The organism is Paraburkholderia sp. FW306-02-B, from assembly GCF_058782725.1.
In genome coordinates this window covers 4,064,968-4,290,158 of the sequence record NZ_JBYSXZ010000001.1, presented here as the reverse complement: position 1 = coordinate 4,290,158, position 225,191 = coordinate 4,064,968, and the positions used below count along the sequence as shown (strand labels likewise).

General features: G+C 61.8%; 221 protein-coding genes, 4 tRNA genes, 3 rRNA genes, 3 pseudogenes and 1 riboswitch (2 of these 232 only partly in view). Of the genes and pseudogenes, 154 read left to right on the top strand and 77 right to left on the bottom strand.

Translation table 11 applies throughout. The features are described 5' to 3' along the window. From fusA to AC3WOG_RS19125, 34 genes are all read left to right on the top strand, one after another. Nucleotides 1–1,591, top strand: partial view of an elongation factor G gene (fusA, locus tag AC3WOG_RS19290; RefSeq protein WP_492579419.1) — the 3' portion only. Its footprint begins 512 nt before the window's first position; only the last 1,591 of its 2,103 coding nucleotides appear in the window; the start codon falls outside the window, past its left edge; its stop codon occupies nucleotides 1,589–1,591. A 47-nt stretch (nucleotides 1,592–1,638) separates the two neighbouring features. After that, on the top strand, nucleotides 1,639–2,829 hold the full coding sequence (tuf, locus tag AC3WOG_RS19285; RefSeq protein ID WP_063497539.1) for an elongation factor Tu: 1,191 nt from the start codon (nucleotides 1,639–1,641) through the stop codon (nucleotides 2,827–2,829). A gap of 126 nt (nucleotides 2,830–2,955) precedes the next feature. Next, nucleotides 2,956–3,267: a 30S ribosomal protein S10 gene (gene rpsJ, locus AC3WOG_RS19280; protein ID WP_006998489.1), complete on the top strand. Its 312-nt coding sequence runs from the start codon at nucleotides 2,956–2,958 to the stop codon at nucleotides 3,265–3,267. A gap of 201 nt (nucleotides 3,268–3,468) precedes the next feature. Beyond that, complete coding sequence (gene rplC / locus AC3WOG_RS19275) at nucleotides 3,469–4,128, top strand: 50S ribosomal protein L3 (RefSeq protein ID WP_007180137.1); 660 nt, start codon at nucleotides 3,469–3,471, stop codon at nucleotides 4,126–4,128. After that, nucleotides 4,128–4,748 (top strand): 50S ribosomal protein L4, encoded by a 621-nt coding sequence (rplD, locus tag AC3WOG_RS19270; RefSeq protein WP_007180136.1) that lies wholly within the window; start codon nucleotides 4,128–4,130, stop codon nucleotides 4,746–4,748. Before rplC ends, rplD begins: the two co-directional genes overlap by 1 nt. Then, a complete protein-coding gene (gene rplW / locus AC3WOG_RS19265; protein WP_007180135.1) occupies nucleotides 4,745–5,059 on the top strand; it encodes a 50S ribosomal protein L23 in 315 nt (104 codons plus the stop codon). The genes rplD and rplW overlap by 4 nt, the downstream gene beginning before the upstream one ends. A 2-nt stretch (nucleotides 5,060–5,061) precedes the next feature. Next, nucleotides 5,062–5,889: a 50S ribosomal protein L2 gene (gene rplB, locus AC3WOG_RS19260; protein ID WP_341314098.1), complete on the top strand. Its 828-nt coding sequence runs from the start codon at nucleotides 5,062–5,064 to the stop codon at nucleotides 5,887–5,889. A 10-nt stretch (nucleotides 5,890–5,899) separates the two neighbouring features. Next, nucleotides 5,900–6,175: a 30S ribosomal protein S19 gene (rpsS, locus tag AC3WOG_RS19255; RefSeq protein ID WP_004199273.1), complete on the top strand. Its 276-nt coding sequence runs from the start codon at nucleotides 5,900–5,902 to the stop codon at nucleotides 6,173–6,175. Between the two features lie 7 nt (nucleotides 6,176–6,182). Next, nucleotides 6,183–6,515 carry a 50S ribosomal protein L22 gene (gene rplV, locus AC3WOG_RS19250; protein ID WP_007180133.1) on the top strand — a complete coding sequence of 111 codons (333 nt, stop codon included), beginning with the start codon at nucleotides 6,183–6,185 and terminating at the stop codon, nucleotides 6,513–6,515. 11 nt (nucleotides 6,516–6,526) lie between these two features. After that, complete coding sequence (gene rpsC / locus AC3WOG_RS19245) at nucleotides 6,527–7,333, top strand: 30S ribosomal protein S3 (protein ID WP_020070582.1); 807 nt, start codon at nucleotides 6,527–6,529, stop codon at nucleotides 7,331–7,333. A gap of 2 nt (nucleotides 7,334–7,335) precedes the next feature. Further along, nucleotides 7,336–7,752, top strand: coding sequence for a 50S ribosomal protein L16 (gene rplP / locus AC3WOG_RS19240; RefSeq protein WP_007180131.1), 417 nt, complete (start codon nucleotides 7,336–7,338; stop codon nucleotides 7,750–7,752). 10 nt (nucleotides 7,753–7,762) lie between these two features. After that, the gene (gene rpmC, locus AC3WOG_RS19235) at nucleotides 7,763–7,957 is read left to right on the top strand and encodes a 50S ribosomal protein L29 (protein WP_007180130.1); all 195 of its coding nucleotides are present in this window, start codon (nucleotides 7,763–7,765) and stop codon (nucleotides 7,955–7,957) included. Continuing rightward, the gene (gene rpsQ / locus AC3WOG_RS19230) at nucleotides 7,954–8,226 is read left to right on the top strand and encodes a 30S ribosomal protein S17 (RefSeq protein WP_007180129.1); all 273 of its coding nucleotides are present in this window, start codon (nucleotides 7,954–7,956) and stop codon (nucleotides 8,224–8,226) included. The genes rpmC and rpsQ overlap by 4 nt, the downstream gene beginning before the upstream one ends. Nucleotides 8,227–8,516: 290 nt before the next feature. After that, nucleotides 8,517–8,885, top strand: a complete 369-nt coding sequence (gene rplN, locus AC3WOG_RS19225; RefSeq protein WP_006052212.1) for a 50S ribosomal protein L14 — start codon at nucleotides 8,517–8,519, stop codon at nucleotides 8,883–8,885. 9 nt (nucleotides 8,886–8,894) lie between these two features. Next, a complete protein-coding gene (rplX, locus tag AC3WOG_RS19220; RefSeq protein ID WP_115109799.1) occupies nucleotides 8,895–9,203 on the top strand; it encodes a 50S ribosomal protein L24 in 309 nt (102 codons plus the stop codon). A 17-nt stretch (nucleotides 9,204–9,220) separates the two neighbouring features. After that, nucleotides 9,221–9,760: a 50S ribosomal protein L5 gene (rplE, locus tag AC3WOG_RS19215; RefSeq protein WP_006052214.1), complete on the top strand. Its 540-nt coding sequence runs from the start codon at nucleotides 9,221–9,223 to the stop codon at nucleotides 9,758–9,760. Between the two features lie 7 nt (nucleotides 9,761–9,767). Continuing rightward, the gene (gene rpsN, locus AC3WOG_RS19210) at nucleotides 9,768–10,073 is read left to right on the top strand and encodes a 30S ribosomal protein S14 (RefSeq protein WP_492579418.1); all 306 of its coding nucleotides are present in this window, start codon (nucleotides 9,768–9,770) and stop codon (nucleotides 10,071–10,073) included. Between the two features lie 14 nt (nucleotides 10,074–10,087). Further along, the gene (gene rpsH / locus AC3WOG_RS19205; protein WP_006052216.1) at nucleotides 10,088–10,483 is read left to right on the top strand and encodes a 30S ribosomal protein S8; all 396 of its coding nucleotides are present in this window, start codon (nucleotides 10,088–10,090) and stop codon (nucleotides 10,481–10,483) included. Nucleotides 10,484–10,501: 18 nt separating this feature from the next. Further along, complete coding sequence (rplF, locus tag AC3WOG_RS19200) at nucleotides 10,502–11,032, top strand: 50S ribosomal protein L6 (protein ID WP_028199570.1); 531 nt, start codon at nucleotides 10,502–10,504, stop codon at nucleotides 11,030–11,032. A 12-nt stretch (nucleotides 11,033–11,044) separates the two neighbouring features. Next, nucleotides 11,045–11,410: a 50S ribosomal protein L18 gene (gene rplR, locus AC3WOG_RS19195; protein WP_006052218.1), complete on the top strand. Its 366-nt coding sequence runs from the start codon at nucleotides 11,045–11,047 to the stop codon at nucleotides 11,408–11,410. 14 nt (nucleotides 11,411–11,424) lie between these two features. Then, nucleotides 11,425–11,943 (top strand): 30S ribosomal protein S5, encoded by a 519-nt coding sequence (rpsE, locus tag AC3WOG_RS19190; RefSeq protein WP_006052219.1) that lies wholly within the window; start codon nucleotides 11,425–11,427, stop codon nucleotides 11,941–11,943. A gap of 11 nt (nucleotides 11,944–11,954) precedes the next feature. Continuing rightward, the gene (gene rpmD, locus AC3WOG_RS19185) at nucleotides 11,955–12,137 is read left to right on the top strand and encodes a 50S ribosomal protein L30 (RefSeq protein WP_007180126.1); all 183 of its coding nucleotides are present in this window, start codon (nucleotides 11,955–11,957) and stop codon (nucleotides 12,135–12,137) included. 29 nt (nucleotides 12,138–12,166) lie between these two features. Then, the gene (gene rplO, locus AC3WOG_RS19180) at nucleotides 12,167–12,601 is read left to right on the top strand and encodes a 50S ribosomal protein L15 (RefSeq protein WP_074301421.1); all 435 of its coding nucleotides are present in this window, start codon (nucleotides 12,167–12,169) and stop codon (nucleotides 12,599–12,601) included. 46 nt (nucleotides 12,602–12,647) lie between these two features. After that, nucleotides 12,648–13,994, top strand: a complete 1,347-nt coding sequence (gene secY / locus AC3WOG_RS19175) for a preprotein translocase subunit SecY (protein ID WP_492579417.1) — start codon at nucleotides 12,648–12,650, stop codon at nucleotides 13,992–13,994. An 8-nt stretch (nucleotides 13,995–14,002) separates the two neighbouring features. Continuing rightward, nucleotides 14,003–14,221, top strand: a complete 219-nt coding sequence (infA, locus tag AC3WOG_RS19170; RefSeq protein ID WP_004521905.1) for a translation initiation factor IF-1 — start codon at nucleotides 14,003–14,005, stop codon at nucleotides 14,219–14,221. 20 nt (nucleotides 14,222–14,241) lie between these two features. Further along, a complete protein-coding gene (rpmJ, locus tag AC3WOG_RS19165) occupies nucleotides 14,242–14,358 on the top strand; it encodes a 50S ribosomal protein L36 (protein ID WP_004199844.1) in 117 nt (38 codons plus the stop codon). Between the two features lie 41 nt (nucleotides 14,359–14,399). Further along, a complete protein-coding gene (rpsM, locus tag AC3WOG_RS19160) occupies nucleotides 14,400–14,765 on the top strand; it encodes a 30S ribosomal protein S13 (RefSeq protein WP_006052223.1) in 366 nt (121 codons plus the stop codon). A 28-nt stretch (nucleotides 14,766–14,793) separates the two neighbouring features. Further along, the gene (rpsK, locus tag AC3WOG_RS19155; RefSeq protein ID WP_006052224.1) at nucleotides 14,794–15,198 is read left to right on the top strand and encodes a 30S ribosomal protein S11; all 405 of its coding nucleotides are present in this window, start codon (nucleotides 14,794–14,796) and stop codon (nucleotides 15,196–15,198) included. 158 nt (nucleotides 15,199–15,356) lie between these two features. Beyond that, nucleotides 15,357–15,980, top strand: a complete 624-nt coding sequence (rpsD, locus tag AC3WOG_RS19150) for a 30S ribosomal protein S4 (RefSeq protein ID WP_341314099.1) — start codon at nucleotides 15,357–15,359, stop codon at nucleotides 15,978–15,980. 124 nt (nucleotides 15,981–16,104) lie between these two features. After that, nucleotides 16,105–17,082, top strand: coding sequence for a DNA-directed RNA polymerase subunit alpha (locus AC3WOG_RS19145; RefSeq protein ID WP_027199071.1), 978 nt, complete (start codon nucleotides 16,105–16,107; stop codon nucleotides 17,080–17,082). Between the two features lie 158 nt (nucleotides 17,083–17,240). Then, complete coding sequence (rplQ, locus tag AC3WOG_RS19140; protein WP_008923330.1) at nucleotides 17,241–17,633, top strand: 50S ribosomal protein L17; 393 nt, start codon at nucleotides 17,241–17,243, stop codon at nucleotides 17,631–17,633. A gap of 185 nt (nucleotides 17,634–17,818) precedes the next feature. Then, a complete protein-coding gene (gene cutA / locus AC3WOG_RS19135; RefSeq protein ID WP_492579404.1) occupies nucleotides 17,819–18,151 on the top strand; it encodes a divalent-cation tolerance protein CutA in 333 nt (110 codons plus the stop codon). Further along, on the top strand, nucleotides 18,144–20,015 hold the full coding sequence (gene dsbD, locus AC3WOG_RS19130) for a protein-disulfide reductase DsbD (protein WP_492579403.1): 1,872 nt from the start codon (nucleotides 18,144–18,146) through the stop codon (nucleotides 20,013–20,015). Before cutA ends, dsbD begins: the two co-directional genes overlap by 8 nt. Next, on the top strand, nucleotides 19,924–20,262 hold the full coding sequence (locus AC3WOG_RS19125) for a PDZ domain-containing protein (protein ID WP_492579402.1): 339 nt from the start codon (nucleotides 19,924–19,926) through the stop codon (nucleotides 20,260–20,262). Before dsbD ends, AC3WOG_RS19125 begins: the two co-directional genes overlap by 92 nt. A gap of 130 nt (nucleotides 20,263–20,392) precedes the next feature. Here the strand turns inward: AC3WOG_RS19125 and hemB are convergent, their stop codons facing one another. Both hemB and yihA read right to left on the bottom strand, forming a co-directional pair. Continuing rightward, complete coding sequence (gene hemB, locus AC3WOG_RS19120) at nucleotides 20,393–21,391, bottom strand: porphobilinogen synthase (protein WP_492579401.1); 999 nt, start codon at nucleotides 21,389–21,391, stop codon at nucleotides 20,393–20,395. A gap of 260 nt (nucleotides 21,392–21,651) precedes the next feature. Beyond that, the gene (yihA, locus tag AC3WOG_RS19115; protein WP_492579400.1) at nucleotides 21,652–22,305 is read right to left on the bottom strand and encodes a ribosome biogenesis GTP-binding protein YihA/YsxC; all 654 of its coding nucleotides are present in this window, start codon (nucleotides 22,303–22,305) and stop codon (nucleotides 21,652–21,654) included. Nucleotides 22,306–22,521: 216 nt separating this feature from the next. Between yihA and AC3WOG_RS19110 the strand changes: the two genes are divergently transcribed. From AC3WOG_RS19110 to msrQ, 5 genes and pseudogenes are all read left to right on the top strand, one after another. Further along, entirely contained in the window at nucleotides 22,522–23,178 is a 657-nt protein-coding gene (locus tag AC3WOG_RS19110; RefSeq protein ID WP_492579399.1) for a c-type cytochrome, read from the top strand. A gap of 116 nt (nucleotides 23,179–23,294) precedes the next feature. Beyond that, nucleotides 23,295–25,517: a cytochrome c biogenesis protein ResB gene (locus AC3WOG_RS19105; protein WP_492579398.1), complete on the top strand. Its 2,223-nt coding sequence runs from the start codon at nucleotides 23,295–23,297 to the stop codon at nucleotides 25,515–25,517. Nucleotides 25,518–25,521: 4 nt separating this feature from the next. After that, nucleotides 25,522–26,736 (top strand): c-type cytochrome biogenesis protein CcsB, encoded by a 1,215-nt coding sequence (gene ccsB / locus AC3WOG_RS19100; RefSeq protein ID WP_492579397.1) that lies wholly within the window; start codon nucleotides 25,522–25,524, stop codon nucleotides 26,734–26,736. Between the two features lie 186 nt (nucleotides 26,737–26,922). After that, nucleotides 26,923–27,918 (top strand): annotated as a pseudogene (gene msrP, locus AC3WOG_RS19095) (protein-methionine-sulfoxide reductase catalytic subunit MsrP). Nucleotides 27,919–27,929: 11 nt separating this feature from the next. Beyond that, complete coding sequence (gene msrQ, locus AC3WOG_RS19090; protein ID WP_492579396.1) at nucleotides 27,930–28,625, top strand: protein-methionine-sulfoxide reductase heme-binding subunit MsrQ; 696 nt, start codon at nucleotides 27,930–27,932, stop codon at nucleotides 28,623–28,625. A 90-nt stretch (nucleotides 28,626–28,715) separates the two neighbouring features. Here msrQ and lysA read toward each other — a convergent pair whose 3' ends face one another. After that, the gene (gene lysA / locus AC3WOG_RS19085) at nucleotides 28,716–29,978 is read right to left on the bottom strand and encodes a diaminopimelate decarboxylase (protein ID WP_492579395.1); all 1,263 of its coding nucleotides are present in this window, start codon (nucleotides 29,976–29,978) and stop codon (nucleotides 28,716–28,718) included. Nucleotides 29,979–29,987: 9 nt separating this feature from the next. Then, the gene (gene lptM, locus AC3WOG_RS19080) at nucleotides 29,988–30,335 is read right to left on the bottom strand and encodes an LPS translocon maturation chaperone LptM (RefSeq protein WP_492579394.1); all 348 of its coding nucleotides are present in this window, start codon (nucleotides 30,333–30,335) and stop codon (nucleotides 29,988–29,990) included. 35 nt (nucleotides 30,336–30,370) lie between these two features. On the opposite strand from lptM, the gene cyaY reads away from it, so the two are divergent. Beyond that, nucleotides 30,371–30,688 (top strand): iron donor protein CyaY, encoded by a 318-nt coding sequence (gene cyaY, locus AC3WOG_RS19075; RefSeq protein WP_341314110.1) that lies wholly within the window; start codon nucleotides 30,371–30,373, stop codon nucleotides 30,686–30,688. A 97-nt stretch (nucleotides 30,689–30,785) separates the two neighbouring features. Here cyaY and AC3WOG_RS19070 read toward each other — a convergent pair whose 3' ends face one another. After that, the gene (locus AC3WOG_RS19070) at nucleotides 30,786–33,188 is read right to left on the bottom strand and encodes a penicillin-binding protein 1A (protein ID WP_492579393.1); all 2,403 of its coding nucleotides are present in this window, start codon (nucleotides 33,186–33,188) and stop codon (nucleotides 30,786–30,788) included. 254 nt (nucleotides 33,189–33,442) lie between these two features. Between AC3WOG_RS19070 and pilM the strand changes: the two genes are divergently transcribed. The 7 genes from pilM to AC3WOG_RS19035 all read left to right on the top strand — a co-directional run bounded on the left by pilM (nucleotide 33,443) and on the right by AC3WOG_RS19035 (nucleotide 40,780). Continuing rightward, nucleotides 33,443–34,435 carry a type IV pilus biogenesis protein PilM gene (pilM, locus tag AC3WOG_RS19065; RefSeq protein WP_492579843.1) on the top strand — a complete coding sequence of 331 codons (993 nt, stop codon included), beginning with the start codon at nucleotides 33,443–33,445 and terminating at the stop codon, nucleotides 34,433–34,435. Then, nucleotides 34,432–35,151, top strand: a complete 720-nt coding sequence (locus AC3WOG_RS19060; protein ID WP_492579392.1) for a fimbrial assembly protein — start codon at nucleotides 34,432–34,434, stop codon at nucleotides 35,149–35,151. Before pilM ends, AC3WOG_RS19060 begins: the two co-directional genes overlap by 4 nt. Next, nucleotides 35,148–36,068: a hypothetical protein gene (locus tag AC3WOG_RS19055; protein ID WP_492579391.1), complete on the top strand. Its 921-nt coding sequence runs from the start codon at nucleotides 35,148–35,150 to the stop codon at nucleotides 36,066–36,068. The genes AC3WOG_RS19060 and AC3WOG_RS19055 overlap by 4 nt, the downstream gene beginning before the upstream one ends. Further along, on the top strand, nucleotides 36,068–37,762 hold the full coding sequence (locus tag AC3WOG_RS19050; RefSeq protein WP_492579390.1) for a type IV pilus secretin PilQ: 1,695 nt from the start codon (nucleotides 36,068–36,070) through the stop codon (nucleotides 37,760–37,762). Before AC3WOG_RS19055 ends, AC3WOG_RS19050 begins: the two co-directional genes overlap by 1 nt. Nucleotides 37,763–37,868: 106 nt before the next feature. Beyond that, nucleotides 37,869–38,420, top strand: a complete 552-nt coding sequence (locus AC3WOG_RS19045; protein WP_410837674.1) for a shikimate kinase — start codon at nucleotides 37,869–37,871, stop codon at nucleotides 38,418–38,420. An 8-nt stretch (nucleotides 38,421–38,428) separates the two neighbouring features. Then, nucleotides 38,429–39,505 carry a 3-dehydroquinate synthase gene (aroB, locus tag AC3WOG_RS19040; RefSeq protein ID WP_492579842.1) on the top strand — a complete coding sequence of 359 codons (1,077 nt, stop codon included), beginning with the start codon at nucleotides 38,429–38,431 and terminating at the stop codon, nucleotides 39,503–39,505. A 72-nt stretch (nucleotides 39,506–39,577) separates the two neighbouring features. Continuing rightward, nucleotides 39,578–40,780, top strand: coding sequence for a deoxyguanosinetriphosphate triphosphohydrolase (locus AC3WOG_RS19035; protein WP_492579389.1), 1,203 nt, complete (start codon nucleotides 39,578–39,580; stop codon nucleotides 40,778–40,780). Between the two features lie 98 nt (nucleotides 40,781–40,878). On the opposite strand, the gene AC3WOG_RS19030 is transcribed toward AC3WOG_RS19035, so the two are convergent. Further along, complete coding sequence (locus AC3WOG_RS19030; protein WP_492579388.1) at nucleotides 40,879–41,259, bottom strand: ElaB/YgaM/YqjD family protein; 381 nt, start codon at nucleotides 41,257–41,259, stop codon at nucleotides 40,879–40,881. Nucleotides 41,260–41,563: 304 nt separating this feature from the next. Then, entirely contained in the window at nucleotides 41,564–42,286 is a 723-nt protein-coding gene (locus tag AC3WOG_RS19025; RefSeq protein WP_492579387.1) for an OmpW/AlkL family protein, read from the bottom strand. A 187-nt stretch (nucleotides 42,287–42,473) separates the two neighbouring features. Here AC3WOG_RS19025 and AC3WOG_RS19020 point away from each other — a divergent pair, with 187 nt between their 5' ends. The 4 genes from AC3WOG_RS19020 to AC3WOG_RS19005 all read left to right on the top strand — a co-directional run bounded on the left by AC3WOG_RS19020 (nucleotide 42,474) and on the right by AC3WOG_RS19005 (nucleotide 51,135). Next, the gene (locus tag AC3WOG_RS19020; protein ID WP_492579386.1) at nucleotides 42,474–43,181 is read left to right on the top strand and encodes a transposase; all 708 of its coding nucleotides are present in this window, start codon (nucleotides 42,474–42,476) and stop codon (nucleotides 43,179–43,181) included. 295 nt (nucleotides 43,182–43,476) lie between these two features. Beyond that, entirely contained in the window at nucleotides 43,477–48,180 is a 4,704-nt protein-coding gene (locus AC3WOG_RS19015; RefSeq protein ID WP_492579385.1) for a glutamate synthase-related protein, read from the top strand. A 120-nt stretch (nucleotides 48,181–48,300) separates the two neighbouring features. Beyond that, nucleotides 48,301–49,770 carry a glutamate synthase subunit beta gene (locus AC3WOG_RS19010; RefSeq protein WP_492579384.1) on the top strand — a complete coding sequence of 490 codons (1,470 nt, stop codon included), beginning with the start codon at nucleotides 48,301–48,303 and terminating at the stop codon, nucleotides 49,768–49,770. Between the two features lie 432 nt (nucleotides 49,771–50,202). Then, complete coding sequence (locus AC3WOG_RS19005) at nucleotides 50,203–51,135, top strand: tyrosine-protein phosphatase (protein ID WP_492579383.1); 933 nt, start codon at nucleotides 50,203–50,205, stop codon at nucleotides 51,133–51,135. Nucleotides 51,136–51,326: 191 nt separating this feature from the next. Here the strand turns inward: AC3WOG_RS19005 and AC3WOG_RS19000 are convergent, their stop codons facing one another. Further along, entirely contained in the window at nucleotides 51,327–52,598 is a 1,272-nt protein-coding gene (locus AC3WOG_RS19000; RefSeq protein ID WP_492579382.1) for an ATP-binding protein, read from the bottom strand. Then, nucleotides 52,595–53,335, bottom strand: a complete 741-nt coding sequence (locus AC3WOG_RS18995) for a response regulator (protein ID WP_492579381.1) — start codon at nucleotides 53,333–53,335, stop codon at nucleotides 52,595–52,597. Before AC3WOG_RS18995 ends, AC3WOG_RS19000 begins: the two co-directional genes overlap by 4 nt. 419 nt (nucleotides 53,336–53,754) lie before the next feature. Between AC3WOG_RS18995 and AC3WOG_RS18990 the strand changes: the two genes are divergently transcribed. From AC3WOG_RS18990 to AC3WOG_RS18975, 4 genes are all read left to right on the top strand, one after another. Next, entirely contained in the window at nucleotides 53,755–53,937 is a 183-nt protein-coding gene (locus AC3WOG_RS18990; protein WP_492579380.1) for a hypothetical protein, read from the top strand. A 44-nt stretch (nucleotides 53,938–53,981) separates the two neighbouring features. Continuing rightward, nucleotides 53,982–54,149, top strand: coding sequence for a DUF6726 family protein (locus AC3WOG_RS18985; RefSeq protein WP_492579841.1), 168 nt, complete (start codon nucleotides 53,982–53,984; stop codon nucleotides 54,147–54,149). Between the two features lie 3 nt (nucleotides 54,150–54,152). Then, entirely contained in the window at nucleotides 54,153–54,863 is a 711-nt protein-coding gene (locus AC3WOG_RS18980) for a hypothetical protein (protein ID WP_492579379.1), read from the top strand. Nucleotides 54,864–54,954: 91 nt separating this feature from the next. After that, a complete protein-coding gene (locus AC3WOG_RS18975; RefSeq protein WP_492579378.1) occupies nucleotides 54,955–55,626 on the top strand; it encodes a flagellar basal body L-ring protein FlgH in 672 nt (223 codons plus the stop codon). A gap of 48 nt (nucleotides 55,627–55,674) precedes the next feature. Here the strand turns inward: AC3WOG_RS18975 and AC3WOG_RS18970 are convergent, their stop codons facing one another. The 5 genes and pseudogenes from AC3WOG_RS18970 to AC3WOG_RS18950 all read right to left on the bottom strand — a co-directional run bounded on the left by AC3WOG_RS18970 (nucleotide 55,675) and on the right by AC3WOG_RS18950 (nucleotide 60,025). Continuing rightward, nucleotides 55,675–56,415, bottom strand: a complete 741-nt coding sequence (locus tag AC3WOG_RS18970; protein ID WP_492579377.1) for a response regulator — start codon at nucleotides 56,413–56,415, stop codon at nucleotides 55,675–55,677. Between the two features lie 88 nt (nucleotides 56,416–56,503). After that, a complete protein-coding gene (locus AC3WOG_RS18965) occupies nucleotides 56,504–57,145 on the bottom strand; it encodes a hypothetical protein (protein WP_492579376.1) in 642 nt (213 codons plus the stop codon). Nucleotides 57,146–57,204: 59 nt separating this feature from the next. Beyond that, nucleotides 57,205–57,666 carry a hypothetical protein gene (locus tag AC3WOG_RS18960; protein ID WP_492579375.1) on the bottom strand — a complete coding sequence of 154 codons (462 nt, stop codon included), beginning with the start codon at nucleotides 57,664–57,666 and terminating at the stop codon, nucleotides 57,205–57,207. A gap of 166 nt (nucleotides 57,667–57,832) precedes the next feature. Beyond that, nucleotides 57,833–58,277 (bottom strand): annotated as a pseudogene (locus AC3WOG_RS18955) (SDR family oxidoreductase). Then, nucleotides 58,274–60,025: an ABC transporter ATP-binding protein/permease gene (locus AC3WOG_RS18950; protein WP_492579840.1), complete on the bottom strand. Its 1,752-nt coding sequence runs from the start codon at nucleotides 60,023–60,025 to the stop codon at nucleotides 58,274–58,276. Before AC3WOG_RS18950 ends, AC3WOG_RS18955 begins: the two are co-directional and overlap by 4 nt. A 365-nt stretch (nucleotides 60,026–60,390) precedes the next feature. Next, nucleotides 60,391–60,515: riboswitch (TPP riboswitch) on the top strand. Nucleotides 60,516–60,738: 223 nt separating this feature from the next. On the opposite strand from AC3WOG_RS18950, the gene AC3WOG_RS18945 reads away from it, so the two are divergent. The 29 genes from AC3WOG_RS18945 to tatC all read left to right on the top strand — a co-directional run bounded on the left by AC3WOG_RS18945 (nucleotide 60,739) and on the right by tatC (nucleotide 82,875). Continuing rightward, nucleotides 60,739–61,869, top strand: a complete 1,131-nt coding sequence (locus tag AC3WOG_RS18945) for an FAD-dependent oxidoreductase (protein WP_341314130.1) — start codon at nucleotides 60,739–60,741, stop codon at nucleotides 61,867–61,869. 72 nt (nucleotides 61,870–61,941) lie between these two features. After that, nucleotides 61,942–62,139, top strand: coding sequence for a sulfur carrier protein ThiS (thiS, locus tag AC3WOG_RS18940; RefSeq protein WP_028199627.1), 198 nt, complete (start codon nucleotides 61,942–61,944; stop codon nucleotides 62,137–62,139). A 56-nt stretch (nucleotides 62,140–62,195) separates the two neighbouring features. Beyond that, nucleotides 62,196–63,011: a thiazole synthase gene (locus AC3WOG_RS18935; RefSeq protein ID WP_492579374.1), complete on the top strand. Its 816-nt coding sequence runs from the start codon at nucleotides 62,196–62,198 to the stop codon at nucleotides 63,009–63,011. Next, entirely contained in the window at nucleotides 63,008–64,111 is a 1,104-nt protein-coding gene (gene thiE, locus AC3WOG_RS18930) for a thiamine phosphate synthase (protein WP_492579373.1), read from the top strand. Before AC3WOG_RS18935 ends, thiE begins: the two co-directional genes overlap by 4 nt. Nucleotides 64,112–64,205: 94 nt before the next feature. Beyond that, nucleotides 64,206–65,027 (top strand): ABC transporter ATP-binding protein, encoded by an 822-nt coding sequence (locus AC3WOG_RS18925; protein WP_492579372.1) that lies wholly within the window; start codon nucleotides 64,206–64,208, stop codon nucleotides 65,025–65,027. Then, entirely contained in the window at nucleotides 65,024–65,791 is a 768-nt protein-coding gene (gene mlaE / locus AC3WOG_RS18920; RefSeq protein WP_492579371.1) for a lipid asymmetry maintenance ABC transporter permease subunit MlaE, read from the top strand. The genes AC3WOG_RS18925 and mlaE overlap by 4 nt, the downstream gene beginning before the upstream one ends. A gap of 91 nt (nucleotides 65,792–65,882) precedes the next feature. Then, nucleotides 65,883–66,440, top strand: coding sequence for an outer membrane lipid asymmetry maintenance protein MlaD (gene mlaD, locus AC3WOG_RS18915; RefSeq protein ID WP_492579370.1), 558 nt, complete (start codon nucleotides 65,883–65,885; stop codon nucleotides 66,438–66,440). 11 nt (nucleotides 66,441–66,451) lie between these two features. Beyond that, entirely contained in the window at nucleotides 66,452–67,459 is a 1,008-nt protein-coding gene (locus AC3WOG_RS18910; protein WP_492579369.1) for an MlaA family lipoprotein, read from the top strand. 114 nt (nucleotides 67,460–67,573) lie between these two features. Then, nucleotides 67,574–68,206 carry an MlaC/ttg2D family ABC transporter substrate-binding protein gene (locus AC3WOG_RS18905; protein ID WP_341314138.1) on the top strand — a complete coding sequence of 211 codons (633 nt, stop codon included), beginning with the start codon at nucleotides 67,574–67,576 and terminating at the stop codon, nucleotides 68,204–68,206. Then, the gene (locus AC3WOG_RS18900; RefSeq protein WP_492579368.1) at nucleotides 68,203–68,496 is read left to right on the top strand and encodes an STAS domain-containing protein; all 294 of its coding nucleotides are present in this window, start codon (nucleotides 68,203–68,205) and stop codon (nucleotides 68,494–68,496) included. Before AC3WOG_RS18905 ends, AC3WOG_RS18900 begins: the two co-directional genes overlap by 4 nt. 193 nt (nucleotides 68,497–68,689) lie before the next feature. After that, a complete protein-coding gene (locus AC3WOG_RS18895; RefSeq protein ID WP_492579367.1) occupies nucleotides 68,690–69,622 on the top strand; it encodes an ABC transporter ATP-binding protein in 933 nt (310 codons plus the stop codon). Then, nucleotides 69,619–70,383, top strand: a complete 765-nt coding sequence (locus AC3WOG_RS18890) for an ABC transporter permease (protein ID WP_341314141.1) — start codon at nucleotides 69,619–69,621, stop codon at nucleotides 70,381–70,383. The genes AC3WOG_RS18895 and AC3WOG_RS18890 overlap by 4 nt, the downstream gene beginning before the upstream one ends. A 15-nt stretch (nucleotides 70,384–70,398) precedes the next feature. Further along, complete coding sequence (locus AC3WOG_RS18885) at nucleotides 70,399–70,638, top strand: BolA family protein (RefSeq protein WP_006052280.1); 240 nt, start codon at nucleotides 70,399–70,401, stop codon at nucleotides 70,636–70,638. 111 nt (nucleotides 70,639–70,749) lie between these two features. Beyond that, entirely contained in the window at nucleotides 70,750–72,012 is a 1,263-nt protein-coding gene (gene murA / locus AC3WOG_RS18880; RefSeq protein WP_492579366.1) for a UDP-N-acetylglucosamine 1-carboxyvinyltransferase, read from the top strand. Further along, nucleotides 72,009–72,707, top strand: a complete 699-nt coding sequence (gene hisG / locus AC3WOG_RS18875) for an ATP phosphoribosyltransferase (protein WP_341314143.1) — start codon at nucleotides 72,009–72,011, stop codon at nucleotides 72,705–72,707. Before murA ends, hisG begins: the two co-directional genes overlap by 4 nt. A 48-nt stretch (nucleotides 72,708–72,755) precedes the next feature. After that, nucleotides 72,756–74,078 carry a histidinol dehydrogenase gene (gene hisD / locus AC3WOG_RS18870; RefSeq protein ID WP_492579365.1) on the top strand — a complete coding sequence of 441 codons (1,323 nt, stop codon included), beginning with the start codon at nucleotides 72,756–72,758 and terminating at the stop codon, nucleotides 74,076–74,078. A 208-nt stretch (nucleotides 74,079–74,286) separates the two neighbouring features. Further along, entirely contained in the window at nucleotides 74,287–75,357 is a 1,071-nt protein-coding gene (gene hisC / locus AC3WOG_RS18865) for a histidinol-phosphate transaminase (RefSeq protein ID WP_492579364.1), read from the top strand. Nucleotides 75,358–75,460: 103 nt separating this feature from the next. Beyond that, nucleotides 75,461–76,048 (top strand): imidazoleglycerol-phosphate dehydratase HisB, encoded by a 588-nt coding sequence (hisB, locus tag AC3WOG_RS18860; protein WP_492579363.1) that lies wholly within the window; start codon nucleotides 75,461–75,463, stop codon nucleotides 76,046–76,048. Between the two features lie 48 nt (nucleotides 76,049–76,096). Beyond that, nucleotides 76,097–76,717, top strand: coding sequence for a MarC family protein (locus AC3WOG_RS18855; protein ID WP_492579362.1), 621 nt, complete (start codon nucleotides 76,097–76,099; stop codon nucleotides 76,715–76,717). Further along, on the top strand, nucleotides 76,714–77,355 hold the full coding sequence (gene hisH / locus AC3WOG_RS18850; protein WP_492579361.1) for an imidazole glycerol phosphate synthase subunit HisH: 642 nt from the start codon (nucleotides 76,714–76,716) through the stop codon (nucleotides 77,353–77,355). The genes AC3WOG_RS18855 and hisH overlap by 4 nt, the downstream gene beginning before the upstream one ends. Before the next feature lie 214 nt (nucleotides 77,356–77,569). Beyond that, complete coding sequence (gene hisA, locus AC3WOG_RS18845; RefSeq protein ID WP_042329166.1) at nucleotides 77,570–78,322, top strand: 1-(5-phosphoribosyl)-5-[(5-phosphoribosylamino)methylideneamino]imidazole-4-carboxamide isomerase; 753 nt, start codon at nucleotides 77,570–77,572, stop codon at nucleotides 78,320–78,322. 184 nt (nucleotides 78,323–78,506) lie between these two features. After that, nucleotides 78,507–79,280: an imidazole glycerol phosphate synthase subunit HisF gene (gene hisF / locus AC3WOG_RS18840; protein WP_492579360.1), complete on the top strand. Its 774-nt coding sequence runs from the start codon at nucleotides 78,507–78,509 to the stop codon at nucleotides 79,278–79,280. 1 nt (nucleotide 79,281) lies between these two features. Further along, the gene (gene hisI, locus AC3WOG_RS18835; protein WP_341314148.1) at nucleotides 79,282–79,692 is read left to right on the top strand and encodes a phosphoribosyl-AMP cyclohydrolase; all 411 of its coding nucleotides are present in this window, start codon (nucleotides 79,282–79,284) and stop codon (nucleotides 79,690–79,692) included. Continuing rightward, a complete protein-coding gene (locus tag AC3WOG_RS18830; protein WP_341314149.1) occupies nucleotides 79,689–80,063 on the top strand; it encodes a phosphoribosyl-ATP diphosphatase in 375 nt (124 codons plus the stop codon). The genes hisI and AC3WOG_RS18830 overlap by 4 nt, the downstream gene beginning before the upstream one ends. A gap of 85 nt (nucleotides 80,064–80,148) precedes the next feature. Then, entirely contained in the window at nucleotides 80,149–80,544 is a 396-nt protein-coding gene (locus tag AC3WOG_RS18825) for a DUF4870 family protein (protein WP_492579359.1), read from the top strand. 100 nt (nucleotides 80,545–80,644) lie between these two features. Continuing rightward, entirely contained in the window at nucleotides 80,645–81,010 is a 366-nt protein-coding gene (locus AC3WOG_RS18820) for a histidine triad nucleotide-binding protein (protein ID WP_492579358.1), read from the top strand. A 250-nt stretch (nucleotides 81,011–81,260) separates the two neighbouring features. Next, on the top strand, nucleotides 81,261–81,500 hold the full coding sequence (gene tatA / locus AC3WOG_RS18815; protein WP_341314152.1) for a Sec-independent protein translocase subunit TatA: 240 nt from the start codon (nucleotides 81,261–81,263) through the stop codon (nucleotides 81,498–81,500). A 39-nt stretch (nucleotides 81,501–81,539) separates the two neighbouring features. Then, on the top strand, nucleotides 81,540–82,061 hold the full coding sequence (tatB, locus tag AC3WOG_RS18810; RefSeq protein ID WP_341314153.1) for a Sec-independent protein translocase protein TatB: 522 nt from the start codon (nucleotides 81,540–81,542) through the stop codon (nucleotides 82,059–82,061). Between the two features lie 34 nt (nucleotides 82,062–82,095). After that, complete coding sequence (gene tatC, locus AC3WOG_RS18805) at nucleotides 82,096–82,875, top strand: twin-arginine translocase subunit TatC (RefSeq protein WP_341314154.1); 780 nt, start codon at nucleotides 82,096–82,098, stop codon at nucleotides 82,873–82,875. A 162-nt stretch (nucleotides 82,876–83,037) separates the two neighbouring features. Here the strand turns inward: tatC and AC3WOG_RS18800 are convergent, their stop codons facing one another. After that, nucleotides 83,038–84,258 carry a Do family serine endopeptidase gene (locus AC3WOG_RS18800; RefSeq protein ID WP_492579357.1) on the bottom strand — a complete coding sequence of 407 codons (1,221 nt, stop codon included), beginning with the start codon at nucleotides 84,256–84,258 and terminating at the stop codon, nucleotides 83,038–83,040. Between the two features lie 19 nt (nucleotides 84,259–84,277). On the opposite strand from AC3WOG_RS18800, the gene AC3WOG_RS18795 reads away from it, so the two are divergent. From AC3WOG_RS18795 to AC3WOG_RS18755, 9 genes are all read left to right on the top strand, one after another. Next, on the top strand, nucleotides 84,278–85,024 hold the full coding sequence (locus AC3WOG_RS18795) for a Nif3-like dinuclear metal center hexameric protein (protein WP_492579356.1): 747 nt from the start codon (nucleotides 84,278–84,280) through the stop codon (nucleotides 85,022–85,024). Between the two features lie 221 nt (nucleotides 85,025–85,245). After that, nucleotides 85,246–85,866 (top strand): ubiquinol-cytochrome c reductase iron-sulfur subunit, encoded by a 621-nt coding sequence (gene petA / locus AC3WOG_RS18790; RefSeq protein ID WP_492579355.1) that lies wholly within the window; start codon nucleotides 85,246–85,248, stop codon nucleotides 85,864–85,866. Next, complete coding sequence (locus tag AC3WOG_RS18785) at nucleotides 85,867–87,246, top strand: cytochrome b (protein WP_492579354.1); 1,380 nt, start codon at nucleotides 85,867–85,869, stop codon at nucleotides 87,244–87,246. Nucleotides 87,247–87,268: 22 nt separating this feature from the next. Next, on the top strand, nucleotides 87,269–88,024 hold the full coding sequence (locus AC3WOG_RS18780) for a cytochrome c1 (RefSeq protein ID WP_492579353.1): 756 nt from the start codon (nucleotides 87,269–87,271) through the stop codon (nucleotides 88,022–88,024). Between the two features lie 94 nt (nucleotides 88,025–88,118). Continuing rightward, nucleotides 88,119–88,730, top strand: coding sequence for a glutathione S-transferase N-terminal domain-containing protein (locus AC3WOG_RS18775; protein WP_006052302.1), 612 nt, complete (start codon nucleotides 88,119–88,121; stop codon nucleotides 88,728–88,730). Between the two features lie 70 nt (nucleotides 88,731–88,800). Beyond that, nucleotides 88,801–89,328 (top strand): ClpXP protease specificity-enhancing factor, encoded by a 528-nt coding sequence (locus AC3WOG_RS18770; protein ID WP_492579352.1) that lies wholly within the window; start codon nucleotides 88,801–88,803, stop codon nucleotides 89,326–89,328. 19 nt (nucleotides 89,329–89,347) lie between these two features. Next, nucleotides 89,348–89,423 (top strand) — tRNA-Thr (locus tag AC3WOG_RS18765). Nucleotides 89,424–90,177: 754 nt separating this feature from the next. Further along, on the top strand, nucleotides 90,178–90,747 hold the full coding sequence (locus AC3WOG_RS18760) for a TetR/AcrR family transcriptional regulator (RefSeq protein ID WP_492579351.1): 570 nt from the start codon (nucleotides 90,178–90,180) through the stop codon (nucleotides 90,745–90,747). Nucleotides 90,748–91,047: 300 nt separating this feature from the next. Then, a complete protein-coding gene (locus tag AC3WOG_RS18755) occupies nucleotides 91,048–92,172 on the top strand; it encodes a methyltransferase (protein WP_492579350.1) in 1,125 nt (374 codons plus the stop codon). A 47-nt stretch (nucleotides 92,173–92,219) separates the two neighbouring features. Here the strand turns inward: AC3WOG_RS18755 and AC3WOG_RS18750 are convergent, their stop codons facing one another. After that, nucleotides 92,220–93,503, bottom strand: a complete 1,284-nt coding sequence (locus tag AC3WOG_RS18750) for a TIGR03862 family flavoprotein (RefSeq protein WP_492579349.1) — start codon at nucleotides 93,501–93,503, stop codon at nucleotides 92,220–92,222. A gap of 347 nt (nucleotides 93,504–93,850) precedes the next feature. On the opposite strand from AC3WOG_RS18750, the gene AC3WOG_RS18745 reads away from it, so the two are divergent. Continuing rightward, a complete protein-coding gene (locus AC3WOG_RS18745; RefSeq protein WP_492579348.1) occupies nucleotides 93,851–94,060 on the top strand; it encodes a DUF1059 domain-containing protein in 210 nt (69 codons plus the stop codon). A gap of 94 nt (nucleotides 94,061–94,154) precedes the next feature. Here AC3WOG_RS18745 and AC3WOG_RS18740 read toward each other — a convergent pair whose 3' ends face one another. Continuing rightward, nucleotides 94,155–94,475: a DNA-binding protein gene (locus AC3WOG_RS18740; protein ID WP_492579347.1), complete on the bottom strand. Its 321-nt coding sequence runs from the start codon at nucleotides 94,473–94,475 to the stop codon at nucleotides 94,155–94,157. Nucleotides 94,476–94,856: 381 nt separating this feature from the next. Here AC3WOG_RS18740 and AC3WOG_RS18735 point away from each other — a divergent pair, with 381 nt between their 5' ends. Next, nucleotides 94,857–95,693, top strand: coding sequence for a class I SAM-dependent methyltransferase (locus AC3WOG_RS18735; RefSeq protein ID WP_492579346.1), 837 nt, complete (start codon nucleotides 94,857–94,859; stop codon nucleotides 95,691–95,693). 842 nt (nucleotides 95,694–96,535) lie between these two features. Here the strand turns inward: AC3WOG_RS18735 and AC3WOG_RS18730 are convergent. Both AC3WOG_RS18730 and AC3WOG_RS18725 read right to left on the bottom strand, forming a co-directional pair. Further along, nucleotides 96,536–97,099, bottom strand: a complete 564-nt coding sequence (locus AC3WOG_RS18730; RefSeq protein ID WP_492579345.1) for a DUF1415 domain-containing protein — start codon at nucleotides 97,097–97,099, stop codon at nucleotides 96,536–96,538. Nucleotides 97,100–97,168: 69 nt separating this feature from the next. Beyond that, a complete protein-coding gene (locus AC3WOG_RS18725; protein ID WP_492579344.1) occupies nucleotides 97,169–97,810 on the bottom strand; it encodes a TetR/AcrR family transcriptional regulator in 642 nt (213 codons plus the stop codon). Between the two features lie 156 nt (nucleotides 97,811–97,966). Between AC3WOG_RS18725 and AC3WOG_RS18720 the strand changes: the two genes are divergently transcribed. Continuing rightward, the gene (locus tag AC3WOG_RS18720; RefSeq protein WP_492579343.1) at nucleotides 97,967–99,250 is read left to right on the top strand and encodes an MFS transporter; all 1,284 of its coding nucleotides are present in this window, start codon (nucleotides 97,967–97,969) and stop codon (nucleotides 99,248–99,250) included. Between the two features lie 176 nt (nucleotides 99,251–99,426). After that, nucleotides 99,427–100,020, top strand: a complete 594-nt coding sequence (locus AC3WOG_RS18715; RefSeq protein ID WP_492579342.1) for a nitroreductase family protein — start codon at nucleotides 99,427–99,429, stop codon at nucleotides 100,018–100,020. 61 nt (nucleotides 100,021–100,081) lie between these two features. On the opposite strand, the gene AC3WOG_RS18710 is transcribed toward AC3WOG_RS18715, so the two are convergent. Next, a complete protein-coding gene (locus AC3WOG_RS18710) occupies nucleotides 100,082–101,557 on the bottom strand; it encodes an MFS transporter (RefSeq protein ID WP_492579341.1) in 1,476 nt (491 codons plus the stop codon). A gap of 189 nt (nucleotides 101,558–101,746) precedes the next feature. Between AC3WOG_RS18710 and AC3WOG_RS18705 the strand changes: the two genes are divergently transcribed. Then, the gene (locus AC3WOG_RS18705; protein ID WP_492579340.1) at nucleotides 101,747–102,997 is read left to right on the top strand and encodes an Hsp70 family protein; all 1,251 of its coding nucleotides are present in this window, start codon (nucleotides 101,747–101,749) and stop codon (nucleotides 102,995–102,997) included. Nucleotides 102,998–103,099: 102 nt separating this feature from the next. Here the strand turns inward: AC3WOG_RS18705 and AC3WOG_RS18700 are convergent, their stop codons facing one another. Continuing rightward, nucleotides 103,100–103,303, bottom strand: coding sequence for a cold-shock protein (locus tag AC3WOG_RS18700; RefSeq protein ID WP_007180251.1), 204 nt, complete (start codon nucleotides 103,301–103,303; stop codon nucleotides 103,100–103,102). A gap of 471 nt (nucleotides 103,304–103,774) precedes the next feature. On the opposite strand from AC3WOG_RS18700, the gene AC3WOG_RS18695 reads away from it, so the two are divergent. Next, complete coding sequence (locus tag AC3WOG_RS18695) at nucleotides 103,775–105,370, top strand: APC family permease (protein WP_492579339.1); 1,596 nt, start codon at nucleotides 103,775–103,777, stop codon at nucleotides 105,368–105,370. Nucleotides 105,371–105,490: 120 nt separating this feature from the next. On the opposite strand, the gene AC3WOG_RS18690 is transcribed toward AC3WOG_RS18695, so the two are convergent. The 7 genes from AC3WOG_RS18690 to AC3WOG_RS18660 form a co-directional block, all read right to left on the bottom strand. Continuing rightward, on the bottom strand, nucleotides 105,491–106,276 hold the full coding sequence (locus tag AC3WOG_RS18690; protein ID WP_492579338.1) for a DODA-type extradiol aromatic ring-opening family dioxygenase: 786 nt from the start codon (nucleotides 106,274–106,276) through the stop codon (nucleotides 105,491–105,493). A gap of 182 nt (nucleotides 106,277–106,458) precedes the next feature. Beyond that, nucleotides 106,459–107,058: a UbiX family flavin prenyltransferase gene (locus AC3WOG_RS18685; RefSeq protein WP_492579337.1), complete on the bottom strand. Its 600-nt coding sequence runs from the start codon at nucleotides 107,056–107,058 to the stop codon at nucleotides 106,459–106,461. Nucleotides 107,059–107,102: 44 nt separating this feature from the next. Next, nucleotides 107,103–107,414, bottom strand: coding sequence for a Grx4 family monothiol glutaredoxin (grxD, locus tag AC3WOG_RS18680; protein ID WP_341314174.1), 312 nt, complete (start codon nucleotides 107,412–107,414; stop codon nucleotides 107,103–107,105). Between the two features lie 110 nt (nucleotides 107,415–107,524). Continuing rightward, on the bottom strand, nucleotides 107,525–108,367 hold the full coding sequence (prmC, locus tag AC3WOG_RS18675) for a peptide chain release factor N(5)-glutamine methyltransferase (protein ID WP_492579336.1): 843 nt from the start codon (nucleotides 108,365–108,367) through the stop codon (nucleotides 107,525–107,527). Nucleotides 108,368–108,373: 6 nt separating this feature from the next. Further along, nucleotides 108,374–109,456, bottom strand: coding sequence for a peptide chain release factor 1 (prfA, locus tag AC3WOG_RS18670; protein ID WP_410837596.1), 1,083 nt, complete (start codon nucleotides 109,454–109,456; stop codon nucleotides 108,374–108,376). A gap of 123 nt (nucleotides 109,457–109,579) precedes the next feature. Further along, the gene (hemA, locus tag AC3WOG_RS18665; RefSeq protein ID WP_492579335.1) at nucleotides 109,580–110,866 is read right to left on the bottom strand and encodes a glutamyl-tRNA reductase; all 1,287 of its coding nucleotides are present in this window, start codon (nucleotides 110,864–110,866) and stop codon (nucleotides 109,580–109,582) included. A 62-nt stretch (nucleotides 110,867–110,928) separates the two neighbouring features. Next, on the bottom strand, nucleotides 110,929–111,639 hold the full coding sequence (locus AC3WOG_RS18660) for a response regulator transcription factor (RefSeq protein WP_492579334.1): 711 nt from the start codon (nucleotides 111,637–111,639) through the stop codon (nucleotides 110,929–110,931). 202 nt (nucleotides 111,640–111,841) lie between these two features. On the opposite strand from AC3WOG_RS18660, the gene AC3WOG_RS18655 reads away from it, so the two are divergent. The 3 genes from AC3WOG_RS18655 to AC3WOG_RS18645 are packed head-to-tail and all read left to right on the top strand — an operon-like array spanning nucleotide 111,842 to nucleotide 114,585. After that, nucleotides 111,842–112,096 carry a hypothetical protein gene (locus AC3WOG_RS18655; RefSeq protein ID WP_492579333.1) on the top strand — a complete coding sequence of 85 codons (255 nt, stop codon included), beginning with the start codon at nucleotides 111,842–111,844 and terminating at the stop codon, nucleotides 112,094–112,096. Nucleotides 112,097–112,115: 19 nt separating this feature from the next. Then, nucleotides 112,116–113,930, top strand: coding sequence for an aminopeptidase P family protein (locus tag AC3WOG_RS18650; RefSeq protein ID WP_492579332.1), 1,815 nt, complete (start codon nucleotides 112,116–112,118; stop codon nucleotides 113,928–113,930). A 31-nt stretch (nucleotides 113,931–113,961) separates the two neighbouring features. Continuing rightward, the gene (locus tag AC3WOG_RS18645) at nucleotides 113,962–114,585 is read left to right on the top strand and encodes an HAD family hydrolase (protein WP_492579331.1); all 624 of its coding nucleotides are present in this window, start codon (nucleotides 113,962–113,964) and stop codon (nucleotides 114,583–114,585) included. Nucleotides 114,586–114,695: 110 nt separating this feature from the next. On the opposite strand, the gene ettA is transcribed toward AC3WOG_RS18645, so the two are convergent. The 5 genes from ettA to ugpB form a co-directional block, all read right to left on the bottom strand. Then, nucleotides 114,696–116,363 (bottom strand): energy-dependent translational throttle protein EttA, encoded by a 1,668-nt coding sequence (gene ettA / locus AC3WOG_RS18640; RefSeq protein ID WP_492579330.1) that lies wholly within the window; start codon nucleotides 116,361–116,363, stop codon nucleotides 114,696–114,698. Between the two features lie 184 nt (nucleotides 116,364–116,547). Further along, nucleotides 116,548–117,636, bottom strand: a complete 1,089-nt coding sequence (locus AC3WOG_RS18635; protein WP_492579329.1) for a sn-glycerol-3-phosphate import ATP-binding protein UgpC — start codon at nucleotides 117,634–117,636, stop codon at nucleotides 116,548–116,550. Nucleotides 117,637–117,723: 87 nt separating this feature from the next. Then, complete coding sequence (gene ugpE / locus AC3WOG_RS18630) at nucleotides 117,724–118,569, bottom strand: sn-glycerol-3-phosphate ABC transporter permease UgpE (protein ID WP_492579328.1); 846 nt, start codon at nucleotides 118,567–118,569, stop codon at nucleotides 117,724–117,726. Next, complete coding sequence (ugpA, locus tag AC3WOG_RS18625; RefSeq protein ID WP_341314185.1) at nucleotides 118,566–119,450, bottom strand: sn-glycerol-3-phosphate ABC transporter permease UgpA; 885 nt, start codon at nucleotides 119,448–119,450, stop codon at nucleotides 118,566–118,568. Before ugpA ends, ugpE begins: the two co-directional genes overlap by 4 nt. A 68-nt stretch (nucleotides 119,451–119,518) precedes the next feature. Next, entirely contained in the window at nucleotides 119,519–120,844 is a 1,326-nt protein-coding gene (ugpB, locus tag AC3WOG_RS18620; protein WP_492579327.1) for a sn-glycerol-3-phosphate ABC transporter substrate-binding protein UgpB, read from the bottom strand. A gap of 310 nt (nucleotides 120,845–121,154) precedes the next feature. On the opposite strand from ugpB, the pseudogene AC3WOG_RS18615 reads away from it, so the two are divergent. Then, nucleotides 121,155–122,099, top strand: a pseudogene (locus AC3WOG_RS18615) (glycerophosphodiester phosphodiesterase family protein); the annotation flags it as partial. Between the two features lie 13 nt (nucleotides 122,100–122,112). On the opposite strand, the gene AC3WOG_RS18610 reads toward AC3WOG_RS18615, so the two are convergent. Then, nucleotides 122,113–122,367 (bottom strand): contact-dependent growth inhibition system immunity protein, encoded by a 255-nt coding sequence (locus AC3WOG_RS18610; protein ID WP_492579839.1) that lies wholly within the window; start codon nucleotides 122,365–122,367, stop codon nucleotides 122,113–122,115. Between the two features lie 44 nt (nucleotides 122,368–122,411). Next, nucleotides 122,412–123,239 carry an RNase A-like domain-containing protein gene (locus tag AC3WOG_RS18605; RefSeq protein ID WP_492579326.1) on the bottom strand — a complete coding sequence of 276 codons (828 nt, stop codon included), beginning with the start codon at nucleotides 123,237–123,239 and terminating at the stop codon, nucleotides 122,412–122,414. 787 nt (nucleotides 123,240–124,026) lie between these two features. Between AC3WOG_RS18605 and AC3WOG_RS18600 the strand changes: the two genes are divergently transcribed. Next, complete coding sequence (locus AC3WOG_RS18600; RefSeq protein ID WP_492579838.1) at nucleotides 124,027–125,157, top strand: IS4 family transposase; 1,131 nt, start codon at nucleotides 124,027–124,029, stop codon at nucleotides 125,155–125,157. Between the two features lie 130 nt (nucleotides 125,158–125,287). Here AC3WOG_RS18600 and AC3WOG_RS18595 read toward each other — a convergent pair whose 3' ends face one another. Continuing rightward, a complete protein-coding gene (locus AC3WOG_RS18595; RefSeq protein ID WP_492579325.1) occupies nucleotides 125,288–127,060 on the bottom strand; it encodes a hypothetical protein in 1,773 nt (590 codons plus the stop codon). Between the two features lie 313 nt (nucleotides 127,061–127,373). Continuing rightward, a complete protein-coding gene (ychF, locus tag AC3WOG_RS18590) occupies nucleotides 127,374–128,468 on the bottom strand; it encodes a redox-regulated ATPase YchF (protein ID WP_492579324.1) in 1,095 nt (364 codons plus the stop codon). A 305-nt stretch (nucleotides 128,469–128,773) separates the two neighbouring features. Here ychF and AC3WOG_RS18585 point away from each other — a divergent pair, with 305 nt between their 5' ends. From AC3WOG_RS18585 to AC3WOG_RS18570, 4 genes are all read left to right on the top strand, one after another. Then, a complete protein-coding gene (locus AC3WOG_RS18585; protein WP_492579323.1) occupies nucleotides 128,774–129,946 on the top strand; it encodes a UbiH/UbiF family hydroxylase in 1,173 nt (390 codons plus the stop codon). Nucleotides 129,947–130,071: 125 nt separating this feature from the next. Next, entirely contained in the window at nucleotides 130,072–130,797 is a 726-nt protein-coding gene (locus AC3WOG_RS18580) for a DsbC family protein (RefSeq protein WP_492579322.1), read from the top strand. A gap of 101 nt (nucleotides 130,798–130,898) precedes the next feature. Further along, nucleotides 130,899–132,689 (top strand): M61 family metallopeptidase, encoded by a 1,791-nt coding sequence (locus AC3WOG_RS18575; protein WP_492579321.1) that lies wholly within the window; start codon nucleotides 130,899–130,901, stop codon nucleotides 132,687–132,689. Between the two features lie 154 nt (nucleotides 132,690–132,843). After that, nucleotides 132,844–133,440, top strand: coding sequence for an FMN-dependent NADH-azoreductase (locus tag AC3WOG_RS18570; RefSeq protein WP_492579320.1), 597 nt, complete (start codon nucleotides 132,844–132,846; stop codon nucleotides 133,438–133,440). Between the two features lie 105 nt (nucleotides 133,441–133,545). Here AC3WOG_RS18570 and AC3WOG_RS18565 read toward each other — a convergent pair whose 3' ends face one another. The 8 genes from AC3WOG_RS18565 to rpe form a co-directional block, all read right to left on the bottom strand. Then, nucleotides 133,546–134,382: a uracil-DNA glycosylase gene (locus AC3WOG_RS18565; protein WP_492579319.1), complete on the bottom strand. Its 837-nt coding sequence runs from the start codon at nucleotides 134,380–134,382 to the stop codon at nucleotides 133,546–133,548. Nucleotides 134,383–134,579: 197 nt separating this feature from the next. Beyond that, on the bottom strand, nucleotides 134,580–135,206 hold the full coding sequence (locus AC3WOG_RS18560; protein ID WP_492579318.1) for a CYTH domain-containing protein: 627 nt from the start codon (nucleotides 135,204–135,206) through the stop codon (nucleotides 134,580–134,582). Between the two features lie 37 nt (nucleotides 135,207–135,243). After that, entirely contained in the window at nucleotides 135,244–136,029 is a 786-nt protein-coding gene (trpC, locus tag AC3WOG_RS18555; RefSeq protein ID WP_492579317.1) for an indole-3-glycerol phosphate synthase TrpC, read from the bottom strand. 18 nt (nucleotides 136,030–136,047) lie between these two features. Continuing rightward, a complete protein-coding gene (gene trpD, locus AC3WOG_RS18550) occupies nucleotides 136,048–137,079 on the bottom strand; it encodes an anthranilate phosphoribosyltransferase (RefSeq protein WP_492579837.1) in 1,032 nt (343 codons plus the stop codon). A 17-nt stretch (nucleotides 137,080–137,096) separates the two neighbouring features. Further along, entirely contained in the window at nucleotides 137,097–137,690 is a 594-nt protein-coding gene (locus AC3WOG_RS18545; protein WP_492579316.1) for an aminodeoxychorismate/anthranilate synthase component II, read from the bottom strand. A gap of 13 nt (nucleotides 137,691–137,703) precedes the next feature. Further along, nucleotides 137,704–139,197, bottom strand: coding sequence for an anthranilate synthase component I (trpE, locus tag AC3WOG_RS18540; RefSeq protein WP_492579315.1), 1,494 nt, complete (start codon nucleotides 139,195–139,197; stop codon nucleotides 137,704–137,706). Nucleotides 139,198–139,566: 369 nt separating this feature from the next. Beyond that, nucleotides 139,567–140,283, bottom strand: a complete 717-nt coding sequence (locus AC3WOG_RS18535) for a phosphoglycolate phosphatase (protein ID WP_492579314.1) — start codon at nucleotides 140,281–140,283, stop codon at nucleotides 139,567–139,569. 15 nt (nucleotides 140,284–140,298) lie between these two features. Further along, a complete protein-coding gene (rpe, locus tag AC3WOG_RS18530) occupies nucleotides 140,299–140,982 on the bottom strand; it encodes a ribulose-phosphate 3-epimerase (protein ID WP_492579313.1) in 684 nt (227 codons plus the stop codon). 276 nt (nucleotides 140,983–141,258) lie between these two features. Here rpe and apaG point away from each other — a divergent pair, with 276 nt between their 5' ends. After that, complete coding sequence (apaG, locus tag AC3WOG_RS18525; protein WP_341314200.1) at nucleotides 141,259–141,633, top strand: Co2+/Mg2+ efflux protein ApaG; 375 nt, start codon at nucleotides 141,259–141,261, stop codon at nucleotides 141,631–141,633. A 46-nt stretch (nucleotides 141,634–141,679) separates the two neighbouring features. On the opposite strand, the gene AC3WOG_RS18520 is transcribed toward apaG, so the two are convergent. Continuing rightward, nucleotides 141,680–141,925, bottom strand: coding sequence for a hypothetical protein (locus AC3WOG_RS18520; RefSeq protein ID WP_341315872.1), 246 nt, complete (start codon nucleotides 141,923–141,925; stop codon nucleotides 141,680–141,682). Here AC3WOG_RS18520 and mltA point away from each other — a divergent pair. Beyond that, a complete protein-coding gene (mltA, locus tag AC3WOG_RS18515) occupies nucleotides 141,870–142,994 on the top strand; it encodes a murein transglycosylase A (RefSeq protein WP_492579312.1) in 1,125 nt (374 codons plus the stop codon). The two genes, AC3WOG_RS18520 and mltA, sit on opposite strands and share 56 nt — an antisense overlap. A 133-nt stretch (nucleotides 142,995–143,127) precedes the next feature. Here mltA and paaK read toward each other — a convergent pair whose 3' ends face one another. From paaK to paaN, 5 genes are all read right to left on the bottom strand, one after another. Next, nucleotides 143,128–144,432, bottom strand: coding sequence for a phenylacetate--CoA ligase PaaK (gene paaK, locus AC3WOG_RS18510; RefSeq protein ID WP_492579311.1), 1,305 nt, complete (start codon nucleotides 144,430–144,432; stop codon nucleotides 143,128–143,130). Between the two features lie 124 nt (nucleotides 144,433–144,556). Further along, the gene (paaI, locus tag AC3WOG_RS18505) at nucleotides 144,557–145,018 is read right to left on the bottom strand and encodes a hydroxyphenylacetyl-CoA thioesterase PaaI (protein ID WP_492579310.1); all 462 of its coding nucleotides are present in this window, start codon (nucleotides 145,016–145,018) and stop codon (nucleotides 144,557–144,559) included. Nucleotide 145,019: 1 nt separating this feature from the next. Beyond that, the gene (gene paaG, locus AC3WOG_RS18500; protein WP_492579309.1) at nucleotides 145,020–145,811 is read right to left on the bottom strand and encodes a 2-(1,2-epoxy-1,2-dihydrophenyl)acetyl-CoA isomerase PaaG; all 792 of its coding nucleotides are present in this window, start codon (nucleotides 145,809–145,811) and stop codon (nucleotides 145,020–145,022) included. A gap of 49 nt (nucleotides 145,812–145,860) precedes the next feature. Continuing rightward, complete coding sequence (gene pcaF / locus AC3WOG_RS18495; protein ID WP_492579308.1) at nucleotides 145,861–147,063, bottom strand: 3-oxoadipyl-CoA thiolase; 1,203 nt, start codon at nucleotides 147,061–147,063, stop codon at nucleotides 145,861–145,863. 127 nt (nucleotides 147,064–147,190) lie between these two features. Continuing rightward, the gene (gene paaN / locus AC3WOG_RS18490) at nucleotides 147,191–148,891 is read right to left on the bottom strand and encodes a phenylacetic acid degradation protein PaaN (protein WP_492579307.1); all 1,701 of its coding nucleotides are present in this window, start codon (nucleotides 148,889–148,891) and stop codon (nucleotides 147,191–147,193) included. A gap of 131 nt (nucleotides 148,892–149,022) precedes the next feature. On the opposite strand from paaN, the gene AC3WOG_RS18485 reads away from it, so the two are divergent. The 6 genes from AC3WOG_RS18485 (at nucleotide 149,023) to rrf (ending at nucleotide 155,733) form a co-directional block, all read left to right on the top strand. Beyond that, nucleotides 149,023–149,799: an enoyl-CoA hydratase gene (locus AC3WOG_RS18485; protein WP_492579306.1), complete on the top strand. Its 777-nt coding sequence runs from the start codon at nucleotides 149,023–149,025 to the stop codon at nucleotides 149,797–149,799. A 503-nt stretch (nucleotides 149,800–150,302) separates the two neighbouring features. Then, a 16S ribosomal RNA gene (locus AC3WOG_RS18480) occupies nucleotides 150,303–151,833 on the top strand. 76 nt (nucleotides 151,834–151,909) lie between these two features. After that, a tRNA-Ile gene (locus AC3WOG_RS18475) sits at nucleotides 151,910–151,986 on the top strand. Nucleotides 151,987–152,053: 67 nt separating this feature from the next. Then, nucleotides 152,054–152,129, top strand: a tRNA-Ala gene (locus AC3WOG_RS18470). Nucleotides 152,130–152,469: 340 nt separating this feature from the next. Continuing rightward, nucleotides 152,470–155,351, top strand: a 23S ribosomal RNA gene (locus tag AC3WOG_RS18465). 269 nt (nucleotides 155,352–155,620) lie between these two features. Then, nucleotides 155,621–155,733 (top strand): 5S ribosomal RNA (gene rrf / locus AC3WOG_RS18460). Together the 16S, 23S and 5S rRNA genes with 2 tRNA genes alongside form the textbook arrangement of a ribosomal RNA operon. Before the next feature lie 177 nt (nucleotides 155,734–155,910). On the opposite strand, the gene AC3WOG_RS18455 is transcribed toward rrf, so the two are convergent. Then, entirely contained in the window at nucleotides 155,911–157,104 is a 1,194-nt protein-coding gene (locus AC3WOG_RS18455) for a M20 aminoacylase family protein (protein ID WP_492579305.1), read from the bottom strand. 171 nt (nucleotides 157,105–157,275) lie between these two features. On the opposite strand from AC3WOG_RS18455, the gene AC3WOG_RS18450 reads away from it, so the two are divergent. Next, nucleotides 157,276–159,354 (top strand): molybdopterin-containing oxidoreductase family protein, encoded by a 2,079-nt coding sequence (locus tag AC3WOG_RS18450; RefSeq protein ID WP_492579304.1) that lies wholly within the window; start codon nucleotides 157,276–157,278, stop codon nucleotides 159,352–159,354. A 146-nt stretch (nucleotides 159,355–159,500) separates the two neighbouring features. Then, nucleotides 159,501–161,174: a long-chain fatty acid--CoA ligase gene (locus AC3WOG_RS18445; RefSeq protein ID WP_492579303.1), complete on the top strand. Its 1,674-nt coding sequence runs from the start codon at nucleotides 159,501–159,503 to the stop codon at nucleotides 161,172–161,174. Nucleotides 161,175–161,342: 168 nt separating this feature from the next. Here AC3WOG_RS18445 and AC3WOG_RS18440 read toward each other — a convergent pair whose 3' ends face one another. Continuing rightward, complete coding sequence (locus AC3WOG_RS18440) at nucleotides 161,343–162,527, bottom strand: porin (RefSeq protein ID WP_492579302.1); 1,185 nt, start codon at nucleotides 162,525–162,527, stop codon at nucleotides 161,343–161,345. 301 nt (nucleotides 162,528–162,828) lie between these two features. Between AC3WOG_RS18440 and coq7 the strand changes: the two genes are divergently transcribed. The 18 genes from coq7 to lpxC all read left to right on the top strand — a co-directional run bounded on the left by coq7 (nucleotide 162,829) and on the right by lpxC (nucleotide 183,434). Next, a complete protein-coding gene (coq7, locus tag AC3WOG_RS18435; protein WP_492579301.1) occupies nucleotides 162,829–163,461 on the top strand; it encodes a 2-polyprenyl-3-methyl-6-methoxy-1,4-benzoquinone monooxygenase in 633 nt (210 codons plus the stop codon). Nucleotides 163,462–163,872: 411 nt separating this feature from the next. Beyond that, nucleotides 163,873–164,301, top strand: a complete 429-nt coding sequence (gene mraZ, locus AC3WOG_RS18430; RefSeq protein ID WP_492579300.1) for a division/cell wall cluster transcriptional repressor MraZ — start codon at nucleotides 163,873–163,875, stop codon at nucleotides 164,299–164,301. Between the two features lie 15 nt (nucleotides 164,302–164,316). Beyond that, nucleotides 164,317–165,270 carry a 16S rRNA (cytosine(1402)-N(4))-methyltransferase RsmH gene (gene rsmH / locus AC3WOG_RS18425; protein WP_492579299.1) on the top strand — a complete coding sequence of 318 codons (954 nt, stop codon included), beginning with the start codon at nucleotides 164,317–164,319 and terminating at the stop codon, nucleotides 165,268–165,270. Then, entirely contained in the window at nucleotides 165,267–165,617 is a 351-nt protein-coding gene (gene ftsL / locus AC3WOG_RS18420) for a cell division protein FtsL (protein WP_492579298.1), read from the top strand. The genes rsmH and ftsL overlap by 4 nt, the downstream gene beginning before the upstream one ends. Further along, nucleotides 165,614–167,479 carry a peptidoglycan D,D-transpeptidase FtsI family protein gene (locus tag AC3WOG_RS18415; RefSeq protein ID WP_492579297.1) on the top strand — a complete coding sequence of 622 codons (1,866 nt, stop codon included), beginning with the start codon at nucleotides 165,614–165,616 and terminating at the stop codon, nucleotides 167,477–167,479. Before ftsL ends, AC3WOG_RS18415 begins: the two co-directional genes overlap by 4 nt. Beyond that, nucleotides 167,476–169,023, top strand: a complete 1,548-nt coding sequence (locus AC3WOG_RS18410) for a UDP-N-acetylmuramoyl-L-alanyl-D-glutamate--2,6-diaminopimelate ligase (protein WP_492579296.1) — start codon at nucleotides 167,476–167,478, stop codon at nucleotides 169,021–169,023. Before AC3WOG_RS18415 ends, AC3WOG_RS18410 begins: the two co-directional genes overlap by 4 nt. After that, nucleotides 169,020–170,432, top strand: a complete 1,413-nt coding sequence (locus tag AC3WOG_RS18405; protein WP_492579295.1) for a UDP-N-acetylmuramoyl-tripeptide--D-alanyl-D-alanine ligase — start codon at nucleotides 169,020–169,022, stop codon at nucleotides 170,430–170,432. Before AC3WOG_RS18410 ends, AC3WOG_RS18405 begins: the two co-directional genes overlap by 4 nt. Before the next feature lie 17 nt (nucleotides 170,433–170,449). Continuing rightward, a complete protein-coding gene (mraY, locus tag AC3WOG_RS18400) occupies nucleotides 170,450–171,619 on the top strand; it encodes a phospho-N-acetylmuramoyl-pentapeptide-transferase (protein WP_341314218.1) in 1,170 nt (389 codons plus the stop codon). 29 nt (nucleotides 171,620–171,648) lie between these two features. Beyond that, a complete protein-coding gene (gene murD, locus AC3WOG_RS18395; RefSeq protein WP_492579294.1) occupies nucleotides 171,649–173,217 on the top strand; it encodes a UDP-N-acetylmuramoyl-L-alanine--D-glutamate ligase in 1,569 nt (522 codons plus the stop codon). Further along, entirely contained in the window at nucleotides 173,214–174,503 is a 1,290-nt protein-coding gene (gene ftsW, locus AC3WOG_RS18390) for a putative lipid II flippase FtsW (RefSeq protein WP_492579293.1), read from the top strand. The genes murD and ftsW overlap by 4 nt, the downstream gene beginning before the upstream one ends. 121 nt (nucleotides 174,504–174,624) lie before the next feature. Continuing rightward, complete coding sequence (murG, locus tag AC3WOG_RS18385) at nucleotides 174,625–175,755, top strand: undecaprenyldiphospho-muramoylpentapeptide beta-N-acetylglucosaminyltransferase (RefSeq protein WP_492579292.1); 1,131 nt, start codon at nucleotides 174,625–174,627, stop codon at nucleotides 175,753–175,755. Then, nucleotides 175,752–177,155: a UDP-N-acetylmuramate--L-alanine ligase gene (gene murC, locus AC3WOG_RS18380; RefSeq protein WP_492579291.1), complete on the top strand. Its 1,404-nt coding sequence runs from the start codon at nucleotides 175,752–175,754 to the stop codon at nucleotides 177,153–177,155. Before murG ends, murC begins: the two co-directional genes overlap by 4 nt. A 1-nt stretch (nucleotide 177,156) precedes the next feature. Beyond that, nucleotides 177,157–178,110, top strand: coding sequence for a D-alanine--D-alanine ligase (locus tag AC3WOG_RS18375; RefSeq protein ID WP_492579290.1), 954 nt, complete (start codon nucleotides 177,157–177,159; stop codon nucleotides 178,108–178,110). 24 nt (nucleotides 178,111–178,134) lie between these two features. After that, the gene (locus tag AC3WOG_RS18370) at nucleotides 178,135–178,887 is read left to right on the top strand and encodes a cell division protein FtsQ/DivIB (RefSeq protein ID WP_341314224.1); all 753 of its coding nucleotides are present in this window, start codon (nucleotides 178,135–178,137) and stop codon (nucleotides 178,885–178,887) included. A 27-nt stretch (nucleotides 178,888–178,914) separates the two neighbouring features. Then, complete coding sequence (gene ftsA / locus AC3WOG_RS18365) at nucleotides 178,915–180,147, top strand: cell division protein FtsA (RefSeq protein WP_341314225.1); 1,233 nt, start codon at nucleotides 178,915–178,917, stop codon at nucleotides 180,145–180,147. A 130-nt stretch (nucleotides 180,148–180,277) separates the two neighbouring features. After that, entirely contained in the window at nucleotides 180,278–181,474 is a 1,197-nt protein-coding gene (gene ftsZ / locus AC3WOG_RS18360; RefSeq protein ID WP_064269249.1) for a cell division protein FtsZ, read from the top strand. A gap of 249 nt (nucleotides 181,475–181,723) precedes the next feature. Beyond that, the gene (locus tag AC3WOG_RS18355; protein ID WP_492579289.1) at nucleotides 181,724–182,227 is read left to right on the top strand and encodes a peroxiredoxin; all 504 of its coding nucleotides are present in this window, start codon (nucleotides 181,724–181,726) and stop codon (nucleotides 182,225–182,227) included. Between the two features lie 289 nt (nucleotides 182,228–182,516). Continuing rightward, entirely contained in the window at nucleotides 182,517–183,434 is a 918-nt protein-coding gene (gene lpxC, locus AC3WOG_RS18350) for a UDP-3-O-acyl-N-acetylglucosamine deacetylase (RefSeq protein WP_085487919.1), read from the top strand. 79 nt (nucleotides 183,435–183,513) lie between these two features. On the opposite strand, the gene AC3WOG_RS18345 is transcribed toward lpxC, so the two are convergent. After that, a complete protein-coding gene (locus tag AC3WOG_RS18345; protein WP_492579836.1) occupies nucleotides 183,514–183,999 on the bottom strand; it encodes a DciA family protein in 486 nt (161 codons plus the stop codon). A 291-nt stretch (nucleotides 184,000–184,290) separates the two neighbouring features. Between AC3WOG_RS18345 and secA the strand changes: the two genes are divergently transcribed. The 4 genes from secA (at nucleotide 184,291) to AC3WOG_RS18325 (ending at nucleotide 189,824) form a co-directional block, all read left to right on the top strand. Beyond that, entirely contained in the window at nucleotides 184,291–187,101 is a 2,811-nt protein-coding gene (gene secA / locus AC3WOG_RS18340; RefSeq protein WP_492579288.1) for a preprotein translocase subunit SecA, read from the top strand. A 152-nt stretch (nucleotides 187,102–187,253) separates the two neighbouring features. Beyond that, on the top strand, nucleotides 187,254–188,495 hold the full coding sequence (gene argJ / locus AC3WOG_RS18335; protein ID WP_492579287.1) for a bifunctional glutamate N-acetyltransferase/amino-acid acetyltransferase ArgJ: 1,242 nt from the start codon (nucleotides 187,254–187,256) through the stop codon (nucleotides 188,493–188,495). A 40-nt stretch (nucleotides 188,496–188,535) separates the two neighbouring features. Continuing rightward, complete coding sequence (locus tag AC3WOG_RS18330; protein ID WP_492579286.1) at nucleotides 188,536–189,405, top strand: ATP-binding protein; 870 nt, start codon at nucleotides 188,536–188,538, stop codon at nucleotides 189,403–189,405. Beyond that, nucleotides 189,402–189,824: an NUDIX domain-containing protein gene (locus AC3WOG_RS18325; protein WP_492579285.1), complete on the top strand. Its 423-nt coding sequence runs from the start codon at nucleotides 189,402–189,404 to the stop codon at nucleotides 189,822–189,824. The genes AC3WOG_RS18330 and AC3WOG_RS18325 overlap by 4 nt, the downstream gene beginning before the upstream one ends. Before the next feature lie 75 nt (nucleotides 189,825–189,899). Here the strand turns inward: AC3WOG_RS18325 and yacG are convergent, their stop codons facing one another. From yacG to AC3WOG_RS18280, 9 genes are all read right to left on the bottom strand, one after another. After that, a complete protein-coding gene (gene yacG / locus AC3WOG_RS18320) occupies nucleotides 189,900–190,097 on the bottom strand; it encodes a DNA gyrase inhibitor YacG (RefSeq protein ID WP_492579284.1) in 198 nt (65 codons plus the stop codon). Between the two features lie 112 nt (nucleotides 190,098–190,209). Further along, nucleotides 190,210–190,965 carry a cell division protein ZapD gene (zapD, locus tag AC3WOG_RS18315; RefSeq protein WP_091798841.1) on the bottom strand — a complete coding sequence of 252 codons (756 nt, stop codon included), beginning with the start codon at nucleotides 190,963–190,965 and terminating at the stop codon, nucleotides 190,210–190,212. Nucleotides 190,966–191,194: 229 nt separating this feature from the next. After that, a complete protein-coding gene (coaE, locus tag AC3WOG_RS18310) occupies nucleotides 191,195–191,797 on the bottom strand; it encodes a dephospho-CoA kinase (RefSeq protein WP_492579283.1) in 603 nt (200 codons plus the stop codon). A 3-nt stretch (nucleotides 191,798–191,800) separates the two neighbouring features. Continuing rightward, nucleotides 191,801–192,742 carry a prepilin peptidase gene (locus AC3WOG_RS18305; protein WP_492579282.1) on the bottom strand — a complete coding sequence of 314 codons (942 nt, stop codon included), beginning with the start codon at nucleotides 192,740–192,742 and terminating at the stop codon, nucleotides 191,801–191,803. 28 nt (nucleotides 192,743–192,770) lie between these two features. Beyond that, nucleotides 192,771–194,000 (bottom strand): type II secretion system F family protein, encoded by a 1,230-nt coding sequence (locus AC3WOG_RS18300; RefSeq protein ID WP_492579280.1) that lies wholly within the window; start codon nucleotides 193,998–194,000, stop codon nucleotides 192,771–192,773. Then, complete coding sequence (locus tag AC3WOG_RS18295) at nucleotides 193,997–195,295, bottom strand: GspE/PulE family protein (protein ID WP_492579278.1); 1,299 nt, start codon at nucleotides 195,293–195,295, stop codon at nucleotides 193,997–193,999. Before AC3WOG_RS18295 ends, AC3WOG_RS18300 begins: the two co-directional genes overlap by 4 nt. A gap of 130 nt (nucleotides 195,296–195,425) precedes the next feature. Then, nucleotides 195,426–196,730, bottom strand: coding sequence for an HlyC/CorC family transporter (locus tag AC3WOG_RS18290; protein WP_492579277.1), 1,305 nt, complete (start codon nucleotides 196,728–196,730; stop codon nucleotides 195,426–195,428). 195 nt (nucleotides 196,731–196,925) lie between these two features. Next, nucleotides 196,926–197,002, bottom strand: a tRNA-Pro gene (locus tag AC3WOG_RS18285). A 38-nt stretch (nucleotides 197,003–197,040) separates the two neighbouring features. Further along, nucleotides 197,041–198,033, bottom strand: a complete 993-nt coding sequence (locus AC3WOG_RS18280; protein WP_011489900.1) for a polyprenyl synthetase family protein — start codon at nucleotides 198,031–198,033, stop codon at nucleotides 197,041–197,043. A 238-nt stretch (nucleotides 198,034–198,271) separates the two neighbouring features. Here AC3WOG_RS18280 and rplU point away from each other — a divergent pair, with 238 nt between their 5' ends. From rplU to proB, 4 genes are all read left to right on the top strand, one after another. Beyond that, nucleotides 198,272–198,583: a 50S ribosomal protein L21 gene (gene rplU, locus AC3WOG_RS18275; RefSeq protein ID WP_007180329.1), complete on the top strand. Its 312-nt coding sequence runs from the start codon at nucleotides 198,272–198,274 to the stop codon at nucleotides 198,581–198,583. A 25-nt stretch (nucleotides 198,584–198,608) separates the two neighbouring features. Beyond that, on the top strand, nucleotides 198,609–198,872 hold the full coding sequence (rpmA, locus tag AC3WOG_RS18270; RefSeq protein WP_007180330.1) for a 50S ribosomal protein L27: 264 nt from the start codon (nucleotides 198,609–198,611) through the stop codon (nucleotides 198,870–198,872). Nucleotides 198,873–199,093: 221 nt separating this feature from the next. Next, nucleotides 199,094–200,215, top strand: coding sequence for an Obg family GTPase CgtA (gene cgtA / locus AC3WOG_RS18265; RefSeq protein ID WP_492579276.1), 1,122 nt, complete (start codon nucleotides 199,094–199,096; stop codon nucleotides 200,213–200,215). 70 nt (nucleotides 200,216–200,285) lie between these two features. After that, nucleotides 200,286–201,404 carry a glutamate 5-kinase gene (gene proB, locus AC3WOG_RS18260; protein WP_492579275.1) on the top strand — a complete coding sequence of 373 codons (1,119 nt, stop codon included), beginning with the start codon at nucleotides 200,286–200,288 and terminating at the stop codon, nucleotides 201,402–201,404. Nucleotides 201,405–201,515: 111 nt separating this feature from the next. Here the strand turns inward: proB and AC3WOG_RS18255 are convergent, their stop codons facing one another. Both AC3WOG_RS18255 and AC3WOG_RS18250 read right to left on the bottom strand, forming a co-directional pair. Next, entirely contained in the window at nucleotides 201,516–202,073 is a 558-nt protein-coding gene (locus AC3WOG_RS18255; RefSeq protein WP_492579274.1) for a CNP1-like family protein, read from the bottom strand. 76 nt (nucleotides 202,074–202,149) lie between these two features. Then, entirely contained in the window at nucleotides 202,150–202,884 is a 735-nt protein-coding gene (locus AC3WOG_RS18250; RefSeq protein WP_492579273.1) for an RNA pyrophosphohydrolase, read from the bottom strand. A 294-nt stretch (nucleotides 202,885–203,178) separates the two neighbouring features. Between AC3WOG_RS18250 and AC3WOG_RS18245 the strand changes: the two genes are divergently transcribed. Next, complete coding sequence (locus tag AC3WOG_RS18245) at nucleotides 203,179–204,915, top strand: proline--tRNA ligase (RefSeq protein WP_492579272.1); 1,737 nt, start codon at nucleotides 203,179–203,181, stop codon at nucleotides 204,913–204,915. Between the two features lie 12 nt (nucleotides 204,916–204,927). After that, nucleotides 204,928–205,527, top strand: coding sequence for a MarC family protein (locus AC3WOG_RS18240; protein ID WP_492579271.1), 600 nt, complete (start codon nucleotides 204,928–204,930; stop codon nucleotides 205,525–205,527). A gap of 87 nt (nucleotides 205,528–205,614) precedes the next feature. On the opposite strand, the gene AC3WOG_RS18235 is transcribed toward AC3WOG_RS18240, so the two are convergent. Together AC3WOG_RS18235 and ffh are read right to left on the bottom strand one after the other, a co-directional pair. Continuing rightward, on the bottom strand, nucleotides 205,615–206,166 hold the full coding sequence (locus AC3WOG_RS18235) for a hypoxanthine-guanine phosphoribosyltransferase (protein WP_492579270.1): 552 nt from the start codon (nucleotides 206,164–206,166) through the stop codon (nucleotides 205,615–205,617). A 140-nt stretch (nucleotides 206,167–206,306) separates the two neighbouring features. Then, entirely contained in the window at nucleotides 206,307–207,674 is a 1,368-nt protein-coding gene (ffh, locus tag AC3WOG_RS18230) for a signal recognition particle protein (protein WP_492579269.1), read from the bottom strand. 81 nt (nucleotides 207,675–207,755) lie between these two features. On the opposite strand from ffh, the gene AC3WOG_RS18225 reads away from it, so the two are divergent. From AC3WOG_RS18225 to AC3WOG_RS18195, 7 genes are all read left to right on the top strand, one after another. After that, nucleotides 207,756–208,691 carry a cytochrome C assembly family protein gene (locus AC3WOG_RS18225; RefSeq protein ID WP_492579268.1) on the top strand — a complete coding sequence of 312 codons (936 nt, stop codon included), beginning with the start codon at nucleotides 207,756–207,758 and terminating at the stop codon, nucleotides 208,689–208,691. A 9-nt stretch (nucleotides 208,692–208,700) separates the two neighbouring features. Next, nucleotides 208,701–209,024: a PP0621 family protein gene (locus AC3WOG_RS18220; RefSeq protein ID WP_341314246.1), complete on the top strand. Its 324-nt coding sequence runs from the start codon at nucleotides 208,701–208,703 to the stop codon at nucleotides 209,022–209,024. Continuing rightward, entirely contained in the window at nucleotides 209,021–209,617 is a 597-nt protein-coding gene (gene ampD / locus AC3WOG_RS18215; protein WP_492579267.1) for a 1,6-anhydro-N-acetylmuramyl-L-alanine amidase AmpD, read from the top strand. The genes AC3WOG_RS18220 and ampD overlap by 4 nt, the downstream gene beginning before the upstream one ends. Before the next feature lie 495 nt (nucleotides 209,618–210,112). After that, nucleotides 210,113–213,097, top strand: coding sequence for a ribonucleoside-diphosphate reductase subunit alpha (locus tag AC3WOG_RS18210; protein WP_492579266.1), 2,985 nt, complete (start codon nucleotides 210,113–210,115; stop codon nucleotides 213,095–213,097). Nucleotides 213,098–213,723: 626 nt separating this feature from the next. Next, a complete protein-coding gene (locus AC3WOG_RS18205; RefSeq protein ID WP_492579265.1) occupies nucleotides 213,724–214,947 on the top strand; it encodes a ribonucleotide-diphosphate reductase subunit beta in 1,224 nt (407 codons plus the stop codon). A gap of 86 nt (nucleotides 214,948–215,033) precedes the next feature. Further along, the gene (locus tag AC3WOG_RS18200; protein ID WP_492579263.1) at nucleotides 215,034–215,360 is read left to right on the top strand and encodes a hypothetical protein; all 327 of its coding nucleotides are present in this window, start codon (nucleotides 215,034–215,036) and stop codon (nucleotides 215,358–215,360) included. A 30-nt stretch (nucleotides 215,361–215,390) separates the two neighbouring features. Continuing rightward, a complete protein-coding gene (locus AC3WOG_RS18195; RefSeq protein ID WP_492579835.1) occupies nucleotides 215,391–216,029 on the top strand; it encodes a histone H1-like repetitive region-containing protein in 639 nt (212 codons plus the stop codon). A gap of 264 nt (nucleotides 216,030–216,293) precedes the next feature. On the opposite strand, the gene AC3WOG_RS18190 is transcribed toward AC3WOG_RS18195, so the two are convergent. The 10 genes from AC3WOG_RS18190 to AC3WOG_RS18145 form a co-directional block, all read right to left on the bottom strand. Continuing rightward, nucleotides 216,294–216,770, bottom strand: a complete 477-nt coding sequence (locus AC3WOG_RS18190; protein ID WP_492579262.1) for an outer membrane lipoprotein — start codon at nucleotides 216,768–216,770, stop codon at nucleotides 216,294–216,296. A gap of 25 nt (nucleotides 216,771–216,795) precedes the next feature. Continuing rightward, nucleotides 216,796–217,734, bottom strand: coding sequence for a carbohydrate kinase family protein (locus AC3WOG_RS18185; RefSeq protein WP_492579261.1), 939 nt, complete (start codon nucleotides 217,732–217,734; stop codon nucleotides 216,796–216,798). A 97-nt stretch (nucleotides 217,735–217,831) separates the two neighbouring features. Beyond that, nucleotides 217,832–218,332: a thiol peroxidase gene (tpx, locus tag AC3WOG_RS18180; RefSeq protein ID WP_341314254.1), complete on the bottom strand. Its 501-nt coding sequence runs from the start codon at nucleotides 218,330–218,332 to the stop codon at nucleotides 217,832–217,834. Nucleotides 218,333–218,405: 73 nt separating this feature from the next. Beyond that, nucleotides 218,406–219,635: a zinc-ribbon and DUF3426 domain-containing protein gene (locus AC3WOG_RS18175; protein ID WP_492579260.1), complete on the bottom strand. Its 1,230-nt coding sequence runs from the start codon at nucleotides 219,633–219,635 to the stop codon at nucleotides 218,406–218,408. 48 nt (nucleotides 219,636–219,683) lie between these two features. After that, entirely contained in the window at nucleotides 219,684–220,586 is a 903-nt protein-coding gene (gene prmA / locus AC3WOG_RS18170; RefSeq protein ID WP_492579259.1) for a 50S ribosomal protein L11 methyltransferase, read from the bottom strand. A 3-nt stretch (nucleotides 220,587–220,589) separates the two neighbouring features. Beyond that, complete coding sequence (gene accC, locus AC3WOG_RS18165) at nucleotides 220,590–221,957, bottom strand: acetyl-CoA carboxylase biotin carboxylase subunit (RefSeq protein WP_492579258.1); 1,368 nt, start codon at nucleotides 221,955–221,957, stop codon at nucleotides 220,590–220,592. A 118-nt stretch (nucleotides 221,958–222,075) separates the two neighbouring features. Continuing rightward, nucleotides 222,076–222,549, bottom strand: coding sequence for an acetyl-CoA carboxylase biotin carboxyl carrier protein (accB, locus tag AC3WOG_RS18160; RefSeq protein ID WP_492579257.1), 474 nt, complete (start codon nucleotides 222,547–222,549; stop codon nucleotides 222,076–222,078). 71 nt (nucleotides 222,550–222,620) lie between these two features. Then, nucleotides 222,621–223,076 carry a type II 3-dehydroquinate dehydratase gene (gene aroQ, locus AC3WOG_RS18155; RefSeq protein ID WP_063497372.1) on the bottom strand — a complete coding sequence of 152 codons (456 nt, stop codon included), beginning with the start codon at nucleotides 223,074–223,076 and terminating at the stop codon, nucleotides 222,621–222,623. A 194-nt stretch (nucleotides 223,077–223,270) separates the two neighbouring features. After that, a complete protein-coding gene (locus AC3WOG_RS18150) occupies nucleotides 223,271–223,822 on the bottom strand; it encodes a TlpA family protein disulfide reductase (RefSeq protein WP_492579256.1) in 552 nt (183 codons plus the stop codon). An 11-nt stretch (nucleotides 223,823–223,833) separates the two neighbouring features. Next, nucleotides 223,834–224,490, bottom strand: coding sequence for a UDP-N-acetylmuramate--alanine ligase (locus AC3WOG_RS18145; protein WP_492579255.1), 657 nt, complete (start codon nucleotides 224,488–224,490; stop codon nucleotides 223,834–223,836). Nucleotides 224,491–224,664: 174 nt separating this feature from the next. Here AC3WOG_RS18145 and mpl point away from each other — a divergent pair, with 174 nt between their 5' ends. Next, nucleotides 224,665–225,191, top strand: the 5' portion of a protein-coding gene (gene mpl / locus AC3WOG_RS18140) for a UDP-N-acetylmuramate:L-alanyl-gamma-D-glutamyl-meso-diaminopimelate ligase (RefSeq protein WP_492579254.1). 868 nt of this gene lie beyond the right edge of the window; only the first 527 of its 1,395 coding nucleotides appear in the window; its start codon is at nucleotides 224,665–224,667; its stop codon lies beyond the right edge, outside the window.

Genomic DNA, 225,191 nt, shown 5'->3' with positions numbered 1-225,191 from the left:
GCCTATCGGCGCGGAAGAAAACTTCACGGGCGTCGTCGATCTGCTGAAGATGAAGGCGATCATTTGGGACGACGCGTCGCAAGGCACGAAGTTCTCGTACGAAGAGATCCCGGCGGAACTGCTCGACTCGTGCAACGAGTGGCGCGAGAAGATGGTCGAAGCGGCTGCTGAGTCGAACGAAGACCTGATGAACAAGTACCTCGAAGAGGGCGAGCTGACGGAAGCGGAGATCGTCAAGGGTCTGCGCGACCGTACGATCGCTTGCGAAATCCAGCCGATGCTGTGCGGTACCGCGTTCAAGAACAAAGGCGTGCAACGTATGCTGGACGCCGTGCTCGACTTCCTGCCGTCGCCGATCGACATCCCGCCGGTTACCGGCGAGCTGGAAAACGGTGAGCAAGGTGAGCGCCGCGCTGCTGACGACGAAAAGTTCTCGGCACTGGCATTCAAGATCATGACGGATCCGTTCGTCGGCCAGTTGATCTTCTTCCGTGTGTACTCGGGCGTTGTGAATTCGGGCGACACGGTGCTGAACGCGACCAAGGACAAGAAGGAACGTTTGGGTCGTATTCTGCAGATGCACGCGAACCAGCGCGAAGAAATCAAGGAAGTGCGCGCAGGCGACATCGCTGCAGCAGTCGGCCTGAAGGACGCGACGACCGGTGACACGCTGTGTGATCCGCAAAGCCCGATCGTGCTCGAGCGCATGATTTTCCCGGAGCCGGTGATTTCGCAGGCTGTTGAGCCGAAGACGAAGCCGGACCAGGAAAAGATGGGGCTGGCCCTGAACCGTCTGGCTCAGGAAGATCCGTCGTTCCGCGTTCAAACGGACGAAGAATCGGGTCAAACCATTATTTCGGGCATGGGCGAGCTCCACCTGGAAATTCTGGTTGACCGGATGAAGCGTGAATTCGGCGTCGAAGCAACCGTCGGCAAGCCGCAAGTGGCGTATCGTGAAACGATCCGCGGCAAGGCGGTAGACGTCGACGGCAAGTTCGTCAAGCAGTCGGGTGGTCGCGGCCAGTATGGTCACGCGGTCATCACGCTCGAGCCGAATGAGCAGGGCAAGGGCTACGAGTTCCTGGACGAGATCAAGGGCGGTGTGATTCCGCGTGAATACATCCCGGCAGTCGACAAGGGTATCCAGGAAACGCTGAAGGCTGGCGTGCTGGCAGGCTTCCCGGTCGTTGACGTGAAGGTTCACCTGACGTTCGGTTCGTACCACGACGTTGACTCGAACGAAAATGCGTTCCGCATGGCCGGTTCGATGGCGTTCAAGGAAGCAATGCGCAAGGCGCAGCCGGTCATCCTCGAACCGATGATGGCTGTGGAAGTCGAAACGCCGGAAGACTACATGGGCAACGTGATGGGCGACCTGTCGGGCCGTCGCGGTATTGTTCAGGGCATGGAAGACATGATTGGCGGCGGCAAGATCGTTCGCGCCGAAGTGCCGCTGTCGGAAATGTTCGGCTACTCGACGTCGCTGCGTTCACTGAGCCAGGGTCGTGCGACGTACACGATGGAGTTCAAGCACTACTCCGAAGCACCGCGCAACGTGTCTGAAGCGATCATCAACGCGAAGTCGAAGTAAGCGCGCGGCAAGTCATTCAACGATTAACTTTTTGAAAGAAGAGAAACATGGCTAAAGGTAAATTCGAACGGACCAAGCCGCACGTGAACGTCGGCACGATCGGTCACGTTGACCACGGCAAGACCACGCTGACGGCAGCGATCACGACGGTGCTGACCAAGAAGTTTGGCGGCGAAGCGAAGGCATACGACCAGATCGACGCGGCGCCGGAAGAAAAGGCACGTGGTATCACGATCAACACGGCACACGTCGAGTACGAAACGGCTAACCGCCACTACGCACACGTCGACTGCCCGGGCCACGCTGACTATGTGAAGAACATGATCACGGGCGCAGCGCAGATGGACGGCGCGATCCTGGTGTGCTCGGCAGCAGACGGCCCGATGCCGCAAACGCGTGAGCACATCCTGCTGGCGCGTCAGGTTGGCGTTCCGTACATCATCGTGTTCCTGAACAAGTGCGACATGGTGGACGACGCTGAGCTGCTGGAACTGGTCGAAATGGAAGTTCGCGAACTTCTGTCGAAGTACGACTTCCCGGGCGACGATACGCCGATCATCAAGGGTTCGGCCAAGCTGGCGCTGGAAGGCGACACGGGCGAGCTGGGCGAAGTGGCGATCATGAACCTGGCCGACGCGCTGGACACGTACATCCCGACGCCGGAGCGCGCAGTTGACGGTGCGTTCCTGATGCCGGTGGAAGATGTGTTCTCGATCTCGGGTCGTGGCACGGTGGTGACGGGTCGCGTTGAGCGCGGCGTCGTGAAGGTCGGCGAGGAAATCGAAATTGTCGGTATCAAGCCGACGGTGAAGACGACCTGCACGGGCGTGGAAATGTTCCGCAAGCTGCTCGACCAGGGTCAGGCGGGCGACAACGTTGGTATCCTGCTGCGCGGCACGAAGCGTGAAGACGTGGAGCGTGGCCAGGTTCTGGCCAAGCCGGGTTCGATCAACCCGCACACGCACTTCACGGCCGAAGTGTATGTGCTGAGCAAGGACGAAGGCGGCCGCCACACGCCGTTCTTCAACAACTATCGTCCGCAGTTCTACTTCCGTACGACGGACGTGACGGGCTCGATCGAGTTGCCGAAGGACAAGGAAATGGTCATGCCGGGCGACAACGTGTCGATTACGGTGAAGCTGATCAACCCGATCGCGATGGAAGAAGGTCTGCGTTTCGCAATCCGCGAAGGCGGCCGTACCGTCGGCGCAGGTGTCGTTGCCAAGATTCTCGAGTAAAATCGCGGATTGAATTTGCAGTAAGTGGTGCCCGGAGCCGGGCGCCGGCCCACAGCGGGCGCCCGGCTCTACGTTCTTTTACTATCTGGCGGCGCAATACCGCCTCGCTCTTTCCAAGGAATTGTCATGCAGAACCAGAAAATCCGTATTCGCCTGAAGGCTTTCGACTATCGCCTGATCGATCAATCGGCAGCTGAAATCGTCGACACGGCAAAGCGGACTGGCGCAATCGTTCGTGGTCCGGTGCCCCTGCCGACCCGCATTCAACGTTTCGACATCCTGCGTTCGCCGCACGTCAACAAGACGTCGCGCGATCAGCTCGAAATCCGTACGCACCAACGCCTGATGGACATCGTCGATCCGACGGACAAGACCGTCGACGCACTGATGAAGCTTGACCTGCCGGCTGGCGTGGACGTGGAAATCAAGCTGCAATAAGGCTTCCAGAGGTTGTCCGGCTTGCCGGGCAATGCTAAGTCATTGATTGCTTGCGGAAAACGAAAAGCCTCGCTATAATGCAAGGCTTTTCGCGCATTTGCGCAAAAAAGTCGGTGCGCTGCAGCATGAATTCATGCCCGAAACGGCACCGGCATTTTGTAAATTAGCCCCGACCAATCGCAGTCGGGAATGGAGAAAACGATGAGCCTTGGACTCGTAGGTCGCAAGGTTGGCATGACCCGTATCTTCACGGCAGAAGGGGATTCGATTCCCGTTACCGTGCTGGACGTGTCCGACAACCGCGTGACGCAGATCAAGACTGTTGAAACCGACGGCTACACGGCCGTGCAGGTTGCATTCGGTACGCGCCGTGCATCGCGTGTGACGAAGCCGTTGGCCGGTCATCTCGCCAAAGCCGGTGTTCAAGCCGGTGAAATCCTCAAAGAATTCCAGATCGATGCTGCCAAGGCTGCCGAGTTGTCGAACGGCACCGTGGTCGGTCCCGACCTGTTCGAAGTAGGCCAGAAGGTCGACGTGCAAGGCGTGTCGATCGGTAAGGGCTACGCCGGTACCATCAAGCGTTACAACTTCGCATCCGGCCGTGCATCGCACGGTAACTCGCGCTCGCACAACGTGCCGGGTTCAATCGGTATGGCGCAGGATCCGGGTCGTGTTTTCCCGGGTAAGCGCATGACCGGTCACATGGGTGACGATACGGTAACCGTGCAAAACCTCGAAATCGCTCGTATCGACGCTGACCGCAAGCTGTTGCTGGTCAAGGGCGCCGTTCCGGGTGCAAAGGGTGGCAAGGTATTCGTTACGCCGGCCGTGAAGACGCGTGCCGTGAAAGGAGCGAAATAATGGAACTTAAGCTCCTGAATGCCAATGGTCAGGAAGGCGCAGGCGTTAGCGCGTCGGACGTCGTGTTCGGCCGCGATTACAACGAAGCCCTGATTCACCAGGTTGTGGTGGCGTACCAGGCGAATGCCCGTAGCGGTAACCGCGCGCAGAAGGATCGTGAGCAAGTCAAGCACACGACCAAGAAACCGTGGCGCCAGAAGGGTACGGGCCGCGCCCGCGCCGGTATGTCGTCGAGCCCGCTGTGGCGCGGCGGTGGCCGGATCTTCCCGAATTCGCCGGAAGAAAACTTTTCGCACAAGGTCAACAAGAAGATGCATCGCGCAGGTCTCTGCTCGATCTTCTCGCAGCTGGCCCGCGAAGGCCGCATCTCGGTGGTCGACGAGCTGACGCTCGAAGCGCCGAAGACGAAGCTGCTGGCCGAAAAATTCAAGGCGATGGGTCTCGACTCCGTGCTGGTGATTACCGACACGGTTGACGAAAACCTGTACCTCGCGTCGCGCAACCTCGCCCATGTGGCGGTTGTCGAGCCGCGTTACGCCGACCCGCTGTCGCTGATCTACTTCAAGAAGATCCTGATCACGAAGGCTGCGGTCGCCCAGATCGAGGAGTTGCTGTCATGAGCGAGATTCGCAAGAACGATCATCGTTTGATGCAGGTCCTGCTCGCGCCGGTGATCTCCGAAAAGGCGACGCTGGTGGCCGACAAGAACGAGCAAGTTGTGTTCGAAGTCGCGCCCGATGCCACGAAGCAGGAAGTGAAAGCTGCAGTCGAGCTGCTGTTCAAGGTGGAGGTCAATTCCGTCAACGTGCTGGTCTCGAAGGGCAAAGCCAAGCGCTTTGGCCGCTTCATGGGCAAGCGCAAAGACGTGAAGAAGGCATACGTCTGCCTGAAGCCCGGCCAGGAAATCAACTTTGAAGCGGAGGCCAAGTAATCATGGCAATCGTTAAAGTTAAGCCGACTTCGCCGGGTCGCCGCGCGATGGTCAAGGTGGTCAACAAGGATCTGCATAAGGGCAAGCCGTTCGCACCGCTGCTCGACTCGCAATCCTCGACCGCCGGCCGTAACAACAACGGCCACATCACCACGCGTCATAAGGGTGGTGGTCACAAGCATCACTATCGTGTCGTCGATTTCCGTCGCACGAAGGATGGCATTCCGGCAAAGGTCGAACGTCTTGAGTACGATCCGAACCGTAGCGCGAACATCGCGCTGGTTCTGTACGCAGACGGCGAGCGCAAGTACATCATCGCTCCTAAGGGTGTGACGGTTGGTCAGCAACTGATGTCGGGTTCGGAAGCGCCGATCCGCGCAGGTAACACGCTGCCGATCCGCAACATTCCGGTCGGTACGACGATCCACTGCATCGAAATGCTGCCGGGCAAGGGCGCGCAAATGGCGCGTTCGGCTGGTACGTCGGCGATGTTGCTGGCTCGTGAAGGCATCTACGCACAGGTCCGCCTGCGCTCGGGTGAAATCCGCCGCGTTCACGTTGAATGCCGCGCGACGATTGGTGAAGTTGGCAACGAAGAGCACAGCCTCCGTCAAATCGGTAAGGCTGGCGCGAACCGCTGGCGCGGTATCCGCCCGACGGTGCGTGGCGTTGCAATGAACCCGGTCGATCACCCGCACGGTGGTGGTGAAGGCAAGACGGCTGCAGGTCGCGATCCGGTGAGCCCGTGGGGCACGCCTGCTAAGGGTTATCGCACCCGCAGCAACAAGCGCACGACGAGCATGATCGTCCAGCGCCGTCACAAGCGTTAAGGAGTAGGCAATGGCACGTTCTGTAAAAAAAGGTCCGTTCTGCGACGCCCATTTGCTGAAGAAAGTTGAGGCGGCTGCAGCTTCGCGGGATAAGAAGCCGATCAAAACCTGGTCGCGCCGTTCGACGATTCTGCCGGATTTCATCGGTCTGACGATTGCTGTGCACAACGGCCGTCAACACGTCCCGGTGTACATCTCGGAAAACATGGTCGGCCACAAGCTTGGCGAGTTCGCATTGACCCGGACGTTCAAGGGTCATGCAGCCGACAAGAAGGCTAAGAAATAAGGGGCTCATGATGGAAGTGAAAGCAATTCATCGCGGTGCCCGCATCTCGGCGCAGAAAACGCGCCTTGTGGCTGACCAGATCCGCGGTTTGCCGGTCGACAAGGCGCTGAACGTTCTGACGTTCTCGCCGAAGAAGGCTGCGGGAATCGTGAAAAAGGTCGTGCTGTCGGCGATCGCGAATGCGGAGCATAACGAAGGCGCCGATATCGATGAGCTCAAGATCACGAGCATCTACATCGACAAGGCTGCATCGCTCAAGCGTTTTACTGCGCGCGCTAAAGGCCGTGGTAACCGCATCGAGAAGCAATCCTGTCACATCACTGTGACGGTCGGGAATTAAGGGGTCATACGATGGGACAGAAAATTCATCCGACTGGCTTCCGTTTGGCCGTCAGCCGCAATTGGGCGTCGCGTTGGTACGCGAACAACAACAATTTCGCGGCGATGTTGCAGGAAGACATCGGTGTTCGTGAATACCTGAAGAAGAAGCTGAAAAACGCTTCGGTTGGTCGCGTCGTTATCGAGCGCCCGGCGAAAAACGCGCGCATCACGATTTATAGCTCGCGTCCGGGTGTGGTCATCGGTAAGAAGGGCGAGGATATCGAGCTGCTGAAGTCGGAACTGCAACGCCGCATGGGCGTTCCGGTCCACGTCAACATCGAAGAAATCCGCAAGCCGGAAACCGATGCGCAACTGATCGCGGATTCGATCACGCAACAGCTCGAGCGCCGGATTATGTTCCGCCGCGCGATGAAGCGTGCGATGCAAAACGCAATGCGTCTGGGTGCTCAAGGCATCAAGATCATGAGCGCAGGCCGCCTGAACGGTATCGAAATCGCTCGTACGGAATGGTATCGCGAAGGTCGCGTGCCCCTTCATACGCTGCGTGCTGATATCGACTACGCAACTTCGGAAGCGAAGACGACGTACGGCATCATCGGCGTGAAGGTGTGGGTCTACAAGGGCGACACGCTCGGCCGTAACGACGCACCGGTGGTTGAAGAAGTCGCCGAAGAAAAGCGTCCGCGCCGCAACGCACGTCCGGGTGGCGATCGCCGTCCGCGTCGCGATGGTGAAGGTGGTGGCCCGGCAGGTGCACGCCGTGGCGCTCCTCGTCGTGCTGGCGGTGCCGGCGGCGACGGGAAGACTGGAGAATAACGATGCTGCAACCGAAACGCAGAAAGTATCGCAAAGAGCAGAAGGGTCGTAACACCGGTATCGCTACCCGCGGCAACGCGGTGTCGTTCGGTGAGTTCGGCCTGAAGGCTATCGGTCGTGGTCGCTTGACCGCGCGCCAGATTGAAGCGGCACGTCGTGCAATGACGCGTCACATCAAGCGTGGTGGCCGCATCTGGATCCGCATCTTCCCGGACAAGCCGATCTCGCACAAGCCGGCCGAAGTACGTATGGGTAACGGTAAAGGTAACCCTGAGTACTACGTCGCAGAGATTCAACCGGGCAAGATGCTGTACGAAATGGATGGCGTAACCGAAGAGCTGGCACGCGAAGCGTTCCGTCTGGCCGCAGCTAAGCTGCCGCTCAAGACGACGTTTATCGTGCGTCAGCTCGGCGCCTAAGGAGCAAATGATGAAGGCTTCCGAACTTCACCAGAAAGATCAGGCCGCGCTCAACAAGGAGCTGTCGGACCTGTTGAAGGCGCAATTCGGCCTGCGCATGCAACTCGCGACCCAGCAGCTCACGAACACGAGCCAGCTGAAGAAGGTTCGTCGCGACATCGCACGTGTGCGGACCGTCCTGACTGAGAAGGCGAACCAGAAATGAACGATAGCGTAAAAACCTCGCTCAAGCGGACGCTGGTCGGCAAGGTCGTCAGCAACAAGATGGACAAGACGGTCACCGTGCTGGTTGAGCATCGCGTGAAGCACCCGATCTACGGCAAGTACGTTGTGCGTTCGAAGAAGTACCACGCGCACGACGATGCGAACACGTACAACGAGGGTGACCTCGTTGAAATCCAGGAAACGCGTCCGATTTCGAAGACGAAAGCTTGGGTTGTGGCTCGCCTGGTCGAGGCTGCTCGCGTCATCTGACGCCGCAAAGTTGTAGAAGTAATTGAAATCGCAGTAAGTTTCGCTTGCAAGACCGAGATTATCAGTTATAATCTCGGTCTTCCCTCTTTTATGGGAGCCCCGTCGCGGGCGAAGTTGGTGGGGGAAGCGGTGCAGGCGCCAGTCTGTTCCGAAGGATTCACCGGATTGCGATGGCGGGTTTCGTTTGCCGTCGCTGCTGTTCTAACCCAAGCAGCCGATTGGCTGACGGGACCAAGACTGACCGGGTACGCCATGGTGGTGTGGCCGGATTAAGTTGGGAAAGATAAACCATGATCCAGACCGAAACTCGGCTTGAAGTGGCCGACAACACGGGTGCGCGTGAAGTCATGTGCATCAAGGTGCTCGGCGGCTCGAAGCGTCGTTATGCCAGCATTGGCGACATCATCAAGGTGACCGTCAAAGAAGCAACGCCGCGCGGGCGCGTGAAGAAAGGCGAAATTTATAACGCCGTGGTGGTTCGTACCGCCAAGGGCGTGCGCCGTCAGGACGGCTCGCTGATCAAGTTCGATGGCAATGCCGCAGTGTTGTTGAATGCCAAGCTCGAACCTATTGGCACCCGTATTTTCGGGCCTGTCACGCGCGAGTTGCGCAGCGAACGATTCATGAAGATCGTTTCGTTGGCACCTGAAGTGCTGTAAGGAGTCGCGATGAACAAGATTCGCAAAGGTGACGAAGTTATCGTCATCACCGGCAAAGATAAGGGCAAGCGCGGCATCGTGCTGTCCGTTGGCGAAGGCAAAGTGATTGTCGAGGGCATTAACCTCGTCAAGAAACACGTCAAGCCGAACCCGATGAAGGGTACGACGGGCGGTGTGGAAGCCAAGACGATGCCGCTGCAAATTTCGAACGTCGCATTGGTCGACGCGAATGGCAAGGCGTCGCGTGTAGGCATCAAGGTCGAAGGAGACAAGAAAGTCCGTTTCCTTAAGACGACCGGTGCCGAGCTGAGCGCCTGACGCAGCGGAGTAAAAAAATGGCTCGTTTGCAAGAGTTTTACAAAGAAAAGGTTGTACCCGGCCTCATCGAGAAGTTCGGTTACAAGTCCGTGATGGAAGTGCCGCGCATCACCAAGATCACCCTGAACATGGGCCTTGGCGAAGCGGTTGCTGACAAGAAGATCATCGAAAACGCCGTTGGCGACCTGACGAAGATCGCAGGCCAGAAGCCGGTGATCACGAAGGCACGCAAGGCAATCGCTGGCTTCAAGATCCGTCAGGGCTATCCGATCGGTGCAATGGTCACGTTGCGTGGTCAGGCAATGTACGAATTTCTGGACCGTTTCGTGACGGTTGCGCTCCCCCGTGTGCGTGACTTCCGTGGCGTGTCGGGTCGTGCGTTCGATGGTCGCGGCAACTACAACATCGGTGTGAAAGAGCAGATCATTTTCCCCGAAATCGACTACGACAAGATCGACGCACTGCGTGGGCTGAACATCAGCATCACGACGACTGCGAAGACCGACGACGAAGCAAAGGCTCTGCTCGCCAGCTTCAAGTTCCCGTTCAGAAACTGAGGTTACCGTGGCTAAACTGGCACTGATCGAACGTGAAAAGAAGCGTGCTCGCCTCGCTGCTAAGTACGCTCCCAAGCGTACCGAGTTGAAGGCGATCATTGGCGATATGAGCAAGACGGACGAAGAGCATTACGCAGCACGTCTGGAACTGCAACAACTGCCGCGCAACTCTAACCCGACCCGTAAGCGCAATCGTTGCGCAATTACCGGTCGTCCGCGCGGTACGTTCCGTAAATTCGGGCTGGCGCGTAACAAGATTCGCGAAATCGCGTTCCGCGGCGAGATCCCTGGCCTGACCAAGGCGAGCTGGTAATAGGAGAAACGTAAATGAGCATGAGTGATCCTATCGCCGATATGCTGACTCGCATCCGCAACGCGCAGATGGTCGAGAAAGTTTCGGTGACAATGCCCTCGTCGAAAGTCAAGGTTGCGATTGCGCAGGTCCTGAAGGACGAAGGCTATATCGATGATTTCGCAGTGAAGTCCGAAGGTGCGAAGTCTGAATTGAACATCGTGTTGAAGTACTACGCTGGCCGTCCGGTTATCGAGCGCATTGAACGCGTCTCGAAGCCTGGTCTGCGTGTGTACCGCGGCCGTAACGACATCCCCGTGGTCATGAATGGTCTCGGCGTGGCAATCGTGTCGACGCCGAAGGGCGTGATGACGGACCGCAAGGCGCGTGCAACGGGCGTTGGCGGCGAAGTCATCTGCTACGTCGCTTAAGGCCGAAAGGAGAGAAACATGTCTCGAGTAGGTAAAAGCCCGATCGCGCTGCAAGGCGCAGAAGTGGCCCTGAGCGACGAACGCATTACCGTCAAGGGCCCGCTGGGTACGATTTCGCAGGCTGCGAACAGCCTCGTGAAGGTGGTGAACGACAACGGCACGCTGAAGTTCGAGCCGGTTGACGAAAGCCGCGAAGCGAATGCGATGTCGGGCACGATGCGCGCACTGGTTGCGAACATGGTGAACGGCGTGACGAAGGGTTTCGAGCGCAAGCTGACGCTGGTTGGCGTCGGTTACCGCGCGCAGGCGCAAGGCGACAAGCTGAACCTGTCGCTGGGTTTCTCGCACCCTGTGGTGCACCAGATGCCGGAAGGCGTCAAGGCTGAAACCCCGACGCAAACCGAAATCGTGATCAAGGGGATCAATAAGCAACAAGTTGGCCAAGTCGCTGCAGAAGTGCGCGGCTATCGCCCGCCGGAGCCCTACAAGGGCAAGGGTGTGCGCTACGCCAACGAGGTTGTGATCCTCAAAGAAACGAAGAAGAAGTAAGGGTGCGCAATCATGGATAAGACTCAATCTCGCCTGCGCCGCGCTCGTCAGACGCGTATCAAGATCGCTGAGCTGCAGGTCGCGCGTCTCGCCGTGCATCGCACGAACACGCACATCTATGCGCAAGTGTTCTCGCCGTGCGGCACCAAGGTGCTCGCCAGCGCGTCGACGCTCGAAGCCGAAGTGCGTGCGCAACTGGCTGATCAGACAGGCAAGGGCGGCAACGTCGCTGCTGCGACCCTGATCGGTAAGCGCATTGCAGAAAAGGCTAAGGCTGCCGGCATCGAATCCGTCGCCTTCGACCGTTCTGGTTTCCGTTACCACGGCCGCGTGAAAGCGCTGGCTGATGCGGCACGCGAAGCCGGACTCAAGTTCTAAGGGAAGAATTCGTCATGGCAAAGATGCAAGCGAAAGTTCAGGCTGACGAACGCGACGACGGCCTTCGTGAAAAAATGATTTCGGTCAACCGCGTGACCAAGGTTGTGAAGGGTGGCCGGATTCTCGGTTTCGCCGCACTGACCGTGGTTGGCGACGGTGATGGCCGCGTCGGTATGGGCAAGGGCAAGGCGAAGGAAGTGCCGGTCGCTGTTCAGAAGGCGATGGAACAGGCTCGCCGCAACATGTTCAAGGTGCCGCTTAAGAACGGTACCCTGCAGCACGAAGTGCACGGTAAGCACGGCGCATCGATGGTCCTCCTCGCTCCGGCGAAGGACGGTACCGGTGTGATCGCTGGCGGCCCGATGCGCGCAGTGTTCGACGTGATGGGCGTGCAGAACGTTGTGGCCAAGAGCCACGGTTCGACGAACCCGTACAACCTCGTTCGTGCAACGCTCGACGGGCTGCGCAAGCAGTCCACGCCGGGTGACATCGCGGCGAAGCGTGGCAAGTCCGTCGAAGATATTCTGGGCTAAAGGTGGACACCATGTCTGATAAAACTGTCAAGGTCCAGCTCGTCAAGAGCCTGATCGGCACCCGTGAAACGCACCGTGCAACGGTGCGTGGCTTGGGTCTGCGCCGACTCAACTCGGTTAGCGAGTTGCAGGACACGCCGGCTGTGCGCGGCATGATCAACAAGGTTTCGTACCTCGTTAAGGTCATCAGCTAAGCGGCTGACCAGGACTCAAGGAGTTGATAATGGAATTGAATAACCTGAAGCCGGCTGAAGGTTCGAAGCACGCTAAGCGTCGCGTCGGCCGCGGTATCGGCTCCGGTCTGGGCAAGACTGCTGGCCGTGGTCACAAGGGTCAGAAGTCGCGTTCGGGCGGCTTTCACAAGGTTGGCTTCGAAGGCGGTCAAATGCCGCTGCAACGTCGCCTGCCGAAGCGTGGCTTCACCTCGCTGACGAAGGAATTCGTCGGAGAAGTGCGTCTCTCTGATCTGGAAAAGCTGCCGGTCGATGAAATCGATCTGTTGGCTCTGAAGCAAGCCGGCCTGGTCGGTGAACTGATCAAGAGCGCCAAGATCATCGCGACGGGCGAGCTGAAGCGCAAGATCGTTGTGAAGGGTCTGGGTGCGACGAAGGGTGCGCGCGCTGCTATTGAAGCAGCCGGCGGCTCTTTTGCCGAGTAACGCGCAAGTTATTTGCCGTCACTAGCATTTGCATCGGAGAAGGTACTTGGCTAACAGCCCGAGTCTCGCAAAACCCGGTCGCAGCGCGGCGAAGTTTGGCGATCTGCGTCGGCGGGCAGTGTTCCTGCTGCTGGCGTTGATCGTCTACCGTATCGGCGCGCACATTCCGGTGCCGGGTATTGACCCGGACCAACTGGCAAAGCTGTTCCAAAGCCAGTCGGGCGGCATCCTTGGCATGTTCAACATGTTCTCGGGTGGCGCACTTTCGCGGTTCACGATTTTTGCGCTGGGGATCATGCCGTATATTTCGGCGTCGATCATCATGCAGTTGCTGGCGATTGTCTCGCCGCAGCTGGAAGCGCTGAAAAAGGAAGGGCAGGCGGGTCAACGGAAGATTACGCAGTACACGCGTATCTTTACGGTCCTGCTGGCGACGTTCCAGGCATTCGGTATCGCCGTCGCCCTGGAAAATCAGCCGGCTCTGGTGATCGATCCGGGGATGGTGTTTCGGTTGACGACGGTCGTGACGCTGGTGACCGGCACGATGTTCCTGATGTGGCTGGGTGAGCAGATTACGGAACGCGGGCTTGGCAACGGTATCTCGATCATTATTTTCGGCGGGATTGCAGCGGGTTTCCCGAATGCGATCGGTGGTCTTGTCTCGCTGGTGCAAACCGGTTCGATGAGCCCGATATCCGCGATTATCGTCGTCGCGCTGATTGCTGCAGTGACGTATCTGGTGGTGTTCATCGAACGCGGCCAGCGCAAGATTCTTGTGAACTACGCCAAGCGGCAAGTCGGTAACAAGATTTATGGCGGACAGTCTTCGCATCTGCCGCTGAAGCTGAACATGTCGGGCGTGATTCCGCCGATCTTTGCATCGTCGATCATTCTCTTCCCGGCAACCATCCTGAACTGGTTTAGTTCTGGGTCGCGTACCAGCTGGTTCGCAGACACGTTGCACAACGTGGCCGAAGCCCTTAAGCCCGGTCAACCCGTGTACGTGTTGCTGTACGCGTTGGCGATCGTTTTCTTCTGTTTCTTCTACACTGCGTTGGTGTTCAACAGCAGAGAAACGGCCGACAACCTGAAAAAGAGTGGCGCTTTCGTCCCAGGCATCCGCCCGGGCGATCAAACGGCGCGATATATCGACCGCATCCTCACGCGTCTGACGCTGGCCGGTGCGATCTACATCGTGTTTGTTTGTCTGCTGCCCGAGTTTCTGGTGCTGCGCTGGAACGTGCCGTTTTATTTTGGTGGAACGTCGCTGCTGATCATTGTCGTCGTCACAATGGATTTCATGGCGCAGGTGCAGTCGTACGTTATGTCGCAACAGTATGAATCGCTGCTGAAGAAAGCTAATTTCAAAGGCGGCGGCGTCCCGATGCGTTGAAAGGACTTATGGCCAAAGACGATGTTATCCAGATGCAGGGTGAAGTCATCGAAAACCTGCCTAACGCTACCTTTAGGGTGAAGCTGGAAAACGGCCATGTCGTATTGGGACACATATCCGGCAAGATGCGGATGCACTACATCCGAATCTTGCCGGGCGACAAGGTGACGGTTGAATTGACGCCTTACGATCTGTCGCGTGCGCGGATCGTGTTCCGGGCGAAGTGATTTGAAAAAAGGGTAATATCATGAAAGTGATGGCATCGGTTAAGCGCATTTGCCGCAATTGCAAGATCATCAAGCGCAAAGGCGTTGTGCGCGTGATTTGCAGCTCTGATCCGCGCCACAAACAGCGTCAAGGCTGAACGCCGCGCTTTTGCTTGCGCTTTTTGTTTGAGGAAAAACAATGGCTCGTATCGCAGGGGTTAACATCCCGAATCACCAGCATACCGAAATCGGCCTGACGGCAATTTACGGTATCGGCCGCACGCGCTCGCGCGACATTTGCGTCGCTGCTGGTGTGGCATTTTCGAAGAAGGTCAAGGACCTGAACGACGCAGACCTCGAAAAGCTGCGTGAAGAAGTCGGCAAGTTCATCGTTGAAGGCGATCTGCGCCGTGAAACGACGATGAACATCAAGCGCCTGATGGATCTCGGCTGCTACCGTGGCGTGCGTCACCGCAAGGGCTTGCCCCTGCGTGGCCAACGCACGCGTACGAATGCCCGTACGCGCAAGGGTCCGCGTCGTGCAGCGCAATCGCTGAAGAAGTAAGCGGAACTGACAGTTACAGGAAAACGTAATGGCTAAGGCTTCGAACAACTCCGCGGCGCAACGCGTTCGCAAGAAGGTCAAGAAGAACGTCGCCGAGGGCGTGGTTCACGTTCACGCGTCGTTCAACAACACCATCATCACGATCACCGATCGTCAAGGCAATGCGCTTGCTTGGGCAACGTCGGGTGGTCAGGGCTTCAAGGGCTCGCGTAAGTCGACGCCGTTTGCAGCTCAGGTGGCAGCCGAATCGGCTGGCCGCGTGGCGATGGAATACGGCGTGAAGAACCTCGAAGTGCGGATCAAGGGCCCCGGTCCTGGCCGTGAGTCCGCGGTGCGCGCGTTGCATGGTCTTGGTATCAAGATCACCGCGATCTCCGACGTGACCCCGGTCCCGCACAACGGCTGCCGTCCGCCGAAGCGTCGTCGTATCTAAGACGCTGTTTTGGCTAGCGCCTGTTGCCGCCGGGGTTTGGAAACCGGCGACGACGGGCTGCTTGCGCTTTGATGAATTGACTAAGCCCACCGTTCGACCCAAAGGGTTCGGACTAGCGCGGACGAGAGTTCGCGTGATCAATCAACGAAGGAATCAACGTGGCACGTTATATCGGCCCTAAGGCCAAGCTGTCCCGCCGTGAAGGCACTGACCTCTTCCTGAAGAGCGCCCGTCGTTCGCTCGCTGACAAGTGCAAGCTTGACAGCAAGCCCGGCCAGCACGGCCGCACCTCGGGCGCACGTACGTCCGATTACGGCACGCAGCTGCGCGAAAAGCAAAAAGTGAAGCGCATCTACGGCGTGCTCGAGCGTCAATTCCGCCGTTACTTCGCTGAAGCCGACCGCCTGAAGGGCAACACGGGTGAAAACCTGCTGCAATTGCTCGAATCGCGTCTGGACAACGTCGTGTATCGCATGGGTTTCGGCTCGACGCGCGCTGAAGCACGTCAACTCGTGAGCCACAAGGCGATCGTGGTGAACGGCGTCGTATCGAACATCCCGTCGATGCAAGTGAAGGCAGGTGACGTCGTCGCAGTGCGCGAACAAAAGAAGAAGCAAGCGCGCATTCTCGAAGCGCTGTCTCTGGCTGAGCAAGGCGGTCTGCCGAGCTGGGTCGCTGTCGATTCGAAGAAGTTCGAAGGCACGTTCAAGCAAAAGCCGGAACGCAGCGACATCGCTGGCGATATCAACGAAAGCCTGATCGTCGAATTGTATTCGCGGTAATCGGATTAACGGCCGGGGCACCCCGATTGCGTTGCGCAAGGGGGCGTCTCGGCTGTTTATTTTCAGGTTGTTACCGGTCAGCCTTATCGGTGTAACGAGCCGAGGGTATTGAAAAGGAAAACCTATGCAAACCAGTTTGTTGAAGCCCAAGATCATCGCAGTTGAATCGCTTGGTGAGAGCCACGCGAAAGTGGTCATGGAACCGTTTGAACGCGGTTACGGCCACACCTTGGGTAACGCGCTCCGGCGCGTGCTGCTGTCGTCGATGATCGGCTACGCGCCGACCGAAGTGACGATCGCAGGCGTCGTACATGAATACTCGACGCTCGACGGTGTGCAAGAGGATGTGGTCAACCTGTTGTTGAACCTGAAGGGCGTGGTGTTCAAGCTGCATAACCGTGACGAAGTGACGGTTACGCTGCGCAAGGAAGGCGAAGGCGTTGTCACCGCTGGCGACATCGAACTCGCGCACGATTGCGAAGTGATCAACCCGGATCACGTGATTGCGCACCTGTCGAAGGGCGGCAAGCTCGACGTGCAGATCAAGGTCGAAAAGGGCCGTGGTTATGTGCCGGGCAACGTGCGTCGTTACGGCGAAGAGTCGGCCAAGATCATCGGCCGTATCGTGCTGGACGCGTCGTTCTCGCCGGTTCGCCGCGTGAGTTATGCCGTGGAAAGCGCGCGTGTCGAACAGCGTACCGACCTCGACAAGCTCGTGATGAACATCGAAACCAACGGTGTGATCTCGCCTGAAGAAGCGATCCGTCAATCGGCGCGCATTCTGGTCGATCAGCTGTCGGTGTTCGCTGCTCTGGAAGGCACTGAAGCAGCGGCTGAAGCGCCGTCGCGTGCGCCGCAGATCGATCCGATCCTGCTGCGTCCGGTCGATGATCTCGAACTGACGGTTCGCTCCGCGAACTGCCTGAAGGCCGAGAATATCTACTACATCGGCGACCTGATCCAGCGCACGGAAAACGAACTGCTCAAGACCCCGAATCTGGGTCGCAAGTCGTTGAACGAAATCAAGGAAGTATTGGCGTCGCGTGGTTTGACGCTCGGCATGAAGCTCGAAAACTGGCCGCCGGCTGGTCTCGACAAGTAATCCCGGGACAGAACCCGCCGCTGCACTGGCAAAGACGCGGATTTTCCTTTAAAATCCGCGTCTTGTCTTTTTTCACTACCGGCCCGTGCGCTCACACCTTTCGGGTGATCGAGCGCGATAGAAGAGCTGGACCAAAACTTTGAATCAAAGGAATTAACATGCGTCACCGTCATGGTCTGCGGAAACTGAACCGCACGAGCAGCCACCGTCTGGCAATGCTCCGTAACATGTCCAACTCGCTGATCGAGCACGAAGTCATCAAGACCACGCTGCCGAAGGCGAAAGAACTCCGTAAAGTCGTCGAGCCGCTGATCACGCTCGGCAAGAAGCCGTCACTGGCAAATCGTCGTCTGGCGTTCAACCGCCTGCGCGATCGTGACTCGGTCACGAAGCTGTTCGAAGTGCTGGGCCCGCGTTACGCGACCCGTCCGGGCGGCTACCTGCGCGTTCTGAAGTTCGGCTTCCGCGTCGGCGACAACGCACCGATGGCACTGGTCGAATTGCTCGACCGTCCGGAAGTCGAAGAAACTGAAGTGCAAGAAGCTGAGTAAGCTTTTTAGCATCGACAAAAAAGCCAGGCTTTGAGCCTGGCTTTTTTGTTTGTGGCGTCGGGTGTCGCTGTGGCCGGCCAAGCATGGTGGCCAAATGCCGCAGGCGACCAGCGGGCGGGCCTGCGGTACCGCAAGGCTTGGTGATACGATAACGGCACCTGAACCGTGCCTGGCCGGAGCCTTCTGTGAGCGCGATTGTGACCTTGATTCTGACGACGCTGCCGGATGCCGCCGCTGCTCAGAAGCTCGCGGCAGGGGCGCTGGCTGCGCGGCTATGCGCCTGCGTCACACAGTTGGGCGCGGTGCAGTCCAGCTATCACTGGCAGGGCACGATCGAAACTGCGCAGGAGATCCAGTTGCTGTTCAAGACGAGCGCTGTACGCGCGCTGGAACTCGAGCAGTACATTCAGGCGCACCATCCCTACGACACGCCGGAAATCCTCTCATGGCAAGCGACGGCATCGACCGCGTACGGCCAGTGGATCACTGCTGAAACCCAACGCTCTCTCCATGTTTAACGGTCTCGACCGACGCGCGCGCAATGCACTGCGCACTGTCTTTTTCCTGTTTGGTTGCCTGATCCTCGCCCAGTTCGGCACACTTGCCCGTGCTGCGGACGATTTCCTTGACCCCGCCGTGGCCTTCAAATTCAGCGCGACCGAGAAACCGGGCGAAGTCGACGTCACTTACAAGATCGCGGACGGCTATTACATGTACCGCGAGCGGTTTGTGTTCGCGACCCGCAACGGCACGACGACGATTGTCGAGCCGCAATTGCCAGCCGGACATGTGAAGTTCGACCAGACCTTCAACAAGAACGTCGAGACGTACCGCAATGAGTTGACGATCCGCATCCCCGTCAAGCAGGCGCAAGGGCCGTTCGACCTCGCGGTTACGTCGCAGGGTTGCGCGGACGCGGGCATCTGCTATCCGCCGATGGAGCGCGTCTACCACGTGAGCGGCGCGGCATTGCAGCCGGCAGGCAGCGTCGGCGCGGCAGCCGCCACCCAGCAATCCGTAGCTGCCGACACACCGTGGTATGAACGCGCCACCAACGCTGACTACGCGCAGTCGTTGCTGCAAGGCGGCGGCTTCTTCGCGATCATCGGGCTCTATTTTGTGGCCGGCGCCGTGCTCAGTTTGCTGCCGTGCTCGTATCCGATGATTCCGATCCTGTCGGCGATCATTATCGGCGAAGGTGCCCGGGTGACGCGTGCTCGCGGGTTTGCGTTGTCGCTGGCGTATGTGATCGGCATGGCGCTGGTCTACACGGCGCTTGGCATAGCTGCCGCGGTGATCGGGCAGAGTCTCGGCGCGTGGCTGCAAAACCCGTGGGTGCTGGGTGCGTTTGGCGTATTGCTGACGATTTTCGCGCTGACCCTGATTGCGGGGTTCGATATCGCGTTGCCGCAGCGCTGGCAGGACGGCGTGTCGCGTGCGTCGGCCGGGCGCTCAGGCGGCAAGTTCGCCGCGGTGGCCGCGATGGGCGCGCTGTCCGCGCTGGTGGTCGGGGCCTGCATGACGGCGCCGCTCTTCGCCATTCTAGCGTTCATTGCGCACACGGGCGACGCGCTGCTTGGCGGCGCCGCGCTGTTCTCGATGGGACTCGGGCTCGGCGTGCCGCTTCTGATCATCGGCCTTGGCGCTGGCACCTTATTGCCCCGCGCGGGCGCGTGGATGGACGGCGTGAAGGTGTTCTTCGGCGTCGTGCTGCTCGCCGCGGCGTTGTGGATCGTGTGGCCCGTGCTCGGCGCCACTGCGACGATGCTGCTGAGCGCGCTATGGTTGCTGGTCGCCGCGGCGGCGCTCGGCGTGTTTTCCTCGCTTGCCGAGGGTGCTTCCGTGTGGCGCCGGCTCGGCCGGGGTATCGGTGCGGCGCTGGCAATCTGGGCCGCTGTGCTGCTGGTGGGCCTGGCCGCTGGATCGTCAGATCCGTTGCGTCCGCTTGCCGTGTTGGCAGCCCGCGGCGGGGATGCGAGCGTAGCGAACGCCTCCAAGACGCCGAGTGCGCCGCCACAAAGCGATCTCACGTTCGCCCCGGTTCGTTCCTCCACCGAACTCGACCAGGCCGTCAAAACGGCTGCGCAGCCCGCCATGCTCGATTTCTACGCGGACTGGTGCGTGAGCTGCAAAGAGATGGAGAAATTCACCTTCAGCGACCCGCGCGTCCAAGCCAGGTTGAAGCAGATGAACCTGCTGCGCGCGGACGTCACCGTTAACAATACGGACGACCAAACGCTGCTCAAGCGTTTCGGTCTGTTCGGGCCACCCGGTATCATCTTCTTCGATCATGGCGGCAAGGAAGTGCTGCGTGTCGTCGGATATGAGTCCGCGGACAAATTCTTGCGCAGCCTCGATCGCGCAATCGTGCCCGGGGCGTAGCCGAAAAAAGCGACTTGCGGTCGTGTGCGCGGTGATTCCTGGCGCGCGGGCACAACTCGCTGGCTTGAAACGCGGCGACCGGATCCTGACGATCGACGGCCAATCCACCGCCACGATGTCGCTGGAACAGATCACCGGTCTGATCCGAGGCCAGCCGCAGACGACAGTGAAGCTGGAAATCGAGCGCGAAACACAGCGGCTGCAGGTGAATGTCGTGCGGAAAGCGATCGCGGTTGAAGCCGACTAGCGAATCCTAAGCCGCGACCGGACACGACTCGCGGCACGGTCCTGCCCACATAAAAAAACGGAGGCGCGACTCAAAAGTCCACCTCCGTTTTTCGTCACGCTAACAACGCCCGGAAAGGCGGCGCATCAGCTTACTTCTGCGACCTCAAAATCCGCGCGGCGTCCAATGCGAAATAGGTCAGCACGCCGTCCGCGCCGGCCCGCTTGAACGCCAGCAGCGATTCCATCATCGCCTTGTCGTGGTCGAGCCAGCCATTCTGCGCCGCCGCTTTCAGCATCGCGTATTCACCGCTCACCTGGTACACGTAAGTCGGGAACTGGAATTCGTCCTTCACGCGACGCACGATGTCCAGATACGGCATGCCCGGCTTGACCATCACCATGTCGGCGCCTTCGTCGATATCCGCCTGCACTTCGCGCAGCGCTTCATTCGAGTTGGCCGGGTCCATCTGGTAGGTCATCTTGTTGCCCTTGCCGAGATTCGTCGCGGAACCGACGGCATCGCGGAACGGGCCGTAAAACGCCGACGCGAACTTGGCGGCATAAGCCATGATCCGGGTGTGGATATGCCCCTCGCTCTCGAGCATCTCGCGGATCGCGCCGATGCGGCCGTCCATCATGTCCGAGGGCGCGACGATATCGACGCCCGCTTCAGCCTGTGCCTGGGCCTGTTCGACCAGAATGTCGACGGTTTCGTCGTTGATTACGTAGCCGGTTTCGTCGAGCACGCCGTCCTGGCCGTGGCTCGTGTACGGATCGAGCGCGACGTCGGTCAGCACGCCCAGGTCGGGGAAATGCTTTTTCAGTTCACGAACGGCGCGCGGGATCAGACCCGCGGCGTTGGTCGCTTCGCGGCCGTCAGGCGTTTTTAGCGACGGCTCGATCGCGGGAAACAGCGACAGCACCGGCACGCCCAGTTCGACGCATTGCTCGGCGACGCCCATCAGCAGGTCGACCGACACACGCTCGACGCCCGGCATCGACGGCACGGCTTGTCGCAGGTTGGTGCCCTCGACGATGAACACGGGGTAGATCAGATCATTGGTGGTGAGGATGTTTTCTCGCATCAGACGGCGCGAGAAGTCGTCACGGCGCATGCGGCGCGGACGGTAGTGCGGGTAGAGGCTCATATCGAATCGAATATCGTGGATGTCGTGGAGTGGACAAGTACCGCCTGCCTCCGCTCCCGGAAACTTTTCGAGACAATGGTATATCATACCGATCGAGCAAGGCGCCTTGCGCTGACCTCCCCGCTTCTCCTCCCTGAGCGGGTGCCTGTCGTTTTTCGATTAGGCTGTTTGACCCGCCGTTAAAGCGGCGGGTTTTTTTATGGGCGGCCGAAACGGCGTTTTCGCCCTGTTTTCACCCCGTTTATCCGGAGCCGCCGCGCTTACTGCGCAGGGTCCGCTTCGTCCTTTGCGCCGGGGATCAGCCAGCCTTCGATCAGCTCGTGCGCTTCGTCGAGCCCGATGCGCTTGAGCGCCGAGAACAGCTGGGCGGTCAGTTCGCCCTGATAGCCGGCGGCACGATACTCAACCAAACCTTTCTGCGTCGCGCGCAATGCGTTCACGCTTTCCTGGCGCGTCAATTTGTCGCACTTTGTCAGCAGCGTGTGGATCGGCTTGCCGGTCGGCGCGAACCACTCGATCATCCGGCGATCCAGATCGGTGAGCGGGCGGCGCGAGTCCATCATCAGGATCATGCCGCGCAGTTGCGAGCGCGATTGCAGGTAGGTGGACAGCAGCGCCTCCCAGTGGGCCTTGGCCGCGCCCGGTACTTCCGCATAGCCGTAGCCCGGCAGGTCGACCAGATGCGCAGTCGGCTCGTCAGCCTTGCCAACCGAGAAGTAATTGATGTGCTGCGTGCGCCCTGGCGTCTTACTGGCGAATGCCAGCCGCTTCTGATTGCACAGAATATTGATGGCCGTCGACTTTCCCGCATTCGAGCGCCCGGCAAAGGCAATCTCAGGTTGCGCGGTGGCCGGCAAATCACGCAGGTGATTGACGGTCGTGAAAAAACGGGCTTGGTGGAGCAGGAAGGACATGATCAGGCCAGGATTCGAGACGCCTGGGAACCCGGAGCGGGGACGGGTCAAGCCCGACTGGCGTCTTAGCGATTAGCGAGTTATTGTACAATACGACGGTTTACTGAAAACCTGAGGGGGCCAGCCCGCGTGCCTTGGCGGCGCTCAGCGGTTACTCAGTCGCCGTCGTATTTTGCAAAACCTCTAAAATCCCACAAGACGAAACAGGGTGTGCGAATGAATCGACTGTGCAAGGCTCTGATGGTGCTTCAAGTAGCGGCAGGTCTTTCAGGTTTGGCAATTCAGGCACGAGCAGCAGCAGATCCGGCAAAACCGGACGTCAATCGGGGGCAGGCAATCGCGGTGCAGGTTTGTGCGTCATGCCACGGCGCGGACGGCAACAGTGCCGGCGGCGCGTATCCGAAGCTGGCGGGCCAGCATCCCGAGTATCTCGTCAAGCAGCTCATGGATTTCAAGACGCAGCCGGGCGCCAGGCAGCCCGCGCGCAACAATGCGATCATGGCGGGCATGACCGCGGCGCTGTCCGATCAGGACATGATCAACGTTGCTGCCTATTTCGCCACGCAGGCGCCGAAGCCAGGCTACGCGCATAACAAAGACACTGTAGCGCTCGGTCAGAAGATTTATCGCGGTGGGATTGCCGATAAGGGTGTGCCGGCGTGTGCGAGCTGCCACGGGCCGACCGGTCAGGGGATTCCGTCGCAGTATCCGCGTCTGTCGGGGCAGTGGGCGGATTACACGGTGGCGCAGCTGACCGCGTTCACGCAAGGTCCGGGCGCGCGTAACAACAACGACGCGATGCATGCAACTGCAGCGCGTCTGTCGGACAGCGAGATCAAGGCTGTAGCCGATTACATCGCGGGCTTGCATTAAGAAGTCCGCACGCAAGTGCAACCGGCCCGATAAGGCCGGTACAAAACAAGAAAAGGGTGGGGGCGTCGTGCCTACGACAGCCCTTCACCCTTTTTTGCTGTTCAGTCGGAGTATGAATGAGCGTCACCACGTCGGGTATGCAGTCGAAGTCGCGCAATCGCATCGTGCGCAGCATCATCGAAGTATTGAGTTCGATGCGCTTCGCGATCGCGCTGCTCGTGATCCTGTCGATCGCCAGCATTATCGGCACCGTCCTCACGCAGGACGATCCGTATCCCAACTACGTCAATCAGTTCGGCCCGTTCTGGGCGGACATCTTCCGCTCGCTGAGCCTGTACACGGTGTACAGCTCGTGGTGGTTCATGCTGATTCTCGGCTTCCTGATGGTGTCGGTATCGCTGTGCGTGATCCGCAATGCGCCGAAGATGGTCGCCGACGCGAAGAGCTGGAAGGACAAGGTTCGCGAAGGCAGCCTGCGCGCGTTTCATCACAAGGGCGAGTTCGCGGTGCACGGCACGCGCGCGCAGACCTCAACGGTGCTGGCCAAACTCTCCACCAAGCTCGGCTACAAGTTCGTCACGCGTGAGTCGGACGGGGCGACGCTGATCGCCGCCAAGCGCGGCGCGCTGACCAGGTTCGGCTACATCTCCGCACACCTCGCGATCGTCGTGATCTGTCTGGGCGGTTTGCTGGACAGCAACCTGCCGATCAAGCTGCAAATGTGGCTGTTCGACAAGTCGCCGATTCGCAGCAACACAGTGATCAACGACATTCCGCCAGAACATCGTCTGTCGCAATCGAATCCGACTTTCCGCGGTTATGCGTGGGTGCCGGAAGGGCAGCATGTGTCGACGGCGATCCTGAACCAGCCGGACGGCTCGTTGATTCAAGACCTGCCGTTCTCGATCGAGCTGAACAAGTTCATCGTCGACTATTACTCCACCGGCATGCCGAAGCTGTTCGCGAGCGACATCGTCGTGGTGGACCACAAGACCGGCGCGCGCGTGCCGGCGCGAGTCGAAGTGAACAAGCCGTTCGAATACGACGGCGTGTCGATTTATCAGTCGAGCTTCCAGGACGGCGGCTCGCAGATGCAGATGACTGCATACCCGATGACCGGCAACAGCGCGAAGACCGCGCCGTTCGGCGGCACGATCGGCGGCAACGCGCCGTTGAGCACGGCCTCTCCGCTGGCTGACGGCCAGACTGTCGAATTCACGGATTTCCGCGCGATCAACGTCGAAAATGTCTCGAACGGCAGCGGCCAGAACGATGCCCGCGGCGTCGCCGCGCATCGCTCGCTGAAGGAAGCGTTCGACGAGCGCCTCGGCTCCGGCGCGAAGAGCTCGAAGCCGCTGGATCTGCATAACGTCGGACCGTCGGTGCAGTACAAGGTGCGCGACAGGGACGGTCAGGCGCGCGAGTACAACAACTACATGCTGCCGGTGGACGTGGGCGGCGAGCGCATGTTCCTCGCCGGCATGCGCCTGAATCCGGACGACCCGTTCCGCTACCTGCGCATTCCCGCCGACACCGGTGGCACCGTCAAGGAATGGATGAATCTGCGCGCCACGCTGGAGAATCCGGCTATGCGCGCCGCGGCCGCGCACCGTTTCGCGCTGCGTTCGGTGCCGGGCTCGAATACCGAGCTGCAACAGCATCTGGAAGAAAGCGCGCTGCGTGTGCTGACCCTTTTTGCCGGCGCGGACAGCGGCATCAAGATGCCGAACGGCCAGACGGTGGGCGGTTTCCAGGCGATTGCCGGTTTTATCGACCATTCGGTGCCGAAGGGTGAACAGGAAAAGGCCGCGGGCCTGCTGCTGCGCATGCTGGAAGGCTCGACGTGGGACCTCTGGCAGCTGTCGCGCGAACAGCTCGGCGAGCCCGACGCACAGGCCAATGCGGATGCCAGCCGCTTCGTTCAAAGCTCGATCAACGCAATATCTGACAGCTTTTTGTATGGATCGCCGGTCTACTTGCAGCTTGACTCCTTCAAGCAGGTGCAAGCTTCGGTATTTCAGTTGACGCGCGCGCCGGGCAAAAAAGTCGTGTATCTTGGCAGCTTGCTCCTCGTGCTGGGCATCTTCTCGATGTTCTATGTTCGCGAACGGCGCCTCTGGTTCTGGCTCAAAGACACCGATCACGGCACGAATGTCGTGATGGCGATGTCGAGCGCGCGCAAGACGCTCGATTTCGAAAAAGAGTTCGTCCAAACGCGCGACGCTGTAGGCGCCGCGCTGGGCGTCAAACTCATTGATGCATCCCACGCCGATGGCGCCTCCGACAAATCCGGCCATGCCGGCGCGCCGTCCGCACGCTCACAAGATTCGACCCGGTAAGATCATGGACTTGACTCAGGTTTCTTCATCCTCTTCTTCGTCGCCGTCGCGGCACCAGAAAGCGCCCGCTGGCGAGGTGCACAACGCCGCACAGTTCGACGAGCGGCCGTTCCTGAAGCGTCTCGGCATGACCGACTGGCTGTTCGCCCTCGCGATGGTCGCGGGCGCGGGCTTCGCGCTGTCGCGCTATCACCCGTTCATGAACTACTACGACAAACTGGTGCTGGTGTGCGCCGTGCCGGTGTTCGTCGTGCTCGGCTGGCGCTGGAAGCCGGTGCGCCCGCTGATGGTGGGCATCGCCGCGCTGTCGCTGTTTGCGATCCAGCTCTATCAGGGCGATCTGACGCGCGCGGATAACGCGTTCTTCCTGAAGTATTTCCTGTCGAGCCAGTCCGCGATTCTGTGGATGAGCGCGCTCTTCGTATTCGCCACGGTGTTCTACTGGATTGGCCTGCTGTCGCGTTCGCCGACCGGCGCCGCAATCGGCTCGAAGATGACCTGGGCCGCGGTGCTGATGGGCTTCGTCGGCCTGATGGTGCGCTGGTACGAGTCGTACCTGATCGGCGCGGACGTCGGCCATATCCCGATCTCGAACCTGTATGAAGTGTTCGTGCTGTTCAGCCTGATCACCGCGCTGTTCTACCTGTACTACGAGCAGCACTACAACACCCGCGCGCTCGGCGCATTCGTGCTGCTGGTGATCGGCGCGGCCGTCGGCTTCCTGATGTGGTACTCGGTCGCGCGCGACGCGCAGCAGATCCAGCCGCTGGTGCCGGCGCTGCAAAGCTGGTGGATGAAGATCCACGTGCCGGCGAACTTCATCGGTTACGGCAGTTTCGCGCTGTCGGCGATGGTCGGCGTCGCGTATCTGATGAAAGAGCGCGGCGTGCTGGCCGATCGCCTGCCGGCGCTCGACGTGCTCGACGACGTGATGTACAAGTCGATCGCCGTCGGCTTCGCGTTCTTCACGATCGCGACGATTCTCGGCGCGCTGTGGGCCGCCGAAGCGTGGGGCGGCTACTGGAGCTGGGACCCGAAGGAGACGTGGGCGCTGATCGTCTGGCTGAACTACGCGGCGTGGCTGCATATGCGCCTGATGAAGGGCCTGCGCGGCGCGGTGGCGGCCTGGTGGGCGCTGACCGGCCTGCTGGTGACGACCTTCGCGTTCCTCGGCGTGAACATGTTCCTGTCGGGGCTGCATAGCTACGGCAAACTGTAAGATCTGCCGTTCTGAACCGACTAAAAACCGCCGCGTGCTTCGCACCGGCGGTTTTTTTATGGCTCGCGGAATATTTGCTGCATCCAACGTGTTTGTTGGAGCAGTACGTATGAATGGCTGGACGAGCCGATCATCAATCTGGCCCCGTAAAATGACCCTTCCGATGGGCCGGCAAGGAGCAGCACGATGTGGATCAAGCGAAGCGACAGAATTCAACTCACCGGCGATGACATCGCGCGCAGCGAAATTACGCCGCAGCGGGTTTTTGAAAGCCGGCGGCGTGTGTTGCAGGCTGCGGGCGCGGTGGCGTTCGGCGGCCTGATCGGTGTGAGTGGCGAGGCGCTGGCGGCGTATGCCTCGCCGGATCCGAGGGCGCAAAAGCTGGCGGCGAAGACCAACGCGAAATTTGTCGCGCTCGACAAGATCACGCCGTTCAAGGACATCACCACCTACAACAACTACTACGAGTTCGGCACCGACAAAGCCGATCCGGCACAGAACGCCGGCACGCTGCGGCCGCATCCGTGGAAGGTGAGCGTCGAAGGCGAGGTGAAGAATCCGAAGGTGTACGACATCGACGAATTGCTCAAGCTCGCGCCGCTCGAGGAGCGCGTGTACCGGCTGCGTTGCGTCGAGGGTTGGTCGATGGTGATTCCGTGGATCGGCGTGCCGCTTTCCGAGCTGATCAAGCGTGTGCAGCCGACCGGCAATGCCAGATACGTCCAGTTCATCACGCTGGCCGATCCTTCGCAGATGCCGGGCCTGTCGACGCCGGTGCTCGATTGACCGTACTCCGAAGGGTTGCGGATGGATGAGGCGATGAATCCGCTAACGTTGCTGACTATGGGCCTCTACGGCCAGGTGCTGCCGAATCAGAACGGTGCGCCGATCCGCGTCGTGGTGCCGTGGAAATACGGCTTCAAGAGCGCGAAGTCGCTGGTGAAGATCCGCTTCCTCGACAAGCAACCGCCGACCAGCTGGAACACGTACGCGTCGAACGAATACGGTTTCTATTCGAACGTGAACCCGAACGTCGATCATCCGCGCTGGAGCCAGGCGACCGAGCGGCGCATCGGCGACGACGGTTTCTTCACGCCCAAGCGCAAGACGTTGATGTTTAACGGCTATGGCGATCAGGTCGCGTCGCTGTATCAGGGTATGGACTTGAAGAAGAATTTTTGAGCGGCGTGAACATGGCTTCCAATACGCAACCTGTTGCTCCAACCGAACGCAAAGTGCTGCGAGCACAATCCGCATCGACGACGGCAAAGCGGCCCACAACCGGCGCACGCTGGATCGTGCCGGCGAAGATCGCGGTGTTCATCGCGGCGTTGTACCCGCTCGCGCGCATTGTGCTGTTCGGCGCGACCGATCGGCTCGGCGCGAACCCGATCGAGTTCATCACGCGCTCGACGGGCCTCTGGACCCTCGTCTTCCTGTGCATCACGTTGGCCGTGACGCCGTTGCGCCGGTTGAGCGGCGTGCCGGCGCTGCTGCGGTTTCGTCGCATGCTCGGCCTGTACGCGTTTTTCTACGCGACGCTGCACTTTACGACCTACCTGTGGTTCGACCAATGGTTCGACGTTGCGGCGATTCTGAAGGACATCGGCAAGCGGCCGTTCATCATGGTCGGCTTTGCCGCGTTCGTGTTGCTGATTGCGTTGGCGCTCACGTCGCCGCGCGCGATGGTGCGCAAACTCGGACGCCGCTGGCAGACGTTGCATCGCGCGATCTATGCGATCGGCGCGCTCGCGATTCTGCATTTCTGGTGGATGAAGGCGGGCAAGCATGACCTGCTGTTGCCGAGGATTTACGGTGCGATCATGGTTGCGCTGCTGGGATGGCGCTTGATCGTATGGCTGCGTGAGCGGAGCTTAAAAACACGCTGACCACGCTGCACAGTGCGTAATAGAAAAAGGCGATGCCGCGGCGGCATCGCCTTTTTTATGCAGCGTCAGCTTTGACGTTCGCTTTGACGTTTACGCCGGCAAGATCGTTTCGCCTGCAAATAGCTGTTTTACCTTTTCTCGAGCGCGAACCACATGCGCTTGTGTACCATCGACCATCACCTCGGCCGCGCGCGGACGCGTGTTGTAGTTCGAGCTCATCACGAAGCCGTACGCGCCTGCCGAACGAATCGCCAGCAGATCGCCCGGTTCGACCGCGAGCAGACGCTCGCGACCCAGCCAGTCGCCGCTTTCGCAAACCGGCCCGACTACGTCGTACACGTGTGCGGGCACTTCGTGCTTAACGACCGCGTCGATTGCGTGATACGCCTCGTACATCGCAGGGCGCGCAAGATCGGTCATTGCAGCGTCGACGATGGCGAAATTCTTTTCCGCGCCCGGCTTCAGAAACTCGACGCGGGTGAGCAGCACGCCGGCATTACCGACGAGCGAACGGCCCGGTTCGAAGTACACCTCGCGGTGGCCATGACCACGCGCTTCGATGCGATCGAGCACGGTGCGCACGAAGTCGCCGATTTCCGGCGGCGTTTCGTCGTCGTAGGTGATGCCGAGACCGCCGCCTACATCGATATGGCGAATTTTCACGCCGTCCTGCTCGATCTGCTCGACCAGTTCCAGAACTTTATCGACCGCGTCCAGATACGGTGCGACCTCGGTGATCTGCGAGCCGATATGGCAATCGATGCCGACCACGTCGAGATGCGTCATTGCCGCGGCGGCACGATAGGTGGCGCGCGCATCCTCGAACGCGACGCCGAACTTGTTCGACTTCAGGCCCGTGGAGATATACGGATGCGTCCTGGCATCGACGTCCGGATTCACGCGCAGCGACACCGGCGCCTTCTTGCCCATTTCCGCGGCAACCGCGTTCAGGCGATCCAGTTCCGGAATCGATTCGACATTGAAGCATTTGACGCCGGCCGCGAGCGCGTCGCGCATTTCATCGGCGTTCTTGCCGACGCCGGAAAACACAGTGTTTTCCGCCTTGCCGCCAGCGGCCAGCACGCGTGCCAGTTCGCCACCCGAGACGATGTCGAAGCCGGCGCCGAGACGCGCGAACACATTCAGCACCGCGAGATTGCTATTTGCCTTGACGGCGACGTGCACGCTCGCGCGACGGCCGGCGCAAGCACCCGCGTACGCGTTCCACGCTTCGGTGAGCGCGGCGCGCGAATAGACGTACAGCGGCGTGCCGAACTGCTCGGCGAGTGAGACGGCGGACACGCCTTCGGCGTGCAACACGCCGTCGACGTAGTCAAATGCGGATCGAGTCATGCGAAAGTCTTATTGAACGGGAGTGACGGCGGAGGCAGGCAGCGGGGCCGCCGTAGCAGCGGATGCGGCAGACCCCGGCGGCGCGGCGAGTTCGCTTTCCGGCGCCAACGAGAGCGGCGTGCCCGACGTGTCGGGCACGGTGCCGGCTGCGGAGGCGGTTTCCGCGCCGGGTTTCACTTCATCCGGCGACGGCGGTTGCGTGCGATCGATCGGCTTGGCCGGCAGCGGCGGCACGGTTGGCAGGTAGAGCGAACCGCGTTGCCCGCAGCCGCTGAGTGCGCAACCTGCGAGAATGGCTAAAACCGCTACAATCGCGCGGCCGGGCGCCGCCGCGCGCATCCGAGATACGACTCGCATGACTGTCCCTGAATAAATAATCGATGGAGTTTAGCATGTCCGATAGTGAATACCTGACCCGCGCGGAAGCCGCGCTAGCCGCCATCGAACGCGCACTCGACGACACCGATGCCGACATCGAATTCGAGCGCAGCGGCAATGTCCTGACCCTCGAATTCGAGAACCGTTCGAAGATCATCGTCAACTTGCAACCGCCGATGAGCGAGATCTGGATCGCCGCGAAAGCGGGCGGTTTCCACTTCCGTTTCATTGACGGCGAGTGGCGCGACACCCGTAGCGGCACGGAATTCTTCGCGGCCTTATCGGACTACGCGACGCAGCAGGCCGGTGAGCCGATCCGCTTTGAAGCGTAAAGTCCGCAACCGATACTGCAGTTGAAACGCAACCGCCGCGCATCGAGCGCGGCGGTTTCGTTTTTACATGTTCGGCGCAGTTCAGACGCTTCAGGCGCTAGTGTCCGCGGAACAGATTCATGATGTCCTGCTTTTCCTGCTCGCCGACTTGTCGGGGCGCTGCCTCAGCCGCCGAACCGCTCGCCGCCGCATCGAGCGTGGCCTGGCTCACGCCGACTGTCGCGATGAAGCCGTGTCCAGGCGTGAAGTCGTCGAAGTACAGTTCCGAACCGATCTCGGTCACGTCGTCCGGCATCGGCATCTGGTATTCCGGCACGCCTTTGAGCGCACGCCCCATGTAATCGATCCACACCGGCAACGCCAGGCCACCGCCGGTTTCCTTATCGCCCAGACTGCGCGGATTGTCGTAGCCGATCCATGCGATGGCCGTCAGCGTGCGCTGATAACCGGCGAACCACGCGTCGCGCGAATCGTTGGTCGTACCCGTCTTGCCGGCGAGATCGGTGCGTTTCAGCACGTTGGACTTCGCGCCCGTGCCGCGTTGCGCGACGCTTTGCAGCAGGCTGTTCATCACGTATGCATTGCGCGGTTCGATCGCATGCGGCGCGCTTTGGGCTGCGACCAGCGGTTGCGCGTGTGCGACCACGACACCGCGCTGATCGGTGACTTCGGCGATCAGGTACGGGTTGATCCGATAACCGCCGTTGGCGAACACCGAGAACGCGCCCGCCATCTGCAATGGCGTGACGAGACCCGCGCCGAGCGCCATCGGCAGGTAGGCCGGGTGACGATCCGCATCGAAGCCGAAACGCGTGATGTACTGTTGCGCGTACTTGGTGCCGATCTGGTTCAGGATGCGAATCGATACGAGGTTCCGCGACTTCTGCAATGCGGTGCGCATCGTCATCGGACCGTCGAATCCGCCGCCGTAGTTCTTCGGCTCCCACGCCTGACCGCCGGTTTCAGCGGCGCTGAAAAAGAGCGGCGCGTCGTTGATCACCGTGGCCGGTCCGAGCCCTTTTTCAAGCGACGCCGAATAGATGAACGGCTTGAAGCTCGAACCCGGCTGACGCCACGCCTGAGTGACGTGGTTGAACTTGTTCTTGTTGAAGTCGAAGCCGCCGACCAGCGCGCGAATCGCGCCGTCCTGTGGAATCACTGACACGAACGCGCCTTCCACTTGCGGCAATTGCGTGATCGACCAGCTGACGTCGTCGCCCTTGACAAGGCGAATGATCGCGCCGGGCCGCAGGCGTTGGTTCGGCTGCGCGCGCGTGCCGAGCGCGAACGCGGCGAAGCGCAGACCGTCGCCCTGAATGGTCGCGACGTTGCCGTCGATGAAGGTTGCCTGCACCTGCTTCGGGTTCGCCGCGGTCACCACTGCGGCGATGAGTTCACCGTTGTCGGGATGTTCGAGCAGCGCGTCGTCGATTGCCTGTTCACGGTCGTCCGCGTCGGACGGCAAGTCGATGAACGCTTCCGGGCCGCGATAGCCGTGGCGCCGTTCATAATCCATCAGACCTTTGCGCAGCGCACGGTAAGCGACGTCCTGGTCGGCCGAGTCGATCGTCGTCACCACGTTCAGGCCGCGCGTGTAGGCCTCTTCGCGATACTGCGCGTACATCATCTGCCGCACCATTTCCGCGATGTACTCCGCGTGCACGCTGAATTCCTTGCCCGCGCCCTTGACGACGAGCGGTTGTTTGCTCGCCTCGTCGTACTGTTCCTGGGTGATGTAATGCAGTTCGTACATGCGCTGCAGGATGTACTCCTGGCGCACCTTCGCGCGCTTTGGATTGACGACCGGGTTATACGCCGACGGCGCCTTCGGCAGGCCGGCCAGCATCGCCGATTCCGCCAGCGTCAGATTTTTCAGATCTTTGCCGAAGTACACCCGCGCCGCGCTCGCGAAGCCATACGCGCGCTGGCCGAGATAGATCTGATTCATGTACACCTCGAGAATCTGATCCTTGGTCAGCTTCGACTCGATCTTGTATGCGAGCAGCATCTCGTAGATCTTGCGCGTGTAGGTCTTCTCGCTCGACAGAAAGAAGTTGCGCGCCACCTGCATCGTGATCGTGCTGGCGCCCTGAGTGGCGTGGCCGTTGGTCAGCGCAACGAAGCCGGCCCGCGCGATGCCGGTCAGGTCGACGCCGCCGTGATCGTAGAAGCGCGCGTCTTCGATTGCGAGCACAGCCTTCTTCAGGCTGTCGGGTACGTCCTGGATATGGACGATGTCGCGCCGCTCTTCACCGAATTCGCCGATCAGCACATGGTCGGCCGTATAGATGCGCAGCGGCACCTTGGGCCGGTAGTCGGTGAGCGCATCGAGCGACGGCAGGTTCGGCGTTGCCACCACCAGCGCATAGCCGAGCACCAGCAGCGCGCACAGAATGCCAGCGACGATCAGACCCACAAAGCCAAGGATGAGCTTGAGCCACAACGGGCGTTTGCGCTTCTGCGGCACGGGCGGCGGGGACGTAGGAGACGTGGATTGCATATGGGCACCAAAAAACAGTCCCGCGATTATAGCCGCCTCGCTTTTCAGCTTTCGGCATGCTTACTGACAGTTTTTGACAAGTCTTCGCGCCGCGCAGGAATGACTTCACTGTAGTCGCTTTGAGCGCATGCAGGGCGCGCGGTACGCAATGTTAGCCATTCGGCTGAGTGTCGCGCAGCGGCGCGACTACGCACAATTCTTCCTCGCTACTCGCGTTCGAATGGTTCGTCGCGTGAGTCTGGAGGGAGGGCGTGATGACGTTCAAAAGTTCGTGGCTTCAGGGAATGCAAATGGGAGTGGAGCGCTTCGCGGCGGGGATCGATGTTAGTTCGCAGGCGGTACGTCTTATCGTGGTGAGTCAGCGTTCGAGCGCAAGCGCTGCGCTGCGCATCGAATACGTGACGAGCGTGCAGCTTGCGGCCGGCGCGATGGCCGGCACGGAGATCGCCGACCGGCACGCAGTGGCGCGTGCGTTGCGCGATGCCTTCGCGGGCTTGCCGCGCGCCTGTGCGACGCACGCGTTGCGCTGTGCGATGGCGCTGCCCGCCTCAGCCACGCTGACCACCACGATGCCGCTCACACGGCTTGCCGCGCTCAGCGGTTGCGCGGAAGACTGCGGGCACGAACTGGCCGAGCTCGAACCGGCGGTGATGAGCGAAGTGGAGCGCATCGCGGGTCTCGAGCGGCATGCGTTGGCAGTCGACTGGTTTCTCGACGAAGCGCCGTCGTCGATTCGCTCGGTGACGATCGCCGCGACCGCACGGCAGCATCTCGAAGCGCGCATCGAATGCGCGGCCACCGCGGGCATCTCGCTCACCGCAATCGACGGTGAGCCGCATGCGGCGTTGCGCGCAATGCGATACGCCGCCAGTCACGAACTCGATCCGCACGAGCCCTATGTCGCGATCTGGATCGGCGCGGATGGCGTGTCCGGGTGGCGTATCGCCGACGACAGCATCGTCGGCGACATTCGTTATCCGGCGCCCGAGTACTCGGATCTCGCAGACGCATTGCGCGACCTCGCCGATGGTCCCGCACTCGACTGCGCATTGTTGAGTGGCGAGGTCGACTTGCTCGACGGCGTAGGTTTTTCGCTTGCGGATATGGCCGACGTGTTGGGCTGCACGGTGTTGCCGTTCGAGTGCGCAGCGCTTGGCGGCCTCGCGCGGTCGCTGACGGATCCGTTGTTGCACGAGCCGTCTGGCGCGGTCGCATTCGGCCTCGCGCTGCGCGGGGTGCTCGAATGATGCGAGATCGTTTGCATGCCGATGGTTCAGGCGCGCCGGTTTCATCGCGTGGCACGCGCCTCGCACGCCCCTGGCTCGGCGGCTTCAATTTGCTGCCCTACCGGCAGCGTAACGCGCGGCTTGCGCGGCGGCGCTGCCTGCTCGAATGGACCGGCGCGGCGCTCGCCGGTTGCGCCGCCGTGTTGGCGTTGGCCGGATGGCAAGCGTTCGAGTGGGCGCGGCTTGATGCGCAGCGTGCGTCGCTCGAACGGTCGCTCACGCAACTGACCGCGCCGCTCGCCGAGCACGCGAAGTTGCTACGCGCGCAAGACGAGCAGCGCAAAGGCGCCGCGCGTGCAGCGAGCTTGTCCGAACCGCTCACGCATCTGCGCGATCTGCTGGATGCGCTGAGTTTCGAACCGGGCGATGGCGTCGTTCTGCAGCAGTTGCGTCAGCGCGAGCACGAGACGGAGTTGCTGGCGACGTCAAGCGGACATATCGCGTCGGCCGACTGGCTCAAACGTTTGAGTGCGATCCGCGGCGTGAAGGGTGCGGAGGTGAGCGACCTGCGTCGCTCGGTGTCACGCAGCAATGCGGCTGCAGCAGCCGGAGAAATCGGCCCGATCGAATTCGGCGCGCGCTTGCGTTGGACCGATCCGCCGCACAAGGTGGCCCATGCGCCGGTCGCCACTGCGCAACGTCCGATGCAGTCTGAGCAATCAAGAGGTTCGAAATGACTACAACGTTTGTCGATATGGGCGGCGCGGCAGGCGCGCGGTTATCCCTGTCCCAATGGATGAAGCGCGTGCGTTTGCCGCTCGATGCGTGGAGCCGGCGGCGTCGCTGGGTAGTCGCTTTGCTGATTGCTGCGCTGGTGTTCGGGCTGGGCGCGCATGGCTGGGTCGTGGCCGACCTCAGTGGCCTCGGGGCGAGCCAGACAGCATTCGATGCCGCCACGCGGCATCTCGCCGACGCGCGGCGCGCGCTGACGCAATTACCCGCGCTGCGTCGCGAAGCCGCGAGCGCGCACGCCGCACATTTGCCGACGCCATGGACCTCCGCCGACGATGTGCGTCTCGTGTCCGAATTGGCCGCGCAAAATAGCGTCGCGTTGCTCGCGGTGGAACCGGGCGCCGCGAGTGGCTCGGGCGCAGAACATATGCGGCCGATACGTCTCGCCGCGCAGACCGATTTCGTGCATTTGATGTCGTTTCTGCGCGAGCTGTCGGACTTGCCGGTGCTGATCGTCCCCGAGGACGTGACCGTCAAACGGAACGGCGCTTTGCTCGCCGTGAGCGCGACGCTGCGCGTGTTCAGCGCGCTGAGACCGGCGGTTTCAAGTGTCTCCGCGGACGCATTTGCCGACGACAGCCTCGATACCGAGGCCGACGAAGACATCGTGTTCTACGATCCGTTCTCGCCGCCGCAAATGCTGGCAGGCGGGGACCTGCCCGACGCTTCGCAGCTACGTCTGGCCGGCTTGCTGCACGATCGCACGCGCGGGCTCGCCTTACTCGAAACGCCGGACGGCGCGGCGACCGTCGCGCCGGGACAGCAGTTCGGCGCTGAGCGCGTTACGCGGGTCGACGCGCTCAGCATCACGCTGGCCAATGGCGGCGCGACGCGTACGCTGGCGCTCGCGGAGGCATCCTGATGAGGCGTGCGAAACTCATTCGCCGCACCGTGTGGTGTGTGGGCGCTCGTCTATGCTTCGGCCTCTTCGTTAGCACAGCGGCCGGTGCCGGAGTCGCGCATGCGTCGGCCCAGCTGCAACCGCCACTGCCGCCGTTGCCCGCGAGCATGTCGCTCGACGATGCCATCGCACCGCTCGATGTCCCGTACAACGCACCGCAACTGCCGCGCGGCATTGCCGCCGAAGTGCCCAATCCGTTTCGCAACAATGCCGCCGATGAGCCGGCGGCATCGCGCGCGGCGGCAACCGCCGGCAACGACCGCGCAGATGACCCGTTTAGCGGCACAGACGGCTCGGTGCCGTTGCGACCACAATCCGCTGCCGCTCGCGACGAGGCCACTGGAGCCGCCGGCGCATCCGCACTCGAAGGTCCGCCGGTGCCGCTGCCCCCGCTGGCGCGCTTGAGCAACGCGCCGAAAAGCCCCGCCGACGGCAAGCTCGCCGCCGACGATAAACCCATCACGCTGAACTTCCAGCGTGCCGAACTCGGTGCCGTGCTCAGCGCGTTCGCCCAATTCACCGGACTGAACATCGTTGCGAGCGAAAGGGTGCGCGGCGCCGTCTCGCTGCGGCTAGACAAAGTGCCTTGGCGCACCGCGTTCGACACCTTGCTCGACGTCAACGGTCTGGCGATGGAGCGCAATGGCAACGTGATCTGGGTCGCGCCGCGTGCCGATCTGGCCGCGCGCGAGCGGCAGCGCTTTGAAGCGCACGCACGAGCCGCCGATCTGGAGCCGCTCGCGAGCCGCACCTTCCAGCTGCACTACGCGCGCGCCGAAGACGTGCGGCGCCTGCTGACGGGCGCGGGCAACCAGCGCGTGCTGTCCAAACGCGGTGCCGCGACGGCCGATCCGCGCACCAATCTGCTGTTCGTCACCGACCTCGAGGGCCGCCTCGCGCAGATCACCGCGCTGCTCGCCTCCGTCGACCGGCCGACGCGTCAGGTGCTGATCGAAGCACGTATTGTCGAGGGCGAGCACGGTTTTTCGCGCAATCTGGGTGTGCGTCTGTCGATGGCGGCGGCCAACGCCGACGGCGCTGCCCGAGGCCTCACCGGCGGCAAGGACGGCACCGTCTACGATCTGTCCGCGCGGCCGATTTCCGGGTTCGACGCCGCTACTGCCGGCCTGACGCTGTTCGCGGCGCAAGCCACGCGGCTTCTGAATATCGAGCTGAGCGCGCTGGAAGCCGAGGGCCGCGGCGAAATCGTCTCGAGTCCGCGGGTCGTGACGGCGGACCGGATGAAAGCGGTCGTCGAGCAGGGCACCGAGCTGCCGTATCAGGCAAAAGTGGGGCAGGGCGTGTCCGGCGTGCAGTTTCGCCGCGCCACGCTCAAACTGGAGGTAGAGCCGCACATCATGCCGGACGGCCGGGTGGTGCTGGACCTCGACGTCGCCAAGGATAGCGTCGGCGAGCAGACCGATGCGGGCCCCGCGATCAACACCAAACACGTGCAAACGCGGGTCGAGGTCGAGGATGGTGGTACGGTGTTGATCGGCGGCATCTACGCGATCGACGACCGGGACGATGTGACGCGGGTGCCGCTCCTGGGCAAAATACCGCTTTTAGGTGCGCTTTTTCGTCATCGGGTGCATCGCGACAAGCGCAGCGAACTGGCGGTTTTCATCACGCCGCGCGTCGTTCAGACAAATTAGGGGCATGCTGCCGCCGCTCGCGAGCGGCGGCGCGCAGGCTCGACAAGGCAGCCGCTTTGCCAGTAAGCTGCGGCACGAACCATACCGGATTAGCCAGAGGACACCGTTGCAAGCGCGGGACGCACACGCCAATGTATTTTTTGTAGGGCTCATGGGGGCAGGCAAAACCACCGTGGGCCGGGCCGTTGCGCGCCGGCTGGATCGCCCGTTCTTCGATTCCGATCACGAAATCGAGGCGCGCACGGGCGCGCGCATACCCGTGATCTTCGAACTGGAAGGCGAAGCGGGCTTTCGCGACCGCGAAGCGCACGTGATTTCCGACCTGACCGGACGCGACAATATCGTGCTCGCAACGGGCGGCGGCGCGATTTTGCGGCCGGAAAACCGTGAAGCGCTGCAAAATCGCGGCGTGGTGATCTATCTACGTGCCAATCCGCACGATCTGTGGTTGCGCACCCGGCGCGACAAAAATCGCCCGCTTTTGCAGACTGAAGACCCGAAAGCGCGCCTTGAAGCGCTCTACGAAGTGCGCGACCCGCTGTACCGCGAATGCGCGCATTTTGTGATCGAAACCGGCCGGCCTTCGGTCAACGGACTCGTCAACATGGTTCTGATGCAGCTCGAGATGGCCGGCGTCGCCAAACATCCTGCGTCATAATGGACCGTATGATTACCGTCAATGTCGAACTGGGCGAGCGCGCCTACCCCATCCATATCGGTGCCGACCTGATCGGCCAGACCGCGTTGTTCGCGCCGCATATCGCCGGCAGCTCGGTCACCATCGTGACCAACACCACGGTCGAGCCGCTGTACGGCGACAATCTGCGCGCCGCGCTGGCACCGCTCGGCAAGCAGGTGTCGACGGTCGTTTTGCCGGACGGCGAAGCGTACAAGAACTGGGAAACGCTGAATCTGATTTTCGACGCGCTGCTCGGCGCGCGGGCTGACCGTAAAACCACGCTGATCGCGCTGGGCGGCGGCGTGATCGGCGACATGACGGGTTTTGCCGCGGCCTGCTACATGCGCGGCGTCCCGTTCATTCAGGTGCCGACTACCTTGCTGTCGCAGGTCGATTCGTCGGTAGGCGGCAAGACCGGCATCAATCATCCGCTTGGCAAGAACATGATCGGCGCGTTCTATCAGCCGCAAGCCGTGATCGCCGACATTGGCGCGCTGCGCACGCTGCCTGCGCGCGAACTGGCGGCGGGCATCGCCGAAGTGATCAAGACCGGCGCGATTGCCGACGCCGGCTTTTTCAGCTGGATCGAAGCGAACGTCGACGCGCTCAATCGCTGCGAGCCAGAGGCGCTGGCCGAGGCGGTCAAGCGCTCGTGCGAAATCAAGGCGTCGGTGGTGGCACAGGACGAGCGCGAAGGCGGCTTGCGCGCGATCCTCAATTTTGGCCACACCTTTGGCCACGCGATCGAGGCCGGGCTCGGCTACGGCGAATGGCTGCACGGCGAGGCGGTCGGCTGCGGGATGGTGATGGCGGCGGACCTGTCCGTGCGGCAGGGCTTTCTCGACGAAGCCGCGCGCAAGCGTCTGGTCGACGTGATCGTCGCTGCGCATCTGCCAACCCGCGCGCCCGCGCTCGGCGAGTCGCGCTACGTCGAACTGATGCGGGTCGACAAAAAGGCCGAGGCCGGCGCGATCAAATTCATTCTGCTGAAGCGTTTCGGTGAGACGCTGATCACCCAGGCGCCCGACGCCGCCGTGCACGCAACGCTGGCCGCCGCCGTCTAGAAACGGCGAGGCATTGCAGCAAAGCATCACGCACCAGCGTCACGAGGCGCCGCCCATGTTTCGGAGAAACCGGTGACTGACAGGCGCAGCGACGATGTAAAGAATCACCCGGAAGGCGCCGCGGCGATCGGCGTGCCTTCGCCCGAAGCACTCGAAGCGCATCTCGCGCCGTATGCGGCGCATTCCGCGCAGTCGCGCGGCCGCCGCTATCCCGAAGCCGCGCCTAGCGCGCGCACCGAATTCCAGCGCGATCGCGATCGCATCGTTCACTCGACGGCATTCCGCCGCCTCGAGTACAAAACCCAGGTGTTCGTGAATCACGAGGGCGATCTGTTTCGGACACGCCTCACGCACAGTCTCGAAGTCGCGCAGATCGCGCGTTCGGTTGCACGCAATCTGCGGGTCAATGAAGACCTCGTCGAGGCCATTTCGCTCGCGCACGATCTCGGCCATACGCCGTTCGGCCATGCCGGCCAGGATGCGCTCAACGAATGTATGCGCGAACACGGCGGCTTTGAACACAACCTGCAAAGCCTTGCGGTGGTCGACGATCTCGAGGAGCACTACGGCGCGTTCAATGGGCTGAACCTCTGTTTCGAAACACGCGAAGGCATTCTCAAGCATTGCTCGCGCGAGAACGCCCGGCGGCTCGGCGCGCTCGGCGAACGTTTTCTCGAAGGACGGCAGCCGTCGATCGAAGCACAGATCGCGAACGTCGCCGACGAGATCGCTTACAACAATCACGACGTCGACGACGGTTTGCGCTCAGGCTTGCTCACGGTGGAGCAGCTTGCCGAAGTGGAGTTATGGCAGACGCACTACGAGGCGGCGCGCGGCGATTTTCCGCAGATCGAAGGGCGCAGGCTGATCCACGAGACGGTGCGCCGCATCATCAATACGCTGATCGTCGACCTGATCGATACGACCACCCTTAATCTGATCCGGCATGCGCCGGCCTCGCTGGACGCAGTGCGGGCCGCACCGCCGCTCGTCGCACATAGCGAAGCGATCGCTTCGCAGGCCGCAACGCTCAAGCGCTTTCTGTTCAAGAACCTGTATCGCCACTACCGGGTGATGCGTATGGCGAACAAGGCGCGCCGCGTGGTGGTCGGCCTGTTTGGCGCGTTCACGGAAGATCCGCGGCTGTTGCCGCCCAGCTATCAGTCGCCGGACGCGTCGTTGCAGTCGCGCTTGATCGCCCACTACATTGCGGGCATGACGGATCGATATGCGGTGAAGGAATACCAGCGGCTGTTCGTGATCGACGACAACTGATCGGTCGGCACCACCGAGCATCGGTGCCGGGCTATGGCGCCGCTGCGCATGCCCTTAGTGAACGGCCGCCACCGAGGCGGCGGCCCGGCGCGCCGTTTTTAACGCAGCCGCGACGCGAGCAGGGCGCTCGCGATCAGCGCGACGCCGCCGACGATCGCAATCACCTGCCATGGATTTTCGTGCACATACTCGCCGGCGTCCGAGATCGCCACTTCGGCTCGCTGGCGCATGGCTTCGCGGGTGTCGTTCAGACGGGCGCGCGCAACCTCGAGTCGCTTGCGCAATTTGCTGCGTAGCGCCACGGCATCGGCATGCGTGCCGTCGGCCAGCGTGTCTTCGAGTTCCGAGATCAGCGTGCGCAATTCGCCGGCGATGTCTTCAACCGCGTGGCGGCTACGGCGAGCGATTCGCCGCGCACGGCGGCTGGTGGTGGTCCAGGATTCGCCGAGGGCGTCTCGTGTGTTCGGAAGTGCTGTCATGGTCGCTCCGTCGATGAAGGTGAGAAAAGTCTCCGCGTGCTCATGCGGGAAACATGACGTCACGCAACTTCGATGCCAAAGGCCGTGCGGTGTTCCAGCGAGATCATCGCACACGTGCCGACGGTTTCTGGCGGCAGAAATTGCACTGGAAAGGTCGGTCGGTGGTCAAAATTACAATGCATTCGGCATTTACCACAATAGGTGACAGGCATAAAATCAAAAACGCCGTCACATATGTGACGGCGTTTGGCTGAGGTGCGGACTGTTCGCGACGGTTCGATCCATGCAAACACAGCCTGCCTCGTTAGAAGACGTAACCTATCTTTGCGAAAGTAACGATTGGGTTGAGTCTGATTTTTGCCTCAGACGTCACGGTCAGGTTGCCGACCGGAGTCGCCGCGTTCGAGGTCAGTTTCGCGGTTACGCTGAGCGGTATGTATGAGACGGAGAACCCTGCGAACCAGTGTTTGGTGAACGCATAGTTGAAACCGAGATTAAACACCGGTGCCCAGGAACGATCCGTCGATACCGAGGTCGGACCATGCAGTACGCGTTGTTCAAACGCAGTGTTGGAGATCTTCGCGTCCGTGAACCAGACGTACGTGACGCCGAGGCCGGCATACGGTCGGAACGCCGCGGTAGCGTCGTTGAAGTAGTATTTGAACAGGAGAGCAGGACTCCATTGCTTCGCGGAGCCGAGCGTACCGAATTGCTCGAAGGTGCCTGTGCCTAGCAGGTTGAATTTCGGTGGAATGCCAATTTCAGCTTCCGCGGCGATGTGATCGGTGACAAAGTAGCCTAGGCTTAAGCCGATGGTGTCGGAGCTGTCGATGCCAGCGCCCGTGCCGGGTAGTGAGATGTTGACGGGTGTCCCGCCGACGCTTGTTTCCTTCAACGGATCGCTACTGTCTTGGGGGGCGAAATGGAACCACCCCGTCGTAGCGTAAAAACTGCCGGCCGATTGCGCGTGAGCTGCCGTCATACAGGCGAGCGCCGCGATCCCCGTTATGGCCTGTTTTAATTTCATATGTGCTCCTCCAAAAAAGGCCCGCTCATTATGACCACAACGTTTGAAACAAACCATACGCGGCAGTTAGAGCTTTCTCCCTAAGCGCCGGGCGGTTTCTGGCTAAGCCGCGCCGCGCCGAACCCAGCGCCCATGCGGCTTTTCGGACCTTCGGGTATATACCAACGCGACTATTGGATACTTCAGCATGGCACGGCTTGCACGTCTCTATGTCCCTGACCAGCCGCAGCACGTCATCCTCCGTGGACTCGACCAGCAGCCCGCATTTGTCGACGACCAGGACTACGAGCTCTTCATCGACTGTTTGAAAGCGGCTTCGCGCGACCACCATTTGTCGATCCACGCGTATGCGTTGATGCCGGGCGCTGTGCAATTGCTCGTCACGCCGACCGAGGAGTCGAGTCTGCCGAAAGCGATGCAGGCAGTGGGGCGCCGCTACGTCGCCCACTTCAACCGGCGCTATGCGCGCCGCGGCACGCTGTGGGAGGGCCGCTACCGCGCGACGGTGATCGAGGGCGAGCGTTACTTCCTGCTGGCGAGCCGGGTAGTCGAGATGTGTCCGGTGCGCACGCAACTCGTGAGCGCGCCGGAGGACTACCGCTGGTCGAGCTACCGCCATCACATTGGCCTCACGCTCGACAGCCTCATTACCGATCATCCGTTGTACTGGTCGCTCGGCAACACGCCGTTCGAGCGGCAACGCGCGTACCGCGAGTTGTGCGAGCAGCCGCTCGACGAGCGCGAGGCCAGCCAGCTTCAGCAGGCCACTTTGAAAGGCTGGGTTTTGGGCAGCGAGACGTATCGGGAGTGGGCGGCGCGAGCGGCGAACCGGCGGGTGTCGCCGCTGCCGCGCGGGCGGCCGCGCAAAGCGCGCGAGACGCCGCAGACGCAATAAAGCGTTTTGCATCAAAGGGCTGCGCGCGGAACGGCATCTTCGGATGCCGTTTTCTTTGCACCTTTTTGATATGGCACCAATAAAAATTAGCCGCAATGCACCAACTTGATAATAGGGGTCGTACCATCAGGTTTTGTTTGCTATTCCATTGATTCGTCGCGTATATTCCGAATTCCGGCGCTTTTTGGTACGCGTAGCATCGAGCGTACTGAGCCGCCGTCGTGGTTGCGATGCGAACTGCGGCAATAGAAAAACGGTTTAACGGCCTGTCCGGCCCCTCACAGACGGTGTCCCCATGAACGACCACCAGCAACCGACTCACCCGGTTCCCGCCGCGCAAGGTCTTTACGACCCGCAAAACGAGCACGACGCCTGCGGCGTCGGCTTCGTCGCTCACATCAAGGGCAAGAAAAGCCACGAGATCATTCAACAAGGCCTGAAGATTCTCGAGAACCTCGACCACCGGGGCGCCGTCGGCGCCGATCCGCTAATGGGCGACGGCGCGGGCATCCTGATCCAGATTCCGGACGGTTTCTATCGTGAGGAAATGGCCAGGCAAGGCGTCGTTCTGCCGCCGAACGGCGAGTACGGCGTCGGCATGGTCTTCCTGCCGAAGGAACACGCATCGCGTCTCGCATGCGAACAGGAACTGGAACGTACGGTGAAGGCCGAAGGCCAGGTCGTGCTGGGCTGGCGCGACGTGCCGGTCGACCACACCATGCCGATTTCGCCCACCGTGAAGGCGAGCGAGCCGCTGATCCGCCAGATCTTCATCGGCCGCGGCAAGGACATCATGGTGACCGACGCGCTCGAGCGGAAGCTGTACGTGATCCGCAAGACCGCGAGCCACCGCATCCAGGCGCTCAAGCTCAAGCACGGCAAGGAATACTTCGTGCCGTCGTGCTCGGCGCGCACGGTCGTCTACAAGGGTCTGCTGCTGGCGGGCCAGGTCGGCGTGTATTATCGCGACCTGCAGGACGAGCGCACCGTCTCGGCACTGGCGCTGGTGCACCAACGCTTTTCGACCAACACGTTCCCGGCGTGGGAACTGGCTCACCCATACCGGATGATCGCCCACAACGGGGAAATCAACACGGTGAAGGGCAACGTCAACTGGCTGAACGCCCGTACCGGCGCGATCGCGTCGCACGTGCTCGGCGACGACCTCCCGAAGCTGTGGCCGCTGATTTATCCGGGCCAATCGGACACCGCCTCGTTCGACAACTGTCTCGAACTGCTGGTGATGGCTGGCTACCCGCTCGTCCACGCAATGATGATGATGATCCCGGAAGCCTGGGAACAGCACACGCTGATGGACGACAACCGCCGCGCGTTCTACGAATACCACGCCGCGATGATGGAGCCGTGGGACGGACCCGCCGCGATCGCCTTTACCGACGGCCGTCAGATCGGCGCGACGCTCGACCGTAACGGTCTGCGTCCCGCGCGTTACATCGTCACCGACGACGACCTCGTGATCATGGCGTCGGAGGCGGGCACGCTGCTTATCCCCGAATCGAAGATCGTCAAGAAGTGGCGTCTGCAGCCGGGCAAGATGTTCCTGATCGACATGGAACACGGCCGCATCATCGACGACAAGGAACTGAAGGACAACCTCGCGAACGCCAAGCCGTACAAGAGCTGGATCGACGCGGTCCGGATCAAGCTCGACGAAATCGAGCCGAAGGCCGAAGACGTCGTGACGGAGCGCCGCGAAGCCGCCGCTTTGCTGGATCGCCAGCAGGCGTTCGGTTATACGCAGGAGGACCTCAAGTTCCTGATGGCGCCGATGGCGCAAGCGGGTGAAGAAGCCGTCGGTTCGATGGGCAACGACTCGCCTTTGGCGGTCATGTCCAACAAGAACAAGACGCTCTATCACTACTTCAAGCAGCTGTTCGCCCAGGTGACGAACCCACCGATCGACCCGATCCGTGAAAACATGGTGATGTCGCTGGTGTCGTTCGTCGGTCCGAAGCCGAACCTGCTGGACACGAACAACATCAACCCGCCGATGCGTCTCGAAGTGTCGCAGCCGGTGCTCGACTTCAAGGACATCGCGAAGATCCGCGCGATCGATCAGTACACGGGCGGCAAGTTCAGTTCGTATGAACTGAACATCTGCTATCCGGTGGCCTGGGGCAAGGAAGGTATCGAAGCGCGTCTCGCGTCGCTGTGCGCGGAAGCTGTCGACGCGGTGAAGTCCGGCTACAACATGCTGATCGTGTCGGACCGCAAGACCGACCGCGACAACGTGGCGATTCCGGCGCTGCTCGCCACTGCCGCGATCCACACGCACCTCGTGCAGCACGGTCTGCGCACGAGCGCGGGTCTGGTCGTCGAAACCGGCTCGGCGCGTGAAACGCACCACTTCGCGTTGCTCGCGGGCTACGGCGCGGAAGCCGTGCACCCGTACCTTGCAATGGAAACGCTCGGCCAGCTCGCAGCCGGCCTGAAGGGCGACCTGTCGGCGGAAAAGGCGGTCTACAACTTCACCAAGGCAGTCGGCAAGGGCCTGCAGAAGGTCATGTCGAAGATGGGCATATCGACCTACATGTCGTACACCGGCGCGCAGATTTTCGAAGCCGTCGGTCTCGCGGAAGATCTGGTCGCGAAGTACTTCAACGGCACCTCGTCGAAGGTTGGCGGTATCGGCCTCTTTGACGTGGCGGAAGAAGCGATCCGTCTGCACCGTGAGGCGTTCGGCGACAACCCGGTGCTCGCGAACATGCTCGACGCGGGCGGCGAATACGCCTACCGCGTGCGCGGCGAAGAACACATGTGGACGCCGGATGCGATCGCCAAGCTGCAACACTCGGCGCGCAGCAACTCGTATCAGACGTACAAGGAATACGCGCATCTGATCAACGATCAGACCAAGCGCCACATGACGTTCCGCGGCCTGTTCGAGTTCAAATTCGACCCGTCGAAGGCGATCGCCCTCGACGAAGTCGAATCGGCGAAGGAAATCGTCAAGCGTTTCGCCACCGGCGCGATGTCGCTCGGTTCGATCAGCACGGAAGCGCACGCCACGCTGGCGGTCGCGATGAACCGCATCGGCGGCAAGTCGAACACCGGCGAAGGCGGCGAGGACGTGAACCGTTATCGCAACGAACTGCGTGGCATTCCGATCAAGAACGGCGACACGATGAAGTCCGTGATCGGCGATGAAGTGATCGTCGACATTCCGCTGAAGGAAGGCGATTCGCTGCGCTCGAAGATCAAGCAGGTGGCGTCGGGCCGTTTCGGCGTGACGGCGGAATACCTTGCATCGGCCGATCAGATCCAGATCAAGATGGCGCAGGGCGCGAAGCCGGGCGAAGGCGGTCAGTTGCCGGGCCACAAGGTGTCCGAGTACATCGGCAAGCTGCGTTACTCGGTGCCGGGTGTCGGCCTGATTTCGCCGCCGCCGCACCACGACATCTACTCGATCGAAGATCTGGCGCAGCTGATTCACGACCTGAAGAACGCCAACTCGGCGGCCAGCGTGTCGGTGAAGCTGGTGTCGGAATCGGGCGTCGGTACGGTGGCTGCGGGTGTCGCGAAAGCGAAGGCCGATCACGTCGTGATCGCGGGCCATGACGGCGGCACGGGCGCTTCGCCGCTGTCGTCGGTCAAGCATGCCGGCACGCCGTGGGAACTGGGTCTGGCCGAAACGCAGCAAACACTCGTGCTGAACCAGCTGCGCGGCCGTATCCGCGTGCAGGCCGACGGTCAGATGAAGACCGGCCGCGACGTCGTGATCGGCGCGCTGCTCGGCGCGGACGAGTTCGGCTTCGCGACGGCGCCGCTCGTCGTCGAAGGCTGCATCATGATGCGCAAGTGCCATCTGAACACCTGCCCGGTCGGCGTCGCGACGCAAGATCCGGTGCTGCGTGCGAAGTTCCAGGGCCAGCCGGAACACGTCGTCAACTTCTTCTTCTTCGTTGCGGAAGAAGCGCGCGAAATCATGGCGCAACTGGGCATCCGCAAGTTCGACGACCTGATCGGCCACGCCGAACTGCTCGACATGAAGAAGGGCATCGAGCACTGGAAGGCAAAGGGTCTCGACTTCTCGCGCGTGTTCTATCTGCCGCAAGTGCCGGCTGAAGTCGCACGCAAGCACGTCGACGCGCAGGACCACGGTCTTGAGAAGGCGCTCGATCACACGCTGATCGAGAAGGCGAAGGCCGCGATCGAGAAGGGCGAGCACGTCTCGTTCATCCAGCCGGTGCGTAACGTGAACCGTACGGTCGGCGCGATGCTGTCCGGCACGATCGCGAAGAAGTACGGCCACGACGGCCTGCCCGACGACGCGATTCACATCCAGTTGAAGGGCACCGCGGGTCAGAGCTTCGGCGCGTTCCTCGCGAAGGGCATCACGCTGGATCTGGTCGGCGACGGTAACGACTACGTCGGCAAGGGCTTGTCGGGTGGCCGCATCATCATTCGTCCGACCAACGATTTCCGCGGCAAGTCGGAAGAAAACATCATCTGCGGCAACACGGTGATGTATGGCGCGATCGAAGGCGAAGCATTCTTCCGCGGCGTCGCAGGCGAGCGTTTCTGCGTGCGTAACTCGGGTGCGACGGCGATTGTCGAAGGCACGGGCGACCACGGCTGCGAATACATGACGGGCGGCACGGTCGTCGTGCTCGGCGAAACGGGCCGTAACTTCGCGGCCGGTATGTCGGGCGGTATCGCTTACGTATACGACCCGGACAGCACGTTTGCCGGCAAGTGCAACAAGTCGATGGTCGCGCTCGATCCGGTCTTGCAACAGGCCGAACAGGAACGCACGGTCGACAAGGGCTTGTGGCACAGCGGCGCAACGGATGAAGCACTGCTCAAGGGGCTCATCGAACGTCACTTCCAGTTCACGGGTTCGCCGCGTGCAAAGGCGCTGCTCGAAAACTGGGACGCGTCGCGCCGTCAATTCGTGAAGGTGTTCCCGACCGAATACAAGCGCGCGCTGGGCGAGATGGCTGCGAAGAAGGCGAACAAGGAAGTGCTCGCCGCCTGACTGGCCAACCCGCTGTTCCGTCCGAAGACGTCACATTTAGCCGTACCCGCCGCCTCTCGATTGTTCGACGCGCGGCGGGTGTAGATCACCCCACCTGATACAGATAGAGAAGAGAACCACATGGGCAAGGCAACCGGTTTTCTCGAGTTCGAGCGCCGCCACGAGGCGTACGAAGCTCCGCTCACGCGTGTGAAGCACTACAAGGAATTCGTCGCGGCACTGACCGACGACGAAGCGAAGATTCAAGGCGCGCGTTGCATGGACTGCGGCATTCCGTTCTGCAACAACGGCTGCCCGGTGAACAACATCATCCCGGACTTCAACGACTTGGTGTTCCATCAGGACTGGAAGAACGCGATCGAAGTGCTGCACTCCACCAACAATTTCCCGGAGTTCACGGGCCGCATCTGCCCGGCGCCGTGTGAAGCGGCGTGCACGCTCGGTATCAACGACGATCCGGTCGGCATCAAGTCGATCGAACACGCGATTATCGACAAGGCGTGGGCCGAAGGCTGGGTCGCACCGCAGCCGCCGAAGCACAAGACCGGCAAGAAGGTCGCGGTGGTCGGTTCCGGCCCCGCCGGTTTGGCCGTCGCGCAGCAACTCGCGCGCGTGGGGCACGATGTGACGGTGTTCGAAAAGAACGACCGCATCGGCGGCCTGCTGCGTTACGGCATTCCTGACTTCAAGCTGGAAAAGTGGCTGATCGATCGCCGCATGCGTCAGATGGAAGCCGAAGGCGTGACGTTCCGCGCCAGCGTGTTCATCGGCAAGCCGGATTCGCTGCCGGCGCATATCGGCAACATGGCGAAGGAAACCATCACGCCGGCCGAGCTGAAAGAACAGTTCGACGCCGTGGTGCTCACGGGTGGTTCGGAAACGCCACGCGATCTGCCGGTGCCGGGCCGTGAGTTCGAAGGCATCCACTACGCGATGGAATTCCTGCCGCAGCAGAACAAGGTCAATGCCGGCGACAAGGTTGCGAACCAGCTGCTCGCGAAGGGCAAGCATGTGGTCGTGATCGGTGGTGGCGATACGGGTTCGGACTGCGTCGGTACGTCGAACCGTCATGGCGCGAAGAGCGTCACGCAATTCGAACTGCTGCCGCAACCGCCGGAAGAAGAGAACAAGCCGCTCGTGTGGCCGTACTGGCCGATCAAGCTGCGCACGTCGTCGTCGCATGACGAAGGCTGCTCGCGCGATTGGTCGGTGGCGACCAAGCGTCTCGAAGGCAAGAACGGCAAGGTCGAGAAGCTGATCGCCGCGCGCGTCGAATGGAAGGACGGCAAGATGCAGGAAGTGCCGGGCTCCGAATTCGAAATGAAGGCCGATCTGGTGCTGCTCGCGATGGGCTTTACGCAGCCGGTCTCGCCCGTGCTCGAAGCATTCGGCGTCGACAAGGATGCACGCGGCAACGTGCGTGCGTCGACCGAAGGCGACAAGGCGTATTACACGTCGGTGGATAAGGTGTTTACAGCGGGCGATATGCGCCGCGGCCAGTCGCTGGTGGTGTGGGCGATTCGCGAAGGCCGCCAGTGCGCGCGTTCGGTCGATGCGTTCCTGATGGGAGATTCGGAACTGCCGCGCTAAAAGTCTCCGGCCGGTTCATGCCTGCGGGCATGAAAGCCGGCCACAGCTTGCAGGAAGTGGTGGAGACGACAAAGCGGTATATCAAAGCGGTAAAACGAAGCCGGGCACCTGAGAGGGTGACCCGGCTTTTTAACGTCCGCTGAGTATTTGGCGTGCTATTTGCGCTTCATTCCCGAGGTGAGTCCCGCGATACTTGCCGGGCTGACCGGGCAGAATCATTTATAAACCAATTACAAAAGAAAAAGCCACCGCCGTAGGCATACAGATCAAGGAAGAGCCAATGCCACAAGGGACACAACCAAACCCGCCCGGGAGGGCAAAAAACCAAACCCGGTTCCTTACCAACTACTACCATGTAACCCAAAAAATATATCCCCCCGTTAAACTGCGCTGGCAGCGCCCAAGCTGCAAAAACCACCTTTACGTCACTCAATGCCCGCAACTGGAAAAACCTGCTCGCCACATCTCCGCCCCGCGAGCACACCCTTGCGGGTAAGGGCATCCCCGTCGCGTCGCGCGTTCCTGAAAGGCTCAGCGGGCGTCCTGCTGCTATCCAGTCTAAGCAGTTCGCTGCTCTCCGCCTGCGGCGGCGGCAACCTCGGCGCCGACCAGCCGGAAACCCCGCGCCTGGCGTCGGTCAACAACTTCCGGGATGTGGCAGGCGCTGCGGCGGGCTACCCAACCGTCGACGGTAAACAGATGCGCCGTGGCGCCTTCTATCGCGCGAACGCGCTAACACTCAGCGCAACAGACCAGGTCACCGTAGACAAACTCGGCATCCTCGCGGTCTACGATCTGCGCACACCCGGCGAAATCGCGCGCACCGCCGACATCCTGCCGGTCGGCGCGGCATCGCAAGCCATCAATGTCCTCGGCACGAGCGACTTCGTCGTGCCCTCGCTCGATTCGGCCGCCGCCGCCGTCGCATTCATGGAGGCCGAGGCGCGTGCGTTCGTCACAGGCGCTGCCCAGCGCGCCAGCTTCGGCACGCTCCTCACGCAGCTCGCCAGCGGGGCCGGCGCGCAGCTGTTTCATTCGAACGCAGGGAAGGATCGCACCGGCTGGGTCGCGGCTTTGCTGCTCAGCATCGCCAACGTGCCGATCGACGTCATCATGCAAGACTATTTGCTGAGCAACGTCTATTCGGCCGCGTCGATCAAGGCGAGCACCGACACGCTACGGTCGCAAAACGGCGACGCAGTGGCGGCGATCGAGGCGCCCTTGTTCAGCGTTCAGGAAAATTACCTGCAGGCGGGGTTCGATCAGGTGCAGGCGAGCTACGGCACGATGGCGAGCTATCTGACGCGAGGCCTCGGGGTGTCTCAGGCGACGATCGATAGCTTGCACGACCGCCTCGTGGCCTGAATCGCGACGGCCGAGGCGTATTCGCCGTGTCGGCAAGTGCAGGCGAAAAAAAGTCCGCCCGAAGTAAACAGGGCGGACAGAGAAGGGCGGCATCGAGGTTGCCGGGGCTGACTATAAGGCCGCAGCCACCCGGAAAACCTATCCAGTAAGGGTGCGTAAGTGGGTACATAAGCGCCGGCGCACAATCCTTCTCACGCTTCTCCCAATCCAGCCGGTAGTTCGATCCGCACTTCCAGGCCGCCTTTTGCATGATTGCGCACATGACAGCGGCCGCCGCGATCGTGCGCGAGCCGCGCGACGATCGCCAGTCCAAGGCCGCAATGGCCTTCGCCGCCACGTGCGGCGTCGAGTCGTACGAATGGTTTCATTGCCGCGGCGATGCGGTCGTCGGGAATGCCCGGGCCGTGATCGCGCACGCTAATGACCCAATGCTGGTCATTACGCGCAGTCGCGATATCGACCGGCGGCGCGCCGTGCTCGAGCGCGTTGTCGACGAGATTCGTCACCAGCCGGTCGAGCAGCGTGCGCGGCAGCCTGAATGACGAACCGGCCTGCAGATCGAGCGTGAAGAGCGGCGTCTCGGTGCTGTCACTGGCGGAAAACTGTTCTTGCAGAAACGCGTCGACTTCGACCGGCGGCCCGGCGTCGGCGGATTGACCGGCGAATTCCAGAAACTGCTGGACGATGTTGGTCAGCGAATCGACGTCGCGGATCAGGCCCGCGCGCTCGCTTTCCGCGACCAGCACGCTCGCGCGCAATTTGAGCCGCGTCAGCGGCGCTTTCAGATCGTGCGCGACGCCCGCCAGCATCACCGCCTGGTCGTCGCCGGCTTCGTTCAGACGCCGCATCATGTCGTTGAACGAGCCGATCAGTTCGCGCAGTTCGCGCGGGCCCTGCACGGTGACGGGTTCAGGCCGTCCGCCGGAGCCGAACTCAAGCGCGGCTTCAGCCACGCGCGACAAGGGCCGTTGCATCTGCCAGACCGCCAGCAGCGACAGAATCAGCGCGGCCAGCAGCATCGATACCGATTCGACGAGAAAGTGCGGGCGCGGCGGAACGTCGACCGGCACGACTACCCAGTTCGATTTGCCGGGGAACAGTACCCACAACTGAGGCGGGCGCAAATCATCGACGGCAATCTGCGTGCCGGGCGGCAAGTTTTCGCGCAGATGCCGGCTCAGTTCGACCAGCGGATGACGGGTCGGCGTGTGCAGATGGACGCTCGCCGGCATGTTCCAAGTCGGCACGAGGTGCACGCGCATCGCGGGCGCGAGCGCGGCGCCCTTGATCGGCTCGCCGTTGAGCGCCTGTAGCACCAGCAGAATGCCGCGCGCGAAGCCGTCGATTTCATGGCGCGGCGGCTGCATCACCACCAGCACGAACCAGCCCGCCTGAATCGCGAACAACACCGCCGTCGACAGCAATGCCATTCTGCCGAACAGCGTGTTCAGCGGGTTTTTCATGCGGTTGAGGCGGCCTCGTCGGCGAAGGGCGTGCCGTCGGCGTCGGGCACGAACACGTAGCCTTTGCCTCGCACCGTTTGCACGTAGCACGGGTTGGACGGATCGTCTTCGATCACCCGGCGCAGGCGCCAGATCGGCACGTCGAGGCTGCGGTCGCGAAAGGCGAGATTGTCGCGATGCACGAGATCGTGAATCAGTACGCGCGACAGCACCTTGTACGGATTGTTGACGAAAATCTTCAGCAGCGCGAACTCACTGTCGCGCAGCGGGAGCTTCGAATCGTCGCGCGTGAGCGAACGCGTGGCGAAGTCGAGTTCGAATGGACCGAAGCGATACGGTTTGCGGGCCTCGGGCGCGCTGGTGGTGGAGGGGCCGCGGCGGCGCAGCACCGTATGGATCCGCGCGAGCAACTCGCGGGGATCGAACGGCTTGGTCAGATAATCGTCCGCACCCAGCGAGAGCCCGACGATACGGTCGGCCACCGTGCCGCGCGCCGTCACGAAGATCACCGGGATGTCGTCGCCGGCGGCGCGCAACGCAGTGAGCGCGCGCAGGCCGTCGGTGTTCGGCATCATGATGTCGAGCACGACGACCGACGGCCGTTCACGTTCGAGCCGGCGTTGAAGATGGGTGCCGTCGTGCAGCACCGACGCGTCGAAGCCGTTCGATTGCAGAAACTTGCATAGCAGATCGCGTACGACCGGGTCGTCGTCGACGATAAGGACCTGTGGATTCATGGCGAAATTCTAGACTGGCGCGCACGGCGCGCGGCCGACTGTTTTCTTACCAATGCTTACGGAGCTTCGCGCCGCGCGTGCGGCCTTCCGCGCGAGGGCCGTCGCCAAAGGCTCACCGCATATTTCAACATTGCCATATTCGGCAACCCGTGCAGCGGGGCTGAAGACGTTTCGCATCGCTGATATTCCTCCGATGAAAGAATTGGCGCGCGATCGCAACGACTGGCAACGACTGGCAACGAATCGCAATGGCTCGTAAGAACCGCCGAAAAGCGCGCTTTTCTTCGTGCATCGCCACCTCGCGTGCGGCGAGATGATTCGTCGTGCAGTACGTTGCGCCGCATGTCGAAAACAGCCTAACGCCTTGGGCCCGCGACAGGCGGCGTGAAATCGAAACCTAGCGCCACGCGAGGCTCATCATGACCGTTCATAGCAATCTCAGTTCAACCCGCTTTTCTTCACTAGCGCCCACGCCGGCGGCGGAGAAGCCAGCGGCTCCGGGCAGCCAGTCGGCGACGCCGCAAGCACGGGGCACCGCCACCCAGGCGTTGCCGCCGGTGCCTGCCGGGCTCGTCGGGCATAACGTCAACACGACCGCCTGACCCCCGAGGCCCGTGTGTCGACCCCGAAAATTTTAGACCGCTTCATACGTGTCGCTGCGTGGTTGACGCTCGGCGCGGCGCTGCTGCCGCTCGGCGGCTGCGGCGTTGCCGCGCTGCCGTGCCGGCTGGCGTCGGCGACGCTGAAAATCGTCCCGGTGATCGGCCATGCGGCGGCCACGCCGTTCGACGCGTGTTCATCCGCCATCGACTGAATCATGACACTCAAACGGATTGCCTGTGCATTGGCGCTGCTCGGCGCAATGTCCCAGTTGGCCGCACAGGCGCAGCCGGCGGGGCGCGAAGCGGCGGCCAGCGCGGCGTCGAAGGGTGCGTCCGCCGATGCGCGCAAGCGTTCGCAGGACGCCCCGTTTGCGTTTCGCGGCATCGCGCTCGGCATCACGCTCGACGAATTCCGTTCGGGTTCGACCGTGCGGGCGACGCCGCTCGGCAGCGTGCCTGTCTGCGAGACGGATGTGCAGGCGGGCGCGCTCGGCATGCGCCTGAAATCGCACGAGAGTCTGACGGTCGCGTGCCGCTGGGCGCATCGCGGCGACGAAGGCTGGGCCGTGTCGCAAGCCGTCGTCGACGGCGCACCGGCGCAGGAGCATGTGCTGCGCTTCGCTCGCGTCGACGGGCAGAGCGCGCTGCGTCTGTACGAGATTTCTTTCGTGATCGACGAGGTCACCGCCGAAGACCTGCGCGACGCGCTTGCCGACCGTTACGGCGCGCCGCGTCTGGTCACGCAAAAAGCGTCGTCGTCCGGGGCGATGCCGATGTATGTCTGGGAAAACACCGTGAGTTCGATCACGTTGTGTTTTCTGCCCGGCACCCGCAACGGCACGCTCACCTATCTGCTGAAGGGTTCGGACGCGTGGGCGAAATCGGTCGTGCGGCAATGGGAGGCGAGCGGCGCCGAGGCGGGTTGATGCGCCGCTTCGGCTACCGCGCGTGTGACCGTTTCCGCACGAGGGCCGCAAGGTCCGTTTTTAATCTGGCCGGTCCGGCCAAGGAGCACGCATGACTGCGCTACGTCTCACTGTCGCGCTAAGCGCGGCGGCCTGCCTCGCGGCTTGCGCGAGCAGCAACCAGAACTCGATCGTCGAGACGCCGATGTCGCCGCCGCTCGCGTCGACGCCGCTGAACGTCAACACGCAGGGCGCGATCTATCAGGCCGGCACCCCGCTGCTGCTTTACGAAACACCACGCGCGCAGCATATCGGCGATGTGCTGACGATCCGCCTCGCGGAGTCGTATAGCGACAGCAATAGCTCGACCGCGGCGGCGAACCGTTCCAGCAGCATTACCGCGGACGCCGCCGATCATTCGACCAACGCGGCCGCGCGGCTCGCGAGGCTCTTCAACATCGGCTCGGCCAGCACCGAGTACAAAGGGCAGGGCAGTCTCACCGATGTCAGCGGCATGACGGGCACGTTGGCGGTCACCGTGATCGGCACGATGTCTACCGGCAATCTGGTGGTGTCGGGCGAGAAGGTTATCGCGATGAGCGGCAACCGTGACCGCTTGCGCCTGTCCGGTATCGTCAATCCTAAGGATATCGAAGCAGGCAATTATGTTGCTTCGAGCAAAGTCGCGAACGCGCGCATCGAGCAGGCCGGCGTGGGGATGGTGTCCGACGCGACGACGATGGGCTGGCTGCAGCGAATGTTCCTGAGCGTGCTGACTTTCTAGAATCAGCGTGTCGGCGCCTCGAGTGCGAGGCGCACTTCGTTTTACGCGCTAAGCGAGCGGCGGCGCGCTACGCTCCGCCGCGCCGATTTCGCCGTCCGGCACGAACACATAGCCACGTCCCCACACGGTTTGCACGTAGCGCGGCTCGGACGGATCGACTTCGATCAGCCGCCGCAAACGCCAGATCGACACATCCAGGCTGCGATTGCGATGCGCCTCGCTATTGCCGTGCAGTTTCTCAAGCAACTGCGCGCGCGTCAGCACGGTCATCGCGTGGGTGACGAACACCTTGAGCATCGCGAATTCGCTGGAGCGCAGCGTGATGCGTTCGCCGTCGCGGCGCAATTCGCGTGCTGGGAAGTTCACCTCGAAGCGGCCGAAGCGATACGGCGCACGATGCTCCGGCGCGCTCGGCGCAATCGCGCCACGGCGGCGCAATACCGTACGAATTCGCGCGACCAGCTCGCTCGGTTCGAACGGCTTGCCGAGATAATCGTCGGCGCCGAGTTCGAGACCGATCACGCGGTCGATCACGTCGGCGCGCGCGGTCAGCAGAATCACGGGAATATCGTCGCCGGCGACGCGCAATGCACGCAGCGCACTGATGCCGTCGAGCTCCGGCATCATGATGTCGAGCACGACCAGCGCGGGACGGTCGTCCTGTAATTTACGCTGCAACGCCATACCGTGTTCGAGCACGGAGACCTTGAAACCGCGCCCTTGCAGATATTGGCTGACGAGCTCGCGTACGACGGGGTCGTCGTCGACGACCAGAATGGATGGGTTCATCCAGGTCATCTTAGTGATCCGCGCGAGCGGCGCAAAGCGCGTAACGCTTTCGAATCCTTTCCCGTGTAAGAGAAAGCAAGCGGCCTGCTCAGTTGGCCTGGGAAGTTTGAATGGTCTGCATCGGCTGCGGACCGAGGGCGGTCTGATCGACCACCATCCGGTCAATCAAACCGTTGAGCTTGGTCGACGCGCTGGAGAAGCGATCGGCGTTGAGGCCGCCGGTCTGGTAACGCGCGGTGACCAGAATACGGCCGTGCTGGAGCAGCGTCAGATCGATGATCGACAGGTACTGAACCGATTCGTCGCTGAACGAGCGGCGGCCGTAATCGATCGCGGCGTTATAGACGAGCCGCGCCTCGCAACCGGCCGGCGAGGTACCCGGATTGTAGACATCCGAACGAATACCGCGCCGCTCGAGCGCATGTTGCAGCGCCGGCACAAAATCGCCGACCGACACCGCCTGATTCACTTCGATGCAGACGTTATGCACGGTGGCCGGCCGGCCGTTGACGAAGGTCGGCGACGAATAGTTCGCCGCGATCGCGTAGCCCGCCTGAATCACCGAACCGGTGGCGTCGGCCGCCGAGATCAGCGTCCATGCGCAGCCGTTCAGGCCGAGCGCCAGGAGGGTGGATGCGGCAAGCCGGGCGCCGGGCCGCCGCAACATGACCCACCCAGCCAGTGAGGCCCGCTTCAAAGCGATAGCGCGCGAGCTCGGCGTGAAGGTCATGGTGCGGGGTGCCTCGCGACTGCAAACAGGGCGATGGATAACGGCGATCAAGCGCACGCTCAGCGCGTGACGCGCAGGCGCAGTTCGTTTTGCCCTTGCACGCTCGCAGTGACGTTGACGCGCCGCTCGGCGGTGGTCACGATGAAATGCTGCCGCGTCGGCGTGTTGACGTCGTGCACGACGTTCGGAAAACATGCGGCGATATCGGCGCCGAATTCTTCGAGTGGATCGTTGACGATGCCGTCGGCTTGCCAATGTGCGCGCCAGTGGCAATCGTACGAGTGGCTGTTCGCGCGGCAATCGTCCGCGTCCGGCAACCCCGGCAGTTGCGCGGCAGGTTGTGCGTGCAGTTGCTTGAAGTCGGCTGCTTCGACGATGTGTTTGAGCGCGGGGCAAACGTCCGCCGGCTCGTTGGGCTGGGTGGCTTGCGCAGCGTATGCGGTGCTCGAGAGCAGCAACGCTGCGCCGAGAGCAAGCGCGAGGCGCTGGGTCAAAGGATGGGCGCGGCGATCGAATGACATGTGCGAAGAGTCCAGTAGCAGTGAATGGCGTGGCGGGCCGGACGTGGTATGGCCCGCACGGCAATCGTCGCTGCTACAGAGCATTTTCAAAGCGGGGAACAGCTTGCCCGCTTCGCAAATGCTTTCTAACTCTTCTCGCGTGTTTCCGGATCTTGCGGCGTGTCGCTCAGCCGAGCGTGAGACCGCCGTCGACGTGGATCACCTGGCCAGTGATGTGACGCGCTTCGTCCGACAACAGAAACGCGATCAGTGCGGCGATGTCCGCGGGTTCGGCGACATGGCCGAGCGGTGTCGCTTCGGCGGCGCGGGTCCACGCCGACGTGTTATCGGCACTTGGGCCGCGATCTTTACGGGTGTAGCCGGGCGCCACGCAATTGACCGTCACGCCATGCGGCGCCACGTTCGGCCAGATCGGCGAACACCGCCGCGCAGCTTGCGCCGTTAGCGGTGCAATCGGCGGCGACTTGGGCGAGCCGTTGGCGCGCCTCGTCATCGGCGCCGCGTGCGTGCAACATCAACGCCGCGTGCGGCGCGGCAATGCGCCGGGCCAGCGCAGCGCCGATGCCGCAGCCGGCGCTCAGGACGACGCGCTCGAGTTCAGCGCCGCTCATGCGGCGACCGGTTCGTCCGAGCGTTCGACGTCGAGCGTTTCCGCGTGGAACGCCGACAGCGATTCGCGATGCGCGACGCTGACGATCGCCGCCTTCGGCAGCCGTTCGGTGAACAGGTGGTAAAGACGCGCTTCGTTTTCTGCATCGAGCGCGCTGGTCGCTTCGTCGAGGAACAGGTAGTCGGGCTTGTGCAGCAGTACACGGGCGCCGGCGAGGCGTTGTTGTTCGCCCGGCGAGAGAATCCGCGTCCAGTGTCCCGATTCCTGCAACCGGTCCGCGTACTCCGACAGATGACAGACGCGCAGCGCTTCGCGGCATTCGTCGTCGGTATAGGTATCGGCGGGGGACGGGTAGGCGAGCGCCGCTTTCAGCGTGCCGATCGGCATGTAGCTGACCTGCGGGATGAACATCATGCGCGCGTTGACCGGCGCGTCGATCGAGCCGTCGCCGAATGGCCAGAGCCCGGCGAGTGCGCGCATCAGCGTGCTCTTGCCCGAGCCGGACGGACCGCGCACCAGCCAGCGCGAGCCCGGCTGAATCGCGATATCGCGGATGCGCGACAGCGGGTTGCCATTCGGCAACGCGAGCTTGAGGCCTTCGGTGGAAAGCTTGTCGTCGTCGACGAAATGCAGGTTGATGCCGCCATGCGCGGTAGCCGGCGACACCGACTCCTTCAGATGCGGCGCATGCACGACGCGCTTGAATTCACGCAACCGGTTCACTGTAGCGCGCCATTCCACCAGGCTGGTGTAACTGTTGATGAACCACGAAAACGAATCGCTGACGGTGCCGAACGCGCTCGAAATCTGCATCAGCACGCCGAACGTAAAGGCGCCCGCGAAGTAGCGGGGCGCGGCGACCACCAGCGGAAAGATGATCGCGATCTGACCATAGAAAGCCGACACAAAGGTGAGCCGCTTGGTGTACTTCATCACCTGCCACCAGTTGTCGCGAATGCGGCCGAACAGCGTGTGCGTGTTCGTCTTCTCGGTTTCCATGCCGTTGTAGAAGGCGATCTGCTCGGCGTTTTCACGCAGACGGATCAGGCCGAAACGGAAATCCGCCTCGACTTTCTGTGCCTGGTAATTGATCGGCACGAGCGGATGGCCGACCTTCTGGATGATCAGCGAACCGGCCACCGCGTAGAGCGCCGCGGCCCACACCATGTAGCCGGGAATCTGCACCGGCATGCCGCCGAGCGAGACGGTTAGCGCACCGGCGAGCGACCACAGAATCGTGATGAACGACACCAGCGTGACGACCGTTGACAGCAGATCGAGCGTCAACGACAGCGTGGTGGTGGCGAACGATTGCAGATCGTCGCTGATCCGCTGGTCGGGGTTGTCGGCGAGCCGGTCGCGTTCGATCCGGTAGAAGGCGCTGTCGTGCAGCCATTCGTTCAGATAGCGCGTGGTCAGCCACTGGCGCCAGCGGAAGCCGAGCATCTGCCGCAGATAGCGGCCGTACACCGCGAGGATGATGAAGGCGAACGCGAGCCCCGAGAACACCATCAACAGGTGCGGGAAATCGTGCACGTTCTTGGTTTGCAGCGCGTTGTAGAAGTCGGCGCTCCAGCGGTTCAGGCGCACGTTGATCCACACGACGAGCAGATTCATCACGATGATCGCGACGAGCAAGCCCCACGCCGTTTTTCGTTCTTCGGAGACCCAGTAAGGTTTGATCAGGCTCCAGGCGGAGACTTTGTCGTCCGGCGGCAGCACGGGGCTGGCAGAGGTATTCGGTGTCATGAGCATCCTGATGTAGTGCTGGCCCATGTGGAGCAGACCTGTATCGGGTTGATCCACGGCGGGTTTGCGGCGCATGCCCGGGCGTCGTGCTCGACGAACGCACGCCCGAGTGAGCGTCCGATTCTGGCGTGGCCCCCTTAAGCGAAAATTAATTTCCGCATGAAGGACTCGCCTCGATGCCGCCGTCGCGCTGGCGGCGAAGCGTGCCGCCGACGCCAGGCTCCTGCGGCATCCGGTCTCGGCATTGTGCCAGAGCGGCGCGCACGGCCGTATTGATGAATCGATAGGATGGTGCTGGATCAACTGCGGGCGACCGCGTGTCCCGCTGGTTTGCGGGCGTCGCGCCTTTTATGGTCTAATGACCTTCGACGAAACAGGGGTGCTTCGCACACCGGCAGCGTGGATGTCCACGCAGCGGCAGCGAGGCTGAGAGAGACCCTTTGCACCCGATCCGGGTAATACCGGCGCGGGAAGTTTCCGGAAGCAGCCAGTCTTCCATTCCCCGCCGGGCGGCGTCCGTCATTTGGGCGCGCGTGTTGCCCGGCCGGCCTTACCCGCCGGTTTCGTCCTGGGTACGTGCGCTTGTTGCCGTACGGAAAGGACTCGATGACCGCCTATTCTTCAGACATGAGTTTTGCTCTTCGCCACGCTGCCGTCGGCGTGCCGCGCTGCTTTAGCTTGGCTTGCCGTTGCGGTGATCGGGAGTGCGCACGATGAACCGTCCTGCTCAACCCGATTTCGCGGTGCTCGGCGGCGGCCTGTGCGGACGCCTCGTCGCGTGGCGTCTTGCCGGGCAAGGGTATCGCGTGGCGCTCTATGAGCGCGGCGACGCGGCCGGTTCGCAAGCCGCCGCGTGGGTCGCCGCGGCGATGTTGGCGCCGCTTGCCGAGGCCGCCAGCGCCGAGTTGCTGATTACGCGGCTGGGCGCGAGCTCGCTCGAAAGCTGGCCGCGTGTGCTGGCCGAATTGCCCGAGCCGGTGTTTTTCCAGCGCAACGGCACGCTGGTCGTATGGCATCATGCCGACCGCACCGAAGCGCCGCTGTTCGAACGCCGGGTGCGCTCGAACGCGCCTGCCGAACTGCTCGACGGCGGCTTTGTGACGCTCGCCGGCGCGCAGGTCGGCGCCGCCGAACCCGCGTTGGCGGGCCGCTTCAATCAGGGCTGGCTGCTGCCGCGCGAAGGGCAACTGGATAACCGCCAGGTATTGTCCGCGCTGGCCGCGGGCCTTGCCGAGCGCGGCGTCGAAACGCATTGGAACACGGCTGTCGACGATCATGCGTTGCCGCCCGCGCGCGTCACGATCGATTGTCGCGGTCTCGGCGCGAAGGCGGTTCTGCCTACATTGCGCGGCATTCGCGGTGAAGTCGCGCGCGTGCATGCGCCCGGTATCAACCTGACGCGGCCGGTGCGCCTGTTGCATCCGCGCTATCCGCTCTATATCGCGCCGAAGCAGGACGATCTCTACGTGATCGGCGCAACCGAGGTGGAAGGCGAGGACATGTCGCCGGTCAGCGTGCGCTCGGCGCTCGAACTGCTGAGCGCGGCGTTTTCCGTGCATCCCGGTTTTGGCGAGGCACGCATCCTCGAACTGAATTCGCAGTGCCGCCCGACTTTGCCGGACCACCGTCCGGCGTTGCTGTGGGACGGCGCGCAGACCTTGCGCGTGAACGGCCTGTACCGGCACGGCTACATGATCGTGCCCGAAGTCGCCGACGAAGCCGTGCGCTTCGCCGCGGCGCTGCTCGACGGCCGCATCGGCGATGCCGATGCGTTTGCGGACTGGCAACGCGACGCGCGCTGGAGCGAGCTGTTTCAACTGGATTCCACGCGTGAGCCGGCATGAGCGCTGCGGTTTTTAATGCACGCATTGCACGCCACGCCGCTACCGCCATCGATTGAACCGTATTCGAACACCATGGACATTCATATCAACCAGAAGCCGTTGTCGCTGCCCGAAGGCGCGACAGTCGCCGATGCGCTCGCCGCGTTCGGCGCGCGTCCGCCGTTCGCGGTCGCGCTGAACGGCGATTTCGTCGCGCGCACCCAGCATGCGGCGCGCGCGCTGCAGCCGGGCGACAAGCTCGATGTCGTGCAACCCGTGGCCGGCGGCTGAGCCTCGTCGAGGCCCGACTGAACCGCCACGCATTGCCGGAGACAAGGATTATGCAAATGACTTCCCCCCGACCCGTCGACGCGCTCACGCTGTACGGCGAGACCTTCGCCAGCCGCGTGCTGCTCGGCACCTCACGCTATCCGTCGCTGCAATCGCTGTCCGATTCGATCGACGCCGCGCGGCCCGGCATGGTCACCGTCGCGCTGCGCCGGCAGATGAACGAAGGCGGCGCCGAAGCCGGCTTCTTCGATCTGCTCAAGCGCCATGGCGTGCCGCTGCTGCCGAATACGGCCGGTTGCCTGACAGTGGGCGAGGCGGTGACGACCGCGCACATGGCGCGTGAGATTTTCGAAACCGAGTGGATCAAGCTCGAACTGATCGGCGATGACTACACGTTGCAGCCCGATCCGGTCGGCCTGATCGAAGCGGCCGCGCAGCTGATCAAGGACGGTTTCAAGGTCCTGCCGTATTGCACCGAAGATCTGGTGATCGGCCGCCGTCTGCTGGACGCGGGCTGCGAAGCGCTGATGCCGTGGGGCGCGCCGATCGGCACCGGCAAGGGCGTGATCAATCCGTACGGCCTGCGTGTGTTGCGCGAACGGCTGCCCGATGTGCCGCTGATTGTCGATGCGGGTCTCGGCGTGCCGTCGCATGCGGCGCAGGTAATGGAGTGGGGCTTCGATGGCGTGCTGCTGAACACCGCGGTATCGCAGGCGACGCATCCCGACGCCATGGCGCGCGCCTTCGCGCTGGGCGTCGAGGCGGGCCGCCAGGCCTTTCTGGCGGGACCGATGGCCGAGCGCGAAAGCGCGCATGCGAGCACGCCGGTGGTCGGCATGCCGTTCTGGCATCAGGACGGGAGCGCCGCATGACGCAGACTTTGCTTTTGAAGGATCGCGACCTCTTCTGGCCGCCCGCCGACGAACTCACCGAAGCCGCCGAGCGCATCCGCGCCCGTCTGGGCGACTGGCCGCCGACGCACGCGCCGTGGCGCATCTGCCTGACCGCGCCGGACGAGCCGAACGGCGGCGACCTGATCATCGTCGCCGACGCGCAGCAGCATGGCGAGGAGGTGGCGCGCTGGCTGGTGCGGGGCGCGGGCGTGATCGAAGCCGCGGAGAACCGCGCGGCGCTGCATCTGGGCGGCGAGAAATACCGTCTGGAGGGCCATCTGGCGGAAGACTGGATCGCCGCGCTGGCGGCGTTTCTGGACTGCGGTTTCGATCCGCACGACGCGCTGGTGCTGGCGCTGGCCTGGCGCGACGGCGACGAAAGCCGTGCGGACGACGCATTTCCGGCCGGCCTCGGGCGTTTCCCGCGTATCGCCGGTTTGCCGGACGCGCCGGCGCAAGCGTTCGCGCGTTGCCCGGACCGGCTGGGCCTATATCCGGTGCTGCCGACCGCGGAATGGGTCGAGCGCGTGGTGGGCTTCGGCGTGAAAACCGTTCAGTTGCGTCGCAAATCGGCCGAACCCGCCGATGAACTGAAGCGCGAAATCGCCCGCTGTGTCGCCGCCGGCCGCGAGCACGACGCCCAGGTTTTCATCAACGATCACTGGCAAGCCGCGCTGGCGGCGGGCGCATACGGCGTCCACCTCGGCCAGGAAGATGTCCATACCGCCGACTTGTCGGCGCTTGCCGCGGCGGGTGTCCGGCTCGGTTTGTCGACTCACGGTTTCTACGAGATTCTGAGCGCGCTGCATTTCCGGCCAAGCTATATTGCCTTGGGCGCGGTGTTCCCCACCACCACCAAAGTCATGCCCACGGCGCCGCAGGGCCTGAGGCGCCTCGCGCGTTACGTGCGGCTGCTCGACGGCGTCGTGCCGCTCGTGGCGATCGGCGGAATCGACCTGCAGGTGTTGCCGGACGTGCTGGCGACCGGCGTGGGTTGCGCAGCGGTGGTGCGGGCGGTGACGGAAGCGGCCGATCCGGCTGCCGCCGTTTCTGCACTGCAACAAGCGTTTACGCAATAATCGTCAACTTGAGTAAAGGGACAGGGCACCTCACGGCAACTTTCGCATGATGGCCCTATAATTCGGCCTTCCGTGTAAAAGGACTGTCAGTTTCGTGTCTTCCTCCCCCGAGACCTTACTCGAGCTGCGCGACGTCGACTTCGGTTATGGCGACCGGCTCGTCCTGTCGAGCCTGAATCTGCGCTTCAAGCGCGGCCAGGTCGTCGCGGTCATGGGCGGCTCGGGTTGCGGCAAAACCACAGTGCTGCGTCTGATCGGCGGTCTGGTGCGCGCACAGCGCGGCCAGATCCTGTTTGAGGACCAGGACGTCGGCCAGCAGGCGCGCGAAGGCCTCTACGCGCTGCGCCGCAAGATGGGCATGCTGTTCCAGTTCGGCGCGCTGTTCACCGATATGTCGGTGTTCGAAAACGTCGCCTTCGCGCTGCGCGAGCACACCGACCTCCCCGAAGAACTGATCCGCGACCTCGTGTTGATGAAGCTCAATGCGGTCGGCCTGCGAGGCGCCCGCGATCTGCTGCCGTCCGAGATTTCCGGCGGCATGGCGCGGCGCGTGGCGCTGGCTCGCGCGATTGCCCTCGATCCCGATCTGATGATGTACGACGAGCCGTTCGCCGGCCTCGATCCGATCTCGCTCGGCATTACCGCGAACCTGATTCGCGCGCTGAATCAGGCACTTGGCGCAACCTCGATCCTCGTCACGCACGACGTGCCCGAATCGTTCGCGATCGCCGATTACGTGTATTTCCTCGCCAACGGCGGCGTTCACGCTGAAGGCACACCGGCCGAGTTGCGCGCGTCGACCGATCCTACGGTGCGCCAGTTCATCGACGGCGCGCCGGACGGCCCGTTCAAATTCCACTATCCCAGCAACACGCCACTCGCGGCGGATTTCGGCATCGGCGGGGGGCAGTCATGATCAGTACACTCGGTCGCTCGGTGCTCGACGGGCTGGGAATGGCCGGCTACGCCACGCGCTTCTTCTTCAGGCTGGTGCTCGAGTTTTTCCCCTTGCTGCGCCGTCCGCGCCTTGTCACAAAGCAGATCCACTTCGTCGGCAATTATTCGCTGGTGATCATCGCGGTGTCGGGCCTGTTCGTCGGCTTCGTGCTCGGCTTGCAGGGCTACTACACGCTGAACCGCTACGGCTCCGAACAGGCGCTCGGGCTCTTGGTCGCACTTTCGCTGGTGCGCGAACTCGGGCCGGTGGTGACCGCGCTGCTGTTCGCGGGGCGCGCCGGCACGTCGCTGACGGCCGAAATCGGCCTGATGAAGGCGGGCGAGCAACTGACCGCGATGGAAATGATGGCGGTGGACCCGGTCAAGGTCGTGGTCGCGCCGCGCCTGTGGGCAGGCATTATTTCCATGCCGATTCTGGCCGCGATTTTCAGCGCCGTCGGCGTATTAGGCGGTTATGTGGTGGGCGTGCTGCTGATCGGCGTCGATGCCGGCGCGTTCTGGTCGCAGATGCAAGGTGGCGTCGATGTCTGGCGCGACGTCGGCGCCGGGGTCATCAAGAGCGTGGTGTTCGGCTTCGCGGTGACGTTCGTGGCGCTGTTTCAGGGCTACGAAGCCAAGCCGACGCCGGAAGGCGTGTCGCGCGCCACGACCAAGACCGTCGTGTACGCGTCGCTTGCGGTGCTCGGCCTCGATTTTCTGCTGACTGCACTGATGTTCAGTTAAGACTGCGCCGCACGTTTTCCGTCGGCGGGCGCGTCACTGGTCGCGCGCGGCGGAAGTGCGGATGGCGCGGCGGATTCACTTTGGGATGACGATGAAAAAGACTGCTCTCGACTTCTGGGTCGGCCTGTTCGTGGTGTTGGGTTTCGTGGCGTTGCTGTTTCTCGCGCTGAAGGCCGGCAACATGAGCTCGTTGTCGTTTCAGGCAACGTACGCGGTCAAGCTCAAGTTCGACAATATCGGCGGACTGAAGGCGCGCGCGCCGGTGAAAAGCGCGGGCGTGACGGTTGGCCGGGTCGCGTCGATCGGCTTTGACAGCAACGCGTATCAGGCGGTCGTCACGATCGATCTCGACAAGCAATACCAGTTTCCGAAAGACAGCTCGGCGAAGATCCTGACATCGGGTCTGCTCGGCGAGCAATACATCGGGCTTGAACCCGGCGGCGACAGCGAGATGCTCAAAGCGGGCGACACCGTCTCCATGACGCAATCGGCGATCGTGCTGGAAAACCTGATCGGACAATTTCTGTACAGCAAGGCGGCAGACTCGGGCGCGTCCAAATCCGGCTCATCTGTTGCTGCACCTGCCGCGGCGCCAGCGCCCGCGGTTCCGGCACCGACCCCGCCCGCCTCCGGCGCGGCTGGTCAATAAGGAGAACAAGAATGCAGACCATAAGGATCAGAGGCGTGCGCGCATTCCAGGTCGCGACGCTGGCAGTGGCGGTAGCCACGCTCGCTGGCTGCACGACCGTGCAGACGCCGACCAAGGGCGACCCGCTGGAAGGCTTCAACCGCACGATCTTCACCGTCAACGACAAGCTCGACCAGTACGCGCTGAAGCCGGTCGCGAAGGGCTACGTCTGGGCGACGCCGCAACCGGTGCGCGACAGCGTCACCAACTTCTTCTCGAATATCGGCGACGTCTACATCGCGGCCAACAACCTGCTGCAATTGAAGATCACTGACGGCGTCGAAGACATCATGCGGATCGTGATCAACACGGTGTTCGGCGTCGGCGGCCTGTTCGACGTGGCGACGCTCGCGAAGCTGCCCAAGCATGACAACGACCTCGGTCTGACGCTTGGCCACTACGGCGTGCCGGCGGGGCCTTACCTCGTGCTGCCGCTGTTCGGGCCGAGCACGGTGCGCGACGCGGTCGGTTCGATCGGCAACTATTATGTGAACCCGCTAAGCTACATCGATCCGCCGGGTTTGAGCTGGGCGCTGTACGGCCTGAACGTGATCAACACGCGCGCGAATCTGCTTAGCGCGGGCGAAGTGCTGGAAGGCGCCGCGCTCGACAAGTACTCGTTCGTGCGTAATGCGTATCTGCAACGCCGTCAGTATCTGCTGTCGGACGGCAAGCAAGCGCAGGCGCTGCCGAATTACGGCGACGAAGCGCCGCTGCCGAAGTACGAAGACGTCGACGGCGGCGCGGCTGCAGCAGGCACGCAGGGTGCTGCAGCGAAGGCGGCCACAGCGCCCCAGGCGGCTTCGGCGACCGGCGCGACGACAGGTACGACCAGTCATGCGGCTGCGCCCGAAGCCGCGTCCGGCACGTCGGAAACGCCGCCGCTCGATATGAACGGCGGTCCCGAAACGACCCAGATTCCGGCCGGCCAACTGGTCCCGCCGACGCGTTTTAACTTTCCATCATTCAAATTGCATTGATTGTGCAGCCGTAACACCTCGATACGACTCTCGCAGTTTGCGCATGGATTGCTGCTGAACTCGCGTGTTAATGTCGGCTCAAACGGTTGCACCATTTTTAAGGCAAGGCTCGATATGAAAAAATTCTTTCTGATTCCGTTCTTCGTTGCGTTGTTCTCGTTCGGAAGTGCCGGTGCATCGGCACAAACCGTCGATTCGAGTTCGCCGGATACGCTGGTCAAGACCGTCACCCAGCAGGTGATCGACGCGATCCACGCCGACAAGTCGATCCAGCAAGGCGACATCTCGCACATCACGCGTCTTGTCAACGAAAAGATCCTGCCGTACACCGACTTCCGCCGTACCACGCAACTGGCGATGGGCCGCAACTGGCGTACCGCCACGCCGGACCAGCAAAACGCCGTGGTCGAGCAGTTCAAGGCGCTGCTGATCCGCACGTACTCGGGCGCGCTCGCCCAGGTCCGCGACCAGCAGATTCAGTACAAGCCATTCCGCATGAACCCGGACGACACCGACGCGGTGGTGCGCTCGGTGGTGATGAACAACGGCTCGCCGATCGAACTCGACTACCGTCTGTACAAGACGCCGCAAGGCTGGCGCGTGTATGACATCAACGTGCTCGGCGCATGGCTGATCCAGGCGTATCAGCAGCAGTTCAACGAGCAGATCCAGCAAAAGGGCGTGGACGGACTGATCCAGTTCCTCACGCAGCGCAATCAGCAACTGGCCTCGGGCAAGCAGTCGTGAGCGAGGTGCTGAGCCCCGTCGTAAGCCGCTTCGACAGCGGCGCGACGCTCACCCACGCGAGCGCGAAAGCCGCGCTCGCGGCGGGTTTGCAGCGGATCGCAGCGGGCGCGCAGGGTGTCGATTGCGCGCCGCTCGCGCAGTTCGATTCGTCCGCGCTTGCCGTGCTGCTCGCGTGGCAGCGTGCCGCCCAGGCACGCGGCGCGGCGTTCGAGATCGTCAATCTGCCGGCTGGTCTCGCCAGTCTCGCGCAAGCCTACGGCGTCGATACCCTCCTATCGGCGCGACATTGACGCTTCATTGACGTCTAATTGACGCGTTGGTCGCGTCACTCCCAATCCCCCTGGCCGAGCAGGGGCTGTCGATTTTTGCCCTATAATCAAACGTTTTTTGGGGCACATAACCGGCCCCAATTTCGTTCCTTCCAGCACTTTTGCGCCCCCGTTAGGGCTCCTTTAGGCGCCGCGATGCCCGCGGCGCACAGTCATGTCAGCCATAGAAATTCGTAACGTCAAGAAGCGCTACAAGGACTTGCAGGCGCTCAAGGGCGTCAGCTTCACGGTGGAAGAAGGCGAGTTTTTCGGACTGCTCGGTCCGAACGGCGCGGGCAAAACGACGCTCATCAGCATCCTCGCCGGTCTCGCGCGTGCCGATGAAGGCAGTATCGCCGTGCGCGGGCACGATGTCGTCGACGATTTCCGTCTGGCGCGCCGCGCGCTCGGCGTGGTGCCGCAGGAGCTCGTGTTCGATCCGTTCTTCACGGTGCGCGAAACCTTGCGTATTCAGTCCGGCTACTACGGCCTGCGCAATAACGACGCGTGGATCGACGAGATCATGGCCAATCTCGACCTCACGGACAAAGCCGACGCCAACATGCGCGCGCTGTCGGGCGGCATGAAGCGCCGCGTGCTGGTCGCGCAGGCGCTGGTGCACCGGCCGCCGGTGATCGTGCTCGACGAGCCGACCGCGGGTGTCGATGTGGAATTGCGTCAAACCTTGTGGAAATTTATCTCGCGCCTGAATCGCGAAGGTCACACGATCGTGCTGACCACGCACTATCTGGAAGAGGCCGAATCGCTGTGCGACCGTATCGCGATGTTGCGGCGCGGCGAAGTGGTCGCGCTCGAGCGCACCAGCACGCTGCTGCAACGCTTTGCGGGCATGCAATTGTTCCTGCGCTTCGCGCAAGGCGCGTTGCCCGTCGAGCTGCGTTCGCTCGAAGTGGAAAGCGGCGCGGGTAACGGCAATGGCCGTCAGCATCTGCTGCGTCTGGCGAGCTACGACGACGTCGAGCGGATCCTCGCGCAGTGCCGCGCAGCGGGCTGTACATTCGAAGAAATCGAGGTCCGCAAAGCCGACCTCGAAGATGTGTTCGTTCAGGTGATGAACGATCCGGAAGTGATCGAGGGGCTTGCATGAGCGGCTATAGTGGATTCGGCACGCTGTTTTACAAGGAAATCCTGCGCTTCTGGAAGGTGTCGTTCCAGACCGTGCTGGCGCCCGTCATCACCGCGCTGTTGTATCTGACGATTTTCGGCCACGCGTTGCGCGATCACGTGCATGTGTATCCGGGCGTTGAATACACGAGCTTCCTGATTCCGGGTCTCGTGATGATGAGCGTGTTGCAGAATGCGTTTGCGAATAGCTCGTCGTCGCTGATCCAGTCGAAGATTACCGGCAACCTGGTGTTCGTACTGTTGCCGCCACTGTCGCACTATGAGATGTTCGGCGCCTATGTGCTCGCCGCCGTCGCGCGTGGCTTGGCGGTCGGCTTCGGCGTGTTCATCGTGACGATCTGGTTCGTGCCGGTCAGCTTCAGCGCGCCGTTGTACATCATTCTGTTCGCGGTGTTCGGCGCGGCGATCCTCGGCACGCTCGGATTGATCGCCGGGATCTGGGCCGAAAAGTTCGATCAGCTTGCCGCATTTCAAAACTTTCTGATTATGCCGCTCACGTTCCTCTCGGGCGTGTTCTACTCGACGCATACGCTGCCACCGGTGTGGCGCGAAGTGTCGCGGCTCAATCCCTTTTTCTACATGATCGACGGCTTTCGCTACGGTTTCTTCGGGATGTCGGATATCGATCCGCTCGTGAGCCTCGCGATTGTTGCCGGTTTCTTTGTGGTGCTGGCCGTGGTGGCGATGCGTATGCTTGCCTCCGGCTACAAACTGCGCCACTGATCAGGAGCTTCTCTCATGTTGCCGACTCCCGAACAGGTCAAGCAATACATTGCAGCTGGGCTCGCTTGCCAGCATCTCGAAGTCGAAGGCGACGGCCAGCATTTCTTTGCGACCATCGTTTCGCCGAGCTTCGAAGGCAAGCGTCTGATCCAGCGCCATCAACTCGTGTACGCGGCGCTCGGCGACCGCATGCGCGAAGAAATCCACGCGCTCAGCATGAAAACGCTGACGCCCGCCGAATGGCAGAACGCGTAATCTGGAAATTTAGTGCGAATTACTCAAGAAGGGCGCGACGTCGGTAGCGGCGCGTCGAACACAGGCAAAGCAGGCCCGGCTGAAGCCCGGGTAGATCAGGAACTGACAGGCATGGATAAACTCGTCATTGAAGGTGGCTACCCGCTTTCGGGTGAAGTCGTCGTCTCGGGTGCGAAGAACGCGGCGTTGCCGATCCTGTGCGCGGGTCTGCTCAGCGCGGAGCCGGTGCATCTGGAAAACGTGCCCGATTTGCAGGACGTGCGCACGATGCTCAAGCTGCTCGGCCAGATGGGCGTGCGTATCGAGAGCGGCGCGGGGCGTGTGTCGCTGGATGCGTCGAAGGTCGATAACCTCGTCGCGCCGTATGAACTGGTGAAGACGATGCGTGCGTCGATCCTCGTGCTCGGCCCGCTGGTCGCGCGCTTCGGTCACGCCAGGGTGTCGCTGCCGGGCGGCTGCGCAATCGGCGCGCGTCCGGTCGATCAGCACATCAAGGGTCTGCAGGCGATGGGCGCCGAGATCACGATCGAGCACGGTTTCATCGAAGCACGCGCGAAGCGTCTGAAGGGCGCGCGCATCGTGACCGACATGATCACCGTGACCGGTACTGAGAACCTGCTGATGGCGGCCGTACTGGCCGAAGGCGAAACGGTGATCGAGAACGCCGCGCGCGAGCCGGAAGTCGGCGACCTCGCGCATCTGCTGGTCTCGATGGGCGCCAGGATTGAAGGCATTGGCACGGATCGTCTGGTGATTCAAGGCGTCGACAAGCTGCATGGCGCGAAGCACACGGTGATTCCGGATCGCATTGAAGCCGGCACGTTCCTGTGCGCGGTGGCTGCCGCCGGTGGCGATGTCACGTTGCGCAAAGTGCGTCCGCTGATTCTCGAAGCCGTGACGGACAAGCTGCGCGAAGCGGGCGTGACGATCGAGGAAGGCGAGGACTGGATGCGCGTGCGCATGGACAAGCGTCCGAGCGCGGTTACCTTCCGCACTTCCGAATACCCCGCGTTCCCGACCGACATGCAAGCGCAGTTCATGGCGCTGAACACGATCGCTGACGGCACTTCGCAAGTCGTTGAAACGATCTTCGAAAACCGCTTCATGCATGTGCAGGAATTGAACCGCCTCGGCGCCAACATCACGATCGACGGCAACACCGCGCTCGTGACCGGGGTCGATAAGCTCTCAGGCGCGAAGGTGATGGCCACCGACCTGCGCGCGTCGGCGAGTCTCGTGATCGCCGCGCTGCGTGCCGACGGCGAAACGCTGATCGACCGTATCTATCACCTGGACCGCGGCTACGACCGGATGGAAACCAAGCTCACCGCCATCGGCGCGAAAGTGCGCCGCATTGCCGGGAGCCAGGCATGAGTTCGATGCCGCAAACGTCGTCGTCGCCGGCGGTGAGCGCGCCGCTCACGCTGGCTTTGTCGAAAGGGCGTATCTTCGAAGAGACGCTGCCGTTGCTCGCCGCAGCAGGCATCGAAGTGGCTGAAGACCCGGAAACGTCCCGCAAGCTGATCCTGCCGACCACCGATGCGAACCTGCGCGTCATCATCGTGCGCGCGACCGATGTGCCGACGTACGTCGAGTACGGCGCCGCCGACTTCGGCGTGGCCGGCAAAGACGTACTGCTCGAACATGGCGGCAGCGGGCTGTATCAGCCGGTCGATCTGGATATTGCGCGTTGCCGGATGTCGGTCGCAGTGGCGGCGGGCTTCGATTACGCCAGCGCAGTGCGCCAGGGCGCACGCCTGCGTGTGGCCACCAAATACGTCGAAACCGCGCGCGAACATTTCGCCGCCAAGGGCGTTCACGTCGACCTGATCAAGCTGTACGGCTCGATGGAACTGGCGCCGCTGGTTGGCCTCGCTGACGCGATCGTCGACCTGGTCAGTTCGGGCAATACCTTGCGCGCCAACAATCTTGTCGAGGTGGAGGAGATCATGCAGATTTCTTCGCGCCTCGTTGTGAACCAGGCGGCGCTGAAGCTCAAGCGCGCCGCGCTGCGGCCGATCCTCGACGCGTTCGAACGCGCGTCGAAGCCCGGCGCCGCGGCGGCCTGAGTAGTTCGACCCCGCTGTAAAGCGCGCCTTACCGAAACGGATACCCGTATGTCTATCAAGATTCGCAAACTCGATTCCACGGCTCCCGACTTCCAGAAGTCGCTGCACGCGGTGCTCGCGTTCGAGGCGAGCGAGGACGAAGCAATCGAGCGCTCGGTCGTGCAGATTCTGAATGACGTGAAGGCGCGCGGCGATGCCGCGGTGCTCGAGTACACGAACCGCTTCGACCGCGTCGATGCGATGAGCGTCGAGGCGCTCGAGTTGCCGATGTCGGAACTCGAAGCGGCGCTCGAAGGCCTCGAACCGAAGCGTCGCGCGGCGCTCGAAGCGGCGGCTGCGCGCGTGCGCGGTTATCACGAGAAGCAGAAGATCGAGTGCGGCAGCCATAGCTGGCAGTACACGGAAGCCGACGGCACTGTGCTCGGCCAGAAGGTCACGCCGTTGGATCGCGCGGGTATTTACGTGCCGGGCGGCAAGGCGGCGTACCCGTCGTCGGTGCTGATGAATGCGATTCCGGCGCGGGTGGCCGGCGTGCGCGAAATCATCATGGTCGTGCCGACGCCGGACGGCGTGAAGAATCCGCTGGTGCTGGCGGCTGCCTTGCTGGGCGGCGTGGATCGCGTGTTCACGATCGGCGGCGCGCAGGCCGTGGGCGCGTTGGCGTACGGCACGCAAACCGTGCCTCCTGTCGACAAGATCTGCGGCCCGGGCAACGCGTACGTCGCGTCGGCCAAGCGCCGCGTGTTCGGCACGGTCGGCATCGACATGATCGCCGGGCCGTCGGAAATTCTGGTGCTGTGCGACGGTACCACCGATCCGCGCTGGGTCGCGATGGACCTGTTCTCGCAAGCCGAGCACGACGAACTCGCGCAATCCATTTTGCTGTGCCCGGACGACGCGTTCATCGGCCGTGTTCAGGACGCGATCGACGAACTGCTGCCGACCATGCCGCGTCGGGACGTGATCAGCGCATCGCTCGAAGGCCGCGGCGCGCTGATCAAGGTGCGCGACATGGCCGAAGCCTGCGCGATCGCCAACGACATCGCGCCGGAGCACCTCGAAATCTCCGCGCTGGAGCCGCATCAATGGGGCAAGCTGATCCGCCACGCCGGCGCGATCTTCCTCGGCCGCTACACCAGCGAGAGCCTCGGAGACTACTGCGCGGGGCCGAATCACGTGCTGCCTACGTCTCGCACCGCACGGTTTTCATCACCGTTGGGTGTCTATGATTTCTTCAAGCGCTCGAGCGTGATCGAAGTCAGTGCGGAAGGCGCGCAGACGCTCGGTGAGATCGCCGCCGAACTCGCCTATGGCGAAGGCCTGCAGGCGCATGCCCGCAGCGCCGAATACCGGATGCGGCAAAACGGCTAAAAGCGCGGCTCAATGCACGGCTGAACGAGGCCGAATGCGGAGAACCTGATGATGGCGCAGGCGGGCATCGAACCGATGCCCGCGAACTCCACCGACGGAATTCGCGCGGTTTCCCGTTAAATAACGACAAAATACAGACCCACCTGGAGCGGCCGGCCTGCCGCCGATGCCAGGCCGGATTCTCCCTTGCGGCCCGATCCGCTGACTTATGACGACACCTCAAGACATCATCCGCCGCGACGTGCTCGCGATGACGAGCTATCCGGTTCCGGACGCGACGGGCTACATCAAGCTCGACGCGATGGAAAATCCGTTTCCGCTGCCGCCGGTGCTGGCCGCGCATCTGGGCGAGCATCTGGCCGGCGTCGCGCTGAACCGTTATCCGGCGCCGCGTCCGGAAGCGCTGATCGAGAAGATCAAGCGCGTGATGGGCGTGCCGGCCGGCTGCGACGTGCTGCTCGGCAACGGCTCGGATGAAATCATCAGCATGGTGTCGATCGCGTGCGCCAAGCCGGGCGCCAAGGTGCTCGCGCCGATGCCGGGTTTCGTGATGTACCAGATGTCGGCGAAGCTGGCGAATCTGGAGTTCATCGGCGTGCCGCTGAAGGCCGACTTCACACTCGACACCGAGGCCATGCTGGCCGCGATCGCCGAGCATGCGCCGGCCATCGTCTACCTGGCCTACCCGAACAATCCGACCGGCACGCTCTACGACGACGCCGACATGGAGCGCATCATCGCCGCGGCGAACAGGAGCCTCGTGGTGATCGACGAGGCTTATCAGCCGTTCGCGCAGCAAAGCTGGCTGCCGCGCGCCGATGCGTTCGACAACGTCGTCGTGATGCGCACGGTGTCCAAGCTCGGTCTGGCCGGGATCCGCCTCGGTTATCTGGTCGGCAAGCCCGCGTGGTTGACCGAATTCGACAAAGTGCGGCCGCCGTACAACACTAACGTGCTGACGCAAGCCGCCGCCGATTTCCTGCTCGACCATGTCGATGTGCTCGACACCCAGGCCGCGCAACTGCGCGAAGAACGCACGAAACTGGCGCAAGCCGTGGCCCAATTGCCGGGCGCCGAAGTGTTCCCGAGCGCCGGCAACTTCCTGCTGGTGCGGGTGCCCGATGCATCCGTTATGTTCGAAACGCTGCTGGCGGCACGGGTTTTGATCAAAAACGTGAGTAAAATGCATCCATTGCTGGCCAATTGTGTGCGTTTGACCGTCGGTTCCCCTGACGAAAACGCCCAACTGGTCGCCGCACTGAAACTCGTGCTGCATTGAATGGCGTTAAATAGCCGTGTCGGCGCTTCTGCATAGCGCGCGCGGCCAGCCGTTTTCCCCTCCCACACTACTATCGCTTTCTAGCTTGATTCGAGGAATTACCATGCGCCTTGCGGAAGTCGTTCGCAATACCAGCGAAACGCAGATCCGTGTGAAGATCGATCTGGACGGCACCGGTCAGCAGAAACTGGCCACCGGCGTGCCGTTCCTCGACCACATGCTCGATCAGATCGCGCGGCATGGGTTGTTCGATCTCGACATCGAAGCGCATGGCGACTTGCATATCGACGATCACCACACGGTCGAAGACACCGGCATCACGCTCGGTCAGGCGGTCGCGAAGGCCATTGGCGATCGCAAGGGCATCCGCCGCTACGGTCATTCTTACGTGCCGCTCGACGAAGCGCTGTCGCGCGTCGTGATCGACTTTTCCGGCCGTCCCGGGCTCGAATTCCATGTGCCGTTCACCCGCGCGCGCATCGGCACGTTCGACGTCGATCTCTCCATCGAATTTTTCCGCGGTTTCGTGAATCACGCCGGCGTGACGCTGCATATCGACAACCTGCGCGGCCTGAACGCCCATCACCAGATGGAAACCGTATTCAAGGCGTTCGGACGTGCGCTGCGCATGGCCGTCGAACTGGACGAACGCGCGGCGGGGCAGATTCCGTCGACCAAGGGCAGCCTTTAAACGACTAACTGACCAGGACCGGCTGCGCTCGCGCGCGCCCGGTATGCGATGGACATTCTGAAGTCGTTTATTTCGCTGCTGGCGCTGATCAACCCGGTCGGCGCCATCCCGTTCTTCATGAGCCTGACGGCCCATCAGGGCGACGTCGAGCGGCGCAGAACCATCCGCATCGCGGCGATTTCGGTGTTTTGCGTGATTGCGGTGACCACGCTGCTCGGGCAGCAGATCATCAGCTTCTTCGGCATTTCGGTCGGCTCGCTCGAAGTGGGCGGCGGGATCATCATGCTGCTGATGGCGATCAACATGCTGAACGCGCAGATCGGCAACAGCCGTTCGACGCCGGAAGAGCGCGACGAAGCCGAGCAGAAGGACAACGTCGCGGTCGTGCCGCTGGCGATTCCGCTGTTGACCGGCCCGGGCGCGATCAGTACGACGATCATCTATGCGGCGGGCTCGGCGCACTGGTACGACCGGCTCAGCCTGATCGCGATCGGTGCGGCGCTGGCGGCGATCTGCTTTTTTTCGCTGCGCCTCGCCGAACCGATTGCCCGCTGGGTGGGTCGCACGGGTATCAACATCGGCACGCGGCTCATGGGTTTAATGTTATCGGCGCTGGCGGTGGAATTCATCGTCGATGGATTGAAGGCATTGCTGCCTAACTTGAAATGAAAACTTCGATAGCGATTGTGGATTACGGAATGGGCAACCTGCGTTCGGTTGCTCAGGCGCTGCGCAAGGCCGCGCCGGAGGCGGACGTGGCGATCGTCGATCAGCCGGAAGCAATTCGCTCGGCCGACCGTGTGGTATTGCCTGGCCAGGGTGCGATGCCGGACTGCATGCGCTGTCTCGGCGAATCCGGCTTGCAGGAGGCGGTGATCGAGGCGTCGCGCACGAAGCCGCTGATGGGCGTGTGCGTCGGCGAGCAGATGCTGTTCGACTGGAGCGCCGAGGGCGGCACGCCCGGCCTCGGTCTGCTGCCTGGCAAGGTGCTGCGTTTCGATCTCGAAGGCCAGGTGCAGGACGACGGCTCGCGCTTCAAGGTCCCGCAGATGGGCTGGAACCGCGTGCGTCAGGCGCAGCCGCATCCGCTGTGGGACGGCGTCGCGGATAACGCGTTCTTCTATTTCGTGCACAGCTATTACGTCGTGCCGGAGAATCCGGCCCATACCTCGGGCGAAACGGTGTACGGTGTGCCCTTTACCTCGGCGGTGGCCCGGGATAACATCTTCGCGACCCAATTCCACCCGGAAAAGAGCGCCGAAGCGGGCCTGCGCGTGTATCGCAACTTCGTGCACTGGAACCCGTGAGCGCCTTTCTTCTTCCTGTTGCCGTGCGCTGTTCCGCCACCCGCGTGGCGGCTGCCGCGCGCTACAACCGCGGCATGACGATTTCTCAGCTCCATCGCGCCCAGCAAGGATGCCGAAAGAGTTGTACTAAACTAGCGGAACGGCGTTGCGGTGAGCTGGCTCACCAGCCGCTGCCGCCGACCTTCAACCACCTCCCAGACAACACCCGATTGCTATGCTGCTGATTCCCGCCATCGACCTGAAAGATGGTCAGTGTGTACGCCTCAAACAGGGCGATATGGACCAGGCGACGATATTTTCCGAGGAACCGGCGGCGATGGCCCGGCATTGGGTCGACCGCGGCGCCCGGCGTCTGCACCTCGTCGACCTGAATGGCGCATTCGCCGGCAAACCGAAGAATGAAGACGCGATCCGCGCGATCATCGAGGAAGTGGGTGGCGAGATTCCCGTCCAGCTGGGCGGCGGCATCCGCGACCTGAACACGATCGAGCGTTATCTGGACGACGGCTTGTCGTATGTGATCATCGGTACGGCGGCGGTAAAGAATCCGGGCTTTTTGCAGGATGCGTGCACGGCGTTCGGCGGCCATATCATCGTCGGGCTGGATGCGAAAGACGGTAAAGTCGCGACCGACGGCTGGAGCAAGCTGACCGGCCATGAAGTGGCGGATCTGGCGCGCAAATTCGAGGATTACGGCTGCGAATCGATCATCTACACCGACATCGGCCGCGATGGCATGCTGCAAGGCATCAACATCGAAGCGACGGTGCGCCTTGCGCGCGCGGTGAAGATTCCGGTGATCGCGAGCGGTGGTCTGTCGAACCTCGCGGACATCGAATCGTTGTGTGAGGTCGAGGACGAAGGCATCGAAGGTGTGATCTGCGGCCGGGCAATTTACTCGGGCGATCTCGACTTCGCTGCTGCGCAGACCCTCGCGGACCGGCTGCGCGAATCGGACGACGCCTGAACGGAACGGCGCAATCCGCTTAAGCGGACTTAAGCGGACTTAAGCGGACGTCATGGCGCGTCCTGAAGGCGCCTCATGCCGTACGTGTTCGACACACCTGCGACGTGACGCGGCTAGCCGCGCCGGCACAGTGCCGCTCCGGAATGAGCGGCCTCATCAGCGGTATTGGCAGAATTGCAAGATCATGGCTCTAGCTAAACGCATCATCCCCTGTCTCGACGTCACGGCTGGTCGCGTGGTCAAGGGCGTCAACTTCGTCGAATTGCGCGATGCGGGCGACCCGGTCGAAATTGCTCGCCGCTACGACGATCAGGGCGCCGACGAACTCACCTTCCTCGACATCACTGCCACCTCCGACCAGCGCGATCTGATCCTGCCGATCATCGAAGCGGTTGCCTCGCAGGTGTTCATTCCGCTGACGGTCGGCGGCGGCGTGCGCGCCGTCGAAGACGTGCGGCGTCTCCTGAACGCGGGCGCGGACAAGATCAGCATGAACTCGTCGGCGGTCGCGAATCCGCAGCTGGTGCGCGACGCGACGGACAAATACGGCTCGCAATGCATCGTCGTCGCGATCGACGCGAAGCGTGTGTCCACCGACGGCGAACCGGCGCGCTGGGAAGTCTTTACCCATGGCGGGCGCAAGGCGACCGGGCTGGACGCCGTCGAATGGGCGCGCAAGATGGCCGAACTCGGCGCCGGCGAAATCCTGCTGACCAGCATGGACCGCGACGGCACCAAGAGCGGCTTCGACCTCGCGCTCACGCGCGCGGTGTCGGACGCGGTGCCGATTCCGGTGATCGCGTCGGGCGGCGTCGGCTCGCTGCAGCATCTGGCCGACGGCATCAAGAACGGCCATGCGGACGCGGTGCTGGCCGCCAGCATCTTCCACTACGGCGAACACACCGTGGGCGAGGCCAAGCGCTTCATGGCCGATCAAGGCATTTCGGTGAGGTTGTGACGTGGTGAATCCCTCGGACGTGGACTGGCTCGACAAGGTCAAGTGGGACGCGAACGGCCTTGTGCCGGTGATCGCGCAGGAAGCGTCGACGAACGACGTGCTGATGTTCGCGTGGATGAACCGCGAGGCATTGGCGAAAACCGTCGAAACCGGCCGCGCGGTGTATTTCTCGCGCTCGCGCCAGCGCCTGTGGTTCAAGGGCGAAGAGTCCGGCCACGTGCAGCATGTGCACGAAGTGCGGCTCGATTGCGACGAAGACGTCGTGCTGCTGAAGGTCGAGCAGGTGTCGGGCATCGCCTGCCACACCGGCCGCCATTCGTGCTTTTTCCAGAAATTCGAAGGCACGGCTGACGACGGCGACTGGGTCGCCGTCGAGCCCGTGCTGAAAGACCCCGAACACATCTACAAATGACGCAATCCACGCAATCTACTAATGACACGCTGCTGCGTCTCGCTGCCATCATCGACAGCCGCAAGGGCGGCGATCCGGACGTTTCGTACGTCTCGCGCCTGTTCCACAAGGGCGATGACGCGGTTCTGAAGAAGATCGGCGAGGAAGCCACCGAAGTCGTACTGGCCGCCAAAGACGCGCGTCATGGCGGCGCGCCGAAAGCGCTGGTCGGCGAAGTGGCCGACCTGTGGTTTCATTGCCTCGTGATGCTGTCGCATTTCGATCTGAACCCGGCGGACGTGCTCGCCGAACTCGAGCGCCGCGAAGGCCTGTCGGGTATCGAGGAAAAGGCGCTGCGCAAGAGCCGCGAACGCGAGCAGAACGGCGACTGATTGCCACATAATGTCTTGAAGTAGCGAACGCCGGCGCCCACGTTGCACTGAACACATCCGACCGCATCCTCAGGAGGACGCAAGCATGGAACAGTCGCACAACAGTTACCCGCCGCCGGCGTATCGCAACGCGATCGACTCCGACCGCGAGCGCAGTCTGCGCACGCTTACCCATGTGCTGTACGCGCTGTATGCGGTCCATTGGCTGACGGGCGGGATCTCAATTCTGATCGCGGTCATCATCAACTACGTGAAGCGGCAAGATGTGGCCGGTACGCCGTACGAAGCGCACTTCGAGTGGCAGATCCGCACGTTCTGGATGGGCCTGGTCGGCTATCTGATCGGCGGCGCGCTGGTTTTCGTCCTGATCGGCTTCCCGGTTCTGTGGGCCGTCAGCATCTGGATGTTGTATCGTATTATCAAGGGCTGGCTGTATCTGTACGATAACAAGCCGCTCGCGGATCCGCGCGGCTGGTTTTGAGTTTCGTCTGCTGGCTACTGGGCCGGAAAAGAAAACCGCGGAACCGCGCCGAACGCTTCGCGCTTTAGCCATACCGCGGCCATACCGCGTCAGGAATACGATGAGTCACGACCCGAACTGCCTTTTCTGCAAGATCGCCGCCGGCGAGATTCCGTCGACCAAAGTCCATGAAGACGAAGAGTTCGTTGCCTTCCGCGACATCCGTCCGGCGGCCGAAACGCACGTGCTGGTGATTCCGCGCAAGCACATCGCGACGCTGTCGAACTGCGCCGAAAGCGACGCATCGCTGCTTGGTAGAATGCTTGTTCTGGTGGCGCGTTTGGCCGACCAGCTGGGCGTCGCGTATACCGGTGGTGAAACCGGGTTTCGCACGGTGATCAATACCGGTCCCGGCGGCGGGCAAGAGGTGTATCACCTGCACGCGCATATTCTGGCGGGGCCGCGTCCGTGGCACCGGATGGGCTGACGAAAGGGCAATTGATTGGCCGTCGCCCGCATGGCGAGTTTTGGCCACGGACAATAGCGCGGCGTTGTTTGTGCCGCTTTGTAATGACGCCGACGCGATCGTCTGGTCACAATCATATTCACTGTGCCACCGGTTGAATCGGAAGAGCCTGCGGTAACGTATAGATGAAGCGCACGCGCTTCGATTCACGCCGCAAGGCATAAGAGTTTTGCCGCATCTGTAAGCGGCGTCGGGGTTAAGGAGAGTAGTCATGGGTTCGTTGAGTATTTGGCATTGGCTGATCGTGTTGTTGATCGTCGCTCTGGTGTTCGGCACGAAGAAGCTGCGCAATATCGGCACTGATCTGGGTGGCGCGGTGAAGGGCTTCAAGGAAGGCATGAAAGAAGCCGAAACGCCGGCTGACGCGCAACAGCAGCGCGAACTGCCGCGTAACGGCGCTGTGGATGTGGACGCGAAGGAAAAGACGCCGCGTTCCGGCGATTACCGCTAAGCCGCGGTCCAACCGCGTTACTGACGGACACTTCACTTCATGCTGGACCTCGGTCTAACCAAGATGGCGCTGATCGGCGTCGTCGCGCTGGTCGTACTCGGGCCTGAGCGCCTGCCACGCGTGGCCCGCACGGCCGGCGCGCTGTTCGGCCGCGCGCAGCGGTATATCAACGACGTCAAGGCCGAAGTCACGCGTGAAATCGAACTCGACGAGTTGCGTCGCATGAAGAGCGAGTTCGAAGCGGCGGCGAGCAACGTCGAAACCACTGTTCACGACAATCTGCGCAAGCACGAAACCGAGCTGAACGACGCATGGAATTCAGGCACGTCGGTGTCGCCGAGCATTGCCGGCGGCGCGCTCGAAGGTGACGTGGGCACTTCGTCGTGGCAGACCAGCACGCCGCCCGCGGGACCCAGGCGCAAGAACTGGCGCGTCAAACAGACGGCCATGCCCACCTGGTACAAGCGCGCCACGACGCGCCGCACGCGCGTGCAATCGGGCGCCGCGCGCGTGGCCCGTCACACGCCGGCCACCATGCGTCGTCCGACGCGGTTCTTTTGATGATCAGAACGACAATCTCTAACCGAGGGCCGGTGTGAGCGACCCCCAGCAGACCCAGGACGAAGGCACTGAAGAGACCTTCATTTCCCACCTCGTGGAATTGCGCGACCGCATCATCCGCGCCGGACTTGCCGTCATCGTGGTGTTTGTCGGACTCGTGTATTGGGCGCCGGACATCTTCCGGCTGCTCGCGCGGCCGTTGATGCAGAATCTGCCGAAGGACGGCAAGATGATCGTCACCGACGTCACCGGTTCGTTCTTCGTGCCGATGAAGGTCACCATGCTGGTCGCCTTCGTGATCGCGTTGCCGATCGTGCTGTACCAGATCTGGGCGTTCGTCGCGCCGGGTCTTTATCAGCATGAAAAGAAGCTGGTCGGGCCGCTGGTGGGTAGCAGCTACACGCTGTTTCTGTGCGGCATGGCGTTCGCATATTTCGTGGTGTTTCCGACCATCTTCCGCGTGATGGCGCATTACAATGCGCCGCTCGGTGCGGAGATGACCACCGATATCGACAATTACCTGAGTTTCGTGCTGACGATGTTTATTGCGTTCGGCGTGACCTTCGAGGTGCCGATCGTAGTCGTGCTGCTGGTTCGCATGAACGTGCTGACCATCAGGAAGCTCAAGGAAATTCGTCCGTATGTGATCGTCGGCGCGTTCGTGGTTTCGGCTGTGGTGACGCCGCCGGACGTGTTCTCGCAGCTGATTCTGGCGATTCCGCTGATTGTGCTGTACGAGGCCGGCATCATTGCGGCGCGGCTGATTGTGGGCAAGCAGCCGGCGGTGGTCGAAGACGCAAGTCCTCCGAATTGATCTGGCGCCACGCGCGCTGGCCACGCCAGGCAGAAAGCCGGAAGGACAGAAGGCTTGGCAAACAAAAAAGGCGGTCCTGAATGGACTGCCCTTTTTGTTTTGCAACCGCGTTGCTGTTTGGTCTGCCGTGTCGCCCGCGGCCTCGGCCCGCGCCGCTTTGCATCAACCGCCCTCGTCGTCCTGCTGATCGCCGCCGCTGTCCGCCGCCGGTTGCTTCGGCGGCGGCGGGCGCTTGCCGATCGCCACGTCCAGATCCATTTCACGGCCCTTGCGCACCAGATGAACCTTCGCGGCCGTACCCGGTTTGATCTGCGCGATCACGTTCAACAGACGCGTGGTATCGGTGATGTCCTGGCCGTTCACGCTCACCAGGATGTCGCCCGGCTTGATGCCGGCGCGGTCGGCCGGACCGTTCTTCAGCACGCCCGCAACGATCGCGCCGGACTTCTGCTCCAGCCCGAACGACTCGGCGATCTCCGGGGTCACATCCTGCGGCTCGACGCCGATCCAGCCGCGCGTCACCGAGCCGGTCGTGATGATGCTCTCCAGCACGCTGCGCGCCGTCGACACGGGAATGGCGAAGCCGATGCCGAGCGAGCCGCCCGAGCGCGAATAGATCGCCGTATTGATGCCGAGCAGATTGCCGTTCACATCGACCAAAGCGCCGCCCGAGTTGCCCGGGTTGATCGCCGCATCGGTCTGAATGAAATTTTCGAAGGTGTTGATGCCGAGGTGATTGCGCCCGAGCGCGCTGACGATGCCCATCGTCACCGTCTGGCCGACGCCGAACGGATTGCCGATCGCGAGCACCACGTCGCCCACGCGCGTCTGGTCCATGCGGCCGAGCGTGATGGTGGGCAGATTGGTCATGTTGACCTTCAGCACGGCGAGGTCCGTTTCCGGATCGACGCCGATCACCTTCGCATTGGTGGTGCGACCATCGGCCAGCGCAATTTCAATCTGATCCGCGCCGTCCACGACGTGCTGGTTCGTTAGAATGTAACCTTCCGAACTCACTATCACACCCGAGCCAAGATTGGAGGCGGGTTGTTCCTGCTGCTTGCCTTTGTTCTTGTCGCCGAAGAAGTAGCGGAACAACGGATCTTTCGCCCGGGGATCGGGCGGCAGCGAGCCGTCCTTGCTCGAGAACACATTGACGACCGCAGGCATGGCTTTCTGCGCGGCGTCCGCATACGACGCCTGTGCAGGGCCGCTGCCGATGCCTGGCGCCACTTCCCGAAGAGCGACGATCGGTTCGGCGAGTTGCTTGCCGAATTGCCCTTGACGCTGGAGCCACTGCGGTTTGAGGGTCGCAATGATGAACATCAGCGCCAACAGCACAGTCACCGCTTGGGCAAAGAACAGCCAAAAGCGTCTAAGCATCTGAAGACTAGAGGTTTATATGGATCGGATCGAACTTGAATTGTACTTGAACAATCTCCTTGAAACCGCGCGCTTCAAGGACTATTGCCCCAATGGATTGCAGGTCGAAGGGCGCCGCCGGGTCAACAAGCTCGCGACCGGCGTGACTGCTTCAGTGGCCTTCCTGGAGGCCGCGCTCGACTGGGGCGCCGACGCCGTGCTGGTTCATCACGGCTATTTCTGGCGCAACGAGGCGCCGCAGATCACCGGGCGCAAATACGCGCGCCTGAAACTGCTGCTCGCCAACGACCTGAACCTGTTCGCCTACCACCTGCCGCTCGACGACCATCCTGAGTTCGGCAACAACGCGCAGATCGGCGCAAAGATGGGCTGGATCAGCGACGCGCGCTTCGGCGAGAACGACCTCGGCTGGCTCGCCACGTTTCCGATGCCGATCACGCTCGCGCACTTCACCGCGCAAGTCGAGCAGACGCTTGGCCGCACACCGCTCGTATTCGGCGACTCGGACCGCGAACTGCGCCGTGTCGGCTGGTGCACGGGCGCCGCGCAAGGCATGTTCGACGCCGCGATCGACGCCGGCGCCGATGTCTACCTGACGGGCGAGGTGTCGGAATCGGTGATGCACACGTCGGCGGAAAGCGGTGTCGCGTTCCTTGCGGCCGGCCATCACGCGACCGAGCGTTTCGGTGTGCAGGCGGTCGGCAAGCATCTATCCGAATCGTTCGATATCGAACACCTGTTTATCGATATCCCTAATCCCGTTTGAATTGAAAATCCGCATTAGAGAGGAAAAAGGCATGAATAACGGAGGGAGCACTTAAAAGGAGGTACAAAAAAGTTTGCGATCCGTACGGAGAAACCCTGAGATATCAATGGCTTCGCATGGTTTTTGGCAATCGGGCCTTGTAAATGCCGACTCCATTCGCGCAAACTAGCGGCGGTAGAAGCGACGTGAAGGAAAAATCCAACTCAGAAGTGGGGCGTGTGATGCGAGACAAGGAAGATGAACGCGTCGACGGCAGCCGCCGTAGCTGGCTGATAGCGACGACCGTAGCAGGTGGCATAGGAGGCGTAGCCACTGTCGTACCCTTTGTTGGTTCGTTTGCACCATCTGAAAAGGCCAAGGCGGCAGGCGCGCCGGTCGAAGTCGATATCAGTAATCTCAAACCTGGCGACATGATGACCGTTGCCTGGCGCGGTAAGCCGGTGTGGATCATCAACCGCACCGACAAGATGCTCGCCGATGTCCAGAAAGCCGATAACGAAGTAGCGGATCCCCACACCACGAATGCTTTTTCGATGCCGTTGCCGGAGTACTGCAACAACGAATTCCGTTCGCGGAGCGATCACAAGAATCTTTTCGTCGCCGTCGCCGTGTGCACCCATCTGGGCTGTACGCCGACGCCGCGCTTCCAGGAGGGCGCGCAGCCCAATCTTCCCGACGACTGGCCAGGTGGCTTCCTGTGCCCTTGCCACGGCTCGACCTACGACATGGCCGGCCGCGTCTTCAAGAACAAACCTGCGCCGCAGAATCTGGACGTCCCGCCTTATATGTTCACGTCGGCGAATTCCCTCGTGATCGGCAAGGACGAGAAAGGAGAAGCGTAAATGGCGATCGAACACGAAGTGGAGACGACCGGGCTGGCCGGCTGGATCGACCGGCGCTTTCCGATGACGTCGACGTGGAAGAAGCACGTCTCCGAGTACTACGCACCGAAGAATTTCAACTTCTGGTACTTCTTCGGCTCGCTGGCGCTGCTGGTGCTGGTGAATCAGATCGTCACCGGCATCTTCCTCACGATGAACTACAAGCCCGACGCGACGCTCGCGTTCTCGTCGGTCGAGTACATCATGCGCGACGTGCCGTGGGGCTGGCTGATCCGCTATATGCACTCCACGGGCGCGTCGATGTTTTTTGTCGTCGTGTATCTGCATATGTTCCGCGGGCTGCTGTACGGCTCGTATCGCAAGCCACGCGAGCTGGTGTGGGTGTTCGGCTGCGCGATTTTCCTGAGCCTGATGGCAGAAGCGTTTTTCGGCTACCTGTTGCCGTGGGGCCAGATGTCGTTCTGGGGCGCGCAGGTGATCGTGAACCTGTTCTCGGCGATTCCGTTCATTGGGCCGGATCTGTCGTTGTGGATTCGCGGCGACTACGTCGTGTCCGACGTCACGCTGAACCGCTTTTTCGCGTTCCACGTGATCGCGATTCCGCTGGTTCTGATCTTGCTGGTCGTCGTGCATCTGGTGGCGCTACATGAGGTCGGTTCAAACAATCCGGACGGCATCGAGATCAAGGGGAAGAAGGACACGAACGGCATTCCGCTCGACGGCATTCCGTTCCACCCGTACTACTCGGTGCACGATTTCATGGGCGTGTCGGTGTTCCTGATAATCTTCGCGGCGATCATCTTTTTCGCGCCGGAGATGGGCGGGTACTTCCTTGAAGCGAACAACTTCATTCCCGCAAATCCGCTGCAAACGCCGCAGGAAATTGCGCCTGTGTGGTATTTCACGGCGTTCTATGCGATGCTGCGCGCCACTACCGATCCGTTCAAGATCGTGCTGATGATCATCATCGCGCTGCTCGGCCTGTTCGCGCTGGTCCGCGCGCGCGGCAAGTGGAAGCTTGGGCTTCCGGTGCTCGCCGTGCTGGTGATTCTGGCGATGGCGTTCACCGAATCGAAGTTCTGGGGCGTGGTGGTGATGGGCGGCGCGGTGATCTCGCTGTTCTTCCTGCCGTGGCTCGACCGCTCGCCGGTGAAGTCGATTCGCTACCGGCCGTTTTTTCACAAGGTGTTCTACGGGATCTTCGTGCTCGCTTTCCTGACGTTGGGCTTCCTCGGCACTAAACCGCCGTCGCCGGCTTCGACGTTGATTGCACAGGTGTGCGCGCTGATCTACTTCGCGTTTTTCCTCGGTATGCCGTTCTGGACGCGGCTTGGCACGTTCAAGCAGCCGCCCGAACGGGTGCGGTTCAAGCCTCACTAATCGCGAGCCAGGAGAACACGAAATGAAAAAGCTGCTTTCGACGTGCGCGCTAATTGGCGCGACACTGCTCGCGGTGCTGGCAGGCCCGGCGCACGCGGACGAGAATTTCCCCCTCGACCGCGCGCCCGATAACGCGGAGAATTTCGCTTCCTTGCAGCACGGCGCGCAATTGTTTGTAAACTATTGCCTGAATTGCCACAGCGCGAACCTGATGCGCTACAACCGGCTGACCGACCTCGGCATTACGCCGAGCGCAATCCAGTCGAACCTGCTGTTCACCACCGACAAGGTCGGCAACACGATGACCGTGGCGATGCGCCCGGATGACGCGAAAGCGTGGTTTGGCGCGAGTCCGCCGGATTTGTCGGTGGAAGCGCGAGCGCGCAGCAAGGATTGGCTGTACACGTATCTGCGCAGCTTTTATCGCGACAATACGCGGCCGACCGGCTGGAACAATCTGGTGTACGAAAACGTGAGCATGCCTCACGTGCTGTGGCAGCTTCAGGGGCAACGTACCGCGAAGTTCGGTGACGAAACCGACGAAAAAACAGGCGAAACGGTGCACAAATTTGTCGGCTTCCAACAGGTCACTCCGGGGACGATGTCGCCGGTAGATTATGATTCTGCTGTGGCCGACCTCGTGTCGTACCTGTCATGGATGTCCGAACCGACGCAGAAAACCCGCAAACAGCTTGGCGTGTGGGTACTGCTCTTCCTCGGCATCCTGAGCTTTTTCGCCTGGCGATTGAACGCCGCGTACTGGAAACATATCAAATAATCACGCCGTCATCGGCGTGGGGCCGGCGCCAGGAAAAACCTGCTGAACGGTTTTTCCGCGCGCTGGCCCTTCAGCTTTTTGAGGAAACGTAAACATGATGGTTCTGTATTCCGGCACAACTTGCCCGTTCTCCCAGCGTTGCCGGCTGGTGTTGTTCGAAAAGGGCATGGACTTCGAGATCCGCGACGTCGACCTGTTTAACAAGCCGGAAGACATCGCTGTGATGAATCCGTATGGTCAGGTGCCGATTCTCGTCGAACGGGACCTGATTCTGTACGAATCGAACATCATCAACGAGTATATCGACGAGCGCTTCCCGCACCCGCAACTGATGCCGGCCGATCCGGTTCAGCGCGCCCGTGCCCGCCTGTTCCTGCTCAACTTCGAAAAGGAATTGTTCGTCCACGTCGGCACGCTCGAAAACGAAAAGGGCAAGGCCGCTGAGAAGAATCACGAAAAAGCACGCCTCGCGATCCGCGATCGCCTGACGCAGCTCGCACCGATCTTCCTGAAGAACAAGTACATGCTCGGCGAAGAGTTCTCGATGCTCGACGTGGCGATCGCGCCGCTGCTGTGGCGTCTGGATCACTACGGCATCGAGCTGTCGAAGAACGCTGCACCGCTAATGAAGTACGCCGAGCGCATTTTCAGCCGCCCGGCTTATATCGAAGCGCTGACGCCTTCGGAAAAGGTGATGCGTCGTTGAGTTTGGCTTTGGGGTGAGGGCGCCGCGCTCATGGTTTTGCGCGGGCCCGCACCCGGTAAGAGGACTGTTGATGCAAGAGATTTCCACCAAGCCTTATCTGTTGCGCGCGCTGTACGAGTGGTGCACGGATAATGGCTACACGCCGCACATCGCGGTGCGGGTCGACAATCAGACGCGGGTGCCGCGTCAGTTCGTGCGCGATAACGAAATCGTGTTGAACATCAGCTTCGAGGCCACCAGCCAGTTGCAGATGGGCAACGAGTGGATCGAGTTCAGCGCGCGTTTCTCCGGCAAGTCGCACAAGATCGAAGTGCCGATCGCCAATATTCTCGCGATTTACGCGCGCGAAAACGGGCAAGGCATGGCATTCCCGGTCGAATCGGCGGGCGGCGAGGCGCTGGATTCGGGCGCCGATGCAGAGCTGGCGGACGAAACCGAGTCGCCGGCCCCGTCGAGCGGAGCTGCACCGCGCACGGTCGTTGCGTCGCCGGCTGCGGATAGCGCGTCCACCAAAGCGGATAGCGCCACCGACGGATCGCAACCTGACGACGATGGGTCGAAAGGTGGCGGAAGAGCTCGCCTCAAGATCGTAAAATGAAGTAGAATCACGGCCTCATGCCGGCTTAGCTCATCAGGTAGAGCGCTTGACTTGTAATCATGAGGTGGCGGGTTCGAGTCCTGCAGCCGGCACCAGTAGCACGAAACGGGTTTCTGAAAATTTTCAGAAACCCGTTTTTTATTTTAAGCAGCGTTTAGACGCGTTCAGCGCGCAAGCAATAACCTGGCGCGATGCAGGAGAGTAATTAGCTTCGATTGGGATGCGAAAGTGGCTTTAGCGCGTAAGCTGGCTAATTAATAGCTGATTCGGAAGAATACTAGTTGCGGACGCAATCCGCGTCCGCAACTGAATGTTGGTTTTTTGAATCGACGCTGTAGTAGTTGTAATTGCGCCGGCGCCACTCTCTCAGATTCTATTGTGCAACGGTGTGTCCCCGTAGTTGACGCGACTATACCGAAGCTATACGGGTCTGTCTATTGTCTCACCAGAAAGTGAATATGCATTTTGAATGAACGAACGTACTTTTGTTCTGGTGAGCGGTATCGATTACCCGTGCAGACAGGTATTCCTATACTGCAGCGCGAATGTTGGCGCTGTGCGAAATTCTCACCCGTGACTCAATCGAGACATACTCGGGTGAATCGGCAAAGCGCGCTATTCGGCCACGTGCGCGAGATGGTCGAGGTGAGGAGCCAAGCTTGTCCGCAGCAATGGCCTGGGCCATGTCCACCGTCGACGCTGTGAGCCGGTCTGTGAGCCGGTTTCAGGCCGCCGCGCCCCGTGAAGCACTCCGCCCGCGCGACGATTACCACCGAAACCGCTTGTTGCAATTGGCGAATGGACGCCCTTGTATAATCGCTTCGCAGATATTTAACGAACAAGGCCGCCGTGTCCGACAAGCGTCAGCAGATTCTCGATACCGCAACGCTCCTGTTCAGCAAGCATGGTTACCATGCCGTCGGCGTGGACTGGATCATTGCCGAATCGGGCGTCGCGAAAATGACCATGTACCGGCACTTCCCGTCTAAAACGGATCTGGTCATTGCGGTGTTGCGGCAGCGTCAGGAGCAATGCGCGGTGTCGCTCAAGGCGTTTGTCGCCGAGGCGGATTCGCCGCTCGCCCGTCTCGAACGTGTCTTCGAATGGCATCAGGACTGGTTCAGAAGCGCGATGTTCACCGGCTGCATGTTCGTGCACGCCGCTTCCGAATTCTCCGACAAAGGCAGCAGCATCCACGGTATTACCGTTGAGCAGAAGGCCGAGCTGATGCAATTTATCGAGCAGCTGGCCGCCGACATCGTGCCCGCCGAGCAGGCAAAAGTATTGGCGCCGGTGATCGTGATGCTGCTCGACGGCGCCACGCTCGCGGTGCAAATCTCCGGCCGTGAAACTGCCGCAACCGATGCCTGGAGCGCCGCGCGCGACTTGCTGGCGATGCATTCGACGTCCGCGGCGTAGTGCGGGGCAGGGCAGTCAGCCAGGCCTCGCCGAAGCAAAAATAGCCGCTTTTTGCTCAAATCTCTTTCACCTTGTCGATGCTGGACTTTTTAGTCTACGAAACGCGTTTTGAAGGCAGCAAAAGCCGTGGCATCGGTATCCTCAGCGGCGTTCGCTAACGAATACCGCAGCGCGAACCGAGGCGACAGCGTTACTATTCGGGCGTCAGTCGGCATCGCAAGAAAATCACTCCGGCGGGCAAAGCCCCCGACGACGCTCCGTTTCACCGCGTCACTCCCGCAAAACACATCCCACCTCATCATGACCAGCCCCGCAACCATCACCTGGCCCGAAGCCGACGGCCCCCGCACAGCGCGTTGGCGCTCCGAAGCAGCGGTGCCGCCGCCTAAGCGCGTCGTCGTCGCCGATGACCGCATGACCGCCGATTCTGCCTACCGCCTCGCGTGCGAAGGCACCGCGCTGCTCTGGAACGGCGACTTCCAAAACGCCCGTCAACTGTTGCAAGCGGTCACGCGCCGGCTGGAGCGTAAGCCGCGCAAGCAGGGCGACACGCCGCTCGACGCGTTCAACCTGCATCGTCAGGCGCAGTCGCAACGCGCTCGCACGCTCGGCATGATCCTGATCCCGCTCGACGCCGCCTACGCGATACCGCTGCGCCGCGCGCCTGAAGTGCAGCAGGCCTGTATCGAAACCTATGGATCGCCGACCGATGAGCCGTCGGTCGTGTCGCTGCGCGAATTGCTCGGACTGATCGGCGCGCACGAGTGGCGCAAGAAGGGCGTCGAAATTCCCGCGCTGGGCGAGCGCATTCATCCGCACTACGGTGTGTTTTCACCGGTTCGCGGCGAATATGTGGACCTGGTCGCACGCACGCCGTTGCCGTCGCTGAACAAGGCATTCGATATCGGCACTGGCACGGGCGTGCTGGCTGCGCTGCTCGCCAGGCGCGGCGTGAAGAAAATCATCGCGACAGATCGCGATCCGCGAGCCCTCGCCTGCGCACGCGAAAACCTCACGCGTCTTGGTTACGATCAGCAAGTCGATGTCGTGGACGCGGATCTTTTCCCCGAAGGCCGCGCGCCGCTCGTGATCTGCAATCCGCCGTGGGTGCCGGCGCGGCCCGCGTCGCCGGTCGAATACGCGGTCTACGATCCGGAGAGCCGCATGTTGCTCGGCTTTCTCAATGGACTGGCGGAGCATCTGTCACCGGGCGGCGAAGGCTGGCTGATCATGTCGGATTTCGCCGAGCATCTCGGTCTGCGCACGCGCGAATGGTTGCTCGCCGCGATCGAAAAGGCCGGGTTGACGGTGGTCGGCCGCGAGGATATTCGTCCGCGTCATCCGAAGTCGACCGATGAGACCGACGCGCTGCACGCGGCGCGTGTGGCTGAGGTGACGTCGCTGTGGCGGCTGAAAGCGCGGTAGGCCACGGACGACGAGGTGCGACGCGCCGCTGAAAAGAAAGCGGCGTACTACACCGACGCGTCGCGCGCCGCGAGATAGGCTAGCGCGCCGCGCCCCGCCACCAGGCCGCTAGCGAAGCAGGCCGTCAGCAGATAGCCGCCGGTCGGCGCTTCCCAGTCGAGCATCTCGCCCGCGCAGAACGCGCCGGGCAGACGCTCGATCATCAACTGCGCGTCGAGCGCTTCGAAAGGTATCCCGCCAGCGGTGCTGATCGCTTCCTCGATTGGCCGCGCGCGTGTGAGCCGCACCGGTAGCGCTTTGATTGCCTGAGCCAGGTGGTTCGTGTCGGCGAAAGCTTCCTTCGACAGAATCTCGTGCAGCAACGCGAGTTTTACGCCTCCAATACCGATTCTGCCTTGCAGATGACTCGACATTGAACGCGAGCCGCGCGGCCGCGTGACTTCGTCGACGATGCGCTCCAGAGTCAAGCCTGGCGCCAGATCCAGCGTGATCGTGACGTCTCCGTCGGCCAGAATTCGCTCCCGGATTGCTGCCGACAATGCGTAAATCAGGCTCCCTTCGAGGCCCGTTTCGGTCAGAAGTATTTCACCTTGTCGATGGTGGATTTTTTTGTCTATATCTGTGATCGCGATGGCCACCGGCTTGACCGGCTGGCCTGCGAAACGCTCGCGCAGATAGGGGCTCCAGTCGGCATCGAAGCCGCAGTTCGCGGGCCGCAAGGGCGTCACCGGCACCTGGCGCGCGCTCATCAGCGGCACCCAGGCGGCGTCCGATCCGAGCCGTGGCCAGCTTGCGCCACCGAGCGCCAATACGACGGCATCGCAGGTCACGGTTTGCTCGCCGTCGGGTGTCGCGAAGCGCAGGGCGTGCGGGGCGGCGTTGTTGGCTTCGTTGTTGCCTTGTTCGTCCCAGCCGATCCACTTGTGGCGCATATGAAAGCGCACCCCGGCTTCCCGCAACCGATGCAGCCACGCGCGCAACATCGGCGCGGCTTTCATATCGGTCGGAAAAACCCGGCCCGAACTGCCGACAAAGGTTTCGACGCCGAGCTCGTGCAACCAGGCACGCAACGCATCGGGCCCGAAGGTATCGAGTAGCGGCGTGATCTGTTGGCGGCGCAGGCCGTAACGGCCGAGAAACGGCTCGAGCGGCTCGGCGTGCGTGATGTTCATGCCGCCTTTGCCCGCCATCAGAAATTTGCGGCCAACCGACGGCATTGCGTCGTAGACGTCGACCTGCACGCCGTGCTGGGCCAGCGCCTCGGCGGCCATCAGACCGGCGGGGCCGCCGCCGATCACGGCGACATGGGCGGAATCAAAGGAGGGTGACATGCGGTCCTGCAGATGAGCGGAGAGGCGGCGCGTTTGCGCGATGCAATGATCGAGCGGCGCGAAGGGCGCTATTTTCACACTGCCGGCATGCCGGGGCAAACGGGCGGCTCCGCTGGCTGGCCGAAAACGTCTGGGTTCGGGCGTTTTGACATTCGCTGAACTCGCGCGCGCTTCTATGCAATTCAGGTGCGCGAACTATACTTTTCAAAGACCTTCCATCGGACGCCGTTCGCGTCTTCCCCACGCCGAACCTGCTCAACACCTCCATGCCGCTCGACGCTGCCGTTGCGCCGCGGCTCGGCGAGATGGTTTGCGCGCGTGCTGTTGCTTAGATGACGGAGACTGTCATGACCCGCAAATATATCGACTGCCGTGAATTTCCAAGTGAAATGAATTGCACGGTTGCGTTGTCCGCCGATACCGAGAGCGAATTGCTCGACGCGGCTGTGCAGCACGCCGTTACGGTTCACAAACACACGGACTCGCCGGAACTGCGCTCCCAGCTAAAGACGCTGTTTCATGAAGGCACGCCGCCGATGGAGGCGCCGCGCAAGTGATTTCACAGGTGATCTGTTCTTCTGCGAGAACGGATGCAGGTGGACGAAAACGGGCGGCGTGCGCGTTGCCCGCTTTCGTCGCGGCGTTGCTGGTTCAGCCGGGGTAAGCCTCGTCTACTTTGAGGCCGGCGAGCTTGAAGATCACTCGCAGCGTTTGCGGCTTGATGTCGCGGCGCGAAGCGAGCGTGGTCATGACGAAGTCGAGCACCTTCGCGTATTTGAGCATTGTCAGGCATGTTTCCATGTCGACGTTGCCGTCGCGCATGAATTCGGCTAGACGCAGCATTTCGGTGGAGATATCGCGCGCCATCTCCAGTTCGAGTTGCTGTTTCTCCGACCACGCGGGCGCGGCGGTGAGCTTCGCCAGCATTTCCTGAAACTTCTGCTCGACGTTTCCGTTGGGTATCGTATCCATTGCTGCCTCTTCTATTATCCGAGCGCGCTTCCGTTTGCGATCGCGGCGCGCTGCTGGTTACGTAACGTTCGGCCCGTGTTCCGGGTCCGCCACCCCACATGCATTCGGTTCGCGTGATCGACGCCACGGCCGGCAGCCTGTTGTTATGCGTACGCCGGCTTGGGTTGTTGGGCGAGCCGGCACGCATGGTGTATTGCGCCGCTTTGGAAACGTTCCGCGTACTGTCTGTTGAGCAGGAAGTGTTCCAGGATGCGGTGTTTTTCGTACAGCCTACGCGGCTACTCAGGTGAGCGGGCCGCGCTTTGGGTAAACTGGCAGCAACTTTTCCTTTTTTCCGTCATCTGTCGCACGTTCGCGTTGCAATTGATGGCGGTTCCCACGATGTCCAGCAAAACCCACGAAATCCGTCCGAACCAATCCGTCGAACTGCTGAAGGAGCTTCATATCCTGACGCGCGACGGCAAGATGAACCAGGACAGCCGCCGCAAGCTGAAGCAGGTCTACCACCTGTTCCAGTTCATTGAGCCGCTGCTCAAGGAGCTCAAAGATAAACAGGGCGACGTGACGCTCGTCGACCACGGCGCGGGCAAGTCATATCTAGGTTTTATCCTGTATGACCTTTTCTTCAAGGAGTTTCAGGGCGCCGCTGGTGGTGCTTCGCACATTTACGGCATTGAGACGCGCGAGGATCTGGTGACCAGGTCCGAGGAACTGGCCGCCAGGCTTGGCTTTACGGGGATGTCGTTTCTGAACCTGTCGGTGGCTGATTCGATCACTTCGGAGCGGTTGCCCGCCGAGATCGATATTGTGACGGCGCTGCATGCGTGTAATACCGCTACTGACGATGCGATTCGGTTTGCTTTGGAGAAACATGCCAAATTTATTGTTGTGGTGCCGTGTTGCCAGGCTGAGGTGGCTGGGGTTTTGCGACAAAATAAGGGTAAATCGCTTGGGAATGTTTTGACGGAGATCTGGCGGCATCCTTTGCATACTAGAGAGTTCGGGAGCCAGATTACTAATGTATTGCGGTGTTTGCAGCTGGAAGCTCATGGCTATCAGGTGAGTGTTACCGAGCTCGTCGGGTGGGAGCACTCCATGAAGAATGAACTCATTATTGCTCAGTATAAGGATTTGCCGAGACGGCGACCTGCTGAGCGGCTTAATGAAGTTATGGAGACACTTGGGATTGAGGAGTTGAAAGAAAGGTTTTTTGTATAAAGGTGATTTTCCTTGCAGGGGCATTGTTTTTTGCCTGCTCGGCGCTTTATGTCTGTGTGCCTATGGTGTTGGCCTTTCCTTGAATTCTTAGTGGTCTATTAGCTTCGCCCCTGTGCGGGGCAGGCACTTACTTTCTTTGCCGCCGCAAAGAAAGTAAGCAAAGAAAGCGGCTTCACACCGCTAACGCTTAAGCGGGTCCCCTGGCTTGGAGGAGGTAGTGGAGCATCTGGAATCGGTGCTCCCGCACACTCCGCGCCGGTGACAAGGCCGTCATTCTTCCGGCGGCGCTTCGCGCGCCGTAGTGGTGCTTCATCAAACCGCCTGGCGGTTTGGGCGCCTGCGGCTAGTTCGGCGCGGTGGCGCGCACTTGCACGCTTGGGCGCCTCGACGAGGCGAAGCCGATGACCCCCACTGCGCACAAGCGAAACCTCTGGTTTCCCTGGCAGACCGTTCCGGAGAGCACGTAGTGCGAGGCGGGAAGGATGATGCGAGAGGCGCGGACACCCCACCGGTTTTGAGAAGTACCGCTACGGCGCGCGTAGCGCCGCCGGAAGGATGAGTGCCTTGTCACTCACGTGGAGTGTGCGAGAGCACAGATTCCAGATGCTCCACTGTCTCCTCCAAGCCAGGGGACCCGCTTGAGAGCTGGCGGTGTAAAGCCGCTTTCTTTTGCCTACTTTTCTTTGCGGCAGGCAAAGAAAAGTAGGTGCCCCCCGCACAGGGGGAACGCTAATAAACCAATATCAAATCAAGGAAAGGCCAACGCCGCAGGCACACAACCAATAAGCGCCGAAAAAAGCAGAGAAAATAAGAAAAAGCCAACGCCGTAGGCAAACAGCCAATTACTCGCCACTGCGTTCCATCAAATCATTCCAGCCTGCAAGGCCAATCCTCCTGAGGGTCTCCTGATTCCTCTCATAAATATCCTCTGCATCAGGAAAAGCCTGAACAGCCCGTTCAATACTATCCTCGCGGAGCAAATGAAGAATAGGATACGGTGCCCGATTAGTATAATTATCAATATCATCCGGCGCACTGCCTTCAAACTGATAATGAGGATGAAAACTGGCAATCTGGATAACACCTTCAAGCTGAAGCTGTTTGATCATCCGATCAGAAAAAAACAAGCAATCGTTAAATTCGAGAAAATCCCCGAGCGCCTGCGGCAAAATTAACAAAGTGGTATCCACCGAATCAGGATCGGAAGCAATCAGCGCCTGAAGCTCGTTTTCGAGATCGATCAAAACCCCTTCCATATCGACCGCCTCGCTAACGGCATAGCGAATTTGCCCCTTCACATGCACGGCCTTGGCAAAAGGGCACAAATTGAGCCCAATCACCGCTTTCGTCAGCCAATGACGGGTAGCAGCAACAACAGCATCACGAGACTCGGCAGACAGCGGCATAGGAAAGCAGCAACAAAAGAGAAAACGTTATCTTACCGGGCCAAAGCCGGCCCACCATGGCCCCAAAGTTCAGGCCACCGGCGCCGCACCGCATGAAGCGGCAATCAACTGCGCCGCCACCTTGGGTGCGGCAAGAATCGGCCCGCAACCCGGTCCATAAGTCTGGCTGGCCGCATACACGCCTTCGATCATCAAACCCAGCGCATTGGCCAATGCCACGGGATCATCCGCCCCCGCAGCAGTCGTCAACTCCGTGATCCGTGCAATCAGCCGTTCCTTGTTGCGAAACACAAACTGGCGGGCCGGATGCTCAGTGTCCGGAAATTCCACCGAAACATTCACGAACGGGCAACCGCGGTAGTCGTCAATCGACGCGCGCACCGCCAGGTCGTCGAAATACTGCTGGAGTTGCTTCGCCGGTTCACCTGGATGCTTTGCAAAACTCCTCTCCACGTAGCCAAAAAACTGCTGGTCCTTGCGCTCCAGGTACGCCATCACCAGTTCATCCTTCGACGAAAACTGGCGGTACAAACTCATCTTGTTCACGCCGGCACGCTCGACCACCGCGTCGACACCCACTGCTCGTACGCCCTCGCGGTAGAACAGTTCGTCCGCGGCGCGCAGCAAGTGCTGCTGCGCCTGCGGCCCGGCGGTTTGCACGCCGCGCGCGCGCCGTACGCCGGCTGGCTTGGGAGTTTCGCTGTCGGACATGGAGTGTCACCTGAATTGAACTGACGCCTTGACATGTTACCGACCAGTAACTAACATCGCAACACCCATTGTGACTGATCTGTCACAAGCCTTTTACCGATGTCGTAACAATACGAAGCGGCGCAGCCTGCGGGACACGCGTCAATTGGAGAACCGATGAACTGGGCAGCGAGACTGATTGGCGGGCGTTTCCACTACGGCTGGTTGACCGTGGCGGTGGTGTTTCTGGTGTTGTTGGCGGCGGCCGGCACGCGCGCGACGCCGAGCGTGATGATGGTGCCGCTCGAGCATCAATTTGGCTGGAGCCGCGCGACGATTTCACTCGCGATCTCCGTGAACATCGCTCTTTACGGCCTGATGGGGCCGTTCGCGGCCGCCGCGATGCAGCGCTTCGGCGTGCGTCCGACGCTGCTCGCCGCGCTCGGCACGATGGCGGCGGGCGTGGCGCTGTCGTCGCTGATGACGCATCCGTGGCAGATGGTTCTGATCTGGGGCGTGATGGTCGGCGGCTCGACGGGTGTGGCGGCGCTGTCGCTGTCGGCCACCGTCGTGACACGCTGGTTCACCACGCATCGCGGGCTGGTGATGGGGATTCTCACCGCCAGTTCGGCCACCGGCCAGCTGGTGTTCCTGCCGATCCTCGCGGCCATCGCCGAGCACTACGGCTGGCGCCAGGTCGTGTGGGTCGTCGCCGGCGCGGCGGCAATCGTGTTGCCACTGGTTGCATTCCTGCTGCCGGAGCGGCCGGCCGACATGAAACTGCGTCCGTTCGGCGAACCGGCCAATGCCCCGATCACCACGACCGTCACAAAGCAGAATCCGCTGGCGATCGCCTTCGGCACCCTCGCAATGGCCAGCAAGACGCGCGATTTCTGGCTGCTGTTCTTCAGCTTCTTCATTTGCGGCGCGAGCACCAACGGCTACGTCGGCACGCATCTGATCGCAATGTGCGGCGACTACGGGATGACCGAAGTGCAGGGTGCATCGCTGCTCGCCGCGATGGGCATCTTCGATCTGTTCGGCACGACGCTGTCGGGCTGGCTGTCGGACCGCTTCAATAGCCGCGTGCTGCTGTTCTGGTATTACGGCCTGCGCGGCTTGTCGCTAATGTATCTGCCGCACGCGTTCGGCATCGACTTTTTCGGCCTGCCGGTTTTCGCAGTGTTCTACGGCCTCGATTGGATCGCCACCGTGCCGCCCACTGTGCGTCTCGCCACGGACGTCTACGGCAAGGAATCGGCCCCTGTCGTGTTCGGCTGGGTGGTCGCCGGTCACCAGTTGGGCGCGGCGTTCGCGGCGCTCGGCGCGGGGATGCTGCGTGCGAGCCTCGGTACCTACACGGTGGCGTCGATGATTTCGGGCGGCTTGTGTCTGGTCGCCGCCGTCATCGTGCTGCGCATCAACCGGCCGGCTCGGGTACCGGAGACGCAGGCGGTTTAAAGCAACACGTCAAAGCCAAGCGCTTGCACGCCAACGGCGCACACGGGGCCGTTTTCCATCGCACTCTACGTAAAAACTAACTGCACACTTGATGGAGCACGCGCGGTGAAGCCCGGTTATGCTATGTGGCCCCGGGCAGCCGCCCGTCGATCATGAATTTCGACCGAGAGAAGCGTATGGCCAACAAACCCGCCCCTACCGAAGTTGCCATTCACGAGCTGATTGCAGGCCGCTGGAGCCCGCGCGCGTATTCGAGCGAGCCGGTGAGCCGCGAGCAATTGCGTGCGGTTCTCGAGGCGGCGCGCTGGGCGCCGTCTTCGTATAACGCGCAACCGTGGCGTTTCCTCGTTTTTGACCGCAGTGTCGATGAAGTGGCCTTCAAGCAGGCTTTCGCCACGCTGGTGCCGTTCAACCAGGGCTGGAACGCGCCGGCGCCGGTGCTGATCGCCGTGACCACGCACACGCTCACCAACAAGGGCGAAGTGAACCGTGCCGCGTCGTACGATGCGGGTGCGGCGGCGATGTCGCTGGTCTTGCAGGCGCACGCACTCGGTCTCGCCGCGCATCAGATGAGCGGCTTCGACCCGAACGCGTTCCGCACGGCATTCAAGCTGCCGAACGACGTCGACGTGATCGCGATCATTTCGCTCGGCCACTATGGCGACGTCGATAAGCTCGATCCGGTGTTGCGCGAGCGTGAGAAGTCGGTGCGTCAGCGTCTGCCGCTCGCCGACATCGCGTATGGCGGTGGCTGGAAGAAGGCGTTCTGAGCGCCGCTCAGTCGTAGCAGGTCGTAGTATCAGGAAACGCGCGGCGCTGACCGCGCGATTTTTATTCGGCGTCGTCCGTGACGCTCGAAAGCGGCGCGGCGACATGCTCCAGCGATTTGCGCTCGGCATCCACGCCCCAGATCGAGGCGATCACCGCTGCCGCCAGCATCAGCCCCGAGCCGACCAGATAGCCCGAAAACACTTCGCTGCGTTGATGCGTGTCGATCAGCCGGCCGAAGAACGCCGGGCCGGCGATGCCGCCGAGGGCCGTGCCGAATGCGTAGAACACTGCGATCGCCAGGGCGCGGATTTCGAGCGGGAAGGATTCGCTGACCGTCAGATACGCCGAACTGGCCGCCGCCGATGCGAAAAAGAAGATCACCATCCAGGCGATCGTCTGCGTGACGACAGTCAGCAGATGTTGCTCGAACAGGTAGCCGCTCAGTGTCAGCAGAATCGCGGACAGTCCGTAGGTCGCCGCGATCATCTTGCGTCGGCCGATTACATCGAACAGTCGGCCCAGCACCAGCGGCCCGAGGAAGTTGCCGAGCGCGAACGGCAACAGATACCAGCCGATGCGCTCGCCCGGTACCTGATAGAAATCGGTGAGCACCAGCGCGTAGGTGAAAAAAATCGCGTTGTAGAAGAACGCCTGCGCGGTCATCAGCGACAGTCCGACTAGCGCACGGCGTCGATGCACGTTGAACAGCGTGTGGAACACCTCGCGCAGCGGCGTATGTCCGCGCGACCGCAGGCGCAACCCTTTCAGTTCATCGTCCACGAGTTGGTGGCCTTTATCGCGAAAACGCGTTTCGATGCCCTCGACGATGGAGCGCGCGTCGGGTTCGCCGCCGTGCGTGAGCAGCCAGCGCGGGCTTTCCGGCACCCACATGCGCATCGGCAGAATCGCGAGCGCCAGCACTGCGCCGATAAAGAAGCATGCGCGCCAGCCCCAGTCGGCAGGTAGCAGATGCGGATCGAGCAACACTAGCGAACCCGCCGCGCCCAGGCCCGCGCCGACCCAGAACGTGCCGTTGATACCCAGATCGGTCCAGCCACGCACGCGTGCCGGGGTGAATTCCTGGATTGTCGAATTGATCGCCGTGTATTCGCCGCCGATGCCCGCGCCAGTCAGAAAGCGAAACAGCAGAAAGCTAGCGAGATTCCACGCCAGCGAGGTGGCCGCGGTGGCGGCCAGATACAGCGCCAGCGTGATGAAGAACAGCTTGCGCCGGCCGAGCCGGTCGGTCAGCCAGCCGAAGCCGAGCGCGCCGAGCACCGCGCCGGCAATGTACGCACTGCCGGCGACGCCCACTTCGGCGTTGGTAAAGTGCAACGATGGGCTAGACTTCAACGCGCTTGCCACGGCGCCCGCCAACGTCACTTCAAGACCGTCGAGCAGCCAGGTCACGCCCAGCGCCACGACGATCAGCGAATGGAAGCGTCCCCAGGGCAAACGGTCGAGCCGCGAAGGGAGATCGGTTTCGACGACAGCGGACGTTTTTTCGTCGACAGCGGCGGTGGGCGGCGCGTGCATTGCTGGAAGTCTCCTGATTCTCGAAAATTGACGGCGTATCCTGTCCGAATGAGCAATTTTCGTTCCGCTGAACTGGTCCTGGTCATGATGGCGACCGTCCCCGAAGCGTTAGTTGATGCTGATTGGGCTTTCGTGATACAAAGCCGCTCCCCCTTCTGTCCGCGCCAGCCGTGAGCGGCGATTCCTGCCATGAACTATTGCGCGATTGACTTCGGTACTTCCAATTCGGCCGTCGCCGTGCCCGACGGCGCCGCACTGCGGCTTGCGCCGGTCGAAGGCGCCTACACGACGCTGCCGACCGCCGTCTTTTTCAACACCGACGAAAACACCCGCGAATTCGGGCGCTCGGCGCTGGAGGCGTACATCGACGGTTTCGACGGCCGCCTGATGCGTTCGATGAAAAGTATTCTCGGCTCGCCGCTCGCCGAGAATTCGACCGATCTCGGCGACGGCTCGGCGATCAAATACACCGACGTGATCGCGATTTTCGTCGACCACCTGAAACGTTCGGCTGAAGCCAGCGCCGGTGGTCCGATCAGCCGCGCCGTGCTGGGCCGCCCGGTGTTTTTCGTCGACGACGATCCGCGCGCCGACCAACTGGCGCAGCAGCAGCTCGAAGCGGCGGCGCGCTCGGTCGGTTTGCGCGAGATTCACTTCCAGTATGAGCCGATCGCCGCGGCGTTCGACTACGAATCGCATCTGACGGAAGAGGGCCTCGTGCTGGTGGCCGACATCGGCGGCGGAACGTCGGACTTTTCACTGGTGCGGGTCGGGCCGGAGCGGATGAAGCGCGTCGAGCGCAAAGACGATGTGCTGGCCCACCACGGCGTGCACGTCGCGGGCACCGACTTCGACCGCCGCGTCGAACTCGTGACGATCCTGCGCGAGCTGGGTTATCAAGCGCTCGACCCGGAAGGCCGCGAGATTCCGAACCGGATCTATTTCGATCTGGCAACTTGGCACCTGATCAACACCGTCTACGCGCCGAAGCGCGTCAGCGAACTCGCGCTGATGCGGCATCTGTTTACTGAGATCAAGCATCATGACCGGCTGATGCGGGTCGTGGAGCGGCGCTTGGGGCATGCACTGGCGGCGCACGCGGAAGAGGCGAAGATTGGCGTGGCGGCGGGCGGCGAGACTGTGATCGATCTCGATCAGGTGGAAGACGATTTGCGCCTTGCGTTCGACGAGGCTCAGCTCATCAAGGCCGGCCACGATGAGACGCTGCGTATCGTGCAGGCGGCGCGTGACACGGTGCAGGCAGCCGGCGTAGCCACGCGCGACGTCAGCGCGATTTACTTCACGGGCGGTTCGACCGGTCTGGCGTTCCTGTCCAGCGCATTGGCGGCTGCCTTTCCAGATGCGAAAGCGGTATTCGGCGATCGTCTCGCCAGCGTTGCAACGGGCCTTGGGATTCACGCACGGCGGGTGTTCGGATAACCAATCGCATACCGCGAAGATAATCCGTCTATCCAATTGCGACGGATATAAAAAAACCCCGCCGAGGCGGGGTTTTTTGCGTCCAGAAGGAAGCGTGCTTGCTTACACCGGCTTGATGTTAGCAGCTTGCTTGCCCTTCGGGCCCGTCTTCACTTCAAACGTAACCTTTTGGTTTTCTTGCAGCGTCTTGAAGCCTTCCGTGCGGATTTCCGAGAAATGCGCGAACAGATCTTCGCCACCGCCGTCCGGCGTGATGAAGCCAAAGCCCTTTGCGTCATTGAACCACTTGACGGTACCGGTTTCCATATTACTTGTTCCTAAAGATGGTGAATAAGGCCGAAGCCCAATGGGTGCATGAAAATCAAGGAAGGGGGTAATGGGACCAACCGGAGTACCGTTGATGGGCGAACTACGAAAGACCAATTCACTCGCCGCTTGAAATCCTGCCCGAACGTTATACGGCGATTTCGAGAGAAGGTCAACTGTCTCCCCACATCTTTGCGGAATTTTGATAGGTCGGCGCAAAAGTTGCTTACAAACCTTGCTATTCGTCCGAGAATTTTGCTAGGGAGAACCCTTAGTTTCACTGCAGCGCAAGGGTGCAACCGTTAAACTACGCGCCGCGCACCGGTTGCACCGGTCGCGCATGCATGCGCGTCACCCCGTCTCCAGCGCCACAAGCGATGTCACGCGGTGCCGACACATGGTTCTGGCTGCAACTTGCATGGGACCGGAGTAAGCGCTAAAGCACTAACTCCGGTCGACACAGGAGAAGACGTGAAAAGTTCTATACAGAGGAACATCGGGCCGTTCGCGCTGCTGCTGACCGGCTTGGGTTCGATCATCGGTTCGGGCTGGCTGTTCGGCGCGTGGAAGGCCGCAAAAATTGCCGGTCCGGCTGCCATTTGTGCATGGGTAATCGGTGCGGTCGTGATTCTCGCGATTGCGCTGACCTATGCCGAACTCGGCGCGATGTTCCCGGAGTCCGGCGGCATGGTGCGTTACGCGCGCTATTCGCACGGCGCGCTGGTTGGCTTCATCAGTGCGTGGGCCAACTGGATCGCCATCGTCTCGGTGATTCCAATCGAGGCCGAAGCATCCATTCAATATATGAGTACATGGCCGTATCCATGGGCGCATGCGTTATTCGTGAATGGCGAGTTAACGACCAATGGGTTATTGCTATCTGCCGCATTGGTGATCATTTACTTCCTGCTGAACTATTGGGGCGTCAAGCTGTTCGCGCGTGCCAATTCGGCGATCACGATCTTCAAGTTCCTGATTCCGGGTGCGACGATCGCCGGTCTGATGCTGACGGGCTTCCACAAGGAAAACTTCGGCGAAGCGAGCACCTTCGCGCCGTACGGTTGGTCGGCTGTGCTGACGGCGGTAGCGACGAGCGGCATCGTGTTCGCGTTCAACGGTTTCCAGAGCCCGATCAACCTCGCGGGTGAAGCGCGCAATCCGGGGAAGAGCGTGCCGTTCGCGGTGATCGGCTCAATCCTGTTGGCGCTAGTGATCTACGTGCTGCTGCAGATCGCGTATATCGGCGCGGTGAACCCAAGCGATGTGATGAAGGGCTGGGGCCACTTCAACTTCGCGTCGCCGTTCGCCGAACTGGCGATCGCGTTGAACCTGAACTGGTTGGCCATCCTGCTGTACGTCGACGCGTTCGTCAGCCCGAGCGGCACCGGCACGACCTATATGGCGACCACCACCCGCATGATCTACGCGATGGAGCGCAACAACACGATGCCGAAGATGTTCGGCAACGTGCACCCGTTCTACGGCGTGCCGCGTCAGGCGATGTGGTTCAACCTGCTGGTGTCGTTTATTTTCCTGTTCTTCTTCCGCGGTTGGAGCTCGCTGGCTGCGGTGATTTCGGTCGCGACGGTGATCTCGTACCTGACCGGCCCGATCAGCCTGATGGCGCTGCGCCGCGCGGCGACGGATCTGGAGCGTCCGCTGCACATTCCGGGCATGAAGATCATCGCGCCGTTTGCATTCGTGTGCGCGTCGCTGATCCTGTACTGGGCGAAGTGGCCGCTGACCGGCGAAATCATTCTGCTGATGGTCGTCGCGCTACCGGTGTATTTCTACTTCCAGGCGAAGTCGGGCTTCGGCGGCTGGGGCCGCGATCTGAAGGCAGCCTGGTGGCTGGTGGCCTATCTGCCGATCATGGCGACGCTGTCGCTGATCGGCAGCAAGGAGTTCGGTGGTCACGGCATCCTGCCTTACGGCTGGGACATGCTGGTGGTGATCGCATTCTCGCTGGTGTTCTACTACTGGGGCGTGAATAGCGGCTACCGCTCGGAGTATCTGGAAGAGCGTGAAACGCACGACGAAGTGCTCGAAGGCATCGGTGTGCATTAAGTTGTTGCGCTGACCCTGTCTGCCGGATCGCGGTTCGGCAGAGCATGCTGAAAAAAAGCCCGCCTGAATTGCTCAGGCGGGCTTTTTCGTTGATGCGCCGTTGCTGCGTTCCTGTTTTAGTCAGGCGGTGCCGAATACGTAGTTCGTCATTGCCAACGAGCGCTGGTAGGTTCCGAGCGACTGAATCGTCAGCGAATAATCGTCGTCGGCCGCACCGAGCGCCGCGAATACCGGCAGCAGATGCTCGTCGGTCGGATGCATCAGCACCGCGTGCGGCGCCTGGCGGCGGTAGTCGAGCAACGCGTCGATGTCGTGCGCGGCGAGCCTTGCCTCGAACCAATCGGTGAATTCGGCGACGCGCGGATCGGCGTCTTCCGGCCGCGCCGAAAAGTCGGCGGCACGCAGGTTGTGCGTGATCTGGCCCGAGCCGATCACCATCACGCCATCGTCCTTCAATGCACGCAGCGCCCGCCCGACACGGAAGTGATGCGCGGCGTCCATGTGCGGCTGGATCGACAACTGTGCGACCGGCACGTCGGCTTGCGGAAACATCAGCAGCATCGGCACCCATGCGCCGTGATCGAGGCCGTGCGGCTGGGCATCAGTCAGGATGCCGTGCTCGCCGAGCAGCACGGCGGCGCGGCGCGCCACGTCGGGCGCACCCGGAGCCGGGTACTGAATCTCGTACAACTGACGCGGAAAACCGTAGAAATCGTGGATGGTCTCCGGCGCGGTGGACGTGCTCGCCACCGGCTGTGCCGTGCCCCAGTGGGCCGACAGCATCAGGACGGCTTCCGGACGCGGCAATTGCGCCGACAGCGTGGCGAATTCTGCCGACGGCAGCGACGGGTCGATCGGCAGCGTGGGCGCGCCGTGGGAGAGGAAAAGCGACGGTAAGCGATTCATGGCAGCAATGCCGCCGCGTGAGGGCGGCGCAGAGGTTGGGTTGCTATCAATATAGGTCCGCACCGACGTTTGATAAACGGGTGAAAGCAGAATTGATTGTGTCGCAAATGTTGTTAATCGACTCGACACAGCGGCACGGCGCGACACAGCGCGGCGCGGCACAAACGCAATGCAGGCGTGAATTATTCCTGAGCGCCGCGCAATCCCGGCCACGCCGGCGACAACGCCGGGCCGAGCGCGAACAGATCCAGCACGCGTGCCACCGTATGATCGACCATCTCATCGATCGAGGCAGGCTGGTTATAGAAGGCGGGTAAAGGCGGAAAGATCACGCCGCCCATTTCGGTGACAGCCGTCATGTTGCGCAGATGCGCGAGATTGAACGGCGTTTCGCGCACTAAAAGTACGAGGCGGCGGCGTTCTTTCAGCGTGACGTCGGCTGCGCGGGTAATCAGGTTGTCGGAAAGGCCGTGCGCAACGCTGGCGAGCGTTTTCATCGAGCAAGGGGCAACCACCATGCCGTCGGTCGCAAACGAGCCGGACGCGATGCTCGCGCCGACGTCGCGGACCGAATGGACGACATCCGCGAGCGGATGCACGTCTTCTTTGCTCAACTGCAGTTCGTGCTGGATATTGAGCCAGCCGGCGCTCGAAATCAGCAGATGACTCTCGACGCCGCCCAGCTTGCGCAACGTCTCGAGCAACCGGATGCCGTAGATGGCGCCGGTCGCGCCGGTGATCGCGACGATCAGCCGGCGTGGCGCCGCAGCGCGTGTTTCCATGGCTGGCGGCGCCTTATTGGAGCAGGTGTTCGAACAGCGGCCGTTCAGACCGCGGCAAACAGTTGCTGCAGTTCGCCCGATTCGTACATCTCCATCATGATGTCCGAGCCGCCGACGAATTCGCCCTTCACGTAGAGCTGCGGAATGGTCGGCCAGTTCGAAAACTGCTTGATGCCCTGGCGGACTTCGTCGTCTTCGAGCACGTTGACGGTCTTGAACTCGCCGACGTTGCACGCCTTCAGGATCTGGATGGCGCGGCCCGAGAAGCCGCACATCGGGAACTGGGCGCTGCCCTTCATGAAGAGCACGACGTTGTTTTCGTCGACGATTTGCTTGATGCGTTGTTGCGTATCCATGACTGACCTTGCGGTTCCGTTATGTGTAGGGAATAGGCTGAAATGATAGCGGATTTCGGTAAGACCGGCCGAGGCCTGCTCTGGCCTCCTGGCTATTCAAGCCAGAAAGCTCAGCCGCGCAGCCGTCCGCCGCTGATTCGCTCGATGCCGGCGAGATCCTGCTCCGAGCGGACTTCTACGAAACCTTGTGCGGAAAGCAGTGCGCGAACGGCTTCTGCCTGATCGTAGCCGTGTTCGATCCACAATACGCCATTGGCGTTCAAACGTGTTGGTGCGCCGGCTACGATCGTGCGGATCGCGCTGAGGCCGTCGGCTTCGTCGGTGAGCGCGCCGCGCGGTTCGAAGCGCAGATCGCCTTCGAACAGATGCGGATCGCCGCTCGCGATATAGGGTGGATTGCTGGCGATTACGTCGAAGCGCGGCGTTGCGTCGAGCGTGTCGTACCAGTTGCTTTGCCTGAGCACCAAAGCGCCGCCGGGACGCTTGGCGTCCAGCAGGCGCGTGGCATTGCGCGTGGCGACCTCCAGCGCTTCGGCGGAACGATCCAGCGCCCAGACTTGCGCATCCGGCCGCATCGACGCAATCGCCACCGCGATCGCGCCGGTGCCGGTGCCGAGATCGAGCACGCGCGGCCGCGAGATGCCTTCCATCGCCGTCAGCGCTGTTTCGACCAGCAGTTCGGTTTCGGGGCGCGGTATCAGCACATCCGGCGTGACGTCGAAGTCGAGTCCGAAAAACTCCCGTGTGCCGACCAACTGCGCCACCGGCTCGCCGGCTCCGCGCCGCGCTTCCAGCGCCTGGTAGCGGGCGACCGCAGCCGCGTCCAGCACATCGTCGCTGCGCGTAATCAACTCAGTGCGCCGCCAGCCAAGCACGTGCGTCAGCAGAATGCGCGCTTCGAGCGGCGGCAGCGGCGAGGCGCGCAACAGCGCGGCGGGCGTGTCCAGGCTCATTCGCGCTTAGTCCGCATCGCCCAGCGAAGCCAGCAACTCCGCCTGATGCTCGCTGACCAGTGCCGCGATCAATTCGTCGAGATCGCCGTCCATGATCGCGTCGAGCCGATACAGGGTGAGATTGATCCGGTGATCGGTCAGACGCCCTTGCGGGAAGTTGTACGTGCGAATCCGCTCCGAGCGATCGCCCGAGCCGATCAGGCTCTTGCGCGTTGCCGCTTCCTTCGCTTGCTGCTCGTGCGACTGCTTGTCCTTGATGCGCGCGGCCAGCACCTTCAGCGCGCGATCCTTGTTCTTATGCTGTGACCGGTCGTCCTGACATTCGACGACGATGCCGGTCGGCAAGTGCGTCACCCGCACAGCCGAGTCGGTCTTGTTGATGTGCTGCCCGCCCGCGCCGGACGCACGGAACGTGTCGATTCGCAAATCGGCCGGATTGATCTCGACTTCGCCGATTTCATCCGCTTCGGGCATCACGGCGACCGTGCACGCCGACGTATGAATGCGACCCTGCGTTTCGGTTGCCGGCACGCGTTGCACGCGATGCCCGCCGGACTCGAACTTGAGTTTCGAATAGGCCGCTTCGCCGGCGATCCGCACGATCACTTCCTTATAGCCGCCGAGGTCCGATTCGCTCGCCGACATCATCTCGACTTGCCAGCGATTGCGTTCGGCGAAGCGCAGATACATCCGCAGCAGGTCGCCCGCGAACAGCGCGGATTCGTCGCCGCCGGTGCCGGCGCGGATTTCGAGGAAGATGTTGCGGTCGTCGTTCGGATCTTTCGGCAGCAGCATTTTCTGCAATTCGGCGCCGAGCTTGTCCATCCGCTCGCGCGCCGCGCGAATTTCCTCTTCCGCGAAGTCGCGCATCGAGGTGTCCGCCAGCAGTTCCTGCGCGGTCGCCGCGTCGGTCATGGCCTGGCGCCACAGCGCGTAATGCTCGACGACCGGCCCGAGCTCGGCGTGTTCGCGCGTGAGCTTGCGGTATTGGTCGAGATTCGCGGTGATGTCCTCGCGGCTCAACAGGTCGTTCAGTTCGGCCAGCCGGGTAGTGAGCTGGTCGAGCTTGCGTTGCATGCTCGTTTTCATCGGACGGGTTTCGGAGCGGGCTCCGGAAAGGACGACGACTAGGGAAGTGGGCAGATGCCCTGTTCAGAAGCACGCCGCGGGCCACTTTCGGGTGGCGCGGACGGCGCGGCAGTGGCTGCGCCGCTAACGCTCCGAAGAACCGGAGTGTTTGTAGAAGCCGCTCATCAGTTCGATGAGCGTGTCACGGTTTTCGCTGCTCGCGCGATTGAGTGCGTGCGTCGGCCCGTGAATCAGTTTGTTGGTCAGCGATTGCGACAGTGCCTCGAGCACCGCGGCCGGATCGTCGCCGCGCGCGAGCATTTTCTGCGCGCGTTCGACTTCGGCGCGGCGCAGCACGTCGGCTTGCGTATGCATGTGGCGAATCACCGGCACGATGCTGCGCGCGTCGAGCCATTGCATGAAATTCTGCACGCGCGTTTCGATGATCGCTTCGGCCTGCGCAACGGCGGCTTGCCGCGATGCGTTGCCTTCGCGGACGATCGCGCCGAGGTCGTCGACGGTGTACAGGAAGACGTCTTCGAGCTGGCCGACTTCAGGTTCGATGTCGCGCGGCACCGCCAGGTCGACCATGAAAATCGGCCGGTGACGGCGCGCTTTGACCGCCCGTTCCATCGCACCCAGACCGATGATCGGCAAGGTCGAAGCGGTACACGACACGATGATGTCGAACTCATGCATCCGCGTGGGCAATTCCGACAGTGGAATGGCGCGCCCGTTGAAGCGTTCGGCGAGTCGCGTGCCGCGCTCGGCGGTGCGGTTCGCGACCACCAGCTCGCGCGGCTGCTGGGCGGCGAAGTGGGTTGCGCACAACTCGATCATTTCGCCCGCGCCGATGAACAGCACGCGCTGGTTCGAGACCTTGTCGAAAATGCGCTGAGCGAGCCGCACGGCCGCCGCCGCCATGGAAACCGACTGTGCGCCGATTTCGGTCGTGCTGCGCACTTCCTTCGCGACGGCGAAGGTGCGCTGGAACAACTGGTTCAGATACGTGCCGAGCGCGCCGGCTTCGGACGCGGTGCGCACCGCATCCTTCATTTGTCCGACGATTTGCGTCTCGCCGAGCACCATCGAATCCAGCCCTGACGCAACGCGAAACGCGTGGCGTACGGCTTCCGACTGCGGCAGCGCATACACATGCGGCGCGAGTTCGTCGACGGGCAGGTTGTGGTACTTCGAGAACCACTGGATCGCGGCTTCACGCGCGGCCTGGTCGTCGGTCGCGCAGTAGAGTTCGGTGCGATTGCAGGTAGAGAGAATGGCGGCTTCCGGCGCCGTGCGCGCGGTGCGACCGAGCCAGACGCTCTTGAAGGTATCCAATGCGGGCTTGATCTGTTCGAGCGGAAACGCCACGCGTTCGCGCAAGGCGACAGGCGCAGTGTGGTGATTGATTCCGATCGTTAGAAGCTGCATATGGGGAACTATGGTTTAGCCCAATATTATAGCGTTTTCACGATTCTTTCATTCTGCGCGCGTCATCCGGCCTCCACAACGGCTTCCGGCGGCACTGCATCGAGCTGGTAGCCGTAGCCGTAGAGCGGCGTCAGGCAATAGCCGTGCTCGGGGCGCAATTGCAATTTGGTCCGCACGCGCGACGCATGGGTGTCGACGGTACGCGACCTTACGTCGCGGTGGCGCGTCCAGACGGTTTCGAGAATATGCGCGCGCGACACCGCCCACGACAGATTGGCAAACAGCAGCAGCGCAAAGCGGAATTCCTTCGGGGTTAGTATGGCGGTCCGGCCGCGGAAAGTGACGGAGAAGTGTGCGGCGTCAAACGTATAGCCGCCAATCGTGTCGCGCCGCCGGTTCTGCGGGCGCCGCAGGCCCGCACGGCGCAGTAGCGCGTTGACGCGCGCCAGCATTTCCGGTCCGCGAACCGGTTTGCTCAGGCAGTCGTCGGCGCCGGCGTGCAGCGCGGCGACGATCTGGCTTTCGCGTGGCTCGGACAACAGAACGATCACCGGCAAGCTCGGCAGAAGGGAGCGGGCACGCGGGATCACGGCTTCGGCGGAGCGGTCACCGGCCCAACTTTCAGTGAGAAGAAGATCGAAGAATTCGTCTGCGGCGCGGCTCAGGAACGGCGCGCTGGTGGCGAAGTGCTGGCAGGCATGGCCGCCCGCAAAGATCAGCCGGCCAACCAGTTCAGCGTGACGCAAGTCCGGCTCGATAAGGGCGATTCGCATGCCGCCTGTTTAGCAGGCCACGCACCGGCACTAGGTTTCTTCGTAAGGCTTACAACTTGCCTAACATCACCCCGACCCCTAAACTCAACCGCTATGCGGAAAGCGCCGTGCAGACCTATATAGTGAAAGAGACAAAAATGCTAACTGGAGAGGCGCCGTGCGGCCATGAGACAAATCTGAAACTGCGCGAGGCCGGTCGCTGATGGGGTGGCCCGGAATTGTGGTGCTGGGCGCAGTGATCGGCCTCGCGGGCTGGTGGCTGCATCCGCTGCGCCGCTCGAGCCGCGCGCAATGGTGGATGGCGCTGCTGGCGGGCGTACTGGGTGCGGGTGTCGCGCGAATGGCCGGCAACGTAGTTGGTCTCTTTCATGATGGTGATACGCTCGAATGGCCGGTGTGCGCCGCCATTGCGTTGATCGCCGTTGCCGTGACGGTCGGCTTGCTTTCCCGTCGATGAATACTTGCAGGTGACTCCGATGAATGCCCGACTTCCCGAAACTTCCTCCATTCCCGAACGGCTTGCCACATTGCGCCGCGCGATGGCGCGTGAAGGCGTGGCCGCCTACCTGGTGCCGTCCGCCGATCCGCATCTGTCCGAATATTTGCCTGGCCGCTGGCAGGGCAGACAGTGGTTGTCGGGCTTCACCGGCTCGGCCGGCACGCTGATCGTGACCGCCGATTTCGCCGGTGTGTGGACCGACAGCCGCTATTGGGAACAGGCCAACGCACAACTCGCCGGTACCGGCGTGCAGTTGATGAAGATGACCGGCGGCCAGCAAACCGCGCCGCATTTCGACTGGCTCGCGCAGAACGTTGCGGCCGGCGGCACCGTCGGCGTCGACGGCGCGGTGCTTGACGTGGCGGCGGCGCGAGCGTTGACCCAGGCGCTCACCGCGCGCGGCGTGAAACTGCGCACCGACGTCGATCTGTTCGACGCGATCTGGCCGCAGCGTCCGTCATTGCCCGTCGCCGCCGTGTTCGAGCACGCGGCGCCGCATGCGAGCGTGGCTCGCGCGGAAAAGCTCGCGCAGATTCGCCGCGCGATGGTGGAGAAGGGCACGCAATGGCACTTCATCTCCACGCTCGACGATCTCGCGTGGCTGCTCAATCTGCGCGGCGCCGACGTGAGCTACAACCCGGTGTTCGTCGCGCATGCGCTGGTCGGTCTGGAGCACGCGTCGCTGTTCGTCTCGGACGGCAAGGTGCCGCAGGCGCTGGCCGACGCGCTCGCGCGGGACGGCATCAGCGTCGAGCCGTACGCGAAGGCGGCAGATGCGCTCGCCGCCCTGCCCACCGGCAGCACACTGCTGATCGACCCGCGCCGGATTACTTTTGGTTCGCTGCAATCGGTGCCGTCGACGGTGAAGATTGTCGAGGCAGTCAATCCGTCCACGTTCTTCAAATCGCGCAAAACCGAAGCCGAAGCGGAGCACGTGCGCGAGACGATGGAGCAGGATGGGGCGGCGCTCGTGGAATTTTTCGCATGGTTCGAAAGCGCGCTCGGCCGTGAAACGGTCACTGAACTGACCATCGACGAACGTCTGACGGCAGCGCGTGCGCGCCGTCCGGGCTTTGTGTCGTTGAGCTTCGCGACCATCGCCGGCTTTAACGCGAACGGCGCGATGCCGCACTACCGCGCGACCGAAGAATCGCATTCGGTCATCGAAGGCAACGGCTTGTTGCTGATCGATTCGGGCGCGCAGTACCTGAGCGGCACCACTGACATCACCCGCGTCGTGCCGGTCGGCACCGTCAGCGATGAGCAACGGCGCGATTTCACGATCGTGCTGAAAGGCACGATGGCGCTGTCGCGCGCGCAGTTCCCGCGCGGCATCCGTTCGCCGATGCTCGACGCGATCGCCCGCGCGCCGATCTGGGAAGCCGGCGCCGATTACGGCCACGGCACGGGCCACGGCGTGGGCTACTTCCTGAACGTGCACGAAGGCCCGCAGGTGATCTCGCACTACGCGCCGGCCGAACCGTGGACGGCGATGGAAGAGGGCATGATCACGTCGGTCGAGCCGGGCATTTACCGGCCGGGCAAGTGGGGCATACGGATCGAGAACCTTGTGCTGAACGTTCCGGCGGAGAAAACCGAGTTCGGCGACTTCCTCAAGTTCGAGACGCTGACGCTGTGCCCGATCGACACGCGTTGCCTCGACCTGTCGCTGCTGCGCGACGACGAACGCGCGTGGCTGAACGCCTATCACGAGAAGGTGCGCACGCGCCTGTCGCCGCATGTGTCGGGTGACGCGAAGGCGTGGCTGGCGTTGCGTACGCAACCTGTCTGATCGCAGCAACGACGTAATTTACGGAGAGTGCATGGCCATCAAGGCAGTCGTGTTCGATTTCGGCGGCGTGCTGATCGACTGGAGCCCCGAGTATCTGTATCGCCATTTGATTCCGGACGAAGCCGAGCGCCGCTGGTTTTTGACCCACGTCTGTTCGATGGACTGGGTGATCCGTCAGGACGGTGGCCAGCCGATCGTCGAGGCGACTGACGAGCTGATCGCGAAATTTCCCGATCATGAGCCGCTGATCCGCGCGTTTTACGAGCGTTGGCACGAGATGCTGGGCGGCGTGCTGGAAGCGGGCGTGGCGACGATGGCAAAGCTCGAGGCGTCCGGCGTGCCTTTGTTCGGGCTGACGAACTGGTCGGCGGAGACGTTTCCGTATGCGTGGGAGCACTACCCGGTGTTGCGGCGGTTTCGCGACATCGTCGTGTCGGGGCGCGTGAAGCTGGTGAAGCCCGATCCGGCGATCTTCGCGGAAATGCGCCGGCGCATTGAAGCGCAATTGCCGGGCGTCCAGCCCGCCGAACTCGTCTTCATCGACGACAATCTGAAAAACGCCGAGGCCGCGACGGCACTCGGCTGGCACAGCGTGCATCACACCAGCGCCGCGCGAACCGAAGCGAAGTTGCGCGAGTTGGGTTTGCCGGTTTAAGCGGTGAGGCATCGGCGTCTTGCGCCGATGCCTACTGACCGGGCAGATTTTTCAGCGCGTTACTCGTGCGCGGCACCGCCCATTCAGCAAGCGCCGGTCGCCGCTGAGATTTACCGCGTGATCGGCTTGTAACGCAGGCGCTTCGGACGCGCGCCTTCTTCTCCGAGACGCGCGCGCTTGTCCGCTTCGTATTCCTGGTAGTTGCCGCCGAAGAACGTGATTTGCGAATCGCCTTCGAACGCGAGGATGTGCGTCGCGATCCGGTCGAGGAACCAGCGATCGTGCGAAATCACCAGCACGGAGCCGGCAAATTCCAGCAACGCGTCTTCGAGCGCGCGCAGCGTTTCGACGTCGAGGTCGTTCGACGGTTCGTCCAGCAGCAGCACGTTGCCGCCCGCGATCAGCGTCTTCGCCAGATGCAGCCGGCCGCGCTCACCGCCCGACAGATTGCCGACGACCTTCTGCTGATCGCCGCCCTTGAAATTGAAGCGGCCGATATACGCACGCGAAGGCGTTTCGTACTTGCCGACCGTCAGCACATCCGCACCGCCGGAGATTTCCTCGAACACGGTCTTCGAACCGTCGAGCGCGTCGCGGCTTTGGTCCACGTAAGCGAGCTTGACCGTCGGCCCTTGCGCGATCTCGCCCGAATCCGGCTGTTCGCGGCCGGTCAGCATGCGGAACAGCGTCGACTTACCCGCGCCGTTCGGCCCGATGATGCCGACAATCGCGCCCGCCGGAATCTTGAAGCTGACGTTATCGAGCAGCAAACGGTCGCCATACGACTTGCTGACGTTCTTGAACTCGATTACTTCATTGCCGAGGCGGTCGCCGACCGGAATGAAGATTTCCGAGGTTTCGTTGCGCTTCTGGTAGTCCTGGCTATTCAGTTCCTCGAAGCGGGCGATACGTGCCTTCGACTTCGCCTGACGCCCCTTCGGATTCTGGCGCACCCACTCCAGTTCCTTCTTGATCGCCTTCTGACGCGCCGATTCCGACGACTCTTCCTGCTTCAGGCGCTCTTCTTTCTGGTCGAGCCAGCTGCTGTAGTTGCCCTTCCACGGAATGCCGTGGCCGCGGTCGAGTTCGAGAATCCACTCGGCGGCGTTATCGAGGAAGTAGCGATCGTGGGTCACGGCGACGACGGTGCCCGGGAAGCGCGTCAGGAACTGTTCGAGCCAGTCGACCGATTCCGCGTCCAGGTGGTTGGTCGGCTCGTCGAGCAGCAGCATGTCCGGTTTTTCGAGCAGCAGCTTGCACAGCGCGACGCGGCGCTTTTCGCCGCCGGACAGATGCTCGATCTTCGCGTCCCATGCCGGCAGACGCAGGGCGTCGGCGGCGATTTCGATCTGCTGCTCGGCATTGCCGCCGTCCGAGGTGGCGAGGATCGCTTCGTACTTCGCCTGTTCGGCCGCGAGCGCGTCGAAGTCGGCGTCCGGCTCCGCGTAGGCCGCGTAGATTTCGTCGAGCTTCTTTTGCGCGTTGAACACGTCGCCGAGGCCTTCTTCGACCGCTTCACGCACCGTCTTGTTCGGATCGAGTCGCGGTTCCTGCGGCAGATAGCCGATGTTCAGGTTCGGCATCGGCGTGGCTTCGCCTTCAATGTCCTTATCCACACCGGCCATGATGCGGATCAGCGTCGACTTGCCCGAGCCGTTCAGGCCGAGCAAACCGATTTTCGCGCCGGGGAAAAACGACAGCGAGATGTCTTTCAGGATTTGACGCTTGGGCGGCACGATTTTGCCGACCCGGTTCATGGTGAAGACGTATTGGGCCATTTGCTTGCAATAGACGTTGACGCCGCCAGCCGCGTGAGGGCGGCGGTCGTGGGTGGATGGGTAACGGGTGTTATGACCGGGTGGTGCGCCGGTTCCGGCCAGCGCGGCGTCGAGCTAAAGTTGCCGCGCGCGCGGGCGGTGAGGTGCCATTGTACTTCGGGGGGAGGGTGGGACGGCAGCGGCGTCAGTTCGCGCGTCGTCCCGTCGACGGATCGAAGAAGTGCAGATGCTGCGCGGGCAATGCCACTTGCAGCGCCTCGCCTGCCGCCGGCCGGTGCGCATGCGGCAAGCGCACCGTCACGTCGTGCTTGCCCCAGCTGCCGTGCGCGAGGTTGTCCGCGCCGAGCAGTTCACAGGAATCGACGGTGAGCGTGGCGTGAGTTGCGTCCGCGTGGTCCGGCGTCATGTGCTCCGGGCGAATACCGAGCGTCCATTCGCGTCCTGCCTTCACTTCCTCGCCAATCGAAGCAACACCTTGCAATGGCAGCTTCGGACCGTTGCCCGCCACCTCGAACGTCGAACCGTCGTCGGATAGGCGGCCTTCCAGCAGGTTCATCCCCGGCGAGCCGATAAAGCTCGCGACGAACACCGTCGCCGGCCGTTCATAGACTTCGGTCGGCGCGCCAATCTGCTCGGCGTGGCCTTTGTTCATCACGATCACGCGCTGCGCCAAGGTCATGGCTTCGATCTGATCGTGCGTGACGTAGAGGCTGGTTGTCGAAAGGCGCGCATGCAGGCGCTGGATTTCGAGGCGCATCTGCACGCGTAGCCGCGCATCGAGATTCGACAGCGGTTCGTCGAATAGAAACACCGCCGGCTCGCGCACGATCGCGCGGCCCATCGCGACGCGTTGCCGTTGTCCACCCGACAGCTCGCGCGGCTTGCGTTGCAGCAGCGCTTCGAGTTCCAGGATCTGCGCGGCGGCCTGCACGCGCTTTGCAATCTGTGCGCGATCGATACCCGCGATCTTCAACGCGTAACCCATGTTCTCGGCGACGCTCATGTGCGGATACAGCGCGTAGTTCTGAAACACCATCGCGATGTTGCGATCCTTCGGCTCCAGCTGGTTGACCACTTTGCCGGCGATCGAAATGGTGCCTTCGGAGATGCGCTCGAGCCCGGCCACCATCCGCAGCAACGTCGATTTGCCGCAACCGGACGGGCCGACCATCACGACGAACTCGCCGTCGGCGACGTCCACGTCGATGCCGTGCAACACGAACTGTTTGTCGTCGTAGGTTTTTTTAACGCTTTGCAGAGTCAGTGCAGCCATACCGTTTTAGCCTTTCGTTGCATCCGCGGATCGCGCGGTGTTTTTCATTCAATGACGGAGCTGATGGAGCGCTCAATGCGGCGGTTGTTACTTTTCCGAGTCGACCAGTCCGCGCACGAACCAGCGCTGCGTCGTCAGCACGACAGCGAGCGGCGGCAACATGGCCAGCAGCGTCGCGGTCATCACCAGATGCCATTCGGTCGCGGTGTCGCCGGAGGCGATCATGCTCTTGATCCCGACCACGGCCGTCGTCAGCGATTGCTGGCTCGTAATCAGGATCGGCCACAGATACTGATTCCAGCCGTAGATGAACGTAATCACGAAGAGCGCCGCCATGTTCGTTTTGGACAGCGGCAGCACCACGTCCCAGAAGAAACGCATTGCGCCGGCGCCGTCGATGCGCGCCGCTTCCATCAGTTCATCCGGCAGCGTCATGAAGAATTGCCGGAACAGGAAGGTGGCGGTCGCCGACGCGATCAGCGGCAACGTCAACCCGCTGTACGTATTGCTCAGATGCATCGACGACACGACCTGCACGGTCGGAAAGATGCGCACTTCGACCGGCAGCATCAGCGTGACGAAGATCAGCCAGAACGCCAGATTGCGAAACGGAAAGCGGAAGAACACGATCGCGTACGCGGAGATCATCGACACGGCGATCTTGCCGATCGAGATCACCAGCGCCATCACGAGGCTGTTGAACAACATGCGACCGAACGGCGCGGCCGCATTACCGCTGCCTTGCGTCCAAACGGTGGCGATGTTCTCGAACAGATGTGTGCTCGGCACCAGCGACAGCGGCACGCTGAACACTTCGTGCTCGCTCATGGTCGCCGCGCAGAACGCGACGTACACGGGAAACACCACCAGCACGACGCCGAGAATCAGCACCGCATGGCAGAACAGGTCGAAACCGCGGCGGTTCTCGATCATGAGTATTGAACCCTGCGTTCGATGAAGCGGAATTGCACGACCGTCAACGCGACGACGATCATCATGAGCACGACCGACTGCGCGCCCGAACTGCCGATGTCGAGTCCCTGAAAACCTTCGGCGAAGATCTTGTAGATCAGCGTACGGGTCGATTGCGCCGGGCCGCCGCCGGTGGCCGCGTCGATCACCGGGAAGGTGTCGAAGAATGCGTAGGTGATGTTCATCACCAACAGGAAGAAGCTGGTCGGCGATAGCAAAGGCAGCGCGATACCGAAGAAACGCCGCACCGGACCGGCGCCGTCGATTGCGGCGGCCTCGATCAGCGAGCGCGGGATCGCTTGCAAACCCGCATAGAAGAACAGGAAGTTATAGCTCACCTGTTTCCACACCGAAGCCAGCACGACGAGAAACATCGCCTGGCTCGCATTCAACGCGTGATTCCACACGATGCCGTACTTCGCGAGCCCATACGTGACGAGCCCGATGCTAGGGTTGAACAGAAACGACCACAACACGGCGGCGATCGCGGGCGCGACTGCATACGGCCAGATCAGCAGCGTCTGATAGGCCTTTGCGCCGCGCGTCACGCGATCGGCGCAGACCGCCAGCAACAGCGAGATCACCAGTCCCGACACGGTGACGAGCGCGCAGAAGATCAGTGTCGTATTGAACGACGACAAGTAGAGCGGATCGGCGAACAACTGCTTGAAATTGGCCAACCCGACAAACTCGCTCGACGTGCCGAACGCGTCCTGACTCTGCGTGGATTGCCACAGCGCCTCACCGGCCGGCCACAGAAAGAACAGCAGCGTAATCGCGAGTTGCGGCGCGACCAGCAGGTAGGGTAGTACGCTTGTGCCGAAGCTGGAGCGCTTTTCCATCGAGAATTCCCAAGGTTCTGCAAAGCGGATATCGGTGCGAACACACCGATATCCGTTGCTCCAGATGCTTAGCTACCGGCTTTCTCGAAGCGGCGCAGCAACTCGTCGCCACGCGTCACGGACGAATCGAGCGCTTCTTGCGGTGTCTTCTTCTGCGCCCAGACCTGTTCGAGTTCTTCGTCGATGATGGTGCGGATCTGCGGCATGTTGCCCAGACGCAAGCCCTTCGTGTACGGCAGCGGCGGCTTGTTGAGCATCTGCTTGATCGCGGTGTCGCTGCCCGGGTTCTTCTCGTAGAAGCCTTGCTGCTGCGTCAGTTGATACGCGGCGTTCGTGACCGGCAGATAACCGGTGTCCTGATGCCACTTCGCCGCCACCGGCGCCGACGACAGGTACGCGAGGAATTTCGCCACGCCCTTGTACACAGCCGGATCCTTACCCGAGAGCACCCACAAGCTCGCGCCACCGATGATCGCGTTCTGCGGCGCGCTCTTCACGCTGGCGTCGTACGGCATCATGCCGGTGCCGAAGCTGAACTTCGCGTACTTCTTGATCGTGGCGAGCGAGCCGGACGAGTTCGTGATGATCCCGCAGTCGCCGCTATAGAACTTCGACACCGGTTCGTCCTTGCGGCCGACATAGGTGAACGTGCCTTCCTTCTGCATGTTTTGCAGGAACTGGATATGCGCGACCTGCAGCGGCTTGTTGAATTCGAGCTGGGCGTTCGCGCCGTCGAAACCGTTGTTCTCCGACGCAAACGGCGCACCGTGCCACGCGCTGTAGTTTTCAAGCTGAATCCAGCTCTGCCAACCGGACGAATAGCCGCACGCCATGCCCGACGCTTTCAGCTTCTGCGCGTCCTGCTGCACTTCGGCCCAGGTTTTCGGCGGTTGATTAGGGTCGAGCCCGGCTTTCTTGAACGCGTCCTTGTTGTAGTAAAGCACCGGCGTCGAGCTGTTGAACGGCATCGAGATCAGCTGGCCGGTTTTAGAGTCGCTGTAATAACTTGCGATGGTCGGCACGAAGGCCTTTTCGTCGAGCGGCACGCCGGCTTGCTTGAACACGTCCGAGACCGGGATCACGGCTTTCTTCGCCTGCATCATTGTCGCCGTGCCGACTTCGTAGACCTGCAAGATAGCGGGCGCGTTGCCGCTGCGGTAAGCGGCGATGCCGGCGGCGAGTGTCTGGTCGTAGGCGCCTTTGAACACCGGCACGATCTTGTAGTCGCTCTGCGAGGCGTTGAACGCGTTGGCGATGTCGTTCAGACGTTCGCCCAGGGCGGCCTCCATGGCATGCCAGAACTGGATTTCAGTGGCGGCGTGAGCCGTCTGGCTGATGCCGAAACTTAACACGGCGGCAACGGAAAGCGAACGGAACAGCGGCTTGCAACTCATCGATTTGTCTCCTGGTCGGAACGGGACGGGAATGCGAATCGCGCGATTCTATTTGTGTTCGATGACATTTCGGCGTCGCTAGCCGGGCAGCGGCTTACTTTTGACAGACGCCGGATGCCGCAATTTAGCATTGGCCGCTGGGAAACGGAAAGGGTGGCCGTCCGAAGGTGGTGGCTTGAGCGAGGTCAAGGCCGAACGTAGAGGGCGGCACGTCGTTGTGGGCTCGCGGGCATGATGGACGGCGAAGTTGACGTCGTGCTTTGCTTGATCTCGCACGCTTCGTCATGGTGCTTATTAATCAGGATTACGGATGCCAGGTTTAGTGCGATTTGCGGTTTGTGGTTCGATAGTGGGTCTCATGTTGGCGGGTTGTGCGTTGACGCCCGTGGCTGCGGACGATAGGGCAGCGCAGGTGACATCGCTGCCGAAGATCATCGCGCATCGTGGCGGGACAGGCGATGCGCCCGAAAACACGCTCGAGGCGGTTCGCCAGTCGATCGCGCATCATGCCGACGCGATGTGGCTCACCGTTCAATTGAGCAAGGACGGTGTACCTGTTCTGTATCGACCAGCGGATCTGTCGGCGTTGACCGATGCGAAGGGTCCGGTGTCCGCACTCACCGCGGCAGAGCTGGCTCGAGTGAACGCTGGTTGGAGTTTCCGTCGTGGCGATGCATATCCGTATCGGGATCATCCGGTCGGCATTCCGACGCTGCGCGAAGCTTTGCGCGCGGTCCCGGCCGCCATGCCGGTCATCCTGGATATGAAAGCGCTACCCGCCGCGCCGCAGGCGCTGGCCGTGGCCCGTGTGCTGGACGAAGAAAACGCGTGGTCGCGCGTGACGATCTATTCGACCGAAGCGGCGTATCAGCAGAGCTTCGCGGCTTATCCGCAGGCGAAACTGTTCGAGTCGCGCGACGCAACGCGCGGGCGGCTCGTGCGGGTGCTTCTCGATCAAGGCTGCGTGGACGCGCCTGCCGAACACACGTCGACGGCGTTCGAATTGCATCGGGCGATGACGGTGGTAGAGAAATTCACGCTGGGTGAAGGCCGCTCCGACGTGCAGGCCACGCTGTGGACGCCCGCGACGATCGCCTGCTTCCGGCAGAAGCCCGACGTGCGGATCGTCGCGATCGCGGTGAACAATGCGGACGATTATCGGACGGCGGCCTGTCTCGGAATCGACGCGGTGCTGGCGGATTCGCCGTCGAAGATGGCGGAGATCAGAGAGGGTGTCGCGATGCCGCTGCGGTGTGCGGCGCGACCCACTACTCTTGCAATAGCCTTTTTAACTCGCGGAGAAATGAGGCTGTTGTATGGTCCCACGGTTCAGGATCAAACTGCGACCCGTAGGCTTCCTCAAAAGCGTCCTCCAGATCGCCAGCATGATCAAGCATGAATTTATTTATTTCTTCAATTAACATCATATTTTTTGATGGGGTAATTCCTTCCTTGTATTTAGACACAATTTCAGAAACTGTATTCCCCCATATATCAAAGTCTTCGTTAAAATAACCCCACATAAGCTGGTCCAACTCAGGATAAGGAGACGAAGCATTATTATCCATTAGCGCTCCAGGTACGAGGTTAGCACGTAATATGGAATTCCATTATAAATTTCAAGCTTCAAAACAACCTTAACTCGCCTCATATTTACAAGCTCGCCAGTTTTTCTAATCACACCATAACCAACATCTCGCCCAACATCTTCGAACAAAGTGAGCGTCGCATTGGGTGGTGATGATTTGGCCCACGTCTTGATCTTAATAACATTTAACCGCATAACTTTAGAAATAGCCCATTCCGCAGTTCCAATATTCGTAAATGACGAGACGGTTTGGGGTTTGGACTCCAACCGTAAACGCTCCCTCAACTGAGCCTCGGTTCGCCCAATATGCTTTTCAAGTGTATGCCCTCCTGGGCCGCCTACAAAGGCTCTTTCATGCCACTTCAGATTAAGCTCGCCCATCGTGACGCGGCCGACACGCACCGCCTTCAGCATCCCCGCGATGCCAAATGACAGGCCAAGGTCCACCGACAAACCGATATTGTTCGCCATTTCCGGTGGTGCTTTTAGCGTCTCAGCCAGCTTGGCCATGCCTTGCTGAACCAGGGTCCCGGTATCCCGCCCGGTCCAGGCTTGGCGAAGGCCCGCCGCTGCCGTATCCGAGCCATGCACGCCGAACGCGATACACCCAGCCTTGCTGAGCATCGTCGGCTCAGGCATCACGCATAACGCGCTCGCGCCGACCATTTCCAGTACCCCGCCGACGACCTGCAAACCGCCCCAGAGTCGATTGCTCAACATCTCCGTGGGACTGATCGATTGACCCGACAACACCGCCGCCAATTGCGCGAGGCTCATCACTACCCGAAAACCATCCGTATCATTCATCTGCACCACCGCTCACCTCTTTCATCAGAAGAAAGAGACTGATCCTAACCGATTGATATTGCTGATATTTTTTGAGATGGCTCGATGTTTGTCCGTTGCAACACATCACCCCGTCATTCGCTTCACAACCGCTCGCAATTCGCCGCGTTTAATGCGCCCATACAGGGCGATGCGTTCAATGCCAGTGATCTCTGACACGCGGCGGCGCAGAATTAAAATTGGGATAAGTTGATCGGCCGTGTCATTACCTTTTGGACAAAAAGGCTCACACCGGAGCCGGGAGCGGCGCCGCATGCGGTATTAAATGGTCCCGAACCCGTATTGAAGAGATGGGCAAGTTCAAGAAACTAGCCACGAAAATCCACCGCAGGGTGGGCTAGTTGCTGCGAAAGGGATGGGTAGGTTTCGCGGGAAGCGCAAGAGCAAGCCAATGCTGGCGAGGGTTCGGGGGTAGGCAGGCCCTCGCGGGCGTACCGTTCGTTGTCTTGTGGTTCTTCGTCCCATCCTCTTTCCCACGCGGAGCGGTCCCAATCCTCGCAACTTAAGGGTGCGATTTTCCGCCAAGGCTTGTAAACACTGGCTGAAGCGGATAGGCTCACACATCATGTCACTCACAATTGTCCTCGGCAGGGGAGCGGCTGCACGCAGTGCTGGGCGGGTTCATTTCACACCTCCACTCGCCGACGTTGCGCACACGCCATCTCGTTGATCACAGGCATTTCAGCCGACGGCGAGTCCCGGATTTCGTTACGCTGGTCTCTTGGTTCTCCTCGGCAACCGCGCAGCGGTGCAAACCGAACTGGATCGCTTCTTCGCGGTGCTGCGTAACCAGGCCGAGCTGGTGCGTGGCGTGAGTGCGCAGGCGCTTTCCAAAGCCCGGCAGAACCTGCCGCACACCGTATTCACCGAACTGATGCGACATCTGCTTTCGCTCGTCGAGCAGCACATCGGCATCCCGCGTTGGCACGGCCTGCGCGTGGTGGCGGCCGACGCAAGCGACGTGCGGTTCACGTTGCGCGACGCCACGCGCCGTGTGATCAAATGCGCCAAGGTATTCGCGCTGTATCTGCCCGGCGGCATCGAGACGATGTTGCACGCGACGCTGTACGGTACCAATACCGGCGAGCGGCAAATGCTGTTCGAGCACCTTGAACTGCTGGGCACAGATGATCTGCTCGTCCTGGATCGCGGTTATCCAGCTTCGTGGCTGATGGCGGCACTCCAGATGCGTGCGATCAGGTTCTGCATGCGCATTGACGGCATCGGCGGCGCTGCCGTCAAGTCGTTCCTGCGCAGCGGCGCGGCCGAGGCGATCGTCACGCTGCCGCCGCCAAGCCGCCCGGACGCGAACGACTACGAGATTGAACGCGCGCCGGTCACGGTGCGCCTGATCCGCCTCGCGACACCCGAGGGCCGCGTGCGCGTGCTCGCGACCAATCTGCTGGATTCGCACACCTGGCCTGCCGGCGAGTTCGCCGCCCTGTACCATCAGAGGTGGCGAATTGACGAAGCGTTCAAACGGATCAAGCATCGCCTCAATCTGGAGGCCGTTTCCGGACTGAGCTGGCTCACGCATCAGCAGGACCTGGGCGCCAAAATCCTGAGCGACAACCTCGACGCGCTGCTGTGCCTGCAAGCGCTCGGCGGGCGAGATGGACAGATCGGCGAAGCCACGCCGACCGTGCTTTGCTCGCCAAGCGGTGAGTTGCCCAAAATCAACCGCACACGCGCCTTCGCCCACATTCAGCAATGTCTGCCGCGCTGGCTGCGCGACGGCAGCCCCCCAGCAATCGATAATCTGACTCGCCTCCTTCGTCATATCGCCGTCAATGTCATTCGTTTGGTGCCTGACCGACTCCGACCACGACCGCCGCAACCCAAGCCGCACAAGGCATTGGCCGGCAAGCCTGTCATGTAGTCATCCTTAAGTTGCGAGGATTGGGTGTGCGGCACGGGGCGCAGCGGACTGGCAGTAAAACAAAAAGCCCGCATCGAGCGCAATGCCGTTCACTTAAGCGGAGCGGCGTTGCGTGCCTCAAGGTAGGGCTTCAAGTCGGCATGCCGAAACCCAGAGCGCGAACTGGAGTCCGGAATTTTTCTTCGTTTTCAAGCCGGACTACTAGTTGCCGATCGCCGGCGCGCAGACACAAACCGGCTATTTCCTTACGCGTGGCGATCGTGGAGGCGATTTCCGCATTCTCACAATCGATTAGTAGTGCGGTGCCGGAGATTTTAAGCGCCTTGCCCTGTTGCAGAGTGGTCTTAATGAACGACTCCACTGTCTCCGGCAGGGGCTGGTCTTCCCGGGTCTGCAGAAACGCTCGAAGTTCGGCAATATCGAGTCCTCTTTCAATCGCTCCAACGGCCTTTTGACGGTCCAACCGCCAACTCTTATCCGTTGTCTCTACGGCCCAGGTGTCAAGCGTCAGAAATTCTTCCGCCGACAGATTTCCGCCAGCGACATTGACCTGCAGATTGGGCAAAACCGACAGCTTGACGCCGGGCTGGATCGGGGCGGGTGTGTAGTCATCACTCAGTCCGAGGCAATAGGCACCAAGCGGTGTTACACGGAAGTAGATCAGGCCGTCGTAACGGCTGAGGAATGCCAGATCGTCCGTTCCCCATATGCCGTCAAAGTCAACGCGCGCCCCAGTCGCCTCGATGTAGGCGACGTCAATGATCCCCAGCGCGGCGGCATACTCAAACAGGAAACAGAGCAAATAGCGCAATTGCAAAATTTCCCAGCCGTGGTAGCCGTTGTGGCCCAGGGCGCCATATTGCTGATCGACGATATAGAGCTTCCACGGATCATGGGTCACGTCAAACGTGCGACCTGTCGCTTGCATGAACCGGGAAATGTCGTCGACATTGATCCACGCTCCAATCGGGCAGAGCCGCAGTATTTCGGTGATAGCAGCGCGACGCGGCGCCAGGGCAGTCATGACGCGACCTTTCGATTTCTGCCCCTTGATGACGTCGACGCGGCTGAACTCGTCAAACAGACTGGATTTAAGCCATTTGTTCCAGATCGTACTCAACACGCTGGCTTGGGACGAGGTCAAAGCTTTCCGTCCCGCTGCGCTCAACGCCAGTTTGCTGCCGTTCCGTTGCACCAGCCCGGCAGCCTGAAGCAGCAGTGGCCACGAGAACGCCTTGATTGGGCCGATCTCCTGATCCCATTGATCTTGTGGGGGCCTGTGGGCGTAGAAGTCGCCGTCGGCGAGGCGCTCTGTCAACAGGCGCAGCGTTGCTGCGCCGGGTAAAGATGTCTTTTCGCTGACCTGGATTTTGCCCTGATCCGCTAGACGTAGAAGAACCGACAGATCCACCATGGCATCGCGCTCGGTGTGTCGCACCGTCAGCCGATTTTCGTCGATCTCCTCTGGAAGCGTTTCGATGGTGCTCAGCCGGACGGGCTCGGGTTCGGGCGCGAAGGTTTTTAGTCGTTCGCGCATATCGACGGGCATGCTGTAACACCCATCCTGGTCGTATAAAAAGAGGCCCAACGCCGTCGGCGGTCCATAGTACGAATAGCGGCCATTCTCCTTGACAGTGAATTCGGGCGAGCACCCGTATTTCGCAAGGAACCGGTTTTCATCAAAGAAACCGTCTGGCGCGTATGCGGTCTCCGCCACCGCCGTACGTTGGGTGTCGTCCAGACGATCCCAGAGTGCGCGCAGCCCGTCGCCCGTAAGACTTCGCATGATTTCCCCGACCAGTTGGTCTTTCGTGCCGGTGTGGGCAGCATCAGGAAGCCAGCGCATCATTGATTTCAACCGGTCCTTGGTGAGCCGGAAGAGCACTTCGTTTAACGTGGTCATTGGCGAAATGGGATACGTTGCTCAGGAAGATGACCCGCATTATCTTCGAAATCTTCGGCTCGATCGCAGGGTTAGCGCATACGCGTCGACCGTCGCGCCAGGCGATTACTCAGCACTGCCTGGCCCTGAGTGTCGGATTCTTCTGTACCCGGGTTTTTGTCTCGTCTGTCGAACGAAGCATGCCGGGTTTCGTACCCGGCTACTTGTTCGATATCTATCGACTCGTTCGGATTGGATTGACATGAAAAAGCCCGCTGGAAGCGGGCCTTTTGGTTTTTTTGGAGGGTAGGGTTCCGCCTGACAGCGCTTCCGCTCAGACGTTAAACAGGAAGTTCATCACGTCGCCATCGTGCACGACGTATTCCTTGCCTTCGGCGCGCATCTTGCCGGCTTCCTTCGCGCCTTGTTCACCCTTGTAGGTGATGAAATCGTTGAAGGCGATCGTCTGCGCGCGAATGAAGCCGCGCTCGAAGTCGGTGTGAATCGCCCCCGCCGCCTGCGGCGCGGTATCGCCGACGTGGATGGTCCAGGCGCGCACTTCCTTCACGCCGGCGGTGAAATACGTTTGCAGGCCCAGCAGCTTGAAACCCGCGCGAATCACGCGGTTCAGGCCCGGTTCTTCCATGCCCATGTCCTCGAGGAACACTTCCATGTCGGCTTCGTCGAGGTCGGCGATTTCCGCTTCGATCGCTGCGCACACGGCGACGACCGGCGCGTTTTCCGCTGCCGCGAACTTCGCCACCGCGTCCAGATGCGGGTTGTTTTCGAAACCGTTTTCCTTCACGTTGGCGACGTACATCGTCGGCTTCGCGGTGATCAGGCAGAACGGCTTGAGCAGCGCTTTTTCTTCGTCTGACAGATCGAGCGCCCGAACCGGCTTGGCCTGATCGAGCTGCGCGCGGACTTTCTCCAGCACGGCGGCGTTCCTGGCTGCTTCCTTGTCATTACCCGACTTGGCGGCCTTCGAATAGCGCGTGAGCGCCTTCTCGACGGTCGCGAGGTCGGCCAGCGCCAGTTCGGTGTTGATCACTTCGATATCCGACAACGGATCGATCTTGTTCGCGACGTGAATCACGTTCTCATCTTCGAAGCAGCGCACCACGTGCGTGATCGCGTCGGTTTCGCGGATGTTCGCGAGAAACTGGTTGCCCAGACCTTCGCCCTTGCTCGCACCGGCCACGAGGCCCGCGATGTCGACGAATTCCACTACGGCCGGCAGGACGCGCTCCGGCTTGACGACTTCGGCGAGCGCCTGCAACCGCGCGTCCGGCACTTCGACGATGCCGACGTTCGGCTCGATCGTGCAGAACGGATAGTTTTCCGCGGCGATGCCCGCCTTGGTCAGCGCATTGAACAGGGTGGACTTGCCGACGTTAGGCAAGCCGACGATGCCGCATTTGAGGCTCATGGAAATCCTTCAGTGAATCAGTAAGTTGCGTGATGCGCTCGACGCTGTGCGCTGGATGCGAAAGCATTCGTGATGGCGTGGCGATGGGCCGCAGCGGAGCGAGACAAGACACCAAATCGGGGCGTTGGCTCAACGATTTAGTGCGAGTTTTGTCACGGAAGTCGCGATTGTAACTCTTTCGGGTGGGCTTTCTGGGCGAGGGAGCGGGAAAGCTGGAACGGGCATTGGCATGGACGCCGGTTTTCGAGCCGAAATGCCGCACGTGCCGATCCGTCCCCCGTAACCCCCGCAGCTATAATGCGCGGATGAACGCACACCACCAGACCTTTGATGTCGCCGTGATCGGCGGCGGGCTCGTCGGCAAGACCGCGGCGCTTGCGCTGACGCAAAGCGGACTGCGCGTGGCGCTGCTCGCGCAACCCTGTGCGCCGCTAGCCGCCGGAGCCACGTTCGACTCGCGGGTCTACGCGTTGTCGTCGAGTTCACAGGCTTTGCTGGAGCGGTTGCGGGTCTGGCAGGCGCTCGATTTGTCGCGGCTGGGGCCTGTCTACGACATGCGGGTCTACGGCGACGCGCACGCTGAACTCCATTTCTCCGCATTTCAGGCGTCCGTGCCGCAACTGGCGTGGATTGTCGAATCGTCGCTGATCGAGCGCGCTTTGGATGCCGCGCTGCGTTTCCAGCCGAATCTCACCTGGATCGACTCGCGCGCTCAGGCGCTCGATTTCAATGCCGATGGCGCGAGCGTCGGTCTGGCCAACGGCAATGTGCTCGAGGCCGATCTGGTGGTCGGCGCGGACGGCGCGCATTCGTGGGTACGCGCTCAGATCGGTTCGAAGATGAGCCGGCGCGATTACAGGCAAACCGGTGTGGTCGCGAACTTCAAGGCCGAGAAGCCGCACAGCGAAACGGCATATCAATGGTTCAAGGACCGCGAGATCGTCGCGCTGCTGCCGATGCCGGACGGCCACGTGTCGCTGGTCTGGTCGGCGCGCACTGAACACGCCGAGCAACTGCTCGCGCTCGATCCGGCGCAACTCGCCGCCGAAGTCGAACGCGTGACGGGCGGCCAGTTCGGCGCGCTCGAATGCGTGACGCCCGCCCAAGGCTTCCCGCTCGCGCTGCAAACCGTCGACCGCCTGGTGGCGCCGCGCGTCGCGCTGGTCGGCGATGCCGCGCATCTGATTCACCCGTTGGCCGGCCAGGGCATGAACCTGGGTTTGCGCGACGTCGCCGCGCTCGCCGAGACGGTGGCCGGCAAGGAAGCGTTCCGCGATCTCGGCGACCTGGTGCTGTTGCGCCGCTACGAGCGCGCCCGCCGCGAAGACATTCGCGCGCTGATGATCGCCACCGACGGTCTGCAAAAGCTCTTCTCCGTGCCCGGCCCGTTCGCCAAGGCCCTGCGCAATACCGGCATGGCCTTCGTCGGCGCGCAACCGTTGATCAAGCGCTGGCTGGTGTCGGCCGCGCTGGGCTAGAGCGTGCGCCGGCCCGCATGCCCGGATCGGCGAGACAGGTATGATGAACGGATGGACGTCATTCTGGTCAGACCAGTCATGTCGCGAAAACGCGCACCTCACGCGCTAGAACCCAGGAATTCAGCATGAAAAAATCCTTCCGCATCGCAGCTGTCGCGCTCGCGATCGCCGCCGTGGCAATCGGCTGCTCAGCGCAGGCCGATCAAACCACCGACAAGCTCAAAGCCACGCTGCAGACGCGTCTCGCGGACGTGGCCATCAAGAGCGTCACGAAGTCGCCGATTGCTGGCCTCTACGAAGTAAACCTCGGCGCGCAGATCGTCTATAGCGACGCGAACGGCGATTACCTCATGCTTGGCGACATCGTCGATGCGAAGACGCGCAAAAATCTGACGGAAGCGCGTCTGTCGGAAACCAACCGTATCGATTTCGCGAGCTTGCCGTTCGCAAATGCGGTGAAGGTCGTCAAGGGCAACGGTGCGCGCAAGATCGCCGTGTTCTCCGATCCGAACTGCCCGTACTGCAAGCAGCTCGAAACTACGCTCAAGTCGATCGACAACGTGACGGTCTACACTTTCCTGTACCCGGTGCTGTCGCCGGATTCGACAGCGAAGTCGAAGTCGATCTGGTGCTCGAGCGACCGTGCGAAGGCGTGGGAATCGTGGATGCAGGACCATCAGGCGCCGACGGCAGCCGGCACGTGTGATACCGCCGCGCTCGACAAGAACCTGGCGCTCGGCCACGCGATGAATGTCGAGGGCACGCCCACCGTGTTCCTCGCCGACGGCCGCCGCTTGCCCGGCGCGGTGCCGGCAGACCGGCTGGACAAGGAAATGTCCGCCGTGCGCTGAGCACGCAACACGAATTGAACAGAGGAGGCGCGGCGTGCGCCTCCTTTCACGTCAAGCCCCGAACATCCTCATCCTCGCCTGAAATCTCCTAACCGCCGCCGATGAAGCCAATCCGCTACACCATCGTTCCCAAGCAACCCGCCGCCCATCTGTTCGAAGTCACCGTGACCGTCGCCGATCCCGATCCGGCCGGCCAGCGTTTCATGCTGCCGGTGTGGATTCCGGGCAGCTACATGGTGCGCGAATTCGCGCGCCACATCGTCACGCTGCGTGCCTTCAACGACGCGGGCCGCAAAGTGCGCATCGAGAAGACCGATAAGCAGACGTGGCAGGCCGCGCCGGTCAAAGGCGCGCTGAGGCTGCGCTACGAGGTGTATGCATGGGATCTGTCGGTGCGGGCGGCGCATCTGGACGACACGACCGGCTTTTTCAACGGCACCAGCGTGTTTCTGTCGCCGCTCGGGCACGAGGAAGCGCAGTGCGTAGTCGATATTCAGAAGCCGGAGGGCGCGGCGTATCGCGACTGGCGGGTCGCGACCGCGTTGCCGGAAGCACGTGGCACCAGGCGCTACGGCTTCGGCGAGTACCGCGCGCAGAACTACGACGAGCTGATCGATCATCCGGTTACGTTGGGTGAATTCGCGCTGGCGACCTTCAAGGCACACGGCGTGCCGCACGACATCGTGATCGCCGGGCGGGTGGTCGGGCTCGACATGGCGCGGCTGTCCGCCGACCTGAAGCGCATTTGCGAAGCGCAGATCGCGTTGTTCGAGCCTAAGTCGAAGAAAGCGCCGGTCGAGCGCTATGTGTTCATGACGCAGGCTGTTGCCGAAGGTTACGGCGGCCTGGAGCATCGCGCCTCGACGGCGCTGATCTGCAGTCGCGGCGATCTGCCGGTGGAAGGCCGCGAAGCGCTCACCGAAGGCTACCGAACCTACCTCGGCCTGTGCAGCCACGAATATTTCCACACGTGGAACGTGAAGCGCATCAAGCCGGCCGTGTTTGCGCCGTACGACCTGACTCGCGAGAACTACACGTCGCTGCTGTGGCTGTTCGAAGGCTTCACGTCGTATTACGACGACCTGGTCCTGGTGCGCAGCGGCGTCATTTCGCAGGAAGACTATCTTGGCATGGTCGGCAAGGTGATCGGCGGCGTGCTGCGCGGCAGCGGCCGCCAGAAGCAGACGGTCGCCGAGAGCGCGTTCGACGCCTGGGTCAAATATTACCGGCAGGACGAAAACGCGCCGAACGCGATCGTCAGCTATTACACCAAGGGCTCGCTTGTCGCGCTGGCGTTCGATCTGACGATTCGCGCGCAAACCAACCACCGCAAATCGCTCGATGACGTGATGCGTCTGCTGTGGCAACGCTTCGGGCGGGACTTCTATCGCGGCAAGCCTGTCGGCGTCGAAGAAAGCGAGATCGAGGCGATTTTCGCGGAAGCGACCGGCGCGCACCTGGACGAACTGTTCGCCGACGCCGTGCACGGCACGCGCGACCTGCCGCTCGACACGCTGCTGGCGCCGTTCGGCGTCACGCTCGCATCCGACCTGGACAAGAACGGCAAGCCTTCGCTCGGCGCGCGCGTGCGCGGCGGCGCGGATTGCACGCTGACGGCGGTCCATGAAGGCAGCGCGGCGCAAAAAGCCGGGCTGTCGGCGGGCGACGTGCTGATGGCGATCGACGGCCTGCGCGTGACCGGCTCGAATCTTGACACGCTGTTGTCGCGCTATCTGCCGGGCGCGAAAGTTGAGGTTCACGCGTTCCGCCGCGACGAGCTGCGCACCGTGCAAGTCAAGCTGGACGGCCCTGAGGTGGTGCGCTACAAGCTCACCGCGAGCGACAAGCGGCCCGCTGCGCGCAAGGCACGTGACCGCTGGCTGGCAAGCTGATCGTAATCCTGGCCGTTGCAAATCGACGGTTCAGAGCGGCGGATTGTTCTATCCATGCAACAATCCGTCGCTGCCGGATGGCTTTTTCCCGGGCCGGTAAAAAAACACAATGGCTCCACTCGCGCAACACTGCGCGCCCCTACTGGAGTCAACCATGACCACGATCCTGCAAATCAACTCGGCAGCCCGCTCGCAAGGCGCGAACTCGACGTTGCTCGTCAACGAGCTGACCGCCAAGCTGCAACAATCGAATCCGGGCGCGCAAGTCGTCGTCCGTAACCTGCAAGCTGAACCGCTGCCGCATCTGGACGACGCCGTCCTCGGCGCGTTCTTTACGCCGGCCGACCAACGCACGCCGGAACAAGCCGCGATTTCTGCACGCAGCGAAGCGCTGATCGCCGAACTGCAAGCCGCCGACATCGTTGTGATCGGCGCGCCGATGTACAACTTCGGCATTTCGTCGCAACTGAAGACGTACTTCGACTTCATCGCACGCGCTGGCATCACGTTCCAGTACACGGCGAACGGTCCGGAAGGTCTCGTGAAGGGCAAGAAGGTTTACGTGGTGTCGGCACGCGGCGGCAAGTATGTAGGCACCCCGAACGACACCCAAACCCCGTACCTGAAGAGCTTCCTCGGCTTCCTCGGCATGATCGATGTGAACTTCATCTACGCCGAAGGCCTGAACATGGGCCCGGACGCAGCTGGTGCGGCGCTGGCGAGCGCGCGCGAGGCGATCGCTGCTGCGTAAGGTTGGCTCCGCCGCGTCAGTTTCATCGCGGTGAACGAAAAAATGCCACGGAATGTGAGTTCCGTGGCGTTTTTGTTTTTTGCTTCAGCGCTGACGAACGCAGCTTTACGCGAGCATTTGCGCTTCGTCGGGCAAGCGCCAATCGATCGGTTGCCGGCCGTGGCTGGCGAGATACTCGTTGGCCGACGCAAAATGCCCGCAGCCGAGAAAGCCGCGATGCGCCGACAGCGGCGACGGATGAGGCGCTTCCAGCACGTAATGCGACTTGCCGCCGAGCAGCGCGCGCTTCGCTTGCGCGTGCGCGCCCCACAGCATGAACACCAAGCCGTCGTGGCGCATCGCCAGTTCGTGAATCAAGGTGTCCGTGCATTTCTCCCAGCCGCGTTTCGCGTGGCTCGCGGCCGAATTGCGCTCGACGGTCAGCACCGTGTTCAGCAGCAGCACGCCTTGCTTGGCCCACGCGTCGAGGCAGCCGTGACGCGGCGGCTCATAGCCGAGGCTCGCGGCGATTTCCTTGAAGATGTTGCGCAGCGACGGCGGCGGACGCACGGCCGGCGGCACGGAAAACGCGAGTCCATGGGCTTGCGGCGTGCCGCGGTCTTCGCCGTGGTACGGGTCCTGGCCGAGGATCACGACTTTTACTTCGTCGGGACTGGTCAGGCGCAGCGCGCGAAATACGTCGGCGGGGTAAACGGTTTTGCCGGCCGCGCGCTCACCGTCGACGAAGCGGCACAGCGGCGCGTAGGCGTCGCTTTCGGTGAACGGGCGGAGATGCTCGAGCCATGCGGGTGGCAGGGCGGCGAATTGGGCTTCTAGCGTTGGCGGGGTGTCGGCGGTGGCTGATCGCATCTGCGTTGCCGCTGCGTTCGCGGGTGTGGCGGTGGCGTCGCCGAACAACGAGGCTTGCGACGGATTGGAGCGGTTGCGGAAAGCTGAGGTCATGGCGGGGAAGTGTCGCAGCAAACGTGCTGTTGCTCAAGATGCGTCTGCTGCGCGGAGTTGGCGCAAGGCGCAGTCTGACGGGAAGCGGGCGGAGCGGGTGTCACGCGGCGGCGCGTGGTTGGCCTGTAAGGCTGACTGCGACTCCCACTGCAACCGGGCCGACAAGCGCGACGCGTCGTCGCGCTTGCCACCACCGCTCAGGCTGCCCGCAACTGATACCCGCGTTGTGCTTTGCTGATGTTGTCCGGCGCAAGGCCGGCGACCTGTTTGCCGAGTTCGCTCGCGAGCGTGTTCAGCGCGGCTTCATCGCCCGATTTCAGTTCGAGTTCAACTTCCGAGATCGGCGCGCGGCGGGTTTCGCCGTTCACGTCCGCGAGCACGTCGCCCTGGTCGATCGCGGCTTCGACTTCTGAGCCGTCCAGCTCGATATGCCAGAGCGTGCGCGTGAAGTTCGTGCGAAACAGTTCGATCAACTCCGGCGCTGCCTCGCGCAAGGCCTCAGCGGCAGCGGGTTCATCGCACGCGTGCAGCAAAGCGTCGATCTCGAGTTTTTCACCGGCCACCGGCATTTCCCATTCATGCCGGCTGTGCAAACCATTCCTGGCGTTGCCCACCGTCTTGAAGGTTTGCAGCCAGCCGTCCGGCGTGTGCCGCAGGCGCAGCGCGCTCTTCGCACTCGCTAAAGCCAGTTCGGGTGTATCGAAGTAAATATTCGCCAGCTTGATCGGGCGGCCCTCGTCGCCGGTGCGCGCGACGAACCACCGCGTCGCCGCGTTCACCTGGCTCACCGGCAGCGCCAGCTTGATTTCACGTTCCATGCCCATGATTTGTTCCGCTACATGCTGCGTGTTGAAGCTGCGTTCAGAAAAACATCCGTGCCAGTTCCACCCCCGGCTCTTCTGCGCGCATGAACGCCTCGCCGACGAGGAACGTATGCACGTCCATCGCCCGCAGCCGCTCGACATCGGCGCGCGACAGGAGACCCGACTCGGTGACGACGATACGGTCGTCCGGGATCGATTCGAGCATGCCGATGGTCGTGTCGATCGATGTTTCGAACGTGCGCAGATTGCGGTTGTTGATGCCGATCAGCGGCGTCTTCAGCGTGAGCGCTTCAGCCAATTCGTTGCTGTCGTGCACTTCGACCAGCACCGCAAGGCCCAGCGAATGCGCGAGCGCTTCGAGATCCTGCATCCGCGAGGTGTCGAGCGCCGCGGCGATCAGCAGGATCGCGTCGGCGCCCATCGCGCGGGCTTCGACGATCTGATACGGATCGACAATGAAATCTTTGCGCAGCACCGGCAGGCTGCACGCGGCGCGTGCTTGCTCGAGATACGCGACGCTGCCCTGGAAGAATTGCACGTCGGTGAGAACGGAGAGGCAGGCTGCGCCGTGTTTTTCGTACGAGCGGGCGATATCCGCCGGCACGAAATGCTCGCGCAGCACGCCTTTGGATGGGCTCGCCTTTTTCACCTCGGCGATCACGGCGGCAAGACCTGCTGCGTGTTTCGCGCGCAACGCGCCGACGAAATCGCGGATATCGCGTGACGACGCTTCGAGGCGCAGTTCATCAAGCGGCGCGCTCTGTTTGGCAGCGCGGACTTCTTCGCGTTTGACCGCGATGATGCGGTCGAGGATGTCGCTCATGAGTGTCTCGCTACGTAGTTACTGCTTGAATTGCTGGGTGAAGCGGATCAGATCGTCGACCTTCGCGCGTGCTTTGCCGCTCGCGATCGCTTCCCGCGCCAACTGGATACCATCCGCAATCGATGCCGCCACGTTCGCCGAATACAGCGCCGTGCCCGCGTTCAGCGTGACGATTTCGCGCGCGACGCCAGGCTTATTGTCGAGCGCTTCGAGCAGCATGACTTTTGATTCGGCGGCGTCGGCCACTTTCAGCGTGCGGTTCGACACCATCTGCATGCCGAAGTCTTCCGGATGGATCTCGTACTCGTGCACCTCGCCGTCGCGCAGTTCGCCGACTTGTGTGGCTGCGCCGAGCGAGACCTCGTCCATGCCGTCCATACCGTACACCACCAGCACGTGTTTCGCGCCGAGGCGCTGCATCACGCGCACCTGAATGCCGACGAGGTCGGCGTGGAATACGCCCATCAGCTGATTCGGCGCGCCGGCCGGATTGGTCAGCGGCCCGAGAATGTTGAAGATGGTCCGCACGCCGAGTTCGCGGCGCACCGGCGCGATGTTCTTCATGGCCGGATGATGGTTCGGCGCGAACATGAAGCCCATGCCGGTTTCCGCAATCGACGCCGCCACCTGTTCCGGCTGCAGATCGATATTGACGCCGAGCGCTTCGAGCACGTCCGCGCTGCCCGACTTGCTCGACACGCCGCGATTGCCATGCTTCGCGACCTTCGCGCCGGCCGCGGCGGAGACGAACATCGTCGCCGTGGAAATGTTGAAGGTGTGCGAACCGTCGCCGCCGGTGCCGACGATATCGACGAAGTTCGAGTTGTCCTGCACCTCGACGTGCAGGGCGAATTCACGCATCACCGTGGCGGCAGCGGTGATTTCGCCGATGGTCTCTTTTTTGACGCGCAAGCCGGTGATGATCGCCGCGGCCATCACGGGCGACAGTTCGCCGCGCATGATGAGGCGCATCAGGTGCAGCATTTCGTCGTGGAAAATTTCGCGGTGCTCGATCGTGCGCTGCAACGCTTCCTGGGGCGTAATCGTCATGATGTCGTCTCTCTTCATCAAGCGTTGCGTGGTGTTGCGGCGGCCTTCGACTGCTTGACGAAATTCTCAAGCAGCGCGTGGCCGTGTTCGGACAGGATCGATTCCGGATGGAACTGCACGCCCTCCACAGCCAGTTCCTTGTGACGCACGCCCATGATTTCGCCGTCCTCGGTCCATGCGGACACTTCGAGGCAGTCGGGCAGCGATTCGCGTTCGATCGCGAGCGAGTGGTAGCGGGTTACGACGAAATGCTTCGGCAGGTCGGCGAATACGCCTTTGCAGTCGGTTTCGATGGTGCTCACCTTGCCGTGCATGATGGTTTGCGCACGCACCACGCGGCCGCCGAACGCTTCACCGATCGCCTGATGGCCGAGGCAGACGCCGAGAATCGGCATCTTGCCGGCGAATTCGCGCAGTACGTCCAGCGTAATGCCGGCGTGTTGCGGGTTGCTCGGGCCAGGTGACAGGCAGATGCGCTCGGGGTTGAGCCTGGCGATTTCGTCCAGCGTGATTTCGTCGTTCCGATAGGTGCGCACGTCTTCGCCGAGTTCGCCGAAGTACTGCACCAGGTTGTAGGTGAACGAGTCGTAGTTGTCGATCATTAGCAGCATGGTCTGTCTCCGGTCAGAAGTCGCTATCGAGGCCGTCTTGCACCTGCTCGGCGGCGCGCAATACCGCACGCGCCTTGTTCTCGGTCTCTTGCCATTCGGATTCCGGCACCGAATCCGCGACCACACCTGCTGCCGCCTGCACATACAGATTGCCGTTATGGATCACGCCGGTGCGAATCGTGATGGCCATGTCCATTTCGCCCGTGAACGACAGATAGCCGACCGCGCCGCCGTACAAGCCGCGCTTCACGGGTTCCAGTTCGTCGATCAACTCCATTGCGCGGACCTTCGGCGCGCCGGACAGCGTGCCGGCCGGGAAGGTAGCGCGCAGCACGTCGAAATTGGTGGTGCCGGGCTTCAGCTTGCCCTCGACCGAACTCACGATGTGCTGAACGTGCGAGTACTTTTCGATCACCATCTGATCGGTGACGGTCACCGAGCCGATCTGCGAAATACGGCCGACGTCGTTACGCGCGAGGTCGATCAGCATCACGTGCTCGGCGATTTCCTTTGGATCGTTCAGCAGTTCGGTGGCGAGTTCCGCATCGCGTTCCGGCGTATTGCCGCGCGGACGCGTGCCGGCGAGCGGGCGGATCGTCACGATACGGTCCTCGCCGCGCTTTTCCTGGCGCACCAGGATTTCCGGCGACGCGCCGACCACGTGGAAGTCGCCGAAGTTGTAGTAATACATATACGGCGACGGATTCAGCGAGCGCAGCGCGCGATACAGCGACAACGGATTGTCGCGATACGGCTTGGTCAGACGCTGGCCGACCTGAACCTGCATCAACTCGCCGGCGGCGATGTATTCCTTCGCCTTGCGCACGGCGGCCAGATAGTCGTCTTTCGCGAATTCGCGGTAGGTCTCGGTGCGCACGCTGGCCGACGTGACGGGCGGCTGCACGGTCGTGCGCAAACGCTGACGCAATTCACGCAGACGCTGTTTGGCCTTTGTGTAGGCCTCGGGCTGCGTCGGATCGGCGTAGACCACCAGGTACAGCTTGCCCGCGAGGTTATCGATCACCGCGACTTCTTCGGTCAACAGCAACTGGATGTCGGGCAGGTTCAGATCGTCTTTCGGCGCGGTGTGAGCGAGCTTTTTCTCGATGTAGCGCACCGCGTCGTAGCCGAAGTAACCAGCCAGCCCACCCGCGAAACGCGGCAAGCCCGGGCGTTGCGCGACTTTGAAGCGGCTCTGGAATTGCTGGATGAACTCGAGCGGATCGCCTTCGTGCGTTTCGACGACCTTGCCGTCCGACACCACTTCCGACACGCCGTTGCGGGTGCGCAGCAGCGTGCGCGCCGGCAGGCCGATGAACGAATAGCGGCCAAAGCGTTCGCCGCCCACCACCGATTCCAGCAGGAACGAGTTGGCGCCGTTGCGTTCGCTTTGCGCGAGCTTCAGGTAGAGCGAGAGTGGCGTTTCGAGGTCGGCGAGCGCTTCGGCGATCAGCGGAATGCGGTTGAAACCCTCGTTCGCGAGGGACTGGAATTCGAGTTCGGTCATGTTCCGATCCTGTTCGTACGTCCGGCGGTGGCGTGCGTCGGACAAAGCGGGGCGTTGCGCGGCCGGTCAGGCGTTCGTTCGACGTTTCGACACGATGATACCGACCGACGCGAGTTTCCCATCGACGCATGCAACGGGTTTCAGCACATAGCGGTACTTTGCGGGTACACGAAGGCCGAATCAACCGATGCAGCGAAACAAGGCGATGGAAAAAAGCGTGAGCGCAGCGAAGTAAAAAACGGTTGCTGAAGACGAGCTTCAGCGTACCTCAGGCGAGGTTAGCGCGACCAGCGACGCCAGGGCCAGGCTCCCCGGTCGATGCTAATCAGACTCCGTTTTTTATTCAGAAACATGAGGATGAAGGACTTTTCAAGTCGTGGATTGGTGCGCTGCGATAGCCTTCGCGGCATCGAGCAGCGAGGCAACTATACCATCGGATTTTATTGTTTGTATAGCTTGGCCGTGGTTGTAGCCGTAAGGCACCGTTAGCGTCGCCATGCCCGCGGCGCGGCCTGCCAGCGCGTCGTTTTCCGAATCGCCGATGGCTACCGTGACTTGCGGCTCGACACCTAACTGTGCCGCGGCGGTGAGCATCGGCAACGGATCCGGTTTCTTTTTCGGCAGGCTGTCGCCGCCGAGCACGACGCTGAAATACTGGCTGAGCCCGTATTGCTGTAGCAATTCAACCGCGAAACGATGCGGTTTGTTGGTGACGCAGGCGAGCTTGAGGCCGGCATCGCGCATGGCGATCAGGCCGGCTTCGACGTCGGGATACAGCCGCGTGTGCAAGCCATTGATCTTCGCGTACTCCGCCTGATAGATGGCAAGTGCCTCGTCGAAACGGTCCTGCGCGTGAGCCGTTTCGAAGCGCGGCGCCAGCACGCTGCGGATCAGATGCTCCGAACCCTTGCCGACATAGCCGACCACTTCCTCGCGCGAAGTCTCCGTCGCGTCGAGTTGCGCGAGCATGCCATTCAGGCCGGCGGTGAAATCGTCGGCGGTGTCGATCATGGTGCCGTCGAGGTCGATGAGCGCGGCTTGCAGGCGCGGACCGGTGAAAGTCGGGGCAGGGAACGCAGTCGTCATGCTCAGTATTCGATCTCAGTGCTGGATGTTGGCGAGCGCGCTACGCATCTTGTCGATAACGGCCTTGTGATCCGGCGCGCCGAAGATCGCCGAGCCGGCCACGAACGTGTCCGCGCCAGCCGCCGCGATTTCGGCGATGTTGTCGACCTTCACGCCGCCGTCCACTTCGAGATGAATCTCGCGGCCGGTCTTTTCCTTGTACGCGTCGATCCGCTTGCGCGCCTCGCGAAGCTTGTTGAGCGCCTCGGGAATGAACGATTGGCCGCCGAAGCCCGGGTTCACCGACATGATCAGCACCAGGTCGAGCTTGTCCATCACGTGATCCAGATAATTCAGCGACGTAGCCGGATTGAACACGAGACCGGCCTTGCAGCCGTGGTCGCGAATCAGCGACAGCGTGCGGTCGATATGGTCCGAGCCTTCCGGGTGGAAGCTGATCAGGTTGGCGCCGGCCTTGGCGAAATCCGGCACGATGCGATCGACCGGGCGCACCATCAGATGCACGTCGATCGGCACGTCCACGTGCGGGCGGATCGCTTCGCAGACGAGCGGGCCGATCGTCAGATTCGGCACGTAGTGATTGTCCATCACGTCGAAGTGAATCCAGTCGGCGCCGGCGGCGACAACGTTGCGGACTTCTTCGCCGAGGCGTGCGAAATCGGCGGACAGGATGCTGGGAGCGATGCGGAATTGCGTCATGGCGGGGACGGGTGCAAGCGGGAAAACGCCATTTTACCGGTTTGTGCGGTTGCGAACTGGCTCGCGGGCGGTTCGATGTGGGTTTCGAATGGCGCGCCGAACGTGACAAAACGCCCTAAAAGCCCTTGGCCGAAGGGATTTGTCCGGTTGCGGGCGTGCCGCGCATCAAGCAGAATGCCAAACCATAAGCGCCGCTTCGCTAATGCGCCCGCAAACCATTGGCGTTCGGGCCTCCCCGCGATTTTCCAGCCCCCGTTTCACCAGACCGGAATCAGGATGAGCCAGTACGAATTCAGCGTCTCGGCGCAGGTGCAGTATCTGCCCGAAGAGTCGGACCCGGAGCGCCGCCAGTATGCGTTTGCATACACGCTGACTATCCGTAACAGCGGCCAGGTGCCTGCGCAACTGATTGCGCGCCACTGGGTGATCACCGATAGCGACAAGAACGTGCAGGAGGTGAAAGGTCTTGGCGTGGTCGGCCATCAGCCGCTGCTCAAGCCCGGCGAGCAGTTCGAATATACGAGTTGGGCGGTGATCGCCACGCCCGTTGGCACAATGCGCGGCGAGTATTTCTGCGTGGCTGAGGACGGTGAACGCTTCGACGCGCCCGTGCCCGAGTTCATCCTGCGCATGCCACGCACGTTGCATTGAACCGAGGGCGCGGCCCGCGGTCTTTAAAGAGCTTTACTGTGCAGCGTTACTGCGGTTTTTGCTGCTTTTGCTGTTCACTACTGTTGGCGCGTGCGGCTTTTTTCTTGCCGGACGACGTCCACACAACGATAAAGACGAGCAGGAAGAGCGCGAGGAGCGATTCCAGCGCGAAGATGAGCATCGGGTATTCGTCGAACAGATCAGACATGGCGGTTTCCATCAAGAACGAACATTGTATGCGTTTTGTCCGCACGGCCGGGGCATGGCTCGGGGCGCTTTCGGTTGCTGTCATGCTGGCTTCCTGCGGTGGCGGCGGTGCAGTCCGGCCTTCAGTTTCGCCGCCCACAGGCGCCGCGATCATACCCGGACAGATTGCCCCGGCGCGGCTCACAGCAGTGGCTTGGCAGCAAGTGCCGGGCTGGCAGGACGACTCGCTGATCGGCGCAACGGCCGCGTTGCGGCAAAACTGTCTGAGGCTGGCGCGACAACCGAACTGGGCGCGCGCATGTGCGGCGGCCGCGCAGATCGACGACCTCGACGTCACCAGCGCGCGTGCGTTTTTCGAGGCCTATTTCACGCCTTTCCAGCTAGCCAACAACGACGGCACGCTCGACGGCCTCGTCACCGGTTACTACGAGCCGTTGCTGCGCGGTTCGCGCACGCGGCACGGTGTGTACCAGACTGCGCTGTATCGCTGGCCGTCCGGTTATCGCGCCGGCGCGCCGCTACCGGCGCGTGCGCAACTCGAGCGCGCGGGCGTGCTAAACGGTAATGAACTGGTATGGGTCGACGATCCGATCGAAGCGTTCTTCCTGCAAGTGCAAGGGTCCGGGCGCATCGTGATGGAAGACGGCAGCGTGATGCGGCTCGGCTTTGGCGGCACGAACAACCAGCCGTACAAGTCGATCGGACGCTGGCTGCTCGATCGCGGCGAGCTCACGCCGGCGCAGGCGACCATGCAGGGCATCAAGGCATGGGCTCGCGCTAATCCGACACGGGTCGACGCGCTACTCGACACGAATCCGCGTTTCGTGTTCTTCCGCGAAATGCCGTCCGGCGAGAGTGTGCCGAGTGGCGGCGCCGACGGTCCGATCGGTGCGCTGGGCGTGCCACTGACGCCGGAACGGTCGATTGCCGTTGACCCGTCTTCAATTCCCCTCGGCACGCCGGTGTTTTTGCAGACCACGCGTCCGTTGACGAACTCGCCGATGAATCGCCTCGTATTTGCGCAGGACACGGGTTCCGCGATCAAAGGCGGCGTGCGCGCCGATTACTTCTGGGGCCTCGGCGACGATGCAGGCGATCTGGCCGGCAAGATGAAGCAGGGCGGCCGGATGTGGCTGTTGCTGCCGAACTCCTGAGGAATTGGCGGTGTGCGGGCGGCATTGTCCTCGTTATCCTGATAGGAAATGCCGCCCTTGCCCGATCTTCTGCCTTGGCGTGTTGCAGTTGCGATTGCCTTCTGTTTTCACTCACCAGCGGCCGTCCGCCAGCTCAAGGCCTGGACTTGCGCTTGTCCACCACTCGTCGCGCCTTGCCCACCGAACGCTCGATCCCGTTCACAGCCAGCACATTGACTACCGCGCTGACGCCGATCAGCGCCTTGATGTCATAGGTCAGCGCCTGTTTTGCCGTGTGCAGCGCGGCTGTATCCGGCGCCGTTTCCGGGCAGGGCTCGACGTTCAGCGTCAATACATCGAGCGGACCTTCCTTCGTCAGCACGATTTGATAGTGAGGCGCGAGGGCGTGTTGCTTGAGCAGCAATTCTTCGATCTGCGTCGGGAACACGTTGACGCCGCGTACGATCATCATGTCGTCCGAGCGGCCGGTGATCTTTTCCATCCGGCGCATGGTGCGGGCGCTGCCCGGCAATAGGCGTGTCAGATCGCGCGTCCGGTAACGGACGATCGGCAGTGCTTCCTTGGTCAACGACGTAAACACCAGTTCGCCGAGTTCACCGTCCGGCAGCACCTCGCCGGTTTCGGGATCGATGATCTCGGGATAGAAATGATCTTCCCAGATGGTCGGGCCGTCTTTGGTCTCGACACACTCCGACGCCACGCCAGGTCCCATTACTTCGGATAAACCGTAGATATCGACCGCGTCGATACCCATGCGTTTTTCGATTGCATGCCGCATGTCGTTGGTCCACGGCTCCGCGCCGAAGATGCCGATGCGCAGCGAGCAGCTGGCCGGATCGATGCCTTGCCGCTCAAGTTCGTCGGCGATCGACAGCATGTAGCTCGGCGTCACCATGATGATGTCCGGGCGGAAATCCTGGATCAGTTGCACTTGCTTTTCGGTCTGGCCGCCGCCGAACGGGATCACCGTCAGACCCGCGCGCTCGGCGCCGTAGTGCGCGCCGAGGCCGCCCGTGAACAGGCCGTAGCCGTAGCTCACGTGCACCTTGTCGCCGCGCTTCGCGCCGGCGGCGCGGATCGAACGCGCCACGAGATTCGCCCACGTGTCGATATCGCGCGCGGTGTAGCCGACCACCGTCGGTTTGCCCGTCGTTCCCGACGATGCGTGAATCCGCGATATTTGTTCCTGCGGGACGGCGAACATGCCGAAAGGATAGTTGTCGCGCAGATCCTTCTTGGTTGTGAAGGGGAAGCGCGACAGGTCGGCGAGGGTCTTCACGTCGCTCGGACGAACACCCGCTTCATCGAATTTGCCCCGATAGACCGGCGAATTTTCGTAAGCGTGGTTCAGCGACCATTTGAGCCGTTCGAGCTGAAGCGCAGCAAGTTCGTCACGGCTGGCTGTCTCGATAGGATCGAGCGGGAGGGCGGTAGTCATCGAATGTCTCCTTGCTGCTTCAATGCTTGAGTCTGGTGAGCGGTGCGCGGTGCGCGATCGGGTGTGAAAATCGGGGCTGCGGGCTGCTCGGCGGGCTGTTATCCATGCGCCGTTAATGTGCCGTTCAGTCGCCCGTAGGAATCAGGTTACCTTTGATTTGCGCCGATTTGCCGCGGAACATCGCCACGGTTTCCTGAGCGCGATTCGTCACGCGAATATCGTAGATGCCGGTGCGGCCGCTCAGCGTTTGCTCGATGGCTTCAGCCGTCAGCACGTCGCCGCCTTGTACCGGCCGCAGAAACTCGATCGAGCAGCCAGCCGCGACTGTGTTGATGTTGTACGTGTTGCAGGCGAAGGCGAACGTGGAATCAGCGAGCGTGAAAATCAGGCCGCCATGGCAGATCTGATGGCCGTTGAGGAAGTCGTCGCGCACGGCCATGCGCAAGCGCGCATATCCTGCGCGCACTTCCTCCACTTCTAGTCCGAGCGCACGGCTGCACGCGTCGTTTTCGTACATCGCGGCAGCGGTCGCGCGGGCGAGTTCGTCCGGCGTCATGCGGGCGGGGCGGTTCGGTTGTGCAGACATGTCAGCGCCCCTCGAAGCGCGGCGCACGCTTTTCCACGAACGCTTGCACACCTTCGGCGTAATCGTGCGACGTGCCGAGTTCACGCTGCAAATCGCGTTCGAGATCGAGCTGCTGGTCGAGGGTTTGCGTTGCACCCGCGCGCATGGCCCGCTTGATCGCGGCGATGGCGCGCGTGGGTTGCTGTGCGAGTTGGGCCGCTAGCCTGGCCGCGGTGGCGGCGAGCTGCGCGTCATCGACCGTCTGCCAGATCAGCCCCCAGCTTTCGGCTTTCTCCGCGCTCAGTTTGTCGCCGGTGATGGCGAGTCCCAACGCGCGCGTCATGCCTACACGCTGCGGCAGAAACCAGGTGCCGCCCGAATCCGGCACGAGACCAATCTTCACGAACGCTTGAATGAAGCTGGCCGAGCGAGCGGCAAGCACGAGATCGCAAGCCAGCGCGAGATTGGCGCCGGCTCCGGCAGCCGTGCCGTTGACCGCTGCGATCACCGGCAACGGCAGCGCTTGCAGCCGGCGAATTAGCGGATTGAAATGCTCGTCGATCAGCTCGCCGAGATCGGTCATCGCGCCCGGCGTGAAGTCGAGATCCGCGAGATCCTGCCCGGCGCAGAAGCCGCGGCCCGCGCCAGTCAGCACGAGCGCACGTGCGCCGGATGCTTCGACCTGGCCGAGCGCGGCACTCAGTTCCTGATGCATCGCGCGCGTAAAGCTGTTGAGCTTGTCCGGGCGGTTTAGCGTGATGGTCGCTACGTGGCTCGAGGCGTCGACGTCGACGCGAATCGCTTCATATGACATTGGGTGTCTCCTCAAAGTCTCTTTGACCGGTGGTCGCGGCGGCTCGATATCAGAGCCGCTCGATCACCAATGCGATGCCCTGGCCGACGCCGATGCACATCGTGCAAAGCGCAAAGCGGCCGTTGGTTCGTTCCAGCTGATACAGCGCTGTGGTGATCAAACGGGCGCCCGACGCGCCAAGCGGATGGCCGAGTGCAATCGCTCCGCCGTTCGGATTGACGCGTGGATCGTCGTCGCGCAGCCCAAGCGTGCGCAGAACTGCAAGTCCTTGCGATGCGAAGGCCTCGTTCAGTTCGATCACGTCGAATTGATCGAGCGACATGCTCAGCTGCTTCAGCAGCTTTTGCGTGGCAGGCGCCGGGCCGATGCCCATGATGCGCGGCTCGACCCCTGCCGTTGCCATGCCCAGCACGCGTGCACGGCGACGCAGTCCGTATTGATCAGCAGCGTCCTGATTCGCGAGCAACAGCGCGCAGGCGCCGTCGTTCACGCCCGATGCGTTGCCGGCGGTCACGCTGCCGTCGGCGCGGACCACGCCCTTGAGCTTGCCGAGGCTTTCGAGCGAAGTCTCGCGCGGGTGTTCGTCAAGCGTTACGCGCACGGGGTCGCCTTTCTTCTGCGCGATTTCGACGCCGACGATTTCCTGAGCCAGTGTGCCGTCGCGCTGCGCGCGGGCCGCCTTTTGCTGGCTCGATAGCGCAAAGGCATCCTGATCCGCGCGGCTTATGCTGAATTCGACGGCGACGTTCTCCGCGGTCTCCGGCATCGAATCGACGCCGTATTGGCGCTTCATCAGTGGATTGATAAAGCGCCAGCCGATGGTCGTGTCGTGAATTTCAGCTTGCCGCGAAAACGCGCTATTGGCCTTGCCCATCACGAACGGCGCGCGCGTCATGCTTTCGACGCCGCCCGCGATCATCAGACGCGCTTCGCCCGCCTTGATGGCGCGCGCCGCGGTGCCGACCGCGTCCATGCCCGAGCCGCACAGGCGGTTGATGGTCGCGCCGGGCGCGTTGGTCGGCAAACCAGCCAGCAATGCCGACATGCGGGCAACGTTGCGATTGTCTTCACCGGCCTGATTAGCGCAGCCATAGATCACATCGTCCAGCGCGAACCAATCCACCCCCGGATTGCGCTCGATCAGCGCGTTGATCGGGACCGCACCGAGATCATCGGTGCGGATATCCTTCAGGGCGCCGCCATAGCGACCGATAGGGGTGCGAATCGCGTCGCAAATAAAGGCGTCGTTCATGTGAGGTTCCTGCTGGGACGGATCGGCGCGAAATGCCAATCCGATGTCTCATGTTAGTTAGGGTGCACGGCGCGGTCCATTCGGCCAAACGGCATAGGACGACAGCCGTGCTTTTGTCTTACGCCGTTCAGCTAGCTACCGCCGGCGCCGCTTTCGGTTCAACATGAACGCGGCTCTGAACTACGCGGAAGCGGTTCGCGACGAATGCGGCGTCGGCGAGCGCGGCATTTGCTGCCGGATTCGCACCCGTGCCGTGGAAGTCGGAGAAGGCCGCCGATTGATTGACGAATACGCGACCCGTCAAGTTGATCGACAGTGCCACGCCGCCGCGAATCGACGCTTCATGTGCCTCGTCGAGCACAGCTTCGTCCGTGCTGTAGACCGACAGCGTCAACGCGCCGTGCTCGGCGGCAATCGCGCCGGCGAGATCGAGCGACTGCGCCGTCGAGTCCGTCGCGATGACGAACGAGATCGGACCGAACCACTCCTTGGTGAACTGTACGTGGTCCGTGGCGGCGTCCAGTTGGAGCACGAGTGGTGTGCGCACGCGTGCGCCGGCAAAAGCAGGGTGCTCGAGCGACTGGCTCGCTACGAGAACGCGGCCGAGCTTGCTCGCTTCGTCGATACGTTGGGTTACGCCGTCGTTCTGAATCGCGCCGAGTAGTTCCACGGCACGGGCTGGGTCGGCAACCAGTTTTTGCACGGCGCCGGCAATGGCTTGAGCGACTTCGTCGAAACCGAGTGTGCCGTCAGCGGTACGGATGCCGTCGCGCGGCACATAGATGTTTTGCGGCGCAGTGCACATCTGGCCCGAGTACAGCGCGAGCGAGAACGCGATATTGCGGGCGGCGGCTTTGATGTCGTCGACCGAGTCGATCACGATCTGGTTGACGCCGGCTTTTTCGGTGTAGACCTGCGCCTGATGCGCATTGCGCTCGAGCCACGTGCCGTTTTGCGTGCTGCCCGTGAAGTCGATCAGCTTGATTTCCGGGCGCAAGGCCAAATCCTGGGCGAGCGGGCCATCGTTCGGTTCGCTCGCCAGCAGGGTGACGACGTTCGGATCGAAACCGGCTTCGCGCAGCACGTCGCGCGCGATTCGCACGGTCAGTGCGAGCGGCAGGATTGCGCCCGGATGCGGTTTGACGATGACCGTGTTGCCGGTGGCCAGATCGGCGAACAGGCCGGGGTAGCCGTTCCATGTCGGGAAGGTGCAGCAACCGAGCACAAGGCCAGTGCCGCGCGGAACAACGGTATAGCGCTTGTGCATTGCAAGCGGCGGATTTTTGCCCTGCGGCTTTTCCCAGTGGGCGTTCGCGGGGATACGGCGCAATTGGTCCCATGCATACACGACGGCTTCGAGCGCACGGTCCTGTGCATGCGGGCCACCGGCCTGGAAAGCCATCATGAATGCCTGGCCGGTTGTGTGCATCACGCTGTAGCCAATTTCGAAGCTGGCGCGATTCACGCGGGCGAGGATCTCGAGGCACGCGCCGACCCATGCCTGTGGCCCGGCGGCGCGCCAATGGCGCTGTGCGGCAGCGGCGGCGGCGATCAGCGCGTCAGGATCGGCCTTCGGATAGCGGATGCCAAGCGCGAACCCAAACGGCGAGACTTCAGCCCCGACGGTTTCGCCGGTCGACGGCTGGTCAAGTTCGAAGGTCTTGTTCAGGTGTGTTTTGAACGCGGCTTCGCCGTCGGCGTTAGCTGTTTCCCCGTACACTTTCGGACTGGGCATCTCGACAAATGGGCTCCAGTAGCCGCGCGTTTCAATCGCGGTGAGTGCCTTTTGCAGCGTGTCTTCGTGTTTGGTGAATAGCGGATGTGTCATGGCAGAGGGGCTTGGCTGTGCGTTGGGAAAAGCCTGTCGAATAATTGACCGACCGGTTGGTTGGTGAATGTTAGCATTATTAAGACGGCCGCGCGAAACGTTTTCGCGCGCCATTCACACTAGGAGGCTGCATGGCTTACGAGAACATTCTGGTTGAGACGCGGGGGCGGGTCGGTTTGGTCACGTTGAATCGCCCGAAGGCGTTGAACGCTTTGAACGATGCGCTGATGGACGAATTGGGTGCTGCGCTACGTGAGTTCGATGCGGACGACGCGATTGGTGCAATCGTGGTGACCGGCAGCGAGAAAGCGTTTGCCGCCGGCGCCGACATCGGCATGATGGCAACCTATTCCTATATGGATGTCTATAAAGGCGACTACATCACTCGCAACTGGGAAACGGTGCGCTCTATCCGCAAGCCGATCATCGCAGCGGTGGCCGGCTTCGCGCTTGGCGGCGGCTGCGAACTGGCGATGATGTGCGACATCATTTTTGCCGCTGACACCGCGAAGTTCGGCCAGCCGGAAATCAAGCTCGGCATCATGCCGGGCGCCGGCGGCACGCAACGTCTGCCGCGAGCCGTCTCGAAGGCGAAAGCAATGGACCTCTGCCTGACCGCCCGTTTCATGGATGCGGCTGAAGCGGAGCGCGCAGGATTGGTCTCGCGCGTGATTCCGTCTGCGTCCTTAATTGATGAGGCAATCGCTGCGGCAGCGGCCATTGCCGAGTTTCCTTTGCCTGCGGTGATGATGGTGAAGGAGTCGGTGAATCGCGCATATGAAACAACGCTGGCAGAAGGCGTGCATTTCGAGCGTCGTATGTTCCACTCCCTGTTCGCGACTGAGGATCAGAAAGAGGGAATGGCTGCGTTCGTGGAGAAGCGGAGGCCTGTTTTCAAGCACCGTTAATACGCTTGTCAAAATAACGCTTGCAAGCCGTCGTCCGGCTCGCTAGAATTTCGCGCTTCGGACAACGGCGCGCGGGAGGCGGGAGAGCCAGCAATGGCGGGGGTTTCCGACAGGTCGGGCAGGTTCAGGAAGTTAGAAAAACCTGTTGACGACGTAGCGAAAGTTCTCCATAATCTCGTTTCTCTGCTGCTGATGCAGCGACGCAGAACGAAGCGGTGCCGGGTGGTTGTGAGGTTGACGACGCGCGGTGCTGTGACGGTGGTGAATGCGTAATCGATCTTTAAAAATTAACAGCCGATAAGTGTGGGCGCTTGATGCGCGACGCGCGCCGGGTCTTTCGGGGTCCGGCATAAGCGAAAGTATCAAGTCTCACACTAGTATTAAAGGAAGGTTTTCCTGCTGGGGTGGATTCACGCCGGCAGGTTGATCATTCGTCAGTACGTTGAGTGAGCGACCGGTTCATAAGCAGGCAACTGCGAGAACCGAAAAACAGTAACAGGTTTGAACTGAAGAGTTTGATCCTGGCTCAGATTGAACGCTGGCGGCATGCCTTACACATGCAAGTCGAACGGCAGCACGGGAGCAATCCTGGTGGCGAGTGGCGAACGGGTGAGTAATACATCGGAACGTGTCCTGTAGTGGGGGATAGCCCGGCGAAAGCCGGATTAATACCGCATACGCTCTACGGAGGAAAGGGGGGGATCTTCGGACCTCCCGCTACAGGGGCGGCCGATGGCAGATTAGCTAGTTGGTGGGGTAAAGGCCTACCAAGGCGACGATCTGTAGCTGGTCTGAGAGGACGACCAGCCACACTGGGACTGAGACACGGCCCAGACTCCTACGGGAGGCAGCAGTGGGGAATTTTGGACAATGGGGGCAACCCTGATCCAGCAATGCCGCGTGTGTGAAGAAGGCCTTCGGGTTGTAAAGCACTTTTGTCCGGAAAGAAAACTTCTGCCCTAATACGGCGGGGGGATGACGGTACCGGAAGAATAAGCACCGGCTAACTACGTGCCAGCAGCCGCGGTAATACGTAGGGTGCAAGCGTTAATCGGAATTACTGGGCGTAAAGCGTGCGCAGGCGGTTCGCTAAGACAGATGTGAAATCCCCGGGCTTAACCTGGGAACTGCATTTGTGACTGGCGGGCTAGAGTATGGCAGAGGGGGGTAGAATTCCACGTGTAGCAGTGAAATGCGTAGAGATGTGGAGGAATACCGATGGCGAAGGCAGCCCCCTGGGCCAATACTGACGCTCATGCACGAAAGCGTGGGGAGCAAACAGGATTAGATACCCTGGTAGTCCACGCCCTAAACGATGTCAACTAGTTGTCGGGTCTTCATTGACTTGGTAACGTAGCTAACGCGTGAAGTTGACCGCCTGGGGAGTACGGTCGCAAGATTAAAACTCAAAGGAATTGACGGGGACCCGCACAAGCGGTGGATGATGTGGATTAATTCGATGCAACGCGAAAAACCTTACCTACCCTTGACATGTATGGAACCTGGCCGAGAGGCCGGGGTGCCCGAAAGGGAGCCATAACACAGGTGCTGCATGGCTGTCGTCAGCTCGTGTCGTGAGATGTTGGGTTAAGTCCCGCAACGAGCGCAACCCTTGTCCCTAGTTGCTACGCAAGAGCACTCTAGGGAGACTGCCGGTGACAAACCGGAGGAAGGTGGGGATGACGTCAAGTCCTCATGGCCCTTATGGGTAGGGCTTCACACGTCATACAATGGTCGGAACAGAGGGTCGCCAACCCGCGAGGGGGAGCCAATCCCAGAAAACCGATCGTAGTCCGGATCGCACTCTGCAACTCGAGTGCGTGAAGCTGGAATCGCTAGTAATCGCGGATCAGCATGCCGCGGTGAATACGTTCCCGGGTCTTGTACACACCGCCCGTCACACCATGGGAGTGGGTTTTACCAGAAGTGGCTAGTCTAACCGCAAGGAGGACGGTCACCACGGTAGGATTCATGACTGGGGTGAAGTCGTAACAAGGTAGCCGTATCGGAAGGTGCGGCTGGATCACCTCCTTTCTCGAGCTAACGTGTCAAACGTTGAGCGCTCACGCTTATCGGCTGTGAATTAGGACAGTAAGTCAGACAGACTGAGGGGTCTGTAGCTCAGTCGGTTAGAGCACCGTCTTGATAAGGCGGGGGTCGATGGTTCGAATCCATCCAGACCCACCATTGTCTTGTCTGCGATGGCTGCGCTAATCGATGAATCCCGAAGTAGGGTGATTATCTGTGCATGACTGGGGGATTAGCTCAGCTGGGAGAGCACCTGCTTTGCAAGCAGGGGGTCGTCGGTTCGATCCCGTCATCCTCCACCAATCTTCAATGCCGGTTTTACTGCGGTGAACCTTGAAAGAGGTTTGCGGTGTAGTGAAACAGGCATTGGCGATTGAGCCAGTCAGAGTGATACGCGGTTATAGCAACTGCGATATCGGCTGTCGTTCTTTAACAATCAGGAAGAAGTAGTAAAGAGATTCACGAAAGGCACTTAGAGATGGGTGCTGAGTAGGTGAATCAGGGTTGTGATTGTATCAATGTATGAAAAGAGAGATCGAAAGATTGCTCTTGGAATACGGCGCAACACGAATACTCAACCTGTAGCGATTGTGACGAACGTGTCATTCCCAGTGGGTGACACATGAGACACACCCGTTATAGGGTCAAGCGAACAAGTGCATGTGGTGGATGCCTTGGCGATCACAGGCGATGAAGGACGCGGTAGCCTGCGAAAAGCGGTGGGGAGCTGGCAAACGAGCTTTGATCCACCGATATCCGAATGGGGAAACCCGGCCCGTATGGGTCATCCGTAGCTGAATACATAGGCTACGTGAAGCGAACGCGGTGAACTGAAACATCTAAGTAACCGCAGGAAAAGAAATCAACCGAGATTCCCAGAGTAGTGGCGAGCGAAATGGGACCAGCCTGTACTCTTTATCCGTACTGTTAGTCGAAAGCTCTGGAAAGTGCTGCCATAGCAGGTGATAGCCCTGTAGACGAAAACAGAATGGAAGAACTGGGTGTACGACAAGTAGGGCGGGACACGTGAAATCCTGTCTGAAGATGGGGGGACCATCCTCCAAGGCTAAATACTCGTGATCGACCGATAGTGAACCAGTACCGTGAGGGAAAGGCGAAAAGAACCCCGGGAGGGGAGTGAAATAGATCCTGAAACCGCATGCATACAAACAGTCGGAGCCTCTGCGAAGGGGTGACGGCGTACCTTTTGTATAATGGGTCAGCGACTTACATTCAGTGGCAAGCTTAACCGATTAGGGCAGGCGTAGCGAAAGCGAGTCCGAACAGGGCGATTCAGTCGCTGGGTGTAGACCCGAAACCAGGTGATCTATCCATGGCCAGGATGAAGGTGCGGTAACACGTACTGGAGGTCCGAACCCACTAACGTTGAAAAGTTAGGGGATGAGCTGTGGATAGGGGTGAAAGGCTAAACAAACCTGGAAATAGCTGGTTCTCTCCGAAAACTATTTAGGTAGTGCCTCGTGTATCACCTTCGGGGGTAGAGCACTGTCATGGTTGTGGGGTCCATTGCGGATTACTACGCCATAGCAAACTCCGAATACCGAAGAGTGCAATCACGGGAGACAGACATCGGGTGCTAACGTCCGGTGTCAAGAGGGAAACAACCCAGACCGCCAGCTAAGGTCCCCAAATATTGCTAAGTGGGAAACGAAGTGGGAAGGCTAAAACAGTCAGGAGGTTGGCTTAGAAGCAGCCATCCTTTAAAGAAAGCGTAATAGCTCACTGATCGAGTCGTCCTGCGCGGAAGATGTAACGGGGCTAAGCAATATACCGAAGCTGCGGATGCACAGTAATGTGCATGGTAGGAGAGCGTTCCGTAAGCCTGCGAAGGTGCATTGAAAAGTGCGCTGGAGGTATCGGAAGTGCGAATGCTGACATGAGTAGCGATAAAGGGGGTGAAAGGCCCCCTCGCCGTAAGCCCAAGGTTTCCTACGCAACGTTCATCGGCGTAGGGTGAGTCGGCCCCTAAGGCGAGGCAGAAATGCGTAGCTGATGGGAAGCAGGTTAATATTCCTGCACCATTGTTAAATGCGATGGGGGGACGGATCGCGGAAGGTTGTCCGGGTGTTGGAAGTCCCGGTCCTTGCATTGGAGAAGGCGCTCAGGCAAATCCGGGCGCGGAATTCAAGGGTGCGAGGCCATTCACTTCGGTGAAGAAGCAATCGGAAGTGGTTCCAAGAAAAGCCTCTAAGCTTCAGTTTAACAGGACCGTACCGCAAACCGACACAGGTGGGCGAGATGAGTATTCTAAGGCGCTTGAGAGAACTCGGGAGAAGGAACTCGGCAAATTGGTACCGTAACTTCGGGATAAGGTACGCCCCTGTAGCCTGACTGGCCTGCGCCAGGAGGGTGAAGGGGTTGCAATAAACTGGTGGCTGCGACTGTTTAATAAAAACACAGCACTCTGCAAACACGAAAGTGGACGTATAGGGTGTGACGCCTGCCCGGTGCCGGAAGATTAAATGATGGGGTGCAAGCTCTTGATTGAAGTCCCGGTAAACGGCGGCCGTAACTATAACGGTCCTAAGGTAGCGAAATTCCTTGTCGGGTAAGTTCCGACCTGCACGAATGGCGTAACGATGGCCACACTGTCTCCTCCCGAGACTCAGCGAAGTTGAAGTGTTTGTGATGATGCAATCTCCCCGCGGCTAGACGGAAAGACCCCATGAACCTTTACTGTAGCTTTGCATTGGACTTTGAACCGATCTGTGTAGGATAGGTGGGAGGCTATGAAGCGGGAACGCCAGTTTCCGTGGAGCCGTCCTTGAAATACCACCCTGGTTTGTTTGAGGTTCTAACCTTGGTCCGTGATCCGGACTGGGGACAGTGCATGGTAGGCAGTTTGACTGGGGCGGTCTCCTCCCAAAGTGTAACGGAGGAGTACGAAGGTACGCTAGGTACGGTCGGAAATCGTGCTGATAGTGCAATGGCATAAGCGTGCTTAACTGCGAGACCGACAAGTCGAGCAGGTGCGAAAGCAGGTCATAGTGATCCGGTGGTTCTGTATGGAAGGGCCATCGCTCAACGGATAAAAGGTACTCTGGGGATAACAGGCTGATACCGCCCAAGAGTTCATATCGACGGCGGTGTTTGGCACCTCGATGTCGGCTCATCTCATCCTGGGGCTGTAGCCGGTCCCAAGGGTATGGCTGTTCGCCATTTAAAGAGGTACGTGAGCTGGGTTTAAAACGTCGTGAGACAGTTTGGTCCCTATCTGCCGTGGGCGCTGGATATTTGAAGGGGGCTGCTCCTAGTACGAGAGGACCGGAGTGGACGAACCTCTGGTGTACCGGTTGTCACGCCAGTGGCATCGCCGGGTAGCTATGTTCGGAAGAGATAACCGCTGAAAGCATCTAAGCGGGAAACTCGCCTTAAGATGAGATATCCCCGGGGCTTCGAGCCCCTTGAAGGGTCGTTCAAGACCAGGACGTTGATAGGTCAGGTGTGGAAGCGCAGTAATGCGTTAAGCTAACTGATACTAATTGCCCGTAAGGCTTGATCCTATAACAGGTGTGTCTCGACCAGCGTTAGCGCTTTAGCTGTCGGCCGGAGTGAGTGCTTTAGCACTTGCTCCGGGCCCATGCAAAGCCCTTACTCTGGTCCGATCCCCGAAGGGGATGCGTGTGAACCCCCAGATGGGGTAGCAGAACACACAGGTTGAGATCGATGTTGTGCCGGAAACAACACAACTCCCTCTGGTGAGCATCACCAGAAACTACTTCTTCCCGATTGGTTGTGCTGTTCCCAAAGAACAGCACGGCAACAAGTCATGCCTGATGACCATAGCGAGTCGGTCCCACCCCTTCCCATCCCGAACAGGACCGTGAAACGACTCCACGCCGATGATAGTGCGGATTCCCGTGTGAAAGTAGGTAATCGTCAGGCTCCCATGCAAGACCAGAAACCCCACCCCGCAACGGTGGGGTTTCTGCGTTTACGCCGGTAAAAACCATCAGCTCGTTGCCGTCAAACCGGTCAACCAGCTCGCCCCACATAACCCCTGCATCGGTACCGCCGCAGGAGACGACGCATACATACATCGTCGCCCACACCCAACTGCTCCTATTCTTGCGACAAGAATCGTTGCGCCAACCTGACCCAGTACGTTGATCCAATCGGCAACAGGTCATCGTTGAAGTCGTAGCTCGCGTTATGCAGCATGCACGGCCCGGCCCCGTGGCCGGAATCCCGATGGCCGCCGTCGCCATTGCCCAGAAATGCATAACAGCCCGGTTTCGCCAGCAACATGAAGGAGAAATCCTCAGCGCCCATCGTCGGTTCAACTGCGTCGTCGACGTTTTCTGCTCCGACAATCTCCTTCATAACCGCCGCCGCAAAGCGCGTTTCTTCGCTACTGTTGATGGTCGGCGGATAGTTGCGATGGAAATGGATGTCGACGGAGCAATCATAGGCACCGGCGGTACTTTCGGCGATCTTGCGCATGCGCGCTTCGATCAAATCGAGTGTTTCAGTCGTGAAAGTTCGAACGGTGCCCGCAATCCACGCGTCGTTCGGAATGACATTGAGGGCGTCGCCAGTGTGAATCTGGGTGATCGACAGTACTGCGGTATCGAGCGGCTTTTTGTTGCGCGTGATGATGCTTTGCAAACCGTTCGCGATTTGCACAGCCGTAAATACCGGGTCACGGCCGTTATGCGGTAGCGCAGCGTGCGATCCTACACCTTTGATTTCAATGCGAAATTCGTTGCTCGATGCCATGATCGGGCCTTCGGTCACGCCGAAGTGGCCCGCCGGCATGCCAGGCCAGTTATGAATGCCGAACACCGCATCGACTGGAAACCTGGTGAACAGCCCATCGTCGATCATCGCCTGTGCGCCAGCGCCGCCTTCCTCGGCGGGTTGGAAAATGAAGACGATCGTGCCGTCGAAGTTGCCATGCTTTGCCAGATGCTGCGCTGCGCCGAGCAGCATCGCAGTGTGCCCGTCATGGCCGCACGCGTGCATTTTGCCGTCGTTACGCGAGCGGTGATCGAAGCTATTCAGTTCCTGAATCGGCAGCGCGTCCATGTCGGCTCGCAGACCAATCGCGCGCGAACCGTTGCCGCGTTTCAATACGCCCACCACGCCTGTTTTGCCTAACCCGCGGTGCGTTTCGATGCCCCATACCTCAAGGGTTTTGGCAACCAGATCTGCCGTTGCTGTTTCTTCGTAACGAAGCTCTGGGTGGGCATGAATCGTTCGTCGAAGGGTCTGAATTTCGCCGTGAGCGGCCTGGATTTCGGGGATCAGTTTCATGATGGTGCGCTTGTGCTTTGCTTTGCGTGGGATCGCTCGGGGCGATTTTGCCCGGGCACTGTGATAACCGATTCTACGCCGAAGGCATTTTTGGCGGCACCGCACCGGCTAAGCGGCTGCGGACGTAAAATTCGAGACTGCTCCCACACAGCTCTCGTGAACCAATCGCCGATGAATGCTCCGACCGAATTCGCTCGCGCGGTGTGCCCGCATGACTGCCCTGATACTTGCGCGATGCGTGTGACCGTCGAAAGCGGCCGAGCGATCAAGGTTGTCGGTGATCCCGATCATCCGCCGACACAAGGCGCGCTGTGTACCAAAGTCAGTCGCTATGCCGAGCGCGTGCATCATCCGCATCGGCTGACGACACCGATGAGGCGCCTCGGCAACAAGGGCGAAGGCTGCTTTGAGCCGATCAGTTGGGACGAGGCGTTCGAGTTGGCCGCAACGCGTCTGTCCGAGATCGCTCGCCGCGCACCCGAAGCGATCCTGCCGTACAGCTACGCGGGCACGATGGGTTTGGTCCAGGGCGATAGCATTGCGCAACGGTTCTTCCATAAGCTCGGCGCGTCGCAGTTGGACCGTACGATCTGCGCGGCCGCCGGCGCGGCGGGGCTGAAATACACCTACGGTGCAAGCCTCGGCATGCTCACCGAGTTTTTTGCCGAGAGTGAGCTCATCCTGATCTGGGGTTCGAATCCGATCGCGTCGAACCTGCATTTCTGGACACGCGCGCAGGAAGCCAAGCGTCGCGGCGCGCGTCTGATCGCGATTGATCCCTACCGCTCGCTGACGGCGGAAAAATGTCATCAGCACATCGCCATCAAGCCTGGCACCGACGGTGCTCTCGCGCTCGGCATGATAAACGTGCTAATCGCGGAGAACCTGCTCGATCACGCTTACATTGCGGCTCACACGTTGGGGTTTTCTGAACTGAAGGTCCGCGCACTCAGCTATCCACCGTCTCGCGCCGCTGAAATTTGTGGCGTCGACGAGCAGGTGGTTGTCGACCTTGCGCGCCTTTTCGGCAGCACGAAGAAGGCCGCGATCAGAATGAACTACGGCCTGCAAAGGGTCCGTGGCGGCGGTAACGCGGTGCGCGCAATTGCTTGCCTGCCTTCGCTAACGGGCGCGTGGCGCGAGCGTGCGGGTGGTGTGTTGCTGTCGTCGGCGGGATGGGCGCCGGTCAATTCGCACGCGCTGCAGCGTCCGGATCTGATGCCGGGCTGGCCGGCCAAAGCAGCGCGCGTTATCAATATGAATGCGATCGGCGACGCGTTGCTGCATCCGGGCGACGCAGCGTTCGGCCCCAAGCTTGAAGCGGTCATCGTCTACAACTCAAATCCGGTGGCGGTAGCGCCAGATTCGGAGCGGGTTGCGGCTGGTTTCGCGCGCGAAGATCTGTTCACGATCGTCCTTGAGCATTTTCAGACCGACACCGCGGACTACGCGGACCTGCTCCTCCCTGCCACGACGCAACTCGAGCATCTCGATGTGCACAAGTCATACGGGCACACGCACGTGATGGTCAATCTGCCGGCCATTGCCCCGGTCGGTGACGCGCGTCCGAACACGGAGATTTTCCGTGGTATTGCGCGTCACATGGGATTGGAGGAGCCGGCGCTGTACGACAGTGACGAAACGGTCGCGCAAGCAGCATTCCGTTGGGACGATAGAGCGCTAGAAGGTGTCGACTGGCACTCGCTGAAGGAAACGGGCTGGGCGAAGCTGAACCTGCCCGACGCGCCGTTCGCCGAAGGCGGCTTTCGAACGCCGTCTGGTAAATGCGAGTTTTTCAGTGAGCGCCTCGCGCAACAGGGGCTAGATCCACTGCCTGATTATTTGCCACCCTACGAGTCCGCTGACGGTGCGCCGGAACTTGCCGCACGTTATCCGCTGGCAATGATCTCGCCGCCCGCGCGTAACTTCCTGAACAGCACCTTCGTGAACATCGAAAGCCTGCGCTCGACGGAAGGCGAGCCGCACCTGGACATTCACCCGGCCGACGCACAGGCGCGAAAGATCGTCGACGGCGATCAGGTGCGTATTTTCAATGACCGCGGCTCGATGCAGGCACGCGCCCGCGTCACCGACAAAGCGCGCGAAGGCCTCGTCGTCGGCCTGTCTATCTGGTGGAAGAAACTCGCACCCGACGGCCGCAACGCCAACCAGGTCACCAGCCAGGCCCTAACCGATCTCGGTGGCTCGGCCACCTTCTACGATTGCCTCGTCGAGGTCGAACGGGCGTGAACAGCCACGAAGAATCACACCGCCATTGTCCACAACCGGTTCGAGGCTTGCGTCTAACCCAGCCGCTTTTCGCAAATAGCACGGGAGTCTGCATGCTACGATGCGCTTTTAGCACGACCATTCGAAAATAAAGGAGGAGACACTGCATGGAAAAAATCTGGCTGAAATCTTATCCGCCCGGCATTCCGGCAGAGATCGACCCGACCCGTTATTCGTCCGTCGCCGAACTGCTCGAAGAAGCCTTTCGCGAGCATCGCGCCAAACCGGCGTTCGTCTGCATGGGCAAAGAGATCAGCTATGGCGAGCTCGACACGCTATCGAGCAAGCTGGCCGCGTGGTTTCAGTCGAAGGGCATTGCCCGCGGCGCGCGCATCGCGATCATGATGCCGAACGTGCTGCAATATCCGGTTGCGATTGCCGCGATCTTGCGCGCGGGCTACGTGGTCGTGAACGTGAATCCGCTCTATACCCCGCGCGAGCTCGAGCATCAGCTCAAGGACTGCGGCGCGGAAGCGATCATCCTGCTCGAAAATTTCGCCGTCACGCTACAGGCGATTGTCCGCAATACGTCGGTCAAGCACGTTGTTGTCGCCGCGATGGGCGATCTTATGGGTGTGAAGGGCGCAGTTGTGAACTTCGTCGTGCGGCGCGTGAAGAAGATGGTGCCGGCGTGGAGTCTGCCGGGTCACGTCAAATTCAACACCGCGATCGCAGAGGGTGGCCGTCAGAGCTTCAAACCGGTCAAGCAAGGTCCGGACGACATCGCGTTCCTGCAATACACAGGTGGCACGACCGGCGTGGCCAAGGGCGCGACGCTGTTGCATCGGAACCTGATTGCCAACGTGCTGCAGTCCGAAATCTGGCTCGATCCGGTTCGCGCGAACCGCACGGACATCGATCAATTCATCACCGTCGTCGCGTTGCCGCTCTATCACGTGTTTGCGCTGACGGTTTGCGGTCTGCTGACGATTCGTACCGGCGGCCTTGGCGTGCTGATTCCGAATCCGCGGGACATCCCCGGCATGATCAAGTCGCTGCAAGGCTATCCGATCACGACGATTCCTGCCGTCAACACGCTATATAACGCGCTTCTGAACAGTCCGGACTTCCACAAACTCGACTTTTCGAAGCTGATCGCCGCAAACGGTGGCGGCATGGCGGTGCAGGAAGCGGTAGCCAAGCGCTGGTACGAGCAGACGCATACGCCGATCATCGAGGGGTACGGTTTGTCGGAGACGTCGCCGTGTGTGACCTGTAATCCGGTCACCGTCACCGAATACAGCGGTACGATCGGCTTGCCGCTGCCGTCGACGGACATCTCGATTCGCGACGACGAAGGCAACGAAGTGCCGCTCGGCCAGCCGGGTGAAATCTGCATCCGCGGTCCCCAGGTGATGGCAGGTTACTGGAACCGGCCGGACGAAACGGCCAAGGTCATGACGCCGGATGGCTTCTTCAAATCGGGCGACGTCGGCTTGATGAACGAAGTCGGCTTCGTCAAGATCGTCGACCGCAAGAAGGACATGATTCTGGTGTCCGGCTTCAATGTTTATCCGAACGAAATCGAGGATGTGGTCGCGAAGCTGCCGGGCGTGTTCGAAGTCGCTGCGGTTGGCGTGCCGGATCAGCACTCGGGCGAAGCGGTGAAGCTGTTCGTCGTGAAGAAGGACCCGGCGCTCACCGATGCGGACATCTTCGCGTACTGCAAGCAGCAGTTGACCGGCTACAAGCGGCCGAAGATCGTCGAATTCCGCACGGAACTCCCCAAGAGCAATGTCGGCAAAATTCTGCGCCGTGAATTGCGCGACGGCCGGGCATAACAACACCGGCGTAACGTAAGGCAATTCAGAAAAAAAGCCCGGCAGACGAAAGTCTGCCGGGCTTTTTTTGTTGAGCCGCCGCCTCGAACGCAAATCAGTCGGCGCGTGCGTGCCATAAAAAAAGGCGCCCGAAGGCGCCTTTGAGGCAAACTGCTTTATTACGACTTATTAGAACTTGTGGCGAATGCCGACGCGAGCCGCGAACTGGTTCTGGTTCGACGAACCCGACAGGCCGTTGATGCCCGCGGTTGCAGCAGTCAGACCACCCGTAGCCGTCAGCGTCTCGCCCAAAGCGTGTTGGTACACACCGATCACATACACGTCGGTACGCTTGGACAGGAAGTAGTCCACGCCAACCGAACCTTGGTGGTACTGGGCACGCGATGCGCCGTCGATTTCCGCGCCGCGCGTGTAGTCGTATGCAGCACCGACCAGCAGCGCCGGGGTCAACTGATACTTGAAGTTGACTTCCGCGTTGTTGAACGTAGCCGATTGGCCCTTGAACGGCGATGCGAACGAAGCACCCAGGTTCGCGAAGCGGATGTTCGAGTACGTCGCACCGATCGTTGCGGCGCCGAACGTGTATGCGCCGCCTGCACCGATCACCTGGTACGTGTTAGCCGAAGCGAAGCCAGCGTAGACCGGCGACTGCACGGCGAAGTTCGACAGGGCACCCGTGTTCGTCGCGGCCGTGCTGCCGGTATTGAACAGGCCGCCCGAAGCTGCCGGGGTGCGTGCGTTCAAGTAGCCAACGCCCAAGACCAACGGACCGTTGTTGTAGCCAGCGCCCAACGACCAGATCTGGTTGCCGGTGAAGTTGCCTGCCTGGCCGCCGAAGCTGTACGTGCCGCCGAACGTCAGGCCGCCGTAGTTAGCGCTCGTGTACTTGACCGTGTTGTTGGTGCGGTACGCGTTGTTGAAGTTGTCGATGTCGCCCGGGTGAGCAGCGATGTAGCCGCCCCACTGGTCGCCGGCTTCCAGCGGACCGACGTAGTCGACCACGGAGTCGTACTGACGACCCAGCGTGACCGTGCCGAACTGGCTCGACAGACCGACGTAAGCTTGACGACCGAACATCAGGCCGCCTTGACCCAGCTTGCCGTTGTTCACGTCAAAGCCGTTTTCCAACACGAAGATTGCCTTCAGGCCACCACCGAGATCTTCCGTGCCGCGCAGGCCGAAACGCGAGCCTTGCATAACACCGCTCGACAGGTTGTACAGGTGCTTGCCGCCCGAATTGGTGTTGATGTTGAAGCCTTCGTCAATGATACCGTACAGGGTCACGCTGCTCTGAGCATGAGCGACGCCTGCAAATGCGCCCAGTGCTGCGAGAGCGAGAAGCGACTTTTTCATCGAATGATCTCCAAGGATTACGAATCTTTTGTACAAGGCGAATATTTATGTTGCGTTGAGGCCTTGCTGTCCAACTTCGCGAGAAGTTGCACGTAATGTAACAAAAGGCATACATGGCACAAAGAAAAAGGAGACGGTGAGGAATGCTCCTGTTTCGTTTACGCAACATGGTCTAAAATCAAAAACTGGCCGCCAAATTCGCTCGGGTCCGAGGTCTTCGTGAGTCCGGTTTTGCGCTGCAAAGCCCTGTCGAGCAGACCTGTCAGCGCGGTAGGCGGTTGTCGAATCACGGGAGTGCTGCATGTTTCTGGACGAATTGATCAGCGAGTTTGATCGGGGTTTACGCTCAATGACGGGCGTGTCGCGGATGAGCCGTCCGTTGCCGGTTCCGCAAGAATCGGCGGCGGAGGCCGCGGAGATCTCGCCGGCGGAACGCGCGCACGCGGCCGCCTTGATGCGGGTGAACCACGTCGGCGAGGTGTGTGCCCAGGCGCTTTATCAGGCTCAAAAGCTGGCGACGAAGTCGCCGTCTTTGCGGGCGGTCTTCAACCGCGCGGCGATCGAAGAAGAGGATCACTTGGCGTGGACCGCAAAGCGCCTCGAAGCGCTCGACTCGCGTCCTAGTCTGTTGAACCCCCTTTGGTACACCGGCGCGTTGGCAATCGGGCTGGCAGCAGGCCGCCTGGGTGATCGCGTCAGCCTCGGCTTCATGGCGGAAACCGAGCGCCAGGTGGAACAGCATCTGGATAGTCATCTGGATCAGTTGCCCGCGGCCGATCGCGAGTCGCGTGCGATCGTCGAGCAGATGCGTGTAGACGAAGTAGAGCACGGTAAATCAGCGATGGACGCAGGCGGCGTCGAGTTGCCGTTTCCAGTGCGCGCACTGATGCGCGCGGTGTCGAAGGTTATGACTCGCACGGCCTATTACATATAAGTTCGACCTATAAATTCACGCCACCTCGTTGAAGTGGGACGGCGCCTCGAGCGCCGTCCTTCTAAAGCACCGAAACCTCCGCAAAACATCCCCCGGTCCCGCTTCACGATCTCTTACATTCCGCGCCTTTCCCCAGTACTTTTCACGTATCACCTTCACAAGTTGCACTAGCTCATTCATTTATAACGGTTTTCCGTTTTATGTCTGACGTGAAGGAGTGGCGCTAAGTCCTTGTTCTAACAAACAAATTTCGCTCGAAAAGCGCGTATCTCCTTGACCCCTGTTTAGCGTTCCTCTAAAGTGGGAGACAGTGTGAGAAAGTGTATTTTTGTGTGATCTCACAGGCGAATTCGGGTAGATTTTCACAGATCGGGCAGTCGGCGCTAAAGCGTCGTAAGAGGGGAGAGCGAAGTGTTCCAAGGGGCGTCGGCGCTGACGCTCGATGCGAAAGGGCGGATGTCGATTCCCTCTCGTTATCGGGATGCGCTGCAGACACAGGCAGAAGGCCGGGTGACGATCACCAAGCACCCGGACGGCTGCCTGTTGCTCTTTCCACGTCCTGAATGGGAAGTCTTCCGCGAGAAGGTTGGCAATCTGCCCATGAACGCGACCTGGTGGCGCCGCATTTTCCTCGGCAATGCAATGGACGTCGACATGGACGGCGCGGGTCGTGTACTCGTGTCGCCGGAACTGCGCATGGCCGGCTCGCTGGAAAAAGAAGTGACCTTGCTCGGCATGGGTCGTCACTTCGAATTGTGGGACGCACAAACTTACGCCGCGAAGGAACAGGCGGCGATCGCCGAGGGCATGCCCGAAGCGCTAAAGAATTTCACGTTCTGATCGCGGCATACATATATGGCACCTGCGATGGGAAACGAATTGCAGCATCGCACGGTGCTGCTGGAAGAGGCGGTCAATGCGCTGGTGACACGCGCGGACGGCGTTTACGTGGACGGTACGTTCGGGCGCGGCGGTCATAGCCGACTGGTGTTGGAGAGGTTGGGGGAATCGGGGCGTCTGATCGCGTTCGACAAAGACCCGCTCGCCATTGCCACGGCTCTGCAGATTACTGATCAGCGCTTCGGCATCGTGCACGAGAGTTTTGCTTCACTGCGTAACGCAATTGCGGAGCGCGGGGTAGGGCGTGTGTCGGGCGTTTTGCTGGATCTGGGCGTGTCGTCGCCGCAAGTCGACGATCCGGAGCGGGGCTTCAGCTTCCGTGCCGACGGCCCGCTCGACATGCGGATGGACCCGACGCGCGGCGAGTCTGCTGCCGACTGGCTGGCGCGGGCCACGGTGCAGGAACTGACGGAGGTGATACGAGATTATGGGGAAGAACGGTTTGCTTTTCAGATTGCAAAGGCGCTTGTTGCTCGCCGGGCAGAGTCCGACCGTCTTGGGCCTCTCGTCAGCACGGGCGAGCTTGCCCAAATCGTGGCTAACGTCGTCAAAACCCGTGAGAAGGGCAAGGATCCGGCAACCCGCACCTTTCAGGCTATACGGATTCACATCAATCAAGAGCTTGCGGAGTTGCAAGTCGTTTTAGACGCAGCATTGTCGTTGCTGGAGCAAGGGGGGCGGCTGGTGGTCATCAGCTTTCATTCGCTCGAGGACCGGATCGTCAAACGATTCATGCAGGCGCACGCCAGTACGCCTGCAGTCGATCGCCGTCTGCCGATTCGCGCAGTCGATCTGCCGAGCCCGCCGCTCAAGATCATCGGCCGCGTGTTCGCAAGCGACGCTGAAGTTGCCGCGAACCCGCGCGCCCGTTCTGCCGTGATGCGCGTGGCGGAGCGGATTGCACCATGAATCGCCTCAATATCTTCCTGCTGATGATCGTGATGGGGTGCGCCTTGTCGGTTGTCAACGCCACCAATCAGCAGCGTCAGATCTTTATCCAGTTGCAGCGCGCTCAATCTCAGGAGCGCCAGCTGCAGCAGGACTATTCGCAGCTTCAATATCAGCAGAGCGCGCTGTCGAAGACCTCGCGCATCGAGCAGATCGCCACGGCCTCGCTGAAAATGCAGGCGGTGAGCACTGGTCGCACCCAATACCTGACGCTTGATCCGGGCGCAGCCAAGGCTGAAGACGCGCCGATCGCGACCTCCGGTCCGGCGTCGGCACCGCTCACGACCCGTCGCGGAGGCGCGCGATGAAAAAATCGTCGGCTCGCAAGAGTGTGGCCTTCTCGGCGAATCCGATCCTGTCGGTGCGCCTGCCGATGTGGCGCTCGAAACTCGTTGTGTTTCTGTTGTTCATGGCGTTCGTCGCGTTGACCGCGCGCGCCTTCTGGATTCAGGGGCCGGGCAACGCGTTCTATCTGAAGCAGGGTGAAATCCGCTATCAGCGCCGGCTCGAACTGCCGGCCACGCGCGGCAAGATTCTCGACCGCAACGGTCTCGTGCTCGCCACAAGTCTGCCGGTGCGCGCCATTTGGGCGATTCCCGAATCGGTGCCGGACGATCTCGGCGCCGACAAGCTGACCGCGCTCGGCAAGCTGCTCGGCATGACTAATAAGGAACTGCGTGCCAAGCTGTCGGAAGACAAGACCTTTGTCTACGTGAAGCGCCAGGTGCCGGTCGACGTCGCCGCACAGGTCACCGCGCTCGACATTCCCGGCATTTATGCGCGCGACGAGTACAAGCGCTTCTATCCGGAAGGCGAGATCACGGCTCACCTGATCGGCTTCACGAACGTCGAAGACGAAGGCCAGGAAGGCGTCGAACTCGGCGACCAGAAGCTGCTGGCCGGCATGTCGGGCAGCCGTCGCGTGATCAAGGACCGGATGGGCCACATCATCGAAGATGTCGACGAACAGGTCGTGCCGCACAACGGCCAGGACGTCGATCTGTCGATCGACAGCAAGATCCAGTACATCGCGTATACGAACCTGAAAGCGGCCGTCGAGAAATTCAAGGCGAAAGCCGGTGCGGCGATGGTGATCGACGTGCGCACTGGCGAAGTGCTGGCGCTCGTCAATTACCCGACATACAACCCGAACGACCGTTCGCACCTGACCGGCGATCAGCTGCGCAACCGCATCCTGACGGACACCTTCGAGCCCGGCTCGATCATGAAGCCGTTCACGGTGTCGCTTGCGCTCGATCTGCACCGCGTGACGCCGACTACACTGGTAGATACGGGGCCGGGCCGCTTTGTGCTCGACGGCGCGCCGATCACCGACGACAGCGCGTTCGGCGTGCTGACGGTGGGCGGTGTGATCCAGAAGTCGAGCAACATCGGCGCGACGAAGATCGCCATGCAGCTCAAGCCCGAAGAGATGTGGAACATGTATACCAGCATCGGTCTCGGCCAGGCGCCGAAGGTCGGCTTCCCAGGCGCGGCGGCGGGCCGTCTGCGTCCGTGGAAGGGCTGGCGCCGTATCGAGCAGGCGACCATGTCGTACGGCTACGGCCTGTCGGTGTCGCTGTTCCAGCTGGGCCGCGCGTACACCGCGATCGCGCATGATGGCGAGATCATGCCGGTGTCGATTTTCCGCACGCCTGGCGATCAGCCGGCGACGGGGCCGCAAATCTTCGCGCCGACCACCGCCCGCGAAGTGCGCGCGATGCTCGAAACCGTGACGGCGCCGGGCGGCACGTCGCCGGATGCGGCCGTGCCGGGCTATCGCGTCGGCGGCAAGAGCGGTACCGCCTACAAGCACGGCGCTCACGGCTACGACCACTCGAAGTACCGCGCGTCGTTCGTCGGCATGGCGCCGATGCCGAATCCGCGCATCGTCGTGGCTGTGTCGGTCGACGAACCGACTGCGGGCAGCCACTTCGGCGGTCAGGTCTCGGGTCCGGTGTTTTCGGCGATCGTCGGCGATACGCTGCGCTCGCTGAATGTGCCACCGGACATGCCGGTCAAACAGATGGTGGTGTCGGACGATTCGGCGCCTGCTGCGCCGAGCGCACCGCCCGCAGCCGCAACGGTGAAAAAACTCTCCACCAGCGGTGGCGCGAAGAAAATGACAATCGCCGCCAACGCAAAAAGCCATCCCGGAGTTGTGCGATGAGCGCGCTGCGTAAGAAACATCCAGCGCGCCGGCAGATTGCCGACGCATTGACCTGGCTGCACGCACGCGTGCAGCCAGGCGCACATCTGCACGCCGACACGCGCTCGCTTGCGGCGGGCGACGCGTTTTTCGCGTACGCAGTCGACGGGGCGGACAACCGTCCGTTCATCGACGGCGCGATCGAGCGTGGCGCGGCAGCGGTGCTGGTTCAGCCGGAAGGTTTCAGCGGCACGATCGATCCGTCCATGACATTGGCCGTACCGGCGCTGAACGAACTGGCAGGCTCGATCGCGAGCGCCTGGTATAACGATCCGAGTGACGCGATGCTGGCTGTCGGCGTCACCGGCACCAACGGCAAGACCTCGTGCAGCCAATGGATCTCGGCGGCGCTGACCGCGCTCGGCACGCGTTGCGCGATCATCGGCACGCTCGGCACCGGTCTGCCGGGCCAACTCGTCCCCACCGGCTTCACGACGCCCGACGCGCCGCAGCTTCAGCGCAGTCTCGCGCAGTTGCGCGATGCGGGTGCTCAGGCGGTGGCGATGGAAGTGTCGTCGCATGCGTTGCATCAAGGCCGTGCGAACGGCACCGCGTTCGACATCGCCGTGTTCACGAACCTCACGCAAGACCACCTCGACTATCACGGCACGTTCGACGCCTACGAAGCCGCGAAGGCGCACCTGTTCGCGTGGCCGGAGCTGCGTGCCGCGGTGATCAACCGCGACGATGCAGCCGGCCGGCGCCTGCTAGCAAGCACGCAAGGGCATGCACGCACGATCGCCTACGGGCTCGACGAAACGCTGCAGGACGTGCCACAGGCCGATGCGTTGCTGTTCGCATCGAACGTCCGCGCCACGGCCACCGGCACGGCGTTTCATCTGACTACATCCGATTGGGGCAACGCCGAAGTCGAAGTGCAAACGCTCGGCGCGTTCAACGTCAGCAATCTGCTCGGCGTGCTCGGCGCGTTGCTCGCCGCCGACGCGCCGTTCGAAGCCGCGCTCGCCGAGCTGGCGAAGCTCGAGCCGGTGAACGGCCGCATGCAGCGCCTGGGTGGCCGCTTGCAGAACGACGAACCGCTCGTCGTGATCGATTACGCGCACACGCCGGACGCGCTGGAAAAGACTTTAGAAGCATTGCGCCCGATGGCGACGGCTCGTGGCGGCGAACTGATCTGCATGTTCGGCTGCGGCGGCGACCGCGACGCGACCAAGCGTCCATTGATGGGCGCGATCGCCGAGAAGCTCGCCGACGGCGTGGTCGTGACCAGCGACAACCCGCGCAGCGAAGATCCGCAAGCGATCATCGAACAGATTGCCGCCGGCATGAAAGACGCGTCGAAGGCACGCTGCATCGAGGACCGCGCGAGCGCGATCCTGCAAGCGATCCGCGGCGCAGCGCGCGAAGACGTCATCGTGCTGGCCGGCAAGGGGCACGAAGCAACACAGGAAATCATGGGTAAGAAACGCGCTTTCTCCGATCAGGACCACGCTCGCCTCGCGCTTGCCGCGCGGGCGACGCACGCACGCGGAGGTGGCGAATGACGATGTTCTCGCTGCGCGAAGCCGCCGCGCTGATTCCCGGCGCCACCGTGCTCGGTGACGACGGCGTCACGTTCGAACGCGTGTCGACTGATAGCCGCAGCGCCGGTCCGGGCGATCTGTTCGTCGCGATCAAGGGTGAGCGTTTCGATGCGCACGACTTCCTGCCGGAAGTCGCCTCGCGCAACGTCACGGCCGCGTTGGTCACGCGCGTTCCCGACGACTGGCGCGTGCCCGCCTTGCGTGTGGCTGATACGCGCGTCGCATTGGGCACCCTTGCACGCGGCTGGCGTCGCAAGTTCAGCATGCCGCTCGTTGCGGTGACGGGCAGCAACGGCAAGACCACGGTCAAGGAAATGATCGCGTCGATCTTCGCCGCTGCGGTCGGCGCGGATGCCCGCCTCGCGACTGCGGGCAATTTCAACAACGACATCGGCTTGCCGCTGACGCTGTTCCGTCTGCACGCCGCGCATCGCCTGGCGGTGGTCGAACTCGGCATGAACCATCCGGGTGAAACGTCGTTGCTCGCGAAGATCGCCGAGCCCACCGTCGCGGTAGTGAACAACGCGCAGCGCGAGCATCAGGAATTCATGGCGACCGTCGAAGCGGTCGCGCTCGAACACGCGAGCGTGATTCACGCGCTGTCCCCGGAAGGCGTCGCCGTGTTCCCGGCTGACGACGCATACGCAAGCATCTGGCGCGTCGCGGCGACCGGCAACCGGATCATCGACTTCGCTTTGAACTCCGATGAGCGCGTCACCGAAGCTGCCGTAACAGGCACGTTCGCAGGCAACGTTCTGAGCATCGGCACGCCGGAAGACCACATCGACGTCACGCTGCAAGTGCTAGGCGACCACAACGCGCACAACGCATTGGCCGCGACCGCAGCCGCGTTGGCCGCGGGCGTCTCGCTCGATGCGATCAAGCTAGGCCTCGAATCGTTCGGTGCGGTGAAAGGCCGTTTGCAGGTCAAGCACGCCGCGCTCGGCACGCTCGCCGGCGCAACCGTGATCGACGACACCTACAACGCGAATCCCGACTCGATGCGCGCCGCGATCGACGTGCTCGTGTCGCAAACGTCGCCGCGCGTGCTGGTGATGGGTGACATGGGCGAAGTCGGCGACAACGGTCCGGCGTTTCACCGCGAAATCGGTGCATACGCGAAAGAACGCGGTATCGACGCGCTGTACGCACTGGGCGACGCCTCGCGCGACGCCTGCACCGCGTATGGCGCGGGCGCGCATCACGTCGCCGATGTCGGCACGCTGATCGCCCAATTGCAGCAGGCCGGTTTCGGTCCCGCTGCAACGCTTCTCGTGAAAGGCTCGCGCTTCATGCAAATGGAGCGCGTGGTGGACGCCGTAACGAGTCCACAACCCAACGCAGCGGGCAGTGCGCCCGCTGCACATTGAAATAGAAGGACCGAAGCATGCTACTGGCGCTGGCGCAATGGCTGCAGAATGACGCAAGCTTCTTGCGCGTGTTCAGTTATCTGACTTTCCGTGCGGTGATGGCAACCATCACCGCGCTGCTGATCGGGCTCGTCTGTGGCCCGTGGGTGATCCGCAAGCTGACCGCGATGAAGGTCGGCCAGGCCGTTCGTAAAGACGGTCCGCAAACGCACCTCGTCAAATCCGGTACGCCGACAATGGGCGGCGTGCTGATTTTGCTAGGTATCGCAGTGGCGACGCTGCTGTGGGCCGATCTGACCAACCGTTTCATCTGGATCGTGATGCTGGTCACGTTCGGCTTCGGCGTGATCGGCTGGGTCGACGATTACCGCAAGGTGGTCTACAAGGACCCGCGCGGTATGTCGTCGCGCGAAAAGTACTTCTGGCAATCGGTGATCGGCTTGTTCGCCGCGGTTTATCTGGCGTTTAGCGTGTCCGAAGCCAGCAATGTGCGCGTGTTCGACCTGTTCATGGCGTGGGTGCGCAGCGGCTTGTCGATGGGCTTGCCGGCGCGTGCCGACCTGATGCTGCCATTCGTCAAATCGATCAGCTATCCGCTCGGCGTGTGGGGTTTCATCGTCCTGACGTATCTGGTGATCGTCGGCGCGAGCAACGCGGTCAATCTCACCGACGGTCTCGACGGCCTCGTGATCATGCCGGTCGTGCTGGTCGGTGCGTCGCTCGGGGTGTTCGCGTATGTGATGGGCAGCTCGGTCTACTCGAAGTACCTGCTGTTTCCGCATATCGCCGGCGCCGGTGAACTGCTGATTTTCTGTTCGGCGATGGGCGGGGCAGGGCTCGCGTTTCTGTGGTTCAACACGCACCCGGCACAGATGTTCATGGGCGACGTCGGCGCGCTGGCACTGGGCGGCGCGCTCGGCACCGTCGCGGTGATCGTGCGTCAGGAAATCGTGCTGTTCATCATGGGCGGCATTTTCGTCGCGGAGACGCTCTCCGTGATGTTGCAGGTTACGTGGTTCAAGTTCACCAAGCGCCGCTTCGGCGAAGGGCGGCGGCTCTTCAAGATGGCGCCGCTGCATCACCATTTTGAATTGTCGGGCTGGAAGGAAACGCAGGTGGTCGTGCGTTTCTGGATCATCACGCTGATGTTGTGTCTGTTCGGTTTGTCCACGCTCAAGCTGCGTTAAGAAGTTGCAGGAATAAAGGGAAGCAAGCGATGTTTGGCGAGAAGTTTCGGGATCGGCAAAAGCCGATGGTGCTCGTGCTGGGACTCGGTGAATCCGGTCTCGCGATGGCGCGCTGGTGCGCGCGGCACGGTTGTCGGCTGCGTGTGGCCGATACGCGCGAGGTGCCGCCGAACCTGCCCGCACTGGAAGCGCACGGCGTCGATGCCGAGTTCATCGGCGGCCCGTTTTCGCCGGTGCTGCTCGATGGCGTCGAACTGGTTGCGATCAGCCCGGGTTTGTCGCCGCTTGCCGCCGATCTGCTGCCGCTGATCAGCGCTGCACGTGAGCAGGACATCCCCGTGTGGGGCGAACTCGAGTTCTTCTCGCAAGCACTGAAGACGCTCGGCGAAAGCGGTTACGCGCCGAAGGTGATCGCGATCACCGGCACCAACGGCAAGACGACGACGACGAGCCTGGCCGGCCTGCTGTGCGAACGCGCCGGCAAGAAGGTCGCGGTGGCGGGCAACATCAGTCCGGCCGCGCTGGACAAACTGACCGAAGCGATCGACAACACCGCTTTGCCCGACGTATGGGTTCTGGAACTGTCCAGCTTCCAGCTGGAAACCGCGCACACGTTTACGCCGGACGCAGCGGTCGTTCTGAACATCACGCAAGATCACCTGGATTGGCACGGCGGCCTCGATGCGTACGCTGCTGCGAAGGGCCGCATCTTCGGTACACAAACCGTGCGTGTGCTGAACCGCGACGACGCACGCGTGATGGCGCTCGCGCCGTCAGGCGGCAGCGACGCGGCGATGATCACGTTTGGCGTGACCGAGCCGAAGAACGACGGCGACTACGGTTTGCTGCGCGATAACGGCATCGTCTGGCTGGTCGAAGCGCACGATCGCGACGCCGGCGACGAATCCCCCAATCTCCCAAGGGGACTTCCTTCGGGGCGGGGGACTTCTTTCGGGGCGACGGCGCCGACGCGCCGTCGCAAGCATGAAGTGAGCGCGGCGCCGAACATCGCGCTCAAGCGACTGATGCCCGCCGACGCCTTGCGTATTCGCGGTCTGCACAATGCCGCCAACGCGCTGGCCGCGTATGCGTTGGCGCGTGCGATCGGTCTGCCGGGCGCGCCGCTCCTGCACGGCTTGCGCGAATACCGCGGCGAACCGCATCGGGTTGAATTGATCGCATCGATCGAAGGCATCGATTATGTCGACGACAGCAAGGGCACCAACGTCGGCGCGACAGTTGCCGCGCTCGACGGCCTCGCGCAGCGCGCGGTGCTGATCGCCGGCGGTGACGGCAAGGGCCAGGATTTCGATCCTCTCGCCGAGCCGGTCATGCGCTGGTGCCGCGCCGTGATGCTGATCGGCCGAGATGCGCCACGGATTCGCGCCGCGCTGGAACACACCGGCATCGCGCTGACCGATCACGCGACGCTCGAAGAAGCCACGCGTGCGGCTACAGCGCTGGCGCAACCGGGTGACGCCGTGCTGCTGTCGCCGGCCTGCGCGAGCTTCGACATGTTCAAGGGTTACGCGCATCGTGCGGCGGTGTTCCGCAGCACGGTGAAAGACATCGCTGCCGAACGGGGGACGATGATATGAGCTGGTCGGAACGTTTCGGTTCGCGCCTTGCCGGGTCCCGTGCCGGTCAAGGCGACGCAGGCAGCGCAAGCAGCACCGGTCGCGCGTCTGGCCGCACCGGCGGCAGCGGTCTATCGAGCGCCGTCAACGGCGTGCGTCCGTTGCGTTCGCGGATGCTCGACTACGATCACTCGCTGCTGTGGGTGGTCGTCGCGTTGCTGGGTCTTGGTGTCGTGATGGTGTATTCAGCGTCGATCGCGATGCCCGATTCGCCGAAGTACGCGTCGTATCGCGACTACGCGTTCCTCGTGCGTCAGATCATCTTCGTGGTGATGGGCTCGGTGATTGGCGTCGTGTCGTTCCGCATTCCGATCTCGACGTGGGACAAGTACGCGCCGAAGCTCTTCCTGATTTCGCTGGTCGCGCTGGTGATCGTGCTGATCCCGCACGTCGGCAAGGGCGTGAACGGCGCGCGCCGCTGGATTCCGCTCGGCATCACGAACATGCAGCCGTCGGAAATCATGAAGCTCGCCGTGACGATCTACGCGGCGAACTACACGGTGCGCAAACAGGAATACATGCACAGCTTCGCCAAGGGCTTTCTGCCGATGGCGGTCGCGGTGGGTCTCGTCGGCGCGCTGCTGCTGCTCGAGCCGGACATGGGCGCGTTTATGGTGATCGCCGCGATCGCGATGGGCGTGCTGTTCCTCGGCGGTGTGAACGGCAAGCTGTTCGGTGGTCTCGTGGCTACCGCGGTGGGCACGTTCAGCTTGCTGGTGTGGGCGTCGCCGTGGCGTCGCGAGCGGATCTTCGCTTACCTCGATCCGTGGGACGACCGTTACGCGCAAGGCAAGGCCTATCAATTGACGCACTCGCTGATCGCTTTCGGGCGCGGCGAGTGGTTCGGCGTGGGTCTCGGCGGCAGCGTCGAGAAGCTCAACTATCTGCCGGAAGCGCATACCGACTTCATCCTCGCGGTGATCGGCGAGGAACTCGGTTTTGTCGGCGTGCTGGTCGTGATCCTGATGTTCTACTGGATCGTGCGCCGTTCGTTCGAGATCGGCCGTCAGGCGCTCGCGCTCGACCGCACGTTTGCAGGTTTGGTGGCGAAGGGCGTCGGCATCTGGTTCGGCGCGCAGACCTTCATCAACATGGGCGTGAACCTCGGCTTGCTGCCGACCAAAGGCCTCACGTTGCCGCTCGTCAGCTACGGCGGTTCGGGCATCGTGTTGAACTGCGTCGCGGTGGCGGTGTTGATGCGTGTCGATTATGAAAATCGTGTGCTGATGCGTGGGGGGAAGGTATGAGCCCCATGCAGCAGCGCACGATTTCGGCGAAGGCTAACTTCGTGCGCGAAGCGCGCGAAGTTAAGCGCAGCGGCCGAAGCCAAAACGAATTTTCATTCATGTTGATGCGCGGGGGCAAAGTATGACCGCTCTGCCGCAACGCACGCTGATGGTGATGGCCGGCGGCACCGGGGGACACGTGTTCCCGGGGCTCGCGGTCGCGCACCTGATGCAGGCGTGGGGCTGGAAGGTCGTCTGGCTCGGCAACCCGGCCGGGATGGAAGCGACGCTAGTGCCGAAGCACGGCATCCCGATGGAATACGTGCGCTTCGGCGGTCTGCGCGGCAAGGGCATAAAAACCAGGCTGATGCTGCCGCTGAATCTGCTACGCGCCTGCATGCAAAGCTTGAGCGTGCTGCGTCGCGTGAAGCCTGACGTCGTGCTCGGCATGGGCGGCTACATCACGTTCCCCGCAGGTCTGATGACCGCGCTGAGCGGCCGGCCGCTGGTGCTGCATGAACAGAATTCGATTGCGGGTCTGGCGAACAAGGTGCTCGCCAAAGTCGCCAAACGCGTGCTGGTTGCGTTCCCGAACGCGCTGCCGCACGGCGAATGGACCGGAAACCCGATTCGTGCGGAACTTGCGCGCGCAATTGCACCCAAAGCACGCTACGCGCAGCGCAGCGGTCCATTGAATGTGCTGGTCGTTGGCGGCAGTCTGGGCGCGGCGGCATTGAATGAAGTGGTGCCGCGCGCGGTCGCGCTGCTCTCGCCGAACGAACGTCCGCGCATCGTGCATCAGGCGGGCGCCAAGCATATTGAAGCGCTGCGTGAGCACTATGCGTCAGCGGGTTTGCAAACCGCTGACGGTGAGCAACCCGACGTAGAACTCGTGCCGTTCATCGACGATATGACGAGCGCCTACGCGAAAGCAGATCTGGTGATCTGCCGTTCGGGCGCGATGACGGTGTCGGAGATTTCAGCGGTAGGGGTGGCGGCGTTTTTCGTGCCGTTCCCATTTGCAGTAGACGATCACCAAACAACTAATGCAGCGTTTCTCGCCGACAACGGCGGGGCGCTGGTCGTGCAGCAACGCGATCTGTCGGCGGACAAGCTCGCCGACTGGTTGCGCAGCCAGACGCGAGAGACCCTCGCGGAGATGGCGGAGCGTTCGCGCTCGCTCGCGAAACCCGACGCCACAGAACAGGTCGCACAGATTTGCGCGACCGTGGCCGGTTGGACCCCGAGCCCGAGCCTGGAAGGAAAGCAATGAAACACATCGTCAAACACATTCATTTTGTCGGCATCGGCGGTGTCGGCATGAGCGGCATCGCAGAGGTGCTGGTCAATCTCGGCTATCAGGTGAGCGGCTCGGATCTCACGAGCAACCCGGTTACCGATCGCCTCGCCGCGCTCGGCGCGCGAATCGCTATCGGCCACGCGGCGGAGAACATCGAGGGTGCGAATGCGGTGGTCGTCTCGACGGCCGTGCGCAGCGACAACCCGGAAGTGCTGGCGGCGCGTCATCGCCGGATTCCGATCGTGCCGCGCGCGGTGATGCTTGCGGAACTGATGCGCCTGAAGCAGGGCATCGCGATTGCCGGCACGCATGGCAAGACCACCACCACCTCGCTGGTGGCGAGCGTGCTGGCGGCGGGCGGCCTCGATCCGACTTTCGTGATCGGCGGCCGCTTGATCAGCGCGGGCGCGAATGCTCGTCTGGGTACGGGCGATTTCATCGTCGCCGAAGCGGACGAGTCGGATGCGTCGTTCCTGAATCTGTTCCCGGTTATCGAAGTCATCACGAACATCGACGCCGATCACATGGACACCTACGGCCACGACTTCGCGCGGCTCAAGCAGGCGTTCATCGAATTCACGCATCGGTTGCCGTTCTACGGTATCGCGGTCCTGTGCGTCGACGATCCGAACGTGAAGGAGATCCTGCCGTTCGTGTCGAAGCCGATCATCCGCTACGGCTTCGCGCCGGATGCGCAGGTGCGCGCGGTCAACGTCGAAGCACGCGGGGACAAGATGCATTTCACGGCAATGCGCGAAGACGCGCCGCCGATCGACATCGTGCTGAACCTGCCCGGCGAGCACAACGTGCAGAACGCTTTGGCCGCGATTGCAATTGCGACTGAACTTGAAGTGAAAGATGCCGATATCCAGCGAGCACTGGCGGACTTCAACGGCGTGGGCCGGCGCTTCCAGCGCTATGGCGAAGTGCCGGTTGTGTCAGAAGGGAAGGCCGCCGGCGCGTACACGCTGGTCGACGACTACGGCCATCACCCGGTCGAAATGGCGGCGACGGTGGCGGCGGCGCGCGGTGCGTTTCCGGGGCGGCGGCTGGTGCTGGCATTCCAGCCGCACCGCTTCACGCGCACGCGCGATTGCTTCGAAGATTTTGTGAAGGTGCTGTCGACGGTCGATGCACTTGTGCTGACCGAGGTCTATTCAGCGGGCGAGGCGCCGATCGTCGCCGCTGACGGTCGCGCGTTGGCGCGTGCGCTGCGCGTCGCGGGCAAAGTCGAGCCGGTGTTCGTCGATACGGTGGATGAAGTGCCGGACGCGCTCTCAGCAGTGGTGCGCGACGGCGATGTGGTGATCACGATGGGCGCGGGTTCGATCGGCGGTGTGCCGGGACGCCTCGCGCAGGAAACGAAGGTGTGAGATGAGCAGTATTAAATCGGACCAACTCGCAAAACAATTCGGCAAAGTGGCAGTGCTGCTCGGTGGCGATTCCGCCGAGCGCGAGGTGTCGCTCAATTCCGGCCGCCTCGTGCTGCAAGGTCTGCGCGACGCCGGTATCGACGCGCATCCGTTCGATCCGGCCGAGCGTCCGCTCGCCGCGTTGAAGGATGAAGGCTTCGTTCGCGCGTTCAACGCGCTGCATGGCGGCTACGGCGAAAACGGCCAGATTCAGGGCGCGCTCGATTTCTACGGCATCCGTTACACGGGTAGCGGCGTGCTCGGTTCGGCGCTCGGTCTCGACAAATTCCGCACCAAGCTCGTGTGGCAGCAACTCGGTATTCCGACGCCGTCGTTCGAAGCCGTGCTGCGTGGCGACGACTACGAATCACGCGCTAAAGAGATCGTCGCGAAGCTCGGTCTGCCGCTGTTCGTGAAGCCGGCCAGCGAAGGTTCGAGCGTCGCCGTGATCAAGGTGAAAAGTGCCGACGCATTGCCGGCGGCGCTGATCGAAGCGGTGAAGTACGACAAGATCGTCGTGGTCGAAAAGAGCATTGAAGGCGGTGGCGAATACACCGCGTGCATCGCCGGCGATCTGGATCTGCCGGTGATCCGCATCGTGCCGGCCGGCGAGTTCTACGACTACCACGCGAAGTACATCGCCAACGACACGCAGTACCTGATTCCGTGCGGCCTGGAACCGGACGAGGAAGCGCGTCTGAAAGTGCTGGCGCGCCGCGCATTCGACGTGCTCGGCTGCACCGATTGGGGCCGCGCCGATTTCATGCTCGACGCGCACGGCAATCCGTATTTTCTCGAAGTGAACACGGCGCCTGGGATGACCGATCACTCGCTGCCGCCGAAGGCGGCGCGTGCGGTGGGCATCAGCTACCAGGAACTGGTTGTCGGCGTGTTGGCGCTGACGCTGAAGGACTAACCGGGACAACCCGAAAGCAACACCATGTGGAACAACGTTCGCCAGCTCAATCTCGCCGCCAACGCATTGCATGCGTTGCTGGTGCTCGTGCTGCTGGCGGCGGGCGGTTACTGGCTGATCCAGCGCCCGAATTTCGCGCTGCGCGAAATCCAGATCGATGGAGACACCGAGCACATCAATTCGCCGACGGTGCGCGCCGGTGTAGTAGGGCGGTTGAAGGGCAACTTTTTTACGGTGGATCTCGACGTCGCACGGCAGGCGTTCGAGCAGATGCCGTGGGTGCGTCATGCGAGCGTGCGCCGCGTCTGGCCGAATGCACTAGCTGTCACGCTCGAAGAGTACAAACCGCTGGGGACGTGGGGCAGCGATCAGCTGGTCAGCGTCGACGGCGAGCTGTTCACCGCGAACCAGGGCGAGCTCGAAGAAGAGCTGCCTGCGTTCGACGGCCCGGACGGCACGGCAAAAGAAGTTGTTGCGCGTTATCGTGACTTCAGGAAGTGGTTTGCGCCGCTGGGCGCGACGCCGGATGAAGTGACACTGTCGCCGCGTTACGCGTGGACGGTGAAGCTGTCGAACGGCATGCAGGTGGAACTTGGGCGCGAACGCAATCAGGACACGCTGCTCGATCGCAGCAAGCGCCTGACCGCGGCGTGGAACGCGGTGACGCAACGTTGGGGAAAGGATATCGAGTATGCGGACTTGCGCTATCCGAACGGTTTCGCGATTCGTGCCGCTGGCATGCGCTTTATCAGCGAACCCGACAAGGGCAAGAAGTAAACGGACATCACACGCAATGAGCACGCTATGAGTAAAGACTATAAAGATCTGCTGGTCGCCCTCGACATTGGGACGGCGAAGGTGGTGGCCATCGTCGCCGAACTGAAAGGCGAAGGTCACTACGAGGTGATCGGACTCGGCCAGAGCGAGTCGAAGGGGCTCAAAAAAGGCGTGGTGGTGAACATCGAGGCCACCGTGCAGTCCATTCAGCGTGCGCTCGAAGAAGCCGAGCTGATGGCCGATTGCAAGATCACAAACGTATTTACCGGGATCGCCGGCAGCCATATCCGCAGCTTCAATTCGAGCGGCATGGTGGCGATCAAGGAGAAAGAAGTCACGCAGACAGATGTGGCGCGCGTGATCGAGACGGCCAAGGCGATCAACATCCCGACCGATCAGCAGGTGCTGCACATCCTGACGCAGGAATTCATCATCGACGGCCAGGAAGACGTGCGCGAGCCGATCGGCATGAGCGGCATCCGGCTGGAAGTGAAGGTGCACATCGTGACCGGCGCGGTGAGCGCGGCGCAGAACATCGTCAAGTGCGTGCGCCGTTGCGGGCTCGAAGTGAACGATTTGATCTTGCAGCCGCTGGCGTCGTCGCTGGCGGTGCTGACGGAAGACGAAAAGGAACTGGGCGTGGTGCTGGTCGATATCGGCGGCGGCACGACGGACATCGCGATTTTCAGCGAAGGCGCGATTCGCCACACGGCGGTGATTCCGATCGCCGGCGACCAGATCACCAGCGACATCGCGATGGCCTTGCGCACGCCGACGCCGGATGCGGAAGACATCAAGGTCGATTACGGCATCGCCAAGCAGGCGCTGGCCGATCCGGACGAGATGATCGAAGTGCCGGGGCTGGGCGAGCGCGGTCCGCGCACGCTGTCGCGCCAGGCGCTGGCGGCGGTGGTCGAACCGCGTGTCGAAGAACTGTTTTCGCTCGTGCAGCAAGTGGTGCGCGAGTCGGGTTACGAGGAACTGCTGAGCTCCGGCGTGGTGCTGACCGGCGGCGCGTCGATGATGCTCGGCATGGTCGAACTCGGCGAGGACATTTTCCTGAAGCCGGTGCGCATCGGCGTGCCGGAATACGCGGGCGGTCTTGCGGACGTGGTGCGTAACCCGCGTTACTCGACGGCGATGGGCTTGCTCGTCGAAGGGCGCTCGCAACGGATGCGCGGCCGCAAGGTCGCGGTGCAGTCGGGGTCGATGGGCCAGGTCTTCACGCGAATGAAAGACTGGTTCCTCGGCAACTTCTAACGAATTCGCTTTTGAACGGTTTTACGTAAACACGCGCTGGTGCCGGCGGCCGGCGCGCGACAGGGGGTTGCCCGATCTCCTGCCGAATAACGGCCGAGTGGCTGCAATTTTTTATCTTGACGGAGGCAACATGGAATTCCAGATGCTGGAAACCGAAACGAACGGCACCATCATCAAGGTGGTCGGAGTAGGTGGCGCTGGCGGCAATGCCGTTCAGCACATGATCAACAAAGGCGTGCAAGGCGTCGATTTCATCGTGATGAACACGGACGCCCAGGCACTGTCGCGTTCGCGCGCAACTGCGGTGATCCAGCTCGGCAATACGGGTCTTGGCGCTGGTGCCAAGCCGGAAATGGGCCGCGCGGCAGCAGAAGAAGCACGTGAACGCATCGCCGACGCGCTGCTCGGCGCGCACATGGTGTTCATCACCGCCGGCATGGGCGGCGGCACGGGTACGGGAGCCGCGCCCGTGGTCGCGCAGATCGCCAAGGAAATGGGTATCTTGACCGTTGGCGTGGTCAGCAAGCCGTTCGAATTCGAAGGCGGCAAGCGGATGCGCGTTGCAGAAGCTGGTTCGCAGCAACTGGAGGATCACGTCGACTCGCTGATCGTCGTTCTGAACGACAAGCTGTTCGAGGTGATGGGCGATGACGCCGAGATGGACAAGTGCTTCCAGTGCGCCGATGACGTTCTGAACAACGCAGTTGCCGGTATCGCCGAAATCATCAATGTCGACGGTCTGGTGAACGTCGACTTCGAAGACGTGAAGACGGTGATGGGCGAGCAAGGCAAGGCGATGATGGGCACGGCGACGGTCGCCGGCGTCGATCGCGCGCGTCTGGCCGCGGAGCAGGCTGTTGCCAGCCCGCTGCTGGAAGGTGTGGATCTGTCGGGCGCGCGTGGCGTGCTGGTCAACATCACGTCGAGCCGTTCGCTGCGTCTGTCGGAAACGCGCGAAGTGATGAACACCATCAAGAGCTATGCCGCAGAAGACGCTACGGTGATCTTCGGCGCGGTGTACGACGATGCAATGGGCGACGCGCTGCGCGTAACGGTCGTGGCAACGGGTCTGGGCCGTGCGGCGAAGAAGCAGCAATCGGCACCGATGACGCTGCTGCGCACCGGCACGGACAACCAGCCGATCAGCACGATGCAACACGCAGCGTACGCACCGTCGCACGCCAGTACGGCCGATTACGGCGCGCTGGATACGCCGGCTGTGTGGCGCACGTCGCGCGATACGGCGGCTTCGCACGTGCAGGCGCTGCAGGAAAAGGGCGTCGATACGTACGACATTCCGGCGTTCTTGCGCAAGCAGGCGGACTGAGCGCACGAGCAGGCTTTCGCTGCGGCGCTGCTTTTTAGCACCGGCAGACGAATGCACGAGCGTGGCGGGTGAACGGCGAACAGGCCGCGTATCGTCAGATTCGCGGCAAGGACAGGTGCCCTCTTCGGATTCGCGAAGCGGAATGGGCGACTGTCGCCGGATGGCGGGGTCTTCAATCGGACAACCGCTGCATTTCACTGCGACACGACAACGTGCGAGCGTGCTTCGCATCGATGCAAAGGACTGAGCATGATTCAGACAGGTGAAAGGCTGCCCGACGCGACGCTCTTCGAGTTCGTCGAAGACGCGCGTGCGGGCTGCACGATCGGGCCTAACAGCTTCGACGTGCGCGAGCAGACGGCGGGCAAGCGCGTGGTGATCTTCGGATTGCCGGGCGCGTTCACGCCGACCTGTTCGGCCAAACATGTACCGGGTTACGTCGAGCACGCCGAGCAGTTGCGCGCTCTTGGCATCGACGAGATCTGGTGCGTGTCCGTCAACGACGCGTTCGTAATGGGCGCGTGGGGACGCGATCAGCACGCCTCGGGCAAGGTGCGCATGATGGCGGACGGCAGTGCGGCTTTCACGAAGGCGCTCGGTCTAGAGCAGGATTTGTCGGCGCGCGGCATGGGGATCCGTTCCCAGCGCTACGCGATGGTGGTCGACGACGGCGTGGTCAAGACGTTGAGCGTCGAGGCTGCCGGCAAATTTGAAGTCAGCGATGCAGGGAGTATCCTCGCTACGTTGAGCTAGTTGCTGGGCGTCTGAAGCCTTCGCCCTGAGTTTGCGCGGTAAGCGCGTTGTAGCAGGGCAACGGATAATAAGACGCTTTTGTGACAGGCCGTTACGCGGGCCGATGACCGGGAACGCCTCCGTTCCGGACATCGGCCCGTCACGCTTTCCCTGACGAGTGCCCATCGAGTAATGCAGCGAAACAGATTGATACGTTCCGTGCAAAGACGCTCCTTAGGGTATTGGAGTATAATTCGCGCTATGGAATAAAAAGTCCCGATTGGGATTTTCAATCGAATAGAAGATCACCATGTTGAAGCAGCGCACTATCAAATCAATCGTCAAGACAGTCGGCATCGGCTTGCATTCCGGCCGCAAAGTCGACTTGACGCTCCGCCCGGCGGCGCCGGACACAGGCATCGTGTTTTCGCGCGTGGATTTGCCCACGCCGGTGGATATTCCCGCGTCGGCGATGGCGATTGGCGACACGCGTCTGGCTTCCGTGTTGCAGAAAGACGGCGCGCGGGTGTCGACGGTCGAGCATTTGATGTCCGCGTGCGCGGGTCTCGGCATCGACAATCTGTATGTCGATGTCACCGCCGAAGAAATCCCGATCATGGACGGTAGTGCAGGGTCTTTCGTGTTTCTGATTCAATCGGCCGGTATTGAAGAGCAGAACGCGGCGAAGAAATTCATTAAGGTCACCAAGCCGGTCGAAATCCGCGACGGCGACAAGTTCGCGCGGCTCGACCCGTATTTCGGTTTCAAGCTGAAATTCACGATCGATTTCCGTCACCCGGCTGTCGATAAAACCGGTCAGGCGCTGGAAGTGGACTTTGCCAATACGTCGTACGTGCGGGAAATTGCCCGTGCGCGCACGTTCGGCTTTGCACATGAAGTGGAAATGATGCGCGAACTGGGTTTGGCACGCGGCGGCAGCATGGATAATGCGATCGTGCTGGACGAATACCGCATTCTGAATAACGACGGCCTGCGTTACGACGACGAATTCGTAAAGCACAAGATGCTCGACGCGATCGGCGATCTGTACGTGGTCGGCCATCCGTTGCTGGCGTCGTACACGGCGTACAAGTCGGGCCACGGCCTGAACAACGCGCTGCTGCGCGAACTGCTGGCGCATGAAGATGCGTACGAAATCGTCACCTTCGACGACACGCAGAAGGCGCCTCGCGGCTTTGCGTACGAAACGCAGACGGCATTTGCATAACGTCGTCATGGCTTCGGATGAATTTTCCGCAGCGAATGGATGAAAAATAAGCGGCCCATCTGGGCCGCTTATTTTTTGTTCAGCGATTTCTCCGATGCCGCGCTGCCATTTTCGCCAGCGCCTCCTGCAACGGCGACGGCGCGAGCGATTCGGAAAGCGCGTGCAAGGCGTCCGCGCCAACGGGCGTCATGCGCGCCTGCTTGATGGGCGGCGGCTCCTTGGCTGGTTGAGGCCGCACGCGGATTCTCAGCGCATTGACTGGCCAGCCGCGCTGCTGCAGATCCGACAACAGCCGCGGTTCCATATGCCGCAGGCGCGCCGCCAGCGCGTTGTGTCCGGCAAACAGGGCCAGTACGCCTTCCTTGATGAAGCTCGGCTCGACGCTGGTTGCCAGATAATCGGGAAGCAACTCCCGCAGGTCCTTTTCGAGCGCGGCAATCTGTTCGACGCCCGCGCGCAGGGCCGCGAACGCGTCGGTGCGATTAAGCACTTCGGCGACGGGCTGCGGGCGGCGCGCGTTGAACTGCTTGGACGGCGGCCTTGAAAAGGACGGAAAACGGCTCATGTTTGATGATGACGGCGTGTTCGCGCCCAATGCGCGTTCACGTCGCGATTGTACCGCGCAGGATGCACGCGGGCCTGCCTCAATGCGTACCGTCAGACGGCGCTGCGGCGGGCTTCGGATGCGTTGCCGCCGTCGCGCTGCTGTCACAGGCGCGGGCGGGGGCGCGTGCTAAAATGCCCGATTCGAATTCACTCTTGGACTAAGCCGCCGAGGCACTTCCGACCCCGGAGCGCACGTGCACGAACTGCACGCCGCGAGCCCAGCCGAAGCCGCGACGCAGACACCGATCCGATGACCACCGGTTTTCTACAGAAGATTTTTGGCAGCCGCAACCAGCGGCTAGTCAAGCAATATCAAAAGACCGTCGCGGCGATCAATGCGCTCGAGCCGCAGATCGAGCAATTGACGGACGATCAACTGCGCGCGAAAACGGGTGAATTCCGCCAGCGCATCGCGAGCGGCGAGTCGCTCGACAAGCTCCTGCCGGAGGCCTTCGCGGTGTGCCGCGAGGCCAGCAAGCGGACGCTGAAAATGCGCCACTTCGACGTGCAGTTGATCGGCGGCATGGTCCTGCATTACGGCAAGATCGGCGAAATGCGCACCGGCGAAGGCAAGACGCTCGTCGCTACGCTGCCGGTCTACCTGAATGCGCTGTCCGGCCGCGGCGTGCACGTCGTGACGGTCAACGATTACCTCGCACAGCGCGACGCCGAATGGATGGGGCGTCTTTACAACTTCCTCGGTCTGTCGGTCGGCATCAATTTGTCGCAGATGGATCATGGCGCGAAGCAGGAAGCGTACGCCGCCGACATCACGTACGGCACCAACAACGAATTCGGCTTTGACTACCTGCGCGACAACATGGTCTACGAGACCGACGCGCGCGTGCAGCGGGCGTTGAATTTCGCGGTGGTCGACGAGGTCGACTCGATCCTGATTGACGAAGCTCGTACACCGCTGATCATTTCTGGCCAGGCAGAAGATCACACCGAACTCTACGTGCGGATGAACGCGCTGCCGCCGCTGCTCGAACGCCAGATCGGTGAAGAGAAGGCCGACGGCACCGGCGTCGAAAAACCGGGCGACTACACGCTGGACGAGAAAGGCCGCCAGGTGTTCCTGACGGAATCGGGTCACGAAAAGGCTGAGCGTCTGCTCGCCGAGTGGGGCCTGATCGGCGAGGGCGAAAGCCTGTACGCGCCACAGAACATCACACTGATGCACCACGTGTACGCCGCGCTGCGCGCACACACGCTGTTCTTCAAGGATCAGCACTATGTCGTGCAGAACGGCGAAGTGGTGATCGTCGATGAGTTTACCGGTCGTCTGATGTCGGGCCGCCGCTGGTCGGACGGCCTGCACCAGGCTGTCGAGGCGAAGGAACACGTCAAGATTCAGAGCGAGAACCAAACGCTCGCGTCGATCACGTTCCAGAACTACTTCCGTATGTACGCAAAGCTGTCCGGCATGACCGGCACGGCCGATACCGAAGCGTACGAATTCAACGAGATCTACGGTCTCGAAACGGTCGTGATCCCGACCAACCGTCCGCCGAAACGGATCGACAAGCAGGATCAGATCTACAAGACCGCGAAGGAACGCTACGACGCGGTGATCCGCGACATCCGCGATTGTCACGAGCGCGATCAGCCGGTGCTGGTCGGCACGACGTCGATCGAAAACTCCGAGTTGCTGTCGCATCTGCTGAAGCAGACGGGTTTGCCGCACGAAGTGCTGAACGCCAAGCAGCACGCGCGTGAAGCCGAGATCGTCGCCGAAGCGGGTCGTCCGAAGCGCATCACGATCGCCACCAACATGGCCGGTCGCGGTACCGACATCGTGCTCGGCGGCAACGCGGAAAAGCAGGCGTCTTTCATCGAACTCGATGAAACGATTCCTGCTGAAGAGAAGCAACGCCGCATCCAGAAACTGCATGACGAATGGCAAGCGCTGCATGATCAGGTGAAGGCCGCGGGCGGTCTGCACATCATCGGCACCGAGCGCCACGAATCGCGCCGGATCGACAACCAGTTGCGCGGCCGTGCCGGCCGTCAGGGCGACCCGGGTTCGTCGCGTTTCTATCTGTCTCTGGAAGATCCGCTGCTGCGCATCTTCGCCGGCGACCGCGTGCGCGCGATCATGGATCGCCTGAAGATGCCAGAAGGCGAAGCGATCGAAGCGGGCATCGTCTCGCGCTCGATCGAATCGGCGCAGCGCAAGGTCGAAGCACGCAACTTCGATATTCGCAAGCAATTGCTCGAATACGACGATGTGTCGAACGATCAGCGCAAGGTGATCTACCAGCAGCGCAATGAATTGCTCGAAGCGAATGACATCACTGAAACCATCGGCGCAATGCGTCATGGCGTGATCAGCGATGTCGTTCACCAGTTCGTGCCGGGCGGCAGCATTGAAGAGCAGTGGGACGTGCCCGAACTGGAGGAAGTGCTGCGCAACGAATGGCAGCTCGACCTCGCGATTCAGGAAATGATCAACGAGTCGAACTCGATCAGCGCGGACGAAATTCGCGAAGCGGTGCAGGCCGCCGCGGACGAAGCATACGAATCGAAGGTCGAGCAGGTCGGCCGCGAATCGTTCAGCGCGTTCGAGCGCTCGATCATGCTGCAAACGCTGGACCGCAGCTGGCGCGAGCATCTGGCGGCGCTCGATCACCTGCGGCAGGGCATCCATCTACGCGGTTATGCGCAGAAGAATCCGAAGCAGGAATACAAGCGCGAGGCGTTCGAACTGTTCGCCGCGATGCTCGACGCTGTGAAGCTGGAAGTCACCCGCGTGGTGATGAACGTGCAGATCCAGTCGCCGGAACAGCTGGAGCAGGCTGCCGAGCAGTACGAAGAGCAGGGCAGCCACCTCGAAAACGTCGAGTTCCGTCACGCCGAATTTGCCGAAGCGGCAGCAGCAGCGCCTGCCGCTGTGGAAGCCGCCACCGCCGCGATGATCGGCGACGCGATGAGCCACGGCTCGTCGCATGCCGCCGCGTCGGATGTCGGCACGGAGAACGTGCCGAAGGTCGGCCGCAACGACCCGTGCCCGTGCGGTAGCGGCAAGAAGTACAAGCAGTGCCACGGCAAGATCGCGTAAAGGCGAAGGCGGCGCGCTTCATGCGCGCCGCGTCGTTTTTCGCGGTGCTTTGCTGGTGATTTCGCGGTGGTTCGGCAGCACGCCCGAGCCATCAGTTTCCGTTTCCCTCGATGCCGGCGCTCTGCCGGCATTTTCTTCGACAGGTCGCGACCATGGCTGTCAATTTTCCCTCGATCGATCCCGCTCAACTCCATCCCGTCGCCGGCGTTACGCTAGGCTGGGCGGAGGCGAACATCCGCAAACCGAACCGCAAGGACGTGCTGGTCATTTCCGTCGATGAAGGCGCGACGGTAGGCGGGGTGTTCACGCAGAACCGTTTTTGCGCAGCGCCCGTCACGGTGTGCCGCGAGAATCTTGAGCGCGCGCGCGCGGGCGGCAAGCCGATTCGCGCGCTGGTAATCAACACCGGTAACGCGAACGCGGGTACGGGCGAACCGGGGCTCGCGCATGCACGCGAAACCTGCGCGGAACTTGCGCGTCTCGTCGACATCGCGCCGGAGCAGGTGCTGCCGTTTTCGACGGGCGTAATTCTGGAACCGCTGCCGGTCGACCGTCTGAAGGCGGGTTTGCCGGCTGCACTGGCGAACCGCAAAGCGGCTCACTGGTACGACGCCGCGCAGGCGATCATGACCACGGATACGCTGCCCAAAGCCACTTCGCGCCAGGTCACGATCGACGGCCATACGGTGACGCTCACCGGCATCAGCAAGGGCGCCGGCATGATCAAGCCGAACATGGCGACCATGCTCGGCTTCCTCGCGTTCGACGCCGCCGTGGCGCAACCCGTGCTCGACGCGCTGGTCAAGCACGTCGCGGATCGCTCGTTCAACTGCATCACGATCGACGGCGATACGTCGACCAACGATTCTTTCATCCTGATCGCGTCGGGCAAATCGAGCCTGCCGGCGATCACGTCCACCGATTCGCCCGCTTATGCAGCGCTGCGCGATGTGGTGACCGAAGTCGCCCAGACCCTCGCACAACTGATCGTGCGCGACGGCGAAGGCGCGACCAAATTCATGACGGTGCACGTGGAAGGCGGTTCGAGCGTCGCCGAATGCCGCCAGATCGCGTACGCGATCGGCCATTCGCCGCTCGTGAAAACGGCGTTCTATGCATCGGACCCGAATCTCGGCCGCATTCTCGCGGCTATCGGCTATGCCGGCGTGGACGATCTCGACGTCGGCAAGATCGATCTGTATCTGGACGACGTGCTGGTCGCGACGGCCGGCGGCCGCAATCCGGCCTACCGTGAAGAAGACGGCCAGCACGTCATGAAAAAGAGCGAGATCGGCATTCGCGTCGTGCTCGGTCGCGGCAATGCGCAAGCCACGATCTGGACTTGCGATCTGTCGCACGACTACGTGAGTATCAACGCCGACTATCGTTCGTAACCAGGTTCATCACGCGGCGCCTTGCCGCTTACTCACAGCCATGGACAAACTCGAACAGTTTCTGACCCGTGCCGAAGCCGTGCTCGGCCGTCTGGAAGCGATGCTTCCGCCCGCCGAGCCGGATATCGACTGGTCAGCCGCGGTCGCTTTTCGCTGGCGCAAGCGCCAGGGGCGCGGCTACCTGCAGCCGGTGCCCGCCATCTCGGCGATCACGCTCGACGACCTGCAAAACATCGATCGCCAGAAAGGACTGATCGAGCAGAACACGCGTCAATTCGTGCACAAGCAACCGGCCAACAACGTGTTGCTGACGGGCGCGCGCGGCACCGGCAAGTCGTCGCTGATCAAGGCTTGCCTGAACGCGTATGCGAAAGACGGCTTACGTCTGATCGAAGTGGATAAAGACGACCTGCACGATCTCGGCGACATCGTCGACCTGATCGCGCAACGGCCGGAGCGCTTCGTCGTGTTTTGTGACGACTTGTCGTTCGAAGACGGCGAGTCGGGCTACAAGGCGCTCAAAGTTGCGCTCGACGGCTCGATCGCGGCGCAGTCGGACAACGTGCTGATCTATGCAACGTCGAACCGCCGCCATCTGCTGCCCGAGTACATGAGCGACAACGAAACGTACAAGCACATGGCCGATGGCGAGATCCATCCGGGCGAACTGGTCGAAGAAAAGATCTCGTTGTCCGAGCGTTTCGGGCTGTGGGTCAGCTTCTATCCGTTCAAGCAGGACGACTACCTGTCGATCATCGGCCATTGGCTGCGGCATTTCGGCTGCGACGACGCGGAAGTCGACGCCGCGCGCGGCGATGCGCTGGTGTGGGCGCTGGAACGCGGTTCGCGCTCCGGGCGCGTCGCGTGGCAGTTCGCCCGCGACTGGTCGGGCCGGAAGAGCCAGGCATGAGCGACGCGCAGAAGAATGCCGCTGGGCGGCCAGTGACGGAAGTCGCCGTCGGCGTGCTGATTCAGCCGGACGGGCGCTATTTGTTGGCCCAGCGCCCGGCTGGCAAGCCGTACGAAGGTTATTGGGAGTTTCCGGGCGGCAAGCTGGAGGTGGGCGAGTCGGTCGAGGCGGCGCTCGCTCGCGAGTTGCACGAGGAATTGGGGATCGACGTCAAGGCGAGTCACCTGTGGCACACGCTCGAACACGATTACCCGCATGCCTATGTGCGGCTGTTTTTCTGCAAGGTGACGGACTGGACCGGCGAGCTGCACGGGCGTGAGGGGCAGGCGTTTGTCTGGCAGGCATTGCCCGCGGATGTTGCGCCGCTGTTGCCGGCGACGATTCCGGTGCTGGAGTGGCTCGCGGCTGAGAAAAACTAGAAAGAACGGCGCGCGGTGGCGGGCGCTGCGCTTGCAGCGTCGGCCCGCGCGTTCATACATACGGCTGGTGCGCGTCTAGTGCGGGTTGTAATCGCCACTCGGCGAATCATCCGGCGGCGCTTCTTCGTCCGTGCCGCCGATCTTGTACTTCTCGGCGGCCCAGGCGCCGAGGTCGATCTGCTTGCAACGGTCGGAGCAGAAGGGACGGAAGCGGTTTTCAGGGGTCCAGCGGACATCCTTTCCGCAGGTGGGGCATTTGACGACAGTAGGCATACGGTCAGGCAGTTAATCGCAAACGGAACATGTCTCGAATATAGGGGCGTTTCCCGCTGCTTTAAAGGCGCGGCCCCTCAGTGCGGTTTTACACGGCGAACGTTACAGAACGTTACAAGCTGCATAAGGTGAGCTGGAACGGCACGTCGACATCCACCGCACGCGGGCGCAAATCGCCGTCCTGCACGGTAAAGCGTACCCACAGCATGTACTTGTTGGCGCTTGCCTCGGGGATCACACGCAATTCGGGTGCCACCCGTACCTGCATCAATTGATAAGAACGGCCTGACAGCATTTGCTGATAGCTGCCCTGCATCGCCATCACCTTGGACGCTTGACCGGATTCGCGCGCGAGACGCAAGACGATCGTGGCTGCGTCGCGCAGCGGCAGCAAGGGCGTCACCCACTTGGCGATGTCCTGGCGGCGCTGATCGGGATGGATCTGCTGCCAGGCATAGTAGGAGGGCAAATCGAATTTGCAGGTGCCGCCCGGGATGATCGCGCGGCTGCGGATGCTGGCGAGCCATTCGTTATCTGCAAGATGCTGGCCGGTTTTGCCCTGCATCTGCGACAGCCCCGCCAGAGTCTGCTCGATTTCGCCGAGAACAGCTTCGAGCGCGTTCTGCTCGATGCCAGGATTGCCACGGAACGGCGCCAGCGTCTGTCGTTGCCGCTCGAGTTCCTTCATCAGATCCGACTTCAGATCCGCGCGACCCGCGACCTCAGAGATTTCGAACAACGTGGTCAGTGCGACGTGATGTTCCCTGGCATCTTCCTGAGTCAGAAAGAACGTGAAGCGCTCGAACAGATCTTCGAGGCGCAAAAGCGTCCGGATTCGCTCGTTGAAGGGATACTCGTAAAGGATCAAGCGGGCTCGCCTCGGGCGTGGTCGGTGACGGGAATGCAGAACATTCTAATGCCGTGAGGCTACCCTAGCAATCACGCACTTTTTCAGTGCGCTTTTGCAACTTTTTTTGCGTGTTTCAGGCGGTTTTCCGCGTGCTTCGGCTCTCTCGTCGCTGCAAAGTTCAGTGGTTCGCGCGGATACGTTTCCGTCACGTGCCCGTCGCGTGACGCTCACGCGAGCGCATGGCCGCTCATGCGCCTGCGAGCGACAAATACATACGATGTTGCGCGTCGACCTGCGCCGTGAGCGCATCGAGCGGCGCGTCGTCGTTGTCGATCACGTCGTCGGCTGCGGCGAGGCGCGCTTCGCGCGTGGCCTGCCGGGCGATGATTGCCAGTACCTGTTCACGGCTGAACGCGTTGCGGCGCATCACGCGCGAGATTTGCGTCTCGACGCTGCAATCGACCGTCAGCACGCGGTTCACACGGGTTTTCCAGCTACCCGACTCGACCAGCAGCGGGACGACCACGATTACGTACGGTCCGCGCGCCTTGCGCTGCTCGCGCTCGGTCTCCGCGCGAATCAACGGATGCGTGATGCCTTCGAGGCGCTTGCGCGCGCCGTCGTCGCTGAACACCAGGGTGCGCATGCGGGCGCGGTCGAGCGAGCCGTCTGCCGCAACGAACGAGTTGCCGAACTCGGCGGCGATCTGCGGCATTGCAATGCCTTGCGGCGCGGTGATGCGATGTGCGATCAGGTCCGTGTCGACGAGCGGCACGCCGTGCGCGGCGAACAGATCCGCCACGGTCGATTTGCCGCTGCCGATGCCGCCGGTCAATCCCACAGCAAACATGCTTCAGCCTCCTAAAGCCAGATAAAGCGGCGTGCCGAGAAACAGCGTAACAACACCGCCCGCCGCCAGAAACGGCCCGAACGGCAGGGGTTCTTCGAAGCGCATGCGTCCGCGCCACGTCGCCGCGAGACCGACCACCGCGCCGGCGACCGCCGCGATCAGTACGATTTGCGGCAGCGCGGCCCAGCCGAGCCATGCACCGAGCGCGGCCAGCAGTTTGAAATCACCATAACCCATGCCTTCGACACCGCGCACCAGCCGGAACAGCCAGTGCACCGCCCATAGCACCAGATAGCCGAAGATCGTGCCCAGCACGGCATCGTGCAGGCTCGCGAACATGCCGTTGAAGTTGACGATCAGGCCTGCCCACAAGAGCGGCAGTGTCATTGAGTCCGGCAGCAGGTGGGTATCGATGTCGATCGCGCTCATCGCCAGCAACGCGGCGCACAGGCCGAAGGCGGCGAGCGCCATGCCGGTCGGTCCGTACAGCGTGAGCGCGCCTGCCGCACAGGCAGCGCTGGCGATTTCGAGCAACGGGTAGCGCAGGCTCACGCGCGTCTTGCATGCGGAGCAGCGCCCGCGCAGCATCAGATAGCTCAGCAGCGGCAGGTTCTCCCAGGCGCTCAGCACATGGCCGCAGTGCGGGCACGCGCTACGCGGTACCCACAAGTTGTAGCGCGCGGGCAGGCCGTCGTCTTCGAGTGGTTTCCCGGTGGCCTCGCTGACTTCCTCGCGCCATGCACGCTCGAGCATGATCGGCACGCGATGCACGACGACGTTGAGGAAGCTGCCGATCACGAGGCCGAACACGATCGCGAACGCGATCTGCAGGCCGGCAGGCAAGCTGCCGAACGCGAGGCCGAGACCTGCGGCGAAGTGGCCGGGCAGCAAGCCCGACAGCACGCTGGAAGAAGTTTCTGACACGAGCGGAAGGGTCGCCTGCATAACGAAAGAGTTGGATTCGGCTGCGATGCTACACCACGTTGCCGAGTTGAATAATGGGAAGATACATTGCGATCACAAGGCCGCCGACCAGCGTACCCAGCACGATGATGACGAGCGGCTCGCACAAACTCGACAGCGTGCCGATCTTTTCGTCTACCTGACGATCGGCGAGCGAAGCTACGTCGATCAGCATCGTATCGAGCGCGCCGGACTCCTCGGCAACCGCCACCGGCTGGACCACCTCCGGCGGAAAGCAGTGCGCGGCGCGCATCGCCGCGGCGAGTCGTTCGCCGCGCCGCAGCCGCGCGGCAATTTCCACGGTCGCGCGGTCGAAGAATGCATTGCCGGTGGCGTGTGTCAAGGAATCGAATGCGTCGGCGAGAGGCGTGCCGGCCGACAGCAGCGTGCCCAACGCGCGGCTCCAGCGTGCTGCGCACAACGTGCCCAGCAGCGGGCCGGCGACCGGCATTATCAGCGATAGGCGGCCGAAGGAGATGCGCGCCGCTTCGGAACGTCGTAGCAGAAACGTCATAGCCCAGGCCACGGCGAAGATCATGACGATCACGGGCACGCTCCAGCGTGCGGCGGCGGACGACAGCGCCAGCACGAACTGCGTCGGTGCCGGCAGTTTCGCGCCGAAACCGTCGAAGATCTGTTTGAAAGTTGGGACAACCCATATCAGCAACGCTGCGGTAATCGCAATCGCAAGCAACAGGATGGCCACCGGATAGGTTAGCGCCGCCCGCACCTTGGCACGCTGCGCGGCGGCGCGTTCGCGGTCGTCGGCGAGCCGGGCGAGAACCGTTGCCAATGCGCCGGCCGCTTCGCCGACCTCGACGAGCTGGCAATACAGCGCATTGAACTGCGCCGGATGCCGCTGTAACGCCGCCGAAAACCGCAGGCCACCGGTGATGTCACGCGCCAGCGCGCCGACGATCCGCGGCATGCCGGGCTGGCGCGAACTCTGCGTTTGGGCAAGAAGGTCGAGCGCAGGCGCGAGGGACAAACCGGCGCGTAGCAGACTGGCAAGCTGGCGGGTGAATATCGTGACGTCAACGGCGCGAGTTGTGGGACGCGGCGCCGGCCCGCGCGCCGTCAGTTTGACGACGAACAGATTATCGCGCTTGAGCATCGCTCGCGCGGCGCTGACATCCGCTGCAATGAGCGCGCCGTTCTTTTGTACGCCGTCGGCGTCGACACCGCGCCATCTGAAGCGCAAATCGGCTGCTGCGGGCTGAGGATGTGTGGCTGTGCTCATGCGACCTCGGTAGCGGCAAGTGCTTCGGCGAGGCTCGTGGTGCCGTCGCGCACCCGGGCCAGTGCCGCGTCGCGCAACGTGGCCACCCGTTCGGTTTGAGCGAGACGTGCAAGCTCGTGCGTGCCCGCGCTCGCCACAATCAGCTCACGCATCGCATCGGAGACGGGCATCACCTGGTGAACCCCGACGCGGCCCCGGTAGCCGATGCCGTGGCAGGCCGCGCATCCGGTGGCGGCATACGGTTGCCAGCCGTCGAGTTGGTCGTCGGCAAAGCCCGCTGCTCGCAGCGCCGCAGCCGATTGCGGCGCCGGTGCGCGTGCGCGGCACGCTGTGCAAAGCCGCCGCACCAGCCGCTGCGCCGTTACCATTCGCAACGCGGCGGCGAGGTTGTACGGTTCGACGCCGATGTCGATCAGACGCGCGACAGCAGCGGGGGCGTCGTTCGTATGCAAGGTGGACAGCACCAGGTGGCCGGTTTGCGCGGCCTTCACGGCGACGTCGGCGGTTTCGTCGTCGCGGATCTCACCGACCATGATCACGTCCGGGTCCTGACGCAGAAACGCGCGCAACGCCACTGCGAAGGTCAGCCCGGCCTTTTCGCGCACGCTGACCTGATTGATGCCGGCCAGCTGGATTTCGGCCGGATCCTCGACCGAACACAGATTGCGCGCCTCGTCGTTGAGCAGTTGCAGAAAGCAATACAGGGACAGAGTTTTGCCGCTGCCGGTCGGGCCGGTGACGAGCACGAGGCCGTGCGGCGCGCGGATCGCCGCATCCACAGCTTCGCGCTGTTGCGGGTCGAGGCCGAGCGAGTCGAGCGAAAGATCGGTGGGCAGCGCGTCGAGCCTGCGTAACACCAGCTTTTCGCCGAACAGTGTAGGCAGTGAGTTGACGCGATAGTCTTCGGTCCGGCCGGGCGACGTGGCGATACGCAGCCGGCCGTCCTGCGGGACCCGCCGCTCGGCGATGTCCATACGCGCCAGCACCTTCACGCGCGTGATGAACGCGTCGCGCAGATGTGCCGGTGGCGAAGGGATCTCGTGCAGCACGCCGTCGATCCGCAAACGTACGCGCCAGCCATGCTCCGCCGGTTCGATGTGCAGGTCGGAAGCGCTGCGGCGAGTTGCTTCCTGCAGCGTGTCTGTCAGCAGCCGAACAGCAGGGGCGTTGTCAGGATCGGCGAGGCTTGCAGCGGCGTTGGTCGCGAACGCGTTGGGTTTCGGTTTGGCCGCGGCTTCGCTATCGAAAGCGATGGGCCGCAACGCCTGCGCCGCCGGTTGAAAAGATGCTTGCATGGGAGACCGGTGATGAGCCGCCTGTAGTACACAACGACTCCATCATCCGATAAGGCGGCGGTCGCCACCATTCAGCCGATCGGCTAATGGCGCGCGCTGCGCTCGTATGCGATGCTGCCGCGTGCAGGCCTCAACGGCGCGCTGCTTTGCCGGCCTTCGCAGCTGAGCGCGTCGGTGGCTTGAACAGCTTGACCGTGCGGATCGCCTGATCGTCGCTGCGCATCACTTCGAGTTTCACCTCGCCGATCTGCACGCACACGTCGCCATCGGGAATGTCTTCGAGAATTTCGAGGATCAGGCCGTTGAGCGTTTTCGGTCCGTCGGTGGGCAGCGTGAGTTGCAGCCAGCGGTTCAGTTCACGCAGCGGCATGCTGCCAGCGACGATACATTCGCCGTTCTCGTTCCAGCCGCCACGCGAATTCGCGCCCCGGGGAATCGACGTGGTGAATTCACCGATCAGTTCTTCGATGATGTCTTCCGGCGTGATCAGCCCTTGCAGCTCACCGTATTCGTTAACGACCAGCGCGGTGCGATGACGGCTCTCCTGGAAGTACTGCAATTGCTGGAACACCGGCGTACCGGACGGCACGAAATACGGCTCGGCCAGCAGTTCGCGCAGCGTCTCGCGCTCCAGTTCCTGGTTGTGCAGCGCCGCCAGTGTCTTGCGTACATGCAGCACGCCGAGCACACGGTCGATATCGCCTTGATAGACGATCAGTTTGTTGTGATAGCAGGTTTCGAGTTGATGCAGGATCTGCTCGAACGGCGCGTCGAAGTCGAGCGCTTCGATCCGGCGGCGCGGAATCATCACGTCGTCGACGGAAATGTTTTCGAGGTCGAACAGGTTCAGCAGAATGCTGCGGTGCTTGGTGGGCATGAAGCTGCCCGATTCGAGCACGATGGTGCGAAGCTCTTCGGTGGAAAGGCGCTGATCGTGCGCGCCCTTGGTATTGATGTGCAGCACTCGCAAGATGGTGTTCGCGAACAGATTGACGAACCAGACGAGCGGCTTGGCGACGCGCATCATCGGCGCGATCAGCAGACTGGCCGGCAGCGCGATTTTTTCCGGGAACGTCGCGCCGACGATTTTCGGCGTGATTTCCGCGAACACGATAATCAGAAACGCGACGATGCCTGTCGCGATCGACAGCACCAGGTTGTTGCGGCCGAACGTGTGCAGCGCGATCGAGGTGGTGAGCACCGGGATGATCGTGTTGAACAGATTGTTGCCGATCAGGACCACGCTTAACAACTGGTCGGTGTGCACGAGCAGACCCTGAGTGGTCCTCGCACCGAGCGCGTTCTGATTGGCAAGGTGTTTCAGGCGATGGCGGTTGATTGCCATCATCGCCGTTTCGGAAATCGAAAAGAAACTGGAGCAGACGAGCAGCAGAAAGACGGCGCCAATCTGCGCCCATAAGGGAAGTTGTTCCACGCGTCGTGAAGGATAGGGGACAGGATGGAGAGAATATAGCAGAGGGGGCGGCGCCAGCCGCTTGGCTGGAAGGCTTGAACACCTGGCGGCGCGGTTTTGGCAAGCCGCGCGTGGGGTGCGAGAAACGCGACCCAAAACAAAAAACCGCCGAGCAAGCTGGGCGGTTTTTCGAGCCTTGTGCTAACAAGGAAAATCTGGTCGGGGTGAGAGGATTCGAACCTCCGGCCTCTACGTCCCGAACGTAGCGCTCTACCAGGCTAAGCTACACCCCGATTTGTACTGCTGGACTCCTACGGTGTTTCAGTCTCGTTCAAGACTGTCTTGCCGTCGAGTAAGAGCATAATTCTAGCAGGCTATCTTTGAAAATGGAATCGGGAAACGAAGAAATTGCTGCGGCGGCTGCCTGGGCTTCCTGTTTCGCGCATTCGAGCGTGTGATCCAGCGCGCCAGAACGCGTGATGGCTTCGAAAATCGTATCGAAACGATCCGTGCCGCCTTGTTCGATCGCCTCGCGTGCAAGCGCCGATTGCTCCGGCGTGCCGCGTTCGATCAGATAGATCAGTGGAAGAGTGGGCTTGCCTTCGCGCAGATCGTCGCCGGCGTTCTTGCCCATCGATTCCGCCGTGCCTGTGTAGTCGAGCCAGTCGTCCATGATCTGGAACGCGGTGCCGATGCGCCGGCCGAATTCCGCCGCGGCGGCTTCGGTCTTCGCGTCCGAGCCCGCCAGTACCGCGCCGAGCTGGGCGGCAGCTTCGAACAGCTTGGCGGTCTTGTAGCGGATCACCTGCATGTAGCGCGCTTCGTCCACGTCGGCGTCGTGCATATTAAGCAGTTGCAGGACTTCGCCTTCGGAGATGATGTTGGTCGCCTCCGACAGGATTTCCATCACGCGCATCTTGCCCACGCCGACCATCATCTGGAACGAGCGCGAGTACAGGAAGTCGCCGACCAGCACGCTTGCCGCGTTGCCGAACAGCGCGTTGGCGGTCTGCCGCCCGCGCCGCAGATCGGATTCGTCGACCACGTCGTCGTGCAGCAGCGTGGCCGTATGAATGAATTCGACCACGGCGGCCAGTTCATGCCGATGCCCGGTGGTTTCGCCCAGCGCGCCCGCCACCAGCAGCAGCAGCGCGGGCCGCAGCCGTTTGCCGCCGGCGCTGATGATGTACTCGGAGATCTGATTGATCAGCATCACGTCGGACGCCAGACGGTGCCGGATGACGCGATTGACCTGCTGCATGTCTTCGGCAATCGGAGCGAGCAGGCTGGCGGCGTTGGAGGAGGGGGTGGCAGTCGACGACATGATGGCTGAATTGGGTAGTGCCGCGAATTATAAGGCGAATCGCGACAGTTCCGGGTCGCTGGCTGCGGCGCGGTGCGATGCGGGCTGCGACAAGGCCGCGCGCCGGGACTGACGGCGAGGTGCCGGGGGGCGCCCGCGGCACCTCTCAACGAGTTTTGACCGCGCAGCTAACTCTATGTATAATCACGGGTTTCCGCGCGCGGTGCGTGGGAAAAATGAACACAGAGTGAGGTTCTCAATGTACGCGGTCATAAAAACCGGTGGCAAGCAGTATAAAGTTGCTGTCGGCGAAAAACTTAAAGTAGAACAGATACCGGCAGACATTGACGCTGAAATCACGCTCGACCAGGTTCTCGCAGTGGGCGAAGGCGAATCGATTAAGTTCGGTACGCCGCTGGTCAGTGGGGCTTCCGTCAAGGCTACCGTCGTGTCGCAAGGTCGTCACGCAAAAGTGACCATCTTCAAGATGCGTCGCCGGAAGCACTACCAGAAGCATGGCGGCCACCGCCAGAACTATACCGAACTGCGCATCGACGCGATCAACGCGTAAGCGCAACGGTTAAGGAGCAAATCAAATGGCACACAAAAAGGCAGGCGGATCGTCCCGGAACGGCCGCGACTCTGAATCGAAGCGTCTCGGCGTGAAGGTTTACGGCGGTCAGGCCATCAACGCTGGCGGCATCATCGTGCGTCAACGTGGCACGCGTATGCACCCGGGCGAAAACGTCGGTATCGGCAAGGATCACACCTTGTTCGCGCTGACGGACGGCCACGTCAATTTCTCGACGAAGGGCGCAGCGAAGAAGCACATGGTCAACGTCGTCCCGGCAGCAGTCTGAGATTAGTCAGGCACGGGCTTCAGGACCGGAAAAAGGCCCCGCGAAGTTCGCGGGGCTTTTTTTATTGCAGCGTTTCGTTGCCCGATTCGATTGACGAAGTGCGGCGCACCTATGCCGTTCGATCGATTGATCATCGCGCGGCGGGCGCGGCAAAATAGCAGCATCCGAAAGCATTAAATCTAGCGGCACTACTGGCAGCACACCACGGGACGGAGTTACGCATGAAGTTCATTGACGAAGCGAGGATTGAAGTCATCGCCGGCGACGGAGGGGATGGCAGCGCGTCGATGCGCCGCGAGAAATTCGTTCCGTTCGGCGGCCCGGATGGCGGCGACGGCGGGCGGGGCGGCAGCGTGATCGCGGTCGCGGACCGCAACATCAACACGCTGATCGACTACCGCTACGCGAAGAAACATTTGGCGCGCAACGGCGAAAACGGCCGCGGCGCGGACTGCTACGGCAAGGGCGGCGACGATATTACGTTGCGTATGCCGGTCGGTACCACTATCACGGATATGGAAACCGGCGAGCTGATCGCCGATTTGACCGAGCACAATCAGAGCGTGCAGATCGCGCAGGGCGGCGCGGGCGGTCTCGGCAACCTGCATTTCAAATCCAGTACGAACCGCGCGCCGCGTCAGAAGACGGACGGCAAGCCGGGCGAGCGCCGCATGGTGCGCCTCGAATTGAAGGTGCTGGCCGACGTCGGCCTGCTCGGCATGCCGAACGCCGGCAAGTCGACCTTTATCTCCTCGGTGTCGAACGCACGGCCGAAGATCGCCGATTACCCGTTCACCACGCTCGCACCGAATCTCGGCGTGGTGCGCGTCGGGCCGAGCCGTAGCTTCGTGATCGCCGATATTCCCGGCTTGATCGAAGGCGCGGCGGAAGGCGCCGGCCTCGGTCACCAGTTCTTGCGCCACTTGCAGCGTACGGGTCTGTTGCTGCACATCGTCGACCTCGCGCCATTCGACGACGCGGTCGATCCGGTCGCGGAAGCCAAGGCCATCGTCAACGAGCTGCGCAAGTATGACGAGTTGCTGTATGAAAAGACGCGCTGGCTGGTGCTGAACAAGCTCGACATGGTGCCTGAAGACGAGCGTGAAGCGCGCGTCGCTGCATTCCTCGAAGGCTTCGGCTGGGACGGCCCGGTGTTCGAGATTTCGGCGCTGACTGGCCAGGGTTGTGAGAATCTTTGCTACGCGGTGTTCGACCACATCGCCGCGCATTCAGACGCGCAGCGTGCGGCCGAAGCCGAAGACCTCGCGGCGGACGTGCGTTTCCGCGAAAAGCCGGAAGCGCCGGCCGCCGCGGCATCCGACAGCGTCGACCCGCAGGAATAACAAGCCTGGGCGCCGGCACCTGCGAAGGCAGCCGGTAGACATCACGCGTCATCTTGGGAGACTGCGCACAATGCGTTCCGTCATCGCAGATTCACGGCGATTGGTAGTGAAAGTCGGCTCGAGCCTCGTCACAAATGACGGGCGCGGCCTCGATCATGCAGCGATCGGCCGGTGGGCCGCGCAGATTGCCGCACTGCGCGCGCAGGGCAAGGAAGTGGTGCTGGTCAGTTCGGGCGCCATTGCCGAAGGGATGCAGCGGCTCGGCTGGACCAGGCGGCCGCGCGAAATCGACGAGTTGCAGGCGGCCGCGGCCGTCGGTCAAATGGGTCTTGCGCAGGTCTACGAAAGCCGCTTTGCCGAGCATTCGATTCAAACCGCGCAGATTCTGCTGACTCACGCCGATCTGGCCGACCGCGAACGCTATCTGAATGCGCGCTCCACGTTGCTTACGCTGCTACGTTTGGGCGTCGTGCCGATCATCAACGAGAACGACACAGTCGTTACCGACGAGATCAAGTTCGGCGACAACGACACGCTGGGTGCGCTGGTCGCGAACCTGATCGAAGGGGATGCGCTTGTCATCCTCACCGATCAGCAAGGGCTTTTCACCGCCGATCCGCGCAAGGATCCGAACGCAACGCTGGTCCAGCAAGCCGATGCCGGTGCGCCGGAACTCGAAGCGATGGCAGGCGGCGCGGGCTCGAGCCTTGGCCGCGGCGGCATGCTGACAAAGATTCTCGCGGCCAAGCGCGCGGCGCACAGCGGCGCCGATACGGTGATCGCGAGCGGTCGCGAAGCGGATGTGTTGTCGCGGCTCGCCTCGGGCGAAGCGATCGGCACGCAGCTGATTGCGCGCACCGCGCGGATGGCAGCGCGCAAGCAATGGATGGCGGATCATCTGCAGGTGCGTGGCCATGTCGTGATCGACGACGGCGCGGTCGAGAAGCTGACCGAAGGCGGCAAGAGCTTGCTGCCAATCGGCATCGTCGGCGTGCAGGGCGCGTTTGCACGCGGCGAAGTGATTGCGTGTCTGAGCGTTGCAGGGCGGGAAGTCGCGCGCGGTCTGACGAATTACAGCAGCGCGGAAACCAAGTTGATCCAGCGGCGTCCGAGCGGCGATATCGAATCGGTGCTCGGCTACATGCTGGAGCCGGAGTTGATTCATCGCGACAACCTCGTGCTGGTCTGATCTATCGATAAAGGTACGCGCAGCATACAAAAAAGCCGTTCCAGCTCGCGCTGGAACGGCTTTTTTCATCTCCGCGACGCGTTCAGATTCGAAGAACGCTGACAAAACGCCTTAGCGAATCAACGAGGCCGCCGTGCGCTTGTAGCGGATATTCTCGACAATCTGGTTCGCCTTGCCCGTCGGTATCTTGTTCGCGCACATATAGTCCTGGTACAGCGTCGCCTGATAGGCGTTCAGCGCGCCGTTCTCAATGCGCGTGAAGCCGTTCTCAACTGTCCGGTCCCAGCCGTCATGATCGGCGTTCAGGCCAGCATAGAGGCGCCATTCATACGTGTCGCAGCGGATCCCTTCGTAGTTCACGTTGCGCGCGCCGCTCGGGCTCGTCACGACCACCGTATAGCGCACCACGCCGTCGGAGCCGACGCTGACGGAGTTTCTATCGATCGAAAACTGGAGCGGCGTATTACCGGAAACCTCGAAAGGCAACAGATTCGAGTCTTGCGGCAGTGGCGGCAAGGTGTCCACCTTGTTTTCAACCCAGTTGGTCGGCTGGTCCAGCAGGTAGTGGAACGCGCTGTCGTCTTGATTGGTAGGTTTGCCGGCGCTCGAACAGCCGGCCAGCAGGGCGCCGGTGGCGACGCACGCCACGACGAGAGCAAGTGCTTTCAATATGATTTCCTCGAAACGCCGGCGCGGCTCATGAAGCCGCGCCGACAGAGGCGGCATGGACAGCCGCACAGAGTTATTAACTGCGCACGCCGCTACGCAAGAGCGAGCCGGCGGTTCCGCGATCCGGCTCATCTTCTTGTTCCGACGCGGCGCCAACCTCGGCTCCCGACCCGGAACCCGGCCCGCAATCGGACACAATCGACGTCGTGTGAATCGATGTTTCGATGCTAACGGTGGTCACCGTCATCATCGTCGAATCCGGCGGACCTTCCATCGACGACGCTATCCGGGGATAACGCGGCCCATGGTGCCCGCCAGGTTTTTCCGCACGCGGCGCAGCCCGGCGCATGAAACGGGAGAGTTCCGTCAGCGCCAACTGATATACATCCCGCTTGAACTCGATCACACAGTCGAGCGGCACCCAGTACTCGTTCCAGCGCCACGCATCGAACTCAGGGTGGTCGGTGGCGCGCAAGCAGATGTCGCAATCGCGTCCAACCATCCGGAGCAAAAACCAGATTTGTTTCTGGCCGCGGTAATGACCGCGTACTTCGCGCTTGATGAACTTGTCAGGCACCTCGTAACGCAACCAGTCGCGCGTGCGACCGATCACCTTGACGTGCTCAGGAAGCAGCCCGGTTTCTTCGTGTAACTCCCGATACATGGCTTGCACGGGGGTCTCACCATACTTGATGCCCCCTTGCGGAAACTGCCAGGAATGTTCACGGAGCCGTTTGCCCCAAAACACCTCGTTGTGCGCGTTCAAGAGGATGATGCCGACGTTCGGGCGAAAGCCTTCACGATCCAGCATACAACCACCTTCGAATCCTTTAAAATTGCTTTGATTATAAACAGATAACGGACCTGACGCACCGATTCGCACCAGAATGGAACGATTCGCCGCAAAAGGGCCGCGTTTGCGGTAGCCTGTCAGTCTTTCTGCGCCTTACCCCTTGCTGCAAAGGCTTTGCGCGGCAGCGTCGGCGCCGCGGTCTGACGGGCCTGCGCCAGGTCTGCGCCAGGTCTGCGTTGGGTCTGCGTCGATTCCACACCGTTTTCACCTTTCGGGCGGTCCCTCCGGAGCCGCCGCTTTTGGAAAATCTGAATGAAAGCTTCCCGTTTCTTTATCGGCACCCTGAAAGAAGCTCCCGCCGACGCCGAGATCGTCAGTCACAAGCTCATGGTGCGCGCCGGCATGATCCGCCGCGTCGCCGGCGGTATCTATAACTATCTGCCGATCGGCCTGCGTTCGATCCGCAAGGTGGAAGCCATCGTGCGCGAAGAAATGAACCGGGCAGGCGCGATCGAGTTGTTGATGCCGGCGGTGCAGCCGGCCGAGCTGTGGCAGGAATCGGGCCGCTGGGAAAAGTACGGCCCCGAACTGCTGCGCTTCAAGGATCGCAAACAATCCGATTTCGTGATCGGACCGACCCACGAAGAAGTGGTGACGGACATCGCGCGCAACCAGATCAAGAGCTACCGCCAATTGCCGGTGAACTTCTATCAGATTCAGGCGAAGTTCCGCGACGAGATCCGCCCGCGTTTCGGCGTAATGCGCGGCCGCGAGTTCATCATGAAAGACGCGTACTCGTTCGACAAGGACGCAGAGGGTCTGCGCGAGTCGTATCGCAAGATGTACGACGCGTACGTGCGCATCTTCACGCGCCTCGGTCTGGACTTCCGCGCGGTGGCGGCGGACAACGGTTCGATCGGCGGTAGCGGCTCGCATGAATTCCACGTGATCGCCGAGACCGGCGAAGACGCGATCGCCTATTGCCCGACTTCCGAGTTCGCCGCGAACGTCGAAGCGGCCGAAGCCTTGCCGCTGTACGCGGAACGCGCGGCGCCCGCCGAGGACATGAAGAGGACCGCGACGCCGGGCAAGGCGAAGTGCGAAGCGGTGGCTGAACTGCTGAACATTCCGCTCGAACGCACGATCAAGTCGATCGTCCTCGCCACGGAAAACGAAGGCGCCGAGCCGACCATCTGGCTGCTGATGCTGCGTGGCGATCACGATCTGAACGAGATCAAGGCGAGCAAGCTGCCGGGTCTGGCTGAGTTCCGCATGGCGACTGAAGCGGAGATCGTCGAGACCTTCGGCACGCCGCCGGGTTACCTCGGGCCGATCAACACGAAGAAGCCGGTCAAGGTTGTCGCGGATCGCACGGTCGCGAACATGAGCGACTTCGTGGTCGGCGCGAACGAGGTCGATTACCACACAACCGGTGTGAACTGGGGCCGCGATCTGCCGGAACCGGTCGTCGCCGATATCCGCAACGTGCAGAAGGGCGATCCGTCACCGGACGGCAAGGGCGCCATCGACATCTGCCGCGGTATCGAAGTCGGCCACGTGTTCCAGCTCGGCACGAAGTATTCGGAAGCGATGAACGCCACGTGCCTCGATGAAACCGGCAAGCCGCAGCCGATGGAAATGGGCTGCTACGGCATCGGTGTCACGCGTATTCTGGGCGCGGCGATCGAACAGAATTTCGACGATAAGGGCATCATCTGGCCGGAGTCGATTGCGCCGTTCGAAGTCGTGCTGTGCCCGATGGGCTACGACCGCAGCGAAGCCGTGCGCGAAGAGGCCGACAAGCTGTACGCGGATTTGATCGCAGCGGGCATCGACGTGATCCTCGATGACCGCGGCGAGCGCCCGGGCGTGATGTTCGCCGACTGGGAGCTGATCGGCGTGCCGCATCGCCTGGTGATCGGCGATCGTGGCCTGAAGGAAGGCAAGCTCGAATACCAGGGCCGCCGCGACGCTGAAGCGACACTGCTGCCGGTCGAAGACGCCGCCCAAACGGTGATCGGGAAGATTCGCGCCGCTTTGACGCACTAAGCGGAGCGGACGGTGGAGTACACCTTCCTGTCTGCTACCGTCCTGCTGCTTCTGATCACCGACCCACTCGGCAACATCCCGCTCTTTATCAGTTGCCTGCGCGGGGTGGCGCCGAAGCGGCGCACGATCGTCATTCTCCGTGAGGTGGCGATCGCCTTCGCGATCCTGCTCGTCTTCATGGTGGTCGGCGACCGCTTTCTGCGCATGATGAGTCTGACCGACCAGTCGTTGCGCATCGGCGGCGGGATCGTGCTGTTTCTGATCGCGCTCAGGATGGTGTTCCCGCACCCGGACGGTCCGTTCGGCGGCGACACGCGCGGCGGCGAACCGCTGATCGTGCCGCTCGCCATCCCGGCGCTGGCGGGCCCGTCGGCGCTGGCGACGGTGATGCTGCTGACGTCGCAGGCGCCCGGCAAGATGTTCGAGTGGATCGGTGCGTTGACCGTCACGATGATCGTCTGCGCGATCGTGCTGATGCTGGCGGAGCGCATTCAGTCGTGGCTCGGCGAGCGCACGATGATGGCCTTCGAGCGGCTGATGGGACTCGTGCTAGTGGCGATTTCGGTCGAGATGATGCTAGGCGGGATTCGCGCCTTCGTGCATCAGCTTTGAGCGAACGTCGCTCTCAGCAAACAAAAAAGCGGCCTGCAAAGGCCGCTTTTTTTATCGTCGTCGCTCTGGTCAGTGCACCGGAAAAACTCACGCCCCTTCGGTCAAAGCCCGGATCGTCGGCAGGTTACGCCAGTACCCCCTTGCGTCCATCCCGCAGCCGAAAACATAGCGGTCCGGCACTTCGAAGCCGCAGTAATCCGGACGCAGCGGCTTGGCCTTCGGGATGATCTTCTCGCACAGCACCGCGCTCAGGAAGCGCTTCGCGCCCATCGCGAGGATGCGGTCGCGGATCGCGGCCATCGTCTCGCCTTCGTCGAGGATGTCGTCGAGCACCAGCACCACGCGATCTTTCACCGACTCGGCCGGCGCCACGCGCCACTGCATCTCGTTGCCGCCCTTGGTGGTGTTGCGGTAGCGGGTCAGGTGGATGTAGTCGAACTCGAGCGGGAAATCGAGGTGCGGCAGCAGCATGCCGGTGAACACCGCCGCGCCGCCCATCACCGACAGCACGAGCGGGAAATCCTCGCTCATTTCGTTGCGGATGGCGGCAGCCATGCCGCTGATCGACGCGTTGACGTCCTTGGCCGAAACGATTTCTTCGGAGTGGCTAAAAATGTGGAGAGCTTCTTCGCGGTTCATGACGTCTGACGGGCGGTAACTGTATACGTAGTGTGGGTGAGAACGGCGGCGTACGGTACAGAATAAACCCGCACAAACCCGAAGTCAGCTGCGCATGCCCTTTATGCACAGAGCCACGCGCGCCGCCGTCTGGGTAAAGCTTAGCGCATGCCGGGCAACATGCCTTTCATGCCGCGCATCATCTTCTGCAGATTGCCGCCCTTGAGCTTCTTCATCATCGTGCGCATCTGGTCGTACTGATTCAGCATCCGGTTGACCTCCTGCACCTGCACGCCCGCGCCCGCCGCGATGCGGCGCTTGCGGGTGGCCTTGATGAGTTCGGGCTTGGCGCGTTCCAAAGGCGTCATCGAATTGATGATGCCTTCCATGCGGCGCATCTGCTTTTCGGCCTGGCCCATGTCGGCGCCGGCAGCGGCTTGCTGGAACTGCGCGGGCAGTTTGTCCATCAGCGTGGACAGGCCGCCCATGTTTTTCATCTGCGAAAGTTGCGCGCGGAAATCGTTGAGGTCGAAGTCACCGCCTTTCTTGACCTTGTCGGCGAGCTTCTGCGCGGCTTGCACGTCGACGCCGCGCTGCGCTTCTTCGACGAGGGCGAGAATGTCGCCCATGCCGAGAATCCGGTTCGCCATGCGGTCCGGATAGAAGATTTCGAGGCCGTCGAGCTTTTCGGCGACGCCGACGAACTTGATCGGCTTGCCCGTCACGTGACGTACGGAGAGCGCGGCGCCACCGCGCGAATCGCCATCGAGCTTGGTGAGCACCACGCCGGTCAGCGGCAACGCGTCGCTAAACGCCTTGGCCGTGTTGACGGCATCCTGACCCAGCATCGCGTCGACGACGAACAGGGTCTCCGCCGGCTTCAGCGCGCTGTGCAGCGCGGCGATTTCCTGCATCATCGCTTCGTCGATACCGAGACGGCCGGCCGTGTCGACCAGCAGCACGTCATGGTAGTGGCGCTTGGCCCAATCGACCGCGGCGCGCGCGATGTCGACCGGTTTCTGATCCGGTTCCGACGGGAAGAAGTCGGCGCCGACCTGCTCGGTCACCGTCTTCAACTGCGCGATAGCAGCCGGACGGTAGACGTCGCACGAGACGGTCAGTACCTTCTTCTTATATTTCTCGCGCAGCAGCTTGGCGAGCTTGCCGACGGTGGTCGTCTTACCGGCGCCTTGCAGACCCGCCATCAGGATGACTGCCGGCGGCGTGACGGCGAGATTGAGTTCGACCGCCTTGCCCTCGTAGTCGCCGCCGATGATCGCGGTCAGCTCGCGCTGCACCACGCCGACCAGCGCCTGACCCGGCGACAGGCTGCTGATGACTTCCTCGCCGAGCGCCTTTTCCTTCACCTTGGCGATGAACTCGCGCACGACGGGCAAGGCCACGTCCGCCTCGAGGAGCGCGAGGCGCACTTCGCGCAGCATTTCCTGGGTGTTCGCCTCGGTGAGCCGGGCTTCGCCGCGCAGCGTCTTGACGACGCGCGCCATCCGTTGAGTCAGATTGTCGAGCATGGGGAGCGATGAACAGTGCGGCCCGTGCAGCGCGCGAAGTGGAAGACGTCGCGGAGCAGAGGCCTAGTGTAAACTTCGAATATGGATATTGTACTGTATGCCCTCACCGCACTCCTGTACGGCGGTCTCGCCGTCGCTGGCTGGCGCTCGCACCGGCACGCCGCCGTGCGCCCCATGCTCGGGCGCGTGCCGCCGGTGCCGGCCGCCGCGGGCATGTCGACCTCATCGGCCTCATCGACCGCCTCAGGCATGAGCACGTCGGGCCGCGCGCTGCTGTGTGTCGCGCTGCTCGCCCACGGCGTGCTGCTGCATACCACTATCTTTCCCCAGAACGCGATGGTGTTCGGCTTCGCGTTCGCGCTTTCGGCGATGTTCTGGCTCGGCGCCGGCATCTACTGGATCGAGAGCTTTTTCTTTCCACTCGACGGCCTGCGTCTGCTGGTGTTGCCGCTTGCCTGCGTAGCTTCCTTATTGCCGCTGGCGTTCAACGGCGTGCGCGTGCTGCCGTATTCCGCCGCGCCGATGTTCAAGCTGCACTTCCTGATCGCCAATATCGCGTACGGTTTGTTCGCGATCGCGGCACTGCACGCGATTCTGATGCTGCTGGTCGAGCGCCGCCTGCACGCAATGCGCGGCGGGCTCGCGCAGCGGCATGCGGCCGCGGCAGGGAACGGCTGGCTGTCCAGTTGGCTCGATACCTTGCCGCCGCTGTTGACGCTCGAAAAGCTGCTGTTCCGTCTGATCGGCGCCGGTTTCGTGCTGCTCACGCTGACGCTGCTGTCGGGCATCATGTTCAGCGAGCAACTGGTCGACCGTGCGTTGCGGCTCGATCACAAGACCGTCTTCGCGATTCTTTCCTGGGTGATGTTCGGCGCGCTGCTGACCGCGCGCAAGGTGTCCGGCTGGCGCGGCCGTGCGGCATTGCGCTGGGTGCTGGCGTCGTTCGTCGCGCTGCTGCTGGCGTACGTCGGCAGCCGTTTCGTTTTCGAGGTGCTGTTGCACCGTGCTGTAGTGTGAGCGTGTCCCATGCGACAAATTTTTTTGCTGATCCTGTTGTTCATCGTCGGCCAATGGCTGGTGAAGGCGCTGCGTCGTCATGACGCGCAAACGGCGCAACGTACCGGCGCGGGCGCAAGTTCGGGCGCGAACGGCGCCGCCGGGGCGAAAGGTCCGAACGGCGGCGCGCGTTCGTCCGAAGCGCCGCAACTCGCCGAGCCGATGATCCGTTGCGTCGAGTGCGGCGTGCATGCGCCGAAGAGCGAGTCGGTCGTCGTGGCGGGGCAGCCGTTCTGCAGCGCCGCGCACGCGCAGCGTCACGGCGCGCGGCCGACGGGCCGCGACGCTCGATGAGCGTCGAGTTCGCCGTCGATCCTGACGGTTGGGTCGCCGACGCACGCAAATTGCCATCGCCGAATTTCGAGGCGCGGCCCGCCGGCGCCGTGCCGACGCTGATCGTCGTCCACAACATCAGCTTGCCGCCCGGCGAGTTCGGCGGCAGCGCGATCGCCGAACTGTTCCAGAATCGTCTCGACTGTGACACTCACCCGTACTACGACACGCATCTGCGCGACGTGCGGGTGTCGGCGCATTTCGTGATCCATCGGGACGGCGCGCTCGAACAGTATGTGTCGTGCAACGAGCGCGCGTGGCACGCTGGCCCATCGAATTTTTTCGGCCGCGAGCGCTGCAATGATTTCTCGATCGGCATCGAACTGGAAGGCAGCGACACGACTGCCTTCGACGCGGCGCAATACCGCACGCTCGGTGCGCTGGTGAGGGCACTCGCGGCCCGCTATCCGGTCGAGGCGCTTGCCGGTCACTCGGACATTGCTCCAGGCCGCAAGACCGATCCTGGGCCTCATTTCGAGTGGCAGCGTCTGCAGCGCGACACCGCGTTAGCGGATCAGTACTTCCCCTATCTCAAGTTTTCCGGAACGCCGTAACGGCCCTTTTCGCTACTTCGCGGGATGCGAGGAGAGCAAGGCACAGCCTTGCTCTTCGGGGAGTTGGCTTCGCGCCGTGCGATGCAAAAGTCAAGCCTTCGAAAGCAAATAAATCAATTTGCGCTGCCTTGAAAGTCCACTATACTTGGTGCCATAAATTCAGTTTTGCACTATATCTTGTGTTGCCACGCGGCGCCCCGCTCCCCGAGCATGGCGCCGCAAGCATTCCAGGCAGCGAAAAACAATTCCTGCGGCGCGGTGGGTAGAGAGAACCGGCAGCGTCCAGAAGCATTCAGGAAAAGGGCACGGCAAGTGATCGCGACACACACGATGAAGACCGTTCTCAAATCAAATTCAGCTTCATCGCAGTCGCATCCCGCCACCCGGCTCAGCCGGGCTTTTTTCTGCACCCCATCGCTTGCGCACGCGGCGGCGCAGCGTTCGTTTTAACCCGCGGCTTTCTCCGCAACATTTCCAGGACCAGGAGCTTTGCACATGCAAACCACCGACAACGTGACGACCCGGTACGAGGGCTCACCCACAGGCCAGGCCTTCGGCCAGGCACAAGGCGCACAAGCGCTCGCGCCGCAAGCGACGTATGCCGACTACAAGGTGATCCGTCGTAATGGCAGCGTGGTGTCGTTTGAACCGTCGAAGATCGCCATCGCCGTGACGAAGGCATTTCTGGCCGTCAACGGTGGTCAAGGCGCAGCGTCGGCTCGTGTGCGCGAACTGGTCGAGCAACTCACGCAGAACGTGGTGCGCGCGCTCGTGCGCAGCCGTCCGAACGGCGGCACGTTCCATATCGAAGACATCCAGGATCAGGTCGAGCTCGCGCTGATGCGCGGCGGCGAGCACAACGTCGCACGTGCCTATGTGCTGTATCGCGAGAAGCGAACGCAAGCCCGCGGCCACGACGACCAGATTGTCGCCAACACGCCGGGTCTGAACGTCACCGACAACGGCGTGACGCGCCCGCTCGACATGGCTGCGCTGCGCGACATCATCGAACTGGCTTGCTCGAACCTGGGCGACGCCGTAAGCGCCGATCCGATCATCGCGGAAACGGTGAAGAATCTGTATGACGGCGTGCCGATGACCCAGGTCTACGACTCGGCGATTCTGGCTGCCCGCACGATGATCGAAAAAGACCCGGCTTATAGCCAGGTCACCGCACGCATCCTGCTGCACACGATCCGCCGCGAAATCCTCGAAGAGGAAGTCACGCAAACGGAAATGGGCGAGCGCTACGCCGAGTACTTCCCGCAGTTCATCAAGCGCGGCGTGCAAGCCGAGCTGCTCGACGACAAGCTGCTGCAGTTCGACCTGAAGCGTCTCGGCGCCGCACTCGACAACAACCGCGACCTGCAATTCGGCTACCTCGGTCTGCAGACGCTGTACGACCGCTACTTCCTGCATCACGACGGCGTGCGGATCGAAATGCCGCAGGCATTCTTTATGCGTGTCGCGATGGGTCTGTCGCTGAACGAGATCGACCGCGAAGCACGTGCGATCGAGTTTTACAACGTGCTGTCGAGCTTCGACTTCATGTCGTCCACGCCGACGCTGTTCAACTCGGGCACCCGCCGCTCGCAACTGTCGTCGTGCTACCTGACGACGGTCGACGACGACCTCGACGGCATCTACGAAGCGCTGAAGGAAAACGCGCTGCTGTCGAAGTTCGCCGGCGGTCTGGGCAACGACTGGACGCGCGTGCGTGCGCTCGGCTCGCACATCAAGGGCACCAACGGCAAGTCGCAAGGCGTGGTGCCGTTCCTGAAGGTGGTCAACGACACGGCTGTGGCCGTGAACCAGGGCGGCAAGCGCAAGGGCGCGGTGTGCGCATACCTGGAAACGTGGCACCTGGACATCGAAGAATTCCTCGAGCTGCGCAAGAACACCGGCGACGACCGTCGCCGCACCCACGACATGAACACGGCGAACTGGATTCCCGACCTGTTCATGAAGCGCGTGCACGAAGGCGGCGACTGGACGCTGTTCTCGCCGTCCAGCTGCCCGGACCTGCACGACAAGTTCGGCGCCGAGTTCGAAACGGCTTACACGGCTTACGAAGACAAGGTCGCGCGCGGAGAGATCAAGCTGTTCAAGAAGATTCCGGCGGCGCAACTGTGGCGCAAGATGCTGGGCATGCTGTTCGAAACCGGTCACCCGTGGATCACGTTCAAGGATCCGTGCAATGTGCGTTCGCCGCAACAGCACGTCGGCGTCGTCCACTCGTCGAACCTGTGCACGGAGATCACGCTGAACACCAGCGACGCCGAAATCGCCGTCTGCAACCTGGGCTCGGTGAACCTCGTCGCCCACCTGAAAGAACAGGCCGACGGCACGCTGGCGCTCGACCACGACAAGCTCAAGCGCACCGTCAGCGTGGCGATGCGCATGCTCGACAACGTGATCGACATCAACTACTACGCGGTTGCCAAGGCGCGTAACTCGAACCTGAAGCACCGTCCGGTCGGCTTGGGCATCATGGGCTTCCAGGACTGCCTGCACCTGCTGCGCACGCCGTACGCGTCGCAAGAGGCGGTCAGCTTCGCCGATACGTCGATGGAAGCGGTCTGTTACTACGCTTACTACGCGTCGACCGAACTGGCGCAAGAGCGCGGCCGTTACTCCAGCTACCGCGGCTCGCTGTGGGATCGCGGCATCCTCCCGCAAGACTCGGTGAAGCTGCTGGCCGAAGCGCGCGGCGGCTATGTCGAAGTCGATTCGAGCGAATCGATGGACTGGACCGAACTGCGTTCGCGCATCGCCACCTACGGCATGCGCAACTCGAACTGCGTGGCGATCGCGCCGACGGCGACGATCTCCAACATCATCGGCGTGTCGGCCTGCATCGAACCGACCTTCCAGAACCTGTATGTGAAGTCGAATCTGTCAGGCGAATTCACGGTGGTCAACGACTACCTGGTGCGCGACCTGAAGGCTCGTGGCCTGTGGGACGAAGTGATGGTCGCCGACCTGAAGTACTTCGACGGCACGCTGTCGCGCATCGACCGCATCCCGGCCGACCTGCGCGCGATCTACGCGACCGCGTTCGAACTCGATCCAGTGTGGCTCGTCGAGGCGGCTTCGCGTCGTCAGAAGTGGATCGACCAGGCGCAGTCGCTGAACATCTATATGGGCGGCGCGTCGGGTAAGAAGCTCGACGAGATCTACAAGCTCGCGTGGGTGCGCGGCCTGAAGACCACGTACTACCTCCGCACGATGGCGGCGACGCACGTCGAGAAGTCGACGGTTGCGCACGGCGCGCTGAACGCGGTGAGCTCGGGTGGCGGCGAAGGCTCTGGCGGCGCGGCGGGTGGTTTCGGCGTGAGCGGTGGTGCTGCGTCGGGCGGCATCCAGGCGGCAGCGGCGGCTCCGGCAGTCGCAGTCGAAGCAGCGCCGGAAGCGGATGGTCCGGTGTGCATGATGCGTCCGGGCGATCCTGGCTTTGAAGAGTGCGAGGCTTGCCAGTAAGGGGCAGGCAACTGCGAGGCAAGCAGCAGGATCGCTGCTTGCTGACGGGTTTGTAGGTAATGACCCGCATGCAGTGAAGCAAAGCAGCGCAACAGATGAGCGGCGTGGCGACGAATCTCGAAGTCGCGCCGCTCGTCGAAGCAGCGAAGCCGGAAAGCGCAGCAACAGATTGAAGTAGTGACGCGGTAGATAAGCAGTCGGCAGCACAGACGCAGCGCTCGACGCCGGGCGCTCAGCAAACGGTTCGATCGACTGGTCGATCAGCACAACCGGCCACATGCATCGCTGAACATTGCACTGAACTTCACCTCGCTAACACCGATGAAGGGGCAACCGCCAGGCAAACGCGAGGCAGCAAGAAGCAACCGCAAGACGCTGCAAGCACGCTCCGCAATACAAATAGATAGAGCAGCGAAAAGTCACTTCGACACGTCGCTCTTCGAGCTCGCGAAGCACCTCGACGACACACGTTCAACACGCTTCACATGAGGCGACACACACAGTCTGTTGAGCAAAGTGTTGTATGAACGTAGCAACGCGAATCGAAAACAGGATTTTTCATCAGCGAAGTCTTTTATCGCTCGTGAAAAGATGGTACAAACCGTTCTAAATTGATGGTGACATTTATGCTCAACTGGGATGACGAGATCACTGCCATAACTCCCTCGAGCGCTACGCAACAGAATGTGTTGCGCAACGCTGCGGGATCGGCTGTCGGTTCGCAAGTCGGAACGCGTTCCGCTCCTCAAGCTCCCTCGGCTCAAGACATCTTCGCGAACGACATCGCTGTCGCTCCCGTCGCTCACGCTGCTGGAACGGCTGCCGTTTCCGAAGCGCGGGTCAATGTCGCCGACAAGCGCATCATCAACGGCCAGACCGACGTCAATCAGTTGGTGCCGTTCAAATACAAGTGGGCCTGGGAAAAGTATCTGGCTGGTTGCGCCAACCACTGGATGCCGCAAGAAGTGAACATGTCGCGCGACATCGCCCTCTGGAAAGACCCGAACGGTCTGACCGAAGACGAGCGCCGCATCGTCAAGCGCAACCTGGGTTTCTTCGTGACGGCAGATTCTCTCGCCGCCAACAACATCGTGCTGGGCACCTACCGCCACATCACGGCGCCCGAATGCCGCCAGTTCCTGCTGCGCCAGGCGTTCGAAGAGGCGATCCACACGCACGCTTACCAGTACATCGTCGAATCGCTGGGTCTCGACGAGGGCGAAATCTTCAACGCGTATCACGAGGTTTCCTCGATCCGCGCGAAAGACGAATTCCTGATTCCGTTCATCCACACGCTGACCGACCCGGCCTTCAAGACCGGCACGCTCGAGGCAGACCAGACCCTGCTGCGCTCGCTGATCGTGTTCGCCTGTGTGATGGAAGGCCTGTTCTTTTACGTCGGCTTTACGCAAATCCTGGCGCTGGGTCGCCAGAACAAGATGACCGGCGCGGCGGAACAGTACCAATACATCCTGCGCGACGAGTCGATGCACTGCAACTTCGGCATCGACCTGATCAACCAGATCAAACTCGAAAACCCGCAACTCTGGACGGCTGAGTTCCGCGCGGAAATCCGCGAAATCTTCCAGCAAGCGGTCGAACTTGAATATCGTTACGCGGAAGACACGATGCCGCGCGGGGTGCTCGGCCTCAACGCGTCGATGTTCAAGAGCTATCTGCGCTTCATCTGCAACCGCCGTTGCCAGCAGATCGGTCTCGATCCGCTGTACCCGAACGAGGAAAACCCGTTCCCGTGGATGAGCGAGATGATCGACCTGAAGAAGGAACGCAACTTCTTCGAGACGCGAGTGATCGAATATCAGACTGGCGGCGCGCTGACCTGGGAGTGATCCGGGCTCGTGTCGCAGATGCATTCATCGATGGGGATGCCGTCGGCAAGGGCCACGGCAATTTTGGTTAGGAGCAGAACCGCCTGATGCAAAGCATGCCCGGTGCGTCGCGTGCCTTCGCGGCCCACAAACATGACTGGCACTTTGCGAACCCTTCAGTGGGATGGGCAAACTTCCCCCCGGAAAAAGCCGCTGGCGTGAGCGTCGGCGGCCCGATCAAGCAATTGCCGGCGCTGGGTTTCAGCGCCGACCAGATCTGGCGCGCGGAGCCCTTGGGCACCGCGCGCCTTACCGCATTCATTAGCGTAAGCGCGCAGCACCTGCGTACGCCGATGAATAGCCCGCTTCGTAGCGCGCGCCCTGAGAAGCGTCCGCGGGAAGCGGGTTTTGACGAAGGGTGTAGTTTGAACTGACTCTCATCTGAAAACCTGAAGGAGAAAATGATGGCAACTGCAAAGAAAGCCGCCGCTAAGAAACCCGCAGCTAAGAAAGTTGTGGCAAAGAAAGCTGCTCCGGCGAAGAAGGCCGCTCCGGCAAAGAAAGTAGCGGCGAAGAAAGTCGCTGTGAAGAAGGTTGCAGCGAAGAAGGCAGCACCGGCTAAGAAGGTTGCAGCGAAGAAAGCTGCTCCGGCTAAGAAGGTTGCAGCCAAGAAAGTCGCTGTGAAGAAGGTTGCAGCGAAGAAGGCAGCGCCGGCGAAGAAGGCAGCACCGGCTAAGAAAGCCGCAGTGAAGAAGGTTGCAGCAAAGAAGGCAGCACCGGCCAAGAAGGCCGCAGCAAAGAAGGCAGCACCGGCTAAGAAGGCTGCTGCAAAGAAGGCTGCGCCTGCTAAGAAGGCTGCTGCCAAGAAAGCTGCGCCCGCGAAAAAGGCTGCTGCTAAAAAGGCTGCGCCTGCCAAGAAGGCTCCCGCGAAGAAGGCCGCTGCTCCTGCCAAGAAGGCTGCTCCTGCGAAGAAGGCTGTCGCCAAGAAGGCGGCTCCTGCACCCGCTGCGACTTCTGTCTCGAGCGCAGCACCGGCAGCGACGGTGAAGACCGCGCTGAACCCGGCAGCGGCATGGCCGTTCCCGACGGGCAGCCGTCCGTAAGCGGTAAATAAGCGGTAGAAGTACTTCGACACGTCGCAGGATGTGTCCGATGATCGAGTAGCGCTTAAGTAACTGTGTGACGAGCGCTACTCGGTCAGCGTCCCGTCGCCGGGTTTCCGGCGACGGGATTTTTTTCGTCTCGTAAAAGCGTGCACGTCACGATTCCAAAACGGATGGACAAAAAAAACGCATGCACAGGGGAGCGCATGCGTGTGAGGTTGCCGCAGCGGCGCCTGAAGCGCGGCCGCGGCAGAGGGGAAAAGCTTAGTGCGTGACGCGCGTGACGCCGCCGCTAGACAGCAGCCGCACGCGCTCGCCGGCGCGGAAGATCTCACCGGTAGCGCTTTGCGTGATCGCGCGCATATCGCCGTTATCGAGTCGCACGGTGATCTCGAGACCGTCACGCACCGCGACGCCGTTCTCGACCGCGTTGCCGGCTACCGCACCGGCCAGACCGCCGATGATACCCGTCACGATCGAGCCACGGCCGCCGCCGATCGTGCTGCCGGCCACCGCGCCCAAGGCGCCGCCGCCGAGCGCGCCGATGCCGCTCGGTTGACCGTTGTTCGAGCTGATCTTCACTGCGCGAACGCTGTCGACCGTGCCCATCCGGACCGTTTCTTCGCGCTGTGCCTGCGACGCCGTGTAGACGTCAGCAGAACTACTGTTATACGCACACCCCGACATGGCCAGCGAACCGGCGATCAAGGCAGCCACTACCAGGCGACTCATTGTTTTCATTCCCTAACTCCAATAGCTCTCGGCATTACGGCAGGTCGTAACCGAACGCCTGCTTGAACCGTTCGTTGATCTCCGCCCGGGTGGGCGCGTAGTTTTGCGGGCCCTGGTGTTCGATCTTCAGCGCGCCCATCAGGCTCGCGAGACGGCCGGTGGTTGCCCAGCCGAGCTTGTTCTCGATGCCGTACAGCAAACCGCCGCGAAACGCGTCGCCGCAGCCTGTAGGGTCGAGCACTTGCTGCGCTTTGACCGCTGGAATCTCTTCGATACCGCCGCCGTGATGGATTTGCGCCCCGTGTTCGCCGAGCGTGACGATCAGCGCATCGACCTTGCTGGCGATCTCTTCGATCGACCAACCGGTTTTGTTGCTCACCAGTTTGGCTTCGTAATCGTTGACAGCTACATAGGTAGCAAGTTCAATCATGCGCCGCAGCGACGCACCGTCGAACAACGGCAAACCTTGGCCCGGATCGAAGATGAACGGCACGCCGGCCGCTGCCAGATGCTCCGAATGCTGGACCATGCCGTCGTAGCCATCAGGCGCGACGATGCCGAGCGTGATGCCCTTTGCTTCATCGGCGCGATTCAGATGGGACTGCATCATCGCGCCCGGGTGAAACGCGGTGATCTGATTGTTTTCCAGATCGGTGGTGATCATGGCCTGCGCCGAGTAGGTGTCCGGCACGACGAGTACGTTTTCCGTCGACAGGCCGAGTTGCTTGAAGCGATCCATGTAGAGTTGCGCATCGACCGCACCGAGCGTCCCCATGATGCGCGCGTTGCCACCCAGCAGATGCAGCGAGTAGGCGATGTTGCCCGCGCAGCCGCCGAACTCGCGGCGCATCGTCGGCACCAGAAAGCTCACGTTCAGGATGTGGACCTGCTCCGGCAGGATGTGCTCCCGGAAGCGGCCTTCGAAGGTCATGATGTTGTCGTAGGCGAGCGAGCCGCAAATCAGCGTAGCCAAGGCGAGCGTTCCTGTAAAAATCGGTAAAGAGAAAGGGCGCGACGATGTGACAGCGCCGCGCATGAAGCGCGGCGCCGGGGGCTCGTGCGCGAGGGTTTTACTTCAGTGCGGCGAGCGCTGCGTCGTAGTTCGGCTCGTTCTTGATTTCGCTGACCAGTTCCGCGTGCACGACCTTGTCGTTCTCGTCGACCACCACCACGGCGCGTGCCGTCAGGCCCGTCAGCGGGCCGCTCGTCACGTCGACGCCGTACGCCTCTGCAAACTCATGGCCACGGAACGTCGAGGCCGTCACGACGTTCTCGATGCCTTCGGTCGTGCAAAAGCGCGATGCGGCGAACGGCAGGTCGCCCGACACGACGATCACGGCTGTGTTGGTCAGCTTGGCGGCGGCTTCGTTGAACTTACGGGTCGACGTGGCGCAGGTCGGCGTGTCGAGGCTCGGGACGATGTTCAGCACCTTGCGCTTGCCGGCGAATTCGGCGAGCGTAACCGGCTTCAGATCCTTGCCGACCAGCGAGAAGGCGGGCGCTTGCTGGCCCACCGACGGGAACGTGCCGGCGACTTCGATCGGGTTACCACCCAGCGTGACTTGACTCATGTTGTTGTGCTCCGAAAATTCGTCAGAAATGACGGTGAACGCGCCCGATCGGTGCCGGGCGCACGAGTAAGCGTTACGGATAAAAAATCTGAACGCGGAAATTGGAGGCGACTGCATTGCCCGTGTCGAGGTGCACGATCATGGTTTGAGTCGTGTGCGCCGGCAAACCGGCCGCGATCGGCGTGCCGGGTGCGACATAGTCTTGCGGCCACAGCACGCGGCGCACGGCGACGTTGTTCTGGTCGTCGAGCAGCGTGAGTTCGATGGCCGGATAGGCCAGCGCAATATTGAAGCGATTACGCAGCGGCATCTTCAGTTCGAGCTTGTGCGGACCGTCGATCTGCCGCAGATCGGACGGCTCGACCTGCAAGCCGTCGATATCGTGAGGCGGCGTGACCTGACAGCCGATTTGCGCGCAGGCCTTCGCATAGAGCGTCTGCGAGCGCGGAAAGTCGACCATCACCGTCTCGCGCTGCCACCAGGCGAGTTGCGCGAGCAGCGCGACGGCTAACAGCAGCGCCGCCAGTGAACCACCGATGATCCAGCCCAGCCGGCGCGGTTCGGCCGGGCGGGTTTCGCGTACCACCGGGAAAGGATCGACGCCGTCATGCACCGGATGGACCGTGAAGGGCTCTCCACTGGACGCAGCCGCGGCGGCGCCCACTTTGCCCGTGCCCGGACCGGCCGCACCTGAGCCGGCGGTACCGAAATGCGGTTCGTTGTCGGGGATACCGTGCAACGTGGTCGGCTCGTTGAGAACCGGCTCGTCCACGGGATGTTCGGACGGGCGTTCGGTCTTGTGCCAGACCCTCGGCGCTTCCTCTGCCGGCGGACCGGCATCGAGCGCGGAGGGCTCGGGCGGCGCGTCAGCGAACACCGGTTCATGGTCGGGAGGGATCGGCGCGGCGAACGCACTGGACGGCAATTCGGGCTCAGTCGCGTGGCGCGGCGTAACCGCGACGCCCGCGCCGGTCGAGACCGGATTGAGCGGCACATTGGTGGCGGTGTGACGCAGACGGTTGTCGATGACGGCATCGGGCGTCGGCGCCCACGGGTCCCATGCTTCGGCGCTGAAATCGGGACCGCCGGAGCGTACGCCCGACAGGGCCTCGATCGCCGCTGCTGCGGCGACCGGCTTGGCGGTGGAGAAGTCGCCGCCCTCGGTCAGTTCGAACAGACTGCTCGACGCGTCGAATACTTCATTGCAATGCCCACAGCGCACGAGGCCGCGGCGCAGCGCGAGCTGCGCCGGCTGCAGGCGGAAGACGGTTTCGCAGAAGGGGCAACGCGTCGCCAGGAGCATATTGAGCCGGTAAGCCGAAAGGCCGTTGGTTGGACAATACGCCTTATTCTAATGGCTTTCGCGGCGCGTTCCCGTCAGGCATACCCAACCTTCGTGTTCGCGCCATACGGCGATGTCGATCCATCGCGCATAGACTTGCGCCACTTCGTCCGCTTGCCGCGCGAGAATGCCCGACAGTGCGATCCGCCCGCCCGGCTTGACCTTCGACGACAGCATCGAGGCCATCAGCTTGAGCGGATTGGACAGAATATTGGCGACCACGATATCGAACTCGCCAGTGGGGCATTCGTCAGGCAAACCGTACGTGACGTCCGCGCGATTGCGCTCGCTGTTATGGCGCGCCGATTCGACCGCTTGCGGATCGATGTCGATGCCGTGCACCGGATTCGCGCCGCACTTCTTCGCGAGAATCGCGAGGATGCCGGAGCCGCAGCCATAGTCGAGCACCGATTGCTCAGGCTTGACCGATTGCTCGAGCCACTCCATACACAGGCGGGTGGTCGGATGGCTGCCGGTGCCGAATGCGAGGCCCGGATCGAGTTCCAGCACGAGTGCTTCGGGGTCGGGTGCATCGTGCCACGACGGCACGACCCAGATGCGCTCGCCGATCGGAATCGGATCGAATTGCGATTGCGTGAGGCGCACCCAATCCTGTTCCTCGACTTCACGCACGGTGAAGGAAGGTGCGGGATCGAGGCCCAGCTCGTTTGCAGCGGCCGTCAGCAGCACAGCCGGGTCGTGTTCGGGCGCGAGCAGCGCGATCACGCGCGAACGCTGCCAGGCCGCGCGATCCGGCGTGAGACCGGGCTCGCCGAACAGCGGCTGCTCGTCGGGCGTGTCGGCGTCCGCATCTTCGACCGACACGGACAGCGCACCCAACTCGAGCAACGCGTCGGAGAATTCCTCCGCGTGCTCGCGTGCCAGCTCGGCGATCAGTTCCCGGTAGCTCATGACTTACGCTTCTTCCGGCGCGGCCTGCTGCTTCGCGGCCAACCGGTTTTCGAGGTAGTGAATGCTGGTGCCGCCTTCGACGAACTTCGCGTCCAGCATCAGCTCGCGGTGCAGCGGGATGTTGGTCTGAATGCCTTCGACCACCATTTCCGACAACGCGATGCGCATCCGCTTGATCGCCTGTTCGCGCGTGGCGCCGTAGGCGATCAGCTTGCCGATCATCGAATCATAGTTCGGCGGCACAAAATAGCCATTGTAGGCGTGCGAATCGACGCGGATGCCGGGGCCGCCCGGCATGTGCCACGACGTCAAACGCCCCGGCGACGGAATGAACTTGAACGGATCTTCCGCGTTGATCCGGCATTCGATCGCATGACCCTTGAACACGATGTCGCGCTGGCGCAACGCGAGTTTCTCGCCGGCCGCGATGCGGATCTGCTCCTGGACGATGTCGACGCCGGTGATCAGTTCGGTCACCGGATGCTCGACCTGCACGCGCGTGTTCATTTCGATGAAGTAGAACTCGCCGTTTTCGTACAGGAATTCGAACGTACCGGCGCCAAGGTAGCCCATCTTCTTGCAGGCATCCGCGCAACGATCGCCGATACGGTCGATCAGGCGCCGCGCGATACCCGGCGCCGGTGCTTCTTCGATCACTTTCTGGTGGCGGCGCTGCATCGAGCAGTCACGCTCGCCCAGCCACACGGCATTCTTGAACGAATCGGACAGCACCTGAATTTCGATGTGCCGCGGGTTCTCCAGGAATTTCTCCATGTAGACCTGCGGATTGCCGAACGCACGGCCGGCTTCTTCGCGCGTCATGTTGACCGCGTTGACCAGCGCCGCTTCGGTGTGGACCACGCGCATGCCGCGGCCACCGCCGCCGCCGGCGGCTTTGATGATGACCGGATAGCCGACCTGGCGGGCAATTTTCACGATCTCTTTCGGATCTTCCGGCAACGCGCCTTCAGAACCCGGCACGCAGGGCACGCCGGTTTTGATCATGGTTTGCTTCGCGGTGACCTTGTCGCCCATCATCCGGATCGTTTCCGGGCGCGGGCCGATGAAGGTGAAACCGGACTGCTCGACACGCTCGGCAAAGTCGGCGTTCTCCGACAGGAAGCCGTAGCCGGGGTGAATCGCTTCGGCGTCCGTCACTTCTGCCGCGCTGATCAGCGCCGGCATGTTCAGGTAGCTCAGATTCGAAGGCGCCGGGCCGATACAGACCGCCTCGTCGGCGAGCTTCACGTACTTGGCTTCCTTGTCGGCTTCCGAATAGACGACGACCGTCTTGACGCCGAGTTCGCGGCAGGCGCGCTGGATACGAAGCGCGATCTCGCCACGATTGGCAATGAGAATTTTTTCAAACATAGCGGGTTTTCGACTCATCAATGGGCGCCGGGTTGATCACAACGTCGGCTGCCTCACAGGATCGGTCGCGCGCCTCGTGAGGGCAGGCGCGCGGGCGGCGAACGCAAAGCGTGCCGCGTCAGCCGACCACGAACAGCGGTTGGCCGTACTCGACCGCCTGGCCGTTTTCGACGAGGATTTCCTTGACCACGCCGGACTTGTCCGACTCGATTTCGTTGAGCAGCTTCATCGCTTCGATGATGCAGATCGTCTGGCCTTCCTTGACCGTGTCGCCCACCTGGACGAACGGATCGGCGCCCGGGGACGGCGCACGGTAGAAGGTGCCGACCATCGGCGAGGTCACCACGTGGCCTTGCGGCGCGGCGGCGGCAGGCGCAGCCGGGGCGCCAACTGCGGCGGCAGGCGCTTCGGCGCCGCCCAGTGCCGGCATCGGCTGTGCGTATTGCGGCGCGTACGAAGCGGACGGTTGCACGTAAACCGGCGGCGCATTCTTGACGATGCGGACCTTGCCTTCGCCCTCGGTCACTTCGAGTTCGGAAATACCGGACTCGGAGACGAGGTCGATCAGAGTTTTCAGTTTACGTAGATCCATCAGGCAGCCCCTTTCAATGCGTGAAGTGCCGGCGGGGTGCGCCGCCGGCTCAAATTAGATGTGTGTGGAATTCAGCCGCGCGACGAACCGGCGGACAGCCGGTCGAGCGCGAATTCGAGCGCGTACAGATAGCCCTTCCAGCCGAGGCCGCAAATCACGCCCTCAGCCTGGTCGGAGAAATACGAGTGGTGCCGGAACGGTTCGCGGCGATGCACGTTCGACAGGTGAATCTCGACGAACGGGATGCCGACCCCCGCCAGTGCGTCCCGAATGGCCACGCTGGTATGCGTGTACGCGGCGGGATTGATCAGTATGAAATCGGTTTTTTCAGTCCGGGCGGATTGGATGCGATCGACCAGCGCGCCTTCGTGATTGCTCTGGAACGACGCGAGCTCGACGCCGGCGTCCGCTGCGCGGTCCGCCAGCGCCTGATCGATCTGCGGCAACGTCACGCGGCCGTAGACCTCGGGTTCCCGGGTGCCGAGAAGGTTGAGGTTGGGGCCGTGCAGTACCAGCAGTCGCGTCATGGTCGCTTCTTTTTCCGTGGAATTGGGCGCACTTTAGCGCTGATTAGAGAAACTTGTCTAGTTTCCTGCACGTACGGATTGATTTCGGCGACTTTTCGCCGCTGCTCCGGGTGCCCATCTTCTCGCAAATTCGCGCGATTTGCGCGCAATATTGTGCGTTCCGCCGGTATCTGAACGTCAAAAGAATGTGAAATTTAGAGCGCGTCGAGCGTCTGTTTCAGTTCTTTCGGGTCGATTTGGCCTAATTTTGTCGAACGGATGTTGCCTTTTGCGTCGATTACGACGGTAAAAGGCAATCCACCCGCGTTATTGCCGAACGCCCGCGCCAGGTCGGCGCCGCCGAATCCGGTCACATAGATCGGGTAGGCCACCTTCACCTTTTGCAGGAAGGCCTGGACGTTTTTATCCGAATCGACGCCAAGTCCGACGAACTGGATTCCTTTCCGGGCGTATTCGCGCTGAAGCTGCGAAAGGGCGGGCATCTCTTCGACGCACGGGCCGCACCACGACGCCCAGAAATTGACGACGATCGGGTGACCTTTGAGCAGACTCAACGATTGCGGCTTGCCGTCCACCGTGGTGACGGGCGCGGCCCACAACTGCTCGACGGCGCTGTGCTGGGCGCCAGGTTGTCCCGCATGCGCGATCTCCGAGCCGTCGCCGTTCAGCCAGTGATTCGCCAGCACGCCACCGCCCGCGGCGACGGCCGCCACCAGCGCGCCTGCCAGAATCCGTCTCGTATTCATTGTTGGTCTATCTAATTAGTGGAAGAAGTGACGCCGCTATTGTCGTCGAGCAGTGCCTGAACGGCCTGCAGATTCGCGCGGGCAGTGCGGCCGCGCGCGTCGGCCCGTACCGCGCCGCGCAAATCGTCCGTCTCATACAGCGCGACGTGGATGCCGACCGGTTCTGTGCCGGGTCCTTCTTCTGTGTCACGCCACAAAAAGCTCAGTGTCTCGACGTAGCCGCGCCCGGCAAAATGCCGCGTCTCCGAAACGTCGTACTGGATGTTGGCGTTCAGAAAGTAGATCGCGACTTCTTTCGGGTTGTCGCAGAACGCCTGCAGATGAATGTCCGAATGCTCGCCGGCTGTGCCGCCGAGCACCGCACCTGTCAGATACGGATTGAACGGCGCAAGCCTCTGCATCCAGTCGATCGCGACCCGCCTGAGCCGGCGCAGCAGGATCGGCTGGCTGTCACCCTGAAAGAGCGACTGATATTCGCGGATTTCTTCCTCGATCTGGTCGTTATCCGGCAGCCATTCGCCGGCGATACGGCTCTCGCCGACTACCTGCCGAGCCGCTTTACGCTTGGCCGTTGCGTAGTCCATACCGTCTTCGGCGATCAGGCGCGCAGCCGCGATGGCGATTTCCTCGCGCACGCGCTGCGGATCGAAATGTGATTTGCGAACCATCTCTCAATCATACTAGAGATTGATGACACGCCTTACTGGGTGGGTCGCACCGGCTGCCCGGCTTAGGGCGATGTGAAGGCGTCGGTTACAATGGCGTCCTTTGCAGACGGTCGTTTCGCCCGCTCCTGCGCTCTCCCATCCCACGCAAAAAATGCCCGCGCGGCAGACAGGCTTATGCACATCCACATCCTCGGCATCTGCGGCACGTTCATGGGCGGTCTCGCGGTGCTCGCGCGCGGCGCGGGTCACACCGTAACGGGCTGCGACGCCGGCGTCTATCCGCCGATGAGCACGCAGCTCGAGGCGCAAGGCATTCGTCTGATCGAAGGTTACGACGCCGAACAGTTGAACGGCCTGCAAGCGGACCTTTTTGTGATCGGCAATGTGGTCTCGCGCGGCAATCCGCTGATGGAAGCGATTCTCGACCGCGGCCTGCCGTATGTGTCCGGTCCGCAATGGCTCGGCGAGCATGTGCTGAACGGCAAATGGGTGCTGGCGGTGGCCGGCACTCACGGCAAGACGACCACCAGCTCGATGCTCACCTGGTTGCTCGAAGACGCCGGGTTGAATCCGGGCTTCCTGATCGGCGGCGTGCCGCTGAATTTCGGCGTGTCGGCGCGGCTGACCGATTCCAGCTTCTTCGTGATCGAGGCCGACGAGTACGACACGGCCTTCTTCGACAAGCGTTCCAAGTTCGTTCA

Coding starts and splice junctions, on each gene's coding strand:
- accC (WP_492579258.1), bottom strand. CDS start 221,957: ATGTTTGAAAAAATTCTCATTGCCAATCGTGGCGAGATCGCGCTTCGT.
- AC3WOG_RS18535 (WP_492579314.1), bottom strand. CDS start 140,283: ATGACGACTGCGTTCCCTGCCCCGACTTTCACCGGTCCGCGCCTGCAA.
- AC3WOG_RS18740 (WP_492579347.1), bottom strand. CDS start 94,475: ATGGATACGATACCCAACGGAAACGTCGAGCAGAAGTTTCAGGAAATG.
- AC3WOG_RS18770 (WP_492579352.1), top strand. CDS start 88,801: ATGCAAGAGATTTCCACCAAGCCTTATCTGTTGCGCGCGCTGTACGAG.
- aroQ (WP_063497372.1), bottom strand. CDS start 223,076: ATGACGCGACTGCTGGTACTGCACGGCCCCAACCTCAACCTTCTCGGC.
- AC3WOG_RS18205 (WP_492579265.1), top strand. CDS start 213,724: ATGCTCAACTGGGATGACGAGATCACTGCCATAACTCCCTCGAGCGCT.
- rpsJ (WP_006998489.1), top strand. CDS start 2,956: ATGCAGAACCAGAAAATCCGTATTCGCCTGAAGGCTTTCGACTATCGC.
- AC3WOG_RS18945 (WP_341314130.1), top strand. CDS start 60,739: ATGAACCGTCCTGCTCAACCCGATTTCGCGGTGCTCGGCGGCGGCCTG.
- rpmJ (WP_004199844.1), top strand. CDS start 14,242: ATGAAAGTGATGGCATCGGTTAAGCGCATTTGCCGCAATTGCAAGATC.
- AC3WOG_RS18345 (WP_492579836.1), bottom strand. CDS start 183,999: ATGAGCCGTTTTCCGTCCTTTTCAAGGCCGCCGTCCAAGCAGTTCAAC.
- AC3WOG_RS18975 (WP_492579378.1), top strand. CDS start 54,955: ATGACTGCGCTACGTCTCACTGTCGCGCTAAGCGCGGCGGCCTGCCTC.
- rplE (WP_006052214.1), top strand. CDS start 9,221: ATGGCTCGTTTGCAAGAGTTTTACAAAGAAAAGGTTGTACCCGGCCTC.
- dsbD (WP_492579403.1), top strand. CDS start 18,144: ATGTTTAACGGTCTCGACCGACGCGCGCGCAATGCACTGCGCACTGTC.
- ychF (WP_492579324.1), bottom strand. CDS start 128,468: ATGAGCCTCAAATGCGGCATCGTCGGCTTGCCTAACGTCGGCAAGTCC.
- rpsM (WP_006052223.1), top strand. CDS start 14,400: ATGGCTCGTATCGCAGGGGTTAACATCCCGAATCACCAGCATACCGAA.
- prfA (WP_410837596.1), bottom strand. CDS start 109,456: ATGAAAACGAGCATGCAACGCAAGCTCGACCAGCTCACTACCCGGCTG.
- ampD (WP_492579267.1), top strand. CDS start 209,021: ATGAGCGTCGAGTTCGCCGTCGATCCTGACGGTTGGGTCGCCGACGCA.
- AC3WOG_RS18305 (WP_492579282.1), bottom strand. CDS start 192,742: ATGCAGGCGACCCTTCCGCTCGTGTCAGAAACTTCTTCCAGCGTGCTG.
- prmA (WP_492579259.1), bottom strand. CDS start 220,586: ATGAGCTACCGGGAACTGATCGCCGAGCTGGCACGCGAGCACGCGGAG.
- AC3WOG_RS18715 (WP_492579342.1), top strand. CDS start 99,427: ATGGCCAACAAACCCGCCCCTACCGAAGTTGCCATTCACGAGCTGATT.
- rplO (WP_074301421.1), top strand. CDS start 12,167: ATGGAATTGAATAACCTGAAGCCGGCTGAAGGTTCGAAGCACGCTAAG.
- AC3WOG_RS18370 (WP_341314224.1), top strand. CDS start 178,135: ATGTGGAACAACGTTCGCCAGCTCAATCTCGCCGCCAACGCATTGCAT.
- aroB (WP_492579842.1), top strand. CDS start 38,429: ATGATTACCGTCAATGTCGAACTGGGCGAGCGCGCCTACCCCATCCAT.
- argJ (WP_492579287.1), top strand. CDS start 187,254: ATGGCTGTCAATTTTCCCTCGATCGATCCCGCTCAACTCCATCCCGTC.
- AC3WOG_RS19015 (WP_492579385.1), top strand. CDS start 43,477: ATGAACGACCACCAGCAACCGACTCACCCGGTTCCCGCCGCGCAAGGT.
- rplX (WP_115109799.1), top strand. CDS start 8,895: ATGAACAAGATTCGCAAAGGTGACGAAGTTATCGTCATCACCGGCAAA.
- AC3WOG_RS19060 (WP_492579392.1), top strand. CDS start 34,432: ATGATGCGAGATCGTTTGCATGCCGATGGTTCAGGCGCGCCGGTTTCA.
- AC3WOG_RS18580 (WP_492579322.1), top strand. CDS start 130,072: ATGAAAAAATCCTTCCGCATCGCAGCTGTCGCGCTCGCGATCGCCGCC.
- AC3WOG_RS18950 (WP_492579840.1), bottom strand. CDS start 60,025: ATGACACCGAATACCTCTGCCAGCCCCGTGCTGCCGCCGGACGACAAA.
- AC3WOG_RS18725 (WP_492579344.1), bottom strand. CDS start 97,810: ATGTCCGACAGCGAAACTCCCAAGCCAGCCGGCGTACGGCGCGCGCGC.
- rplF (WP_028199570.1), top strand. CDS start 10,502: ATGTCTCGAGTAGGTAAAAGCCCGATCGCGCTGCAAGGCGCAGAAGTG.
- AC3WOG_RS18730 (WP_492579345.1), bottom strand. CDS start 97,099: ATGCCGCTGTCTGCCGAGTCTCGTGATGCTGTTGTTGCTGCTACCCGT.
- AC3WOG_RS18150 (WP_492579256.1), bottom strand. CDS start 223,822: ATGAATACGAGACGGATTCTGGCAGGCGCGCTGGTGGCGGCCGTCGCC.
- AC3WOG_RS18220 (WP_341314246.1), top strand. CDS start 208,701: ATGCGACAAATTTTTTTGCTGATCCTGTTGTTCATCGTCGGCCAATGG.
- AC3WOG_RS18250 (WP_492579273.1), bottom strand. CDS start 202,884: ATGCTGGATCGTGAAGGCTTTCGCCCGAACGTCGGCATCATCCTCTTG.
- AC3WOG_RS18775 (WP_006052302.1), top strand. CDS start 88,119: ATGATGGTTCTGTATTCCGGCACAACTTGCCCGTTCTCCCAGCGTTGC.
- AC3WOG_RS19055 (WP_492579391.1), top strand. CDS start 35,148: ATGACTACAACGTTTGTCGATATGGGCGGCGCGGCAGGCGCGCGGTTA.
- AC3WOG_RS18795 (WP_492579356.1), top strand. CDS start 84,278: ATGGATCGGATCGAACTTGAATTGTACTTGAACAATCTCCTTGAAACC.
- AC3WOG_RS18415 (WP_492579297.1), top strand. CDS start 165,614: ATGAAAAAATCGTCGGCTCGCAAGAGTGTGGCCTTCTCGGCGAATCCG.
- AC3WOG_RS18565 (WP_492579319.1), bottom strand. CDS start 134,382: ATGACCTCAGCTTTCCGCAACCGCTCCAATCCGTCGCAAGCCTCGTTG.
- lysA (WP_492579395.1), bottom strand. CDS start 29,978: ATGACTCGATCCGCATTTGACTACGTCGACGGCGTGTTGCACGCCGAA.
- rpsS (WP_004199273.1), top strand. CDS start 5,900: ATGGCACGTTCTGTAAAAAAAGGTCCGTTCTGCGACGCCCATTTGCTG.
- petA (WP_492579355.1), top strand. CDS start 85,246: ATGCGAGACAAGGAAGATGAACGCGTCGACGGCAGCCGCCGTAGCTGG.
- AC3WOG_RS19010 (WP_492579384.1), top strand. CDS start 48,301: ATGGGCAAGGCAACCGGTTTTCTCGAGTTCGAGCGCCGCCACGAGGCG.
- paaK (WP_492579311.1), bottom strand. CDS start 144,432: ATGACTACCGCCCTCCCGCTCGATCCTATCGAGACAGCCAGCCGTGAC.
- murA (WP_492579366.1), top strand. CDS start 70,750: ATGGATAAACTCGTCATTGAAGGTGGCTACCCGCTTTCGGGTGAAGTC.
- ugpA (WP_341314185.1), bottom strand. CDS start 119,450: ATGGAAAAGCGCTCCAGCTTCGGCACAAGCGTACTACCCTACCTGCTG.
- hisF (WP_492579360.1), top strand. CDS start 78,507: ATGGCTCTAGCTAAACGCATCATCCCCTGTCTCGACGTCACGGCTGGT.
- accB (WP_492579257.1), bottom strand. CDS start 222,549: ATGGATCTACGTAAACTGAAAACTCTGATCGACCTCGTCTCCGAGTCC.
- AC3WOG_RS18585 (WP_492579323.1), top strand. CDS start 128,774: ATGAACGCACACCACCAGACCTTTGATGTCGCCGTGATCGGCGGCGGG.
- AC3WOG_RS18895 (WP_492579367.1), top strand. CDS start 68,690: ATGTCAGCCATAGAAATTCGTAACGTCAAGAAGCGCTACAAGGACTTG.
- rplV (WP_007180133.1), top strand. CDS start 6,183: ATGATGGAAGTGAAAGCAATTCATCGCGGTGCCCGCATCTCGGCGCAG.
- AC3WOG_RS18455 (WP_492579305.1), bottom strand. CDS start 157,104: ATGAAACTGATCCCCGAAATCCAGGCCGCTCACGGCGAAATTCAGACC.
- AC3WOG_RS18605 (WP_492579326.1), bottom strand. CDS start 123,239: ATGAATGATACGGATGGTTTTCGGGTAGTGATGAGCCTCGCGCAATTG.
- tpx (WP_341314254.1), bottom strand. CDS start 218,332: ATGAGTCAAGTCACGCTGGGTGGTAACCCGATCGAAGTCGCCGGCACG.
- trpC (WP_492579317.1), bottom strand. CDS start 136,029: ATGAGCGACATCCTCGACCGCATCATCGCGGTCAAACGCGAAGAAGTC.
- AC3WOG_RS18685 (WP_492579337.1), bottom strand. CDS start 107,058: ATGGAAACACGCGCTGCGGCGCCACGCCGGCTGATCGTCGCGATCACC.
- secA (WP_492579288.1), top strand. CDS start 184,291: ATGACCACCGGTTTTCTACAGAAGATTTTTGGCAGCCGCAACCAGCGG.
- AC3WOG_RS18450 (WP_492579304.1), top strand. CDS start 157,276: ATGAATGCTCCGACCGAATTCGCTCGCGCGGTGTGCCCGCATGACTGC.
- AC3WOG_RS18690 (WP_492579338.1), bottom strand. CDS start 106,276: ATGAATCGCTTACCGTCGCTTTTCCTCTCCCACGGCGCGCCCACGCTG.
- AC3WOG_RS18785 (WP_492579354.1), top strand. CDS start 85,867: ATGGCGATCGAACACGAAGTGGAGACGACCGGGCTGGCCGGCTGGATC.
- AC3WOG_RS18410 (WP_492579296.1), top strand. CDS start 167,476: ATGAGCGCGCTGCGTAAGAAACATCCAGCGCGCCGGCAGATTGCCGAC.
- ftsZ (WP_064269249.1), top strand. CDS start 180,278: ATGGAATTCCAGATGCTGGAAACCGAAACGAACGGCACCATCATCAAG.
- AC3WOG_RS18960 (WP_492579375.1), bottom strand. CDS start 57,666: ATGTCATTCGATCGCCGCGCCCATCCTTTGACCCAGCGCCTCGCGCTT.
- ugpB (WP_492579327.1), bottom strand. CDS start 120,844: ATGAGTTGCAAGCCGCTGTTCCGTTCGCTTTCCGTTGCCGCCGTGTTA.
- AC3WOG_RS19030 (WP_492579388.1), bottom strand. CDS start 41,259: ATGACAGCACTTCCGAACACACGAGACGCCCTCGGCGAATCCTGGACC.
- AC3WOG_RS19110 (WP_492579399.1), top strand. CDS start 22,522: ATGAATCGACTGTGCAAGGCTCTGATGGTGCTTCAAGTAGCGGCAGGT.
- thiE (WP_492579373.1), top strand. CDS start 63,008: ATGACGCAGACTTTGCTTTTGAAGGATCGCGACCTCTTCTGGCCGCCC.
- AC3WOG_RS18245 (WP_492579272.1), top strand. CDS start 203,179: ATGAAAGCTTCCCGTTTCTTTATCGGCACCCTGAAAGAAGCTCCCGCC.
- AC3WOG_RS18910 (WP_492579369.1), top strand. CDS start 66,452: ATGCAGACCATAAGGATCAGAGGCGTGCGCGCATTCCAGGTCGCGACG.
- AC3WOG_RS18520 (WP_341315872.1), bottom strand. CDS start 141,925: ATGACAGCAACCGAAAGCGCCCCGAGCCATGCCCCGGCCGTGCGGACA.
- AC3WOG_RS19005 (WP_492579383.1), top strand. CDS start 50,203: ATGCCCGCAACTGGAAAAACCTGCTCGCCACATCTCCGCCCCGCGAGC.
- AC3WOG_RS18780 (WP_492579353.1), top strand. CDS start 87,269: ATGAAAAAGCTGCTTTCGACGTGCGCGCTAATTGGCGCGACACTGCTC.
- AC3WOG_RS18720 (WP_492579343.1), top strand. CDS start 97,967: ATGAACTGGGCAGCGAGACTGATTGGCGGGCGTTTCCACTACGGCTGG.
- AC3WOG_RS18300 (WP_492579280.1), bottom strand. CDS start 194,000: ATGAGCACAGCCACACATCCTCAGCCCGCAGCAGCCGATTTGCGCTTC.
- AC3WOG_RS18885 (WP_006052280.1), top strand. CDS start 70,399: ATGTTGCCGACTCCCGAACAGGTCAAGCAATACATTGCAGCTGGGCTC.
- AC3WOG_RS18570 (WP_492579320.1), top strand. CDS start 132,844: ATGACCACGATCCTGCAAATCAACTCGGCAGCCCGCTCGCAAGGCGCG.
- pilM (WP_492579843.1), top strand. CDS start 33,443: ATGACGTTCAAAAGTTCGTGGCTTCAGGGAATGCAAATGGGAGTGGAG.
- AC3WOG_RS18800 (WP_492579357.1), bottom strand. CDS start 84,258: ATGCTTAGACGCTTTTGGCTGTTCTTTGCCCAAGCGGTGACTGTGCTG.
- rplP (WP_007180131.1), top strand. CDS start 7,336: ATGCTGCAACCGAAACGCAGAAAGTATCGCAAAGAGCAGAAGGGTCGT.
- paaI (WP_492579310.1), bottom strand. CDS start 145,018: ATGTCTGCACAACCGAACCGCCCCGCCCGCATGACGCCGGACGAACTC.
- rpe (WP_492579313.1), bottom strand. CDS start 140,982: ATGACGCAATTCCGCATCGCTCCCAGCATCCTGTCCGCCGATTTCGCA.
- murD (WP_492579294.1), top strand. CDS start 171,649: ATGTTTGGCGAGAAGTTTCGGGATCGGCAAAAGCCGATGGTGCTCGTG.
- hemB (WP_492579401.1), bottom strand. CDS start 21,391: ATGAGCCTCTACCCGCACTACCGTCCGCGCCGCATGCGCCGTGACGAC.
- pcaF (WP_492579308.1), bottom strand. CDS start 147,063: ATGAACGACGCCTTTATTTGCGACGCGATTCGCACCCCTATCGGTCGC.
- paaN (WP_492579307.1), bottom strand. CDS start 148,891: ATGACACATCCGCTATTCACCAAACACGAAGACACGCTGCAAAAGGCA.
- coq7 (WP_492579301.1), top strand. CDS start 162,829: ATGTTTCTGGACGAATTGATCAGCGAGTTTGATCGGGGTTTACGCTCA.
- AC3WOG_RS18735 (WP_492579346.1), top strand. CDS start 94,857: ATGTCCAGCAAAACCCACGAAATCCGTCCGAACCAATCCGTCGAACTG.
- ftsW (WP_492579293.1), top strand. CDS start 173,214: ATGAGCTGGTCGGAACGTTTCGGTTCGCGCCTTGCCGGGTCCCGTGCC.
- AC3WOG_RS18195 (WP_492579835.1), top strand. CDS start 215,391: ATGGCAACTGCAAAGAAAGCCGCCGCTAAGAAACCCGCAGCTAAGAAA.
- mltA (WP_492579312.1), top strand. CDS start 141,870: ATGCGTTTTGTCCGCACGGCCGGGGCATGGCTCGGGGCGCTTTCGGTT.
- AC3WOG_RS18705 (WP_492579340.1), top strand. CDS start 101,747: ATGAACTATTGCGCGATTGACTTCGGTACTTCCAATTCGGCCGTCGCC.
- rsmH (WP_492579299.1), top strand. CDS start 164,317: ATGGCACCTGCGATGGGAAACGAATTGCAGCATCGCACGGTGCTGCTG.
- cgtA (WP_492579276.1), top strand. CDS start 199,094: ATGAAGTTCATTGACGAAGCGAGGATTGAAGTCATCGCCGGCGACGGA.
- AC3WOG_RS18635 (WP_492579329.1), bottom strand. CDS start 117,636: ATGGCTGCACTGACTCTGCAAAGCGTTAAAAAAACCTACGACGACAAA.
- AC3WOG_RS18745 (WP_492579348.1), top strand. CDS start 93,851: ATGACCCGCAAATATATCGACTGCCGTGAATTTCCAAGTGAAATGAAT.
- lptM (WP_492579394.1), bottom strand. CDS start 30,335: ATGCGAGTCGTATCTCGGATGCGCGCGGCGGCGCCCGGCCGCGCGATT.
- rpsQ (WP_007180129.1), top strand. CDS start 7,954: ATGAACGATAGCGTAAAAACCTCGCTCAAGCGGACGCTGGTCGGCAAG.
- AC3WOG_RS18280 (WP_011489900.1), bottom strand. CDS start 198,033: ATGTCGTCGACTGCCACCCCCTCCTCCAACGCCGCCAGCCTGCTCGCT.
- AC3WOG_RS18375 (WP_492579290.1), top strand. CDS start 177,157: ATGAGCAGTATTAAATCGGACCAACTCGCAAAACAATTCGGCAAAGTG.
- hisD (WP_492579365.1), top strand. CDS start 72,756: ATGTCTATCAAGATTCGCAAACTCGATTCCACGGCTCCCGACTTCCAG.
- rplR (WP_006052218.1), top strand. CDS start 11,045: ATGGATAAGACTCAATCTCGCCTGCGCCGCGCTCGTCAGACGCGTATC.
- AC3WOG_RS19070 (WP_492579393.1), bottom strand. CDS start 33,188: ATGCAATCCACGTCTCCTACGTCCCCGCCGCCCGTGCCGCAGAAGCGC.
- rpsH (WP_006052216.1), top strand. CDS start 10,088: ATGAGCATGAGTGATCCTATCGCCGATATGCTGACTCGCATCCGCAAC.
- AC3WOG_RS18235 (WP_492579270.1), bottom strand. CDS start 206,166: ATGAACCGCGAAGAAGCTCTCCACATTTTTAGCCACTCCGAAGAAATC.
- cyaY (WP_341314110.1), top strand. CDS start 30,371: ATGTCCGATAGTGAATACCTGACCCGCGCGGAAGCCGCGCTAGCCGCC.
- AC3WOG_RS18650 (WP_492579332.1), top strand. CDS start 112,116: ATGAATGCCCGACTTCCCGAAACTTCCTCCATTCCCGAACGGCTTGCC.
- ugpE (WP_492579328.1), bottom strand. CDS start 118,569: ATGATCGAGAACCGCCGCGGTTTCGACCTGTTCTGCCATGCGGTGCTG.
- AC3WOG_RS18750 (WP_492579349.1), bottom strand. CDS start 93,503: ATGTCACCCTCCTTTGATTCCGCCCATGTCGCCGTGATCGGCGGCGGC.
- AC3WOG_RS18545 (WP_492579316.1), bottom strand. CDS start 137,690: ATGCTGCTAATGATCGACAACTACGACTCGTTCACCTACAACCTGGTG.
- AC3WOG_RS18855 (WP_492579362.1), top strand. CDS start 76,097: ATGGACATTCTGAAGTCGTTTATTTCGCTGCTGGCGCTGATCAACCCG.
- AC3WOG_RS19145 (WP_027199071.1), top strand. CDS start 16,105: ATGCAAACCAGTTTGTTGAAGCCCAAGATCATCGCAGTTGAATCGCTT.
- AC3WOG_RS18825 (WP_492579359.1), top strand. CDS start 80,149: ATGGAACAGTCGCACAACAGTTACCCGCCGCCGGCGTATCGCAACGCG.
- hisB (WP_492579363.1), top strand. CDS start 75,461: ATGCGCCTTGCGGAAGTCGTTCGCAATACCAGCGAAACGCAGATCCGT.
- rplW (WP_007180135.1), top strand. CDS start 4,745: ATGAGCGAGATTCGCAAGAACGATCATCGTTTGATGCAGGTCCTGCTC.
- rpmC (WP_007180130.1), top strand. CDS start 7,763: ATGAAGGCTTCCGAACTTCACCAGAAAGATCAGGCCGCGCTCAACAAG.
- rplC (WP_007180137.1), top strand. CDS start 3,469: ATGAGCCTTGGACTCGTAGGTCGCAAGGTTGGCATGACCCGTATCTTC.
- murC (WP_492579291.1), top strand. CDS start 175,752: ATGAAACACATCGTCAAACACATTCATTTTGTCGGCATCGGCGGTGTC.
- rpsE (WP_006052219.1), top strand. CDS start 11,425: ATGGCAAAGATGCAAGCGAAAGTTCAGGCTGACGAACGCGACGACGGC.
- AC3WOG_RS19125 (WP_492579402.1), top strand. CDS start 19,924: ATGGCGGCAAGGAAGTGCTGCGTGTCGTCGGATATGAGTCCGCGGACA.
- mraY (WP_341314218.1), top strand. CDS start 170,450: ATGCTACTGGCGCTGGCGCAATGGCTGCAGAATGACGCAAGCTTCTTG.
- AC3WOG_RS19000 (WP_492579382.1), bottom strand. CDS start 52,598: ATGAAAAACCCGCTGAACACGCTGTTCGGCAGAATGGCATTGCTGTCG.
- apaG (WP_341314200.1), top strand. CDS start 141,259: ATGAGCCAGTACGAATTCAGCGTCTCGGCGCAGGTGCAGTATCTGCCC.
- AC3WOG_RS18830 (WP_341314149.1), top strand. CDS start 79,689: ATGACGCAATCCACGCAATCTACTAATGACACGCTGCTGCGTCTCGCT.
- AC3WOG_RS18980 (WP_492579379.1), top strand. CDS start 54,153: ATGACACTCAAACGGATTGCCTGTGCATTGGCGCTGCTCGGCGCAATG.
- rplD (WP_007180136.1), top strand. CDS start 4,128: ATGGAACTTAAGCTCCTGAATGCCAATGGTCAGGAAGGCGCAGGCGTT.
- tatA (WP_341314152.1), top strand. CDS start 81,261: ATGGGTTCGTTGAGTATTTGGCATTGGCTGATCGTGTTGTTGATCGTC.
- AC3WOG_RS19050 (WP_492579390.1), top strand. CDS start 36,068: ATGAGGCGTGCGAAACTCATTCGCCGCACCGTGTGGTGTGTGGGCGCT.
- grxD (WP_341314174.1), bottom strand. CDS start 107,414: ATGGATACGCAACAACGCATCAAGCAAATCGTCGACGAAAACAACGTC.
- yacG (WP_492579284.1), bottom strand. CDS start 190,097: ATGCCTACTGTCGTCAAATGCCCCACCTGCGGAAAGGATGTCCGCTGG.
- AC3WOG_RS18990 (WP_492579380.1), top strand. CDS start 53,755: ATGACCGTTCATAGCAATCTCAGTTCAACCCGCTTTTCTTCACTAGCG.
- AC3WOG_RS18995 (WP_492579381.1), bottom strand. CDS start 53,335: ATGAATCCACAGGTCCTTATCGTCGACGACGACCCGGTCGTACGCGAT.
- infA (WP_004521905.1), top strand. CDS start 14,003: ATGGCCAAAGACGATGTTATCCAGATGCAGGGTGAAGTCATCGAAAAC.
- rplB (WP_341314098.1), top strand. CDS start 5,062: ATGGCAATCGTTAAAGTTAAGCCGACTTCGCCGGGTCGCCGCGCGATG.
- proB (WP_492579275.1), top strand. CDS start 200,286: ATGCGTTCCGTCATCGCAGATTCACGGCGATTGGTAGTGAAAGTCGGC.
- AC3WOG_RS18355 (WP_492579289.1), top strand. CDS start 181,724: ATGATTCAGACAGGTGAAAGGCTGCCCGACGCGACGCTCTTCGAGTTC.
- thiS (WP_028199627.1), top strand. CDS start 61,942: ATGGACATTCATATCAACCAGAAGCCGTTGTCGCTGCCCGAAGGCGCG.
- hisH (WP_492579361.1), top strand. CDS start 76,714: ATGAAAACTTCGATAGCGATTGTGGATTACGGAATGGGCAACCTGCGT.
- AC3WOG_RS18755 (WP_492579350.1), top strand. CDS start 91,048: ATGACCAGCCCCGCAACCATCACCTGGCCCGAAGCCGACGGCCCCCGC.
- ettA (WP_492579330.1), bottom strand. CDS start 116,363: ATGGCCCAATACGTCTTCACCATGAACCGGGTCGGCAAAATCGTGCCG.
- AC3WOG_RS18330 (WP_492579286.1), top strand. CDS start 188,536: ATGGACAAACTCGAACAGTTTCTGACCCGTGCCGAAGCCGTGCTCGGC.
- AC3WOG_RS19105 (WP_492579398.1), top strand. CDS start 23,295: ATGAGCGTCACCACGTCGGGTATGCAGTCGAAGTCGCGCAATCGCATC.
- prmC (WP_492579336.1), bottom strand. CDS start 108,367: ATGAGCCTGGACACGCCCGCCGCGCTGTTGCGCGCCTCGCCGCTGCCG.
- mlaE (WP_492579371.1), top strand. CDS start 65,024: ATGATCAGTACACTCGGTCGCTCGGTGCTCGACGGGCTGGGAATGGCC.
- AC3WOG_RS18700 (WP_007180251.1), bottom strand. CDS start 103,303: ATGGAAACCGGTACCGTCAAGTGGTTCAATGACGCAAAGGGCTTTGGC.
- AC3WOG_RS18905 (WP_341314138.1), top strand. CDS start 67,574: ATGAAAAAATTCTTTCTGATTCCGTTCTTCGTTGCGTTGTTCTCGTTC.
- AC3WOG_RS19020 (WP_492579386.1), top strand. CDS start 42,474: ATGGCACGGCTTGCACGTCTCTATGTCCCTGACCAGCCGCAGCACGTC.
- rplQ (WP_008923330.1), top strand. CDS start 17,241: ATGCGTCACCGTCATGGTCTGCGGAAACTGAACCGCACGAGCAGCCAC.
- AC3WOG_RS18225 (WP_492579268.1), top strand. CDS start 207,756: ATGGATATTGTACTGTATGCCCTCACCGCACTCCTGTACGGCGGTCTC.
- AC3WOG_RS18295 (WP_492579278.1), bottom strand. CDS start 195,295: ATGCAAGCATCTTTTCAACCGGCGGCGCAGGCGTTGCGGCCCATCGCT.
- AC3WOG_RS18595 (WP_492579325.1), bottom strand. CDS start 127,060: ATGACCACGTTAAACGAAGTGCTCTTCCGGCTCACCAAGGACCGGTTG.
- AC3WOG_RS18325 (WP_492579285.1), top strand. CDS start 189,402: ATGAGCGACGCGCAGAAGAATGCCGCTGGGCGGCCAGTGACGGAAGTC.
- AC3WOG_RS18175 (WP_492579260.1), bottom strand. CDS start 219,635: ATGCTCCTGGCGACGCGTTGCCCCTTCTGCGAAACCGTCTTCCGCCTG.
- AC3WOG_RS18445 (WP_492579303.1), top strand. CDS start 159,501: ATGGAAAAAATCTGGCTGAAATCTTATCCGCCCGGCATTCCGGCAGAG.
- trpD (WP_492579837.1), bottom strand. CDS start 137,079: ATGACGATTACGCCCCAGGAAGCGTTGCAGCGCACGATCGAGCACCGC.
- AC3WOG_RS18820 (WP_492579358.1), top strand. CDS start 80,645: ATGAGTCACGACCCGAACTGCCTTTTCTGCAAGATCGCCGCCGGCGAG.
- paaG (WP_492579309.1), bottom strand. CDS start 145,811: ATGTCATATGAAGCGATTCGCGTCGACGTCGACGCCTCGAGCCACGTA.
- tuf (WP_063497539.1), top strand. CDS start 1,639: ATGGCTAAAGGTAAATTCGAACGGACCAAGCCGCACGTGAACGTCGGC.
- ftsL (WP_492579298.1), top strand. CDS start 165,267: ATGAATCGCCTCAATATCTTCCTGCTGATGATCGTGATGGGGTGCGCC.
- AC3WOG_RS18655 (WP_492579333.1), top strand. CDS start 111,842: ATGGGGTGGCCCGGAATTGTGGTGCTGGGCGCAGTGATCGGCCTCGCG.
- hisG (WP_341314143.1), top strand. CDS start 72,009: ATGAGTTCGATGCCGCAAACGTCGTCGTCGCCGGCGGTGAGCGCGCCG.
- mlaD (WP_492579370.1), top strand. CDS start 65,883: ATGAAAAAGACTGCTCTCGACTTCTGGGTCGGCCTGTTCGTGGTGTTG.
- coaE (WP_492579283.1), bottom strand. CDS start 191,797: ATGTTTGCTGTGGGATTGACCGGCGGCATCGGCAGCGGCAAATCGACC.
- AC3WOG_RS18485 (WP_492579306.1), top strand. CDS start 149,023: ATGGCTTACGAGAACATTCTGGTTGAGACGCGGGGGCGGGTCGGTTTG.
- AC3WOG_RS18965 (WP_492579376.1), bottom strand. CDS start 57,145: ATGACCTTCACGCCGAGCTCGCGCGCTATCGCTTTGAAGCGGGCCTCA.
- yihA (WP_492579400.1), bottom strand. CDS start 22,305: ATGTCCTTCCTGCTCCACCAAGCCCGTTTTTTCACGACCGTCAATCAC.
- rpsC (WP_020070582.1), top strand. CDS start 6,527: ATGGGACAGAAAATTCATCCGACTGGCTTCCGTTTGGCCGTCAGCCGC.
- AC3WOG_RS18190 (WP_492579262.1), bottom strand. CDS start 216,770: ATGAAAACAATGAGTCGCCTGGTAGTGGCTGCCTTGATCGCCGGTTCG.
- msrQ (WP_492579396.1), top strand. CDS start 27,930: ATGGCTTCCAATACGCAACCTGTTGCTCCAACCGAACGCAAAGTGCTG.
- AC3WOG_RS18440 (WP_492579302.1), bottom strand. CDS start 162,527: ATGAAAAAGTCGCTTCTCGCTCTCGCAGCACTGGGCGCATTTGCAGGC.
- hisC (WP_492579364.1), top strand. CDS start 74,287: ATGACGACACCTCAAGACATCATCCGCCGCGACGTGCTCGCGATGACG.
- AC3WOG_RS18560 (WP_492579318.1), bottom strand. CDS start 135,206: ATGGGCATGGAACGTGAAATCAAGCTGGCGCTGCCGGTGAGCCAGGTG.
- hemA (WP_492579335.1), bottom strand. CDS start 110,866: ATGCAGCTTCTAACGATCGGAATCAATCACCACACTGCGCCTGTCGCC.
- tatB (WP_341314153.1), top strand. CDS start 81,540: ATGCTGGACCTCGGTCTAACCAAGATGGCGCTGATCGGCGTCGTCGCG.
- rpsK (WP_006052224.1), top strand. CDS start 14,794: ATGGCTAAGGCTTCGAACAACTCCGCGGCGCAACGCGTTCGCAAGAAG.
- AC3WOG_RS19025 (WP_492579387.1), bottom strand. CDS start 42,286: ATGAAATTAAAACAGGCCATAACGGGGATCGCGGCGCTCGCCTGTATG.
- AC3WOG_RS18645 (WP_492579331.1), top strand. CDS start 113,962: ATGGCCATCAAGGCAGTCGTGTTCGATTTCGGCGGCGTGCTGATCGAC.
- ccsB (WP_492579397.1), top strand. CDS start 25,522: ATGGACTTGACTCAGGTTTCTTCATCCTCTTCTTCGTCGCCGTCGCGG.
- AC3WOG_RS18210 (WP_492579266.1), top strand. CDS start 210,113: ATGCAAACCACCGACAACGTGACGACCCGGTACGAGGGCTCACCCACA.
- AC3WOG_RS18890 (WP_341314141.1), top strand. CDS start 69,619: ATGAGCGGCTATAGTGGATTCGGCACGCTGTTTTACAAGGAAATCCTG.
- AC3WOG_RS18405 (WP_492579295.1), top strand. CDS start 169,020: ATGACGATGTTCTCGCTGCGCGAAGCCGCCGCGCTGATTCCCGGCGCC.
- rpmD (WP_007180126.1), top strand. CDS start 11,955: ATGTCTGATAAAACTGTCAAGGTCCAGCTCGTCAAGAGCCTGATCGGC.
- murG (WP_492579292.1), top strand. CDS start 174,625: ATGACCGCTCTGCCGCAACGCACGCTGATGGTGATGGCCGGCGGCACC.
- trpE (WP_492579315.1), bottom strand. CDS start 139,197: ATGACCGAACTCGAATTCCAGTCCCTCGCGAACGAGGGTTTCAACCGC.
- AC3WOG_RS18200 (WP_492579263.1), top strand. CDS start 215,034: ATGCAAAGCATGCCCGGTGCGTCGCGTGCCTTCGCGGCCCACAAACAT.
- AC3WOG_RS18575 (WP_492579321.1), top strand. CDS start 130,899: ATGAAGCCAATCCGCTACACCATCGTTCCCAAGCAACCCGCCGCCCAT.
- rpmA (WP_007180330.1), top strand. CDS start 198,609: ATGGCACACAAAAAGGCAGGCGGATCGTCCCGGAACGGCCGCGACTCT.
- lpxC (WP_085487919.1), top strand. CDS start 182,517: ATGTTGAAGCAGCGCACTATCAAATCAATCGTCAAGACAGTCGGCATC.
- AC3WOG_RS18970 (WP_492579377.1), bottom strand. CDS start 56,415: ATGAACCCATCCATTCTGGTCGTCGACGACGACCCCGTCGTACGCGAG.
- AC3WOG_RS18710 (WP_492579341.1), bottom strand. CDS start 101,557: ATGCACGCGCCGCCCACCGCCGCTGTCGACGAAAAAACGTCCGCTGTC.
- rplU (WP_007180329.1), top strand. CDS start 198,272: ATGTACGCGGTCATAAAAACCGGTGGCAAGCAGTATAAAGTTGCTGTC.
- hisA (WP_042329166.1), top strand. CDS start 77,570: ATGCTGCTGATTCCCGCCATCGACCTGAAAGATGGTCAGTGTGTACGC.
- ftsA (WP_341314225.1), top strand. CDS start 178,915: ATGAGTAAAGACTATAAAGATCTGCTGGTCGCCCTCGACATTGGGACG.
- AC3WOG_RS18145 (WP_492579255.1), bottom strand. CDS start 224,490: ATGGTTCGCAAATCACATTTCGATCCGCAGCGCGTGCGCGAGGAAATC.
- AC3WOG_RS18935 (WP_492579374.1), top strand. CDS start 62,196: ATGACTTCCCCCCGACCCGTCGACGCGCTCACGCTGTACGGCGAGACC.
- AC3WOG_RS18660 (WP_492579334.1), bottom strand. CDS start 111,639: ATGCGAATCGCCCTTATCGAGCCGGACTTGCGTCACGCTGAACTGGTT.
- rplN (WP_006052212.1), top strand. CDS start 8,517: ATGATCCAGACCGAAACTCGGCTTGAAGTGGCCGACAACACGGGTGCG.
- AC3WOG_RS18610 (WP_492579839.1), bottom strand. CDS start 122,367: ATGTGGGGTTATTTTAACGAAGACTTTGATATATGGGGGAATACAGTT.
- ffh (WP_492579269.1), bottom strand. CDS start 207,674: ATGCTCGACAATCTGACTCAACGGATGGCGCGCGTCGTCAAGACGCTG.